The following is a 230686-nucleotide window of genomic DNA, read 5'->3' on the forward strand; positions in this document are numbered from 1 at the left end:
CAATGCAGACCAACAGGGCACTCCACAGCAGGTGCGAAAAGTGATTGATGCAGTGCGTGAAAATGGCATTACGGCTGTCTTTTCCGAAAGCACGGTTTCTCCTGCCCCAGCCAAGCAGGTCGCTCGTGAGACCAGCGCAAAATATGCCGGTGTTCTCTATGTTGATTCACTTTCGGACCCCGACGGTCCCGTGCCGACATATATTGATCTCCTGAAAGTCACCTCCAGCGCGATTGCCCAAGGGCTCAAACAATGAATGCACCCATAGACCTTCATGGAGATACCTTCGCCATGCTGGATAAAAGCGCGGTCGACGGTATCAATGTGAGAAATGCAACTGTCACGTATCGAAACGGCCATACGGCTTTACACAATGCAAGTTTTACGACCCCAACCGGAACGATTACAGCGCTTGTCGGCGTCAACGGATCCGGCAAGTCGACCCTGTTCAAAGCGATTATGGGGTTTGTCAAACTAGCCAAGGGCGAAATATCTATTCTCGGAATGCCGGTTGGGGCCGCGCTCAAGAAGAACCTAGTGGCTTACGTCCCGCAAAGTGAGGACGTCGACTGGAACTTTCCGGTTCTCGTTGAAGATGTCGTCATGATGGGTCGCTACGGCCATATGGGCATGATGCGCATCCCGCGCCGCGCCGACAAAGAAGCCGTAGAAAAAGCGCTTGATCGCGTGAATATGCTCGAATTTCGTCATCGACAGATCGGTGAGCTTTCAGGCGGGCAAAAGAAACGGGTATTTCTTGCGCGAGCGCTCGCACAAGACGGGCGCGTCATTCTTCTGGATGAACCCTTCACTGGCGTAGATGTGAAGACCGAAGAAGCAATCGTCACACTTCTTCGCAGTTTGCGAGATGAGGGGCGCGTCATGCTGGTCTCGACCCACAATCTTGGCAGTGTTCCCGAATTCTGCGACCGAACCGTATTACTGAAACGAACAGTTCTCGGTTACGGGCCGACTGCGGAGGTTTTCACACAAGAGAACCTCGAAAAGACTTTCGGCGGCGTGCTGCGCCATCTTGTACTCGGCGAGACTAGCGGTGCAGGACGAGGCGCCGTCAGCGTCATAACTGACGATGAGCGCCCGTTTGTTGTTTATGAGAACGAAGACTCCGCGACCCGCAAACGGAGTCAGGAACAATGACCGTATTACTTGAGCCGTTCAGTTATAGCTACATGCTGAATGCGATGTGGGTTTCGGCGCTGGTGGGCGGGGTATGTGCCTTTCTTTCGGCTTATCTCATGCTGAAAGGCTGGTCGCTGATTGGCGACGCTCTATCCCATTCCATCGTCCCTGGCGTTGCGGGTGCTTATATGCTTGGCCTCCCCTTCTCCATCGGCGCATTTTTCTCTGGCGGTCTCGCCGCAGCAGCGATGCTCTTTCTCAACCAACGTACAAAGCTGAAGGAAGATGCTATCATCGGTCTGATCTTCTCGTCATTCTTCGGACTTGGCCTCTTCATGATCTCGTTGAAGCCGACGGCCGTCAGCATTCAGACCATCGTTCTCGGCAATATCCTCGCCATCACACCGGAAGATACTCTACAACTGGCAATCATCGGCTTCGTTTCCCTGTCGCTACTTCTTTTAAAGTGGAAAGATCTGATGGTAGTGTTCTTCGATGAAAACCATGCGCGTTCGATCGGTCTCAAGCCCAATCTGTTGAAGATCATGTTCTTCACATTGCTGTCGGCATCGACTGTCGCCGCGATGCAGACGGTTGGTGCCTTTCTCGTCATCTGTATGGTGGTAACGCCCGGTGCAACCGCATATCTACTGACAGACCGGTTTTCGCGACTGCTTTGGATTGCTGTTGCTATCGGCTCCGTCACAAGCTTCTCAGGAGCCTATGTAAGCTATTTTCTGGACGGTGCGACGGGAGGCATCATCGTGGTTCTCCAGACGCTTGTCTTCCTCAGTGTATTTCTGCTTGCTCCAAAGCATGGGCTGCTGGCCGCACGCCGCAAAGCGGCAATCGCTCTAAGGGAATTCCAGCAATGACCATTCTGGATATGCTGGCCTCACCGTTTCAGTTCGAGTTCATGCGCTATGCACTGGCTATTTCCGTGCTCATCGCGATACCAACAGCATTGCTGTCGTGCTTTCTGGTCCTCAAGGGCTGGTCATTGATGGGTGACGCTATCAGCCACGCGGTTCTTCCGGGTGTCGTTGTCGCCTATATTATCGGAATACCCTTCGGTATCGGAGCCTTCGTAGCGGGCATGGCCTGCGCCCTTGCAACCGGCTACCTCACCGAAAACAGCCGCATCAAGCAGGATACGGTGATGGGCATCGTATTCTCCGGCATGTTCGGTCTTGGCCTGGTTCTTTATGTTGCGATCCGCTCGACAGTGCATCTCGATCATATCCTGTTCGGCGACATGCTCGGAATAACATTGTCCGACCTCATCGAAACGGCCATTATCGCCGCACTGACCGCTGGCATTCTTGTCGTCAAATGGCGCGACTTCCTGCTGCACGCTTTCGATCCGGCGCAAGCCAGAGCCGTCGGTTTACCGGTCCGCCTGCTGCATTACGGTTTGCTTTGCCTGATTTCGCTAACGATTGTCGGCGTTTTGAAGGCCGTAGGCATCATTCTGGCTATCGGCATGTTGATTGCGCCCGGTGCAATTGCGTTTCTGCTCACACGCAAATTCAGCACCATGATGCTGCTCGCCGTAACAATTGCGGTCACCGCATCCTTCTTCGGTGTCTATCTGGCTTTTTTCATCGACAGCGCGCCCGCTCCAACAATCGTTCTGCTAATGACCGCAATGTTTCTCGCCGCGTTCATCTACTCTTCCCGGAGAAATGCCAAGTTCGAAGAACGTGCAGAAGAAGTTTGACTGAACGCTTCATAACAAGCTGGGTCCTGTACACTCTCTCCGTCAGACCTGCTTGCGTGCGACGTGGACAGCTTTGCAAAGCTGTCCACGTCTTCGTCTTTACGTCATACAGCTGTTATAAATTCTCGCTAAATAGCGCCTAGACGACGTTCCAAAATGGAACTGAAGATAGTTTTTTCAGCGCAATTTCACTTTTGCGGCTTGTCGAGGTGGCTTAAAGATGCTTCAATCCAATTTGCACGGCTGTGCAGAAAAAATAAAATCAGCCGGCGATCCTGGGGAGGAGACGCTTATGCCAGCGTTTTTGGAGGTGGCGGACGCGCGCGTTCGTTATGGCAACAATGAAGTTCTCAAAGGCGTAAATCTATCCGTCAAGAAGGGTGAGTTCGTCGCGCTTCTCGGCTCGTCTGGGTGCGGCAAGACAACCCTGCTGCGTGCGATTGCAGGCTTCAACATGCCGTCCAACGGCGCGATCCGTGTAGACGGCAGAGACGTCACCAAATTGCCCCCAGATAAACGCGGAATGGCCCTTGTCTTCCAGTCTTACGCGCTCTGGCCGCATATGACTGTCGCGCAGAACATGGGTTATGGTCTGCGTATTCGTGGCACGACGAAGGAGACCATCAAGCAGAAGGTTGATGAAGTTGCTCGCCTGCTGGGGCTGGAAGCTTTGCTGGAGCGCAAACCTGCCGCCCTTTCCGGCGGACAACGCCAGCGCGTCGCCCTCGGGCGCGCCCTCGCCATTCAGCCTGACATCCTGCTTCTCGATGAGCCGCTCTCCAATCTCGATGCACGCATCAGACTATCGGTTCGCCATGAGATCAGCGCTTTGCAGCGCCGTCTCGGCATTACAGCTGTTCACGTAACGCATGACCGGGAAGAAGCCATGGTCATGGCCGACCGTATCGTCATTCTCAATAATGGCGAAATTGCACAGGCAGGCGCTCCAGAAGAAGTTTACAACCACCCCGCCTCGGATTTCGTCGCGGCATTTATGGGCGCTGAGAATCTGATCGAAGTACCAATCCAGATCAAAGCCGACCGTATCGAGATCGCGGCAGGCGCCAACAACAAGGCGAGCACGATTTCGGCAGGACGCCGAAATCTGTCCGATGGCATGGCATCGGCTCGTTTCCGCAGCGAAGCAGCCTGTCTCACCAAGCCGGGAGTTGATCGGAACTCCCCGACGTCCGAATTAGCCCTCAACGGCACGGTGGAGCAGACCAGCTATCCCGGTGGCCTCTGGAGACACATGATCCGCGTCGGGGATCGGCACATCATGGTCGACGCTCAGGAAAGCCATCAGCCCGGCGCCAATGTTGAAATCCACATACCTGAACACGCCCTGTTTCTGTTCGACAAATAGTCAGGCGCCTGCCGTCTTTTCGTCAGTGTGCTGATGATGCGTCATTGAGTTAATGGGAGACTAGAGATCAACGAAATACGCAATTCACGTTGGACTTGATCGTGCACAGCTGTGCACATTGACCTCGCCGTCTTTCCCGCACCAAAACGGGGCACCCCGTTTCAAGATCGTTTTCACGGGCATTTTCGTGCCCGTGAATGACACCATTCCCGATAGACGCCACTGGATGCACTGCATCTGCTTTCAATCAAAAGACCGGAAATCCCGGTTTCATACAGGAGTCCTTTTCATGAGAACTATCCTGAACGCGGCAATGGCAATTGGTCTCACCGTTGCACCCGCCACCGCCGATGAGCTTACCGTCATCACGGCAGGTGACCAGAACATGGTTGACTATATCAATCAGTATCTCGGACCGTTGTTCGAGAAGGAAAATCCCGGAACGACCGTTCGCGTTGTGGGAACAGGTCCCGGCGATGCGGGTTCGCAGAAGGTTCTCGAGCGTTTCGAAGCCCAGTCCAAGGCTGGCGTGGAAAAATGGGACACCGACGTCGCCGTCGTCCACGAGAAATTCGTCGGACCGATGGTAACGGCGAAGTTCCTCGAAAATTATCGCGGCAAAATCGACAGCGGTAAGCTGGTGACGCGCGATAATGCGAAAATGGCGCTCGGTACGGATGTCGACGGCTACGTCATGCCGATGTTCAACAGCCAGACCGCACTTGCCTACAATCCTGCACTCGTTGCCAATCCGCCAAAGAGTTATGACGAGCTCGTCGCATGGGCCAAGGAAAACCCAAAGCAATTCGGCTATAACGGCATCAAGGGTGGCGCATCGGGCGTGAGCTTTGTTATGGGCTGGATCTATGCTTATGGTGGCGACGCAGACAAGCTGATGAAGGGTCCATTCGAAGAGGGCGAAGCGAAGAACTGGGACAAGGCGTTTGCCTCGCTAAAGGACTTTACAAAGAACGCCACCCTCACCCCAGGCAATGCAGGCACGCTCGACATGTTGAGCCGTGGCGAAATCGCGATGGGACCAGTATGGGTGGACATGTTCTATTCGTGGAAGGCGAATGGACAGCTTCCGCCGGAAATGAAACTTGTCCTACCAGCTCCCGGCATGCCCGGTCAGCCGATGCATTATGTGATCCCGGAAAAAAGCGCGCATAAGGAACTGGCCGAAAAATTTGTCGCATTGGCGACGAGCCCGAAAGTGCAGGCCGAAGGTATCGTGAAGCGCTTCAACTGGTATCCGGGCATCGATGCCGACCATGTCAAGGCAGAGCTGGACGGCGACACCTGGAAAAAGCTCTTCACCGACATTTCGCCGGACGAGCTTGCTAAATACGGCAAGCCTTTCCCGATCGCACCTTATAACACTGCGATTCTGGAAGCTTATGAGCGTCAGGTCGGCAATTAAGCTCAACAATCCTGCCTTCTATTGGAGCGCTTTGACGAACTTGGTTACATGCAAAGCGCCCCGATGTTGATGCCGGATATGCAATCAAGGCACCACGAGCGTGTCCGGCACTCCACATTGTCATGAGGTTTCGAATGTCGCATCGACTGACAGGTATTCTTCTTGTCGCGCCCGCACTGGCGATCGTCCTATTACTGTTCATCGTACCGCTTTTCGGAGCGATCACCGGAGCTTTCAATGTTTCCGGGGAATGGGGAACCGGCAATTTCACCAAAGCATTCGAACTTTATTCCAGCGACATCATCTTCACCTTTGTCATCGTTACACTGTCGTCCCTGCTGATTGCGTTATTCTCTATCGCCATCGGCGGTTACCTGACGCTCGGCTCCAACCCGCGCGCTGTCACTGTCCTGCGCTGGCTCTATCGCTGGCCGCTTTTCATCCCCTTCATCGTGGTTGGTCAGATACTTCGCACCTTCCTAGCCAAAAACGGGTTGATGAACAGCCTGCTCATTGAAACTGGGCTCCTAACCCCACTGCAGGCAATGAGCTTTCTCGACTGGCGTGGCATCGTCATTGCATTCGTCTGGAAACAGACGCCATTCGTCACCTTGCTACTGGCAGGTGCCATGGCATCCATCGATCGCAGCACGATTGAATCCGCTCGCAATCTTGGTGCCGGGCGGCTGCGCATTCTCATTGAGATTGTTCTGCCGCAAGTCCGCCAAACGCTGCTCGTGGGGTTGATACTGAGCTTTGTCACCATGATGTCCGTCTTGTCCGTTCCTTTGATGATCAACGCCCAATCACCAACGATGATCACGGCAAACATGGCATTCCGTATCAATGCTTATGGGGATTACGGCGTCGCAAATGCATTGGGTACGATCTCGCTCCTCATGACCAGCCTCGTCGCCTGGGTTTACCTGCGCCAGACCATGAAGGAACACGGCCAATGAGCAACATCATCGACTGGCGCTGGATACCGCGTGGCATATTGCTTGGTCTGCTCGCCTTCGCGATTTTCGGGCCGCTCGCCAACCTGCTTCTGTGGGCTGTAGCTGAGCGTTGGTATTTCCCATACACACTGCCGCTTCAGTATGGTTTCTCTTTCTGGGCGAATGTGTTTTCGCCTCGCGGCAATGCGCTCTCGTCACTTGGCACAAGCGTTCTTATTGCAGGCCTGACAGTGATCGTTTCACTCGGCCTTGCCATTCCCGCCGGTTATGCTCTGGCACGCCTGAAACTGCCGTTTCGCGGGCTGATCCTACTGACGCTGCTGATCCCGCAAGCTTTTCCAAACCTGCCCGTTTACGTAAACATCGCGCAGATGTTCTACTCTTTCGGCCTGAATGGTACGATCACAGGCGTCGTTCTGGTGCATGTCACTCATGGTCTGGTCTATGCCGTCTGGATCGCCACGGCAGCGTTTTCGGCAATTGATCGGGAGCTTGAAGAAGCGGCGCGCTCAATGGGCGCTTCCGCCCTCAAGACATTCTTCGACATCACCCTGCCAATAGCCGCACCGGGTTTGCTTGCAAGCGCGATCTTTGTCTTTCTTGAATCGCTCGATGAGTTTACCGGCACTTATTTCGTTGGCGCCCCTGATATTTCCACCCTGCCCTTGCTGCTTTATACAGCGAGTTCCGGCGGCAATTATCAAATCGCGTCGATCAGCGCATTGATATTGCTGGTGCCATCAATTGCCTTCATGTTCGTGGTCGAGCGCTTCCTCAGGGCCGATGTCCTTTCAAAAGTAGGGCGATAAAATGCCAGATAAAGAAATACAGCGAGAACAGGACAGCGCGGATAACCAGCCACGGTTCATCAGCGCGCACGAAGTCGCGCTCGAGGCAGGCGTGTCACGCTCCGCTGTGTCCCGAACCTTTACGCCTGGCGCCAGTGTTTCGCCCTCAACACGCGAGAAAGTGCTGAAAGCTGCCGAAAAGCTGGGTTATCAGGTCAACGATCTTGCACGCGGTCTTCTTGCCAATCGCAGCCGTATCGTCGGAATGATTGCGGCAGACCCGGATAGTCCTTTTCGCTCCCGCCAGATTGCAGCGCTTTCCCGTCGACTTGCAGCACGTGGCAGTGTGCCGGTGTTGATCCCGACCGGCCAGCATGGAGAAAACCTCTCTGCGGCCCACGAAACGCTGTTGCGCTATCGTGCCGAAGCGACGGTAGTTCTTTCCGGCATGCCCTCGTCGTCATTTGTCGATCTTGCCCAACGAAACGGCCAGACCCTGATCCTCGTCGGACGAACCGAAGAGGGAGCCGATCATATTCACATCAACAATCGACTAGCCGCCGAAACGGCTGTCGAAATTTTCGCGGCACGAGGCATGAAAAAGCTTGGCCTCATAACGTCGAATGTCGGTAGTCTCAATCTGATTGAACGTGAGGAAGCATTCATCGCCAAAGGCAAAAGCCTTGGATTGAGCGTCAGCGTACAGCGCGGTGACCTGACCGACTATGACGGCGGTTACGGCGCGGCCTCCTTACTCCTCGGCGAGCGAGAGCGCGTCGAAGGCGTGTTTTGCGTCAACGACCTTATGGCTTTCGGCCTGATGGACTGCGCACGCGATGTCTTCAATCTCTCTATTCCTGACGATATTTCGGTTATCGGCTTCGATAATGTCACGGAAGCACGCTGGGGGGCCTACCGGCTGACAACATTCGATCAGAATGCTGAACGCCTTTCCGCCGAAATCATCCGTCTGCTTGACGAGAGACAGGCCGCACCAAATGCGCTGCCTCAGACAGTTGTGCTCGAACTACCGCTCATATTGCGGAACAGCGTCAGGCCACTTAAAAACGAACGCGGCGTTCGAGGGATGCCAAATCAATGACTTTCCACTCCATCTGGTTGCGTCCTGCACGCGATGACCTCAAATTTCTGGAATCCATCGTTGCAGAACTGGCTGGCCACTTTGCTTCGCCCGTATTTGAACCACATGCGACACTTGTACCCGATATGAAACGCTCGGCAGACGAACTGCTGCCGCTGGTGCTCAGCCTTGCGGTTGGTCGCAAACCTCTGGATATTCTCATTGAGAACGTGACCGGAACCGAGGCTTATTTCCGCTCTTTCTACGCCACGCTGCAGAAAACACCTGCACTCATGGCACTGAAACAGGATTCACTAGGTATATCTGGAGAGAACGACATCTCGACTTTCCTTCCACATGTTTCGCTTGCCTATGGCGTTGCTGATCGAGCTTCGCGCGAAACAGAGATGGCTCGCCTAGCAAGATCACTTGCTGGTCGTAATCTACGCTTCGACCGAATGGTGATCGTCAGTTCTTCAAGCGAGACACCAATCGATCAATGGATCGTCAAACACGAAATTTATCTTGCCGGATAGAAAAAGCCTGCCAGTCGGCAGGCTCTCTATACGTCCTCTCGGCTCTAAAGCGGACGCGGATACTGCCTGTAAACCTTTTCGATATCAGTCAGGACATCTTCCGACAGTTTGACTTGATGGGCCGCGATATCGGTCTTCAACTGATCTACAGTCGTTGCACCTATGATGGCCGAGGTCATAAACGGGCGTGTCAGTGTAAAGGCAATCGCCATCTGGGCGATGTCGAGACCGTGCTTCTTCGCAACATCGATATAGGCGCGAATTGCGGGCTCTGAGTGAACATTGTTCCGCCAGATGCCGCCTTCGGAAATGACCGCGCGCGAACCGGCGGGCAACCTGCCGCCCAGATATTTCCCGGTCAGAACGCCAGCTGCAAGCGTCGAATAAGCAAGCAGTCCAACGTCTTCGCAGAGCGCCAGCTCTGCCATGTCAAAATCGAACTGGCGCTGCAGAAGACTATATTCGTTCTGGATTGAGGCGATGCGTGGCAGACTGTGCTGCTCCGCCAACCGAAGCCACTGCATCGTTCCCCAGGCTGTCTCATTGGAAAGACCGATATGCCTGATCTTTCCGTCGCGAACCATGTCTCCGAGCCCGAGCAGAACATCATGCATCTGTTGGGTTTCTGCCGTTCCATCCGTGTTGGACGGATCAAAGCTCCAGCTCTGGCCAAAATGGTAGTGAGCGCGCATCGGCCAATGGACCTGATAGAGGTCAATGTAGTCCGTCTGAAGCCGTTTCAGACTGTTCTCCACCGCCTCGCGAACACTGGTTCGGCTTGGCCTGGCGCCGTCTCGAATCCACTTCTGCCTACCGCCACCGGCGATCTTGCTCGCCAGTACGATCTTGTCACGTTTTCCAGATTTCTTGAACCAACTGCCAATGTAGGTCTCTGTCTTGCCATAGCTTTCTGGACTCATCGGAATGGCATATCCCTCGGCAGTATCAATAAAATTGATACCAGCATCGAGAGCAATGTCGAGCTGCTCATGAGCATCGGACTCGGTATTCTGTACACCCCAGGTCATGGTGCCGAGGCAAATTTCAGTGACAGTAAGGCCGGTACGGCCCAAAGGCTTCATTTTCACGAGAATTTTCCGGATCGATTGTTCGCAACTGCGCGATATGAGAATGGGGCCAATTGATAGCCCCACTCTTCCGTAACTGACAAGCCTGTCACGAAAGTTTTAGATAAAACTATAGAAACCTTTCAGCCGAATAAGGTTTCGGATCGACAAACGGTTCTTCTCCGACAAGCATCTCAGCAAGCAAACGCCCTGTCGCAGGTCCAAGCGTCAAACCGTGATGAGCATGGCCGAAATTGAACCATAGTCCCTTATGTTTTGGCGCCGCCCCAATAACGGGACGCATATCCGGCAAGCAAGGGCGCAATCCAAGCCACGGCGTCGTTTCGATGGCGTCTCCCAACTGGGGCACAAGCTTGCGCGCTATTTTCTCGTCCTTCTTGAGCTGTATATAGTTGGCAGGCGCATCCGGTGAAGCGAACTCTATGCCTGTCGACAGCCGCACACCCTGCACCATTGGGGCAAGAACATAGCCCGCTTCTTCATCCACCACTGTATGACCGAGCCGCGAGCCATCCTTCATGGTGAAATGAAGATGATGACCACGCTTGATGCCAAGCGGGACCGGATAGCCGAATTTTCGGAAGATGAGGCCGGATTGCGGACCAAGCGCCACGACAACATCGCGCGCATGGACGACCGCCTCCTCCGTCGTCACCTGCCAGCCACTCTCATTCTGTGCCAGGCTAACAGCATCTCCGTGAGCAACGACGCCGCCATTCCTGTGGAACAGATCAGCGTAGGCTTTAACCAGCCCACCCGGGTTCACAACAGTCTTGGGGTCAAGCCAGTGAATGCCACCAGCCACATCGCCAAGCGACGGTTCACGCTGGCGCAAGGCTGCCGCATCCAGAATATCATAAGACAGTTTGAAGTGCTGCAAACCGGGCAAACGGCGCACTGCTGCGTCGAATGCAGAAGATGACCGGAACACCTCGATCCATCCTTGCGACCGGATCAACCGTTCACTGCCCGACTGGGTTACCAGAGTATCATGCTCGCGAACACTCGCTTCAATCAAGGGCAGCATGGCATTCGTGGCAGTCATCAACCGCTCTGGCGACGATTCCCGCCAATATTGAAACAGCCAGCGAGCCATCTTCGGTATGTAAAACGGGCTGTAGCGAACGTCTGAGCGACGGTTCATCCCGTACCGCACGAGCGTCCAGAAGCCTTGCGGAAAGGAATAGGGAATGACGCTTGATCGCTCGATCAGACCGGCATTGCCGAAACTGGTACCATTTCCGGGCTCGCCTTTGTCAATCAGGCAGACAGAACGACCTCGCGCCTGCAGATGTAGTGCCGTGGACACGCCAACAATACCGGCGCCCAGAACGATGACATCTTGTTGCTGAATCGGCATTTCCGGCATCCACCAAACCAAACAAATAAACGCGCCGATTGCAGCCGGCGCGTTGTTGCTTACAGCAAAGAGCTGTATCTTTTACAAGCAATCAGTAGATGTCGAAGTCGAAATATTTCTTCACGATCGTGGCATAGGTTCCATCGTCGCGAATTTTCTTGATTGCCGCATTGAACTGTTCGCGTAGATCGTCATCGCCCTGACGGAGCGCAATTCCGGTATCGGTCTGCGTGCCGGGAATATCGCCGATAAGCTTGCAACAATCCGCACCATCACCCTTGATCCAGTCAGAAATCGGGAATTTGTCGGAAACAACCGCATCAAGCCGCCCATTCTTCAGGTCAGCATTGGCTTCGTCGGCAGTCGGGTAAAGCTTAACATCAGCGCCAGCCTTGCCGTAGACATCCTCCGCATAATTGCCCTGCGTCGTCGATCCCTGAGCGCCAACCGACTTTCCCTTGAATGCTTCGGCATCCAGCGATGTGATCGGGCTATCCTTCGACACGGCAACGGAAAGTGGTGTGGAATAGTATTTGTCCGTGAACGCAACTTCCTTCTTGCGCTCTTCCGTGATGCTCATCGATGCAATGACCGCATCGAACTTGTTCGACTTCAGGCCGGGAATCATCCCGTCCCAGTCGTTAGCAACAATCGTGCACTTGGCATCCATCGCCTTGCACAGGGCATTGGCTATTTCGACATCAAGTCCCTGAAGCGAACCGTCCGCCGCCACGAAATTGAAAGGTGGATACGCTCCTTCGGTGGCGATGCGGATTTCTTTCCATTCTTTGGCCTGCGCCGGCAAGGCAGCGATTACAGATGCTACGCCCGCAAATAGGATGGCTTTCAACATAACTATTCCCCTTACTGTTTTGTTATCGTTGTAATTGGCAGGGCACCCCCCGCGAATGGTAGCGTCTGATTTCATGCGCTTGCCATGACTGAAGCACCGGACGCCTTCCACTGCAAGCAGGTTTTGAAGACGCCCGGAGTCTAATTTGTCACATCAATAGATGTCGAAATCGAAATACTTCTTGCGGATCGTTTCGTAGGTGCCGTCGTCACGGATTTTCTTGATTGCGGCGTTGAACTGTTCACGCAGATCGTCGTCACCCTTGCGCAGGGCAACGGCGATCTTCGTTTCAGAACCCGGAATATCACCAAGGAACTTGCAGCAGTTTGCGCCCTGCTTTTTCAGCCAATCTGCGGCGAGGAATTTGTCGGCAGCGATCGCGTCCAGACGACCGCTTTCGAGATCAGCATTGGCTTCGTCAGCCGTCGGGTAAAGCTTCACATCCGCGCCTGCCTTGCCGTAGACATCATCAGCATAGTTGCCCTGCGTGGTGCCAGCCTGTGCGCCAACCGTCTTTCCATCGAATGCCGACGGATCGAGCGAAGTCATATCCGTATCCTTCGGCACGACAACCGCAAGCGGCGTCGTGTAATAGCGCTCGGTGAAGGCAACCTGCTTTTCGCGCTCTTCGGTGATGGCCATCGAAGCGATGACTGCATCGAACTTGTTGGCCTGCAGGCCCGGGATCATGCCGTCCCAATCATTGGCGACAATCGTGCACTTGGCTTCCATCGCTTTGCAAAGCGCATTTGCGATATCAAGATCGAAACCTTCAAGCTTGCCATCTGGAGACATGTAGTTGAACGGCGGATATGCACCTTCGCTGGCGATACGGATTTCTTTCCATTCCTTTGCCTGAACAGGCAAAGCGAGGAAGACGGAGGCCAGACCGGCCAGCAAAACTGATTTCAACATGACTTTCCTACTTCTTTAGAAGCGCACCCGAGAACTGTGAAACGGTTCTCAGTCAAGATGCGCCGGTAGACACACATAAGGCGGAGTAGCACATCCATCCGCCAGTCTGGATTGGGCAATGCGCTTAAACCCGATCCGATTCAATTGCGACTTTGATAGGACAGATTGACTGAATACCAAAACGCAAAAAGGGTCTGCTGCGTACCAGCGCAACAGACCCCGCATTCATGCGGCAGAAGCTATCAGGCAACCATACGTGCGCAATGATCTTCTTGTGCATATGCCTTGCCAAAGCGGTTCGAAAGGAATGCTTCGAGCGTAATGTCTTCCTGGCGGATAAAGCCCTGCTGCGGAAGATCACCCTTGGCCAGCATGTCGAGCACAGCGCAGATCGCCGAAGCCGTGGTAATCTGGATGCCCGAGCGAATGATCTTGCCAACCGGAGCGGCATAAACCTTGTTTGCGTAGGTTTCCTGAACCAGACGGCCGTTCTTGGTGCCGGAAACGGTCACAAAAATCACCACGACGTCCTGAAGAGTCGTCGGCAGGGCATTTTCGAAGATGTCCTTGAGCACTTCACGGCGATGACGCAGGCCGAGATCGTTGAGGAGCGCCTTCATCAGCGCAACGTGACCCGGGTAGCGGATGGTGCGGTAGTTGAGCGTGCGAACTTTGCCTTCCAGCGTTTCGCAGAGCGTGCCGAGGCCACCGGAGGTGTTGAAAGCTTCGTAGGTAACGCCGTCGAGCGAGAACTCTTCGCGTTCTTCGAGAGCAGGAACTTCGCTCAGCTCGCCATTCACGATGGCTTCGCACGGCTCGATATATTCGTTGATGACGCCGTCGGTGCTCCAGGTCAGATTGTAGTTCAGAGCATTCGAAGGGTACTGCGGCAGAGCGCCAACGCGCATACGAACGCTGTCGAGCTTGTCGAAACGCTTCGCCAGATCATAGGCAACGATGGAGATGAATCCAGGAGCAAGGCCACATTGCGGAATGAAAGCGGTCTTGGCTTCCTTCGCCAGTTCCTTGACGCGGCGTGTGCTGGCAACATCTTCGGTCAGGTCGAGATAATGAACACCTGCCTTAGCAGCAGCTTCGGCGATACGGGTCGTCAGATGGAATGGAGCGGCGCTGAGTACAGCGAACTTTCCGGTCAGAGCAGTTTCAAGAGCCTTGGCATCTTCAATATCAAGCGCCTGCGTCTTGACTTCTGCGCCCGATTCCAGTGCATCGAGCTGCGCCTGAGAGCGGTCGACAACGGTAACGGCATACTCGCCTGTGGAAGCGAGAAGATCGGCAATGGTGGCACCGATTTTGCCTGCGCCGACAACTACGATCTCTTTCATATAACTTTCCCCTTGGAATGCAATTCGGATATGCAAGAATCGCATAGTTCTATGCAAAAAGAAGCATACAAACTGACGATATGACGTTGTTTGTTTGCACATATTGACGTATTTAATATGCATTATGACGACAGAAGCCGATCTTACCCTCATCGCCCTCCTCCGTGAAAATGCCCGCGCCTCGACAGCTGACCTCGCACGGCGCCTCGGAGTGTCCCGAACTACTGTCCAAAGCCGCATCGAAAAGCTTGAGAAACGCGGAGTTATAGAGGGCTACACGGTACGAATCGCACCGGAATTCGAGCGTGATCTGGTTCGCGCTCATGTACTGGTGACCGCACTACCCAAGCTCGCGCCCAAAGTCGAAACAGTTCTGCGCGGCATGATGGCCGTTCGCTCGCTCCATTCCGTCAGCGGGCATTTCGATATGATCGCCGTTGTGGAAGCTCCTTCTATACAGGAACTCGACGCCGTTCTGGATCGTATAGGCGCGCTGGAAGGCGTTGAGCGCACGATGTCATCCATCATCCTTTCGACGCGGATCGATCGCTGAGGCACAAAGATTAGTACGGCAGCAAACGAGATCCCTCGCACCTATCAGATGGAGATTGCTCCACTGGAGCGCTTTCGGCGAAAGAGCATCGCCGCAAGGCCTAAAAGCACGGTGCCTGCGATGAACAAAAATGCTGCGGCAGCGATAGCCGGACTGATATTTTCTCGAATTGTCGAAAACATCTGGCGTGCCAAAGTACGCTGATTTGGACCAGCGACGAACAGCGTCAGCACAACCTCGTCCAATGAAGTCGCGAACGCCAATACTGCACCAGACGCGATGCCCGGCATGGCGAGCGGAAGTGTGACTTTACGAAAAACTGTCAGAGGCGATGCGCCAAGGCTTTCGGCTGCCAATTCAACACGGCGGTCGATACCTGCCAGAGCACCCGTAACGCTCACCAGAACAAAGGGGATCGAAATCACTGTATGCGCAACAATCACACCGAGATAGGAATTCGCTATTCCGAGCCGGACAAACAATAGCTGCATACCGACGCCCATAACCACGGCGGGAACGACCATGGGCAACAGGAACAAAGTTTTAATGGGGCCTAAAAGAAACAAAATCCTGCTGCGCAGGCCAAGTGCTGCCATCGTTCCCAGCACAGTCGCCAAAATCGTTGTTCCTGATCCGATAATAAGGCTGTTGACGATTGCGCGCCGCCAGACATCCGCCGTGGCGAGTTCTTCAAACCAGCGCACTGACCAGCCGGGCACTGGATAGGTCAGAAACACGCTGGATGTGAATGCAAGTGGAAGAATTGCAAACAGCGGAGCAATCAAAAAGACCACCGCGGCCACACCGAACAGGATTTTCGCGAAACGCCCCATGTTCATGCTCTCCCCCGCTCGTCAGCGGTGAGCCGTCCGTAAACGGCATAGAGTACGAGACAGGCGACGAGCAACACGAGCCCCAATGCACCAGCCATACCCCAGTTGGCCGAACCGGTTGCGTAATAGGCGATGATCGAGCTTATCATCTGGTCGCCCGGTCCACCGATCAGAGCCGGAGTTATATAGTAGCCAATAGCGCTCATGAACACGAGCAGCATGCCAGACAGGATGCCACGCATACTTAAAGGCAGTAGTACCCGCACGAAAGCCCTCCAAGGCGGTGCGCCGAGCGATGCAGCAGCCGGCATGAGATTGCTCGGGATCGATACAAGAACGCTATAAATCGGCAGCACCATGAACGGCAAAAGTACATGGGTCATGGCTATCACTACCCCTGCCCTGTTGAAGATCAACGGTAGCGGTCCATCGGTGACGCCAAGCCAGATCAACGTATCGTTGATAAGTCCCTTATCCTGTAGAAGAATGAACCAGGCAGCAGTACGCACCAGCAATGATGTCCACAACGGCAACAGAACTGCCGCAAAAAGCACACTCCTGATCCAGCCTGAGGATGATGTGAGCAAGACGGCATAGGGATAGCCAATTATTGCACAGGCAAGTGTCACCAGCGCGGCAATCCAGAACGTGCGCAGCATAATCGCCCGGTTGGCCGATGTACCGGGCGCCATTGAAACAATTTTTCCGGATGTATCGCGCTCCATATCGACCGCCGCGAGCAGGTTGCGATCAGTTGTTGGTGAAAGCGCATTCGCAATAGCATGCCAAAACTCCGGTCGGCTCCATCGTTTGTCGATCATTTCCAGGTCAGGAACAGGATCGCCCTTCTCGATGGCTGAAAGTGTTTTGCTCATCAAGGTACGAAAGCCCGATTGGGCGCTGTTCAAGCGGCGGACCATGTCGCCTACGGCCTGCTGGTCGGTCGAAGCCTTCAGGTCTGCCACGAGCGCCTGTTTCATTTCAGGTGATGGAGCCGATTGTCCGTCCCAAAGAGTTACAGCCTCGGCGGTCTGGGGGAGAACACGCAAAACCGCCGTATCGGACACGGCCTGTTTCATCATCACCCCAAGTGGCCACAGAAAAAACAAGACAATGAAAACAAGCAGGGGCGCGATCAGAAATATCGCTCGGACAGTTTTGCCGAATGGAACCGTCATGCTGCAATAGTCCAGCAATCAGCAGCATTGAACCCCGCTACGACATCTGTTCCAGCCGCCCATTCACGCGCTTTCCTGTCAAGACGCACAATAAAGTCATGAGCACTGGCATCCAGCTGGATACGCAGATGGTCCCCTTGATAGACACTGTCGATCACACGTGTTTTAAGAAGATTGTCTGAACCACCTTCCCCGCCCAGTTCGATGCGCTCGGGCCGGATGGACAGAAGAACTTTCTGTCCCGCCCCCAACGTTCCCTTCGATGATGCGGTTAGTGTGCCGCCATCCTTCAGACGAATGAAAGCGCTCGTACCTTCCACCCGCTCGACCGTTCCTTCAGCAAGATTGGTTTCGCCTATAAATTCGGCGACGAAACGGGTCTGCGGCTCATCATAAATTGCACGCGGCGTGCCAATCTGTTCGATTTTTCCTTTGTTGAAGACAGCGATCCGGTCCGACATAGTCAGCGCTTCGCTTTGATCATGGGTGACAAAGACAATCGTCAGTCCTAACCGGCCATGCAACGCACGAATGTCAAGTTGCATCTGTTCACGCAGCTGCTTGTCGAGCGCGCCAAGCGGCTCGTCCATCAGGACCACGCCCGGCTCGAAAACCAGTGCACGGGCGAGCGCCACGCGTTGTTGCTGTCCGCCAGAGAGTTGCGATGGCTTGCGTTCACGCATTGTGGAGAGCTGAACCATATCGAGCACCTTATCCACCAGCTTGCCAATCTCTGCTTTCCCAACACCTCGCATCTGAAGCGGAAAGGCGACATTCTCGCCAACTGTCATATGGGGGAAAAGCGCGTAGTTCTGAAAAACCACTCCCATGTTGCGCTTGTATGAAGGAACCGTATTGATTGCCTTGCCATCGACATGGATTGCTCCACTGCTTGGACTTTCAAACCCGGCAAGCATCATCAAAAGCGTCGTCTTGCCTGAACCGGAAGGACCAAGAAGGCTCACGAATTCACCTCGATCAATATCGAGGTTCAAACCATCTATAACTTTGAAATCACCGTAGGATTTGCTGATATTCTCGAAGCGGATGCGGCAGTCCGTCAATGAATCACTCCATCTTCCGGAAAACAGGGAAACCCCGCCGATATTGCACCGACGGGGCCATGACTGTGAATTATTGCGCCAGCCAGGCGTTGAAGCGCTTCGTCAACTCTTCGGAATTATCGATCCAGAAATCCACGTTAAGAGGAAGGGCGTCTTTCAGATTGGCTTCCGCCGTTGGAAGATCCGATGCGAATTCCGCAGGCACCTTGCTTGCAGCTTCCTTGTTCGGCAGACCGTAAGCGACATATTTCGGCAGCTTCACCTGATTGTCGGGCTGGCTGGCAAAAGCAATGAAATCCAGCCCTGCATCCTTGTTCTCGGCATCTTTCAGGATCACCCAGCTATCGACAGCATAAATGCTGCCCGGCCAGACCACCTTGAAGTTCTTGCCTTCGCTCCTGTTTATGCCCGTGATGCGCCCATTATAAGCTGATGCCATCACAACTTCATCCGAGGCCAGCAATTGCAGTGGTTGTGCCCCTGCTTCCCACCAGACGATATTCGGCTTCAATTCATCAAGTTTTTTGAACGCGCGATCCACGCCCTCCGGGGTTGAGAGCACATCATAGACCTCATCCTTGCTGACCCCGTCGGCGAGGAGAGCGAATTCAAGCGTATACTTGGCACCCTTACGCAAGGAGCGCTTGCCTGGAAACTTCTTCACATCCCAGAAATCAGCCCAGGATTGTGGGCCATCTTTCAGCTTGTCCGCATTATAGGCGATTGCTGTCGACCACACGATTGCCCCTACACCGCAATCATTGACCGCACTGTCGAGGAACTTGTCCTTGCCGCCAACCTTGTCCCAATCAATCTTCTCGTAAAGACCGTCAGCACAGCCGAGAGCAAGTTCTTCGGCTTCTACCTGCACGACATCCCAGTTGGGTTTTCCTGCTTTCACCTTCGCCTGAACGACGCCGTAACCACCGTCCCAGGATTCATCTAGCAAAGGTTTGCCGGTCTTCTCGGAAAAAGGTTTGAAGTAAATTTCACGCTGGGCGTCCTGATAGTTGCCACCCCAAGACACGACCGTCAGGTCGCGAGCAGCAGCGGAGCCAGTATAAAGTGCGGTTGCGAGGAGTCCGCCCATCAGGGCAAGGCGAGCAATTTTCATCGACATGTTCCCCATTTTGGTTCGGCGGGTTGTTCCCGCCGTTGTGTAATGAGGTCATGCTAACTTGATCGGTAGTCGTGGGCAATATTGTAGTCGCCCAACAATGCAAAAGTAGTATCTGCCCAGCTAGATGTGACAAATCCGGGCGGGAAAGCACCCGGATATGTGATCTAGTTATTGTCAGACGCGTTCCAGCGCAATGGCGATCCCCTGCCCGACGCCGATGCACATCGTTGCAAGAGCGTATTTGCCGCCATTGAGCGCGAGTTCGAGCGCCGCCGTACCCGCGATACGCGCCCCGGACATGCCGAGCGGATGCCCGAGCGCAATACCACCACCGTTCGGATTGACGCGTTCATCGTCATCAGCAATTCCAAGATCGCGCAACACTGCCAGTCCCTGCGACGCAAATGCTTCGTTCAGTTCAATCACATCGAATGCATCGGGTGCGATACCAATACGTGCAGATAGTTTCTTTGTCGCCGGAGCGGGACCAATACCCATGATGCGCGGAGGAACACCCGCCGTGGCGCCGCCCATAATATGGGCAATCGGTGTGAGGCCGTATTTCTTGATGGCTGCTTCAGATGCGATGATAAGCGCGGCAGCTCCATCATTGACACCGGAAGCGTTACCCGCCGTCACAGTGCCCCCCTCACGAAAGGGTGTGCCCAACTTCGCCAGTGCTTCCAGGCTCGTGGCGCGAGGGTGTTCATCCTTAACGACAACGACCGGATCGCCCTTGCGTTGCGAGATCGTGACCGCAACGATTTCCTTTGCAAGGCGTCCATTGGCTTGCGCGGCTGCCGCCTTTTCCTGACTGCGAAGTGCAAAAGCGTCCTGATCCTGCCGCGAGACGTTGAAATCTTCGGCAACATTTTCACCCGTTTCAGGCATAGAATCGACACCATACTGTTTCTTCATCAAAGGGTTGATGAACCGCCAGCCGATTGTGGTATCGAAGATTTCCGCCTTGCGTGAAAATGCAATGTCGGCCTTAGGCATGACAAAGGGGGCGCGGCTCATGCTCTCCACACCGCCAGCAACGAGCAGTTCCGCCTCACCAGCCCTGATAGCGCGTGCAGCCGTTATGACTGCATCCATCCCGGAACCGCAGAGACGGTTGATCGTCGTTCCAGACACTCCTACCGGCAGCCCGGCCAGAAGCAGCGACATGCGCGCAACATTGCGGTTGTCTTCCCCCGCCTGATTGGCCGAGCCAAAAATCACATCGTCGACAGCTTCCCAATCGACGGAACCATTACGCTCCATAAGCGCTTTCAGCGGAATGGCGCCGAGATCGTCGGCACGCACGGAAGAAAGCGCGCCGCCATAACGACCAATGGGAGTGCGAATGTAATCGCAGATATAGGCTTCACTCATTACATGGTCTCACAATTCGGGAACAACGAGATCGGCGACCGGGCCGTCGACATGCAGCTTTGCGCCGGTCATGGCTTGAAGGTCTTCCAGCGTCATGGCGGCCAGCTTTTCACGCAACACGAAACGCCCCTTGTCGATATCGATCACAGCATGGCTGGTATAGATGCGGGTGATACATGCGACGCCGGTTAGCGGAAAAGTGCACTTTTCAACCAGCTTCGGTTCACCCTTCTTCGTTACATGCTCGGTGATGACGACAACTTGCTTCGCACCATGTACCAGATCCATCGCACCGCCCACTGCGGGCACGCCTTTGGCGCCAACACGCCAATTGGCGAGATCACCGTTCTGGGCAACCTGATAGGCGCCGAGAATCGCGACATCGAGATGTCCGCCGCGCACCATCGCGAAACTATCGGCATGATGGAAAAATGCCGCGCCGGGCTTTAGCGTAACAGCCTTCTTGCCAGCATTGATCAGGTCCCAGTCTTCCTCACCTGCTGGCGGCGCTTCACCGAAATCCAGAACGCCATTTTCCGTGTGAAAAATCGCTTCGCGTCCTTCCGGTTGATAGCGGGCGACCATTTCGGGAAAGCCAATTCCAAGATTTACATAGGCACCATCCTGAATATCCTGCGCGGCGCGCCATGCGATCTGGGCGTTGGACAGTTTGATGTCATCATGAATATCAATCATCATACGTAGGTCACTCCAGCACGAATGAGCTCTTCTTCTTGCTGCGGATTTGCAACTTCAACGACACTGTCGACGAAGATACCCGGCGTGATGATATTTTCCGGCTCAATGCCGTCGAGCGGAACGATTTCCGATACCTGAACAATCGTCCTTGCAGCAGCCATACACATGAGTGGATTGAAATTACGCGCAGCCATGCGGTAGGTCAGATTGCCGTGCGTATCGCCAAGATGCGCTTTAATGAGCGCAAAATCAGCTTTCAGCCAACGCTCCTGCACATAAGGTCGTCCATCAAATTCAGCTATTACCTTGCCTTCGGCGAGTTCCGTGCCATAGGCTGTCGGCGTGTAGAACGCCGGGATACCAGCGCCACCTGCCCGGATACGCTCAGCAAGCGTTCCTTGCGGTACAAGTTCCAGATCGATTTCACCGGCAATATATTTGTCCGTGAAAGCGCGCGGATCGGAAGACCGCGGGAATGAACAGATCATCTTGCGAACCATCCCGGCATCAATCATTGCCGCGATGCCGATGCGCCCATTGCCCGCATTATTGTTGATCACCGTCAAGTTCTTCGGCCCCTTATCGATCAGGGCATGGATCAATTCTATTGGCGCGCCTGAGCCACCGAACCCCCCGATCATGACCGTAGCGCCATCGCCTATTCCGGCAACAGCCTCGGCCAGACTTCCGATTGTCTTGTCCATTTTACCTCCATACCAGAGCGTTCGAGCTTCGTGCTTGAGCGTCCGGTCGCAATCGCACTGGAGTTAGCCACCTCGTCGGCAAAGGGTCAAACATTTTGTGCGATAATTGACATTTGTTCATATATCGCACAAATTATCTACTCAAATTGAGAGGGATTTCATGCGCGAAACAGATTTCATCGGAGGTTTTGCAAAGGGATTGAAGGTCATCGAAGCGTTCGGTGAAGACCAACCACGTCTTTCAATAGCGGACGTTTCAAAAATAACTGGTCTCGATCGTGCAACCGCACGACGGTGCCTGCTGACACTAACCGAGCTCGAATATGCTGAGTATGACGGCAAGTTCTTCATGCTTCTGCCCAAAATTCTTCGGCTCGGGCATGCCTATCTATCTTCGACGCCATTGCCGACAATTATCCAGCCGCATCTGGACCGGCTCTCTGATGCCGTAGGAGAGAGCGCATCCGCATCCGTTCTGGATGGAACGGAAATTGTTTACATCGCGCGCGCCTCACAAATGCGCGTGATTTCCATCAACTTGATGGCGGGAAGCAGGCTTCCAGCCTACTGTGCTTCGATGGGGCGTGTGCTTCTGGCCTGGCTTCATGAACCCGAGGCTCAGGTGCTTCTCGAGCGCACTGAACGGAAAGCTTTGACACCATTTACAAAGGTGGAAATTGCCCCGCTGATGACAGAACTCTCCATTATTCGTGGTCAAGGTTATGCAATTAACGATCAGGAACTGGAGATCGGACTACGCTCCATCGCTGTTCCTGTTTTCAATCATCGAGGTTTAGTAGTTGCGGCGCTCAACATCGGGGCACCCGTGGCACATGTCGAAACAATTGACCTTGTGGAACGCTTCCTGCCTGCAATGCTTCAAGTCCAGTTGGATCTACGCAATTTGCTGAGATGACCGCAGAGAATGAAAAATCCAATTTATTCTATGATGATGAATCCAGAGCGGCCAGACGCTCGCGCTCCCTCAAACGGAATGTACGGGGTGTTTCGCTCGTTATCTTAAGGAAGAAGCGTGAAAAATATGCGGGATCTGAAAAGCCAAGGCTGTAGGCGATATGTTGCACCGATGATGGCATGGCTATCAAATCGCGCCTGGCCGCCTCAATCAGCCTGCTTGCAATCATGTCTTGTGTCGTCCTTCCTGTCAGCTGTTTGACAGTCCGGTTGAGATGCGTTGGTGAAACACCCAGCAATTTCGCATAAAATGAAACGGGTTTGTGTTCTCGGTAATAGCGGTCGATCAGCTCCAGCAGACGCTCAATGCGAGTGTGCCCATATATCTGACGGTCTTCCTGCTTTGCGGAATTTGAAGAATAAGCGTGTCGCAGAACATAGACGAATGCGGCTTGAACAAGAGATTCCAGCAGACTGTTTTTATATGGTTTTCTCGTGTGAAACTCATCTTGTACTTGCCGCAGAAGAGAGGAAAGTAACGCCAGATTCTCGTCGCCCGCTCCTTTCATCGATATGAGTTGAGGATGCATCAACCACTTCGCCATAACGCCCCCAGAGCCGTCTCCAATAAACGGCATATGAGGGCTCAAAATCGTTACAATGTGCCCCACTATATCTCGAGAGAATGCAAACCCATGATTAAAACCGGGTGGCACCATAATGGCACATGGCGTTTGAAAGGGGTGGATGGCGCCATCGAAGCTCACCTGCCCCGTACCCCCTTCAATATATAAAAGCTGAAAGAAGCTCTCGTGACGATGCAACGAAATTTCGAAATTATGCAAACTTGATCGCGAGAAAAGCGTCTCGCAGTGTAGCCAAAAATCCGGCTTCTGCTCGCTTTCTTCTCCATAAAGCTCGTATGTTGGAACAAAATTATCCGACACTTACCCTCCAATAATGTTCGATTTGTACAATAAATAGTCGAGATTATCCATTGCCAGCAGGAACGTTCCTTCAAGAATAAAGACGGAATTGCATTGGGAGGAACTTATGCGCACTCAGGTGGCAATCATCGGATCGGGCCCGGCCGGCCTGCTCCTCGGTCAACTTCTGACTAAAGCCGGGATAGACAATGTCGTGCTGGATCGCGTCAGCGCGGATTATATTCTGGGCCGTGTACGTGCTGGTGTCTTGGAAGAAGGCACGGTCAATCTGATGGATGAAGCCGAAGCTTCAACACGCCTTCACGCAGAGGGATTGCCACATGACGGTTTCTCACTCGCCTTCGACGGCCGGGATCACCGTCTCGACCTGCACAAGCTGACCGGCAAGCGCGTTACGGTTTATGGCCAGACTGAGATGACGCACGACCTTATGGATGAACGGCGGAAGTCGAGCACCACCAGCATTTATGAAGCCGCCAACGTAACACCGCATGATTTCGATACGACATCGCCATATATTACCTACGAGAAAGGCAGCAAAACCCATCGCATCGACTGCGATTTCATCGCTGGATGTGACGGGTATCACGGCATAAGCCGCAAATCTGTACCAGACAAGGCAATCGATATTTTTGAAAAGGTCTATCCCTTTGGCTGGCTCGGCATACTGGCCGACATTCCGCCGGTCGCTCATGAGTTGATCTATGCCAACCACGAACGAGGTTTTGCGCTTTGCTCCATGCGCTCGCTCACACGCAGCCGTTATTACATCCAATGTTCACTTGATGAAAAGATCGAAGACTGGAGCGACGAGCGCTTTTACGATGAACTGCGCTGTCGCCTTCCGGTACATCATGCCGAAGCAATGATAACCGGACCGTCTTTCGAGAAATCCATTGCGCCTCTACGCTCTTTCGTGGCTGAACCAATGCGCTTTGGACAGCTTTTCCTTGTTGGAGATGCCGCCCATATTGTTCCTCCGACAGGTGCGAAAGGGCTGAACCTCGCCGCCAGCGACGTGCACTATCTTTACGAAGGATTGAGAGAGTTTTATCTGGACAAATCAAAATCTGGCATCGACGCTTATTCTGCTAATGCGCTTGCGCGCATCTGGAAGGCCGAACGCTTTTCATGGTCCATGACCAAAATGCTACACCGATTTCCTGATATGGTTCCGTTTGATCAGAAAGTGCAGGAAGCAGAACTTGACTACTTCTGCACTTCCGAAGCTGCCTCAACCGCACTTGCTGAAAACTACGTCGGATTGCCGTTCTGAACGGTGAATACTATAAATAAGACGTAACTAATATTATTTAATAAAACATATAAAACTGATGCTTTATTTTAGAATTGATGTAGAGTTTTATTGATAATCGAACCCCCAACAAGAAGTTCCGGCCAGAACTTCTTGCAACTAGCGCGGTCAGCTACCTTATTTGGGTAGCTGGCCGCGTTAATCTCTAGAGCTTCACACCAGCAGCTTCGCGCAACGTCTGGATCAGAATTTGCATAGCGGCTGTCTGTGTCGTGTCAGTTCGCATGGTCAACCCTACCGGACCTGTCGTTTCGCTTGTATCGATGGAAAGAGCGACAAGCTTGCCTTCAGATACATCTCTGGCAGCAACACCTTCTGAAATGATCCACACCGCATCACTGTCGCGGACGAAAGCACGTCCGAATGCATCGGAAACGGTCTCAATCTGAACTGGCAGGGCACCTATACCGTTCGTAATCAGCAAACGATCCACAAACGGGCGAATGATTGAATTGCGTGTCGGCATCAGAACCGGGTAGTCGGCCAGATGCTCGAAAACCGCACGTCCGTCCGTCAGGGGATGCCCTGTCCTGACAAGAAATCGAACCTGCTCCGAATAAAGATGCTCGAATGAAAAACCGGTCATCTTTTCCGGCGCGGCAAGCCGCCCTACAACCAGATCGAGATCGCCAACCCGTAGCTGCTCCAGAAGAACAGCATTTTCACCCGTAACGATTTTTACACGGCTAGACGTTCTTTCCGCGAGAAACAGGCTCATCGCTTTCGGCATGATGCGTGTTGAGACTGTCGGCAAGGCGCCAATACGAATAGGCGGCCCCGATCCATCCAATTCTTGCGACACGGAATCCAGCCCTTGCCGCAAAGCGGTCAAAGCCGTCCCAGCATGACGCAGGAATACTTCACCAAACCGCGTTATCCTTATGCCACGACCATCGCGTTCCACTACTGGAACGCCCAGAATCTCCTCCAGCTCACGCATCGTCTTGGTCACTGCTGGTTGGCTGATACTCAGGAGTTCGGAGGCCTTGACCACACTCTTCTGTCGCGCAACCTCAACAAACGTATGCAGATGACGAAATTTGATCCTGTTCCCAATCACTTATCTATAACCCTGTAGTTATGATTTTTGCCAATAATATCATTTTACTTAACCAGTTCAAAGCACGACAGTGCGATGTAAGAGGAGAAAGCTGTGCAGTTCGCATCCGTAAACGACGTCGTCATGCATTATGATTTCCAGCCAATAGCCGCAGAGAAGCCTGTTCTGGTTTTCATCAATTCGCTCGGAACCGATTTCCGGATATGGGATGAAGTTCGCGCACGCCTGCGCAACGACGTATCGACCCTCGTTTATGATAAGCGCGGCCACGGCCTTTCAGATGTCGGAGCCACCCCCTACACAATCGAACTCCTTGCGACCGACCTCATCAACCTGCTCGACAAGCTTTCGATAAAACGGGCGATCATTTGCGGTCTTTCCGTCGGTGGACTGATTGCGCAAGGTGTTTATGCAGCGCGCCCCGATCTGGTGGCCGGACTCGTTTTGTCCAACACCGCTCACAAGATCGGTACAGCAGCGATGTGGGACGCGCGCATAGCTGCTATTCAGCAGGATGGCCTTTCAAGCATCCTCGACGCGACGATGCCCCGCTGGTTCACGTCGGACTATCGACGCTCCGATAATCCTGCCTATCGTGCCTATTGCAATATGTTCGTTCGGCAACCGCTCGACGGCTATGCGGCCACCTGTGCCGCGCTGCGTGAAGCGGATTTAACCGAAGTAGCCAGGACTATTTCGGTGCCAACACTTTGTCTGGTCGGTGATCAGGACGGCTCCACACCGCCTACCCTTGTGCGCGAACTGGCAAGTCTTATCCCTGAAGCAGATTTCGCAGAGATTGCCACCAGCGGTCACATTCCCTGCGTTGAACAGCCCGATGCCTATGTCTCGCTGTTGCGCAACTTTATTTCAAACAGATTCTAACATGGAGAGTAGCCATGGCTGACAAGGCAGTGCGGTCGGAACGCTACAAGATCGGCATGAACGTACGCCGTTCAGTTCTGGGCGATACGCATGTGGATCGCGCGTCAAACGGTGCAACCGACCTTGATGCTCCGTTTCAGGAGCTTATAACAGAAGCCGCATGGGGCACGGTCTGGGCGCGACCCGGCTGGACAAAACGAGAACGGTCGATCGTTACGATTGCACTGCTTGCAGCACTCGGGCAAGACGATGAAGTTGCCATGCATATACGCGCTACGAAAAATACGGGCGCAACGAAGGAGGACATCTGCGAAGCATTGATGCATGTCGCAATCTATGCGGGGGTTCCGGCATCGAACCACGCTTTCAAGATCGCCAAGCAGACCTATGCGCAGATGGAAGCGGAGGAAGATGAAAAATGAAGAACAGTCTGCCGGAGACAACTCCGTTCTTTGCTCGCGATCTGTCCATGCATCCATCGGCTTACACGCCGTGGTATAAGACCTCCGTCCTTCGCTCGCCTACTCGTGCTTTGCTTTCGCTCGAAGGCACCAAAAGTGAAATTACGGGCCCGGTATTCGGGCACAGTATGCTGCACGAGCTGGATAATGACCTCATCCTCAATTATGCGCGCCCCGGCGAAATGCCGATAGGCCCACGCATTCTTGTGCATGGCCGTGTTCTGGACGAGAGTAGCCGTCCTGTTCCAGGCGCACTGCTGGAATTCTGGCAGGCCAACGCTGGCGGGCGTTATCGCCACAAGAAAGAAACCTATCTTGCGGCCATCGACCCCAACTTCGGCGGCGTCGGTCGCACGGTCACGGACGAAAACGGCTACTACTGGTTCAAGACCATCAAGCCCGGCCCGTACCCTTGGCCAAATGGTGTGAATGACTGGCGTCCGGCTCACATCCATTTTTCTGTGTTCGGTCATGGCTTTGCACAGCGCCTCATCACACAGATGTATTTCGAGGGCGATCCGCTGATCTGGATTTGCCCTATCGTGAAAACTATTCCCGACAAATCAGCTGTCGAACGGCTGGTCGCACCTCTGGACATGAGCGCTAATTTGCCGATGGATATGCTTGCCTACAAGTTCGACATTGTGTTGCGCGGGCGCCGCGCAACCTTGTTTGAAAATCGCCCGGAGGGCAACTGATATGGTGCAACCTCTCGGCTATCTGAAAGAAACCGTATCACAGACTGCGGGCCCTTACGTCCATATCGGATTGACACCCAATTTTGTCGGCATCAACGGCATTTTCGAGCAGGATCTCGGCTCCGGCCCTCTCTATGATGAGAAGACGACAGGCGAACGCATTACCATTAACGGCCATGTCATTGATGGCATGGGCGCACCACTCCGCGATGCGTTGGTAGAAATATGGCAGGCTGATGCGAAGGGCCTCTATAACAGCCCCTCCGAAACCGGCGGCAAGGCCGAGCCTGGTTTTCGTGGATGGGGCCGTTGTCCGAGCCATATGGACACGGGCGAGTTCACTTTCGAGACGATCAAACCTGGCCGCGTTTCTTTCAAAGATGGCCGCCTCATGGCACCACACGTTACCTTGTGGATCGTGGCCCGCGGCATTAATCTCGGACTGCAGACGCGGATGTATTTTTCCGATGAAGCCGATGCGAATGCAGAGGATCCGGTCCTTGCTCGTATCGAACATCGCAGCCGGGCGCAAACACTGATTGGTCAGCGTGAGGGTAGCGTCTATCATTTCGATATTCACTTGCAGGGCGAGAAAGAAACTGTCTTTTTCGATATTTGACGCATGAGCATCTCGGTCTTCGAACATCCGTTTCTGGCACAGCTTTTCGGCGACGACGAAGAGATATTGAGCCTGTTTACTGCGGCGGCTGATATTGCCGAGATGTTGCGCTTTGAAGCGGCTCTGGCTGAAGCTCAAGCGGGGCTCGGCTTGATACCGGTCGAGGCAGGACAAGCGATCAAACAAGCCTCAGAAACGTTCGAACCCCACCTATCTAATCTGGCAACAGCGACAGCGCGTGACGGGGTTGTCATTCCCTCACTCGTGAAAGAACTGCGTCTGGCGGTCGGAACGGATTACGGCGAATACGTTCATTTCGGCGCGACGAGCCAGGATGCCATCGATACGAGCCTGATTTTGCGGCTGAAACGCGCAAGTACAATTCTTTATGGGCGAATTCAGCAACTCACGCAGCGTTTCGATTGGCTTGATGCGACGTTCGGAAGGAATGCTCTGACGGGTTATACACGTATGCAATCCGCTATTCCGATCACCGTATCGGACCGCATCTCAAGCTGGAAAAACCCGCTCAACGCTTATGAGACCAAACTGAACACCATCGTCTTTCCCGTACAGTTCGGCGGTGCAGCCGGAACGCTTGAAAAATTCGGTGATCAGGCACCGGCTCTGCGTGCTTTGCTGGCTGATAGGCTCGGATTGCACGATAGCCCGCAATGGCATAGCCAGCGGGCCTTCATTGTCGAATTCGGCAATCTGCTTTCGCTCATCACGGGTACTCTTGGAAAATTCGGGCAAGATATTGCGCTTATGGCTGAACTGGGCACCGAACTCTCCTTGACAGGCGGCGGCGGTTCATCCGCCATGCCGCACAAGCAAAATCCGGTGTCGGCAGAGATACTGGTCAGCCTTGCCCGTTTCAACGCAGCCCAAATGGGTGGGTTGCATCAGGCTATGGTGCACGAGCAGGAGCGCTCAGGCGCGGCTTGGATGATCGAATGGATGATCCTGCCGCAAATTGTTGCGTCGACTGGCAGTGCACTCAAGATTGCATCAATCCTGATCGATAAGGTGGTTCGAATCGGAAACGAACAATTCTCGGACACATAACCATCCGGGTATCGTTTATAAGGAATTTTTCATTTTACATGACCAATTAGATAGGCATGCTGAAATCAGGACATTCCCTGTTGCGACGAGACAGTCACGCGCGGGAATGGTGGGCGATAGGGAGGAGAACATGAAGAAAATTGCATTCACCGCGCTTGCGGTCTTTTCACTCACAGCATCAGCAGCTTATGCCGATGTGGTAAAGGTCGGCGTCATTGGTCCATTTTCAGGCCCGTTTGCTCTTCAGGGCAAGAACTTCAAGGCCGGTATCGACGCCTATATGACAGAGCACGGCAACACGATCGGCGATGACACTGTCGAGATCGTTTATCGCGATGTGCCGCAGGCCGATCCTGCGCAATCGAAGGCGCTTGCGCAGGAACTCGTGGTCAAGGAAGGCGTGCAGTATCTTGCTGGCTTCTATTTCACCCCTGACGCCATGGCGGTTACGCCCATTCTCAAACAGGGCAATGTGCCGATGGTCGTCATGAATGCCGCCACCTCTTCCATTGTCACGAAGAGCCCTTATGTGGTGCGCACCTCGTTCACCACATGGCAAACGTCAACCCCGATCGCAAAGGTTGCACTCGACAAGGGTGTGAAGAAAGTCATCTCGGTTGTCAGCGATTACGGGCCGGGCGTGGATGCGGAAAACGCTTTCAAGGCAGCGTTCACAGAAGCCGGTGGCGAAGTGGTCGAAGCTATTCGCATGCCGCTCGCTACGAACGATTTCAGTCCTATCATGCAGCGTATCAAAGACTCTGGCGCGCAAGGCGTGTTCGCTTTTCTGCCGTCTGGACCAACCACGCTCGGTTTCATGAAATCCTATGTCGACAACGGATTGAAAGGCTCGGGCATTCAGCTTTTTGCTCCAGGTGACCTGACACAGGAATCCGATCTTCCCGCACTCGGAGAAAATGCTCTCGGTGTTCTGACGACTTTCCACTATGCAGTCTCGCATGACTCGCCAGAAAACAAGAAGTTTGTCGAGGAAGCTCGAAAGGCCATCGGCAATCCTGTGGAATTGTCCTTCCCTTCGGTCGGCGCTTATGATGGCATGCATGTCATCTACAAGATGATCGAAGCGACCAGCGGTGAAAAAGATGCTGAAAAAGCGGTAGAGTCCGTGAAAGGCATGGAATGGATCAGTCCTCGCGGCCCTGTATCCATCGATCCCGAAAGCCGCCATATGACGCAGAACATCTATCTGCGCGAAGTAGCCAAGGCTGATGACGGCACTTACTATAACAAGGAAATTCAAACCTTCGAGAAGCAGGGCGACCCCGGCCTAAAAGCTCAATAACTCCGGCATTCAAGAGTTAACGCCTTGATGCCTGAGCAGGCGTAAAGCGCGCACTCATGGCTCACAACTGCTTATTTTAACGCGTACCCGAAAACCTTTTCGCGTTTTTCGGGATACGCCCAACAGGACCACTCAATGCAGACTGTGCTCAGCATTGCTGTCGATGCCCTCGCCTATGGCATGGTGCTTTTCGTCATTTCCATCGGCCTTTCGGTCACCATGGGCTTGATGCGCGTCGTCAATCTCGCTCACGGCGCATTTGCAATGATCGGCGGCTATTTTGCATCCTATGCTGCCCAGCAGCTTGGCCTCAATTACGGCTTTGCGATCATCATCGCGGTCGTCGGCACGATGATAATCGCCGTTCCCGTGGAGAGATTGCTCTATCGGCGCATTTATGGGGCGCCTGAACTGACGCAGGTGCTGATGACCATCGGTATCACTTTCTGCATTATCGGTCTCACCAACTATATATTCGGACCAACGCTGAAGACCATTCCTTTGCCTGAAATGTTGCGTGGATCTGTCGATCTCGGCTTTCGGGCAATTGCCAAGCATCGCATCTTTGCAATCGGGTGCGGCTTCGCGGTGGCCCTTGGTCTTTGGTACATCATCGAACGCACTGCCTTCGGCGTGAAACTGCGCGCTGCCGTCGACAATGCCAACATGGCGGCTGCACTCGGTGTCAGAACCGAAATCGTTTACGCCATCAGCTTTGCGCTTGCCATTGGGCTTGCAGCTTTCGGCGGTGTCGTCGGCGCCGAACTTCTACCTGTCGAACCCTACTATGCACTCCGCTACATGGTGACATTTCTGGTCGTCGTCTCTGTCGGCGGCGCAGGCTCCATACCCGGAGCGCTGATTGCCTGCCTCCTGCTCGGAGCAATCGATACAACCGGGCGTTATCTGGCACCGGAATATGGCGAGTTCTTCTTCTATCTGGCAGTAATCGTCATTGTGACGCTGTTCCCGCGTGGTCTTGCAGGAAGGCTGGCCAAAAAATGACCGATATGACGCAAGCTCTCTCCCAATACCGTCACTCCTATGCGGGTCTTGCTGGCGTAGCAGCAATTATCGCTGCCAGTATTTGCGGCTGGTTTTTGTTCCCCGACAATCTGGCGCTGCTGACACGCATCATTGCCATTGCCTTGCTCGTATTGTCACTCGATCTGGTGACGGGCTATTGCGGTATAGCAACGCTCGGCCATGCTGCTTTGTTTGGCGCTGGTGCCTATGGTGCCGGCATCGCTGCTGCCCATTTCGGTATTACCGACCCGATCCTGATGACACTTATCGGTCTTGTTGCAGGAGCTATCACCGGGCTTGTTTCCGGAGCCGTTATTCTGCGCGCACACGGGCTCGCTCAACTCGTTCTATCGATTGCCGTTGTTCATCTGTTCCACGAAGCTGCAAACAAGGCATCAAGCTGGACCGGCGGCAGTGACGGACTAAGCGGCATTTCACCCGATCCGATCTTTGGCATGTTCGAGTTCGATCTCTACGGACACACGGTCTATGTCTATGCCGTATTCCTGCTGCTCGTTTCGTTCATCTTCCTACGTTATGTTGTTCGTTCACCCTTCGGTATGCTTTGCCGAGGTGTGAAAGAAGACCCGATCCGCATTCATGCCATGGGCGCTTCGGTCCAGTCAGCACAGCTTCGCATGTATGTCATTTCGGGCGCTGTTGCTGGCATCGGTGGCGCGCTGAACGCCATTTCAACGCAGGTTGTCGGACTAGACAGTCTTAGCTTCACCATGTCGGCGGAAGCTTTGGTAATGCTGGTTCTCGGTGGCACGGGATCGCTGTTCGGAGGACTGATCGGCACAGTTGTCTTCATGTGGTTCGAAGACCTCGTCTCTGCTGCGAACCCCTTCCACTGGCTTACAATGGTTGGGGTTCTGCTGATCGCCGTCGTGCTATTCGCGCCGCGCGGCCTCTATGGAACCGTCGCCTATTACTTTGAAAAGAAGGCGCGCCGCAAATGAGTACCGTGTTTGAAGTAACGAAACTGCACAAAAGTTTCGGCGGTCTGGCAGTTACAAACGATGTTTCGCTCAGTATGGCGAAAGGCGACCGCGTCGCCCTCATTGGTCCCAATGGAGCGGGCAAGACCACTTTCGTCAATCTGGTTACAGGCAACCTCGCGGCAACTTCTGGCACCGTGGCATTGGATGGAGAGAGCGTCTCCCGGCTCAACGCCATGCAGCGCGTCAGGCGTGGACTGGTGCGTTCATTTCAGGTGACCCGTCTCTTCTTCGACATGACACCCGAAGAACACGTGGCTCTTGCTGTTTTGCAACGCGAAGGCAAGACGGGACGTATTCTCGGAAACTATCGCAAAATGCCTGAAGTCATGGATGAAGTGCGCGATATTCTCGATACGCTCGGGCTTCGGCATCTCGGACAGTTGCGGGTGAGTGAGATCGCATATGGCCAACAGCGGCTTCTGGAGATTGCACTTGCATTGGCGCTTCGACCCAAAGTTCTGCTGCTTGATGAACCAGCTGCGGGTGTTCCACAGAGCGACACGGGCCGCATTGAGGAAGCGCTCGACCGACTACCGGCCGATCTGGCAGTACTCATGATCGAGCACGATATGGACCTCGTTTTTCGCTTCGCAAAGCGTGTGGTCGTTCTAGCTGCCGGAACTGTGATCTTTGACGGATTGCCGGAAGACGTCGTGCAGGATGCCCGCGTCCGCGAAGCCTATCTCGGGAGCTATGCGCAATGAGTGCCGCCTCGCTTGAAATTCGCAATCTCTCCTCCGGTTACGGCCCCACGCGCGTCATCGAGAATGTATCGTTCAAAGCAGAACCGGGATCGCGACTTGCCATTCTGGGCCGCAATGGTGTCGGCAAGACCAGCCTCTTTGCCACTATCGCAGGGCAAACGCGCCGTTATGGCGGTGAAATTCTGCTGAATGGGAAGAATATCGCCACGCTTCCATCAGCCGCGCGCGCAATTGCTGGCCTCGGCTACGTGCCGCAAACCCGCGATGTTTTCCCGACCCTCACTGTCGAAGAAAATCTCTTCGTTGGCCTCAAAAACCGACCAAAGAATGCGCTCGAAGAAGCCTATGCGATGTTTCCGCGTCTTAAGGAACGACGCAGCAATCTTGGGTCGCAGCTTTCCGGGGGAGAACAACAGATGCTTTCCACCGCGCGCAGCATTCTCGGGCGACCGACAGTGCTGCTGCTCGATGAGCCGCTGGAAGGGCTTGCTCCTGTCATCTGTGAAGAACTGATGGCTGCTTTCTCGACACTTGCGCAGAAGGGAGACATGACGATTCTGCTTGTCGAACAGCGCATCCAGAGTGCACTCGATTTTGCCGATCACGTCATCATACTGGAACGTGGGCGCATCGCATGGTCTGGCACTTCAGCAGAACTCACCGAAAACCAGCAGACCGTCGAAGAACTGCTGGGTGTCGGCGGGTTGCATTGATCAGTTCCCGACAAATGCAAATTTGTCGACGTCCACGAGGCCGCGATCAGTGATCTTGAGATGCGGGATCACAGGCAAGGCGATGAAGGCCAGTTGCAAGAATGGCTCCTCCAGAACGGAACCCAGTTCTTCCGCTGCATGACGCAGCACGCGAAGCTGGTCGCGGACAGTTTCATATGGTTCGGCGCTCATCAATCCGGCAATGGGCAAAGGCATTTCAGCCAACACCTTGCCATCTCGCACGACAACGAAACCACCTTCAATTTCGCCCAACCGATTGGCAGCTGCAGCAATATCTTCGTCTGACGTGCCAACCACACAGATATTATGGCTGTCATGACTGACGGTTGACGCGATTGCACCTGATTTCAAGCCGAAGCCGTGCACAAAGCCGGTCGCAATATTTCCATTTTTGCCGTGACGTTCGACAACGGCAATCTTGACTACATCTTTTTCGAAATCGGGTTCAACGCCGTTCGGGCCAACCTTCAGATCGAATTCGAGGCTTTCCGTTATGATCTTGCCCGGAATTATACCGATTGCACGCGTCTTGCCGCTGTTGGAATGAGAGCGGAAACTGGAAGCGCTGACTTTCGATGCCTTGACGCTATTGCGCCCGACAGGAGCAACAGTCTTGCGAGCGGCAAACAAATCCTCTGAAATCACCCTGCCCGCCGACAACACGATTTCAGCGTGACAACCTTCGAGACTATCCACCACAACAAGGTCGGCGCGCTGGCCCGGCGCAACCAGACCGCGATCAAAAAGACCGAAAGCGCGGGCGGCAGAAACGCTAGCGGCCCGGTAGATGGCAATCGGCTCCACGCCGCCTGCAATCGCCGTGCGGATAAGATAATCGAGGTGGCCCTGATCGGCAATATCGAGCGGATTCCGGTCATCTGTGCACAGTGCCAAAAACTGCGCGTGGCGCTCGGTAATGATCGGCATAAGCGCTTTCAGATCCTTGGAAACTGACCCTTCGCGCACCAATACATGCATGCCCTTACGCATCTTTTCCAGCGCTTCTTCCGCACTTGTCGCCTCGTGTTCGGTGCGAATACCTGCGGAAATATAGCCGTTCAGATCGAGCCCGCGCAGAAGCGGCGCATGACCATCAATATGGCGTCCCTGAAACGCTTTGAGCTTCGCCATGCATTCGGGATCTTTCGCCAGAACACCTGGAAAATTCATGAACTCCGCAAGACCGATCACCTTGGGATGGTCAGCAAAAGGCAACAGATCATCGATCAGAAGCTCGGCGCCAGACGTTTCCATATGGGTCGCGGGCACACAGCTTGAAAGCTGCACGCGGATATCCATGACGGTTTCCAACGCGCTATCGAGGAAAAACTTTATGCCTTCAGCACCCAGCACATTCGCAATCTCGTGCGGGTCGCAAATGACCGTGGTAACGCCCTGTGGCAATACACACCGGTCGAACTCATGCGGCGTTACGTGGGAAGATTCTATGTGAAGATGCGTATCGATAAATCCCGGCACGACGATCCGTCCGGAAATGTCGATTTCATGCTTGCCCTGATAGTTGCCGAATGTTCCAACAATCCGGTCACCGCAGATTGCGATGTCACTTTCAACAAGTTCACCGGTTACGAGATCGAAGAAACGGCCGCCCTTCAGCACGATGTCGGCAGGTTCCCGACCTGCGCCCTGATCGATCATCCGTTCCAGCATCACGTCACCTCACATTCGGAATCAATTGTCGAAAGTTACCACAATGCAAGACGCGGCGGTAAGGTCACCCTTCCGCCGCGTCCATAACCCACGAATGTCCAGATTACCGGACGTATTCGATCATTCTGGCTCGGCTGAGAACGAGCTCGACCCGATTGTCATCAAGCTTATGCAGACAGACGCGCTTGGTCCAAGGGCCGTCATGCAACGTAAACAGCGCGCGCCCCTGACCGAGGTCTTCCAGCGGCATGGCTCGGCGTGCCGGGCCTATACCCATGATGAGGTGACCATCCTTGATATCGAAACTGGCGCCATAGGGCGATGCCTGCCAGTGGCCGTCGAGTTCCCGGCACACAGGTTTCGGTGTCACCGGCTTCAACCGGCGAGATACGTAACCAATCTCACCCTCCAGTTCCGTACCCGTCCAGCGGAGTTCAACCGGCGAAGACGGCGACAGGGATGAGAACCAGCCATCGCCGATATCGTAAAGCGTGTCTTCGGAATCAAGCCAGTTGGCTATACCGTTGCGCATTTCCAGCCAGAACGGTCCACTCTCCGTCACATAAAGCCCGTCGGGGATCGTGCAATTGGTCTCTGGCAACGACAATCCGTTGAGAGCGGCCATGCAATCTCGCGCCATCTTATAGGTGTTGGCGTCTTCACGATTTGAAACAACAATCATGCCGGTTTTCGCGGCTGGATCGAGCAGAAAATAGCTCTTGTAGCCGGGATGCGAGCCACCATGTCCAACAAACCGCTTGCCAGCCACTTCGTTCCACCGCAGCCCAAGACCGTAACCGGTTACTCGTCTGTCAGAGAGACGACGGTCAGCTGACAGTTTATCGAGCAAACCTTTGAACACGCCCTCGCCATTAACAAGTGCTTGTGCCCATTTGGTCAGCGCCATGCCACTGCCAGTCAGGCTGCCAGAAGCCGAAATGTGCAGGCCAGCAGAGCTGAGCTGCCATTTTTCGTCAGACTTCCAGTAACCGGGAACCAGGCCCGCGACCGGATCATTCCAGACGTCCGGCGCTTCCATGAAAATATCGAGAGGCAGCGCAATATCCGATTTAACGAAATCATTGAAGCGAAACCCTTTTCGCTCCAGTGCAGCTTCCACCAGACGATAACCGGTGTTGGAATACGAAATTTCCGAACCCGCTTCGAAATTGAGCCGGTTGAGAGAAGCAAGGTAATCCAGAAGCTGACCCGCTTCCGTTTCTGTATAAACAGACAGCCCCAGAAGTGTGAGGCATTCCCGCGTATCGGGCAGACCACCAGTCATGTCGAGTGCACGCCCCACGGTGACATCGGCTAGTGGACTTTGCAACTCCGGCAGATGGTCGCCGAGCCGATCCTCGAGGCCGATGATATCGCTGTGCTTGAGAACCATCGCACAAAACGCATGTTTCGTGACTGATGCGTAGCGAACGACTGTATTCGCCGTGAACGGCACGCCCGTAGACAGGTTTTCAAGCCCGCTCGCATAGGCAAATTTCACTCCATCTGGGCCGAAACCGATGATGACGCCACCCGGCTCATCCGTGGCCCAGGTTCTCGACAAGACTTTCGCGGCAAGCGAAGCCGCATTCCAGTCAGCATGCGTTGACATGAAAACTCCGTCAGGCAGGTTCTTCCAGATTGACGCTTAGCGCGCGCAATTCTGTGGTATGCGGATGTGTCGTTCGCCCAGCGCGCAAATCATCGGCGCTAAGCTGTTCCACCATCTCGCCATGTTGCATCACCCCCACCTGCGGGCAGAGATGCGCGATCACAGCGAGATTGTGGCTCACCAGCACATAAGTGAGATTCTTTTCAGCGCGCAAGTCCGCGAGAAGATTGAGAATTTCAGCCTGTACCGAGACATCAAGCGCCGATGTCGGTTCGTCCAGTAGCAGAACTTCCGGTTCGGCGATCAGGGCTCGCGCGATTGCCACGCGCTGGCGTTGTCCGCCCGAAAGCTGGTGCGGAAAACGGAACCGCGCAGCTTTGGGCAACGCGACTTCGTCAAGAACCTTTTCAATACGCTTATCGATATCGCCGATACCATGAACCAGCAGAAGCTCGCTCAGGATACGGTCGATGGTCTGGCGTGGATGCAGTGAGCCAAAGGGATCCTGAAACACCATCTGCACCTGACGGAAGAAGGCGGGTGTGCGCTTTGGAGCAACGTCCTTCCCGTCGAAAGCGATGCGGCCACTCCATTGTTCGTTGAGACCCGCCATTGCGCGCAGAATAGTGGATTTACCCGAGCCGCTTTCACCAACAATTCCAAAGCTCCCGCCCTTCTCGACATTGAAGGACACACCCTTGACGACTTCATGCTCGTTGAAGCTGATACGAAGTTGATCAATGACTATCATGAGTTCAGCCAGCTTTCTTCGCGATTAAGAACCGGCAATCGATCACGAGGATGCATGAGCGATGGAATGCAATTGAGAAGCCCCTTCGTATAAGGATGCTCAGCACGCACAAGTTCGGCGGCTTTCAATTCTTCCATGACACGGCCCATATACATGACCATGACACGGTCGCAGAAATGCGACACGAGTGGAAGATCGTGGCTGATGAGGAGAAGTCCCATTCCGCGCTTGGAAACCAAATCGTCGATCAGGCGAAGAATTTCCGCCTGAACGGTAGCGTCGAGCGCGGATGTCGGCTCGTCAGCAATGAGCAGTTCGGGATCGGGCGCCAGCATCATGGCGATCATGACACGTTGGCCCATGCCACCAGAAACTTCGTGTGGATAAAGCTTTGCCACGTCGCGCGGATTGCGGATCATAACCTGATCCAGAAGATCAACCGCAGCATCCATTGCCTGACGTTTGCTACCGCCTTTGTGAGTACGCCACGCTTCAGCTACCTGCACGCCAATGGTCTTGACCGGGTTAAGCGAATATTTGGGGTCCTGAAGAATAAAGCCTGCCCGCTTGCCGCGTATCTGACGCATGCCACGTTCGGTGGCTGACAGAATGTCGATGCCATCGAATGAAAGCTTGTCGGCCTTCACTTCAGCGATTGGCGGCAGCAATTTCATGAGGGCTCGCGCGGTCAAGGACTTGCCCGAGCCACTTTCACCGACAATGCCCAGTTTTTCACGACCAAGCTGAAGCGAGATCCCGCGAACAGCATCGAAACGGCTGGTGCGCGTTTCAAAGCTGATCTGCAGATTTTTAATATCAACCAGCATCTGTTCTCTCAATTCTGCTTCGGATCGAGCACGTCGCGCAGACCGTCGCCGAGGAAATTGAAGGCGAGCGATACGAGGAAGATCGCGATGCCGGGGATGGTGGCAACCCACCATTGTTCAAAGATAAAGCGCTTGGCAGTGGCAATCATCGCACCCCATTCGGGCGACGGCGGCTGTGCACCCATTCCGAGGAAGCCAAGGCTTGCGGCGGTGATGATGATCGAGCTCATGTCGAGCGTAATGCGCACAATGACGCTCGGCACACAAAGCGGCATGATGTGACGCAAAATGATGCGGAATGGCGATGCACCGGTCAGCTTGGCGGCTGCAATGAAATCGCTCTTGCGCAAAGTCATGGTTTCCGCACGCGCCAGACGCGCATAGGGTGGCCACGCAGTCAATGCGATTGCAAGCACGGCACTTTCAACACCTGGCTTCAGCGCAGCCACGAAGGCCAGCGCCAGGATCAACCGAGGAAACGCAAGAAAGACATCAGTGACGCGCATCAACGCGGTGTCAACAATCCCGCCGAAATAGCCGGCGATACAACCGATAAAGAGCCCGATCGGCGCAACGAGAATGACAACAGCGATAACCATTCCAAGGGTTACGCGGCCACCGTAAAGAATGCGCGATAGGATATCGCGGCCTAGCTCATCAGTCCCGAACCAATGCGCGGCAGTGGGAGCAGACAGACGGTTGCCTAGGTCTTGAACACTCGGATCATATGGCGCCAGCAATGGTGCGGCCAACGACAAAACGATGAAAGCGACAATGATAAAGAGACCAATCATCGCGAGCGGATTGGCCCGAAGGTTCACCCAAATGCGGTAGCGCCTGCCCCAGTTAGCCTGAGAACGAGAAGCAGGCGAGTCATCTAGCGCCCAGTTATGAAAATTGGCAAAAATCATCGGACACGCGGATCCAGAACTTTGTAGAGGATATCGGCGAGCAGGTTGAGCCCGACATAAATGATACCGATGAGCAGTGTAGCGCCCACCACCGGATTCATATCGGCATTCATCAGCGACACGGTCAGATACTGTCCCAAGCCCGGCCAGCTGAAGACCGTCTCGGTCACGACAGCACCCTCCAGCAGACCTGCATAGGTGAGAGCCAGAACTGTCACGAGCTGCACGGCAACGGTCGGGAAAGCATGTTTCCAGATGACCGAGGTCAGCGACAAGCCTTTCGCACGTGCCGTAATCACGAACTCACCCTTGAGTGCGTCAAGCATGAAAGCGCGGGTCATACGCGTGATATACGCCATGCTGAAGTAAGCGAGGATCAGAACCGGCTGAATCATGTGATAGACGGCATCCCGGAACGCGTCCCAGTCGCCCTCAATAAGAGTATCGATCGTGAGCAGGCCGGTAACATGCGGGATCATGCCTTCATAGATGATGTCCTGTCGTCCCGGACCGGGCGCTATATCGAGTGTCGCATAGAAGACGAGAAGCGATATCAGTGCCAGCATGAAAACGGGAACAGAGTGCCCTGCAAGACAGATCACGCGGATCGTCTGGTCGACGATGGAACCCTGCCGGACAGCAGCCCACACCCCCAGCGGAATACCGATAAGAGCAGCAACAAGAAGCGCAGCCGTTGCCAGTTCCAATGTCGCGGGAAAATAACGGGCGATATCCTGTGTCACCGGATTACGGGTCAGAATAGAGTTGCCGAAATCGCCGTGCAGGACCTGCCCGACATAATGCACGAACTGGATTACAAGTGGCTGATCGAGCCCCATCTCCGCGCGGACGCGCTGGATAACAGCCTCTGGCGCATTGTCGCCCACCGCAGCAATAACAGGATCGACCGGCATGACGCGGCCGATCATGAAGGTAATGACCATAAGCCCGAACAGCGTGATTAACACGCTGCTCAGGATACCGGTCAGGTTCTTGAGGCTTTTCTTCACGCCTTGGCGATCCCTGCATAGGAATGAGAATCGGACAAGACGCCGAGACGCATTCCGGTAACATCCTTGCGGCAGGCAGCTGTGGTAACGGTCTGAAGCATCACGATAAACGGACTATCGTTCATGAATTCGCGCTGCAGATTCTCATAGAGTTCGATGCGCTTTGCTGAATCGCGTTCATCGCGGGCTGCAATCGACTTCTTCGCGAACTCCTCGTTCTGATAGGACGAGCGCCAGGCGAAAGGCTTGGTAGCCGCATTATCCGAATTATCCGGATTGTTACAGAAAACGTCGGCATTAGTGTTCGGATCGAAGTAGTCAGAACCCCAGGCGGTCAGCGCAATTTCGTGCTCGCGAGCACGCATTTTGGTGAGGACCTGACGGTTCTCTGCGGCCAGAAGTTCGACCTTGATTCCAATTTCGGCGAGGTTCGCCTGAATGGCCTGTGCGATATCCGGCCAAGGCTGAGCAGAATAATGATCCATTTTGATGGTAAAACCATCGGCAAGACCAGCTTCCTGCATCAGGCTTTTCGCCTTTTCCAAATCCTTCTGGAATGGCGTTTCGTTAACCGCACCGGGGAAACCCTCCGGGATGATGGTCTGGTGCACCTTGTGCGTCAGCGGAACGATGTTCTTCTGAATGCCCTGATAGTCGACCGCCCACTTGATCGCCTGCCAGAGCTTTGGATTAGTAAGCTTTTCAATCTTCTGATTGAGAGACATCAGGCCAATGCCCGCGATTGCCTTGGTGACGAGCTCGAAATCACCATTGCCCTGAAGAACCCGCAACTGCTCGGACGTCAGATTGCGGGCAATATCGACATCACCCTTCTGAAGCATCAAGAGCTGCGAAGACGGGTCCGCGACGTGACGCAGAAGGATGCGCTTCACATTGCCCTTGTATGCGCCATGTGGATTAACGTTCAGGATGATGCTTTCGCTCGGCTTCCAGGAAACGAGAACCCATTCGCCCGAACCGGCGCTGTTCTTCTGAAGCCAGCCGTTACCGAGATCGTCACCGGATGCATTTTCCAGAACGGTTTTCTTTTCCACGATGCTGGCAACGCTTGCCGACAGGCAATACAGCAGGAACGGCAGCGATGTCGACTGCTCGACCGTCAGAGACAATGTCGACGGATCGGTCGCTACGATGTTCTTTTCTGCATTCTCTGGCGTGAAACCGAACTGGCCAATGATGAAAGCCGGGCCCTTGTTCATCTTGATCGCACGCTGCAGCGAGAAAGCAGCATCTTCAGCCGTGATCTGCGCGCCGCTTGCAAATTTTGCATTCGGATCGATCTTGAAGATGAAGACCTTCCCATCAGCGTCGGCTTCCCAGGAAACAGCAACGCCGCCTTCCACCTGGTCCGGATTGGAAAGGCTTGGATGTACCAGACGCTGGTACATGTTGTTGCAGACTTCGCTGCCGACAGCTTCGAAGCTCTCATGCGGATCAAGACTGGTCATATTGTCGAGCTGCTGGGCCACAACCAGAATATCCTGACGCCCGGCTCCAATGGCAGGCAAAATGCTCGCATAGGACAGGAAAGGAACGGCAGCCGCACCTGCCAGAAAACCGCGTCTTGAAATCATTGAGAGCTCCTCTTGCAACGCTTTCTGAATGGCTCCCTGACATCGGGCGCTTATCGACAGCGTTCTATCTCTGGATATATTTTTCCAGCTTCCCGCTATCACGTCAGCGGAGGCAGGGGCCAATGCAGAATTTTGCATTCCCTATGCAGAGTTTGCATGAGGGCAAACTAAAGGAGAGCTTTTGCAAGAAAGAATAGCCCTTCATGCAGGGCCGTCATATCAAGTGACCGAAATCGCATTTGCAATTCTTCTCGCTTGGGTCCATCACCCCTCTCAAATACCAGACTTGATTTTGAAAAGGCTTCCCCATGGCGACAGAACAGAAGATACCCGTTTTCGATGGTCACAACGACGTGCTGTTGCGCCTGTGGTCATCGCATGCTTCCTCGCCTGAAAAGCGTTTTCTTGAAGGAGAAAATGTCGGCCATATCGACCTTCCACGCGCGCAGAAGGGTGGGCTCGGCGGCGGCTTGTGCGCCGTATATGTGCCCTCGCCTTCACGAGAACTCGACACTAATGGCAATCTGGCGACTCCGAGCCAGACGGATGCGATGAAGGCAACGCTCGCCATGTCGGCAGTACTTCTGAAAATCGAACGGGCGTCAGAAGGCAAGGTTCGTATTTGCAAAACTGCAGCCGATATTCGTGATGCCTTTGCCAACGGCATTTTTGCTTCTGTCTATCATATCGAAGGTGTGGAGGCTTTTAGCGAAGACCTTGATGCCCTTTATGTATTGCATGAGGCAGGCCTCAGAACGCTTGGGCCTGTCTGGAGCCGTCCGAATATTTTTGCCCATGGCATCCCGTTCCGGTTTCCGGCGTCGCCTGACATCGGCCCGGGCCTCACCGATCATGGCAAAGCGCTCATTCGCGCCTGCAATGAACTCAAAGTCATGGTCGACCTTTCCCACATGAACGAGAAAGGCTTCTGGGACATAGCGGCAATTTCCGATGCGCCGCTCGTGGCTTCGCATTCAAATGCGCACGCGCTTTGCCAGCAAAGCCGCAACCTGACCGACAAGCAGCTGGATGCCATTCGCGATACTGGCGGTCTCGTCGGGCTTAACTTTGGCGTTTCATTCCTGCGCGAAGATGGAAAACGCGATCCGAATACGGATCTGAGTGAACTCGTTCGCCATGCTGATTACATTGTCAACCGCATCGGGATCGACCATCTGGCTCTGGGTTCCGATTTTGACGGCACCACGATTTCTTCCACGCTTCGCGATGTCGGTGATCTCCAGCTCGTCATAGACGCCTTCCGTAAACACGGCTACGACGATGCTTCCATCGTAAAGCTGGCCCATGCAAACTGGATCAATGTGCTTGAGCGTACCTGGGGTGCTTAAGGGAAAAATAGAAACGATCTCACCCTCGTAGGGTGAGATCGAAAACATGATGGTGGATATGACCGTCGAACATTTCCAGAAGCCCCTTCGTTGCCTCCCGGCTTTCATATCGCACAGGTGAAGCAAGCGCTTTGGCCAAAGCTTCCCTACTGTCATACTGGGTCCACAGCACCATCGGATAGGCTGGCGCACCTTCATCGCGTTCGACAGCATAAAGAACTCGGACTTCCCTGATTCCCGGAAATTCAAGCCACATCGGCATAAGAATATTCGCGACATAAGCTTTGAACGCATCCTCGCGCCCAGAATGAATAGCGCCTTCAAAAAAGGCCTGCCTGACAATCATGGGAATAACTCAGTTTACTTTGGTGGGTGGGACATCGCCGGAAAAATATGCGGCAAGATTGGCGAGTACGAGCTCACCCATTCCGACACGTGTTTCAACCGTTGCGCTGCCTTGATGCGGCATCAGCACGGTGTTTGGTGCGGACAGAAAATCCTCCCTGATCGTAGGTTCGTTGACGAAAACATCAAGACCGGCACCGGCTATAGTTTCGTTATTCAAAGCAGCCAGAAGCGCATCTTCGTCAACCACACTGCCCCGGGCCACATTGATTAGATAACCCTTGCTTCCAAGTGCTGCTAGCACATCCGCGTTCACAATATTCGCCGTCGACGGATTAGCCGCGACGCACACTGCGAGTACGTCGCTCTGCTGCGCTAGTTCCGCGGGCGTTGCATGGGCAATCCAGTTTGTGCCCGCGACAGGAGAGCGGTTCCAATAGTGTACTTCCATGCCGAATGCTTCTGCACGTCGTGCAAACGACTTTCCGATCTGGCCAAGGCCCAGGACGCCAACCCGCTTCCCCTTGGGACTAACGCCAAGAGGAAATACTTCACGGCGCTCCCATTTGCCTTCCCGCACGAATTGATCGCCCTGAACAACATGGCGCATAACCGCCAGCATGAGAGCAATGCCTGTGTCGGCAACATCATCGGTCAAAACGCCAGGTGTGGTGCTGACATGTACATTGCGATCCCGCGCAAAAGCAAGATCGACCTTGTCCGTCCCAACGCCGTTGATGGCAATGAGGCCGAGCGATGGCAGACGCTCCATCCAACCATTGGAAAGCCCCGTTCCGCCACCGGTAACAACAGCACAAATGGTGCCAAGTGCCGCGTCAATCGCCGTCGTGTCTTCCGGCTTGTATAGACGAAGAATCTTGTAAGATGCATCCAATCGCTCTTCGATCAACGGCATCATCGGCTCGATAAGCAGAACTTCGTTCGTCACTTCAAACTCCATTACTAAACTACTAGAGACGCTCAGGAAATCTGACCGATAAATGCCTTCGTGCGCTCATGCTTCGGATTGCCGAAAAATTCCTCCGGCTCCGCCATTTCAAGAATTTGTCCTTGATCCATGAAGATGACACGATCTGCCACCTGCCGCGCGAAACCCATTTCATGGGTAACGCAGAGCATGGTCATGCCTTCCTTGGCGAGATCGATCATGGTGTCCAGAACTTCCTTGACCATTTCAGGATCGAGTGCAGAAGTCGGCTCATCAAAAAGCATGATCTTGGGATTCATGCATAGCGCACGGGCAATCGCCACACGCTGTTGCTGGCCACCCGATAGCTGGGCCGGATACTTATCCGCCTGTTCAGGAATGCGGACACGCTCGAGGTATTTGCGCGCTGTCTTCTCAGCTTCAACTTTCGAAACGCCACGCACTTTCATCGGAGCCAAAGTGCAATTCTCAAGCACCGTCATATGCGGAAACAAGTTGAACTGCTGGAAAACCATGCCCGTTTCCTGCCGGACGATATCTACATTCTTTCCACCTGCCGTCAGATCGTGGCCGTCTACAATGATGCGGCCTTTCTGAATGGTCTCCAGCTGATTGATACAACGGATGAGGGTCGACTTCCCCGAGCCAGACGGACCGCAAATAACAATGCGTTCACCGCGAGCGACATTCAGATCAATATCTCTGAGAGCATGATAAGTGCCGTACCACTTGTTTACTCCCTGCATGAGCACTGCAGGATCTGAAGCATCCTGCGGCAACCGGTTCGCTTTTCCCTGAGCCATCTGGTTCATGTCGAGAAACTCACTTTCGTGGACTGGATCGTCATGCCCGTCGGATGGACGGGCATGACGGAATTCGAGAGCTTACTTTGCCTGAGAGACAAAATCCGGCAGTGGCGCACCGAGCCACTTTTCATGAATCTTGTTCAGTTCGCCGTCGCTCTTTGCCTTTTCGATGAACTTGTTGACGAATTCGAGCATTTCCGTCGCCCCCTTGCGAACAGCGATACCCTGTACTTGCTGGCTGAGCTGGATTTTCTGATCATAGCGGCCCGGAGCAGCTTTTTCGATTTCGGCAGCCACGACATTGGAGAGCCCTATCAACTCAACCTGTCCCGAAAGCAGGGCTTGCACTGCGCTCGCATCATCATCGAAACGACGGATGTTGGCGTCCTGCGGCGCTACCTTGGTTACTGCCGTGTCCTGTGTTGAAGCACGAGCGACACCGATCGATTTGCCAGAAAGCTCCTCCGGCTTTGTAACAACGGTGTCCTTCGGTCCGAATACGCCAATCGAAATACCAGCATAAGGCTGCGAGAAATCAACGCTCTTTGCCCGTTCCTCGGTGATGCCCAGCGAGGCAACCAGAACGTCCACCTGTCCGCTCTGCAGATAAGGAATACGGTTTGGACCGGTGACTGGCACGATCTGTGCGTCGACGCCCAGCTCCTTCGCCAGCAACTTCGCGACATCGGCGTCATACCCGTCCGGTTCATTGCTGGTGTTCATGATGCCAAATGGCGGAAAGTCGACCAGCATACCGATCTTGATTTTTCCAGCGGACTTGATGTCGTCAACGGTCTGAGCGAATGCAGCCGGTGCCAACGCCGTTGCAAGGGCACCCGCACCAATCAGGGCCATTGCCAAACGTCTGGTAATAGTCATGTTTATCCCTTCCCTATTAAGTACCAGTCTCCTCACCGGCACCGTTTCGTTATTTTCAATGCATTTCCTGACGCCATGTTGGTTTACATTCGGTCGGAAATACTGATCGTCTTCCCGAAGCCCCCCAATTACCGAGCTGTAGCGCGAGAAAACCTCGTTTCCATTCGGCGTGCCAAAATCGATAGCGGCCAGCATAGGACAAAATAGACAGCCGCTACCGTGCCAAACACCATGAACGGGCTGAACGTCGCATTGTTGATGATCTGTCCCTGTCGCGTCAGTTCTGTAAATCCGATGATCGCGGCAAGCGAAGTGCCTTTGATGAGCTGCACGAGAAAGCCCACTGTCGGCGCAACCGAAATGCGTGCGGCTTGTGGCAGGATCACATAGCGCATGCGATTGTAGTAGCGCAGCCCCAATGCCGTCGCCGCTTCACGTTGGCCGGGCGGCACTGCATCAATACAGCCGCGCCAAATCTCTCCGAGAAAAGCGCTTGCATGCAATGTCAGCGCAATCGTCGCAGCAATCCAGGGGTTGATACCCAGACCGAAAATATTAAGGCCGAAGAACACCAGGAAGAGCTGCATCAGAAGCGGTGTACCCTGAAACAGCCTGATAAAGCCGAGTGCGATGTAACGTGGGGCGCGAGCGTCCGAAACACGCATCAGCGCGACAAGCAGCCCTCCGATGCCACCGCCGACAAAGGCAATAGCCGAAAGAGCAATGGTCCACTGCGCTGCATAGACGATAATGAGAAATTCGTTCCAGCCGAAAGGTCTGATCATGGCCCGCTCCTATCGGCTCAACGGGTATTTAAAAGCCACCTTCTCGATCACTGAGAAAATGGCCGAGAAACCGATGGACATGACGAGATACATGAGCGTGATAACAATATAGACCTCAAAACTCGCGAAGGTCGCCGACTGTAGATCGTTACCCGCCGCGGCAAGTTCGTTTGCGGAAATTACGGAGACCACACTCGAAGTCAGCATCAGATAGATAAATTGGCTGGTGAGTGACGGATAAACCGTCCGCAAAGCTGGTTTCATGATCACATAACGGAACACTTGCAGCTTTGAGAGACCGAGTGCGGTTCCTGCTTCCACCTGACCTTTATGAATGGATTCAATGCCGGCACGAATAATCTCGGTACCGTAAGCGCCGAAGTTCACCACCAGCGCAAGAAGCGCTGCACTGTTGGGCGACAATCGCAAACCAGCAGAAGGCAATCCAAAGAAGATGAAGAAAATCTGCACCAGAAACGGCGTGTTGCGGATAATTTCGATATAGGCATCAATGATTAAGCGTACTGGCTTTGGTCCAGACGTCTTCCCAAGCGCGCAGACTATCGAAACAATCAGGCCGAGCACCATCGCCGCGCAAGACAATTCAATTGTCTGCCACGCGCCGACAAGCAACTTATCCATCGCCGCGAAAACAGGCGCGAAGTTGAAATTATACAATGCTGAACCTCCCGGTACGCAATTGTGCCGATTTCTCCTCCCGGCATCAATAATTTAGATCGATCTAAATGCGTTTTGCCTCATACGTCAATCATTAATTGGGATTAGATAACAGAGGCTCTCACCGGTCCACAGGACTGTCGAACTCGCAAATATGTTTCACTGATGATCCGCTGCGCCTGTTTTTCCGGGTTTGCCAAACGGGAAAGAAGCAATCCAGCGGCATTCTCACCAACTGTAACAGGTCGGGTTGACACGGAACTCAACCGGGGGCGGGTCGCTTCAGCATCGCTTACATCGTCGAAGCCGATCAACGAAAAATCCCCACCAACCATTCTCCCGCAATCATAAAGCCCTGCCGAAAGGCCTAGCGCAATCACGTCATTGAAGCAGATTGCAGCTGTCGGCTCCCGGCCGTCCTGAAAGAGAAGCGGAGCCGCTTTAGCGATATCCGGCATCGTCTGCGGAAAGCGGACAATCATCTCAGGATCGAGCCCTTGTTGTTGCATTGCCTCGCGAAAACCTTCGACACGTTCGCGGTAAGCGGAATGAATCGGCCCGTGCACAGCGAATGCGATTGTCCTGTGCCCAAGTGTAGCCAGATGATTAACCGCCTGCCGCATACCACCCGCGTAATCAACGCCTGCGTAATCGACACGATCGGTCACATGACGCAACACCTGCACAATAGGCAAGCCCCAGTCAGCAAGCTGCTCGACGAACTCCGGTGCTGTTTCCGCTGTTGGCGAAACGATCACGCCATCAACACCATGCTCACGCATACGCTGCATAAGGGTACTCTGATTGGTGAAGTTCTCGTGACTATTGGCGAGAAGAACGACCAGCCCTGCTTCACCCACAACACTGTCTATTCCTGAAAGCAATTCGCCGTAAAACGGGTTGCCAAGGGTGGGTACGATGACGCCAACCGTATTCGATCTCTCTACCCGGAGGCTAGCAGCCCCCATATTGTAGACATAGCCCAACTCTTGAAGGGCTTTCTCTACTTTTTCGCGCGTTACTGTTCCCACCAACGGGCTTTTGCGGATAACAAGGGAAGCCGTCGCGCGCGATACGTTGGCATGGCGTGCCACATCCAGCAGCGTAACGCGACTTTTCCTGCGATCGTCACTCGGCATAACTTCACCTGTCAGCAAGTTGGGCAATGTCCGATCCGGTTGAAGACAAAACTCAATAAAACCGCCGGTCAGATTCGAAAGGCATATATCAGTTCAGTCTTGCACATTGGTCAATCCGTTGAACGGCGAACCAGCAGTCATCATGCGGAAATGGCATTACTTGGCGTTCCCAACCCATTAATTATGCGCATGTTCTCCCCACGAATATCACTTTCCTTTCGGTTTTTTTCGTTTTGAACGCTATCGTTTTCGGATTTATTCTGCCATTGGAAGAATCGAAGGTTGATCCTTTGGCAAAAATTGCATTCATATAGGTGCAATGAAAATATTGCAGATGTCGGGGCTTTGAGACCATCACCAAGGAACTCAAATGTTCACGCAATCTCACACTCGAGGAGGAAACATGCTTATCCGTCTGATCACGACTTCGGCGCTGACAAGCGCCCTCGCCCTCACCATCAGTTCTCAGGCATTTGCCCAGACGGAGCTGGCATGGTGGCACGGCATGACCGGTGCCAACAACGAAATGGTCAATGAACTCTCGAAGGAGTTCAACGAAAGCCAGAGCGAATACAAGATTGTTCCTGTCTACAAGGGAACTTATCCTGAAACGCTGAATGCCGGCATTGCCGCGTTCCGTTCCAAGCAGCCCCCCGCGATCCTTCAGGTCTTCGACGCCGGTAGTGGTGTTATGATGGCAGCCGAAGGCGCAATGGTTCCAGCTGCAGAAGTTCTGGAAAAGGGTGGCTTCAAGTTCGACAAGTCGCAGTATCTGCCTGGCATCGTCGCTTACTATTCGAAGCGAGACGGAACCATGTTGTCCTTTCCGTACAACTCCTCGTCACCAATCCTCTATTACAATAAGGATGCCTTCAAGAAGGCTGGCCTCGACGAAAACAATCCGCCGAAAACCTGGCCTGAAGTTTTCGAAGCTGCCAAGAAGATCAAATCCAGCGGTGCGGCACCGTGCGGTTTCACTTCCACATGGCTGACCTGGATTCAGACCGAAAACTTCGCGGCTTGGAACAACGTTCCTTATGGCACGAATGAAAACGGTCTCGGCGGCACCGATGTGAAGCTCGAAATCAACTCGCCGCTTTACATTCAGCACTTCCAGTCGATTGCCGATCTCGCGAAAGACGGTACGTTCCGCTACGGCGGCCGCACATCGGAAGCCAAGCAGCTTTTCACCTCTGGTGAATGCGCAATGCTGACCGAATCCTCCGGCGGCCTCGGCGATGTTGTTAAGTCGGGTATCAATTACGGCATCGGCCAGCTGCCTTACTACGAAGGTCACGGCCCGCAGAATACGATCCCTGGCGGTGCATCTCTGTGGGTCTTCGCAGGCCTTAGCGACGAACAATACAAGGGCGTCGCAGAATTCTTCAACTTCCTCTCGCAAACCAAAATTCAGGTCAAGCTGCACGAAAAATCCGGCTATCTGCCTGTAACACTGGCGGCGTACGAGGAAACCAAGAAGTCGGATTTCTATGAAAAGAATCCGGGCCGCGAAACGCCTATCCTGCAGATGATGGGCAAGGCGCCGACCGAAAATTCGAAGGGCGTGCGTCTCGTCAACTTGCCGCAGGTGCGCGATATTCTGAACGAAGAGTTCGAAGCAATGCTCGGCGGCAAGCAGGATGCGAAAACTGCACTTGAAAACGCTGTCAAGCGCGCCAACGACGCGATTGCCGCAGCTCAATAATTGATCACATAAACACAACGCCGCCTGCCCTTGTGGTGGGCGGCCTTGTCACCCACGAGGAAGCTCCCCGTGCAGAAAGTTACCTTTCCAAATAAAATCTTGCCCTACTTCCTGCTGGCCCCGCAGATCGTTCTGACTGTGGTGTTTTTCTTCTGGCCAGCCAGTCAGGCAATTTATCAGTCTTTCATGCGTGAAGACGCATTCGGGCTGAAGTCTACTTTTGTAGGCCTTGCGAACTTCACAACCGTTCTGGCCGACCCGAACTATCTACATTCATTCAGAGTAACGATTGTCTTTAATGTTCTGACCGCGCTGCTTGCCATGGGCGCAGCATTGTTGCTTGCAACGGCAGCAGATCGCGTCATCCGTGGAAAGACATTTTATCGTACGCTCCTGATCTGGCCCTATGCCGTAGCTCCTGCTGTAGCCGGCATGTTGTGGCTCTTCATGTTCAACCCAGCGATGGGTACTTTTGCGTATATTCTGCGCCGTAATGGCATTGCATGGGATCCGCTGCTTGACGGCAATCAGGCTATGGGCCTCGTCGTCGTTGCCGCGGCCTGGAAGCAGATTTCCTATAATTTCCTGTTCTTTGTCGCAGGCTTACAAGCAATTCCTAAATCGTTGATCGAAGCAGCAGCCATTGATGGCGCGCGCGGCGCACGGCGATTCTGGTCTATCGTATTTCCACTTCTTGCACCGACCTCCTTCTTCTTGCTGGTCGTGAATACGGTTTACGCCTTCTTCGACACGTTCGGCATCATCCATGCCGTGACCGGCGGCGGGCCTGCCAAAGCCACCGAAACGCTGGTCTACAAGGTTTACAACGATGGCTTCGTCAATCTGAATCTGGGTTCTTCCTCGGCACAGTCAGTTATTTTGATGGCAATCGTGATTGCCTTGACAGCGTTCCAGTTCCGCTTCGTTGAGAAGCGCGTGCATTATTCGTGAGTGAGGCGACAATGATAGAAAAACGCCCAATCTCCAGCCTGATCGGCCATCTGATCCTGATCCTAGGCATCATTATTGTTGCCTTTCCGATCTACTACACCTTCGTCGCTTCAACGATGACGTCAACGCAGATCATTCGCCCGCCAATCTCGCTGTTGCCCGGCGACCATTTCGTCGAAAACTACGGCGAAGCCATCTTTGGCGGTGTGGAGCGTGTTGTTGGTGTAAGTCTTGAACGACTTCTCTGGAACTCGTTCGTGGTTGCAATGGCAATCGCCGTCGGCAAGATCATCATTTCGTTCATGTCGGCTTTCGCGATTGTGTTTTTCCGCTTTCCGATGCGCATGTTCTTCTTCTGGATGATCTTCATAACGTTGATGCTGCCTGTGGAGGTTCGTATTCTGCCGACCTACAAGGTGATCGTGGACCTCGGCATGATCGATACCTATGCTGGGCTTACGCTGCCATTGATGGCATCCGCGACAGCGACATTCCTGTTCCGTCAGTTCTTCCTTACCATTCCGGGTGAACTGGTTGAAGCAGCACGTATCGATAATGCCGGACCATTCCGTTTCATGCGGGATATCCTGCTCCCCCTTTCGAAGACGAATATTGCAGCGCTTTTCGTCATTCTCTTCATTTACGGATGGACCCAGTATCTCTGGCCACTACTCGTTACCAATGATGCCAAGATGAACACGATCATCATCGGCCTGCGCCGCATGGTCGATTGGGCTGACGCATCCACACCGTGGAACTACGTCATGGTAACAGCCATTCTGGCCATCATTCCACCGATCCTCGTTGTGGTGTTGATGCAGCGCTGGTTCGTCAAAGGTCTCGTTGAAACGGAAAAGTAATGAGCAAAATCGTTCTTGATAACGTCCGCAAGAGCTATGGCGGCAATGTAGAAGTCATCAAAGGCGTATCGCTGGAGATTCACGACGGTGAATTTGTGGTGCTGGTAGGCCCTTCAGGCTGCGGTAAATCCACTCTCCTGCGCATGATAGCGGGTCTCGAAGGTATTACATCCGGCACAATCTCCATTGGCGATCGCGTGGTCAACGAAGTAGAACCCGCAGAACGCGATATTGCCATGGTGTTTCAGAACTATGCGCTCTATCCGCATATGACGGTTCGGGAAAACCTTGCCTATGGTCTGAAGAACCGCAAGACACCAAAGGACGAAATCGAGCGCCGCATCGCCAAGGCTGCGAAAGCGCTGGAAATCGAACCTTTTCTTGAGCGCAAACCACGCCAGCTTTCTGGTGGTCAGCGCCAGCGTGTCGCCATGGGGCGCGCCATTGTGCGCGAACCGGCAGCTTTCCTCTTTGATGAACCATTGTCCAATCTGGACGCGAAACTGCGCGTGCAGATGCGTGTCGAGATAAAGCGCCTGCAGCGCTCGCTTGGCACCACCAGCGTTTACGTGACACACGACCAGATGGAGGCCATGACCATGGCTGATCGTCTTGTCGTGCTGAATGCCGGCCATATCGAACAGGTTGGCACGCCGATTGAGCTTTACGAAAAACCTGCCTCCACCTTCGTCGCGACATTTATCGGTTCCCCATCAATGAACCTGCTGCAAAGCACAGAAAGCACCGGTTGGGCGACCGGCAGCGCGGTGCAAAAACCTGACGGGAGTTTCACCATCGGCGTTCGCCCAGAGGATATCCGTATTCTGGAAGATAGCGAGCCGGATGCTGACGGATTTAATGCAACCATTCGTATTGAAGCTGTCGAACTCGTCGGTGCAGAAAGCTACATCCACGCTGCTTTGCCAGATGGCAAGCCGCTTATCTTCCGCGTTGCCGGGCGGTCGGCACATAACATTGATGAGACTGTCAGAGTTGGCGCTTCCTCTGGAAACGTGCATGTTTTCAACAATGATGGCCAACGTGTAACTGATTGACATGAAACGGGTTGCGCCCTTCAACGGAGCGCAACCCGCTATAATAATCGATTTCTGTTTTAGAATTTATCGGTTACAGAGAAGTGGAATATTTTTCCGCCTGTGAGGAAATCCCGATAGATGACGCATCAGCAGATACTCTCCTTCGCAGTAATCATACTCATGATGGGAGCGTTTATCTGGGGCAAGTTCCGTTATGATGTGGTCGCACTTTGTGCACTTCTCCTGGCAATAGCAGTTGGGGTTGTACCCTTCGATCACGCATTTTCGGGTTTCAGCGACGACATCGTTATCATCGTTGGCAGTGCGTTGGTGGTCAGTGCGGGTGTCGCACGTTCCGGCCTTATGCAGGCGGCGGTGCAGCGTTTTCTGCCAGAAATGAACAGTGTGCGACTCCAACTTGCCGTGCTGGTGGCAGTCGTCACTGTTCTCTCAGCTTTTGTTAAAAACGTCGGCGCACTGGCAATCATGATACCGGTTGCTTTCCAATTCGCACGTCGTTCCAATGTTTCTCCATCGACCTTTCTCATGCCTATGGCCTTCGGCGCGTTGCTCGGTGGTTTGATGACCCAGGTGGGCACTTCACCCAACATCGTTGTTTCTCGCATTCGCGGCGAAATGGTTGGTGAGCCCTTCACAATGTTCGATTTTACGCCTGTCGGCGCTGTACTATCAGTCGTAGGACTCGTCTATCTGGTACTCTTCTACTGGCTCGTTCCCCAGCGCACTCGCGAAAACGTATCGCTGGATGAGGCAATCAAGATCAAGAATTATGCTTCCGAAGCGCGTATCACCAAGAACTCGACGATGACCGGCAAGCGCGTGACCGATCTCATCAAGGCAGCTGAAGGTGAAGCGATGGTGACTTCCATCATACGCAACGACCAACGATTGACGCCACTTCCAGATACGATCCTGAACGAAGGCGATGTTGTCCTTCTTGAAGGTGATCCAAAAGCACTCGATGCTGTCATAAGTGCCGGAAAGCTTACCCTGTCCGAGAACCGCAATCCGTCCGAGACAAGCGGTTCCACCGACATAGAGGTTGTGGAAGCTGTTATCGGCAAGAACTCGCGCCTAATCGGCCTAACTGCCCAGAGACTTGCCCTTTTTGCGCGATACGATCTGAACCTCCTGGCGGTCAGCCGGCCAGGCGAACGTATTACTGAGCGGCTCAGTGAGGTCATTCTCCGTTTCGGTGACGTGGTCGTACTGCAAGGCAGACAAGCAAATCTGTCCACCTTCCTGCCGGAGTTCGAATTGCTGCCGCTTGCCCGCCGCAAGCTTATGCTTGGCAGCGTTCGGCGCGGATTGATCCCGCTCGCCATTCTGATCGCTGCCATCGGGGCAACCGCGTTAAGCCTTGTACCAGTGGCGGTGGCGTTCTTTGCCGCCGCTGTCGCCATGCTGCTGTTCAAGGTGATACCTCTCAACGAGGTCTATGACGAAATCGACGGTCCAATTCTGGTGATGCTTGCGGCACTCATCCCGGTTTCGGATGCGCTGCGAACAACCGGCGGCACGGACCTCATCGCAGAAGGGCTCGCCACAATCGGCCATCAGTTACCGCCAGCAGGTGCGTTGGCGCTCATTCTTGTAGCTGCGATGATGGTGACACCATTTCTCAACAATGCTGCGACGGTGCTCGTCATGGCTCCCATCGCCACAAGTTTTGCTTCCGGACTTGGTTTCAAGCCGGAGGCCTTTTTGATGGCGGTTGCGATCGGCGCAGGGTGTGACTTCCTCACGCCAATCGGTCATCAATGCAATACGCTGGTCATGGGGCCAGGTGGTTATAAATTCAGCGATTATCCACGTCTGGGATTACCGCTATCAATCATTATAGCGATTGTAACAGTCCCAACACTGATGTTCTTCTGGCCCCTGAAATAGTCCTAGAACTGAACTGAGCGTATCCATTCGAGACTGTCGGAAACAATTTTTTCCACGGTCTCGGCGATATCTGCACGGAAGACCAGCGGTTCTCCAACAGGGCTTTCTAGTGTAGCGATCTGGCTTTCCAGCATCGTTACCGGCATAAAATGGCCTGTGCGATGCCCCATATGTTCGTGCAACACTTCAAAACTGCCATCCAGAAAGACAAACAGCACCGGTGTACCAGCAGCAGCGCGGAGACGATCACGATAGCTCTTCTTCAGTGCGGAACAGGAAACAACGATTCCGTCGGTCGAAGCAGCGAGACGTTCACCGATTTTGTCGAGCCAGGGCCAACGATCCTCATCCTGCAAGGGGATGCCCGCTGACATCTTATCGACATTGGACTTCGGATGAAGAGAGTCGCCCTCAAGAAACGGGAGCGCCAGTTCATCGGCAATCTTCTCGCCTACGGTTGATTTTCCGGAACCCGAAACACCCATAACGATAATACGCAGCATCAATTCCTCATACACTCGCGGTCATGCCGCCATCGACGTGCAAAACCTGCCCATTGACGAAAGAGGACGCATCGCTGCTCAGGAATACTGCAGCGCCGACCAACTCTTCCACGTCACCCCAACGGCCCGCCGGCGTCCTTTTCTCCAGCCATGCCGTAAATTCGGGGTTATCAACCAATGCCTGATTCAGCGGCGTCTTGAAATAGCCGGGAGCAATTGCATTGATCTGCAAGCCATGTCGGGCCCAATCGGTGGCCATGCCGCGCGTCAGGTTACGGATCGCTCCCTTTGTTGCCGTATAAGGTGCAATTGAAGGTCGTGCCAGTTCACTTTGAACCGAAGCAATGTTGATTATCTTGCCGTGTCCTCGTGGGATCATATGGCGCGCAGCTGCCTGCCCAGCATAAAATGCGCTGGAAATGTTGGTTTCCAGAAGCTGCTGCCACTTCTCGATCGGAAAATCTTCAAGCGGCGCGCGATATTGCATCCCGGCATTATTGACCAGAATATCGAGCGCACCGATTTCCTCTTCAATCGCATCAATAGCTGCACGAACTTCTTCAGCAACCGTCACATCAAAAACGGACGCAAAGACCGTATGGCCCTCGTTTTCCAGTAGCGTAACGGCCTTATCCACTTTGTTCTGATCACGGCCATTGATGATTACCGTTGCTCCATGTTCTGCAAGCCCACGAGCCAATGCAAAGCCGATGCCCTGGCTTGAGCCGGTAATCAGGGCTATGCGCCCTTCCAGACTGAATAGTTCGAAAGAAGGAGCCATCAGAAAGTTTCCAGTTTGAGACCGACGCGGCTTGCCGCCTGCACAATGTGTTGGCGCATCACTTCGCGCGCTCGCAACGGATCACGTGAGCGAATCGCATCCCTGATTGCGGTGTGTTCATTGATTGTAATCTCGACAATCTGCTCTAGTACCGCCCGCGCACGCGCCGCATTGATCGCCTGATTGATGCGTTCGGCAATAAAACCCAGAACCAGCGGAAAATATTCGTTATGTGTTGCGGAAGCGAGCGCACGGTGAAATGTCAGATCAGCGGCAATACCGGTATCCGTCCATTTTTTCGAACCGCTCATCTCTGCGAGCGCTTCATTCAGTTGCATCATATCATGTTCATCATGATGCACCGCAGCTAGCCCCGCCGCTTCTATCTCCAACGCCATTCGCAACTGGAACAGGCTGCGGAAACTGTCACGATTGGCAAGTGTTTCAGGTTCTATGCGGAGAGCATGTCGCCTGTCGGGTTCCGTTACAAACGCACCTACACCCTGTCGGGTTTCAACCAGGCCCTCGTTACGCAACTGGGCAATCGCTTCACGTACAACCGACCGGCTGACACCGAAGCTTTGTGCAAGATTATGTTCTGTCGGCAACTTTTGTCCCGGCAGAAGACTACCTTCACTGATCTGCCGCGTAATTTCCGAAGCAATACGCCCCGGAAGCTGCTCATTACGCCTGATTTCGCCAAACAAATTGATGAAGTCTCCCTGATTGCCCGTGCAAGTGGTGTGTCGTCAGCCTTTTGAAGAGTCAAGAGAAAGCTGGCAGCCCGGATTCATGATATTGTCCGGATCGATGACTTGCTTGATACCTTCAAGCAGTTTTCGTCGTGCAGGGTCAATGCACTTCTCGAAATCTTCCCTTTTGAGGCGACCAATGCCGTGCTCTGCACTGATGCTGCCTGCGTAACGATCCAGAACAGCATTGATCGTTTCCTTGGCAAGTTTGATCTTCTTGTCTTTCGCCGCAACATCGAGATTGCTTTCTGGAATGACATTGAGATGCACATTGCCGTCGCCGACATGCCCATAAGAAACGGCGAGACAATCTGGAAGGACCTTAGCCAGTTCCCTTTCTGCTTCTCCGACGAATGATGCCAGCTTTGAAAGAGGGACCGAGATATCGGTACGCAGGTGCTTGCCACGCAGCGCCTGTCCTTCGTTCATAGCTTCACGAAATGTCCAGAGATTTTGACCTTGCGCACGAGAGGACGCGATTGTCCCGTCAAGAACGAGGCCATCTTCCATCGCGCCCGCGAGAAACTGTTCCATCAAGGATAGTATGTCGACCAGGCCTGAACCCGAGACCTCCATCAAGACATAGGCCGGGTATTGTCCTAGTGGCATGGCAAGTTCTGGCATCGCCTCTAGCGCCAAGGTAAAAGCCACTGGCGGCATGAATTCAAAAGCGGACATCAAATCACAGCACTGCACACGCGCGCGCCGATAAAGGGCAATCGCGTCATCCAGCGAATTGAGCCCCAGCAGGGCAGTTTCCACCTTGTCCGGCAAGGGCATAAGTTTGATTGCCACACCGGTCACCACTCCCAAAATGCCTTCTGCCCCGATAAATAGCTGTTTCAGATCAATCCCACGATTGTCTTTCCTCAGCGTCGAAAGACCATTGAATATCGTACCGTCTGGCAGCACAACCTCCAGCCCCAGAACCAGCTCACGGGTCATGCCATAACGCAACACGTTGATGCCTCCGGCATTGGTGCTGACATTTCCCCCGATGCGACAGCTTCCCTGTGCACCAAGTGCTAATGGAAAAAACATCCCTTCGGCTGCCAGTTTGTCTTTCAGTTCGGAGAGAATGCAACCGGCATCCACAACCGCCGAAAAATCATCCGGATCAATCTTCCGAATGTGATTCATTCGCTCAAGACTTAGAATGACGAGATTGTCGCGCCCATCCGGCACGCCTCCCTGCACCAGACCGGTATTTCCGCCTTGCGGAATGATAGACAATCCCAGTGAGGCGCAGGCTTTAACCGCAGCAGAAACGTCCGCTGTCGAGCGTGGTCGGATCACAGCAACTGCCGTATTCTCCACATCTCCCGGCCAGTCGCGACAATAGCCAAGCATGTCGTTTTTCCCGGTCATAACCAGATCGTCGCCCAAAAGAGCAACGAGATCAGCCTGCTTGTTTCCAGTCATGTCCCCCGAACCGTACATGATATCCTCTTGGCTTTACCGATATGCAATGCGCTGTCGCGGATGTACGACAGTTTTTAAGATGCGGCAGGCTTTTCCGTTTCATTCCTGTGGCAAGACGGAGAAAACTGTTTTCAACGCCTACATATAAGGTTATCAGACAACCCTACAACACAAATCTGGTGGGAGACTGGAGAAGTGTCGTAATGGTAGCCGACGCCACGTTTTCGAGTAGGGTCGGCTGCGAGGCAAGGAGGAGCCTTCCAGATGCATATTGCAATCATCGGCGCTGCCGGCATGGTCGGGCGCAAACTAACGCAGCGCCTTTCAAACGACGGCCATCTCGGGGAAACTCCAGTTGAAAAACTGACACTTATCGATATCGTTGCAGCGGAACCTCCGAAAGGCTTTGCAGGATCGGTCGATACTCTGGCAGCAGATATATCTACCATGGAAACCGCTCTGAAGATCGTGTCAGGACGCCCTGACATCATCTTCCACCTCGCGGCAATCGTGTCCGGTGAAGCAGAACTGGATTTCGACAAGGGGTATCGAATCAATCTGGATGGCACCCGCCATCTGTTCGATGCGATCAGGCTTGCACACATTGCTGACGGCTATAAGCCTCGCGTGGTTTTCACATCGTCTATTGCCGTTTTTGGTGCTCCGCTCCCCTACCCGATCCCTGATGAATTTCACACGACCCCGTTGACGAGCTACGGCACGCAGAAGGCTATCAGTGAACTTCTGTTGTCAGACTACACCCGGCGCGGTTTCTTCGACGGCATCGGCATTCGCCTGCCAACTATCTGCATACGCCCCGGCAAACCGAACAAGGCTGCATCCGGCTTTTTCTCCAATATCCTGCGTGAGCCACTCTCCGGGCAAGAAGCAATCTTGCCTGTTCCTGAAGATGTCCGGCATTGGCATGCTTCGCCGCGCTCAGCCGTCGGCTTTCTAATCCATGGAGCCACCATCGATACGGAAGCAGTTGGAGCACGTCGCAATCTTTCCATGCCGGGTCTCAGTGCGACTGTAGGCGAGCAGATTGAAGCATTACGTCGCGTTGCGGGGGAAAAGGCGGTAGGTCTGATCCGCCACGAGCCAGATGAAATGATCATGCGTATGGTTGCAGGCTGGGCTCCCGGTTTTGAAGCAAAACGCGCCCAGGCTCTTGGCTTCACCGCAGAAACATCCTTTGATGAGATCATTCGCGTTCACATCGAAGATGAAATGGGAGGCCAACGTTGACACGCAAGATCGCTTTTCTTGGAACCGGCCTGATGGGCGCACCAATGGCCAGTCGGCTTCTGGATGCAGGCTTTGATGTAACCGTCTGGAACCGGAACAGCGCCAAGGCTGCCCCTCTTGCTGAAAAAGGTGCCAAACTTGCTCAGTCTGCCGCCGAGGCAGCAGAGACAGCGGATTTAGTCATCACGATGTTGACCGATGGCCCGGCAGTACGCGACGTCCTTTTCGATCAAGGAGCCGCAGCAGCCTTGAAAAAAGGCAGTGCAGTCATTGACATGAGTTCAATTTCACCAGACTTCGCACGCGAACATACCAAGCATCTAAAGGCAATTGACATCAATCACATCGATGCCCCGGTCTCCGGTGGCGTAGTGGGTGCCCAGGAAGGCACGCTTGCCATCATGGCCGGAGGAGATGAAGCGATCATCGCAGGCCTTGCCGATGTGTTCAAACCAATGGGACGCCTCACCCGCGTCGGCCCGTCAGGTGCCGGTCAGCTCGCAAAACTTGCCAATCAGCAGATTGTCGCCGTAACTATCGGAGCAATCGCTGAAGCAATGGTTCTGGTTGAAAAAGGCGGTGGGTCGCGGGCAGCATTCCGCGACGCCATCCGCGGTGGTTTCTGTGAAAGCCGCATTCTCGAACTGCACGGCAAACGGATGATTGACCGAAATTTTGAGCCGGGCGGCACATCGCGCATCCAGCTCAAAGATCTCAATTCGATCCTCAAGACTGCGGGCGACCTATCGTTGAGCTTGCCATTGACGGAGACCGTACGCGAAGCCTTTGCAGCTTTCGTGGACGAAGGCGGTGGTGAGAAAGATCACAGCGCCCTGCTCCTTCATCTTGAAAAGCTCAATGAAGGTCAGAAAAGCTAGTTTGCAGGCAATCGGGCTGCATTGGGAGGTGCAATGAAGATCACCGCAATCGAAACCATCCGTATCGCCGAACGGCCAAACCTGTTGTGGGTGGAAGTTCATACGGACGAAGGAATTACCGGACTCGGTGAGACCTTTTTCATGTCCGAGACCGTCGAGGCCTATCTCCACGAATATGTTGCGCCGCGCGTTGTCGGTCGCGATCCTTTGCAGATCGATCTGCTGGCATCTGACCTTGTGGGCTATCTCGGTTTCCGTTCAACCGGCGCGGAAGTGCGCGGCAACTCCGCTTTCGATATTGCCCTGTGGGATCTATACGGCAAAGCTACCAACCTCCCGATTGCTCAACTTCTCGGCGGCTTCAGCCGTCAGTCCATCCGAACCTATAATACCTGCGCCGGAACTGAATACATCAAGAAGGCTACCGGCCAGCAATCCGCCAATTATGGTCTGGCGGGTGCTGGCGCTAATTATGACGATCTTAATGGCTTCCTGCACCGCGCAGACGAGCTTGCGCTCTCGTTGCTGGACGAGGGCATAACGGCGATGAAAATCTGGCCATTCGACATGGCGGCAGAAAAGACACGCGGGCAGTATATCTCTCAGCCTGATCTAAAGGCGGCATTACAGCCTTTCGAGAAAATCCGTGCAGCCGTCGGTGACCGCATGGATATCATGGTTGAATTTCATTCAATGTGGCAGCTCTTACCCGCCATGCAGATCGCCCATGAACTCGCGCCTTTCAAGACCTTCTGGCACGAAGACCCGATCAAGATGGATAGTCTTGGCAGTCTCAAGCGCTATGCGGAAGCAAGCATAGCGCCGATCTGTGCCTCTGAAACACTGGGGAGTCGTTGGGCGTTCCGTGATCTTCTCGAAACGGGTGTAGCTGGCGTCGTCATGCTCGATTTGAGCTGGTGTGGTGGTCTCTCGGAAGCCCGCAAAATTGCCGCCATGGCGGAGGCCTGGCATCTGCCGGTCGCCCCTCATGATTGTACCGGACCAGTCGTCCTGTGTGCCTCAACGCACCTGTCACTGAATGCACCGAATGCCCTCATTCAGGAAAGCGTCCGCGCATTCTACAAGACCTGGTATCGCGATCTGGTCACGGCCCTGCCCGAAGTGAAGAACGGGATGATCACGGTTCCACCCGGCGCAGGACTTGGCATGGAACTTCATCCAGAAATGGACAAGGCCTATACCGTCAGCCGAAGAAAAACAGATCGATCTAATTTTTGATGTTAGCTCGGCCTAAAGTCTGGACACAGCCCCAGACTGCTAATAACAATAACGCTCTTGTTGTCAGACATCCTGACAACATATGACCTATGGGAAAGGTCATGAAATGGGAGGATATCTGTGCAAGACAAGCGTGAAGTGAAAGCAACGGCGATTTTGCCCGAGGACAGCCATTCTGCGATCTTGATCGGTCGCGTATGGTCGAAGGCCGAAAACGGCCCTTGTCCAGTACTGGTGAAAGACGGTCATGTGCACGATATATCCAGTTTGTCCGCTACAGTTTCGGGTCTTCTGGAGCACAGCTCACTGTTACGCGAGTTAGATGGCACAGAAAACTTCACCAATCTCGGCTCTCTGGACGATTTTCTTTCCGGTGATCGCGGAGAGCTGCTTGCTCCCATAGATCTGCAATCGATCAAAGCAGCCGGTGTCACCTTTGCTGACAGCATGCTTGAACGCGTGATTGAAGAACAGGCAAAAGGCGACCCCTCCCGCGCCCGTGAAATTCGCGAACGTCTGGCCCCTGTCATTGGCGACAATTTGAGAGGCGTCGCTGCTGGTTCCGAAAAGGCGGCGGAGGTTAAAGCGCTCCTTCAAGAAATGGGGCTCTGGTCACAATATCTGGAAGTGGGTATTGGCCCTGATGCAGAGATTTTCACCAAGTCCCAGCCGATGTCCGCCGTTGGATGCGGCGCAACTGTCGGTATTCTACCGATTTCACAATGGAACAATCCTGAACCGGAAGTGGTTCTGGTCGTCGCTTCTGATGGACGCATTGTTGGAGCAACTCTGGGCAACGACGTCAATCTCAGGGACGTCGAAGGGCGTTCGGCTCTTTTGCTCGGCAAAGCCAAGGATAACAATGCTTCCTGCGCTATCGGTCCCTTTATTCGCCTGTTCGATGGCGAATTCACTATGGATGTGTTGCGCAAGCTCAAGCTGTCGCTGACTGTTCACGGAGCTGACGGTTTCGAGATGACCGGCGAAAGCCCGATGGAAGCGATTAGTCGCGATCCTGAAAATCTTGCATCGCAGATGATGAACCGCAATCATCAATACCCAGACGGCGCCGTGTTGTTCCTCGGCACGATGTTCGCACCTGTCAAGGACCGTCGCGGTGCCGGACAAGGTTTCACACATGAAGTCGGCGACCGTGTGGAGATATCAACTCCCAAGCTCGGTTGCCTCGTCAATTGGGTCGACAGGACCGACAAATGTCCCGAATGGACATTCGGCATAAGGGCGCTGATCCGAAACCTGCAAGCGCGCAATCTGCTCGATAAAATTTGAGGACGGATATATGACGAAAGCCATAGATTTCTTCTACAAGATGCTTGGCGCAATTCTCGTCTTCCTCCTCGCCGGCATGGCCATTATGGTCTTTGTCAACGTGATTTTGCGCTACGCCGCAAATTCCGGACTGACCGTATCGGAAGAACTTGCGCGTTATTTCTTCGTCTGGGTATCGTTTCTCGGAGCCGTTCTTACTTTTCGCGAGAACAGCCATTTGGGCATCGAGACGCTCGTTGCCCGTTTCGGGCGGCAGGGTCGCATTACCTGCATGGCGATCAGCTATCTGATCGTCGCACTGTGTTCGGGAATTTTCTTCTGGGGCACATGGAAACAATTCGACATCAACGCCAGCATGGTTGCACCCGTCACCGGGCTCTCGATGATCTGGGTTTACGGCGTCGGACTATTCACCGGCGGCGCAATGTTCATCATCGCGGCCGAGCGTTTCCTGCGCGCTGTCACCGGTCGTCTGACCGATGAGGAAATTGCCACCTTTGCGGGCGAACATTCGCTCGATCATCTGATGGAGTAAACGACATGACGCTTGTAGTATTTGTCGGCTCACTCCTCAGCGCTATGGCCATTGGTGTTCCGATCGCCTTCTCGCTTATGTTCTGCGGTGTCATTCTCATGTTGTACATGGGGATGTTCAACACACAAATCATTGCACAGAATATGATTGCTGGTGTTGACTCCTTCACCCTTCTGGCAATCCCTTTTTTCATTCTGGCTGGGGAACTAATGAATTCGGGCGGCTTGTCCCGTCGCATCATTGATTTCGCCATAGCTTGCGTTGGCCATATTCGAGGTGGTCTCGGTGTCGTTGCCATTCTTGCGGCCATCATCATGGCCAGCGTATCGGGTTCAGCTGCTGCAGATACTGCAGCGCTTGCAACGATCCTCGTCCCCATGATGGCGAAAGCGGGTTATAATATCCCGCGCTCTGCCGGACTTATGGCTGCCGGTGGCATTATTGCACCTGTTATCCCGCCATCTATGGCTATGATCGTATTCGGCGTTGCCGCCAATGTATCCATAACGCAGCTTTTCATGGCTGGCATTGTGCCGGGTCTGATGATGGGTATCGCCCTGCTCTTCACGTGGCAGATCGTCGTCAGAAAAGACAATCTCAAAGTGCTTCCCAAGCAATCCGGCAAAGATCGGCTGCAAGCAACCGGACGCGCACTGTGGGCGCTGGGCATGCCAATCATCATCCTAGGTGGCATACGTATGGGCGTCATGACACCGACTGAAGCAGCCGTGGTAGCCGCAGCCTATGCCCTCTTTGTCGGTATGTTCGTCTACCGCGAGCTGAGATTTGTCGATCTTTACGGCGTCTTCCTGCGAGCAGCCAAGACAACATCCATCATCATGTTTCTCGTCGCTTCGGCGCTGGTTTCGTCATGGCTGATAACGGCCGCAAACATTCCGGCAGAAATCAGCGGTTATATTGCACCGTTAATCGACAGCCCAAAACTGTTGATGTTTGCGATCATGATCCTGGTGCTGATTGTTGGAACGGCATTGGATCTCACGCCGACAATTCTCATCCTGACACCCGTCCTGATGCCGATTGTCAAACAAGCAGGTATTGATCCGGCTTATTTCGGTGTCCTGTTCATCATGAACAATAGTATCGGACTTATCACGCCCCCAGTGGGCGTCGTGCTGAATGTCGTGAGCGGCGTCTCAAAGGTTCCGCTAGGAAAAGTGGTCGCAGGCGTAAATCCGTTCCTGATTTCGCAGGTGATCGTATTGTTGCTGCTGGTTCTGTTTCCAAGCCTCGTATTGGTACCCATGAACTGGCTTCATTAGGTTTAACATCAACTCTGGGAGGAGAGTTCAATGAGAAAACTGATTATGCTGGCAACGACCGCCCTTATGGCGGGAGCGCTAACCGTTCCTGCATTTGCAGAGTTTCAGGATCGCAATATTCGCGTTTCGAACGGCATTAACGAGGATCATCCCGTCGGCAATGGCATCAAGGCAATGAATGAATGTCTTGCTGAAAAGTCCGGCGGCAAGATGAAGATAACCGCGTTCTGGGGCGGTGCACTCGGAGGTGATTTGCAGGCCACACAGGCACTGCGTTCCGGTGTGCAGGAAGGCGTCGTCACGTCGTCATCGCCGCTCGTTGGCATCGTTCCTGCACTTGGTGTCTTCGATCTGCCATTTCTCTTCGCAAATGATAAAGAAGCAGACGCCGTCGTCGATGGACCCTTCGGCAAGATGATGGACGAAAAGCTTGCTGCCGTCGGCCTCGTCAATCTGGCCTATTGGGAAAATGGCTTCCGAAATCTTTCAAACTCAAAACATCCGGTCAACAAGTGGGAAGATTTCAGCGGCATGAAAGTCCGCGTGATGCAGAACAACATCTTCCTCGACACATTCCAGAACTTTGGTGCCAACGCTACTCCGATGGCTTTCGGTGAAATTTTCTCGGCGCTGGAAACAAAGGCTATCGATGCACAGGAAAACCCTTACGTCACAATCGATACGTCCAAGTTCTACGAAGTGCAGAAATACGTAACGGAAACGAAACATGCCTATACACCGTTTCTGTTCCTTTATTCCAAGCCGATCTTCGACACGTACTCACCGGAAGAACAGGCCGCCTTGCGTGAGTGTGCCGTAGTCGGTCGCGACGTTGAACGCAAAGTCATTCGCGAACTGAACCAGAAGTCGCTCGAGAAGATCAAGGAAGCGGGCCTGGAAGTAAACACACTGTCACCGGAAGAGCATGCTCGCATGCTTGAGAAGTCCCAGCCGATCTATGCCAAATATAAGTCCCAGATCGGCGATGACATTATCGACGCAGTGCAAAAGCAGCTTGGTGAAATCCGAAAATAGTAAAAGCCTGAACCAAAAAAACAGGCCGCGCTCTTTGCGCGGCCTGTTTCATTTCATTCAGGCTGCTTTCAGGCGGTTGTTGACGCGTTCAGCCAACTTGCGAGCACGTGCGAGACTGTCGGCTTGTTCGGTACTGAAACGATCTTCTCCGATTTCCATGATCAGGAATGTATCGGGCAAAAAAGTCAGTTCGTCGAAAATTTCTTCCCACGGAATATCACCCCAGCCGATCGGCAGGTGCAGATCGCCGATACCGAGTGCTGTTGCCTCGGCAGGATGATAAAACTTGGTCATCGTATAAGGACGGCCAAAACTGTCGTGAACGTGCAGATGCCCCGTCACCGGAGCCATAGCGCGAACTTGCGAACGCCAGTCAAGCCCCAGACGTGTGCATTCAATATAGGCATGGCTGAAATCGATCAGACCGCAAACGGAAGAATGATTGACCGCAACTACTGTTTCGGCAACCTGAGCCGGTGTCTGGCGATATTCAGCATCGCTCATCGCGAAAATATTCTCCAGCGCGATCCGGACGCCATAAGTTTTCGCAAGCTCCGCCATTTCGGCGAGCGCGTCCCGTTCCATCTTGTCGAGGTCGGGAATACGAGAAAGTGCAGGCATCGGAGCATGGCCGGAGTGATGAACGAGAACTTCCGCTCCGACATGGTCACAGAGTTCCAGCATCGCCCGAACAACCGCCTTTTGATAATCCAGATGCTCTCGATCCATGAAGTTGGAAACAATCTGTCCGTGAACGCTGTAGCGCATGTCGAACTGTCTGGTGATATCAACGAGACGATCCACGCGATGCGGAATGAGACGACCGCCTGAGATTATTTCCTCGCCATATAGCGACAGTTCTACAGCTTCCGAACCGAGTTCGACAATGTTGCGGATTGCGCCCTCAAGCGTGCTGAAATTACCGTCACCCGTAGGGGTGCAGAAGCCAATCGCTGATATTGTATGGTCAGAGGTCATGATGCTCGTCCTGTCAGACATGAAAAATGCGCGAGCCGAATATCCGACATCGCGCATCCCCTTTGGCATGTGCCTATTTCAGGCGTATGACCGCATGAAACGATTTCTCCTCAATTGAGAGGAATAGCGTTTCCATCTTTGCTCGCCTGATAAGTACCGGACAATTCGTCATATTTGGCGAAAATAGCATCGAGCCTTCTGCCGAGACGCTGGCGGTCAGCGTCTGGTAGCGACGCAACCATCTTCGGAATCGAACGACTGTGCCAGAAGGCATTATCGCGGTTATATCCACCCGGCTCCAGCGTGAAGACTTCCTTGAGGATCTTCAAATCGTGAGGGATCGAGAAAGCATCTCGTGAATCCTCATGGCTGAACAGGTAGTAAAAATTGTCGAAACCGCTCCAGGTAATGGCCGAAAGGCACATGGAGCAAGGTTCATGAGTGGAAAGAAAGACCATGTCTTTCGTATCCGGACGTCCATTCTCCGGCATTTCGTAGAAACGCTTCAAAGTGTGCACTTCACCGTGCCAGAGCGGGTTTTCAGTCTCGTTGTTGGTTTCCGCAAGAACAAGGGATAAATCTGATTTGCGCAACAAAGCTGCGCCGAAAACCTTGTTGCCTTCCGCAACGCCTCGTTCGGTCAGAGGAATGACATCCTGCTCGATAACGTCGATCAGTTTTTCAAGCAGTTTCAGTTCATCTGTTTGCACAGTTCTATTCCTCCCGATGTTGCAGAAAAGCGCCGGACCGTTTCGGTCCGACGCATCTATTGTTACTCCGCAAAGAATGCGAAGCGGATGACGAAGAGTGCAGCAACCAACCAGGTAGCAAGATGCACATCACGTGCCTTGCCGGTGAAGGCCTTGAGCACGACATAGCTGATGAAGCCAAAGGCGAGACCGTTCGCGATCGAATAGGTGAACGGGATAGCCAAAGCCGTCAGTGCAGCAGGCGCGGCTTCCGTTACATCGTGCCATTCGATCTCAGTCAGTTCACGCATCATCAAGCAAGCGACGTAGATCAGAGCCGGTGCCGTAGCATAGGCCGGAACCGAACCGGCGAGCGGCGAAATGAACAAGGCTGCAAGGAACAGGAGTGCAACAACCAGAGCCGTCAGACCTGTGCGACCGCCAGCCTGAACGCCAGACGCGCTTTCAACATAAGCTGTCGTAGAAGACGTACCGAGAAGCGAGCCACCAAGGATTGCCGTGCTATCGGCAAAAAGGGCGCGTCCGAGACGGTTTGGTTTACCCGGTTCGATCAGACCACCACGCTTTGCCACGCCAATCAGCGTACCAGTGGCATCAAAAACTTCAACGAGTACGAAAACCAGAATGACGTGCAAAATGCCGGTATGCAGAGCGCCCATCACATCAAGCTGAAGGAATGTTGGCGCCAAGCTCGGAGGAGCCGAGAAAACGCCGCCGAACTGGCTGATACCGAGAGCAATCGATGCAACGGTGACGACAAGAATACCGATGAGGATCGCACCGCGAACTTTCAGGGCATCCAACACTGCAATGATGAAGAAACCGGCAATCGCCAGCAGCGGGCCAGCTTTCGTCAGATCCCCCAGACCGACCAAAGTTGCCTGGTTGCCAACAACAACACCAGCGCTTTTGAGACCGATCAGGGCCAGGAACATACCGATACCCGCGGCAATCGCGCTACGCAGCGAATGCGGAATGCCTTCGACCAACCAGCGGCGTACGCCTGTCACCGTCAAGATCAGGAAGATAATGCCGGAAATGAAAACGGCACCAAGCGCCTGCTGCCAGGAAAAGCCCATCGCCCCGACTACGGTGAAGGCGAAGAAGGCATTGAGCCCCATGCCGGGCGCCATGCCGATAGGCCAGTTCGCAACGAGCGCCATGATGATCGAGCCGAGAGCTGCCGCAAGGCAGGTGGCAACGAAAACAGCGTTTCGATCCATACCCGTAGTGGACAGAATGTCCGGGTTTACGAAGATGATGTAAGACATCGTCAGGAAGGTCGTCACGCCGGCAATGATTTCCGTTCTCGCCGTAGTGCCGTGTTCCTGTAATTTGAACAGCTTTTCGAGCATCGTCCCTCCAAGGCAAGCGCCCGTCAATTGGCGCCTCAGTTCGCGTTAATTCACGACGCGCAACTTGTTGCGCTTCGTCAAGAGCCGAGCTGAGGCAACCTATGCGATTGCCATAATGTTAGTTGCCGCTGCAGATTTGCAGTCGGACAAGTTCCCCATACACCCATCACGGACAAAAGCACAGTTCTGCCGCGTGAATGCCAGTTTGTTGACATGATTTAGTGTGGACTGAGATTTCATCACGCGCCAGTCACTCATTTGCCGGGAAATATTTGAAACAGATTCAAAAAAGACAATTTGCGAGAGGGGCGCGATTATTTCTAACTAACTGATTGAAATGGGCTTTGTAAGAGCAAAGCCGTGCCATACATGCCAAGAGCAAAAAACGTATGTGCAATAAGATTGAGCAAACGTACATTACGCGCATTCGGCAATTTTGAAGCCGCCCAACCGATTCCCAAACCGGGTTGCAACAAAAACCACCCTGCCGATACTGTCAGTATACCGAAAATCCAAACCGGCAAAAAGACCGGGTCGGAAAACCATTCCGCGCCACCATAAATGGCAAAGATGACACCGTAAAGAATACCGACCGCATAATGCCCAATCCAGCCAAGTGCTACTTCATGCTTATAGGGCTTGGCATCAGAAATATTATCGTGGAAAATTTGCCCGTGGCGGAGATGCCAGAACCAGCGACCGACCAGCCCCCAATTTGGGCGCCTCTGCCCTGGTATTGCGGCCAGTATCAGCGCCCACAAGTCCATTACGACGGTTGCGCCAATTCCAATCAAAATCCCGCGCCAGATAATATCCATGCTGTATCTGCCTTTGCGTCATCGGGCGGCCAGATAAGCCTGACACCGCCCGATGCGCAAGAGCTAGATTGCGTGCACTCCTGCATTCCACGCAATACTGACTAGCAATAATTTAGAACAATAAACGCAACACCAACCGGCAATAGACATTGCTATGAAATATGAGGCGATGAAGTTTGGCAAACAAACCGCAGTTAAAAACGGAAACGCCGTATCTTCATCGCCTGCCCCCGCAAATACAAGCTGGCGGAAAATTGCGTTGGCGACAACAGCGATCTGTCCCAAAATGGTACGGATTATGTCTCATTAGCGATAAACAGCTGAATAATGAGCGGGCAAGAAACTAAAGCTGTAACGACTGGGAAAGCGGCATCGCGCAGTCAGAACCACAGACCTTCAGGTCAAGAAACTATTTAAGGGGCAACGCATAAAACAAAAGCGCCGGGACTGGAGACCGACGCTTTGTTACTTTATTCGATTTTCACTTATGGGGCGATCTTTCGAGAGAAACGCCATAAGCTATTACTTACCGAAAACGGCGCTGTGAATCTGCGAACGCGAAACACCGATATCGGCAAGAAGATGGTCGTCCATTGCACCGAGCTCACGGATAGCGCGGCGGCGGGACACGAACTGCTGTACTTTCTGACGAATGTTCATTTGCTTTCTCCTCGTTTGGATGATTATCAAATAGGCGTTTGCCCAAATTTCCACCACGGATATGATTGCAAATGAGGCATGCGTTTTTGCTTGAGCTCAAAACCTTGAAAAGGTCGAATTTACTTCTTTTCCAAGCAATGGCCCAATTATAGTCTTAAATGCGAATTTTCAGAAAAGCCTTTTGCCAATAAGCTTCTAATCGATTAAGGGAGAGGCAGGAACGAACTCCTCCCCCCGTTTCTTTCGGACATCGACATGCTTTACGGTATTTTTCTCGCGTTTGCGTCCTATGCGGCATTCGCTGTAAGCGACGCCTGCGTCAAGTTTCTTGATGGCACGCTGTCACCTTACGAAGTGGCATTCTTCGGCGCTGTACTTGGTCTGCTGGCTATTCCATTTACAAAGAAAGCTGACGATGTCTGGCTCGATATGTTTCGCACCAGCAATATCAAAATGTGGCTATTGCGAACCGTAACGGCGGCTATGGGAACAATAGGAAGCGTTACGGCATTCACACATCTCTCTATGGCGGAAGCCTTCGCGCTCATTTTCCTTCTCCCAGCCTACGTGACTATACTTTCAGTAGTATTCTTGAAGGAACAGGTTGGCTGGCGGCGATGGTCAGCGGTTCTGATCGGCTTTATCGGCGTTCTGATTGTGCTCCGCCCCGGGTTCAGGGAGCTCTCGATCGGCCACCTAGGCGCACTGGCGGCTGGCATGGGCGGTGCGATGAGCATCATCATCTTCCGCGTCATGGGTAAACATGAAAAGCGCATATCGCTTTATACAAGCGGACTTGTCGGCCCGATCATCATCTGCGGGTTTTTGATGGTCCCGTCCTACGAGCCGCCAAATACCGAGCAATGGGTTTATCTCGCAGGCTATGGCCTTCTCGCTGCGCTAGCCAATATCCTGCTGATGCTTGCAGCCCAACGTGCGCCAGCAAGTGCAATTGCGTCCCCACAGTATAGCCAGATGATATGGGCGATCCTTTTCGGATATTTTGTTTTCCACGATCACATAGATATGCCCATGCTGATCGGCATCGTTCTCATTACCATTTCCGGTCTCTTCACCTTTATCCGCGAAAGGCAACGCGGTGTTGAGGGGCCTCCGGCTGTCGTCACATCGGAACCAACTCCCGCGCTTGTTGAAGACAAGGCCGAACAATCTTGAAAGCGAACAGTGACAAGTTCGCGCTTGTCTCCGGCGTTGCCTGCTCCTACGATATAGGCAGCCTGTCCACGGTTGATGAAATAACGCTTCAAACAGAAGTGCTTAGGACGTTAACCTGATTCAACCATATCAAGACGCTTTGAGCATTTTTCCGATAACGATTTGTGTTTGACAGCGCTCTGACGCGGGCAGAAGCACGAGCAATATATTGTCAAAGGACTAGGGAAATGACCGATAAACGCGCGATGTGGACCTATTACAAGGGCGAATGGCGTGAAGGCGATGTTCGCATTCTCGGTGCAGCCTCACAAGCGACCTGGCTTGGTTCGCTGGTATTTGATGGCGCACGCCTCTTTGAAGGCGTAACACCAGACCTTGACCGCCATTCTGCCCGCGCTAATGATTCAGCCCGTGTTTTGGGATTAGAACCGACACTTTCCGCCAATGACATCGAGACGCTTGCGCGTGAGGGCCTGAAAAAGTTCAAGCCTGGAACGGACGTTTATATCCGTCCCATGTACTGGGCAGAAGAAGGTGACGCCAGCGCAGTCGCTCCGCTCGCATCGTCAACGGATTTTGCACTCTGCCTTGAAGCGATCCCCATGGTCGAGCCGAAGGGTTTCACGGTCACCACGACATCGTTCCGTCGGCCATATCTGGAAGTCATGCCGGTCAATGCCAAGGCCGCCTGCCTTTATCCGAACAACGCACGCATGCTGCGCGAGGCAAAGGCAAAAGGCTTTCACAATGCGCTGGTGACCGACGTGCTTGGCAACGTTGCGGAGACAGCAACCTCAAACGTCTTCATGGTACGTGGTGGCGAGGTTTTCACACCAGCGCCCAATGGTACATTCCTCAACGGCATTACTCGCCAGCGCGTAATCGGGCTTTTGCGCACAGCAGGCGTCACCGTCCATGAAACCACTTTGAAGATCGAAGATTTCCGCGAAGCGGATGAAATCTTCTCGACAGGCAATATGAGCAAAGTTGTGCCAATTGTCGGTTTTGATGATCGCAAACTTGAATATGGACCACTGACGAAGCGGGCGCGGGCGCTTTACTGGGAATGGGCCCACGCCTGACATCCAATCACAACATCTCCGGCCCAACGCCGGAGATGTTTTCTCCCCCCACCGCAAAGCTGCCCTATCACATGCTCGAACACACGCCTCTTTTTCTCGCAATCGCAGTCATTGCGGCATTTCTTGTCGGGCTTTCGAAAGGTGGCTTGCCGTCCGTCGGTACGCTCGCGGTTCCTTTGATGGCGCTGGTCATATCGCCGGTCACCGCCGCCGCGCTTTTGCTTCCGATCTATGTCATCAGCGACATGTTTGGCCTATATCTTTATCGCCATCACTTCTCGGCACGCAATCTTGCAATCCTGACCCCAGCAGCAATTCTCGGCGTTGGCGTTGGTTGGATGTTTAGCGCCCATCTTTCTCCTACCTTCATCGGAATGCTGGTCGGCTTGGTCGGCATCCTTTTCTGCTTCAATGCTTGGTTCGGGGCACTTTACCGCAAAAGTGCGCGAAAGGCGGATGTTCCAGGCGGCGTTTTCTGGGGCGTTCTCACGGGCCTGACCAGTTTCGTCTCGCATTCCGGGGCGCCACCGTTCCAGATGTACGTGCTGCCACAGCATCTTCCAAAACTGGTTTTCGCTGGCACATCGACTATTCTTTTTGCCATCGTCAACGCCGTAAAGCTTGTGCCCTACTGGCAGTTGCAGCAGTTTTCCAATCTCGATACATCACTTGGCCTTTGGCTTGTCCCTGCCGCTGTTATTGGCACCTTTGTCGGCGCAAAGCTGACCCGGATCATGCCCGACGGTCCATTTTTCCTGCTCGTGCAGCTGACCTTGTTTGGACTTTCCATCAAGCTGATTGCCGACTGGATCGTGCCTTATTTCTTCGGTTGAATACACCCGACGACCGCTTGCAACACGTCATCCCTTCAGTCACGATGCGCTCATCGAGCGCCTTTTGGGAGAGAGGAAGCGGGGATGGAGAATGCGGATGCAATCATCATCGGTGCCGGATTAGCTGGGCTTGTTGCCGCTCATGAGTTGGCTCTAGCGGGTCGCAAGGTCATTCTTCTCGAACAGGAAGGTGACAATTCCATTGGTGGACAAGCGTTCTGGTCACTCGGCGGATTATTTATGGTCGACAGCCCGGAACAGCGTCGCCTTGGCATCAAGGACAATATCGACCTCGCGCGGCAGGACTGGTTTGGATCGGCACAATTTGATCGGGCGGAAGATCGTTGGCCGAAACGCTGGGCCGAATCCTATCTGGAATTTGCTGCAGGAGAAATGCGCCGATGGCTGCATGGTCTCGGTATGCGCTGGTTTCCTGTTGTTGGCTGGGCGGAGCGTGGCGGAGCAAAAGCCGATGGTCACGGCAACTCAGTGCCACGTTTTCATGTAACCTGGGGAACAGGACCTGCTGTCGTAGCACCATTTGAACGATCGCTCCGTGCAGCAATCAGCAAAGGGCTCATAACCCTAAAATGCCGTCATAGAGTCAATAGCATCGCCACTACCGGCGGGCGCGTCAGTGGTGTCTATGGAGAGGTGCTGGTGCCATCGACTGTCGAGCGCGGGCAATCTTCGTCACGCGACACCATTGGCGAATTTGCCTATTTTGCTGACTGTGTAATCGTCACATCTGGCGGCATAGGCGGTGACCCCGACAAGGTTCGAAGGGCATGGCCGCGCGACAGGCTCGGCATTCCCCCGAAAGAAATGGTATTGGGAGTACCAGCTCATGTAGATGGACGCGGCATAGATATTGCCGTGGCTGCGGGCGGCCATGTCATCAATGCTGATCGCATGTGGCACTATACGGAAGGCGTGCGAAACTGGAACCCGATCTGGCCGAACCATGGCATTCGCATTCTGCCGGGGCCTTCTTCCATTTGGTTCGACGCTAAGGGCAATCGTCTTCCCGCTCCCTATCTTCCTGGCTTCGACACTCTTGGCACGCTCAAACATATTCTTTCGACCGGCTACGACTATTCGTGGTTCATCCTGACCGAAAAAATCATCCGCAAAGAGTTCTCTCTGTCCGGATCGGAACAAAATCCGGACCTCACGGGCAAAAACTGGAAGCTTTTGCTTAAAAGTCGCCTCGGTAAAGCGCCACCGCCGCCGGTCCAAGCCTTTCTCGATAACGGAGCAGATTTCATCACAGCTGGAACACTGGATGAGCTCATTGCAAAAATGAACGGTTTGACGGGAGAGAAGCTTCTGAAGCCTGACCACATCCGTGATCAAATCGAAGCGCGAGATCGCGAGATCGTCAACCGCTACTCCAAGGATGCTCAGGTGATGGCGGTCCATAATGCCCGAGCCTATATCGGTGACCGTCTCACGCGCGCCGTGCCGCTGCATTCTCTGCTGGAACCCTCCAACGGTCCGCTTATTGCCGTCAAACTTCATATTCTGACACGCAAGACACTTGGCGGTTTACATACCGATATGGACGCCCAAGTTCTCAATGCGGCAGGAGAAAAGGTGCCCGGTCTATACGCTGCAGGCGAAGCTGCAGGCTTCGGCGGTGGCGGTTATCATGGGTACAATGCACTTGAAGGCACATTCCTCGGCGGCTGCATCTTTTCCGGACGAACGGCCGGTCGTGCAGCTGCCGCGGCAACATCGCTCTAGTGAAAGACAAGACGGCAACATCGGCCTTTATCGACCGCATTCCATATATGAGTTTTTTATTTTTTGAAGCAGCGCTCGCTCTCGAAACCCTATGCAATGCGGCAACATAATGTCCCTGTAAGAAACAGGGAGCCCCTTAGGGCAATTCAGGCATGACTATGGATTTCGCCGTCCTTGCAATCGGCATCGGCTTCTTCGCGCTGCTGTTCGGCTATCTGCGCATCTGCGAAAGGCTTTGAGGCGTCGCCATGATGATCGAATACGTCGCTGGCGCCTTGGTTGCAGCCTTTCTAGCCGCTTATCTCCTTTACGCGCTCATACGACCGGAGCGGTTCTAGGCCGATCTCCGGCCAAGCCCGCGTAACCGGCAGCCTTTCAGGCCTCGGAAAAGACCATGACAATCAATGGATGGATTCAGATCCTCGTTTTTTGCGGGATCATCATTTTGCTCGTCAAACCGCTCGGCGGCTACATGACGCGCGTTTTCGGCGGTGAACGGACGCTCCTTTCACCTGTACTCGTTCCGGTCGAGCGGGGGCTTTACCGCCTCGCAGGCACAACCGAACGAGAAGAACAGCACTGGACAACCTATGCTGCTTCCCTGCTGTTGTTCAATCTGGCCGGCTTTTTGCTGCTTTACATGCTGCAACGGTTTCAGGGCTCTCTGCCCTTCAACCCGATGGGTATGAGCGACGTTCCGGCGGACCTGGCCTTCAACACCACTGCCAGTTTTGTTACCAACACCAACTGGCAGAACTATGGTGGCGAAAGCACCATGTCCTACCTGACGCAAATGGCAGGACTGACGGTTCAGAACTTCGTCTCGGCTGCTACTGGCGTTGCCATCGCCATTGCACTCATTCGTGCATTCTCGCGCAAATCCATGAAGACGCTCGGAAATTTCTGGGTCGATCTTACACGATGCACACTCTACGTCCTTTTGCCCTTGTGCATTATTCTTACCTTGGCTTTCGTCAGCCTCGGTGTGCCGCAAACAATTGGTGTTTATGCCGAAGCAACGACGCTGGAAGGCGCGAGACAGGTGATCGCGCTTGGGCCGGTTGCCTCGCAGCTCGCCATCAAGATGCTCGGCACCAATGGCGGCGGTTTCTTCAATGCCAATTCCGCGCATCCTTTTGAAAACCCGGATGCCATCTCCAACATGATCCAGATGGTTGCGATCTTCGCAATCGGCGCTTCGCTTACCAACGTCTTCGGGCGAATGGTCGGCAACGAACGTCAGGGTTGGGCAATCTTTGCTGCGATGGGCATATTGTTCGTCGCAGGCGTTGCAATCTGCTACTGGGCAGAAGCTGCCGGTAATCCCCTCATCCATGCACTCAGTGTTGATGGTGGCAACATGGAAGGCAAGGAGACACGTTTCGGCATCGCAATGTCCGCGCTCTTCGCCGTCGTTACCACCGCTGCATCATGCGGTGCAGTGATCGCCATGCATGACAGCATGATGGCACTGGGCGGAATGATCCCCATGATCAACATGATGCTGGGCGAGATCATCATCGGCGGCGTAGGTGCAGGCTTCTACGGTATCGTCCTGTTTGTTGTCGTTGCCGTTTTCGTGGCCGGGCTGATGGTTGGACGCACGCCTGAATATCTGGGCAAGAAGATCGAAGCCAAGGAAGTGAAAATGGCGATGCTCGCCGTTCTCTGCCTTCCGTTATCAATTCTGGGTTTTACCGCCATAGCGTCCGTTATTCCAACAGGGCTGGCATCGATCGCCAATCCCGGACCACATGGTTTCTCGGAAATTCTCTATGCCTATACCTCAGGCACAGCGAATAATGGTTCGGCCTTCGGCGGCCTCTCCGGCAATACGCCCTGGTATAACATCACCATCGGGCTTGCCATGCTGATGGGCCGGTTTCTCGTGATCCTGCCTGCCATGGCGATCGCCGGTTCACTTGTCGCCAAGAAAGCTGCACCGCAATCTGCAGGCACCTTCCCGACGACAGGGCCGCTTTTCGTCGGCTTGCTGATCGGTGTCATTCTTGTGGTTGGAGGACTGATCTTCTTCCCGGCGCTGGCGCTCGGCCCCATTGCCGAACACCTCGCAATGATCAAGGGGCAGATGTTTTGATGCTCAAACCCTCAAGCTGCATTCTCTCGATCCTTCTGGCAACGACCGCCGTCCTTCTCGCGGTTCAGCTTGCCGGATTGATCTGAGCTTTCCGAACGGAAACGTAATTTTACTGGAGTCTCTGTTATGAGCCAGTCCAAATCCGCGAGCATTCTCGATGCCCGCATCCTTTTACCCGCCATCGGCGATGCCTTTCGCAAGCTCAATCCCAGGAGTCTTGCGCGCAATCCGGTGATGTTCGTGGTTGCCGTCGTTTCAGCGCTTACAACTTTGCTGCTGCTGAAAGACGTCGCCACCGGCAATCCCAGTGTCGGCTTTTCATTCCAGATCGTCTTGTGGCTGTGGTTCACAGTTCTGTTTGCGAATTTTGCCGAGGCCGTCGCAGAAGGCCGAGGCAAGGCACAAGCAGACTCGCTGCGCCGGACACGAACGGAAACACAAGCTAAACTTCTGGATAGTCCCGAGGGACCAAACTGGAAAAGTGTGCCGGGAACGAGCTTGAAAGTTGGCGATATCGTTCTTGTGGAAGCCAATGACATCATCCCTTCCGACGGTGAAGTCATTGAAGGTGTCGCATCCGTCAATGAAGCCGCCATTACCGGCGAATCCGCGCCTGTCATCCGTGAATCTGGCGGCGATCGCTCTGCCGTTACAGGTGGAACACAAGTTTTGTCCGACTGGATCAAGGTACGCATCACCGCCGCGCAGGGTTCCACCTTTATCGACAAGATGATTAGGCTGGTGGAAGGTGCAGAACGCCAGAAGACACCCAACGAGATCGCGCTCAACATTCTGCTTGCAGGCATGACGCTGATATTCGTGCTCGCCGTTGTTACGATCCCTAGCTTTGCGACTTATGCAGGCGGTTATATCCCCGTCACGGTGCTGGTTGCGCTCTTCGTGACCCTGATCCCGACGACAATCGGCGCCTTGCTTTCTGCCATTGGTATCGCAGGCATGGACCGCCTCGTACGCTTCAACGTGCTTGCCATGTCCGGTCGTGCGGTCGAGGCAGCGGGTGATGTGGACACGCTTCTGCTTGACAAGACCGGCACGATCACTCTTGGCAATCGTCAGGCGACCGCTTTTGTGCCGGTCAATGGCGTAACCGAGCAAGAGCTTGCCGATGCAGCGCAACTGGCCTCGCTTGCCGACGAAACGCCCGAAGGTCGTTCCATCGTCGTTCTGGCCAAGGAAAAATACGGTTTACGTGGCCGTGACATGCAAGGTCTTCACGCCCATTTTGTACCATTCACCGCGCAAAGCCGCATGAGCGGCGTCGATATTGAGGGTTCCGTCATTCGCAAAGGCGCTGTGGATGCTGTGCTTGCCTATGTGGACCAGAATAGCCACGCCGATGAAAGAACACTGTCGGAACTACAGTCTATCGCTGACACAATCGCCAAGGCTGGCGGCACACCGCTTGCCGTCGCTAAAGATGGCCACCTTCTCGGTGTCGTGCACCTGAAGGACATCGTCAAAGGCGGCATCCGCGAGCGCTTTGCCGAATTGCGCCGGATGGGTATCCGCACTGTCATGATTACCGGCGACAACCCTATGACCGCAGCAGCCATCGCTGCCGAAGCAGGTGTGGATGACTTTCTTGCGCAGGCAACGCCAGAAAACAAGCTGTCGCTTATCCGAGAGGAACAGGCGAAGGGGAAACTTGTTGCAATGTGCGGAGACGGTACAAACGACGCCCCTGCCCTTGCTCAGGCGGATGTCGGCGTGGCCATGAATACCGGCACGGTTGCCGCGCGAGAAGCAGGCAATATGGTCGATCTTGATAGCGATCCCACCAAGCTCATTGAAATCGTTGAAATCGGCAAGCAATTGCTGATGACACGGGGAGCGTTGACGACCTTCTCCATCGCCAATGACATTGCAAAATATTTTGCGATCATTCCGGCTATGTTTCTGGCTTTCTATCCTCAGCTTGGCGCGCTCAATATCATGGGACTCTCCACGCCGCAGAGCGCCATCCTGTCGGCCATCATCTTCAATGCCCTGATTATTGTGGCTCTGATCCCGCTTTCGCTGAAAGGTGTGACCTACAAGCCGGTCGGTGCAGGTACGCTCCTCTCGCGCAATCTTCTGATCTACGGCCTCGGCGGCGTCATCGTGCCATTCATTGGCATCAAGGCCATCGATATGGCCATTACCGCCCTTGGCCTCGCATAAGGATTAACAAAAATGCTGAAACAACTTCGTCCAGCACTTGTCATGATCGTTTCGCTCACTGTCATAACCGGGTTGCTCTACCCGCTCGGCATGACAGGTATCGCCCAGGTGATCTTTCCCGCTAATGCCAATGGCAGCCTGATCGAAAAGGACGGTACAATCATTGGTTCCGAGTTGATCGGACAGGGTTTTACCGGCGACCGCTATTTTCACGGCCGCCCATCTGCGGCAGGACAAAACGGTTATGATGCCGCGAGTTCTGGCGGGTCCAATCTTGGCCCAACCAATCCAAAACTCATTGAGCGAATTAAAGCTGACGCCACCGCTCTGTCACAAGACGAAGGTTCTGCACGACCACCGATTGACCTTGTGACAACATCCGCAAGCGGTCTCGATCCGCATATTTCACCGGAAACAGCTTTCTATCAGGTGCCGCGTGTCGCAAAGGCGCGCGGGATCGATGAAGCCGCACTGCGAGAGATTGTTGAGCAACAAGTTGAAGCTCGTGAGCTCGGATTTCTTGGGGAACCGGTGGTCAATGTTCTGAAGCTGAACCTTGTTCTGGACAGGACCAGCACCAAGTAGAATAACTGGCGGCGGCATGATTTGCCGCCCTTCCTTTCAGGAGCTTTATTTGACATCGGACCCGCTTCGCTTCGGCGAGAACAGACCTTCTCCCGATGCTCTGCTTGAACAGGCGGAACGCGAAACGCGTGGCCGCCTGAAGATATTTCTCGGTGCCGCACCGGGTGTTGGTAAAACCTATGAAATGCTGATGTCCGGTCGCGCGCGCAGAGCTGATGGCATAGATGTCGTCATCGGCGTTGTCGAGACACATGGTCGAGTGGAAACCGAAGCGCTGACGGAAGGGCTTGAGATTATTCCGCGTGCGCAAGTGGCCTATCGCGGGCATCTCTTGGATGAAATGGATATAGATGCGGTGCTGGCCCGCAAACCACAACTGGTTCTTGTGGATGAACTGGCGCACACGAATGCACCGGGCAGCAGACACCCCAAACGTTATCAGGATGTCGAGGAAATTCTGGCGCGCGGGATTGATGTCTATACGACGCTCAACATCCAGCATGTCGAAAGCCTAAATGATGTTGTGGCACAGATCACGCGTATCCGTGTGCGTGAAACAGTACCCGACAGCATCATCGACCGTGCCGACGACATTGAGCTTATCGATCTCACGCCGAATGATCTCATCAAACGTCTTAATGAAGGCAAGATTTACCTACCAAAGACCGCGAAACGAGCGATCCACAATTACTTTTCTTCCGGGAATCTGACCGCATTGCGTGAATTGGCACTGCGCCGCACCGCCCAGCGTGTCGATGAGCAACTGCTCAGTCACATGCGTGCCCATGCCATTGAAGGGCCATGGGCCGCAGGCGACCGCATATTGGTTGCGGTCGACGAACGCCCCCGTAGTATATCGCTGGTTCGCTATGCACGTCGGCTTGCGGATCGTCTTCGCGCACCTTGGGCGGCCATCCATATAGAAACGGCACGGTCTGCGGGGCTTACTGAAGAAGCAAAGGACAGGCTTGCAACGGCACTGAGGCTTGCCGAACAGCTCGGCGGGGAAACCATCATCATTCCCGGTCAATCCGTCGCCGAAGACATTGTTCGCTACGCTTCAACACACAACTTTACCCAGATCGTCGCCGGAAAATCGATAAAATCGCGCTGGCGTGAGATGATTGACGGCTCCATCGCACGAGAACTGGTGCGGCTCTCCGGCGCCATCGATATTCACATAACGGCAGGTGTCGACTATGAAAACGGGGAGACCCCTCGTAAGGTAAAGACCGCCAGTCAGAAGGCAACGCCCGACATCACGCCCTATCTGATCGGTATGGTGATGACAGGAATAGCGCTTGTCACCGGCTTGCTGCTCGACCAGTTTCTGGATGTGCGCAGCATAGCACTGGTGTTCGTTGTCGGCGTTCTTGGTGTTGCGGTCACCCTTGGTCTTTGGCCAGCGCTTTTCGCATCCGTACTTAGCGCTTTCGCCTATAATTTCTTCTTTCTTTCTCCCCTCTACACGCTTTCCATCGCCGATCCTGAAAGTGTTGTGGCGCTGGTTTTCTTCCTGTTCGTGAGTTTCATTGCCAGCAATCTGGCGAGCCGGGTCCAGCGGCAGGCTGCAGCGGCACGGCAACGTGCACGCATGACGGAAGATCTATATCTCTTCAGTAAAAAGCTGGCAGGGACTGGCTCGCTCGATGATGTGTTATGGGCCACCGCATTCCAGATCGCATCAATGCTCAAGGTGCGGGTCGTGATGCTTCTCCCTGAAGGAAACAGTATAACGGTCAGAGGTGGTTATCCGCCTGATGACACTCTGGATGATGCCGATATCGCTGCAGCACACTGGACCTGGGAACACGACCTTCCCGCTGGGCGTGGTGCCAATACTTTACCGGGTGCCAAGCGGCTCTATCTGCCTCTCAAAACCGCCAGAACATCAGTTGGCGTCATCGGCCTCGACAATGATCGCATGGGGCCTATCCTCACGCCTGAACAACAGCGTCTCTTCGAGGCTTTGGCCGATCAGGCCGCAATTGCCATCGAACGCGTTCAGCTTGTCGGTGATGTGGAGCGAGCAAAACTCGCCGCCGAAGCTGACAAATTGCGTTCGGCCCTGCTCACCTCAATCTCACACGATCTGAAGACCCCGCTGGCGGCAATTCTGGGCGCAGCCACGACCTTGCGCGACTATTCCAGCTCATTGCCAGATACAGACCGTTCCGATCTCGTTGCAACCGTGGTGGACCAATCAGAGCGCTTGAACCGCTTCATCGCAAACCTCCTCGATATGACGCGGATTGAAGCAGGTGCAATGAAGCCTAATCTGTCGCTTCATTATGTTGGCGATCTCATTGGGGCGGCGCTCAATCGTGCAGCCAAGATTCTGGTTCATCATCAGGTCAACATTGCCGTTCCAGCTGATTTGCCTATGGTTCAGCTTGATGCCGTTCTGTTCGAGCAGGTCTTGTTCAATCTGTTCGACAATGCGGCGAAATATGCCCCCGAAAACACACCGATTACAATTAAGGCTCATGCTGCTCCGTCTCGTATAACACTGGAAATCAGTGATCGGGGTCCAGGTATTCCACCCGGCGATCTGGAGCGCGTGTTCGATACGTTCTATCGTGTGCGTAAAGGTGATCACGTGCAGGCCGGTACCGGACTGGGGCTTTCAATCGCTCGCGGTTTCATCGAAGCAATGGGGGGCTCTATTCGGGCCGGAAATCGGCATGAAGGCACCGGTGCCGTCTTTACAATCGCTTTGCCCGTCCCAGCTGATGAAGTTGACAAAAACTCATGAACGATCCGAAACTGAAAATTCTTGTTGTCGACGATGAACCAGCCATCCGCAAACTGTTGCGGGTCGGACTGACGACGGAAGGCTACACCGTCGTCGAGGCCGTGAATGGTGGCGAAGCCGACGAGCGTATTACGACGGAAAAGCCCGATATCGTGGTGCTTGATCTGGGTCTTCCTGACACTGATGGACATGCGCTGCTTCAACGCTGGAGAGAAACCGGCGTGACCTTGCCTATTCTCGTCCTCTCAAGCCGAACCGACGAAGCGGGGATTGTTCGTGCACTTGAAGAAGGAGCCGATGACTATGTCCCGAAACCTTTCGGTATGAAGGAACTGGCCGCGCGTTTGCGGGTCGCGTTGCGGCACAGGTTGCAACAGCAGGGAGAAAAGCCACTTTTCCAGAGTGACGGCCTAACCGTCGATCTTGTGCGCCGTATTGTGAAACTCAATGGTGAAGAAATTAAACTGTCGCCGAAGGAATACGATATCCTCCGTCTTCTCGTGCAGCATGCCGGAAAAGTGCTGACGCACCATTTTATTCTCAGCCAGGTCTGGGGGCCGGCGGCTGATGTGCAATATCTTCGCATCTATGTCCGCCAGCTGAGACAGAAGATTGAAAAATCCCCGGATCAGCCGCATTATATTCTAACCGAAACAGGCGTCGGCTACAGGCTGCGCGAAGCTGATCCTGCTCCCTGAGACAGCCGGAACCAAGGCTTTGCGAAAGCGTTGTTTGCCAAACAACCCAGAGAATTTCCAGTTTAAATTGAACTGCTGGAAATTCTCTATCTCTTTGTTTTTACGCATTATCCTACGCAAAACCACTTCGCACTTTTGCTGGAAATGCTCTAGGTAACGGAGGCAAGCGTGGTCGAGCTGGTCAACAATATCGACAATCTGGAGTTTATAATCGCCAAGGCCCGGGAGTATGACGTTCAGGTTCCCGCAACCGATGAAGAATCCGGGTCAAATGCCAGCGATGACAATGAAGTTGATATTCTCGACGCCTCACTGGCAAATCCCACCCGCAAGGAACTCTTTGCGGCTATCCGGTCCCTGAACATAGATGAGCGGCAGGAACTGCTCGCTTTGATGTGGGTTGGACGCGGAGATTTCAGTGCGGAAGAATGGGACGAAGCCCTCTCAACCGCCGCTGATCGTGACAATGGCCGTGAAGCCAAATATCTCATAGGCACACCGCTTCTCGGAGATTATCTGGAAGAAGGACTGGTTGCCCTGGGTTTTGATGTTGAAGCCTACGATAATGAATAAGAAAAATTGATGTTTCCATGCACCCTTCTGTTTTGACGCTGCCATGTCCCGGCATTAGTGTCGAAAGCAAATCGGGTTGGCTTATGCTGAACTCGAACATTCAGCACGACGGAGGACGGCACAATGCTTCAGAAAAACCTCGACCAGAAAACAGACTTCTATATTGATGGAGCGTGGCGCGCTCCGATAGAAGCCAAGACCATTGAGGTCATCAACCCCGCCAACGAAAAGCCTTATGCCGTCATCTCTGCCGGTTCCGCAAAAGACATCGACCTGGCGGTCGCAGCCGCACGCAAGGCTTTTCCGTCCTGGAGCGAAACCCCGGCGGAAGAACGCATCGGTTACATCCGACGGTTAGTGGAGATTTACGAAACCCGTCTGGACGAAATGGCCAAGGCAATTTCACTCGAAATGGGTGCACCGATTACACTTGCGCGGGAATCGCAGGCAGCGGCAGGCCTCTCGCATACCAAGGCTTTCATTGCGGCCTTCGAAAACTTCGAGTTCGAAGAGATCCTTTCTCCGAAACACCCGAACCAGACGGTCGTGCGCGAACCAATCGGTGTTTGCGGCCTCATTACGCCGTGGAACTGGCCGATGAACCAGATCGCGCTGAAAGTTATTCCAGCACTTGCGGTTGGCTGCACCGTCGTCCTGAAGCCGTCCGAGATTGCGCCGATGTCGGCCATGCTCTTTGCCGAATTTGTGGATCAGGCAGGTTTCCCGAAAGGCGTTTTCAATCTCGTCAATGGTGAAGGCACCGTTGTTGGCGAAGCCTTGTCGCAACACCCAGATGTCGACATGATGTCCTTCACCGGCTCGACCCGCGCCGGAACGGCAGTTTCGCGAGCAGCAGCAGCAACGGTAAAGCGCGTTTCGCTGGAGCTTGGTGGCAAATCGCCGAACATCGTTTTCGCCGACGCCGATCTTGAAAAGACTATGGCACGCAGCCTTGCGCATTGCTTCGAGAATACCGGACAGTCCTGTAATGCGCCGACGCGCATGCTCGTGGAGCGCTCAGTTTACGACAAGGCAGTAGACCTCGCGAAAAAGATAACAGAAGGCACGAAGGTCGGCGACCCGGCAAAGGAAGGCGATCACATCGGCCCGCTTTCCTCCTCAATCCAGTTCGAGAAAGTTCAACACCTGATCCAGAAGGGCATTGACGAAGGTGCACGGCTTGTTGCGGGTGGTACGGGACGTCCCGACGGGTTCACCGAAGGTGATTTCGTCAAGCCAACCGTCTTTGCCGACGTATACAATGACATGACGATTGCTCGCGAAGAAATCTTCGGACCGGTGCTTGCAATGATCCCGTTCGATACCGAAGAAGAAGCCGTCGCCATTGCCAACGACACTCCATACGGGCTTGCAGCCTATATCCAGACCGGTAGTCCGGAACGCGCAAAACGCGTGGCTCGCAAATTGCGCGCTGGCATGGTGCAGATCAACGGCACATCGCGTGCACCGGGAAGTCCGTTTGGCGGCTACAAGCAATCAGGCAATGGCCGCGAGGGCGGCAAATGGGGGCTGGAAGACTTCATGGAAGTAAAGCTGATCAGCGGCTGATCTTTATACTACGACAATAAAAAGCGCCGGTTAGCGGCGCTTTTTAGTTTTTTACTTGATACTCAAGCTTTCTCGATAACGCGAATGCGATGGTCCCCGCCTATATCGATGAATTGTGTCCGTGGCGGCACTTCATGAACATCGTGCGTGCCAAAGCTTTCGGGGTAGAATGCATAACCTTCCGGTGCTTGCGGTGGGCTTGTATCGTCGAGCAGCCGACCGCCCGTCAATTCCGTCATCGGATCGGGAATGGCCGAAATCAGTCTCCGTGTATAGGGATGCGTCGGGTTCGAGAATATCCGATCCCACGGTCCGCTCTCAACAATCTGCCCGAAATACATAACCGCCACACGGTCGCTCATATGCTCTACGACACTCAGATCATGGCTGATCATGATATAAGAGAGACCGAGCCGTTCTTTCAGTTCCAGCAGCAGATTGATGATCTGAGCCCGGATCGAAACATCGAGCGCCGAAACAGGCTCATCAAGCACGATAACTTTCGGATTGAGCAGCAGCGCGCGTGCTATGCCGATGCGCTGGCGTTGCCCACCCGAAAACTCGTGCGGAAAACGCTTTGCCTGCTCGGGCTTCAAACCGACAAGACGCAAAATTTCCTCGACGCGCCCATCGACTTCGCTGCGCGAGGTCACACCGTGAAGTCGCAAGGGCGCCGCCAGGGACGTATAGACTGTCTGGCGCGGATTGAGTGAAGCGAACGGATCTTGAAAGACCATCTGCGCCATCTTTGCTCGTTCCAGCCGTGACGGTTCGTCCTTTCCGGTGATCGGTCGTCCTTCAAAATAGATTTGCCCGCTCGTCGGCTTTTGCAAGCCGACGAGGGAGAGTGCAAGCGTAGATTTACCGCAACCGGACTCTCCAACAATCGAAAGACACTCGCCTTTGTTGAGGGTCAGGCTGAGATTGTTGACGGCACGCAGCAATTGCTTTGAGCGACTGAAAATGCCGCCGCTCACCGGGAAGTAAACGCAGACATCGTCGATGCGGACCAATGGTTCTGCCAGTTTGGCGGAATGCATGTCATTCATGATGGAAACACCTCACCACACCGGCATCTTCAAGTGGCGTCCAGCCCGGTTTTTGCGCACGGCAAATATCAGTCGCGCGCGTACAACGCGGCTCGAACCTGCAGCCCTTTGGAAAAGCGGAAATGGAGGGTACCACGCCTTCGATTTCCTGCAGCCGCAACTGACCTGCTTTTTGTCGTGATCCGAGCTGCGGTAGAGAGGCCAGAAGACCATGCGCATAAGGATGAGCCGGGTGGTGAAACAGGCCTGCTGTTATGCGCTGCTCGACCAAATGCCCAGCATACATGACCCCCACGCGACGACACATTTTCGCGATGACACCAAGATCATGACTAATCATCAGGACAGAAGTTCCTCGTGCAGTGCAAAGCTCTTGCATCAGACGAAGAATTTCCGCCTGAACAGTCACATCAAGCGCGGTCGTGGGTTCGTCAGCGATCAGCAAATCTGGATCACACGCGAGTGCGATAGCGATCATTACACGCTGGCGCATACCGCCAGACATCTGATGTGGATAGTTCTTCACACGTTGCTCTGGCGCAGGAACTTGAACACTGGCGAGCGCTTCGATCGCTTTGCGCTCCGCCTCGTGCCAGGTCGCACCCTGATGCAGCACGAACATTTCCGCAATCTGACGCCCTACTGGCGACAACGGATTGAGAGCAGTCATCGGCTCCTGAAAGATCATCGCTATGCGATTGCCGCGCAGCTTGCGCATTTCACGCGACGACATCGACCGCAAATCCTGCCCTTTGAAGCGTATCACGCCATCTGTTATCGACAGTGGTTTGCGCAGCAATCCGATCATCGATAGTGCAGTGATGCTCTTTCCGCAGCCAGACTCTCCAACCAGTCCGAATGTCTCGCCGGCTCCGATAGTGAACGATACGTCTTCGACCACGTTATGTTTGCTCGAACCAGAAACAATATCGATCCGGAGGTTCTCTACCTCAAGAAGTGCTTGTTCGCTCATACCTTGCGTGTCCTCATATGCGGGTCGAGCCAGTCGCGAAGACCGTCCCCGAACAGATTGAGTCCAAGCACCGTGAAGAAGATGGCCAAACCGGGAAACACGGCAGCCCAAGGCGCGTTCACGATCAACTCACGCGCATCGGTGAGCATGTTACCCCAGCTTGGATCTGGTGGACTGATCCCAAGACCAAGATAGGAAAGTGCTGCTTCTGCCAGAATTGCGTCGCCCATTCCGAGCGTACCGATCACAAGAATAGGCCCGATCATGTTTGGCACGATCTGCGTGATCATGATGCGGGCATCGCTATAGCCAAGCATCTTGGCAGCCTGAATATAGCCCTGCTTCTTTAGCGAAAGGGTGGAACTGCGCGCAATGCGGCAAGTCCAGGACCAATTCGTCAGACCAAGCGCGAGCAGAAGGCTTGGCAAACCGGGGCCGAGGACAGCCATGATTGCCAGCGCGAAGATCAGCGACGGAATTGCCAGCATGAGATTAGTCAGACCATTGACGAAATCATCCCACCAACCGCCGAAATAACCGGCAGAAATGCCAAAACACAGTCCAATAACAGTGTTGATGCACTGCGAGACGACACCAACGGTCAAAGATACTTGCGCACCATAGAGGATGCGCGAATAAACATCGCGGCCCTGTGCGTCGGTGCCGAACCAGAATTGTGCATCGGGGGGCAGTTCTGCATTCATCAGATCGGCATCGAGAACCGGATTATAGTGCGCCAGCAATGGTGCAAATACGGCAGCACCTACGATTACGATGCACACGAACCCGCCAAATACGAGATTGAAACGGAGCTTCATGGGCTTACTCGTGGCTTATGCGCGGGTCGATAACCGCGTAGAGAATGTCAACGATCGTATTGATGACCAAAAACCACAACACGATTACGAGAATTGCCCCCTGCACCACGGGAATGTCGCGCAGCGAAACGCTATCGATCAGCAAGGAGCCAAGGCCCGGCCACGAGAATAACTTCTCCACCACCACGGCCTGCCCCATCATCGATCCGAATTGCAAGCCGATTGTCGTGATAATCAACACCAGCGCATTGCGCATGACATGCCATTTCACCAGGCGAAAGCTGCTCATGCCTTTAGAGCGGGCGGTACGAATGAAATCAGCGCCCATCACTTCAAGCACGGCTGCACGCGTTGTTCTTGCCAGCAACGCCAATGGCGCAACACCCAACGTCAGCGCAGGCAGAATGACGTTTCTGATGCCTCCATCGCCATAGCCGAAACTCGGCAACCATCCAAGTGTCAGTGCGAAGAGATACATGGCCAGCAGGCCCAGCCAGAACTGTGGTAGCGAGAGGCCCGAGACTGCGCCTATCATCGTCACACTGTCGAGAAGGCTTCCGGGTTTAAGTGCCGCGAGAAACCCAAGCGGTACGCCTATCAGGATCGCAAACCCCATAGCTGCAAAAGCGAGCTTCAATGTTGGCCACATGCGCTCCTGAATAAGCGAGACAACGGGCTGTCTTGATCGATAGGACGTACCGAGATCAAACTGTGCCAGTTGAACCAGATAATTGCCGAAACGCACATGGACAGGCTTGTCGAGGCCAAATTCCTGAGTGATCTTTTCGACCATCTTCGGGTCGTTCATGCCCTTGCCATTGGCAATTAGGCCAGAAGCGATGCTGCCCGGAACAACACTGAAAATGACGAAGATCAGCAGCGATACAGCGACAACCGTCGGTATCATCTGCAAGATGCGCCGAAAAATAAAATAGAGCACATGGTCCTCCTTTCGGATCAGCGTAAACTACGCTGGAGCAAAGGGGATCAGAGGCCCGCCCGATAACGAGCGGGCCGATCCAGATCAGCCAGAATTAGCGACCGGACGGAACCGTGTCATCAACCCACAGCTTTTCATAGGACTGAACGGCGAGCTCCGCCGAGTTTGGCTGCAGGCCATGCAACCATGGCTGATGTGCCATGACAGCCTTATTGTAGTTGAAGAACCAGACCGGCGCTTCTTCCTGCAACAGGTTGTTGGCCTTCTTCAGAAGCTCGTTCTTCTCTTCTTCGGTTTTCGCCACCTTTGCCTCATCGACAATCTTGTCGAATTCTGCGTTCGAGAACTTCTGGTAGTTACACGCAGATTGTGGGGTCGTGGAATAGAAGCACTGCATCGCCGTCAGTGCATCCGGACCGCTTTCGAGCGACCACATATAGGCCTGGAAATTGCCAGCCGGAACTACATCCGCAAGCACTGACGCTTCGACCGGCTTTGCCTTCACCTTGATACCGACCTTGGCGAGCATCGGAATGATCGCTTGAACGATGGTCAGGCCCCAACTCTCGTTTTGCGTTGCTGTCAATTCGAATTCGAAGCCGTCGGGATACCCAGCTTCAGCAAGCAAAGCTTTTGCTTTTTCAGGGTCATACGGATAAGGCTTCGCATCCTTGTCGAAGGCTGGCGATGAGTTTGGCAGCCAACCAACAGCACGATAGGCCTTGTCTTTGACGAGACGCTTGATGATGAGATCGCTATCGATGGCGTAGTTGATTGCCTGACGAACGCGCTTGTCCTGGAACGGCTTGAAATCCGGATTAAAGCCGACGGCGCGCGTATATACCTCAGCTACCTCGACCATATTCTTTGCCAGTTCAGGATCGGCAAGATAGGCGGTATATTGTGCCGGCCCGAGCACGGCTACGTCGATCTCCTTGTTGCGGAACGCAACGTCGCGCGCGGCCGCATCACCCATGATCATGATATTGATCTTGTCGGCGTAGGGCTTGCCCTTTTCGTAGTACTTGTCCCACTTCTCCACTGTCAGGCGAGAGCCGGGAACATATTCCGCAAACTTATAAGGTCCGAGACCAATCGGGTGGCGCTGAAACTCTTCGCTATCCCCCTCACCTGCCGGGTAAATGGCAGTGTTGTTACGCATGAACTGGAAGCCCGGATCAATTGGCTGTTTCAGCGTGATTTCGAGCGTATGGTCATCGATCTTCTTCAGGCCGGAAATTTCCTTGGCCTTGCCCTGCGTATATTCCTCCGCCCCTTTGATTTCGGCGATGTAACGTGCCGGTGGGAATGCCTTTTTTGGATCCATGATCCGGGTGTAGCTCCAGATAATGTCGTCTGCCGTCAAAGGCTTGCCATTGTGGAAAAATGCATCCTGACGAAGCTTGTAGGTATAGACGAGCCTGTCGTCGGACACCGTCACATCGGTTGCAAGACCGAGTACCGGTTTGTTGAGATCAGCATCCCAATCATAGAGCGTACGGTGAATCGCCTTGGCGTAGAACTCGTCTTGTGTGGCAGGCGATGCTTGAATGTCGAGCGTCGAGAAGCTGTCGCCGTAGGGGGCGACAAAATTGATGACGCCTCCCGAACGTGGTTCGTCCGCCGCGTAAGCCGCCCTTCCGGCCAGCAGGACTGCGGACAGCGCTGCCAGCAATGCAAATTTTCTCATGTTGTTCCCCTTCATAAATGTCATTCTTGCGATTCAGATGAACCGTTCTTCGGGCAGCTCTGTCGAAACCTCGCTGCCCGAAATCGCCCCGAAGCGTTTACGCTTCTATTCTTTTTATTGCCCCCGGAAACCGGGAGCATTTAACTCACGACCGTTCGAATACGACCTCACCGTCGCGCATTGTAAGAACACAATGCGTGTCGTTGAGAATCTCTTCCGGCTTCGCGGTAAGCATATTGCGTGAAAAGACCGCAATATCAGCAACCTGCCCAGTTACAAGCTTGCCCTTCACATTCTCCAGCTTCTGAGAGAAAGCACCGAACTCCGTATAAACTTGCAGGGCCTCTTCGATGGTCACGCATTCGCGGGTATCCATCACCGTTCCCTCACCCGTTTCGCGCGTAAGCATCGAATAGATGTTTGGATAGGGGTTCGGATGGCAGACCGGTGAATCACTGCCAGTCGCAGGCTTAAAGCCCAGATCCTTCCAAGTTTTCAGCGGATAGCTTGAAAGAGCGCGTTCCTCGCCAAGAACAGAAATATAGGCGTCACCGAAATCGTATATGAAGACCTGTTGCGGACAAGGATAAATCCCGGCTTTCTTCATCCGCTCATGCTGTTCCGGCGTGGAGAACCCGCAATGTTCGATACGATGGCGGCGATCTGGATCGGGATGCGCTGCGAGTGCCTTTTCATAGGCTGTAATAAGCTGTCCAATCGCTGCATCGCCGATAGCGTGGCAAGCCAACTGATAACCCTTTTTATGGGCATCGAGCACCAGCGCTTCCAGTTCTGCATCCGGCAATATCTGGACACCGATATTATCGTCGTCGCCGAGATACGGCTTGCTCATCCATGCAGTGCGTCCGCCCGCCGATCCATCAAGGAAAATCTTGACGGCACCGACTGTCAGCATGTCATCGCCGACACCGGAAACAAGTCCTGCTTTGTAGCATTCTTCGACAATGGAAGGTCCCGGATCGCCGAGCAGCACGAGCCAGGTGCGCACCGGCAAGCGCTTGTCGAGTTTGGCGAGGTTGTAGGCACGGATTTCATCGAAGCCTGCGACCTGACCGACAGCGGCGTCCATAACGCTGGTGATGCCATAGGAAAGGAGAAGATTGCCTGCAGCCTCAATGGCCTCGATCATCTCTTCCGTCGTTGCCTTGGGGATCGCTTTGCGGACGGCGCCTTGCGCATTTTCTGCAACCATCCCCGTCAAAGTACCATTCTTCTGCTCGATCAAGCCGCCATCTGGCACCGGGGAATTTTCGTCGATACCCGCCAGTTCAAATGCCTTCGAATTGAAGATCGAGACGTGGCCACATGCGCGTACCACCATGACGGGATTGTGTGGAGCAACAGCATCAAGCTCCGATTTATGCGGGTGCCGACCGACATCGAGCTTCGTCTGGTCATAGCCGCGTGCTCTGATCCATGCGCCGGGAGGTGCGGAAGCAGCCTGTTCTCGAATGGCGTCAAGCAGGCTTTGCAATGTCGGGGCCGCCTGCGGCGTCGCATCAATCCACTTGAGTGTCAACCCAATCGAAATGAGATGCAGGTGAGCGTCATTCAGCCCGGGTGTGGCAAAGCGTCCTTTCAGATCGATCAAACGCGTATTATCGCCCTTCAAAGACCAGATTTGATCCTTGGTGCCCGTAGCGAGCACCTTGCCTTGCCAGATGGCCAGGGCTTCGACTGTGCCCTCTTCATATCCACACCAGATCGTGCCGTTATAAACTATGGTATCGGCACACAATTTGGGCATTACAGGCATTTCAGCGATCCCCTCCCTACTTCACGCTTTTATAAGTGCAGGGAGATTTCCATTGATGCTTTGAACGATCAAGCCGTGGATTTGTTAAATTTCGTGGGAACAAATTGTTCAAAATGACAACTACACGGTCAATCTGCCGAAACTTTTGAAAAAAGACGGGCATCCGCTTGGCAAAATGATAAAAGGTTTCCACCATAATGATAGCTGCCGCGCTCACCTGCCAGCAATCGCAGCTTATAAATGTTTGCGAAAAAGCGAAACATGAGCGGCGGTCACTCGTGAGGGTGTCGCATGATCCGGAACGATCTGGATCAACCACGTACCCCCGAACTCGTTCCTTGACGGCTGTTGAGACCAGCACAATTAGCCGTCAAGGGATGGGGTGAACAGGGCGTTCTCGTCAGCACGACCACGACGCCCTGGAAAATGAAGATCAACCTGTCAATATGTTGATCCGGGCGAGCGATCCGCCAATTGTTCGGGTGTCAGCAAATCTGCATGATGAGCACGCGCAACATCAGGATGGGACCGGAGGCGACTTTTTAGATTGTTCGCACCAACTTCACGGAAGATCGGGTTCAGCGTGTCGACAGTCACACCGCGCTCCTTGGTCTTCAACTCATCTGGCAAATCGATAACCGGAATCGTCGCGTCGTATCGAGCACCGAGAAAGAAGGCGACGGAAAAGCGTTCCACACCGGCTGGCGGCGCGACAACGCCATGCACATCTGCCCGCACGAATCCATTGGTGGCAAGTTCAAGCAGTTCTCCCGTATTGATAACAAAAGTGCCGGGAACCGGAGGTGCATCAATCCATTCGCCATCTTCCCGCTGAACGCGCAGGCCGGGGATGATATCTTGCAGCAACACAGTAACGAAACCGCCGTCCTTATGCGCGCCCACTCCTTGCTCACTTTCCGCTATATCGCGCCCCGGATAACGGATAATCTTCAGGAGTTGGGATGGATGCGGCTCATAAATCTGGGCGAAAAAGCCTTCCGGCTGCCCCAAAGCCGCGGCGATGGCCTTGAGAATATCAATGCCAACGCGTGTCACCTCGGCCTGATAAGCAAGCAGCAACGGCTTAAGTTCGGGCAGTGCTTCCGGCCACTGGTTCGGGCCGATCAAACGCTTCCATGCCGGGCTATTCGGACCGATCTCGGCAGGTTCTGATTCCGTATTGATATCGAGCTGTTCGCGCCAATCCTGCTCGCCACGTGTCCGTTCGAGGCCAGCACGATTGTAACCGCGGAAATGCGATGACTTCACCATTTCTATCTTGAGTTTTTCTTCCGTTGGAAGTGCGAAGAACGTCTTCGCCGTTGCAACCACGTCCTCCACGAGTTTCGGATCGACGCCATGTCCCGTGAGATAGAAAAAGCCATGTTCGTGAAGAGTGCGGCGCAGCTCCTCAATGAAACTGTCGCGCTCCTCAGCACTGCCGTTGAAACGGGACAAGTCAAGCAGAGGCAGATTGATTGGGGTGGTATGTATAGTCATTGGAAGCTCCTGAAAAACTCTCAGCGGGAACGACGGCTGCGCGCCACACGGTGATTGACAAGACGGGCGGCGTAGTCGCCCGTGATCTGGATGGATTGCACGATCGCAACCAGGATGATGACGACGGCAACCATGACTTCCGGCATGAAGCGTTGATATCCGAAGCGAATTCCGAGATCGCCAAGTCCACCGCCGCCGACTGTTCCTGCCATCGCCGAGTACCCGACCAAGCTGACTAGCGTAACCGTTTGCCCCGCAATGATCCCGGGTAGCGCTTCAGGCAAGAGCACCTTGAAGATGATCTGAATTGGTGTTGCGCCCATGCTTTCCGCAGCCTCGATCAGGCTGTGGTCCACCTCACGCATCGCCGTTTCGGCAAGCCGTGCGTAAAGAGGTGTGATGGCCGCGGTCAGTGGCACGATGGCCGCATAGGTGCCAACAGTTGTTCCGGCAATCAGGCGCGTCAAGGGAATGATCGCCACCATCAAAATGATGAATGGCGTGGATCGAACCAGATTGACGACAGTACCAGCAATACGATTGAAGACCGGTCGTTCAAGAAACTGGCCCGGACTGGTAACAACCAGTGCAACACCGAGCGGCAGGCCAATTAATGTCGACAGAGTGGCAGATGCGGCCACCATAATGGCCGTCTGCTTCAGCGATTCAAGCAAGAGCCCGACGAGTGCCGGCGGAAGCAGATCGGACAACATGACCGATGACCTCTCCATGAAGATTGAGTGAAGACAGATAATTGCGGACGTCGGTAAGATCGGTGGAACCACCCTCAGCGACGAGTGTCATGACGCCCAGTGGTCTGCCGCCGATATAGTCTATACGCCCGTGCAATATGTTCGGATTTATCCCAAAGCGCTGCACGAGTGTCGCAACGACCGGCGCATGCGCGGCTTCACCGGAAAAGATAATGCGTAGAACCGGATCCGACCCAACAACTGGTTGTGGAAGCACCCGCTGCGATACTTCCGGCGGGAGGTCGTGGGCGACGATGCTAGCCAGAAATGACCGGGCGATCGGTGTTTGCGGAAAGGCGAAGACGTCGAAGGTCGCTCCGTTTTCAACGACTTTGCCGCCATCAAGAACCGTCACGTGGTCTGCGATCTGGCGCACCACGTCCATTTCATGCGTTATGAGCACAATCGTCAGCCCCAGTCGCCGATTGATATCTTTCAATAACGAAAGAATTTGCTCCGTGGTTTCGGGATCAAGCGCCGACGTCGCCTCATCCGACAGCAAAACGCTCGGCTCCAGAGCCAATGCGCGCGCGATACCCACACGCTGTTTCTGACCACCAGACAGTTCCGATGGATAAGCATCGGCCTTTCCCTTGAGGCCCACCAGATCAAGCAAATCGTTCACGCGGGTTCTTATGGTGCTGCGATCAACGCCTGTGAGCTCCAGTGGCAGGGCTATGTTGCCAAAAGCAGTTCGTGAAGACAGAAGACTAAAATGCTGAAATATCATTGATACTTCACGACGAACCTGTCGCAATTCGCCTTGACGCAACGTTGTGATCTCTCGCCCGGAAACAACGACTTGTCCTCCGGTTGGGTGCACCAGACCATTCAGGCAACGCACGAGCGTGCTTTTTCCAGCGCCTGAACGACCAATGATTCCGTGAATGGTTCCCTTGGCGATTTGAAGCGAGACATTGTCGATGACCGGACCGGCCTTCTTGTCATAGGTCTTTGTCAGCGAACGTATATCGATGATTGACGGTGCCGGGTTTGTATCGTCCGGTACGGCGTTCGACACCGGTCCGCTGCGTACGAGCACGTTCATGTCACCAACCCGCTACGATATTGCCATTGAACTTCTCCTCGATGAAGGCTTTGACATCAGGAGATTTATAAGCCTCGACAAGCGTCCTGACCCACGGGGCATCCTTGTTCTTTCCCGCGACAGCAAGCAGGCAGAAATAATCGGATAACTGGTCTTCGATCAGGATCGCATCACGGGTCGGAACCAGCCCGGCACTCAGCGCAAAATGTGAAGTGATGACGGAAAAATCCACGTCTTCCAGCGACCGCGGAAGCTGGGCCGTTTCCATCGGTATGATTTTGACCTTTTTCGGATTATCGACAATATCGAGTTCTGTTGCGTTGAAAGTTACACCCGGCGTAAGCTCGATAACGCCGCCAGCTTCAAGAAGCTTCAAGGCACGGCCTGCATTGCTCGGATCGTTGGGAATGGAGATTTGTGCGCCCTCTGGCAGCTCACTTAGAGATTTGTACTTGCGTGAGTAACCAGCCATTGGCAGCAAGACAGTACGTCCGCCAACAGCAACGAGATTGAGACCTCGATCCTTGTTCTGTTGATCGAAGTAAGGTGTATGCTGAAAGCCATTGGCGTCGAGATCGCCATCATTTGTCGCCGGGTCGATCAGTGCACCGTCCGAAAACTCCACAATCTCGATATCCAGTCCCTTTGCCTTGGCAACGGGTGCGAATGCTTCGGCGATTTCAGCATGCGGCCCCGACGTCACACCAAACCGGATTTTTTCCGCAAGCGCCGGTGAAGCGACGAGCGCTGAGAAAAGTGCCGCGGAAACTGCGCCGCGCAAAAATGAAACTGAATGCATCTTGTTTTCCCTGTAGTGATTTTCGGGCGCGCCTATGATGCGGTGCGCCAATTGTGCTCATTATTCCACTGGACCAGCCGTGAAGCGGCCTCCCGCAGCGTTTCTTCGCGCTTGGCGAAACAGAAACGGACGTGGCTGCGCACATCGCGTGCACCAAAAAAAGATGAGATAGGAACCGGGGTTACACCCGCTTCAAGCGTCAACCGTCGGCAAAAATCGAGATCGTCACCGCCATGATCGAGCGACTTTATATCGGCCACCGCGAAATAGGTGGCATGGACAGCTACGACATCAAAACCCGCAGATTTCAGCCCTTCAACCAGCAGATTCCGTCGCGATGCCAGCGTCGCTCGAAGGCCGAAAAAGTAGCTATCAGGTAACGAAAGCCCAACCGCAACCGCCGACTGCAATGCTGGCGGCGTGGTGAAAGTGACATACTGGTGGGCGCGAGCGATCGGAGCCAGAAGTTTTTCGGCGGCTGTCACATAGCCGACCTTCCATCCTGTCAATGAAAAGCTCTTTCCGGCGGAACCAATTCGCACGACACGGTCGCGGACTTTCTCAACACCGAACATAGAATGAAACGGGTGACCGTCGAAGACGAGATGTTCGTAGACCTCATCCGAAACGATCACGAGATCATGCTTGATCGCAAGTTCGGCGAGAAGGTCCAGCTCATCTGGATCCAGTATCTTGCCGATTGGGTTCATCGGCGTATTGACAACAATGAGTTTCGTCCGTGGAGAAATGGCTTTTACCAGCTCCTCTCGCGGTAGTTCCCAATGAGGCGGTTTCAGCCGTACCGGCACCACCTTCCCACCTGCGCGGCGGATAAGCGTAGCGTAAGCATCGTAAACCGGCTCGAACAGGATAACCTCGTCGCCCGTATCCAGATGCGCCAGAAAAGTATCGGCGAGCGCTTCCGTAGCGCCGGACGTAACTAGAACTTCCCTTTCCCAGTCTACGTCTAGACCGAGAAATCGCTTTGCGTTTTCTGCGACAGCTTGGCGGAGAACCGGCAGCCCCATCATGGGCGGATATTGTTGTGAAGTTTCACGAAGAGCGCGAACAGCGGCATCAAGGAGTTCAGGCGGTTCAAAGCCTTCTGGAAACCCCTGCCCCAGATTGATGGCTTCACGCTCAACAGCAAGCCGCGACATCGCCTCAAAAATAGACGTCCCCGCCTCGCCGAGTACCTGATTGACCATCGAAGCTCCCCTGTTGCAATCGAATTCACGGGGAGAAAGATAAAACCTACAAAATTAGTGGACAAAGCATGGACTTGCCATCCTCGAACGAGCGAGAGAAAGCTTTTTCAAATTCTGCCGGACGTGAAACAGTTTTACGTTCCACAATCGCAACTACTTCCAAATCACGCCGCCGCCCGGCTGTGGCGATTTCGCCAGAGCTCTTCGGCTTTCTCGAAAAATTGCGCATGGCTTTCGTTGTCTGCGGCGGCGGCCGTCATCATCGCCATGGCAGCCGTCGCAACGATTGTATTTTCTGCGCGTTTGTCCGTTGCCGCGCCAGACCAGATGCCATACCAGTATTCGAATGAACTGAAGCTCGAATGCTTGTCACCACTTTCCTTGGAAAGGGTCGGAAGCAATAAATCTGTTTCACGACCATTAAGAAGCCTATGGATCGTATGCGTTCGATGCGGAACTAACTCGGCAACGTCCCGGCTGGTCGAAACTACCGAAATAGAAGGCATATCAAGAAGTACGCCCGCATCGCGGTGTAACTCACGATATGTGGGCTGTGTAACACCCAAAAACGATGCCTTGAGATTCATCGGATTGAGCAAATGAACGAGGCTATTCATAGATGAACGCGACTCGAACAGTGGGTAAAGCGCCATCAGCGCATGAATCTGAGGAGCGAAACCGGCCAACGGCATAAAACAGATGCCATGCGCTCTTAATGCACCTTCTGCGAGCGAATGTGATGTCGCGATCGGGAGATTGATAGCTTCGGCCGCTATCTCAAGCTTGCCCGAGATTTCACCTGTGCCACAATTACCGTGTAAGACAACAGGATAACCAGCCCGCGCGACCAGCAAGGCTGAAAGCATGAACCACGGTGACTGCACAGAATTCGGCGATAGATAAGCTGGCCAATCCAGCGCTGGCATGTTCAAGCCCGCGTCCATGGAATAAATTCGTCTCGCTGCTCGCGTTATGCCAGCAAGTTCAGGTGCAGTTTCCCCACGATAGTGAATGAGCCGGAGCAACGCACTGATCTGCATTGGATCGGCATTACCCGTAAAAATCGTCGTGAATGCATCGTCAGCCTCAGACATCTCGAGCGGACGGGTGTGCCCGGCTTTTCGCCCTACAACAGCGATATATTTCGCTAGTCGTCTGGCCGGATCGTTTTCGTCCTGGATGTTAGCGAACTGTGCTGCAAGCTGCTCCGGTGTCGGATGGTTTTCGAGCTCAACGACCTTACGGATTCCGAGCGGCGGCGGTGTTACAATGGCGCTTCGCTTCCACCCGTGATGCCCGGTACAGCTCGACTTCGGCAATTCGGTAAAGTCCAAACTCAACAGCGTTTCGGCCTCATTCGCCAACCGCCGTAGACGCCCACGGAGCGCTTCGGCTTTTGGTGTAGCCACCATGTTTCGGCCGGAGCGAACCAGAATGGGGTCGTTGAACTTTCCGCGAATCTGTCCGAGCAGTCGGCTCATAGCCGCAATGCTTAAGCCCATCTGTTTGGCAGCACCGCCAACACTGCCTTCCACAAGAAGTGCATCAAGAGCGATAAGCAAGCGCAATTGTCCCAAACGAAGGCTTTCACTCTCACCTTTCTCCGTTTGTTGCTGCGTTTTCACCTGCTTGTCCGACATCACTTTCTTGCCCGTCCATTTGCGGTTTTTGAAATTTAGAACGCTTATAAAACATCACGATTGACGTCATCCGACAGCCATACATAAGGAGACTTGAAAACTCAACTTTAAACGGTGACGAAAATGACCAGCTTGTTTCGGGGATTGTGGGCCGATGGTACACAAAACAGGCGTTTGGCCAGCAAATCGCTCATTTATCGGGCGATCCTAGCGGGGACGTGTCTTTCCACAACGCTACTTCTGAGCGAAATGAATGCCATCGCGCAAACCGCGATCAACGCTGCGGAAGAGGCAACTTCAGACGAAGCTGGCACCAAGAAGAAAAAGACAACGGAAGCGGGCATCGAAACGACCGCTGATGGAGCTGTCAAACTTAATCAGATTGTTGTCACGGCAACAGGGTTCGAACAGAACATCACCGACGCTCCGGCAAGCATCACTGTCGTTCCTGGCGAAGAGCTGGAAAAAGGCGCCTATCGCGATCTGACCGATGCTCTGAAAGACGTTCAGGGCGTCGCGGTGACAGGTCCAGCGGCCGAGCGCGACATATTCATTCGTGGTCTTCCTGGTTCTTATACTTTGCTGCTCGTTGACGGGAAGCGCCAGAGCACGCGCGATGCCCGCACCAACGGCAACTCCGGTTTCGAGCAGAGCTTCTTACCGCCAGCGAACGCAATCGAACGGATCGAGGTCATTCGTGGCCCCATGTCTTCGCTCTACGGATCGGACGCGATGGGCGGCGTTATCAACGTGATCACCAAGAAAGTATCGGACACCTGGAGCGGTTCTTTCTCTGTAGACGGCACGGTTCAGCAGCATTCCAAATTCGGAAATTCGTTGCAGGGGTCTTACTACATGACCGGGCCGCTGGTCCCGAACCTCGTCGGTGTTCAGGTCTGGGGACGCGGTCTCAAGCGGCAGGAAGACAATATCGTCAGCGGGACGCCAGAACAGAAAGATATCGACATCACCGGTCGCGTTACAATCACGCCGAATGAAGATCATGATATCATGCTCGAGCTGGGCAAGACTCGCCTTCGTCGCGACGCCACCGTCGGCAACACGGCGGCATCGGGCTCGGATTCCTACAACTACAATGATCGCGATCATTGGTCGATCAGCCATACCGGTCGCTGGGGACCCACAACGTCGGAATTCTCATTCCAGCAAGAATGGGCAGAACGCACCAATTTCAATTGGGACAACAAGACCAAGAGATACGTCGAGAACCTGCGTTCGCCGCATATCCGTAATTCGGTACTCGATGGCAAGTTCACAACTCCGTTCGAATTCTACGGTAATCACACGCTGGTAACCGGTGGACAGTTTTCGCAATCGGTGCTGACCGATCAGAACCCAGGACGTCGTACCGGATTGGATGAAGAGTTCAGCGTTCGCCAGTGGGCACTCTTTGCAGAAGATGAATGGTGGATCACGCCAGACTTCGCCCTGACAGGCGGTCTGCGTATGGACGACCATGAGATTTATGGCTCGCATTTCAGCCCACGCGGCTATGCCGTCTGGCACGCAACTGAACAACTGACGTTCAAGGGCGGTATCTCCACCGGCTTCCGTGCACCGGAACTCCGTACTATCGCCCCGGGATATGCTTATACGACGGGCGGCGCGGGATGCTCGTATGGTCCAAACGGCACCTGCGGCGTAATCATCGGCGATCCAGATCTGCAGCCTGAAAAAAGCACAAGCTATGAAGCGAGTGTTCTCTGGGACAACCAGTCTGGCCTTCGCCTCGGCGCAACCTATTTCTACACGGATTTCAAGGACAAGATCAGCAATGCGCTGGTGACGGATGCCAATGGTAATCCAATTCGCTGGAGCGAAGATCCGAACTATCGTCTCTGGTACAGCTTCAATATCGATGAAGCCGTCATGCAAGGTGTGGAGTTAACCTTCAACTGGGAAGCAACCGACACAATTACCGTGCGCGGCAACTATACCTACACCGACTCCGAACAGCAGACCGGTGACTACAAGGGCTTGCCTCTGACACGTACGCCGAAGCACATGGCCAGCTTGCGTGCAGATTGGATAACGCCGGTTGAAGGCTTGAGTGCATGGGCCAGCGGCAACTACCACGGCGAAGAAACCAATGCGGGTGCGCGTATCGGCACAGCCGGTGAACCCGTCTACAGGAACGGCAAGGTAGTCGCTCGCAAATACAAGCCCTATGCAACCTTCGATATCGGCGGTTCGTATGACTTCAGCGAGAATGTCACTCTGAACGCTGCCGTCTACAACGTCTTCGACAAGAAAGTAGATGTCGATGACTTCAATACAGTCGTCGATGGTCGTCGCCTCTGGGTCGGCATGACTTCCCGCTTCTAGTATCACAACAAAAAGACGCCTGCCCGCAATGGCTGGCGTCTTTTCCATGAATGGGATGCTCTTATGAGCGCACTGACGAATATCGTGAAGAAAGCATGCCTGATGATGACGGGGATACTGATGGCTTCCACCGTGAAGGCTGCTGAGCCTTCCACCTCGTCCTTTGATATGGAAGCCAACGGCATCGCCTATCGTATATTCACCGCTGCACCGCAGGAGGTTGCACCCGAAGGTGGCTATCCTGTCATATACATGGTCGACGGCAATCGCATGTTGCCGATTGCAGCAAAGCTCATGGCAGAAAACTCTGCCCTGAAGGCTATATTTGTGGGCATCGGCTACCCGACTGACAATCAGGAAGAAATCGTCCGCCTGCGATATTTCGACCTCACGCCTCCGACACCTGACGATCTGATCCCAGTCCACTTCAATGTACCAAAGACTGGAGGACGAGATGCATTCTTCGACTTCATCGACAATCAGGTAAAGCCGGAAGTCGAAAAGCGTTTCAACGTCGATAAAAGCCGACAGGCCCTGTTCGGCCACTCTCTGGGCGGATTGTTCACCCTTTATGCCTTGTTCAACCGCACAGATTCCTTCCAGAGCTATAGCGCGGCAGACCCGTCAATCTGGTGGAACGATCGTTCAATTCTAACTGATAAAGATCAGTTCATCACGCGCTTCAAGGATGCCCCTCGCCCAATCCGCTTGCTTATAGAAACCTCCGGCAAACGTGGTAGCCGCCCCGGCCAGACGAAACAGGACGATGACCGTCTGAAGAAACTGCGTGGCGGACCTTCCGGTTCAGACATATTCAAAGAGCTTTCTGAACTACCGCAAGTCGACGCAGCCTTTCATCGTTTCGAGGATGAGAGCCACGGCTCGATGATACCGCTCACGGTGGCGGACAGCCTTAATTTCATTGTGCTCGGACAAAACCCCAAGGGCAAAAACAACTGAATTTTCTCTCTCGGTCTTTGACGGAGAAGATACTTGACTGTAAAGCACAGGATTGATGAAAGGATCGAACATCATGCTGAATATCGCTCAACAGGTTACACGCTTGTGCGGTGCCGCCATAATGGCGCTGAGCATTGCCTCAACTGCAAATGCTGCTGATGTGACTATCAAGCATGCTCAGGGTGAAACAGCAGTTCCAGCCTCACCGGCTAAGGTACTGGTTTTCGATCTTGGCACCCTCGACAATCTGGATCGCCTTGGCGTCAAGGTGACTGGTGTTCCAAGCGGCATATCGTTTCCTGAATATCTGAAGAAATATCAGGGCGACGAGTATGCGAAAATCGGCACATTGTTCGAACCTGACTATGAAGCCGTTAATGCGGCAGAACCAGATCTTATTATTGTGGCAGGTCGTTCGGCTGCGAAATATGGTGAGCTTTCGAAGATCGCTCCAACCATCGATCTGACGACCAATGCGAAGAATTTCATCGCCGACACTGAAGCCAATGTCGAGAAACTTGGCCAGATTTTCGGGAAGGAAGCAGAAGCAAAGGCAGAAGCCGAGAAACTTGATGCCGCACTTGCTGCATTGAAGGAAAAGGCCGCCAACAAAGGCACCGGTCTTCTGATCCTCACTTCCGGCGGCAAAATCAGCGCTTATGGTCCCGGTTCGCGTTTCGGCGTCTTGCATGACAGTTTCGGGGTCAAGCCTGCAGCGCCTGACCTTTCCATCGGCAATCATGGCCAGCCCGTGAGCTCGGAATTTATCCTCGAAACCAATCCCGACTGGCTGTTTGTCATCGATCGTGATGCTGCCATCGGTCGTGAAGGCAATTCGGCAAAGCAGGTTCTGGACAATGAGCTCGTGCGCCAGACCAATGCTTGGAAAAGGGAGCAGCTTGTCTATCTGAACGCTCAGAACTGGTATCTGATTGGTGGCGGTCTCGGCGCGCTTCACGGCACGATCGATCAGCTTTCCCAGGCTTTCGACAAAGCAAAGTAACAGCTTTCCAAACCCAATCCGGTCGGGCCACACAGTTAGTAGCAGGTGGCCCGAAACCGTGATCAGGCAACAGAACAGGAAACGAGCGTGAAGGGACTTGCAGCAGCCATTGCCGTTGTCGTCGTACTGGCTGTCATCAGCCTGTTTATCGGCGTCAGCGATGTGTCGCTGAGCACGCTATTCGGCACCGAAGCCACTGACCGTGCCGCCGAAGTCATGCTTGTCAGCCGTATTCCACGTACCCTTGCAATCATTCTGGCGGGCATGTCCATGGCCGTCTCAGGCATGATCATGCAGATGCTGACACGCAACCGTTTCGTTGAACCATCGACGGCGGGCACAGTGGAATCAGCCAGTCTTGGCATCCTTCTGGTCATATTGTTCGCACCGGAAACGCCTGTAATCGGAAAAATGCTGGTCGCTTCTGTTACGGCGCTTGCCGGAACTGCATTGTTCCTTCGCATTCTTCGCGCCATTCCGTTGCGATCCGTTCTTGTCGTGCCCTTGGTCGGCATCATGCTTGGTGGCGTTGTCAGTGCAATCACTACTTTCATTGCTTACCGCTTTGATCTTCTGCAATCGCTCAATTCCTGGACAACCGGCGATTTTTCCGGCGTCCTTCGCGGACGCTATGAACTCTTGTGGCTTGCGTTCTTCCTTACAATCATCGCCTACATTGCCGCTGACCGCTTCACGGTCGCGGGACTGGGCGAGGATTTCACCACCAACCTTGGCCTAAATTATCGCCGTGTAGTCACACTTGGCCTTGTCATCGTTTCGATGGTCAGCGCATCAGTCGTCGTGACCGTTGGCATGATACCTTTCCTTGGTCTTATCGTCCCGAACGTCGTCAGCATGTTCATCGGCGACAATATGCGGCGGGCTGTACCGTGGGTTGCAATACTCGGCGCTGGACTTGTTCTTGCCTGCGATATTGTCGGGCGAGTAGTCCGCTTTCCTTACGAAATTCCAATCGGTACGATGATGGGAGTCGTGGGAAGCGTCATATTCCTCTATCTTCTGTTGCGGCGGGGTTCACGCCTTGCTTAAGCGCCCTACCTTGATCCTCTCGCTCCTCTCTGTACTCACTCTGCTTGCAGTGGCAGCATTCATGACAGTCGGCGCAAAGGGAAGCTGGTCTTTCATCCTGTCCTTCCGCGGCACCAAGCTTGCAGCCATGGTACTGGTCGCATACTCGATTGCGGTTTCAACGGTGTTGTTCCAGACAGTCACGAACAACCGCATCCTAACCCCCTCGATCATGGGGTTCGACGCGCTTTATATTCTGATTCAGACATTGGTAGTCTTCTTCTTCGGCGCCGTTCAAATCGATTGGATCGGACCGAATATTCGCTTTCTGGCAGAAACCGCTATCATGGTGGTTTTCGCTGGTACACTCTATTACTGGCTCTTCTCCGGAGCAACGCGCAGCCTGCACCTCATTATGCTTGTCGGCATTGTCTGCGGTGTCTTTTTCCGCAGCATTTCCAACCTGATGCAGCGGATGCTTGATCCAAATCTTTTCGCTGTCCTGCAAGACCGTTTCTTTGCCAGCTTCAACACCATCAATAGCGACATTCTGATTATGTCAGCCGTCATTGTCGCGGCTGTTTCGCTCTACGGTCTGCGCTTCGTCTATGTCTTTGACGTCCTGTCACTCGGCAGAGATCCGGCAATCAATCTGGGCGTCGATCATCGACGCATCGTGCGCAAAATCCTGTTCATGGTCACAGTGTTGGTTTCCGTTTCCACCGCACTGGTTGGACCTATAACCTTTTTCGGTCTTCTGGTCGCCAATCTGGCTTACATGCTTGCCGGTTCGGCAAAACACCGGTTTATCCTGCCTATAGCCATCTTGCTTGCAATCCTCTGCATCGTTGGCGGACAGACCATCCTGGAACGGGTCTTCTCGTTCAATACCGCACTCAGTGTCATCATCGAGTTTCTGGGCGGCCTTGTCTTCATTATCCTTCTCGTCAGGGGGCACGCGCGTTGATAGAAATCAGCCAAGTCAGCAAATCCTATAACAGCACACTTGTCGTCGATGACGTGACCCTGAAATTACCTGCTTGCGGCATAACCTCGATCATCGGGCCGAATGGGGCAGGAAAATCGACGCTGCTCTCGATGGTGAGCCGTCTCCTGCCAATGGACAAGGGTCGTGTGACCGTAGACGGACTCGATGTTTCAACGACATCCGGTGATGTGTTGGCAAAACGCCTTTCGATCCTACGACAGGAAAATGCGATTAATTCCCGCCTGACCGTGCGCGACCTCGTAACCTTCGGTCGTTATCCCTATTCTAAAGGCCGCCCGAATAGTGAAGACCGCAATCATGTCGAGCAGGCCATCGGCTATCTCGGTCTTGAATATCTAAGCGGACGCTTTCTGGATGAACTTTCGGGCGGACAGCGCCAGCGTGCATTCGTAGCAATGGTGCTATGCCAGGATACAGATTATGCGCTGCTGGACGAACCGCTCAACAACCTCGATATGAAGCATTCAGCTTCAATGATGAAGTTGTTGCGGCGAGCTGCAGACGAACTTGGAAAAACCGTTGTTCTGGTTCTGCACGATATCAATTTCGCATCGTGCTATTCCGACCACATAGTCGCCATGCGCCACGGCAAGGTTGTGCATCAAGGAAGCCCGGATGAACTTATTCATCCAGAAATCCTCGCTGACATTTACGAGATGGAGATTGCCGTCGAAATTATCGGCGGCAAACGCATTGGCGTCTATTATCTTTAGGCAACCGCATCCGAGGAAAACAGTGCCTGCAAGGCATCATAGGATGCCAGCACGGTTTCCATTTGCGCGGTATGTCCCTTGACGAAAGCATCTCCATAAACCGTCTCATCCGGATATTCGGTGATCAGCGTCAATGGCACCGTATGGCGGTCATCCACGCCGACGAGGCACGGAAACCCATTGATGATGCGGAAACCCGTTTCGCCTGCATGCTGCTCGAACAGCCTGATCTGGGCATTGTTATAGGCAACCAAGCCATCAATCGCGGCCAGATGTTTCGTCACGCGGTCGATTAGTTCTTCTGCTGCCTTCTCCCAGGAGGCATGGTGGCGGATGATCAGGAAAAAGCCCTTCGGCAGCGTCCACATGGCAAAGGAACGCGGCACATAACCGGACAGCGGACGCGTCCATTCATGCGATGGATAACCATGCAGGTTGACGTGCAGTTTCGCATCCGTCAGCTTTTCAGCCTCGATACGAATGGCCTTTTCATAGAGCCCCTCGCCGCTTCGATATTCAAGATCGTCACCCAGCGCCGTATAGCGCGCGGCGTGATGCATGTGGTGCGGCTGAAGCGCACAAAGGCGCTTGTGTATCTCGTATCCGTCCGGATTTTCCTGCGGGGAGATCGTGAAATGCGCGCTTTCGCGCGCAGCAAGCCGGTTAGCCGCCCGTAACGCGCCGACAACGCCGGTCGTTTCATTGGCGTGCTGTCCAGCGCTGATCATCATCGCGGCATCGCTGCCCTTGCGATAGGTCGCGCGCACCGTTCTGCCTGAACGGGTCTTTGCCTCGAACGGCTTGCCGCCCAGTCTGGCGATTTCACGGCGGATCTGATCGGCGGAAAGCGGCGCTTGCGCCGTCTCCAGAACCTGTTCTGCCGTCAGCGCGTCATCGGTTGAAAGCGAGCGTGTCTCCACTTTGACCGACGGCTCGGCATCGCGAAAGCGGACTTCCGGCACGATCTGGCCCGGTTGCAAGCCACGATCGCCCACCGGGCGACCTGACTTCTTCTGAAAAACTTCGAGCAGCGAGAAGTAAATATCCTCGTGCATGGCTTCGGTGAGGCTCAGCGTTTCCTCATCGTAAGGCAGGCGGCGGTCGGTGATCGGCAGACTGACCGCGATGTTCAGCTCATCGAAATAAGGTTCGCCACGCTTCCAGTCATGGGCGGCGATGGTCGCGACGGTGTCATGAAACAGCTTTTCATAGGATGTCTCATAGCGCGCGCTTTCTATCTTGCCGTGCTGCGTGACGGCCAGCCAGCCGGTCGGCGACACCAGCGTTTCGCCGATGAAATCCACATGCACGCGGTTCGGTGCGAAAACCCGGCGGCTCTCACTATGGCCATCGGCAAAGACCAGATCGACTTCATAATGAAAATCGTCTTTGCCCGAAGCCGAGAAATCTATCTCCACCTCCGGAAGAAGCGATGATAAAGGATAGGTCTCAAGCAGAAACCGGTTCTGCACACAGGCGTCATGACGCGGATAACGGATCGCTGCCGACTTCAGCGCAGAGCCATCAACTTCTTCCAGAAAGAAATGGAGGAGCGGCTTATAAGCCGAGCACAGCCGCACCTCGACACCAGCCTCGCGCAGCGTCGTTTCCGCGGCAAAGCGGCTCGGCTGGTCATCGAACAGCCATGCGTCCACCTTCGCGCCGCGCATTTCCGGTTTCAGGAAGCGTTCGACAAGCGCATGAATGGTGCGCGGATAGGTTTTCTCAAAAAGCACGCTCATCGGGAAGTCCTGCCGGTTGGATCGAGGCTGTCGCGCAGCCAATCGCCAAGAAGATTGAGACCAAGCACCGTGAACAGAATGGCGAGGCCCGGGAAAATGCTCACCCACCATGCAGTCTGGAGATAAGTGCGACCATCGGCCAGCATGCCGCCCCAGCTTGGAATGGTCGGATCGACACCGAGGCCGAGGAAGGTCAGGCTCGATTCCAGCAGGATATTATTGGCGACATTGAGCGTCATCAGCACGATGACCGGACCAAGCAGGTTCGGCAGCAGGTGCTGGAAGATGATGCGCCAGTCCTTCACGCCGATGGCCCGGGCTGACAGGATGAACTCGCGCTCGCGTAACGACAACACCGAGCCGCGCACCAGTCGCGCATATTGCACGCATTGCGAGACGATCAGCAAAATGATGGTGTTGAAAAGCCCGCCACCCAGAATGGCCATCACAGTGATGGCAAGCAATATGAAGGGCATGGCCAGCTGCACATCGACAAAGCGCATCAGCGCCATATCCCAGAAGCCGCGATAATAGCCAGCGACGAGACCCATGATGGTGCCGATAAGAACGGAGCCGAGCACCGAGACAAAACCGACAAACAGCGAAATCTTGCCGCCGGTGATGACACGCGCCAGCACATCGCGGCCCAGCGGATCGGTGCCGAAAATATGGGCCTGATTGACAAATGGCGGTGTCAGGCGCGCCAGGAGATCGATCTTGTTGGCGCCGCCCGGAAACAGATAGCCGGAGAAAATCACCGCCAGACAAATGCAGCCGGTCAGCACGACACCGACGATGAATTCGAGGCTCGCAAAACGCGAAAACAGAACGGATGAGGTCTTGGTTGCCATGGGTCCTACTCCGTGCGGATACGCGGATCGACAAGGCCATAAGCGATGTCCACGAGAAGATTGACGCCGATGATCAGCATGGAAAGGATCGCGATGGTGGCCTGCAGGACAGGATAATCGCGCCCTGCCACAGCGTCGAAGGCCAACGTACCCATGCCCGGCCAATTGAACACACGCTCCACCACGACGATGCCGCCGAGAAGCCCGCCAAACTGAAGGCCGAGATAAGTGATCAGCGGAATGGCGCAATTGCGCAGCGCATGCTTGTAGAGAACCTTGTTCTCGCTCAACCCCTTGGCGCGCGCCACCATAATATATTGCGATTGCAGCGTCTCCAGCATCGCCGTGCGCACAAGACGAACATTGGTTGCAGTCAGGATGACGCCCATGGTGAGCGCGGGCATGATGAAGCTTGCAATGCCGCTCATGCCGCTTGGCGGTAGCCATTGCAGCGAGATGCCGAACAGCAGCACCAGCATGGTCGCCAGCCAGAAGTTCGGAAAGGACAGGCCCACCAGCGAGCAGATGCGGATCAGCTGATCGGCCCATTTTCCACGCGACACCGCAGCCTTGATGCCGAGTGGAACGGAAATCACAATAGAAACGAACAGCGAGGCGAAAGCCAGCATCAGCGTGGCGGGCAGAGCGCCAGCAACGAGCGTGGAAACCGGCGTGCCGCCAAGGAAACTGCGCCCCAGATCCATTGTGAACAGTCCCTTGAGAAACTGCCAGTATTGAACGAAGAACGGCTGGTTGAGACCGAGACCTTCACGGATGCGTGCGAGATCGGCTTCGGTGATGCTGCCAGCGCCTTGCGTCAGCATCAATGCCGGATCGCCTGTCAGGCGGACCGCGAAAGCGACAAGCAGCGTCATCGCGACGAGCACGAACAACGCCTGCAAAATTCGTTTGATCAGAAATCCGGCCACCAGTGCGCCTCCGAAATGCTGCGGCAAGCCGGTCATATCCGGCTTGCCGTATTGTCATTCTTGCTTACTCGACAGTGACGTCCGTCAAACGCAGACGGCTGTCAGGCACCGGCACGAAGTTCTTCACGCGCTTGTTGACGCCGAAGATTGCCTTGAGATTGTAAAGCGGCATTTCGAGTGCACGGTCGGCAGCGTAAACCGCGATTTCCTGCAAGAGCTTTTCGCGCTCGCCGCGATCAATAACCGAGCGCTGCGCTTCCAGCATCTTGTCGAGCTTTTCGTCCTTGTCGTACGGGTTCCACTTCTCGCCGGAATGGTACATGGAATAGGCGGTGTTATCGTAGTCGAAGGTCCAGCCGCCCCAGGCCTGCTGGAACATGGCGCCGGTCTTGCCCTGCGGGATGATATCGTTCAGCAAAACATTGGTGTCATAAGGCTTGATGGTGGCATTGACGCCGACCATTTGCAGGAAGCTTGCGATAGCCTGCGCCACTTCATTGAAGCTTGCATCTTGACCGCGCACATCGATCTGCACGGTTGCGCCAGGCTTGACGCCCGCTTCTTCGAGCAGTTTCTTCGCGCCTTCCGGATCGTAAGGCAGCGGCTTCATGTTCGGGTCGAAGCCGAAGGACAGCGAACCCTGGAAACTTGCAATCGGCTCGGCCTGACCTGCCAGAATGGACTGGATGATCGCATCGCGGTCAACCGCCATGATCAGCGCCTTGCGAACGCGCTCGTCCTTGGTGATGCCATCAGCCGTGTTGAAGCGCAGGGCATAGACAGTTGGACCCGATGCAGTGACAAGCTCCAGCTTCGGATCGCCCTGAATGGTCGGGATCATACCAATCGGAATGGTCGGCGGGATGACCAGATCGACGCGACCGGCCTGAAGTTCGGCAACGGCGGTCGAAGGCTCGGTGATGAAGCGATATTCCAGTTCGGAAAGTTTCGGCGCACCGCCCCAATGATCAGCGAAAGCCTCAAGCTTGATGCTCACCTTCGGTTCATAGGACGCGAATTTGAATGGCCCGGTACCGACCGGATGCGTGTTGAAATAATCGTCGCCTTTTTCCTGAATGTATTTTGGCGGAACGATCATGCCACCATAACCGGCCAGCTTGGTGATGAGAACAGGGTCCGGTGCCTTCAAATGAAAATCGACGGTCTTGTCGTCTATAACTTCCACTTTCTCGATGGCGATATAGTTCGAACGCTGCGGGCCTTTCGCGCCCTCGTCACCGAGCAGGCGATCAAAGGTGAACTTGACGGCTTCGGCGTTGAACGGCTCGCCATTATGGAACTTGACGTTCTCGCGCAGATGGAAGCGGATGCGCTTGCCTTCGTCTAGCTCGTCCCACGAGGTTGCGAGGGCCGGAACGATCTTGAGGTCCGGTCCGCGATAGACCAGACCGTCGAAAATATTGGTGGCGACAGAAGCCCAGTTGACGAGGAAAGTGTCGATCGGGTCCCAGCTGCCTGGGTCCTGCGGCGACGAAACGGTCAGCTTTCCGGCAGCGAAAGCCGGAGCAGATACAAACACTGCCGCCGAGAGAGCGGAAGCCATGAGAACGGCTTTAAGTGTTTTCCTTATCATTGTTTTTCCCCTTTGGGTTTCTGTTGAACTTTATGCGTCAGGCAGTTTCGGCCACAAAATGCCCGGTTGCGACCTCGCGATGGCGATAGATCGGCGGCTTGTCATCAATCCGGCGCGTCGTGCTTGGAATTTCACCTTCCAGTGCGGAACGGTTGGTGCGCGCAGCGGGATCGGCAATCGGCACCGCCGAGAGAAGCCGCTTCGTGTAGTCATGCGACGGCGTTTCGAAAACCTGCTGCCGCGAGCCGAGTTCCATGATCTGGCCGAGATAGAGAACGGCCACGCGGTGGCTCATCTTTTCGACTACCGCCATGTCATGGCTGATGAAGAGATAAGCGAGATCCTGCTCTTTCTGGAGGTCCATGAACAGGTTGATAACCTGCGCCTGAATGGAAACATCAAGCGCCGACAGAGCTTCATCGGCAATAATGAGCTTCGGCTTGGAGGCAAGCGCACGCGCAATGCAGACGCGCTGGCGCTGACCGCCGGAAAATTCGTGCGGATAGCGCTTGGCATGTTCCGGGCCGAGACCAACCCGCTCCAGCAATTCTGCCACGCGCGCATTGATCGCCTTACTATTGTCGAGAAGGCCATGCGTGCGGATCGGTTCTGCAATGGAAAAGCCAACCGTCTTGCGCGGATCAAGCGATGCAAACGGGTCCTGGAAAATATACTGCACTTCGCGGCGCATGGCATATCGCTCGGCAGCACTCATGGCCGAATAGGCCTTGCCGTTGAAGCGAATATCGCCGGAAAGCGGCGTCTGCAATTGCTGGATGGTGCGCCCTATGGTCGATTTTCCCGAACCGGATTCACCGACCAGCGCCAGCGTTTCGCCCGGATAGATATCGAATGCGACCTTCGACACAGCGTTGCAGACATGCGTGACCTTCCCGAACAGGTTCTTCTTGATCGGAAAGCGTACATAAAGATCGTCTACGGAAAGCAACGGCTTGTCGCCATAACGCGCCGTGTCCTGAATGCGCTCCTCGCCCGTCAAAACCGGCATGCCGTCACGCATGGTCATGACCGGCATCCGCTTGGGAAAGGCTTCGCCCGTCATGCTGCCAAGCTTCGGCACTGCCGACAGCAGCGTCTTGGTATAGGCATGTTGCGGCTTCGAAAAAATCTGCCCAACCGGGCCTTCCTCGACCTTCTTGCCCTTCCACATGACGACCACATCGTCAGCCATTTCCGCCACCACGCCCATATCGTGCGTGATGAAAATCACAGCCATTTCAAGTTCTTGCTGCAAATCCCTGATAATGTGCAGTATCTGGGCCTGAATGGTCACATCGAGTGCGGTCGTCGGCTCATCGGCAATCAACAGTTTCGGGCGGCAGGCAAGCGCCATGGCGATCATGACGCGCTGGCGCATCCCGCCAGAAAGCTGGTGCGGATAGCGCTTCAGCAGCCCTTCCGCATCCGGCAGCCGCACCATTTCCAGAAGCCGCCTACCCTCGGCAAGCGCCGCCTGCTGGGTCATGCCCTCATGCAGCATCAGCACTTCGGATAGCTGGTTGCCGATAGTGAAAACGGGATTGAGCGACGTCATCGGTTCCTGGAAGATCATGGCGATCTCCTTGCCGCGAATGCCGCGCATCGTCTTTTGATCGGCTTTCAGCAGATCGCGTTCGCCAAACAGAATCCGGCCAGACGGGAATTTCGCGCCGCTCATATCGGCAAGCCGCATGATGGAAAGCGACGTGATGGACTTGCCCGAACCGGACTCTCCGACCACAGCCAGCGTGCGACCCGGATGTACCGAGAAACTCAGATCGTCAACGACACGGCTCGCGCCAAATTCGACACTGAGGCCATCAACGGTCAGCAGAGGCTTTGAAACTCGTTCGCTCAACTCGGTTCCGCTCAAACTTCCAACCCTCTTAAAGTGTGATGGCAGACCGCGTGGCCTGATTGAATGCACCGGACATGAAACGCAAAAGGGCAGCCACTTCCGAAAGCGCTTCTTCAGACGGGCGCGCATTGGCGGTGGAATCAACCAGAAGGCGTTCGCGAATCTGCGCATAGCGCGCGCAGGCTTCTGCTCCTTTGGCGGTGATCTTCACCGTCTTTTCCTTCGCTGCCTTGCCGGTGGTCAGCAGACCGGCATTTTCAAGCTTGCGGATGGCATACGTCGCAATATGCGTATCTTCAATATCGAGAACAAGGCAGATATCGGCAAGCTTCTTCTCGCGATCACGATGACGGATCGAATGAAGAATCAGCACTTCGATGGGAGAGAGCCCCGGCAATCCTGCTGCAGCCATGCAGCGAACCATCCAGCGCGAAAACGCGTGCGATGCGAGAATGAGGCCATATTCAACCTCGGACATACCCGGCGAACCGCCTTCAGCAAGATGCGCAGACGATACAATGGGACCTATTGAGGCAACCGGGCGCAGATGCTTGGGCAACGCGACTTCATCGAAGCTTGCTTCCCGGGTCTCGGAAGACACCGCTACAGTTTCTTCGCTGCCCCTGTTTTTCCCCATTCTTGCTGCTCCCTTATTTATGTGTATTTTATGTCACCATCTTATCGACATTTTGTCAATAAAGTGGGACTATGAAATCCTGAAAAGATTTCGAAATGCACCAGTAGTGCTGTGTAAGGGAGCCGACGATGAGCGGAACGGGACGCGGAGTATGGGACTTCTGGATCGACCGCGGTGGCACGTTTACGGACATCATCGGGCGAGATCCGCAGGGCCAGCTTCATGCACGCAAGGTTCTCTCCGAAAATCCGTCTGCCTATAAGGATGCCGCCGTTCACGGCATTCGCCTGCATCTTGGCCTCAGGACCGGCGAAGCGGTTCCCGCCGGAATTATCGGCGAAGTTCGCATGGGAACGACGGTCGCGACCAATGCGCTTCTGGAGCGCAAGGGCGAACGGCTGGCCCTTGTCACCACCAAGGGCTTTCGCGATGCGCTGCGCATTGGCTATCAGGAACGCAAGAAGATTTTTGCGACCGAGATCATCAAGCCGGAAGCGCTTTACGAAAAGGTCGTGGAACTGAACGAACGCGTTCAGGCAGACGGCACGGTTGAAACGGCGCTCGATCCCGCCGAGGCGGAAGCCGTACTGGCTGCACTGAAGGAACAGGGCTACAAATCCGTCGCCATCGCGCTCATGCATGCTTATAAATTCCCTGCACATGAGGCTGAAATTGCTCGCATTGCGCGCAGTCTCGGCTTCGAGCAGGTCTCCGTCAGCCATGAAGTTTCGCCACTGATCAAGCTGGTCGGTCGTGGCGACACCACGGTCGTCGATGCCTATCTGTCGCCGGTTCTTCGCCGCTATGTTGCGCAGGTATCCAATGAGCTGGACGTCGAGCGCACCGGCGCGCGCGTCATGTTCATGATGTCGTCTGGCGGTCTCACCGCAGCCGATCTGTTTCAGGGCAAGGATGCAATCCTCTCCGGCCCGGCAGGCGGCGTCGTCGGCCTCGCCCGAACCGGCGAAACGGCTGGTTTCCCGAATGTCATCGGCTTTGACATGGGCGGCACCTCCACGGATGTCGCGCATTTCGACGGCGAATATGAACGCGCTTTTGAAACGGAAGTTGCCGGTGTGCGTGTGCGCGCGCCGATGATGCTGATCCACACCGTTGCCGCAGGCGGCGGTTCGATCCTGCATTACGACGCCGGGCGTTTCCGTGTCGGACCGGATTCGGCGGGCGCCAATCCCGGTCCAGCCTGCTATCGCAACGGCGGACCGCTCGCCGTCACCGATGCCAATGTCATGCTGGGCAAGCTTCTGCCGGAATTTTTCCCGGCAATCTTTGGCCCCGACCAGAACCAGCCGCTGGATGTGGAGCGGGTGCGTGAACGCTTCGCCGCGCTGGCAACTGAAATCGGCGATGGCCGTTCGCCGGAAGCCGTTGCCGATGGTTTCATCCGCATTGCGGTTGCCAATATGGTGGAGGCCATCAAGAAAATTTCCGTCCAGCGCGGCTATGATGTGACGCGCTACGCGCTCAACTGCTTTGGCGGCGCGGGCGGCCAGCACGCCTGCCTCGTGGCCGACGCGCTCGGCATGAAGAATATTCTCCTTCATCCCATGTCCGGCCTGCTGTCCGCCTATGGCATGGGCCTGGCCGATATTCGCGCCACGCGCCAAAAGGCGCTTGGCGTCGCGCTCGATTCAGCAGCGCCTTCAGTCTTGAAAGAACTGGGTGAAGAACTGGCGCAGGAATGCGTCGTTGAACTTCTGGCCCAAGGCATAGAGGCTAAAGCCGTGCAGCGTCATCTGCGCGCCCACATCCGCTATGCGGGCACTGACACGGTGCTGTCCGTTGAAGCCACGTTCCCAGCAGAGGACAATGCCGACCGTCTTCGCGCCGAGTTCGAGGCCGCCCATAAGCGCCGTTTCGGCTTCATTGCGGAAAACAAGGCTCTCGTTATCGACGCTGTGGAAGTTGAAGCCGTTGGCGGAGGTGCTGGCGAAACCGAAAGCGCTCAGTCGCTCGACAGTGATCTGGAAGCGGCAACCGCCAAGCGGACCAGCTTCTTCTCGCAAGGCACTTTGCACGATGCGGGCGTCGTCTTGCGTGAGCAGATGCAGCGCGGCCAGACCGTCACCGGCCCGGCGATCATCATCGAGAAAAACCAGACCATCGTCATCGAAGATGGCTGGCAGGCTCGCCTGACCGCGCATGACCATGTGGTGCTGACGCGCATCAAGGCGCTGCCCGCCCGCACGGCCATCGGCACCGAAGCCGACCCGGTCATGCTGGAGATTTTCAACAATCTCTTCATGTCCATTGCCGAGCAGATGGGCGTGACGCTTCAAAACACCGCCTATTCGGTGAACATCAAGGAACGTCTCGACTTTTCCTGCGCAGTTTTCGACGCGGCAGGCAATCTCGTCGCCAATGCGCCGCATATGCCGGTGCATCTGGGTTCCATGGATGCATCCGTCGCCACCGCCATCCGCGAAAACAGCGACATCAAGCCGGGCGATGTGTTCCTCATCAACGCGCCTTATAATGGCGGCACCCACCTGCCTGACCTCACCGTCTGCACGCCGGTTTTCGATGACGACAATCGCGAAATCCGCTTCTGGGTTGCAAGCCGTGGTCACCATGCGGATATTGGCGGCATCGCGCCGGGTTCCATGTCGCCGCGTGCGGTCAATATCGAGCAGGAAGGCGTCTATATCGACAATTTCAAGCTGGTGGATCGCGGCACCTTCCGCGAGGAAGCGCTCGCCGCTCTGCTGACGGGTGCGACCTACCCTGTTCGCAACCTGACGCAGAACGTCAACGACCTGAAGGCGCAGATCGCCGCCAACGAAAAGGGCGTCGCCGAGCTGAAAAAGATGATCGGTCTTTTCGGCGAGGATGTTGTGAAAGCCTATATGGGCCATGTTCAGGACAATGCCGCCGAAAGCGTGCGCCGTGTGCTCGACAAGCTGCCGGACGGCCATTTCACCTATGAGATGGATCAGGGCTGCCAAATTGAGGTGCGCGTCACGATCGACAAGGAAAAGCGCGAAGCGACGGTCGATTTCACCGGCACGTCGGAACAACGTTCCGACAATTTCAACGCACCGGAACCCGTGACCCGCGCAGCTGTGCTTTATGTCTTCCGCGTGCTGGTCGAGGGCGACATTCCAATGAATGCGGGCTGCCTGCGACCGATCAAGATCGTTGTGCCGGAAGGCTCAATGCTCTCGCCGCAATATCCGGCGGCGGTCGTGGCGGGCAATGTCGAGGTCAGTCAGGCTGTCACCAACTGCCTGTTCGGCGCGACCAAGGCCATGGCCGCAGCGCAAGGCACGATGAATAATCTGACCTTCGGCAATGACGAATATCAGTATTACGAAACCATCTGCTCCGGCGCGCCCGCCGGTCCCGGTTTCAACGGTGCCGATGCCGTGCACACCCACATGACCAATTCGCGCCTGACCGACCCGGAAATTCTGGAAACCCGTTTCCCGGTGTTGCTGGAAGACTTCCACATCAGAAAAGACTCCGGCGGCAAGGGCAAATGGCATGCGGGCGATGGCACCAAGCGCACGATCCGTGCACTTAAGACACTCGATTTCGCCATTCTCTCAGGGCATCGCCGCGTAGCGCCCTTCGGCCTTGAAGGCGGCGAATCCGGTCAAACCGGTCGCAATGAAGTACGGCGAAAGGACGACTCCATCGAAGTGCTCGGCAACTGCGACCAGACCGTTCTGGAAGCAGGTGAAGCCTTCACCGTCATCACACCAACCGGTGGCGGTTACGGCAAACCCTAGTAGTTGGCCTGCCCACCGACACGCAAAGCGCCGCCAGCTGAAATTCTGGCGGCGCTTTGCGTTCAACCGGCATCGGTTGGTTAAAGTCGTCTCATAGTGACTGAGGGCGAGTGAATGCTTTCTCCACCCTTCCGATCCGGACTAAAAGGCGTTAGAATTATTCACTCAGATTATTCAAACAATTAGTAATCAATCCTAATAATTGCGGCGTAATGGTCGTTTTGGACGCATCTTTAGAATTAAATTTCTGCGATCAATAGAACATCAACCAGTTCACGGATACCGAAAATGAAATTCGCTCAGATCATCGCTACCGCAGGCATCATTCAGGCAGCTCTCTTCACCGGCGCAATGGCTGGAGAAAATCTCGACGCCATCAAGTCGGCGGGCGTTTTAAAGATCGGCACTGAAGGCACCTACGCGCCGTTCACCTACCACGACAAGGACAACAAGCTTGTCGGCTTCGACGTGGAGATTGGTGAAGCCGTTGCCGCCAAGCTCGGCGTAAAGCCGGAATTCGTTGAAGGCAAATGGGACGGGCTCATCGCTGGGCTTGATTCCAAACGCTATGATGCCGTTATCAACCAGGTAGGCATTACCGAAGAGCGTCAGAAGAAGTTCAACTTCTCCAACCCCTATATCGTTTCCAAGGTCGTTCTGATCGTCAACGACAAGGACGATACGATCAAGGATTTTGCTGACCTTAAGGGCAAGAAGTCAGCACAGTCGCTCACCAGCAATTACGGCAAGCTCGCGAAGGAAGCTGGCGCTGAACTCGTAGCCACAGATGGTTTCGACCAGTCGATCCAGCTTGTTCTGACAGGCCGTGCGGATGCGACCCTTAATGACAGCCTGTCTTTCCTCGACTTCAAAAAGCACCAGCCTAAGGCTCCGGTTAAGGTTGTGGCCGAGAAAGAAAATGCCGACGCGTCGGGCATCATCGTCCGCAAGGGCGACGATGATCTCGTTACGGCGATCAACAAGGCTCTCGACGAAATTAAAGCCGACGGCACCTACGACAAAATTTCACAGAAGTATTTCGGTCAGGACGTTTCCAAGTAAGCGTTTTTCCTGGTTTACAAGACGAAGCCGGAAGCCACTTCCGGCTTCGTTTTATTGTGATTGTGAAAAACTATTCCCAAGACATGAATGTCAGACTGTATAAGATAAGGACGCGCAGGTTCATCAGCGCAAGTTCATTTCAGTCTGACTTTATGCATTATTGAGGAGCCGAAAACCGTGCCCGATTGGCTTCAACTGATGGTGGAATCCCTGCCGACTCTTTTGTGGGCTGGCTTGATTTTCACCATTCCCCTCACCCTTCTGTCCTTTGCATTCGGCCTGACATTAGGGCTCCTGACCGCGCTCGTGCGCTTGTTCGCTCCGCTCTGGCTTTCATCTATTGCACGCTTCTATGTCTGGATATTTCGCGGCACCCCCCTGCTTGTGCAGTTGTTCGTAATCTTTTACGGCCTGCCAAGCGCCGGCATCTATCTCGATGCATTTCCAGCAGCCGTAATTGGTTTCTCTCTCAGCGTTGGTGCTTATAGTTCGGAGATTATCCGGGCGGTCATATCCGCCGTTCCGAAAGGTCAATGGGAAGCCGCATATTCCATTGGTATGAGCTGGCGTCAGGCACTTGCGCGCACCATTCTGCCACAGGCAACCCGCACCGCAGTACCACCGCTCTCCAATTCCTTCATTTCTTTGGTAAAGGATACGTCGCTTGCAGCCGCCATCACCGTGCCGGAGCTTTTCCAGTCCGCGCAACGTATCGTCGCGACCACTTACGAACCTCTCATCCTCTATATCGAAGCAGCCTTGATCTATCTCGTGATGAGTTCCGTACTCTCAGCGCTGCAAGTGCGCCTTGAAAAACGCTTCGGGCGTTATGGCGGCACACTGGAGACAAACGCATGATCGAGCTGCAACACATCGTAAAGCGCTTCGACGACGCTGTAATCCTTAACGATATCAACGTTGCGATTGCCGAGGGCACAGTAACAGCACTGGTCGGTCCATCCGGCGGAGGCAAAAGCACGTTGCTGCGTTGCATAAACCTGCTGGAGATTCCGACGTCGGGCACTCTGGTTTTGGGTGGCCAGAGTCTCAGCTTCGAGCCTGACCGTAAGCCGAGCTGGCAGGCAATCCAATCAATCCGCCGCCAGACAGGCATGGTGTTTCAGAACTTCCAGCTCTTTCCTCACCAGACCGCGATCCAGAATGTGATGGAAGGCCTCGTTACGGTTCTGAAATGGCCGAAGGACAAGGCAAAAGAACGTGCGATGGAATTGCTCACAAAGGTAGGGATGGCGCATAAAGCGGATGCTTGGCCTTCAACGCTCTCTGGTGGCCAGCAACAGCGTATCGCGATTGCACGTGCACTGGCACCATCCCCGCGTGTTCTGTTATGCGATGAGCCCACCTCGGCCCTTGACCCCGAACTCGCCTCCGAAGTCGTTGATGTTCTGAGCAAACTTGCAAAGGAAGGCACCACCATGGTGATCGCGACACACGACCTGCGGCTCGCTTCCAAAATTGCAAAGAACGTCGTCTTTCTCGAGTCGGGCAATATCGTTGAAACGGGCTCCGCACACGAGGTTTTCACGCGGCCTACGCGTGAGCGCACAAAACAATTCGTTGCGACAATCAACGCAGCCCATACTTACGACATCTAATCTGCAGACATATCGTCTCCTTAAGGGCTTTCGCCACCAGCGAAAGCCCTCGGGCGCGCCGTTGGCTCAAATTTCATACGTGCATTCAAAATTTTCCGGCGGCTCTCGACAGCCTGCCCCTTGGTAAAACAGAAAACCACTGTTACATTATGCACAACGTAGAAATTGAAGCGCCTTGCTTGCGTCCTGACAGGTTCGCGCGGCGCCATAAGGACAAGAACCTTGAAGAACCCCGACGAGCGCACCGCCGAAATGGTGCATCAAGGGGCGTCCGGCGGACAATCGGGCAATTCGCAGGCCCGGAATCCGTCCGATAACGGCAAGCGCAGACCGCGCAAGAAAGCCGTTACAGATATCGGCAATGCCCGTAGTGCATCCGATTCAGGACGCTCAAAGCCACAGGACGAGACCGAAGGCACGAATTCGCAGAGCCAGCGTAAACGCGCACGTCGGCGTCGGCGCGGTAAGTCTGTGCCGGCTGTTGAAGCTTCTGCGCAAAAGCCCGAGGCTGCAGAAGCAGCGAACAACCAACAGCGATCTTCCGGAAAAATCTCGAATCGCCGCCGCCGCGCTCGTAAAAAGAAGCAGTCACGACAACAGGGTGCGCAAACGCCGCTGGTAGCTGAAGCTGCGTTGAAGTCTACGCATAATGTCGCGCGCCCGGAAAGCCAACATGCATCGACGCCGAACAAGCGTAAGGGCGGCAATGGCCAAATGCCCCGCGCTGCTAATGGCGCGCATCACGAAAAGGGCGACGCTCCACTTTATGCGGCTTTGGATCTTGGCACAAATAATTGCCGCCTGCTGGTTGCGTCGCCGACGCGGCCGGGCCAATTCCGCGTTGTGGATGCATTTTCACGCATCGTACGATTGGGAGAAGGCTTGAGTGCCACTGGCCAGCTTAGCGAAAATGCGATGGATCGTGCCGTTGAAGCACTGAAGGTTTGCCGTGACAAACTTGCAGGCAAGAAAATCAGACGTTCGCGACTGATAGCCACCGAAGCCTGCCGTTCGGCTTCGAATGGCGAAGCATTTTTGGCACGGGTTCTGGCTGAAACCGGACTTGAACTGGAGATCGTAGACCGGCAGACGGAAGCCCGGCTCGCTGTTTCAGGCTGCGGTACACTGGTTACCCGCGAAACGGATGCCGTCGTGTTGTTCGATATTGGTGGCGGCTCTTCTGAAATTGCGCTGATTGATGTTTCCCGTCGCCGTTCTCCTCGTCTGGCAGAGCATATCATGGCCTGGACGTCTCTTCCTGTCGGCGTCGTGACGCTCGCAGAACGTTTCGGCGGACGCAATGTCACGCAGGAAAGTTTCGATTCCATGGTTTCGCATGTGACCGATCTGCTTGCGCAATTTGCCGAGCGGCAGTGTCTCGGAAATCTGACTGCCAGTCCACGTTTCCACCTGCTGGGTACATCTGGAACCGTAACCACGCTCGCTGGAATTCATCTCGGCCTCGACCGCTACGATCGGCGCCGGGTCGATGGCATGTGGATGGGTGCCGACGATGTGACGCAAATGACCAACCGTCTTCTCTCATGGGATTTTGACGCTCGTGTAGCCAACCCGTGTATTGGCGCAGATCGCGCCGATCTGGTATTGGCAGGCTGTGCTATTCTCGATGCGATACGCAAAGTATGGCCCAGCGAAAAACTACTAGTTGCCGATCGTGGTTTGCGTGAAGGCATTTTGACCGAACTGATGTCGCGCGACGGCGCATGGCGGCACAATCGCGCGACAGGCGCTAGAAACAGGCACTGAAAATGAGCAAGGCAGGCGGAAACAAGGGTGGAGTAAAAACTGGTGGTCGCGGTGGCGCGGGCTCCAGCAATCTGCAGGTACGTGTGAAGAAAAAGGCAGGCACGATCAAGGAATCGTCACGCCGCTGGCTGCAGCGCCATTTGAACGACCCCTATGTGCACAAATCCAGGCAGGACGGATATCGTTCGCGCGCAGCCTACAAGCTCATTGAAATCAATGATCGTTATGATCTGCTCAAAAAGGGCCAGAAGATCATCGATCTCGGCGCTGCGCCTGGCGGCTGGTCGCAGATCGCGGCCAAGATTGTCGGTTCAACCGACGAGAATCCGCACGTCGTTGGCATCGACTACCTTCACGTCGACCCCCTGCCCGGCGTTGTCTTGCTGGAAATGGATTTTCTCGATGATGAGGCGCCACAAAAACTGATGGATGCGCTCGGTGACAAGCCCGATTTAGTTATTTCCGACATGGCTGCCCCGACGACTGGCCACCGCAGGACTGATCATCTGCGTACCGTGCATCTGTGTGAAGTCGCCGCTGATTTTGCCATTTCGGTTTTGAAGCCGGGCGGGCATTTTCTCACCAAGACATTCCAGGGTGGCACGGAAAATGAACTACTAGCTCTGCTGAAGCAGAAGTTCCGCTCTGTGCATCATGTCAAACCACCTGCATCACGCGCGGAATCGGTCGAGCTTTATCTACTCGCCCGCGATTTCAAAGGCTGAAGCTTATTTTCCGGCTGAGGTGCTCGCGGCTTCGATGGCTGCGGGCTCCTTACCGTGATGTTTCACGACTGTTGGCGCAGACAGTTCCTTGCCTGCATCAGGTGCGAGCCGCGCAAACCAGAGAAAAGCCAGAGCGGAAACGGCAGCAACCACAAAGAAGCCGATGTGGAAGTCCACCAACTCGAGATGGGCTCCGCGTAACGACGTACTGATTTCCAGAATACCACCTGCCAATGCCACACCGATAGCAATGGAAACCTGCTGCGCCACTGCCGTGATGGGCGTCGCCTGACTGGTCTTTTCATCGGGGATTTCGGCGAAAGCCAGCGCATTGACACCAGTGAAAAACAACGAACGCGCAAAGCCCCCCACCAGCAAAAAGCCGATGATGATCCAGTAAGGTGTTGTCGGTGTGAACAGGCCGTTGACGGCAATGAAGCAGGCCGAAATCAAGGACCCTGCCATCAAGGCGCGCCGGAAACCAACGCGAACAAAGATACGCTTTGCACCGAATTTCATGCTGATCGCACCGATCGCCGAAACGAAAGTCATCATACCCGATTGAAACGGTGTGAGACCAAAGCCAAGCTGAAACATCAATGGCAGCAGGAATGGAATAGCCCCAATCCCGAACCGGAAAATGCTGCCGCCGATGACTGCGGAACGAAATACCTGATTATCGAAAAGTTTCAGGTTCAGCAGCGGATCATCGGTTCTCCTCGCATGTTGAAGATAGAGAACCGTGCAGACAATACCGATTGCAAGGGTTGTAAAACCAACCGCTGGCGGCAAGGCTGGCAGGCTGACGACCGACAGTCCGAAGACAACGCCAGACATTGCGATCCCGGAAAGAAAGAAGCCCGTCCAATCAAGGCGCTTTACGATGCGCTCGTCTGTGTCCGGCAGGAACCGCGTTGCAAACCAGATACCGACGAAACCGATCGGTACATTAATCAGGAATATCCAATGCCAAGTCAGGAAAGTCGTGATGAAACCACCGACTGGTGGACCTACCAGCGGCCCGACCATTGCTGGAATCGTAAGCCACGCCATAGCTGACACAAGTTCACTGCGCGGAGTCGAACGGATAAGTACTAGACGGCCAACCGGTGTCATCATCGCACCGCCCATGCCCTGCAAAAACCGCGCAACGACGAAAGCAGTCAGTGAATTCGATGCAGCGCAGGCTACAGAACCAACCACGAATACCGCAATTGCAGCCCGGAAGACATTCTTGGCCCCGAAGCGATCCGCCATCCAGCCGCTGACGGGAATGAAAACTGCGAGCGCAACAAGGTAAGCGGTCAGTGCCAGCTTGAGCGCAATAGGGCTTGTACCGATGTCAGCAGCGATAGCAGGAAGCGACGTCGAGATGACGTTCGAATCCATCTGCTCCATGAATAGGGCTATGGCCAGTACGAGAGGAATGATGCGATTCACGGTAATATTCCGAAATGACGGATATTTAAGAGCTGACAATCCTATGTAGCGCCGCACTGATTATTGCTAGTCAGAGCAGCGTCACATTGCGGTGAATATGCGATAAAATCAGTAATTTATCGCAGTTTTGGGCCTAACTGGCTCTCTGTCGACAAAAGTCACTGAATTTCTCACGCCAGATTTCAACCGTTCACATTTGCGTAAAACAGGGTTGCGCTTCCCGTAACAGCTTGTTACATTTCGTTACAGTTTCACGAGGCTTCGAACCGGGTGGGGGGCCGCTCCGGTTCAAGGAGGTAGGAAATGAACGATATTACAAGAACCGCCATCATCTACGGGATGATGATCATTTCACTCAATACTGCGCTTGCAGTCGGCCTTCTTGGGCTTGATTTCCTGCATTAAAGCGTGCCCCTAAACAAAGTTTTTTGCCCTCCAGGCAGACATGAAAAAGAGCGTTTCCAATAAAATGGAAGCGCTCTTTTCGTTTCATACAGTCTCCGCAGTGTTGGCAAAGATTGCACTATGTGCCTCACAGTCAGAGAATTCGACCCTGACTGTTCGGGTCAAAGAAGACCGACTTGTCCAGGTTGAAGGCCAACGTGGCCGGTTGCCCCGCAGCGATGCGGGCATCTGCGCGCAGTCGTGCCACAACGTGCTTGCCGCCCAATCGCGTAACAGCAAACGTATCCGAGCCTGCGGGCTCGACAACATCTATCAGGCAATCCCCTTCCACTATCGCATTTGCATTGCGATCAGCTCCATCCGGATCTGTGAGTGCTTCAGGGCGAATACCGAAGACAATATCCTGGCCTTCATAAGCGCCTAGTCCTTGGGGCGCCGCCTTCAATGGCAGCTTCAGTGGCTCGCCTTCGCCTCGTCCGAGATTGATGGCATAGCCCGAACCGTTCTTTTCGACTCGAGCAGTTAGCAGGTTCATTGCTGGCGATCCCATGAAGTCAGCAACGAACATATTGGACGGATTATTGTAGATTTCGGCTGGCGTTCCGAATTGCTGCAAGATTCCATCCTTGAGAACGGCGATCTTAGTTGCCAGCGTCATTGCCTCGATCTGATCGTGCGTCACATAAACGATCGTAGTTTTCATCCGGCTGTGCAGCCGTTTAATCTCGGTGCGCATGTCGACACGCAGCTTGGCATCGAGGTTGGAAAGTGGTTCATCGAACAGGAAGACCTGCGGATTACGCACCAGAGCACGCCCCATGGCCACACGCTGACGTTGGCCGCCTGAAAGCTGGCTTGGTTTGCGATCCAGCAGATGGCCGATCTGCAGGATATCGGCAACTTCCTGAATGGCCTTATCGCGCTCAGCCTTCGGAACCTTACGAATTTCCATGCCGAATGCGATATTCCCGGCAACCGTCATATTCGGATAAAGCGCATAAGACTGGAAGACCATTGCAATATCGCGCTGGGATGGATGCAGGCCGGACACCGACTTGCCATTGATGGCTATGTCACCCGATGTGATCGGCTCAAGCCCGGCGATAGTATTCAACAATGTTGACTTGCCGCAGCCAGACGGGCCCACGAGAACGAGGAAACCGCCTTCATCAATCTCGATATTGATATCCTTCAAAACCGAAACATTGCCGTAGGATTTGTAGAGATCAGATATTTTCAGAAAAGACATTGCAACTTATCCCTTTACGGCACCGGACATCAGGCCACGTACGAAATAGCGACCGGAAACGATATAGACGATCAGCGTCGGCAGAGCTGCCAAGATTGCAGCTGCGAAATGGACATTGTATTCCTTAACGCCGGTGGAGGAGGAAACCAGATTGTTGAGTGCAACCGTCATCGGTGTGGAATTCGCACCCGAGAAGGAGGCACCGAACAGAAAGTCGTTCCAGATGTTCGTGAACTGCCAGATCACCGACACAACGATGATCGGTCCTGAAGACGGTAGCAAAATACGCCAGAATATCTGGAAGAAGCTCGCTCCGTCGATCTGCGCCGCCCGCACCAGTTCTGTCGGGAAGGCTTCATAATAATTGCGGAAATAGAGCGTCGTGAAACCGATACCGTAAACCACATGCACGAGGATCAGTCCCCAAATCGTGCCCGCAATCCCCAGAAAACCAAGAACACGCGCCATCGGAATGAGCACGATCTGGAACGGAATGAAGCACGACAGCAGTAGCAAGCCAAAAAAGATGTTCGACCCGCGGAATTGCCATTTGGTCAGAACGTAACCGTTCAACGCGCCGACGATAGTCGAGATCGCAACGGCTGGAACCACCATCAGGATCGAGTTGATGAAGAACGGCTTCAGCCCGGTAGGCTGAACTCCGATCTGTGCCGTCGACCAGGCAGATAACCATGGTTCGATGGTCCATTGCTGCGGGAGGTTCAACATCCCGCCCTGGCGGATTTCTTCAAGGGGTTTGAAGGAGTTGACCAGCATCACATAGAGCGGCAGCAGATAATAGAATGCGAAGAGCAGTAGCGCAGTGTAGATCAGCGCTCGCGTCAGCTTTCCGCTGTTGATAGCATTGTCTTGCGACTGGGCGCTCATGACCGAGACCCTCCGCGAATTTCAGAATACAGATAAGGAATGATAATCGAGAAGATCATCGCCAGCATGATAATCGCCGACGATGCACCGATACCCATCTGGTTCCGTGTGAACGTATAGGAATACATGAAAGTCGCAGGTAATTCGGTGGCCTGCCCCGGACCGCCACCGGTCAGCGCAATAACAAGATCGTATGCCTTGATTGCCAGATGAGCGAGAACCACGAAAGCCGACAGGAAAACCGGACGCATCAGCGGGATAATGATGCGTCGATAGATCGTACCGGATGATGCTCCGTCAATCTGCGCTGCTTTGATGATTTCATTATCCACGCCGCGCAATCCTGCGAGGAACATTGCCATCACAAATCCGGAGGATTGCCACACAGCAGCAATCACCAGACAGTAGATTGCCATTGTATTGCTCTTGATCCAGTTGAAGGAGAAACTCTCCCAACCCCACAAATGCATTGTGTTTTCCAGACCGATACCTGGATCAAGAAACCACTTCCATGCCGTTCCAGTGACGATGAAAGATAACGCCATTGGATAAAGATAGATCGGACGTAGAACGCCTTCACCCCGGATCTTCTGGTCAAGAAGGATCGCAAGGAACAGCCCGATAACCGAACAGATAATGATGTAGAGCGATGCAAAGATCGCCAGATTGGTGATCGCACGCCACCAATGAGGCAAGGCCCACAACTTGGTGTAATTCGTAAGTCCGACGAAGCCATATGACGGCAGCATTCGGCTATTGGTTAGCGAAAGAACACCTGTATAGATGATAAAACCATAGACAAACACGAGCACTATCAGAAAGCTCGGCCCCAGAACCAGCTTTGGCACCAGTTCTTGTAATCGGTTGTTACGCTGCATATCTGCGTCACCTTGTTTACGCCACCCGGACATATGCCAAACATCAGGCGCACGTTCCGGACATCTGTTTGATCGGCATTCCAGCGCTTCTGCATTATGCGCGACCGAATGCACCCAATAAATTCAGTCTGCTGCAATTTCCGATGGAAACATGCAGGCCTTCATCATGCAATTGTTGTTTTGATTTCTGGCCACTGATGCCAGTACTTTCAGATGCTCTACCAATATCCAAAACACCTGAGATAGAAGGCGTCCGGAAAGGACCGGACGCCTCTTTGCTGTTATTTTGCACCTTCAACAGCCGACACGAGTTCTTTGACGGCATCTTCCGAGGAAAGTTGACCGTTGAACTGGCGTGTTACGACGTCATAGATCGCATTCTTCACCGCAGCAGGGTTAGCGTAACCATGCGCCATGGAGCCCAGCATCGTGCCTTTTTCACTCGCTTCCTTTTCGTCAGCGATAGCCTTCTTGCCGCAAGCATCGAAGTCGGTATCAGGCACATCGGTACGAGCCGGAGCGGAGCCCTTCACTACGTTGAATGCCGACTGGAAAGTCGGACTTTCAATCGCCGATGCCATTTCAAGCTGTGCAGGAACCTTGTCTTCCGAGACTTTGAACATGGCAAACATATCGGAGTTGAATGTGATAGCGCCCTGGGTGCCCGGATAGCGCATGCAGACGAAGTCTTCGCCCGGCTTCTTGCCAGCCTTGACAAACTCACCCTTCGCCCAGTCGCCCATGAACTGAAGGCCGGCTTTGCCTTCAATGACCATAGCTGAAGCCAGGTTCCAGTCGCGACCGGAGAAGTTATCGTCAACATAGGAACGCAGCTTCGTCATACGATCAAAAGCCTGCTTCATCGTATCGCTGCCGAGCGTTTCGGGATCCAGATCGATGAAGGCCTTCTTGTAGAAATCTGTACCGAAAGAAAGCACTACAGCATCAAATATCGTTGCGTCCTGCCATGGCTGGCCGCCATGAGCGATCGGAGTGATGCCCTGTTCCTTGAACTTATCAAGGAGAGCGATCAGTTCATCCCAGTTGGTAGGCTCCTTGCCGCCAGCCTTGTCGAGCGCTGCCTTGTTGATCCACATCCAGTTGGTGGAGTGAACATTGACAGGAGCAGCGATCCAGTGGCCGTCATACTTGGCAAACTCCTGCAGAGGAGCCGGAATGACCTTTTCCCAACCTTCCTTGTTTGCGATCTCATCAAGATTACCAAGAGCACCCTGCTCTGCCCAATCGCGGATGTCGAAGCCGAGCATCTGCACTGCCGTCGGAGCATTTCCAGCTGTGACGCGCGCGCGCAGTACTGTCATGGCTTCCGTACCACCGCCACCGGCAACCGGCATATCGGTCCAGCTAATGCCCTTCTTTTCGAGATCCTTCTTGAGAACGTCGAGCGCGGCGGCTTCACCGCCAGCAGTCCACCAATGCAGAACTTCAACATTCTGCTTATCCTGCGCACTGGCAACAGGGGCCATTCCGGCGAGCAAAGCACAGGCGGCTGTACCCATCGCGGCGAGCTTCAAAAGTTTATGCATGTCTACCTCCCGTAGAAACAAACGAAACTAAAACTATCGGATATCTGGCTAAGCCTTTGCTTCAGCGCAGTAATCCATCTCGTCATTCCCATCCGCGCCTCTTCGGCACAGACCCGAAACCAGCTGCACCACACAACCAGTTTCTCCTACTCACTGCCGCAATACGATGCGAAAGCTTCCGCTTTCACCTGTGCCCGGCCATCCCTCACGACGCTTTTCCTGAAATCCTCCATCCCACTCATACGCCGCTTAAGCCCAATTGACAACGTTGTCTTTTAAGGATGCTAAATATCTGCAAGACAAGATGTGAACATAGGATAGGCCCAAACCCTGCCAGGGTGTCAATATCTTCCGATAGATAAAACGCGTAAAATTCAATCGATTAAAACTTCAGGTAGAGCCAGCACCCTGAAAAACGCTTAGAAATTAAAGCATTACCACCTCAAGGGCAGCGTTTTACATGGTGCCTCCCATCAAACCAGCACTCTACCCCCCCCTCATCGACCTGAAATGTCGGGAGTATAAAATTTCCCTTATTTTACTGGACAAGCCCGCGACGAAACCCTAATTTCACGCCGCTCGCACAATGGTGTGCGGGCTTGTTCTCGGGGCGGGGTGAAACTCCCCACCGGCGGTATGAAGCGAAAGTTTCGAGCCCGCGAGCGCCTGAAAAGATGCCGATTCGGCTTTGTTCAGGGTCAGCAGATCCGGTGAGATGCCGGAGCCGACGGTTAAAGTCCGGATGGAAGAGAGCGAATGAGCGTTAGGATTGCGCCCTTGGGCACAATCAATGCGTTCTTTTGTGCGCCCTGATTCTAGTTTCGTGTGGAACCTATGAACCAGAGCTATCCGAACAAGACTTCCTTCAAGATCGCATTCATTCAGGCGCGTTGGCATGCCGATATTGTCGACGAAGCTCGCAAGAGCTTTATCGCGGAACTGTCCGCAAAGGCTGGCACCAATATAGAAGTCGAAGTCTTCGACGTTCCAGGCGCTTATGAAATTCCTCTCCACGCCAAAACTCTGGCCAAAACCGGCCAGTATGCTGCCATTGTCGGCGCTGCGTTCGTCGTGGATGGCGGCATCTATCGACATGATTTCGTGGCAACTGCCGTCATCAACGGCATGATGCAAGTCGGCCTAGAGGCCGAAGTTCCGGTGCTCAGCGTTGTTCTGACGCCGCATCATTTCCATGAAAGCAAGGAACATCATGAATTTTTCCATGCCCACTTCAAAGTGAAGGGCGTGGAAGCAGCCAATGCGGTGTTGCAGGTCGTTAGCGAACGCAGCCGTATTACCGCCCTTGCATAATGATGCTTCGACCGGCCTTTGCGAAAAGGCCGGTCATTCTCCTGCGATACGCTCTCCGTGGGCATAAACGTCGAATTCATCACCCCTTACTAAGGCAACAAGTGTCAGATTGGCCTCCTGAGCCGTTCGGATGGCAAGAGCTGTCGGCGCAGAGATTGCGGCCAGAACCGGCGCGCCGAACATAACTGCTTTCTGCACCATTTCGACCGAAACACGGCTGGTAATCGCGACTATCCCATTTCCCGGTGCAGTACCGGTAAGCGAGACAGCTCCGACGAGTTTATCCAATGCGTTGTGCCGCCCCACGTCCTCACGTACAGCAATAAGCCCCTCGCCTGGCACATAGAACCCCGCCGCATGAACTGCATGGGTCTCAGCATTCAGTTGCTGCTCTTTGGTAAGAGACGCGACAGCCATTGAAATATCGTTGGAAGAGAATTTCCTATCACCTTGTTCCAAAGCCTCAAGCGACCGCAACGCATGGTCGATTGAATCTATACCACAGAGACCACACCCAACGGGACCAGCCATAAACCTGCGTCGCGCGGCAAGCCTCTGCTCGGGGCGTTCGGACAGTCTGATCTGTAGGTCTATACCCTTTTCAAAGGCTACGACATCAACCGCTTCTATCTCGGAAATATGGTCAACGATATTCTCGGTGAGCGTGAAACCGATCGCGAAGTCCTCAAGATTATCCGGCGTAGCCATCATTACGGCTTGGGTTGAACCGTTATAGCTGACCGCCACAGGCACTTCTTCCGGGACCATTCGGGTGCTTTCATGAAAGCTCGACACACGATGCGCGATACGTACAGCGCTCTGGCTAACCTTGTGGATCGTCACCTTAATCGCTCCCCTGTCATCGCATCCGTTCTCCCAGCAGTTTCATGTGGCATGAAAACAACTTTAATGTAAGTTGCCACCGGACAAGCCGTCGCGATTTGAGCGGCAAGTGAGGAAAATATGGATATTCGCCAGGTAGACGACAATTATTCAGTCTCGGGCCAGATCGAGCCCGACGACGTACGCGATATTGCAGCGGAGGGATTTCGCACAATCATTTGCAATCGGCCTGACGGCGAAGGCGGCCCTGAACAACCCGAGTTCAGCGAAATTGCACGTGTCGCCGAAAAAGCCGGGCTTGCAACTTACTACATCCCGGTTGTAGGCGGACAATTGACGCAAGAAGATGTGGATGCGATGGCAGCAGCGCTGGATGAAGCTGAGGGCCCCATTCTTGGTTACTGCCGATCGGGTGCACGCTCTACGAATATTTACGGGATCGTGCAGCAGCAAAAGCGCGGATAAAGAACGAGCGCAAGCTATGTGGGCGGTGAAGCCGCAAAGGCATTTCAACAGTCTTTGCAAACATGGCGATCACCGTCCAGAAAGCCGGGTGCGACCCGAATGAACACCGCGCGATGTATGAGCGCAATATTGGCGATAATAGCTCATACCGGTACGTGTCACAGTCGCAACAACACCGCCAAGAACGAGAAGCCATCCAATGGCCTGTGGCCAGTTGAAGCTTTCAATACCGCCGCTCAGCGCGACAATAAAGATACCAGCCCAGAGCAGAGCAGCCGTACGGCGCCAGAATAACGGGTTGAGCTCATCGAAGACAGCCTTCCACAGTGAGTGAACAAGGCAGGCGAAGAAAAGGGCAGCGGCCAGCCCGATATTGAGCAACTCGACCGGAAGCCATTGTTGCGAAGTAAGCATCGTTTCCATCATCCACTTAACCAAGATGCGTATCGAGGACCCCGTTACGGGATTTGTCTTTACGATCACTAGTACTGTTACTGTTCGTCCTATTCAGCTTTCGCTTTGTGGCCGTAACGTGTTACAAGCACGGAAAGCTCCTTCGGATAAATTCACTTATTATTGCGATCACGCGAAATATCGTGTTGAAAACACTACGCTATTCGCAGTGTTCGACTGCATTGGATGTGGCGCAACCCCTTCCAGCGATTGAGAAATTTGTGGTTCCGGCCCCTGAATATTTCACTATGGAATTTCATTCACAATCGCATCAAATAACAGCTTTGTAACAATTCGGCACAGCAAAGAGGCTCCGGCAACACCGAAGCCTCAACGTTATTCACAAGGTTGCAGTTTATTAGGTAGTCTTTACTTGCCCACCGCCCTTTTTGCTAGGAAGCCGCGAAGACGGATCCGCTGACGCTGGCGCATTGGCCGGACGCCCGAAAAGAAAGCCTTGAACCTGTTCGCAACCCTCTTCGATCACCATGCGATGCTGGTCAAAAGTTTCTATACCCTCGGCCACCACCGGGAGATCAAGGCTACGACCCAACCCGACGATGGCTCGTACAATGGCTCTCGCACTAACATCCGTTTCCATGCTGGTGATGAAACTGCGGTCGATCTTGATCTTGTCGAATGGGAAACTTTGAAGGTTACTGAGCGACGAATAGCCAGTGCCGAAATCATCCATCACGATACGGACACCCAGCTTCTTCATGCGACGCAACAGTTCGAGTGTCGTCAATCGGTCCTTCATCAATGCGGCTTCTGTTACCTCCAGCTCCAATCTCGTAGGATCCAGGCCCGTTTGTGCGAGAACCGAACTCACCGTGTCCGGCAGATTGATCAAACGGAACTGTACGGGGGAGAGGTTTACGGCGATAGTTAAATGCTTCTCCCATCCGGCGGCAGTGCGGCAGGCTTCACGCAGAACCCACTCACCGAGTGGGACAATTACCCCCGTTTCCTCAGCGATAGGAACAAAAACCTCAGGTGGTATCTGGCCACGTTCCGGATGGTTCCAACGAACCAGTGCTTCATAGCCGGTACAACTACCATCTGCTGTCGCGAACAATGGCTGATAGGCAATACTGATCTGACCGCGAACCATGGCGTGGCGCAAATCGGCCTCCATCTGGCGACGCTCTCTTATTTCGCGGTCCATTTCCGGCGAGTAGAATGCAACCATACCCCGTCCTTCTGTCTTCGCCCGATAAAGCGCAATGTCTGCCGCATGTCGGATGGCTTCTGCATCCTTGCCGTCATTCGGATACACGGCAACGCCAATGCTGACACCAACAGCAGTCGGATCGAGCACTGTATTCAGTTCTGACCGGAAGGTATCCAGAATCTTTTCGGACAGTTTCCGTGCACCCTTGGGCTGTGGAACCCCGACCTGCAGAATGATAAACTCGTCGCCGCCAATACGTGCTGCCGTGTCTATACCGTTTATGGATCGCTTCAGGATGCTGGAAACCGTCTTCAATACGCGATCACCTTCGGCATGGCCGAAAATATCGTTCACTGCTTTGAACCGGTCCAGATCAAGCGCGAGTACAGCAAAAGGCTCTCGGCTGCGGCGTGCCACTGCGTTTGCGAGACGCTCTTCAAAGAACATTCGGTTAGGTAAATCCGTGAGTGTATCATGCCGCGCCATATGCTCGATCTGACGCTGGGCCGTACGCTTTTCAGTAAGATCACGGACAGCCAGAACTTCGCAAGGGCGTCCCTGATACTCAATCGTATGAACTGCGAGTTCAAAGATACGCTCATCATTTGGAAATCTGGGTGCGGCTTCGATTGCTTCCGGGCGAGAAGCACAGACGGGGAGCCCATCAGCCGCCAGCAACAGAGTATCCGGCGCAACACCGACAAGCGCCTTTTCACTGCGCCGCATGAGATCGGAAAACCGAGCGTTCATCTCGACTATTCCACCATCACGAACGACGGCCAGTCCGTCCAGGGTAGCGTTCGCAAATCCCTTCAAGTCTGTCATGTAACGATCTACAAATACTGCAATAATCGTTGTCAGCGCTACTATACTGACAACAGCGGCAATTGCACCGATCAACCAGAGACGCCCTATGCCCAGCGGATCAGCAGCAGGAAGGGTCGGGTTTGGAACCAGCTCGGTCGACGCAACTGCAGTAAAGTGGAGCGTGCAAACAGCAAGAATCCCCCCAACGGTCGGTAGCAAAACGCGCATCCAGCCGGCAGTATTCATCACAAACCAGAAAGCAGCCAGCAAAAGCAGGATCGATATTATACTGCCAATCAGGATCGGTGGAAGGTCATAGTGAACATCTGCAGCTGCTCTGATTGCGCTCATACCAGTGAAATGCATTGCGGCAATCGATAGGGTTGCTGAAATGGCTGCGATCAAAACGTATTTGAACGCCTTACCATTCAGGAAGCGCACACTCAGCCAAAAGCCAAGTACAGCAATTGCCGCTGAAAGAACCGTGATCGTAAAATCGAACTCGATTGCCACGGTGCCACGATATGCAAGCATCGCCACGAAATGGGTTGCCCACACGCCCAATCCACCCGCAAGCGCGCTTATCGCCAGCCAATTGTCACGGCGGCTTTCCGTGCATTCCCGCGCGCGGACGAGCAACAGAAAGAAAGCAAACATGCTTGCAAATGAGATGGATGCAGCCAAAACCACGAAAGGTTGATCGTGCTGTACTGTTACGCATTCCAGGACTTTAAACATACCGCCCCCTGCGCCCGCCTGAAGTGCCACCATATAAAAATACAACCAGAGCATCATTCAGACTGTGCTTTGTTCCCTGAACAAAAGTACCAATAACTATTTAAGCATTTCTGAACTATGATATATATCGGCCCACATAAGCTGACGTTGCAAGAGTGGATCAAGTACGCTTGCCAAAACGCCGTCCGACACGAGCAAGCAATATCACGGGCAAAATTCCGACTACCACGATGGCAAGCGCCGCAATGGACGCTTCCTCATAAGTCCCGCGCGCAGCCTCACCATAAAGATGCGTTGCAAAAGTTTCGACATTAAGTGGGCGCAGCAAAAGTGTTGCTGGTAATTCTTTCACACAGTCTACGAATACGAGCAGACCTGCCGCCACAATGGCTGTTCTGGATAGTGGCAGATGAACTGCACAGAATGTTTGTGTCACACCGCGCCCTAATGTGCGCGATGCATGATCCAACGACAAGGGTATGCGTTCTAATCCGGAATCAATACCACCTGCAGAAATGGCGAGAAATCGGACCACATAGGCATAGATGACCGCTGCGCCTGTCCCAATCAGTAGCAGCCCGGCAGAATATCCGAAGAAATGCGATGTGAACTGATTGACGAGATGATCAAAGCCGCCGGCGACCACCAGAATACCGATGGCGATTACAGTGCCCGGCGCCGCATATCCCATCGTCGAAAAGCGATAAGACCAGCGCGAAATTGAACCCGGAAAAAGTCGGACGGCATATGCGACAAACATTCCGCATATCAGCACCAGCGCAGTCGCGATCGAAGCCAGAGCAACGGTATTAAAAGCTTCGCCGAGCAATCGCGGGGACACACCTGCAAAACGAATACGTTTTATGGCCTCCACGACCAGATAGATTGCCGGCAGTACGAATCCGATAACTACCGGCAGTGAGCAGAGACAGAACAACCAGATCGCTTGCCCTCGTCTGGCTTTCAACGGCTCGAAGCCACGCGAATGGCGGATATTGGAAGCAAAGCGCTGCTTGCGCCGTGCCCAGCGCTCGATTGAAACGAGAGCAACAACCAGAAACAGAAGGGCGAGTGCAAGTTGGGCTGCGCCAGGCAGATCGGAACGCGTTATCCAGGTCGTATAAATCGAAACGGTCAATGTGCGAACGCCCAGGAACTCGGCAGCCCCTACATCGTTCAATGTTTCCATCAAGGCCAGACTGACACCGACCGCCACTGCAGGCCGGGCAAGTGGCAATGCAACCCGCCAGAAGATGCCCTTGCGGCTTACCCCCAGAGTTCTCGCCGCTTCGATGAGGCTGGCGGATTGGGTGAGAAACATGGCTCGTGTAGGAATATAGACATAGGGATAGAGAACGAAGCCCAGCAGAATGATACACCCGGTCATCGAGCGGACGTCGGGCAATCGAAACTGACGCGGGCTTTCATATCCTAGTACGAAGCGCACAGCACCTTGCACCGGACCAATGGGATGCAGGATATCGAGATAGGCATAAGCGATAATATATGTCGGTACAGCCAATGGCAGCAGAAGCGCCCATTCCAGCACGCCTCGACCGCGAAAATCATAAGCCGTGACCAGCCATGCCATCGACGTCCCGAGGACGGCAGCGATAATGCCAACGCCGGTAAGCAAAATGACTGTTTCAAGAAAAGCCGTTGGCAGGTTGGTGGCAAACAGATGCGCCCATAGTCCGGCTGAGCCTTGTATGGCTTCCAATGCAAGGGCGAAAACCGGCAGCAAAACCAGAATTGCGACGAAAACCGAGAACCATAACCAGTTGCGCCCTGCTCTTGCGGGTCGCAAAACTCGTTTCCGCATGGCTGCAAGGACTTCCATTCGTCTCTCTATAGTGCAACGCCGGCGCATGAACTGCACCGGCGTTATTTCGCTTAACTCATCAGGCTTTTAGTTGTCGAAACCGACTTTGTCGACCAGTTCACTTGCCTGCTTACGATGGCTGACGATTTCAGACAGCGGAACGCTGTCGATCTTCAGCTCACCGAACGATTCCACGATCGGATCAAGCGGCGCACCCGGCTTTACCGGATATTCGAAATTGGCCTTGGCATAGATCTGCTGAGCCTCATCGGAAACCAGATATTCAAGCAGCTTGACTGCCGCGTCCTTGTTCGGCGCGTTCTTTGCAACAGCCGCACCACTGATGTTAACCTGAGTACCGCCAGCCTTGAAGGTTGGCAGCAGAACCTTGATGCCTTCGCCCCAAGCCTTCTGCTCGTCGCCGCCCTTGCCCGAACGCATCAGACCGACATAATAGGAATTGGCAACTGCTATGTCGCAGATACCTCCGACGATATCCTTAGCTCCGTCACGGTCCCCGCCAGCAGCTTTGCGCGCGAGGTTATCCTTGAGACCCTTGAGCCATTCTTCAGTCTTTTCTGCACCATAGTGCGCAATATAATCCGCGAAGAGAGCGGTGTTGTAAGGATGCTGGCCCGCACGGATGCAGACTTTGCCTTTCCACTTCGGATCAGAGAGGTCTTCATAATTGATCTTGTCGAGTTCCAGATCTTTGGCTGCATAGACAACGCGAGCGCGCATGGAGAGCGCGAACCAGTTATCCTTCGCGTCGCGAAGCTGCTCCGGAACGGCCTCTTTCAGCACCTTGGAATCGACAGGCTGGGTAAGGCCCTTGTCAACGAGATCGACCAGATTACCGGCGTCGACCGTCATAAGGATGTCGGCGGGCGAATTCGCACCTTCAGAGGCCACACGCTCTGCCAGACCATCCTTCAGGAACACCGTATTGACCGTAATTCCCGTGGACGACTTGAAAGAGTCGAGCAAGGGCTGAATGAGACCCGGTTCGCGTGTCGTGTAAATGTTCACTTCATCTGCGTGGGCGGCTCCTGCGAACAGCGTTACTGCGACGAGGGCGAGACCGGAACGCGCAAATTTGGACATTTTACCTCCAGATGGACATGGTTCATTTTGAATTATGAGCGGACTAATCAAGTTATACGGTGAGGCTCGCTGACGGTCAATTACCCATGCAACTCTAACGGCGTATATTTTCCATCACTTGGGGAAAATGAGCGCCTTATCCCAATGTGGGCATAAAAAAATATCGGTCGCAGAGGCCGGAAGCCTCAATTCTGTACGCACCCGCAACAACGGCGCAGCATCAGTCACCCGTACAACCAATTCTTCGATTTCACCGAGAAACGTTCGTGATTCAATATGTCCATGCAGCACAGCTTCGTTGGATTCAGCATCGGACAGAATCGAGAAGTCTCGCGGACGCAGATAAACAAACGCTTCGGCATTTGGTTCAAGCTGTTCAGCCAGAGCAAGCTCTCCAAAGGGAGTAGCCAGTTTACCGTCTTCAGCTTTGCCCGATATCATATTGAAGTCGCAGAAAAAATCTGCGGCATAACGGTTCGTTGGTCGGTCATGGAGTTCGCGTGCCGGACCGCTTTGAACTATCTTGCCGGAGCGCATCAACACCACACTATCCCCAGTCGACAATGCTTCTTCTGCTTCGTGCGTTACGATAATCGCTGTCGTTCCAAGTTCCCTTAACAAAGCCACCGTCTCACGGCGAACCCGGGCACGCAGACCTCTGTCGAGGTTTGAAAACGGCTCGTCCATCAGTAGAAGATGTGGGTTCGGAGCAAGGGCACGGATAAGAGCAACACGCTGCTGCTCACCGCCCGACAGCATATGCGGATAGCGATCCGCCATATGGGAGAGCGACACCAGTTCGAGAAGCTCGGCTGCTCGTGCGTTCGCTTCGTCGCGGGGTATTCTTCGCAAGCCGAACAGGATATTTTCTTTGACCGTCAGATGCGGAAACAAGGCGTAGTCCTGAAAGACCACACCAACGTTCCGCTTTTCCGGCTCAATAAAAACAGATGGTCCGACTAGCGTCTTGCCTCCCATCGTGAGTGTTCCGCTATCTGGAGCATCGATACCAGCGATGATGCGCAACAGGGAGGTCTTGCCGCAGCCCGAATGACCAACCAGACAAATGATCTCACCCGCATGAACATCAAGAGACACGTCATCAAGCGCACGCACTGCGCCAAACTGGCGACCGACACCGGATAGCGTCAGCGCCGGACCGGAATGACCGGAGACCTGTCGTTCATCATGCGGGTTGCGTGCGTCCATAAGCAAGATCGCGTGTCCAGATTGCAGTTCAGGCGGATATAGAGACACATTCTCCAGAAAGCTACCAAAACAGGATAGAATATCTCAGGAATATCGTAATTGAGTATTTTTCGAATGGGTTATCTGGTTGATCGCGAACAAAAAGCGGGCCATGCTCACCATGCTTCCACATACCCAAATCACCCAATCGCATTGCAGGAGAATACCGAAATGGGGCCGGTCACGGATAAGGTGGCGACAGCCGAAAGCTTGCCGCAGGAAACCAAAATCGCCATCATTGGCGGCGGCATTATTGGTGTTTCTACAGCCCTCTTCCTGGCCGAACGCGGTATTCCCGTCGCTCTTCTTGAAAAGGGAGAGATTGCTGGCGAACAGTCCAGCCGTAACTGGGGCTGGTGCCGCCGCACAGGCCGTGACAGCCGCGAAATGCCGCTCATCGTCGAGAGCATGCGGCTATGGGATGGCATGAACGAACGCACAGGTCGTGAAACGGGCTTTCGCGTTACCGGGATTGCCTATACAGCTGAAAAAGAAGAGCAAATGGCTCTTTATGGTGAATGGATAAAAATCGCCAGCGAACACGGTATCGAAACACAACTTCTCAATACTGAGCAAGCTGCAGCACTTGCACCGGGCGTCAATCGACATCTCGCAGGCGGCATGATTACGCCACTCGACGGTCGCGCGGAACCGCAAAAGGCCGTTCCGGCATTTGCAGCAAAAGCACAAGAGAATGGTGCTGTCATCCTGCAAAATTGTGCGGTGCGCGGTATCGAGACGACCAATGGTCGGGTGACGGCTGTCCTCACCGAAAACGGCCGCCTGCGCTGTGAAGCAGTGGTCATCGCGGGCGGGGCCTGGTCCAGACTTATCGTTTCCGCTTTTGATGCCCATCTGCCGCAATTGAAAGTTCGTTCATCCGTATTCCGTACAGCGCCTATTGATGCCGGTGTGGAGCCTGCGATTGCATTTTCAGATTTTGCACTGCGCAGAAGGCTGGACGGAGGTTATACGGTCGCAAGCCTTGGAGGCTCCATCGCCGATATCGTGCCCGACAGCTTTCGGTTCTTCCGCGATTTTATACCGTCGCTTTCGACCGAGTGGCGGTCGTTGCGATTCCGGTTTGGCGAACGTTTCTTCGAGGAAGCATTCCAGTGGAAGCTTCGTCCCGCCGATCAGGTCTCCATCTTCGAGAAAATCCGCACGCTCGACCCCGCTCCACACAAGGCAGCGAATACTCAGGTCCTTGCAAAACTGAAGCAGGCAATTCCTTCTTTCGCATCGGCCACAATAGCACAGGAATGGGCAGGCCTCATTGACACAATGCCGGACGTCATTCCGGTCATTTCACCACTTCCAGGCGTGGAAGGGGCGATCGTAGCAACAGGCTTTTCAGGGCATGGCTTCGGTATCGGCCCAGGCGCAGGTAAGCTTGTGGCCGATATGGTCACGGGAGAAACGCCGGTTGTCGATCCTTCAGCGTTTCATATATCGCGCTTTTCAGATGGTTCCAAAATCCGCATCGAGAACTGGGGATAGATCTGTGCTCCAGACTATTCGATCACACCGCAGGCAAACCGTGCTCCGCCGCCGCCAAGTGGCTTGGGCTCGTCGGAATAATTGTCGCCACCAACATGAACCATCAAAGCTCTGCCTTTGATTTCATCCAGTGACTTGAGACGCGGTGCTATAACGCTTTGCGTTATGTTGCCCTCGGCATCTGTTTTGAGCAAAGGCAAATCACCAAGATGTCCTTCGCCTTCCGGCCCCATGTGATGCTTGGAATGTGAGGGGTCGTAATGCCCACCGGCGGCTTGCGCCGGAACAGTTTTTCCATCTTGTTCGCCGGGTGCGCAGCTTCCTTTCTCATGGACATGAAAACCGTGTTCACCCGCGGGAAGGCCACGCAAATCGGGTTTGAATTGTAATCCGTCCGCAGTCTGCGAGATCGTGACGGTGCCGATTTCCTTCCCCTGTCCCGTCGGCAGAGCTTCGTAGAGTTTGACACTCACATCCGCCGCAGCGGCTGGAACTGTCAGAAGCATCATTGCTGAAGCAATCAATAACGGCTGCATCATTTCCTCCTGATCGCGATAATTCGTGATGAGAGGACAACGCACACCGTCAGAAATTGTTCGAAAATAAATCTTCCGTGTGAGGACCGCGTGACAAACGCCTGACACGCGGTCCAGCCGGATTATACCGTTACGAACTGAGCCATCATGCCCACATCTTCATGTTCCAGCACATGGCAATGGAACATGAACGGGTGGCTCTTTGCTCCCTCACGGTCAAAATGGACAAGTATTTCGGCCTTGCCATTGATCAAAGCAGTATCCTTCCATCCCGACTGGTGCGCTGGCGGAGCCTTGCCATTCAGGGAAAGAATGCGGAATGAGGCTCCATGGATATGGAATGGGTGCGGCATCTCCTTGGTTGTGAGATCCCAAATCTCCCAGGAGCCAAGTTTAGCCTCGACATCAATACGATCCATGTCGAACGGTTTACCCGCGATTGCCATTTCCACACCCGAAGTCAGAGCTTCAAGCGCAGGCCCCGCATCGGCAGAAGTTCTGGCACCGTGCATATCATGATCCATGGCGCCGGACATCGAGCTCATATCCATATTGCCCATATTATGCCCGGCATGAGGATCAACTGGCGGCTTTGCCATCATCAGTTTCATATTTTCCGCCATGCGCTCATCGAAGAAAAATGAACGACGTTTTACGGATAGTTTTTCATCGGCTGCATCAGGACCATCAAGACGATCTGGAACTGCCGTGATTTTCCCTCGCAAGGTGCTGTCCACGACAAACCGCATCAAGTGCAGATCGTCACCGCCGCTGTCATCCCCATAGGTCAACAAATCAGCGGCTTCACCCTTGGAGAAATCAACCAGAACCTCGTAGCGCTCGCCGGGGCTGATGGTCAGCCTTTCGACCGCTTCTGGCTTTCCAATGAAGCCGCCATCAGATGCTATGACAAGCAAAGGCCGATTGTCGCTCAGACGAACATGAAAATTTCGCGCATTGGCGCCGTTCAGGATACGCAGGCGGACAATGGAGACGGGAACACGTGCTTCCGGTGAAACGACACCATTCACGATAAGCTTGTCACCTCGGAAACCATGCATCAAGTCCATGATATCCGGTTGATAGACCTTATCACCTTCAATCACCCGGCGATCCTGAAGCACCAGCGGAATATCGTCCACTCCGTAATCTTCTGGTAGTCCGCGCTCAGCATCCTTGCCGTCAGTAACCACCATCAAACCGGCAATACCCATATGCGCCTGGCGGGCGGTGTTGCCGTGCAAATGCGGATGGAACCAGTTGAACGAGGCTGGCTGGTTAACCGTAACTTTCGGCTTCCATTCTGCACCCGCCTCAATCAGATTATGTGGCCCGCCGTCGAGTACGGACGGAACGAAAAGCCCATGCCAATGAAGTGTAGTCTCTTCATCCATGCCATTTTCAACGGAAAGAGTGACCGTTTCGCCGTTCTTCAGACGGACGAGGGGGCCGAGATAGGCACCATTGATGCCAGCAGATGCCGCTTCGCTTCCTTCTTCAAAGCTGTGCCGACCTGTCTGCACTTTCAGTTTAACAACGCCCGATGCGTCCGGTTCGATCAACGGCGGTAAAGGCAAAGGCCGTCCAGCCGTGGCGGTCGCTGAGGAAGCAGCGCCGTGGCCCATGTGCGCGTCCTGGGCAATACTGTCAAAAGGGCGAATAGCGGTTAGAAAAGCGGCCCCTGCCCCAAGAGACAGCAGGCGACGACGTGTAATTCCAGTCATGGTTATTCTCCAGACAATAATCTCATGGCCGCCAAAGGTTTGGCGGCGATTTTCAGATCAAGCCGGAAGCAGTATGGGAGGCCGCAAATCTCTATTCGGCATTTTGCCGCTAAGTGCCGCGACAAGCGGCGGCAAACCAAAATCCAGAACAGGAGTAAAGGCACGCAAATTCGTGCCAAGCTGAACGACGCAGCCACAAATCATCATGACACAAGCATTGGGTGCTTTGGCGCCGTGATCCACTGGGGCAGATTTATCCATGCTCGACGGCATCGACGAATCGTCCATGTGATGCGGCAGGCTCAAACTGCAATCAGAAACTGTCTGCACAGATGGCATGTCATGCGCCATTGCGTAACAGAGTTGCACTGAGAGAAGAAACACGAACGAAAGCATTGTCACGAGCACGCGGGAGGGCGAACACAAGACCGCATGGCCTCGTGCTGTATTCCTGAAACCGATATCGTACTGTGCTCGATACATCTTTGCTTCCAAACGGACGACATTGGAAATCTAGTCGTCCGTTACGGCAATTAAAAGACCTGACGGAGCACTGACGGGAATTTTACCCACTTTCGCTTTTCTTTCCAAAATCGCCTATTCGAAATCATAAAGTTGCTCAAAAGCCGTTTTTTGCTTGCGATTCCATACCCCGCGGTTTTAAAGAAGCCGTATCTCGGGCTCCTCCCCCAAATTTAGACGGCCCGTAAATATTGGATCTGAAACAATGACTGTCGCTGTAGCGGTTGCCCCGCAGAAAAATTCCGCGCGCCGAGTTCTGGCCGCGAGCATGATCGGCACCACGATCGAATTCTTTGACTTCTATATTTATGCCACCGCTGCGGTGATCGTATTCCCGCATCTGTTCTTCCCTGCGAGCGACGGCAATTCCGCGCTTCTCCAGTCTCTGGCAACCTTTGCGATTGCCTTCTTCGCCCGCCCTATCGGTGGTGCTCTGTTTGGTCACTTTGGCGATAAGGTTGGACGCAAAGCGACGCTCGTTGCAGCGCTCATGACCATGGGCATTTCCACCGTCGCCATCGGCTTCCTGCCAACCTATGATTCGATTGGCGTCTGGGCCGCCCTTTTGCTCGCTCTCTGCCGTCTGGGCCAGGGGCTTGGTCTTGGCGGTGAATGGGGTGGTGCAGTGCTGCTCGCAACTGAAAACGCACCCGAAGGCAAGCGTACCTGGTACGGCATGTTCCCGCAGCTTGGCGCGCCAGTTGGCTTCATTCTGGCAACGGGCATCTTCCTCGTTCTGGCAGAAGCTCTCACTGAAGAACAGTTTTTCGCTTTCGGCTGGCGCATTCCGTTCATCGCCAGTGCACTTCTGGTTGGTGTAGGCTTGTTCATCCGACTGAAAATCGCTGAAACGCCAGAATTCCAGAAAGCAATCGACAAAGCTGAACGCGTCGAAGTACCGGTCGCAACTCTATTCAAAAAGCACAAGATGAGCCTGTTCCTCGGCACGATCGGTGCGGTTGCAACCTTCGTCCTGTTCTATCTGATGACAGTCTTCTCATTGGGTTGGGGCACGCGCGCCCTTGGTTACAGCCGCGAAGAATTTCTTATTCTTCAGATGATTGGCGTAATCTTCTTCGGCCTCATGATCCCGGTAGCGGCCCTGCTGTCAGACCGCTTCGGCATGCGTCCGGTCATGATCATCGTCACCGTTCTGATCGGCCTCTACGGCTTCATCATGGCGCCTTTGTTCGTGGCTGGTACGGCCGGCGTACTCGCATTCCTCGTCATCGGCTTCGGCCTGATGGGTCTGACCTACGGTCCGATTGGCGCTGCTCTGGCCGAGCCATTCCCAACCTCGGTTCGTTACACCGGTGCTTCGCTGACTTTTAATCTGGCAGGCATTCTGGGTGCTTCAGTAGCGCCTTACATCGCAACCTGGCTCGCAACACATTATAGCTTCGACTATGTCGGCTATTACATGTCTGCCGCAGCTGTGATCTCGCTGATCGGTTTTGCCTTTATCTCGTTCAAGCGTGGCGAAGAACGAACTTCCGAAACGAAAAAGCCCACATGGAGCGATCCACGTGGGCTTTTCTTTTTAGGGAGCTTGCAGCTTTTATTCTGTGTCAGCAGCTTCCAGCGCAATAGCCACTGACTGGATAATCGACGCAAAACGCACGGCGGTCTGGATCGTTTCCGACGTCACATTGGCTTTGCGCAAAACATCCTCATGCGCATCGATGCACATGCCGCAGCCATTGATAGCAGATACGGCCAGCGACCAGAGTTCGAAGTCAATCTTATCGACACCCGGATTACCGATCACATTCATGCGCAGCTTCGCTGGCATGGTGCGGTAGTCCTTGTTGGTCGCAAGATGCACAAAGCGGTAATAGACATTGTTCATGCCCATGATCGACGCAGCAGATTTTGCCGCCTGAATGACGGAGGCATCGACCTTGGCAGCGGCTTCGGCAACAAGCGCCTTGCGCACGTCGGCATTACGAGAAGCAATGCCGCAGGCGACGAACAGGCCGTATTTCTGTTGCGGTGTCAGAGTTTCGTCGCTTGCCATCGACGAAAGATTAAGACGAACGTCCTTGGCGAAATCCGGGATCTTTGACTTCAGATCATCAATGGACATGGAACCCTCTTTATCTGTCATTTGGATACTAGAGCATGTCTCCCGAAAGTGGGAACCGGTTTTGGGGTAAAGACATGCCGAAAACAAAGAGATAGAGCGGTTCCAACGATTCCGTTTTAACCGGAACCGCTCTAGATAAAAGAAAGGCGGGCCTTGACCCGCCTTTCTGCAAACCAATCAGGGCCTATCAGGCAGCCTTGAGCGTCTCGCCACCGACTTCACGGTTGCATGGGCAGAGCTCATCGGTCTGCAGCGCATCGAGAACGCGCAACGTATCCTTGGGAGCGCGACCAACGTTGAGATTGGTTGCGTAAACGTGCTGGATCGTGTTGTCCGGATCGACAACGAAGGTGTAGCGGTACGCAACACCATCTGGCGAACGAACGCCGAGGCCATCGACCAGCGAACCATTGGTGTCGGCAAACGACCAGATCGGCAGCTTGTCGAGATCCTTGTGATCGCGACGCCATGCGAGCTTCACGAACTCATTGTCGGTCGAACCGCCCAGGACGACTGCGTCACGGTCTTCGAAATCCGATGCAAGACGCGCAAATTCGGCAATCTCGGTCGGGCAAACAAAGGTGAAATCCTTCGGGTAGAAGAAGATAACCTTCCACTTGTCCGCAAAGCTTGCTTCGGTGATTTCTTCAAATGCCGAAACGCCGTTTTCTTCGTGATGGTTGAAACCGGGCTTTACGCCGGTGACCTTGAAGGAGGGAAGCTTATCGCCGATACCGAGCATTTTATACCTGCCTGTAAATTCAATTGTTATGCGGAAATTTCTGAACTTACAGAATTTTCCGACTACGAGTCATATATAGGGATTCTTGTTAAATCGGTCAAAGCGATTATAACGATCAAATCCATCGATTTTAACGATGGAGCAAAGTCGAAAGAAGCAATGCTCAATATCAGCGTCCGCCAGCTCCATTACTTTATGGCCCTTGTCAAAGCGGGGTCCTTTTCGCGTGCAGCTGAGGTCGTGGGCATTACCCAATCGACATTAAGTGCAGCTATTCAGGCGCTTGAAACAGAACTTGGCGTAACGTTGATTGATCGTTCTGGCAGACGAATGCAGCTTTTGCCTGCCGGTGAAGATTTTCTGGCACGCGCTCGTACGATTATAGCCCTCATTGAAGAATTGCCCGAACACGCGCGACAAGCTGAACGACCGCTGACGACCAGACTGCGAATGGGCGTCATTCCGTCGATAGCGCCTTTTCTGCTGCCTAAAGTCCTGCCTGCGACCGCTAAAGCCTTTCCCGAATTGCAATTGACCATTCGTGAAGGTCTCACTCGGTCGCTGCTCGACAGCTTGCGTTCAGGTTCGCTCGATGTAGCACTGGTCGCCCATCCCTACGACCTCGATGAATTTGAGATAGCAGAGCTTGGTCGGGACATCTTCTATCTGGCAGTACGGCGCGATCATGCGCTGGCCAATCGCGATCAGATCGATGCAGACGACCTGCAAGGCCAGCCGTTTCTGCTGCTGGAAACCGGGCATTGCCTTCGGGAACACGTCATGGCCGCCATAGGGTCCACACCGGCCCAAGCAAGCGGTGACGTTCATGCCACATCCATCATGACGTTGGTGCAACTTGTCGATTTCGGGATGGGTGTTACGCTGCTGCCTGAAGTGGCGGTCAAAGCCGGAGCCACGCGCGGAACGGAGCTGAGCATCGTTCCTTATGAGGGCAAGAACAATTATCGGTCACTGGTTCTCGTCTGGCGCTCCAACGCCGCCCGCCGCAACGAGTTTCAGCTCTTTGCTGACCATCTTCGCGGCAAGTGCATGAAGCCGGCCTAGAGAATTCCCCAGGCGCGAAACCGTCCGCGCCCGGTAACTTCTCTCAGATTGAGTTCCGAGATCAGCTTCAAAGCCCCTTGCTGCGTAACCTGCAGTTCCTTCTCCACCATCTGGCTGGAAATAACGGGACTGCGCAGAACCATATCCATCAGTTGCGGCAATCGCGAATTGGACCTGCGCCCCTTGAGCTTACGCTGCATCTGTTCGCGCGCCAGCAGCAGCCGGTCATGCTCCTTCATGGTCGTATCGGCTGCATCTTCGATACTTTCAAAAAACGCCCTGAGACGGACAAGACGGTTAGGTGAGCGTCGTTCATCCGGTCGTTTCGCGCGGAGACCAAGACTGATTGCTGGCAAATGACCGATTGCAAGGCCACTCTGACGCAAGAAGGCGGCAGTCAGCAACCGACCAATCCATGACGATCGCTGCACAACTTCCAGAGAAAACCACGCGTCGTGGATCAATGCGGCGCGCATAAGGGGCGGCAAATGCCTTGTCGCTGCAAGACAGCCTCGCCATTCCTGCAAACGCGCATCCTCATCCCAGTCGTCGTCGTAGAGTAACGTATCGCGCGCGACGACTTCCGGCTTCGACCTGTTTGAGACAGTTCCCTTCAAAAGAGCATCAGTTCGCGCAAGCAAATTGTCGATGTCATCAAGCAGCGGATCAACATCATCGTCGTCCATTGCCCCGGATGGCTCAATTCCAGAGGGCACGGTATCAACCGTGCGGCCAAGCAATTGCTGAACACCAGCAGGGTCAAGAGCCCAATCTGCAGGTCTTCCAGCAATCTGCCGACGCATGCGCAAAACCGCATGTGCGATGGTCAGGGCGTGACTAGGCATCCGGCTGTCCATCAAGGCATCATGCAAGACCAAGTCTTCCATATGTACCAGTTCGCCTTCAAGCCACATCGAAGCGACGGCATCGTGCATATGCATTCGCTCGAGCATCCCTTCGCGAATGGGCGAGCGCAAAAGTCGTTCGTCGAGCCGCACCAGAGCTGCCGTAGCTTTGCTCACGGGTACGAAAAATTCTCCGAACGGCAAATCATCGATCTTGTAGGCCATGCCCCGCATATCGCAGCCGATTGCGAGAAAAGGCAAACAAAATTACCGCCTTATCCGAGAACTTCCGCAACTTTGACAGTGCGGTCTTCCCTGACCGAACGAAGTGCCGCCTCAGCCAGAGCCAAAGCTTGCAATCCATCTTCGGCTGAAGGATGCGGCGCCTTACCGGTGTCCAGCGCATCAATAAACGAGGCGATTTCCGCTGCATAAGCAGCCGTGTAGCGGGTCATGAAGAAATCATGCAATGGTGGACGGTTATAACCGTCTTTAGAAGCGATTTCTATCGAGATCGGACGCTGGTTTTCCGCCGAAACAGCACCGAGCGATCCATGGACTTCAATGCGCTGATCGTAGCCATAGGAAGCGCGGCGCGAATTGGAAATAACGCACTGGCGGCCGGAAGCAGTCGTCAAAATGACGCTTGCACTATCATAATCGCCAAGTTCTCCAATTTTCGGATCGACCAGCACCGAAGCCGAGGCCGATACGTTCTCGATTTCCTCACCGAGGAGAAAACGCGCCATGTCGAAATCATGGATCGTCATGTCGCGGAAAATACCGCCGGATACCTTGATATATTCTGCCGGCGGTGCACCCGGATCACGGCTGGTGATCGTCACCATTTCAACATTGCCGATGCGCCCATCTTTGATGGCTTTGTGCACTGCTGCAAAATGGGGATCGAAACGGCGATTGAAACCCAGCATCACTTTCGCGCCAGTTTCTCGAATGACATTGAGGCAGGCTCTAACGCGCGCTATGTCAAGATCAATCGGCTTCTCACAAAAAACAGCCTTGCCGACGCGAGAAAACCGTTCAATAAGATCGGCGTGGGTATTGGTCGGCGTGCATATCAGCACTGCGTCCACATCGTCTGATTGCTCAATAGCGTCGATACTGCGGACTTCCGCACTGGCAGAATCAGCAATTGCTCGCGCCGCCGCCTCATTTGCGTCTGCGACCGCGACCAATCGGGCCCGCTTGTCCGCAGCGATTGCGCCTGCGTGAACCTTGCCGATACGGCCCGCGCCGAGCAGTGCCAGACGTGTCACCATTGCCTCATCCTCCCAGGAAACGGCCATCTTCAGTCAAACGAAGATATACTATAGAATATTTATTCTATTTTGCTAGAATGTGACATAAAGATTGTCAAGAGACCATATCGAAAGGCCACTGATGGATTCCCCCGCCCCGTCATCAATCAACGTTCCGACGAATATCAAGGAATTCGAGGCGAAGCTGCTGGAGGTTTCCGACCGTTTGCCGAAGAGGCTGAAACAGTGCGCCGATTTCGTTGCCGCCAACCAGGACCGTATCGCTGTGTCGACCGTCGCCGAGATGGCCGAAGGTGCGGGTGTGCAGAGCTCAGCCTTCATGCGTTTCTGCCAGATCATGGGTTTCTCCGGCTTTTCGGAGATGCAGAAGCTGTTCCGGGATTCCTATGCGGGCGGCTGGCCTGACTATTCAACCAGATTGCAACATTTGCGAGAAACGGCGACCGGCAGCGCCCCTGCCCTTCTTGCCGAGTTTGCCGAAGCAGGGCGCACGTCTCTTGAAGGGCTACTCAAAACCATTGATCCAGATGCACTCGAAAAGGCCGTTCAGCTTTTAGCCAGCGCGCAGACAATCCACATTGTCGGCATCCGCCGTGCTTTTCCCGTCGCGAGCTACCTGGCTTACGCGCTGGAGAAGATGCAAGTGCCTGCCATGCTGCACAGCGCTGTCGGCAAACTGGAGAACCTGCATGCTATTCGCGAAGGTGATGTGCTTCTGGCGATTACCTTCTCCCCCTATTCACCGGAAACGGTCGCAATGGCCGAAACTGTCGCTGCGCGTGGTATCGACGTCGTCGGCATCACTGACACGTTTGTCAGCCCGATGAGTAAATCCGCCAAACAGACATTGCTCGTTTCAGAGGTGGATTTCGGCGCCTTCCGCTCACTCTCCGCAACGCTTTGTCTTGCTATAGCGCTCGCTGTAGCCGTAGGCACCGCACGTCAAAGCGACTGATCCTTCCCGTGCATATTCCATTTTTTAGTTGAAATGGAATAATAAATCCATTTTAATCAAAAATGGAATAACTGCTATGTGTGCATGAATTCTGCACAGCCTTGCAGCAATAAGAAAATAGCGAGGGAGGATTGTAGTGAAGCGGCTCGACTTGATAACGATTGGCCGATCTTCGGTTGACCTGTATGGCGCACAGGTTGGCGGCCTTCTGGAAGACATGGCCTCCTTCAACAAATATGTAGGTGGCTCTCCTACCAATATCGCAACCGGGACTGCACGGCTGGGCCTTAAATCCGCACTTATCACCCGTGTTGGTGACGAGCATATGGGCCGTTTTCTGTTACGCGAGCTGGAACGCGAAGGCGTGGACACACGCGGTATCGTCACCGATCCCGAACGCCTGACCGCGCTCGTTATTCTCGGCATTCGCGATCAGCAGCATTTTCCACTGATATTCTATCGCGAGAATTGTGCCGACATGGCATTGTGCGAGGACGACATCGATCCGGTCTTCATCGCCGAAGCTGGCTGTATTCTGGTTACAGGCACACATCTATCACATCCGAAGACAGAAGCGGCTGTTCTGAAAGCACTCCGTCTTGCTCGCGACAATGGCAGCCGGACGGCACTCGACATAGACTATCGCCCCAATCTCTGGGGGCTTTCCGGTCATGGCGACGGCGAGAACCGTTTTATCGAATCCGCAGCTGTTACGACCAAACTGCAATCGACCCTGCATCTGTTCGACCTGATCGTCGGCACGGAAGAAGAGTTTCATATTGCTGGCGGCTCGACAGACACGCTTCAAGCGCTGAAAGCCGTGCGCGCAGTAACGGACGCTGCACTGGTTTGCAAACGCGGCCCCATGGGAGCCGTGGTTTTCGAAGGCCCAATCCCTAACAGCCTCGACGAGGGACAGAGCGGCGAAGGGTTTCCAATTGACGTATTCAACGTGCTTGGTGCGGGCGACGGGTTCATGTCCGGGCTTTTGCGCGGTTGGTTGAAGGGCGAAGACTGGCCTACCAGCCTCAAATTAGCCAATGCCTGTGGGGCCTTTGCAGTCTCGCGACATGGATGCACGCCAGCTTATCCGAGCTGGGAAGAGCTTCAGTATTTTTTCCGTACCGGCATTCGCAACAAGGCTTTGCGCAAGGATGCCGCGCTGGAGCAGATTCATTGGTCCACCAATCGCAACGGCCACTGGCCAAATATGCGCGTTTTTGCCTTTGATCACCGTATTCAACTGGAAGAAATGGCCGCCGAGGCGAGCGTTTCAACGGAAAAGATTGGCGAGTTCAAACAGCTTTGCCTGAATGCGGCCTTGCAGGTGGCAAACGGGGATGAGGGTTACGGCATATTGTGTGATGGTCGACTGGGCCGCGATGCTCTTTACCGGGCCGCCGGTTCGGGCTTGTGGATCGGACGTCCGACCGAATGGCCCGGTTCGCGTCCGCTCAAGCTGGAACCGGAACTCGGACCAGACTGCGGTGGACTGGTCGAGTGGCCTGTCGAGAATGTAGTGAAGTTGCTATGCTTCTACCATCCGGATGACACAACTGAATTCAAGGCAGAACAGGAAGAAACTGTTTCACGTCTTTTCGCAGCCGCACGGCGCAACCGACTGGAATTCCTGCTGGAAGTCATCCCATCCAAAGCAGGTCCCGTCGATGACGACACAACTGCGCGTGTGATCGAGCGGTTTTATGAAATCGGCATCTATCCCGACTGGTGGAAGCTAGAACCCATGAAGACCAGAGCGGCCTGGGCCAATGCCTGTGACGCGATCATACGCAATGATGCACACACACGTGGCATCGTTGTTCTGGGGCTGGACGCGCCTGCCGAAGAACTGGAAGCCAGTCTTGCAATTGCTGCCGAATTCGATCTCGTCAAGGGCTTTGCTGTGGGACGTACGATTTTTGGTGACGCGGCACGCAAATGGCTGAACGGTTCGATCAGCGACGAAGAAGCAATCGCCGACATGGTGATGCGCTATCGTGGCCTTTGCAACGTCTGGGACAGCGTGCGTACATATTGAATTCGTTCTGCCGGGAGGAAACTGGAGGAGCTATGAAGACCGTTCGATTAACCGCCGCACAGGCATTGGTGCGCTACCTCGCCAATCAGATGACGCCGGATGGTGAGACCTTTATCGCAGGTGTTTGGGCTATTTTCGGCCACGGAAACGTGGCCGGACTTGGCGAGGCCCTCCATGGCATTCGCGACGAACTGCCAACATGGCGCGGCCATAATGAACAGACCATGGCCCATGCAGCCATTGCCTATACCAAGCAGCTTGGCCGCAAGCGTGCTTGCGCCGTCACCTCCTCCATCGGCCCCGGCGCAACAAATATGGTCACTGCAGCAGCTCTTGCCCATGTGAACCGCCTACCAGTTCTCCTCATTCCCGGCGACGTCTTTGCCAATCGTGGACCTGATCCCGTGCTGCAGCAGATCGAAGACTTCAATGACGGCACTATGACCGTGAATGACTGTTTTCGTCCGGTTAGCCGCTATTTCGACAGGATCACCCGGCCTGAACAGCTTCTCACTGCCCTGCCCCGCGCCTTCCGCACCATGACCGATCCTGCTGATTGTGGGCCGGTTACGCTTGCTTTCTGTCAGGATGTGCAAACGGAAGCATATGACTGGCCGGAAGAGTTCTTTGAACAGAAAGTCTGGCACTGGCGCCGTCCACCGCCCGATGAGAATGAACTGAATGCCGCAGCGGCAGCAATCAAGGCAGCGCTTAGCCCCGTTATCGTTGCAGGCGGCGGAGTGCACTACTCCGGCGCTCACGAAGCGTTACACAATTTTGCCGAAGCACATGGCATTCCAGTCATCGAGACACAGGCTGGCAAATCGGCGCTACCGTGGGATCACCCGCTCAATTTTGGTCCGGTTGGCGTGACTGGGGCAGACAGCGCCAATGCTATCGCGGCGGAAGCCGATCTTGTGATCGGCGTCGGCACACGCTTTCAGGACTTCACGACCGGATCATGGGCGCTGTTCAAACATCCCGGGCGCAAGCTTCTCTCGCTAAACGTCCAACCCTATGACAGCTCCAAGCACGGTTCGCTTCCATTGGTTGCCGATGCAAAGATTGGCCTTGAAGCGCTCTCGAAAGCGGTTGGCAGCTATAAGCGCCAACCTGCGGACACAGCGTTGAAAGAAAAATGGTTTGCGGCGGCAGACGGGTTTACCGCTGCCCCCAGTGACGGCAACGCTTTGCCAACCGATATGCAGGTGATCGGCGCGGTACAGCGTCAGGCACAAGAGAACACGGTCGTCATGTGCGCGGCAGGCACCATGCCGGGCGAACTGCACCAACTCTGGAAAGCCGGTCGCCCCATGTCCTACCATATGGAGTATGGCTTCTCCTGTATGGGTTATGAGATAGCTGGCGGCCTTGGTATCAAGATGGCCGAACCGGATCGAGACGTCATCGTGATGGTCGGCGACGGCTCTTACATGATGGCCAATTCCGAACTCGCCACTGCCGTCATGATGGGGCAGAAGATTACGGTCGTTATTACCGACAATCGCGGTTTCGGTTGCATCAACCGGCTGCAGATGGCGACTGGTGGCGCTGAGTTCAACAACCTGCTCGACCATTCGAGCCACGTGAACCCGTCGCACATCGATTTCGCCGCCCATGCCGGAGCTATGGGTGCCGATACGAAGAAAGCAGGGTCGATCCGCGAGCTGGAAGAGGCTTTGGCGGAAACCCGCAACAGCCCGCGAACCACTGTCGTCATTATCGATACCGATCCTTACCCGACCCCTGAAACTGGCGGTTGGTGGTGGGATGTCGCGGTGCCGGAAGTCTCGGAGCGCGAACAGGTACGTGCTGCGCGTAAAGATTATGAAGCCAAGCTCAAAGAAAGAAACTGACCGATGATCCTCTATGGCACCAATCCTATCGCCTGGTCGAACGACGATGATCGCAACCTCGGTGCGCATATCACTCTGGATCAATGTCTCGATGAAACCGCCGAGATCGGCTTCGACGGAATCGAGAAAGGTCACAAATTTCCGCAGGAACCGGCTGCACTCAAAGCCGTACTTGAACCTCGCAAGCTTCGCTATGTATCGGGCTGGCATTCGCTCAATCTGCTGGTGAATTCGGTCGAAGAAGAAAAGAAGGCAATGCAGCCCGCGCTCGACCTCCTGAAGGCGATGGGCTCGAAGGTCATCATTGTTTGCGAAACGTCGAATGCCATTCACGGCGATAACGACAAGCCGCTGTCTGAGCGTCCAGTGCTGGAAGAAGCGCGCTGGGAAGAATTCGGCGCGGGCGTCGAAGCACTGGCAGAACATGCCGCCGCCCAAGGTATCGCGCTTGTCTACCATCATCACATGGGAACGGTAGTGCAGAGCGAGGACGAGATAGATCTTCTGATGCAGCATACAGGACCGTACGCGAAACTTCTTCTCGATACAGGTCACTGCCTGTTCGGTGGTGGCGACCCGGAGCGGGTTGCGAAAAAGCATATGGACCGCGTCGGACATATCCACGCCAAGAACGTTCGCCCGGCGATGGCCACTGAAGTACGCGACCAGAGCCTGTCGTTTCTGGAGGGGGTCCGTCGCGGCGTCTTCACTGTTCCGGGCGATGCGGATGGCGGCGTCGACTTCATACCTGTACTGAAAGTTGCTGCTGATAAAACCTATCAAGGCTGGCTGGTGATCGAAGCAGAACAGGACCCCGATATTCGTAATCCGTATCAGTATCAGTCACTTGGGCTAAAATCGCTGAAATCATTCGCACGCGAAGCAGGACTCGACAAAGGAGACTGAGACATGGCCAATTTGTTGCGCAAGCCCAACGGCACGCATGGCAAGGTCCACGACATCACTCCGGAAAGCGCCAAATGGGGTTATGTCGGGTTCGGGCTCTATCGTCTCAAATCCGGCGAGAGTGTCTCCGAAAAGACTGGGTCGACGGAGGTGATCCTTGTTCTTGTGGAAGGCAAGGCAAAGATTTCCGCTTCTGGCGAGGATTTCGGCGAGATGGGCGAGCGCATAAACGTGTTCGAGAAACTGCCGCCACACTGCCTCTATGTGCCTGCTGAAAGCGACTGGCATGCAACCGCCACGACAGATTGTGTTCTGGCTGTTTGCACCGCACCGGGCAAGCCAGGCCGCAAGGCACAGAAGCTTGGGCCGGAAAGCGTGACACTTGAACAACGCGGAAAAGGTGCCAATACCCGCTTCATCCATAATATCGCAATGGAAAGCCGCGATGTTGCCGATAGCCTTCTTGTTACCGAGGTATTCACACCGCAGGGAAACTGGTCGTCCTATCCACCCCACAGACACGACGAAGACAATTTTCCGGATATGACCTATCTGGAAGAGACCTATTATCACCGTCTCAACCCGGCGCAGGGCTTCGGCTTCCAGCGTGTTTTCACCGAAGACGGAAGCCTTGATGAAACCATGGCGGTCTCTGACGGAGACGTCGTGCTTGTACCAAAAGGCCACCATCCATGTGGCGCGCCCTATGGCTACGAGATGTATTATCTCAATGTGATGGCCGGTCCCTTGCGCAAATGGCGCTTCAAGAACCATCCCGACCATGACTGGATTTTCAAACGCGACAATCCGTAAACAGAAAAGCCCCGGATCCGGGGCTTTTCAATAAGCTGTCGTTCGTCCCTATCGGCTGGCTGGCAGCGTATTGTTCGCCCGCGATGCATCGATGCTCAGGGGGCCAGGTCCGGCAATAAACAGATAAAGAAAAATGAAGCAGAACAGGATTGCAGCAACACCGCCATTCTGGCCTGGGAAAAAGCTTTGGGATGCATGACCAATGAAATAGGCGCATGCCATCAAGCCCGAGAGAATGAAGGCAGAAAACCGGCTGAAAAGACCGATTAGCAGCGTGAAGCCCAAAACAAGCTCAAGGACACCCGCGGTCCACGACAATGAGAACATTGCTGGCGAACGGCCTGAAGGAAAGCCAAGTATCTTCTCCGTACCATAACTGAAGAGTACAAGAGCTGCCACGATACGTAAAATACTGAGCATGATCGGTTGATATGCAGCTGTCCATCCGTTTGCCGACATAGGCTTCCTTCCTTCAAATGAAACACTATGCCAGCATATTATTGCGGCCTGCATTAGTTAAATAAAACACATTCACGAGTACGTTATCAGGGCCTCTCGGCTAAACCGAAACAAACAGTTTAGGAAATTGGGCGTTCTTTGTTTCTGTCCTCTCCTTGCTTATCTCGGGCTTAAACGCGCGATTTTTCTCAGATCTTCCACCGCACCGGGTGCAGCCACGAAAACCTTGTTGCCTTTGGTGAGCTGTTCTCCGTCTACCGGAAAAGGATGCACATAACCTCCCGCCTCACGCACGAGACAGAAGCCCGCCATGCAATCCCAAGCATGCATATAAGGCTCATAATATCCGACCAGCCTGCCAGCCGCGACATAAGCGATCATCAGTGCGCCTGAACCATTACGGATAAAGGTTCCGCCCGCCTCAAGCAGGTCTTCTACGATTTTTGCAACAACCTGTGGTGTTACGTAGTTGTTGGCGCCGATACCCGTCACCGAATTACGGATCGTGCGGCTCGGATCGAGGACCAGCTTCTTTCCATCAAGTGTTGCACCCAAGCCTTTTGCCGAAGCATAGAGTTCGTCGAAGCACGGCGCCTGGATTACGCCAATGACGGGCTCGCCGTCTTTCAGAACGGCAATGGAAACACACCAGTTCGGCATACCGTTGACGAAAGGACTGGTGCCATCAATAGGATCCACAACCCATGTGTAACCCGAAGTGCCTTCATTCAACCCGTATTCCTCTCCCAGAAAACCATCCTGAGAAAACGCTTCCGACACACGGGCACGGATAAGCTGTTCAACGTCCCTGTCGGCAATCGACACCACATCCTGCGGATCGCGCTTGGTTTCGATAACCAGTGTTTCACGCTGCTTGAAATAGTCGAGGGCCTTGGCGCCCGCCTCGCGCGCGATCTTTTCGGCAAGCGCCAGCCGCGCTTCTAGTTCCTGTCGGGGATGGGAAGTCATGATGATTTTCCGATGAGAGATAAAGAAAGGCGCGACGTTTTTGCGCCTATTGATTGATAATGGCAAGTCCGCGCATTTTGAACTCGATCGATACATCGGTTTGCGGCGGCAGAGCCTCCTCGACCGCCGGATCGACAATGAAAAGCTTGCCGTGCTCGGTTTCGATTTCATACTCGATATGATCGCCAAGATAGGCCGAATGGGTGACACGTCCGGGAAATCCGCCGCCAGTCTTTGGCTGCAAGGTCACTGCGTTGGGCCGGATCGCAAGCTGCGCCGGACCTGGTCGAGCGTTGCGCGCGGTAACCCGGTGGGTCAGGCTGCCCACACGAATGACAGCTTCGCCCCCATCTGCCGTCATCACCTCACACGGCACAACATTCGCCTCTCCCATGAAATCTGCGATAAAGGCTGAGGCCGGTGTTTCATAGAGATCACGAGGGCTTCCCTTCTGTGCGATATTGCCCTCCTTCATGACGATGATCGTATCGGAAACGGCAAGCGCCTCGTCCTGATCATGCGTGACATAGACGGCAGTGAACCCGAGCCTTTGTTGCAACTCACGAATTTCGGTCCTTACCCGACGGCGCAGGCGAGCGTCGAGGTTCGAAAGCGGCTCGTCCAGAAGCAGAACCTGCGGTTCAAGCACAAGCGCGCGCGCTACGGCCACGCGCTGTTGCTGGCCACCCGACAGTTCTGCCGGAAGGCGATGCCCCATTCCTGCAAGACCGACGAGCTTCAGCCCGTCTTCCGCACGTTCGCGCGCTTCCGCTTTTTTCAAACCTGAAGATTCCAAGCCGTAGGCCACGTTGTCGAGCGAGTTCATATGCGGAAAGAGCGCATAGGACTGGAAGACCATGGACACATCCCGCTCATTGGCTGGCAGATTGGTCACGTCCTTGCCACCGATCAGAATGCGACCCGAAGTCGGATGTTCAAGCCCAGCCAGCAGCCGCAATGTCGTCGTCTTGCCGCAACCGGATGGTCCAAGGAGCGTCACCAGAGTTCCCGGCTCGACGGTCAGGGACAGATCGGGCAAGGCGGTAAAATTACCGAATTTCTTGGTGACATTTTCAAATGTAACGGAGCCGGGACGGATCGCAGTCATGCGGTTTTCTCCTGACGAACGGTTTTGACGGGGGGGACAGCCGCAACGCGGTTCTCGCGCCTGAGTTTGCGTTCACCCACGAGGAGCTGGAAGCCTGTAATGACCACGATCATCACGACAATCAGCATCGATGAATAAGCAATAGCCACGCCGAATTCACCGTTTTCGACCAGACCGACAATGTAGGATGTCGCCATGTTGTATTGCGCCGAAACGAGGAAAATAACCGCGCTGATGGACGTGATGGCACGCACGAAGGAATAGACCAATGCAGCTGTGATTGCGGGACGCAGCAGTGGCAGAATGACTTTGCGGATCGTGCGGAAGCTGTTTGCCCGCAACGTCAGCGAGGCTTCGTCGAGGCTCTTGTCGAGCTGGCTCATTGCTGCGATGCCGCCACGTACACCCACTGGCATGTTGCGGAAGACGAAACATGCAATCAGGATCAGCGCCGTGCCAGTCATTTCAAGCGGTGGCAGATTGAAAGCCATGATGTAGCTGACACCGATAACGGTGCCGGGAATTGCGAAGCTCAGCATCAAGGCGAATTCGAAGACGTTTCGTCCAACAAAACGCTGGCGAACGATCAGATAGGCCGTTAGCAACCCGACAGCAGCAGTCAGCGGAGCCGAAATCAGCGAGATTTCCATCGTCGTCCAGAACGAATTCCATGCCACACCGGTCCACGCAATTCCACTCTCTGCCCAATTGACGGAAAACGCCCGCGCGTAGTGCTCGACTGTCAATGTATTGTCGAGCCCCCACTGACGCACGAAGCCGCCAATAAGGATCATCGCGTAAACAACGACAGTGAAAATCATCCAAGGAATGACAAGGGCATAAACGCCGATCTTTAGGCCGCGTGGCAGCCCGGCATGCATACCGGAATCGCCTTTGCCGGTCACAGTTGCGAAGTTCTTGCCTGAGAGCCAGACGCGCTGGATAAGAAACGCAGTCAATGTAAAGCAGAGCAGCACGATTGCGAGAACTGCCGCGCGCGATGGATCGTTCTGCGCACCAACCACGGCAAAGAATATTTCGGTCGAAAGCACCCCATTGCTGCCTCCGAGCACCATCGGATTGCCGAAATCCGCCATACTTTCGATGAAAGCAATGAGAAACGCATTGGCAAGCCCCGGTGCCATCAGTGGCAGAGAAACCCTGCGAAACGTACGCCAGCGATCAGCGCGCAGAGTTTGAGATGCTTCTTCCATCGACGGTGACACACCCTCGACAACACCGATAAGTACGAGGAAGGAAATCGGGGTGAAAGACAGGACCTGTGCGATCCATATGCCAGTGAGACCATAAAGCCACCGGCCTGGTTCCACGCCGAATATATTGGAAATCTGTTCCGTCACTACGCCTGCGCGGCCAAAAAGCAGCGTCAATGCAAGACCGACAACGAAGGGCGGCGTGATGATCGGTAATATGGTGAGAAGCCGTAAGCCTTTCTTGAAAGGGAAGCCTGTGCGGGTCGCAACCAGTGCAAAAGCAAGCCCCAGCACTGTAGAACCAGTCGCAGTCATCAGAGCCAACCATAACGTGCGCCATGCAACGCCGCACCGCCCCTCACCGATAACGCAGGCCAGACTCCAGATCGAGGAATCCTGAATATTGCCGATAAACCCCTCAGGTTTGAAAGAACCGTCGAAATCCTGCACCGACCCGGCAAACATGCTGATAACAGGATAGAAGACGAATACAGCCACCAATGCAACCAGCAGTGTAATGGAAGAGACGACAAAAGCGTCCCCCTTCATGACGCCGCGTTCTGCGAGACCAAACGAGAAAATCAGCAGAAAGCAGAGACCTGTTAGGATTGCTCCAGCGCCGAATGCCGGCTGGCCGTCAGAAAGTGCGCCGAACAGATTTTCACTGATGGTCCAGTTCCAGCCGGAAAAACCGATGGCCAAGCCTTGCAGCGCCAGGAAAAGTACACCAAGAAGGCTCGCCCATATCAGAACACCGCTCCGACGTTCAACAGGCAATAGCAAGCGGGCACCGGCACAAAGCAGCATGAATACAGCAACAGCGCCAAGCCAAGGCCGTCCGAATAAGGCTACCTGCCAAAGGCCGGGTGCCGTTGCACCATCACCGAACATTCCAGCGAGCCAGCCGAAGCTCAGAAAGCCGTCTTCTATGCGATACCACGGCAACAAGACAAATGCCGCGAGTGCAAGTGCCAGAACGATATCCAGTCTGCGATTATGCTGTTTCATGGATGTCCGCGTCCCTCCAGATCGGGGATTTCCAAGGAATGGCTAGAGCATTTCCAGCAAAAGTGCGAAGCGGTTTTGCGCAGGATAATGCGTAGAAACAAAGAGATGGAGCATTTCCAATGATTCAATTTAAACTGGAAATGCTCCAGGTGCGCCGGCTCCTGCATATTTCAGGAAAACCGCTGCCTTGTTCCGTCATCCGGGTGCGTCGCACAACAAGAGCGGCGCACCCGGATTTCAAGCCAATGAAAGATCAGTTGGCGTGTGCACCGATTTCCTTATCCCAGCGCTCGAGCAGTTCCTTGCGCTTGGCGGGTTCGCCATAGGTCTTGAAGTCATAATCAATGAGCTTGATGTCCTCGAAGCGCGGGGATTCCTTTGGAACCTCGGCTGATTTGTTCGAAGGCAACTGGAAGGATTTCGCATCTTTCATGTGCGACTGCACTTCGGCGGTCAGCGCCCAGTCGTACCACTTCTTCGCATTCTCGAGATTCTTGGCGCCCTTGATGATCGACATGGAACCGATTTCGTAGCCTGTGCCTTCACACGGTGCGACTGACTTGACCGGGAAACCTTCTGCCGTCATCGATACTGCATCATGCATGAAGACGATGCCGATGCCAGTTTCACCACGCGCAGCCGACTTGACGGGAGCCGAGCCCGACTTGGTGTACTGCGATACATTTTCGTTGAGCTTCTTCAGATAATCATAGGCTTTGTCTTCACCCATGATCTGAACAAGCGTTGCCAGTGCCGTGTAGGCGGTACCGGAAGAATTCGGATTGGCCATCTGGATTTCGCCCTTATAGGACGCATCAAGCAGATCGGCCCAGCATTTCGGCTCTTTCAGGTTCTTCTTGGCAAGAATATCGGTGTTGTAACCCCAACCAAGCGCACCGGCATAAACGCCAACCGTGCGGAAGCCGGAGCTTTCGGCCTGTTTCTTGGCCCAATCATTCAACTGGTCTAGCATCGGCGATTTGTATTCGAGCGTCAGCCCCTCGGCTGCAGCCTGCAAATGGGGGTCACCGGTACCAGCTCACCAGATATCCGTCTTCGGATTGCGCGCTTCGGCCCGCACCTTGGCATAGGTTTCACCGGAGGAAAGCCGCACCATGTTGACCTTGATGCCCGTATCCTTCTCGAACATGTTCTTCATCTGCTCACAGATGACCACGTCCGCGGAACAGATAAGATTGAGATTGCCTGCGGCCTGCGCAGAAAAAGCAAATGAAGATACACCTGCGGCCAGCGCCGCAACCAGAAATGCCGAACGCATTGTTTTCCTCCCTTTATACGGCGCCTCCACGCCGACGCTTTTGCAAGCGTGTGCACAGTGTTTGCCTTTTATGAAAGCCTGTCAATGCCTTTGTAAATTTTATTCTGAAATTACAAAAAATAATTCAATCATTCTGTTTTTGACTATCATTTGCACAGCCATGCAAACTTGTATCGATAAAAGAAAAAGGCGGCCGAAAGCCGCCTTTTAGTTATTGCCTGTCAGGAGATCAGCCGATTGCCATCAAGCTGGCATTGCCACCAGCCGCTGTGGTGTTGATCGAAGTCGAAACTTCTTCCAGCAACCAGTTGAGACAATAGGCATCCGGGTTGTTTGCCAGTTCTTCCGTGGAAGCGGCTTGCGTCAGAACCAACGGTCCGGGAAGCGTTGCAAGCTTCTTGTTGATCTCGACAATGCGTTCAGCGTTCCCTTCAACCAACGCTCCAGCGAACGGTGCGTCGGATTCCCAGTTATTCGTCCAGATCGTGCGCGCTGCGACTGAAGCTGGAACATCTTTCAGGACATTCCGCAAATCTGAAGCCTCGTCGACATACACAGTATTGCCCGTAGCGAGGGCAGCCGTCATCTGGCGATAAAGGCCTGCTTCCGTTTGCGGAACCAGCAGGATATTTCCACGCGGATGCAGCGCATAAAGATTGCGCTCGCCAACAGGACCCGGCAATTCAAGGTCAAGACCGAGAGCCGAAGCGCTACCGGTGTCGCGCGCAGCCTGAGCCAGATCGTTCATGCCGCGTTGGCCAAGCCATTTCGCAAAATCCTTGAGCGCTGGATCAGTGTGAACCGAGCTATGACGCGGCGGGATTGGAGCTGTTTCCACCAGACGTCCGAGATAGAGCGGACCACCTGCCTTTGGACCAGTGCCGGACATGCCGCGTCCGCCGAATGGCTGCACGCCGACAATCGCGCCAATAACATTGCGGTTGATATAGACGTTTCCGACACGGATACGATCCGCAACATTGGCGATGGTCTCATCGAGACGCGTATGCAGGCCGAAAGTAAGCCCGTAGCCGGTCGCATTGATATCATCGATCAGGCGCTCCATATCATCGCGCTTGTAGCGCACGACATGCAGAACCGGGCCAAAGACTTCCCGCTTCAGATCGCGAAGCGAATTGATCTCGACAATGGTCGGTGCAACGAAAGTTCCATTCTGGGTTTCAGGACCGAGCGGAAGCTGCTCAACCTTGCGACCGAGATCGCGCATACCCTGAACGTGCTTTTCGATGATGTTCTTGGCTTCATCGGTGATAACCGGCCCAATGTCCACCTTCAGCTTGTCGGTGCGACCGATGGAAAGTTCCCTGAGCGCGCCCTTCAGCATTGTCAGGATACGATCTGCGACATCTTCCTGCAGGCAGAGAACGCGGAGCGCCGAACAACGCTGACCCGCACTGTCGAATGCCGATGCAATCACGTCGAACACGACCTGCTCGGCCAAAGCGGACGAATCCACGATCATTGCATTCTGACCACCGGTCTCGGCAATCAGCGGAATTGGCTTGCCGTTCGGCAACAGGCGCGAGGCAAGCTGAGCCTGAATGAGGCGCGCCACTTCGGTCGAACCGGTGAACATCACGCCGCAAGTCTCTTCCGCAGCAACCAGCGCGGCCCCAATGCGGCCATCCCCCGGCAGAAGTTGCAGCGCATCCGCTGGAATGCCAGCCTCGTGCAGGATGCGAACACCCTGTGCTGCAATCAGCGGCGTTTCTTCGGCAGGCTTTGCCAGCACGGGATTGCCTGCAACGAGTGCGGCTGCGATCTGACCGGTAAAGATCGCCAGCGGGAAGTTCCACGGGCTGATGCAGACGATAGGTCCAAGCGCTTTGTGGCCGACGCCCAGCGTACGACGGGTCTGCTCTGCATAATAACGCAGGAAATCGATGGCTTCGCGCACTTCAGCAATCGCGTTCGGCATGGATTTGCCGGCTTCGCGCATGATGAGGCCGAGCAGAACCGGCATATCACGCTGCATGATATCCGCTGCGCGCTCAAGACAAGCCGCACGTTCGGCTGGCGCAACCGCAGACCAACTTGCCGTTGCCTTCTGTGCCGCCTTCATGGCTTTCGCCACATCTTCTTCGGCGATCTCCGTCACCGTACCGACAACATCGTTCCGGTCACCGGGATTGAGAACCGAGCGGCTGGTGCCCTTTACCTTGGTTCCGGCAAGCTGAGGTTCCGATGTCCACACGCGGTCAGCGCTGTCTTTCAGAATCTTGCTGAGTTCAGCGAGCGTGACTTCGTTCGACAGGTCGAAACCGTCAGAGTTCTTGCGAGCGCCATAGAGATTTTCCGGCAGGGCAATCTGGTCATGGCGTGCTCCGACGACAGCCATTGAGCGAACGACATCAACCGGATCGGCGATCAGCTCATCGACGGAGACACTTTCATCGCCGATGCGATTGACGAAAGACGAGTTCGCACCGTTTTCGAGAAGTCGGCGAACAAGGTAGGCCAGAAGCGTTTCATGTGTGCCGACCGGCGCATAGATGCGGGCCGGACGGCCGAGCTTTTCGGCACCGACAACTTCGTCATAAAGCGGTTCACCCATACCATGCAGGCACTGGAACTCGAACTTTCCGGTTTTGAAATCCGGACCAGCCAAATGATAGATGGTGGCCAGCGTCTGCGCATTATGCGTTGCAAATTGCGGGAAAACGGCATCTGTCGCCGCAAGGAGCTTGCGTGCGCATGCAATGTAGGAAACGTCGGTATGTACCTTGCGGGTAAAAACCGGGAAGTCTTCCAGACCGTCAACCTGTGCGCGCTTGATTTCGGCGTCCCAATAGGCGCCCTTTACCAGACGAACCATGACGCGGCGCTTGTTCTGACGGGCCATGTCGATGATGAAATCGAGCACGAACGGGCAACGCTTGCCGTAGGCCTGCACCACGAAGCCGATGCCTTCCCAATCTGCCAGATCCGGATCTTCGATCAGGCTCTGCAACAGATCAAGCGACAGTTCCAGACGGTCTGCCTCCTCGGCATCGATGTTGAGACCGATATTGTAGGACTTGGCGATAGCGGCCAGCGCCTTCACCTTCGGCAGCAACTCCCCCATGACGCGTTCGCTTTGCGCACGGACATAGCGTGGATGCAAAGCGGACAACTTGATGGAAATGCCAGGGCCGTCATAAATGCCACGACCGGCGGAAGCACGACCAATGGCATGAATGGCGGTTTCGTAATCCTTGTAGTAACGCTCGGCGTCGGCAGCGGTGGTCGCGGCCTCACCCAGCATATCGTAGGAATAGCGGAAGCCGCGTTCTTCCAGCGGCTTGGCGCGCTTCAAAGCTTCATCGATGGTTTCGCCGGTGACAAACTGTTCGCCCATCATCCGCATGGCCATGTCTACACCGCGACGAATGACAGGCTCGCCGCAACGAGCGATCAAACGTGTCAGGGCAGCTGACAGGCCGCGATCATTGACCGTGTTGGTCAGCTTGCCGGTAACGACAAGTCCCCAGGTTGCAGCATTGACGAAGAGCGAACGACCACCACCGATATGAGATTTCCAGTCGCCATTCGAAATCTTGTCACGGATCAAAGCATCACGCGTCGCCATGTCCGGAATACGCAGAAGGGCTTCGGCAAGGCACATGAGCGCCACGCCTTCCTGGCTCGACAGCGAATATTCATGCACCAAGCCTTCGACGCCTGTACCCTTGTGCTTGGCGCGCAGCGCTTCAATCAGCTTGCGAGCCGTGGAACGGACTTGCTTGGCTGTTTCTTCCGGCAAGGCGGCCTGTGCAGCCAGCGCGGAAACGCATTCAGCTTCCGGCCGGCGATAAGCGGCGGTAATCGCCTGCCTCAGTGCGCTTTGCTCGCGGATCGACGGCGCAAAATTCTGGAAAACCGGATTGATAGGAGCGGGTATGGTGTCGGTCATGGTGCAATGCTCACAAATGAAAACAGCCCCGAGCGTCTTTGCCCAGTTTAGCTCTGCTTTAAGTGGGCGCACACTATCATTTGTGCAAATTGCATTCTGCCTTCATTTGCTCCATATAAAGGATTATCGATCTTATTATAGGCTCTAAAGTAGGCTAGAAGAATGCGAAAGATAGATTCTGTAGACGATCTGGACCAATTCGATCGGCGTATTCTGGAAGTATTGAGCGAAGACGGACGCATTCCTGTCACGGAACTCTCGAAAAAGGTCGGTCTTTCCAAGACACCATGCCAGGCAAGGCTGAAACGACTGGTCGATGAAGGCTATATTGTCGGCTTTCGTGCGGCCATCGACCCTGAGAAACTCGGTCTCGATCATATCGCCTTCACGACGGTCAAGCTTTCCGACACACGCGAAGCCGCGCTTGAGGCGTTCAACACGGCCGTGCGCAAGATACGTGAAGTCGAAGAATGCCATATGATCGCAAGCTCTTTCGACTATCTTCTGAAGGTGCGAACGCCCAACATCCGGCGTTACCGCGAGGTGCTAGGCGAAAAGATATCGAGCCTGCCCAATGTCGCAAGCACATCGACATTTGTGGTGATGGAGTCGGTCAAGGACAACCGCCCGGTAAGGGTCTATCCGGGCGCATTGTAATTTTCAGTTATAGCGGCTCACCTGCCAGATAACGTTCGAGCGCTTTGACAGTCCCATCCTGCCAGATGCGCAGAAGTGCGGATGAAAAAGCCGCCACATAAGCTGGATTTGAAGCGAGCGAGCCGAAGATATCATCCATCGCAAGCCATGCCGCCGGATTGCTTTTTGCAAGAGCCGCCTGCTTTGTCAGGCGGTCCCATGACGGATCGTTCGGCTCAATAACCGTGCCGCTATCGGTCGTGCCATAGCAGTAACGGCACCAGAATGCGGAAACAAGCGCCAGTCCTGTCACAGACTTGCCTTCTGCCACACGATCAGAAGCAGTGGGCAGAATGAACTTCGGCTGACGGTTGGAGCCATCAAGGCAAAGGCGGCGGATCGTATCGCCGATGCTTGGATTGGCGAAGCGTTCGTCGATGAGGATGCGATAGTCTTCGAGATTGGTATCCGGTACGGGCGGCACCTCTGGAATGATCTCATCCTTGGTGAGCTTTTCCAGATAGCGCCGGATCAGCGGATGCTCCATCGCCTCATGCACGAAGTGAATGTCGAGCAGTCCACCCGGATAGGCAATGGCTGCATGACCGCCGTTCAGAATGCGGATTTTCATCAGTTCATAAGCGGCAACCTGATCGGTAAATGTGACACCTACTTTTTCCAATGCAGGACGCCCGGTGGGGAAATTGTCCTCCATCACCCACTGCTTGAAAACTTCGCAGAAAACCGGCCAGCCGTCTTCAACCCCGAAATCCTTCGCAGCGATTTCACGCTCGCGTGCACCGGTGGCCGGCGTGATGCGATCCACCATGGAATTTGGAAAAGCTACATTGGCAGAAATCCAGTCGGCAAAAGTCGCATCACTCAATTTGGCCAGTCCCGTCACGGCATCTTCCGTCACATGCCCGTTGCCCGGAATGTTATCGCACGACATGACGGTGAAAGGTTGAACACCCGCCGTCTTGCGCAGTTTCAGTGCCTGCACGATTAAGCCGAACACGGTCTTTGGCTGGTCCGGATGAGTGGCATCTGCCACAATATCAGGATGAGCAGGATCAAAGGTCTGGCTGGCCGGATCGATATAATAACCACCTTCGGTGATCGTCATGGAAACAATGCGAATAGAGGGCGATGTGAGATAGGCCATCAAAGCCTTTCGCCCTTCTTCGGTCGATATGGTTACATAATCGATCATGGAAGCGGTAACCCTTGCCTCCGCATAATCGGCTTCCTGTTCGACAACTGTGGTAAGCCAGTCTTGCGCCTTGAGCGTGTCCCGCATGGCATCATCACTGCCACGCACACCAGCGCCAACCAGCGCCCAGTCATGCCCCTCACCCATTCCGAACAGATCGTCCAGATAGACAGCCTGATGGGCACGATGAAAATTGCCAACACCGAAATGCACGATGCCCGGTTTCAACCCGGTTGGGTCGTAGCCGGGTTTGTGTACCTTGTCGAAGCTCTGGAGCGTTGCACGCGACAATTTGGTCATGACGATTTCCTTCAATTCAATCGGGTACGAACTGGACCTTCATCGTAGCAGGATCGCCACCGTGCTTGGTGAAGAACGGCAGCATTTCGCTGAGCGGTAACCGGTGCGAAACGAGGCGTGCCATTTCGCCCTTGTCCTGTTTGAGTATTTCCAGGGCCTGCGGAATGTTGCGGTTCAGCGAATGTGACCCTGCAATTCGAATCTGACGACGGAAAATTTCGAAAGGCGTGACTGAAATCCGTGCATCCGGTGCGCAAACGCCAAACACCAGAACCGTACCGCCGTCGGCCGTGAAGCTGACCATGCTTTCAACGACCTTGGCAATGCCGGTTGCATCGGCAACGAAATCGAAACTGCGCTTACGCTTATCCAGCATTTCCGAGCCCGACACGACTGGCTCAAGGCCGAGACTTTCGACAAAAGTCAGACGGTGTTCGTTGATGTCAGCCACGGCAACCTGTTGCACGCCTTGCGCCTTCAACGATAAGGCTAGCAACAAGCCAATCGGGCCTGCACCGAAGACGAGTGCATTTTCGGCACCTTGTGAGCCAATTTTCAGTTCCGCTGCGCCAAGACCGTTGAGGACACAGGCAAGTGGTTCCGCGAGTGCTGCTACGTCAAAAGGCAGATCGCCAATGGAATGGAGATGGCTGGCATCGACAAGGCTCATGCCTGCAAAGCCACCATTATGGGTTACCCCATAGGCCTTTAAGTCCGAGCACAGATTGGTCAGTCCCTTGAGGCAGGCACGGCAATGACCGCAGGGAATATTCGGATCGACCGCAATGCGGTCGCCCACCTTCACATTGGTCACGTCTTCCGCCACCGCGACCACAATGCCAGCATATTCATGCCCTGGTACCAGCGGAAATGCGCTGGACCCATAGCGGCCATGCAAAACATCTATGTCGGTGTGACACAGACCCGACGCCCTGACGTCGATCAAGGCGTGTCCCGACTGTAATACCGGCTCCGGCAGATCAGTCAGTCCGGCTTCGCCGTGGCCTGTAAAATAGATCGCTTTCATTGTATGTCCCGGCCCTGTTTCAAGCCATCCAGTTGCCCCCATCAACGCCGAAGGTCTGGGCGAGGATGTAGTCGCTATCAGATGATGCAAGGAAAACGGCCATGCCGGTAATATCTTCCGGCGTCGCGAACCGACCGATTGGAACGGACTTCGCTACCGCCGCTTTTTTCTCACCGGGCTTCAAGCCTTCCCATTTGGCAAAATTCGCATCCACCACGTCCCAATGTTCGCCGTCGACCACGCCCGGTGCAATCGCATTGACATTGATGCCATGCTTGACGAGCGCCAAAGCAGCCGACTGCGTGGCGGAAATGATAGCGGCCTTAGACGCGCAATAGAGGGTCACCAGCGCCTCGCCGCGGCGACCGGCCTGGCTCGCCATATTGATGATCTTGCCGCCGCGTCCGCGCTTGATCATTACGTTTGAAACCGCCTTCATCATGAAAAGCGGTCCCTTCAGGTTGATGTCGAGCACACGCTCATAACTGTCTTCGGTCAGTTCGTTGATAGGGGCCATATCGAAGATCGCGGCATTGTTGACCAGAATATCGATGCCGCCATATTCCGCGTCGATCTCTGCAACAACCTTGTCAATCTGACTGAGGTCGGTCACGTCAAGCTTTACCGCCTTGACCGATGAACCGATGCCGCGTGCGGCCTCCTCTGCCCGCTCAATATTAATATCGGCAATAATAACCCTCGCGCCCTCGCGCGCATAGGCTTCAGCGAAGCCAAGTCCGATACCGCGTGCAGCACCAGTGATGAGGGCCACCTTGTCTTTAAGTCGCATGGGGATACTCCGGGATATTGCAGCCTGCACTCACAGGTGCGTTTTCTTTTCCGTCAGCAATAATGGATGCCGTTCAAAGCGCTCCAAAGCCTTGCCATCGGGTGTAAACAAATGCGCGTCGGTCGGGTCAAAACCCAGTTTCGCCGTTTCGTGTGCACGTGCTGCGCTGCCACCGCCTGCTTCCGCAACAATCAGTCCGGTTGCGCTTTCATTTTGCACATAGAGATAGGTCTCACCACCAAGGCGCTCGACAACCATGATCTCACCTTCAAGGATACCATCGGCTGCCGGATGAAGATGCTCCGGACGAATGCCGAGAACCAGCGGCGCCCCAGCGCTTACGCCTTCGCTTTTGACAGGCGCTTTGACCGAACGTCCATTTGCAAGCTGAACTGTCACCCCGTCGGCATCGACGGCACTGGCTTTGACTTCGATGAAGTTCATGGTCGGTGAACCGATAAAACCAGCCACAAAACGATTCACCGGATGATGATAAAGCTCCAGTGGCGATCCTACCTGCTCCACCTTCCCGTCGCGGAGAACCACGATCTTGTGTGCGAGCGTCATCGCTTCCACCTGATCATGCGTGACATAGATCATCGTCGCATTGAGCCGGTCGTGCAGGCGCGCCAATTCAATACGCATCTGCACGCGGAGCGCGGCATCGAGATTGGACAGCGGTTCGTCGAACAGGAAAATCTTCGGTTCGCGCACCATTGCGCGTCCAATGGCAACACGCTGACGCTGGCCGCCAGAGAGTTGCTTCGGCTTGCGGTCAAGCAACTGGTCAAGCTGCAGCGTTTTTGCAACCTCTTCCACCTTGCGATCGCGTTCGGCTTTGGCAATGCCTGCTAGTTTCAGCGCAAAACCCATATTGTCGCGCACATTCATATGCGGATAGAGCGCATAGGTCTGGAAAACCATGGCAAGACCACGCTCATCCGGCGGCGTATCGTTGATACGCTCACCATCAATCGTGAGGTCACCGCCGGTAATTTCCTCAAGCCCAGCAATCATGCGCAGAAGCGTTGACTTTCCCGAACCGGATGGCCCGACGAAAACTACAAATTCGCGGTCTGCAATGTCGAGATCGACGCCCTTGATGACATCAATATTGCCGAAGGACTTGGTGGCGTTTTTCAGTGATAGTGTAGCCATTTCATTCCCTTTATTTCACTGCGCCGAAAGTGAGACCGCGCACCAGCTGGCGCTGCGTAACCCATCCGAAGACAAGTATTGGCGCTATGGCGAGCGTGGAAGCTGCCGAGAGTTTTGCCCAGAACAACCCTTCCGGTGACGAGAAGGACGCTATGAATGCGGTGAGCGGACCTGCTTGCGAAGCTGTCAGGTTCAGGCTCCAGAACGCTTCGTTCCAACACAGGATGATCGAAAGAAGTGCGGTGGACGCGATACCAGGAAGGCTTAGCGGCAGAAGCAGATAGCGTATCTGCTGGCCGACTTTCGCACCGTCCATACGGCTTGCTTCGAGGATTTCTCCGGGCACTTCCTTGAAAAAGGAATAGAGCATCCAGACCACAATCGGCAGATTGGACAGGGTGAAGATGATGATGAGACCGGTGCGTGTATCAAGAAGTCCGGTGTCACGTGCTAGAAGATAGATCGGCACCAGCACGCCGACTGCAGGCAGCATCTTGGTGGACAGCATCCATAGAAGAAGGTCTTTAGTGCGCTTGCCGGGGAAGAACGCTGCCGCATAAGCCGCGGGCACCGCGATAATGAGCGAGAGAATAGTCGCGCCCAGACTTTCAACGACACTGTTCATGGCATAGCGGAAATAATCAGCACGCTGGTTGACCGCGACAAAATTCTCCAGCGTTGGCTCGAAGAACAGCTTTGGTGGTGCCACCGCGTCAATTTCCGTCTTGAATGCAGCAAGCAGCATCCAGAGGATCGGGAAGAACATCAGCAACGCCACGATCCAGCCAATGATCCCGGCAGAGACGGCAGCCTTGTTGATCTTGCGTTTTGCAGCCATCGGTCAGCCCTCCTAATTATCCAGATTTCGTGCGACAGTCCGGATCAGGAACGCGGCAACGATGTTGGCAAGGATGATGGCGATGACGCCGGCTGCGGAAGCGCCGCCGATATCCCATTGCAGGAGCGCTTTCAGATAAATGAAATAGGTCAGCGTCGTCGTGGCGATACCCGGTCCACCCGAAGTGGTAACAAGAATTTCCGCAAACACCGACAGCAGAAAGATCGTCTCGATCATGATGACGACCGAGATCGGGCGCAGCAAATGCGGCAGCACGATATAATAGAACATTACCGGGCCTTTGGCCCCGTCTAGGCGCGCAGCCTCCATCTGTTCCCTATCAAGAGACTGCATCGCCGTCATCAGGATCAGCGTCGCAAACGGCACCCATTGCCAGGACACAATTATGATGACGGAAGCCATTGGAAACTGCGAGAACCAGTCGATGACCGGCAATCCGAAACTGCGTGAAATGAAGGCGAACAGCCCGTTCACCGGATGCATCAGCAGGTTTTTCCAGATCAGCGCCGAAACGGTTGGCATGACGAAGAACGGCGCAATGACCAGAAGCCGCGCTATATTCTTGCCCCAGAAATCCTGATCGAAGATGACCGCAAACAGCACACCTAGGACGACCGATATCACGAGAACCGACACGACAAGGATCAGTGTCTTGGCGATTGCGGACCATAAGGTCGGATCAGATAACAGGAAGGAATAGTTCGAGAAACCGGCAAAACCAGTAATAAATGGATTGATGAGATTGTAATACTGAAACGAGAACCACAAGGTCATCGCCAGTGGAACGATCATCCACAGCAAAAGCAGAATGACTGCTGGAGCGAGCAGAGGTCCAGTGCGGACACTGCGACGAGACTTTGCTGCAAAGCGTGATTTTGTGCCTGCGGCCAACGCATGGTTTGCTGGCATTCGGACTTATCCTCCCCTTCCCGTTTCGGATTCACCGTGGCGAACCTCTACGAAAATTAGGTCTGCCGCCTTCCTCCTACCGAAGGCGGCAGACCTTTATCTCACGGCTACTTGATGTAACCGGACTGCGTCATGATCTGTTCGACCTGACGCTGCGCGCCGTCGAGTGCTGCATCGACGCTCTGTTGACCCGCAACAGCCGACGAAACCGCCTGCCCGACAAGCGTACCGATTGCCTGGAACTCAGGAATGGCCACGAACTGGATGCCGGTATAAGGAACGGGGTCCTTGGTCGGTTTAGTCGGATCGGCAGATTCGATGGCTTTCAGCACCGTATCCGCAAAAGGAGCCGCCTTCTTGTACTCCTCGTTGGCATAGGTGGACTGGCGTGTGCCCGGAGGAACAGCAACCCAGCCTTCGGACTTGCCGACGAGCTCGACATATTCCTTCGAGGTCGCCCATTTCAGGAACGACTTCGCGGCTTCCACCTTCTTGCTCGATGCCGGAATTGCGAGGTTCCAGGACCACGCCCATGAAGAACCGTTTGGCGTCACCTCGACCGGTGCCTTGGTAAAGGCAACCTTGTCGGCAACCTGGCTCTGCTTCGGATCATAGATGCGTCCGGCAGCCGAAGTGGCGTCGATCCACATGGCGCAATGGCCGGTCGAGAACAGGGCCTGATTTTCGTTGAAGCCGTTTGACGTAATTCCGGGAGGGCCCGCTTCCTTCATCAGATCGACGTAGAAGTTAATCGCCTTCTTCCATTCGTCCGAATTGATCTGCGGCTTCCAGTTTTCATCGAACCACCTGCCACCGAACGTATTGATCAGCGTGCCGAGGTAAGCCATGTTTTCGCCCCAGCCCGGCTTTCCACGCAGGCAGAGACCATATTGTTCTTTCGACTTGTCGGTCAGCTTGGTCGCGAAATCCTTGATTTCCGCATAGGTTGGCGCATCGGGCATCTTGAGGCCCGCCGCGTCAAACAAGTCCTTGCGATAGAGCGTAAACGAGCTTTCGGCATAGAACGGCACGGCGTAAAGCTTGCCATCGACCGTCAGACCGGCGCGAACCGGCTTGATGAGATCGTCATAGCCGTAATCATCACCAAGATCATCCACCGACAGAAGCCAGCCAGCCTTGCCCCAGATCGGCGTCTCGTAACCACCAATGGTCAGGATATCGAACTGGCCGCTCTTGGTAGCGATATCGGTCGTGACGCGCTGACGCAGCACGTTTTCTTCAAGCACAACCCAGTTGATTTTATTGCCGGTCGCTTTTTCCCACTCCGGCGACAGTTTCTGCATGATGATCATGTCACCATTATTGACCGTCGCGATGGTGAGCTCTTCCGCCCACGCAGCCCCGGCCATAACTGCAACACTTGCAGCAGACGCAATAAGCCCTGCAACATAAGACTTGGTCCGCATTTCGTCTCCTCCTTTACGAATGCATAGCAAAATTCTTACATATGTAAAATTTATGGCGTGAGCTTCCGTAGCTTGTCAAGCACGGTTTTCAATTTTGCGTTGCGAGAAGAAACGACCGCTTTTGTGAACAGTTCCAAGGGCCGAAGTCGCGGACATTTCCACCTGCCAAATTCACGAACCGATGTTTTAGCATATATGGATATTCACCGCATCATTCTCTGCGAACACATTTGACTGCTTGACGTTTTGCCCCGCCTTTGACAGTTTGACGGGACTTCGCCTGGAGGAATACAACGGCGAGCGGAGCTGGAGGAACATCCTGAAATCGTTACAGAAGCGGCAACCGGGACCAGATTTTGTCCCGAGAAATCAGCACACTCCAGTTTATGCGGCGGCTTCGCAGAAAACAGCATCGTCGTGTGTACCTAGGCCGCGACAACTGACGAACAGGACGTAAAGACGTGCGCAAAACAATACGCACCATGGAGGATTTTTCGGAGTTTGTTGGGCTTTCCCGCCCGACAGTGTCGAAATATTTCAGCGATCCGTCGTCCGTCCGTCCCAAGACCCGTGAACTGATTGAAGCGGCGATCAAGCAATCCGGCTTTCGTCCCAATCTTTTCGCGGTGAACCTCAATCGACGTCGCACGACAATTCTGGGTATAATTATCCCCAACCAGCTCGATCATTTCTACATGGCGATGACGAAACGATTGCAATCGCTCGCAGAGCAACGCGGCTATCTTGCGATTGTCCTGTCATCCGATGGCAAGCCTGAGCTGGAAAAGCAGGCAATTGAAACCCTGCGTTCTCTCAATGTCGCAGGTGCCATCATCGCACCGCTTGGCGAAGAGTCGCAACATTCGACACTGGCACGTCTCGCGGAAGACGTTCCAATTGTCTATGTCGACTCTCCGCTCGACAACACTTCACCCTTTGTCGGCACCGACAATCTCAAATCCTTCCATCTGATTGTTGATTATCTGTGCCGCTCGGGCAGCGAGCCTTGTTATTTTTCCATGCCGATGGTCAACAACAATGCAATCAAGCGGCAAGATGCGTATCGACAAGCCATGGAAAAGCTTGGTTATGAGCCGCGTATCATTGACCTTGAACAGAGCCGAAGCTGGGATTTCGAACGTTATGCCTTCGAGCAAACAGCGCGCATTTTGCGTGAAAAGGGACGCCTGCCGACAAGCACTGTTCTGTGCTCCAATGATCGCATCGCCTTTGGCGTAACGAGTGCACTCTGGCAGGCCGGTCTGAAGATTGGCAGGCTCAAGGATTGCGACGTTCGTGTCGCCGGCCACGACAATAATCCACTGTCAGAATACACGTGTCCGCCACTCACTACAGTGGCGCAGGATTACAATGAAATCGGACGGCTGGCGATTGAGCTCTTGTTTCGAACACTGGGCGAAACAACGGATGACCGACTGGAGCTTCCAGAAACGCAGCGCATTCTACTCAATGCCGAAATCAAATTGCGCATGAGCGCATGAAAATGGCGGGTTACCCCGCCATTTCAGTGTTCGCTTTTTAATTCAGGCCGAGCGTCCCGCGCAGGGTAGAGAGATCTTCGGCAAGCGTGGTCACAGGACCAGCAAGCGCCTTGCGATCATCATCCGACAGCTTGTCGTAGGATTCGTAGCCGTCACCCTTCTTGTACTTTGCAAGAATGTCGTCGACAGTCTTGAAGTTGGCTTCCACCTTCTTCACGAGGTCCGGATTTTCCTTTTCCAGCAAAGGCTTGAAGAGCTCGACGATCTTCTGAGCCCCATCGACATTAGCCTTGAAATCCCAAAGATCGGTGTGGCTGTAACGATCTTCCTCACCGGAAATCTTGGTTGCAGCCACTTCTTCAAGCAGGGCAGCAGCTCCGCCAACAACCTTTTCCGGCGGAACGGTGAGGTCTTTTACACGCTTCTGGAGTTCCAGAACATCTGCGTAGAGCTTGTCGGCAACCGGAGCGAGTCCTTCGGTTGAATTCTGCGCAAACAGGCCATACTCGATGCGATGGAACCCGATAAAGTCTTCCGACTTCTCGCCGTTTTCATGGTCATCGGCGCGGCTGTCGATCGAAGCGTCAAGATCGGCGAAAAGCTCGGCAATCGGCTCGATCTTTTCGTAGGAGACGCGCGATGAAGGATAAAGCTCCTTGGCCTTTTCCAAATCGCCTGCTTTGACCGCGTCAGTGAAAGCCTTGGTGTCCTTTACCAGCACGTCGAGGTTTTCCTGCACATAGACTTTGTAGTCAGCAATCGGCTGAACAAGGTCCAGCGGCGAAACTTCAGCCTTGGCTGCGCCGAAGCTGAGCGTGAGGGCAACGGCACATGCCGATGCGAGCAATGGCAGACGATACTTCATGTTTAGCCTCTCCAGATAAAGCGCATTGCGGGAAATGCGCGTCAAATCAAAAACTTGAGATGCGATCCTCACCCGCCAGCATTTTGCGGACCGCTTGCCTCCATAAGTGCGCGCGCGTAGTAGTCCTTATGATCCTGAACACCAGGCAGCGCGAAGAAATACCCGCCCCCAATCGGTTTCAGGTATTCTTCCAGCGGCTCGCCGTTGAGACGGTTCTGCACCGTGATGAAGCCCTTCTCCAGATCGGCCTGATAGGCGATGAAGAGCAGCCCCATATCAAGCTGGCCGGATTTGCTGACCCCGTTTGAATAGTTGAATGGTCGACGCAGAATGAGGTGCTGCTCGGCATTGGCATCCCGCGGATTTGCCAAACGGATATGCGAGTCGAGTGGCGTCACCTTGCCATCCGCATCCTTCGCATAATCGGGAACATCAGCTTCGATTTTACCGTCGAATGGCGCGCCACTATTCTTGCGGCGTCCGAAAATGGCTTCCTGCTCCTGCAGCGGCGTGCGGTCCCAGCGTTCGACAAAATTGCGAATGATGCGCACAGCCATATAGCTGCCATTAGCGGCCCAGCCCGGCTCTTCATTTTGCTTCTGCACCCAAACGATGCGGTTCATCAATGCATCATCGGCGGAATCCGGATTGGCGGATCCATCGCGGAAACCGAGGAAGTTTCGTGCGCTTTCCTTCGCCCGGGGCGAATGCGGCGGTTGCACCGGAACCGTCCCTTCCTGCTTCCAGCGAACCATCAGAAGATCAGGCATGTTCTTCATGATGTCGCGCAGCGCATGAATGTTCGTGTCCGGCGTATTCGAACAGAACTGAATGACGAGGTCCCCGTGGCAGATGTCCTTCTGCAGGGCGTCGTTGGGGAAACCGGTCATGCGCTGCAGAAGTTTCGGCTTCAACGGCTTCAAACCGAAACGATCATCGAACAATGATGAACCGAGCGCCACCGTAACCGTGAGGTTATCCGGCGTGACGACAGGTCCAAGAATACCGGAATCCGATGGCGGAAACTTCGCATCAAGCTCCGGTGGTTCTCCACCCTTCATCAAAAATTCTGCCCGCTCGGTGAGCAGTTTGAACATGCGTTCCAGTTCGGCGCGGTCACGTGCCAACACATCAAAGGAAGCGACGAGACCCGCAGCAGGGCGCGGCGTGACGATACCGGGCTGGTGCTTCCCATAAAAAGGCTGACTTTCGTGAATCTTGTCGCTTTCCGGTGCATTGGTCACGCTTTCCGAAGAAAGAGCATGGGCTGTCTGCGGGGCAAGCACGCCTGCAACGGCTCCGGCAACCCCGGTTGCGCCAGCCCCGAGGAGCAGTGCACGGCGACCGGCGGAAACTGGCTCTTCTGTGGTAATCTTATCGGTTTTGAAAAATTTTCTGGTCATCAATCTACCCCAAGCTGATCGCGGAGTTTCGTAAACTGTGCAGCGAGTTGAGCTGCACCTTCCTTAATTTTCGTCTTTTCATCAGACGACAGAGCATCATACGCCTTGTAGCCATTGCCTTCAGCACTCGTACCAAGCAGCTTCCTGATCGAAGCTGCGTCCTTGTCGATGCCTTCAAAGGCTTTCGGGTCAGCCTTCATAACAATGGGGCGCAGGACATCGGCAGTCTTGCCAGAGCCTTCAAGAAGGCCAGACAAAGCCTGCAGATCGGTGTGAGCGTACCGGTCTTCACCAGCATCCGACGCCGTCGATGCAAAACGGTTCAATGCAGAAGCAGTGCCCGCCATCATGCGATCCGGCGAAATCCGAAGCCCGCGAATGCGCTCTTTCAATGCAGTGGCATCCTGCTCAAGCTTGCCAGCAACAGGAGCCAGACCATCGACGGATTTCTGTTCGAACAAACCGTATTCGATACGGTGCAAACCACCGAACGCAGGGTCCTGCTCGCGCTTTTCAAAATAATCCGCACGAGCATTGATAGCCGTATCGAGATCGGAGAACGCTTCCGACACGGGAGCAATGCGCGCATAGGCTTCTCGCGCCGGACCGTAGGCGGTTTGCGCAGCCTCAAGATTACCGCTGGCTATTGCCGTGGAAAGTGCCGAAACCGATTTCTGGAATTCGGCAACCTCTGTGGTCAGATAAATCTGATACTCAGCCAGTGCACCAATGAAAGCTGTAAGCGGAAGCTTGCCCTTTTCCGCTTCACTGGCAGCGGTCGCAGTCACAATCAGCTTGCCGCGCGGATTGGAAAGGAGCCCGCAGGTAATCTGGTATTCACCAGGCGTCAACTTGGCGGTGATGGTCTGCTTGAAGCCAGGAGCGATATTTTCGCGCTCCTCAAGAACCATTACTCCGTCGAGGATTTCCCACTCAACCGTACGGTCGGACTTATTGACAATTTCGAATACCGAGCGCCCGGCCGGAACGGTCAGTTCATTCGGCTCGCAGCTTTTTGCGTTGATCGCGACCTGTATTGTGTCACCGGCTTCTGCATGGCGGGCTTTGTCCGACACACGAGATGCATAATAAAACGCAGCGCCAGCGGCGAGCAGCAACAGCACGGCGAAAGCCAGTCCGATGCGGACCAGATTGCGCGACATGGGTTCAGCAGGTTTCGGATTCGTCATTGAAATCTCTTTTACTGTGCGCTTGTTTTGGCCTGGCTTGCCGTTGCTGGTGCATTTGCAGGCATCAGAAACAGAATGAGCGTCGGAACGATGAAGGCTACATAGGCAACAACTTCACTGACGGTCGGTGTCGCGATGTAACCGAAAATGCCGGCAAGAACTGAACCAAGCGTGCTGTCGAGCGGGAGAATATCGCTCATATCGAAAACGACCGTCTGGAAATGGTTCCAGATGCCAGCTTCGTGCAGCGCCATGACCGAATTGGCGAGAATGCCTGCCGCGATGATCAAAATAAAAACGCCGGTCCAGCGGAAGAAACGGCGAAGGTTCAGCTTCAAGCCGCCTTTAAAGATGCCGTAGCCAACTGCCGCAGCTAGCAACACGCCAAGAAGCGCGCCAAGCGGTGCTGCCGCCCCTTCGCTCTGCTGGAAAGCCGCCAGCAGAAAGAACACCGATTCAAGCCCCTCGCGTGCGACAGCAAAGAACACCATCAGAATGAGGCCTAAACCTTTATGTGTCGGTGTCTGAAAAGCTGCATCGATGGAATGATGCAGTTCCGACTTGATAGAACGGGCCGCCTTGCGCATCCAGAACACCATCGAGGTCAACACAAAAACGGCAATCAGACCAATAATGGCTTCAAACAGTTCCTGCGCCTTCTGTGGGAATTCTGCACTCAGAAGCTGCAGAATAGCGCCGACGGCCAACGACATGGCCAATGCCAGCAATATGCCGATCCAGACCACTGGCATCCAGGCACTGCGGCCAGTCTGATGGAGATAACTGGCAATAATGCCAACGATCAGCGCTGCTTCCACGCCTTCGCGGAACATGATTAGAAAAGGTACGAGCATTCCAACTATCCAAAAGACAGAGAAATCGGCCTGTCCCTCGGTCGCTTCTCTTCAAACCCGGCATGAAGCCTTCGCCATTTGGTCATCTTTTTATATCCGCATGGCCAGCGCTGCAAGCTAAATGAAGTTGACCAACGTAGGAATGTTTTAGAATTATTCTAATTATTTCAGGAGCTTATGAGTCCGTTTGTTAGCGAGGAATGATAGTCTGCCAAGTTCAGAGATGATTGCATAAGTCATTGAAAATGCACTGAAGCCATGGCCCAAGCACTTTTAGACAGCAGTTGATTGCGAACTGAAATCAAACCGATCTAGGTTTCAAATCCCTCGGGCAAACCTGCTTTCCCGGCTTGCGACGGATTAAGCCTGACATAGTCAGCTTTCAAATCTTCGGATGTCTTGCGGCTGCCATCATGGCTCCAGCCGGGAGGCGCGATTATATACATCAGGCGCTGTCGCAAGGTGAGACCTGACGAGAATACGTCTTTAAACATACCAACCCATTCGTGAAACGCCACACGCACCGGATTAAATGTGCCGACATTTTTCACGATGCCATAGCGCGGCATATCTTCCGGTAATTCCTCCACGAAAGTGCCGAACATGCGATCCCAGATAATCAGCGTGCCAGCGTAATTTGCATCAAGATAACGCGGATTGGTCGCGTGATGCACGCGGTGATGCGACGGGGTGTTGAAGATGAACTCGATAGGCCTCGGTAGTTTATCTATGGCTTCCGTGTGAATCCAGAATTGATAGATCAGATTGAACCCATAGACGAAGGCGATCACCGCAGGGTGAAATCCGAAGAGTACCATCGGCACTTGCAACACGAACATGCCCGTCATCTGTCCTGTCCACGACTGACGCAGCGCCGTCGTGAGATTATAATGCTGGCTGGAGTGGTGGTTGACGTGTTCCGCCCAGACCCAGCGCACACGATGCGCAATCCGATGATAGCAGTAGTAGCGCAAATCATCGAAGATGAAGGCGACCACAAATACCCACCAGTGCAGGCCGAGATCAAGAAAGCGGAACTGCCAAACCCAAAGCAGCGCTGTCACGGAAACGAAGCCGAGCAGCAAACCCGCTGCAACATTGCCCGCCCCCATCAACAGGCTTGTAAAAGCGTCTCTTGTCTCAAATTCGCCCTTGCGTTGCCAATAGCGGATTGCCACGAGCTCAATCAGAATTCCCAGCACATAAAGCGGGATCGCAACACGCGTCACATCGAAAAATACCGGATTGCTATCCATGTCGGCTCCCCTCCCCAGACAGACCTGAAAGCCAGGATATCACTCTTTCCCGATCCTCAGCATTACTGAAAAGAAACCGCGCTTTGGGCCAGGTAAAATCCTTCATATGCAATATCAATTCAGTATCGCCCTTGTGCTCAAGTGTCAGGACGTCTGCAGCGGTCACGCATCGCGTCAAAAAGCGGTTCCCGACGCTATGGACGAGCCCTGTGGATGCGCCACGCAACAGGAAAAATGCTGTACGATGATCGTCGGTATAACAAATCTCACCGATTTCGATTTCGGGATAATCAAGATGAAAGCGCGCTTTGACACTTTCGTCGTCGGGAAGAATGCTGCGCTTAAGCCCTCCACCCAGAAAATGAATTAACAGAACGCCGAAGCCTATCCCGGCGACAACCATAAGCAGAAGCAGCCGCAAATCCATAAAATCTCCCATTCGCAGCGATGCCAACATGTTCCTGATGACATCCTAGCCACCAGCCAGTGCGAATACATCCCAAAACTTTGCGGGCCGATTTGCTAGTCGCAACCGACTTGGCATTTGCAACGGGAGATTGTTTCGATTTGGAGTACGGCGAAGCCGCCATGGGATACAAATACTGACCAATAAGCCAAAGAACACGGCCGAAATTCGAAAAGTTTCAGAATTTTCCGAAATGGTCAAAAATTTCGTGTTTCAGGGGTTGAAGATTGGAGCAAGGTGATACATATCACAGTCACTTACCGCTGTGCCTCCTCCCATTGCGCGCGGTAAGTGTTCCCCTCTGGAGGTTTGCCCAATGTGGCACCTTCATAACTTAGCCGGACTTCCCAGTCCGGCTCTTTTTTTGCCCAAAATCTGGATAGCGGCTCGTTTCACTAAAAATGTGCAACTTGTGCAACTTGCTGTTTTAAAAACACTAATTCGTAAAAATCAGCTTCACTATATTCGCCCCTCTGCAAATTAACTTATTCTCAGTTAATCAGCCAAATACACTTGGGTGCAACATAGAAAAAAGCGCCGCGTTTCCGCGGCGCTTTCCATCAATAGACCTACATTTTATCTCAGCCGTAGGCTGCTACTGGCGGACACGAGCAGATGAGATTTCTGTCGCCGCCGACATTGTCGACACGGCTGACCGGCGGCCAGTATTTTGCCGTCGCATCGAAATCGCCATTGATCGCGCTTGCCGGGAATACGGCTTCCTCACGCGTGTAAGGATGCGCCCATTCCGTTGCCAGTGTATCGCCTGCCGTGTGCGGTGCATTGGCAAGCGGATTGTCATCTGCTGGCCAAACGCCGTCGGCAACCTTCTTCGCTTCGCCCGCAATGGCGATCATCGCATCGCAGAGACGGTCGATTTCCGACTTCGGCTCAGACTCGGTCGGTTCGATCATCAGCGTTCCGGCGACCGGCCAGGACATGGTCGGTGCATGGAAACCATAGTCGATGAGGCGCTTGGCCACGTCTTCCACGGACACACCTGCGCTGTCCTTCAGAACACGCGTATCGACGATGCACTCATGCGCCACACGATCATGCGCGCCGGTGTAAAGGATCGGATAGGCGTCCTTCAAGCGATGCGCGATGTAGTTGGCATTGAGGATCGCAGCTTCGGTTGCCTTCTTGAGACCTGCGCCGCCCATCATGCGGATATACATCCACGTAATGACCAGAATGGATGCGCTACCAAACGGTGCAGCCGAAACCGCATGCTTGGAACCGATATCCACATGGCCCGGCAGGTAAGGCACCAGATGCTTGGCAACACCAATCGGACCGACGCCCGGACCACCACCGCCGTGCGGGATGCAGAAGGTCTTGTGCAGGTTCATGTGGCAGACATCGGCGCCGATATCGCAAGGGCGCGCAAGGCCGACGAGTGCATTGAGGTTTGCGCCATCGAAATAGACCTGACCGCCATTATCGTGGACGATTTCGCAGAAAGCCTTGATGCCTTCCTCGAACACGCCATAGGTCGACGGATAGGTAATCATGAACGCCGCGAGATTATCGCGATGCTTCTCGGCCTTGGCCTTGAGATCGTCGATATCGATATCGCCATCCGGACGGCAATTGACCACAACAACGCTCATGCCTGCCATCGAAGCACTGGCCGGATTAGTGCCATGTGCAGACGATGGGATAAGGCAGATGTTGCGATGACCTTCGCCGCGTGACTGGTGATAGTGGCGGATGGCCAGGAGACCAGCATATTCGCCCTGACTGCCTGCATTCGGCTGCAACGAAACACCCGCAAAGCCGGTGATTTCGCAAAGCCATGCTTCGACGTCAGCCGTCATCTTCGCATAGCCTTCAGTCTGGGCCGCAGGCGCGAATGGATGCAGGTTTGCAACCGTATTCCAGCTCACCGGCATCATTTCTGCCGCTGCATTGAGCTTCATGGTGCAAGAGCCAAGCGGGATCATCGCACGATCAAGCGCCAGATCCTTGTCGGCCAGACGACGCAGGAAGCGCATCATCTCGGTTTCCGAACGGTGCGAATGGAACACGTCCTGCGTGAGGAAACCTTCGCCGCGCCCCTTGCCGGGAACGAAAGCTTTGTCGCCATCGACCGGCTTGGCACCGAACAGAACGGCGAGTGCTGCAAGATCTTCCTCGGTCGAGGTTTCGTCAAAGGTGACACCAACTGTATCCGCATCAACGATGCGGAGCAGACGACCGCCCTTGTCGGCTTCGTCGGCAATCTTCGCAGCCTTACCGGCAACTTTAATCGTTACCGTATCAAACAGGCTATCACCTGCGATCTCGACACCAGCAGCCTTGAGGCCAGCCGCAAAGCGTGCAGCAAGGCCGGCCACGCGTGTAGCAATAGCCTGCAGTCCTGCCGGGCCATGCCAGATAGCGAAAGATGCCGCCATATTGGCAAGCAGCGCCTGCGCGGTGCAGATGTTCGACGTGGCCTTGTCGCGACGGATATGCTGTTCACGGGTCTGGAGCGCCAGACGATAGGCCGCACGACCATGCGCATCGACCGACTGACCGACGATGCGGCCCGGAATGATGCGGGTCAGAGGCTCAGACACCGCCAGATACGCGGCGTGCGGGCCGCCGAAGCCCATCGGAACGCCATAACGCTGCATGGAGCCTACAGCCATGTCGGCACCCCAGCTGGCAGGCGCTTCCATAATGGTCAACGCCAGCGGATCGGCAACGGCGATGACGAGGGCGCCCTTGGCTTTCGCATCGGCGATGACCTTGCTGAAATCGCCATAGACACCACGCGTATTCGGCCACGGCACGACGATGGCAGCGGTATTGTCATCGACAGTGCTGCCAGTTTCGATCTCCCAGCCGAGCGGTTCGGCGCGGGTGTTGATCACATCGACGGTCTGTGGGTGCAGTTCACCTGCAAGCAGAATACGGCTGCGCTTGTCGCGGTGGTGACGACAAGCAACGCCGATGGCTTCAGCAACTGCAGTCGCTTCATCCAGGAGCGATGCGCAGGCAACCGGCAGACCGGTCAGTTCCGCAACCAGCGTCTGAAAGTGGAAAAGAAGCTCAAGACGACCCTGGCTGATTTCCGACTGGTAAGGCGTATAAGCCGTGTACCAGGCCGGATTCTCAAACAGGTTGCGCTGAATGACGGGTGGCGTTTCCACACCATGATAGCCCGCGCCGATGAAGCTCTTCTTCACCACATTGCGGCCCATGATTTCATTGAGCTCCGCAAGTGCTGCATGTTCGCTCAAAGCGGCTGGCAAATCGAGCGCGCGATTCAAACGAATGGATGCTGGAACCGCCTGGGTGATAAGGGTTTCCATGGAAGGAAGGCCGAGCGCTGCAAGCATTGCGCGCTCGTCTTCCAGTCTTGGCCCGATATGACGGGCAACAAAGGGAAGAACCTGTTGCGTCATCTGTTTATCCTACCAGTTTGTCGTAACCGGCCTTGTCGAGCAGACCGGAGAGCTGGCCTTCGTCGGAAAGCTTCAGCTTGAACAGCCAGCCTTCGCCTTCTGCGGCCTGATTGATAAGGGCTGGATCGCTTGCAACGGCTTCGTTGACTTCGACCACTTCACCATCGACTGGCGCGTAAACGTCGGAAGCAGCCTTGACCGATTCCACAACCACGATGCCTTCGCCCTTGGTGGCCGTGCGGCCGACGTCCGGCAGTTCGACGAAAACGAGGTCACCCAGTTGTTCCTGTGCGTGGATCGTAATGCCGACAGTGGCAACGCCGTTTTCGACGCTGATCCACTCGTGATCTTCGGTGAACAGGATATTGGCCATGGAAATCATCCTTTGCGATAGCGATGCGGAGTGAAGGGAAGCGCCGAAACGTCAACGGGAACCTTGTTGCCGCGAACGTCAGCGAAAACACGTGTGCCGGGGGTAGCGAGGCTTGCCTCGACATAACCCATGGCGACTGGGAAGCCTGCCGATGGACCGAACCCACCGGAAGTAACAGTTCCGATCTGGCGACCGGATTCATCAAAAAGATCGGCTCCGCCGCGAACCGGCTGGCGGCCTTCCGGCTTCAGACCGACGCGCTTGGCAGATGCGCCCTTGGCGATCGCGTCCAGCACGGCTTTTGCGCCGTTGAATGCAGCCTTTTCGCGCACGGCTTTGGTGATTGCCCATGTGAGGCCCGCCGAAACAGGATCCGTTTCCGGCGTGATGTCCTGACCGTGCAGGCAGAGACCGGCTTCAAGGCGCAGACTGTCGCGAGCAGCCAGGCCGATCCATTCGACGCGCTCGTCGGCAAGCAGTTTCATTGCAAGCGCACGGGCTTCATCGGCTGGAACGCCGATCTCGAAACCATCCTCGCCGGTATAGCCCGAACGGGTCATGAACCAGCCAGCCTTGGGTTCAAACCCGCTCATGAAAGCAAGCTCAGCACCCGCCAGCCCGGCATCATTGATGACGGCTTCCGCTTCCGGCCCCTGAAGAGCAAGAAACACACGGTCAAGAGGATTGACCTTAACGTCCTTGCCCGATGCAGCTTCCGTCAAATGCTCGATATCGGCATCGGCATTGCCCGCATTGGCGACAACCATGAAACGGTCTTCGCCAAGACGCGTGACGATCAGATCGTCCAGAACGCCGCCATTATCATTGAGGAAGAAAGTGTACTTCGACTGGCCTTCCTTCAGCACAATCGGGTCAAGCGGACAGGTTTCGGCAAGAAGCGCAGCGGCATCCGCGCCCGAAATCTCGATCAGCTTCATATGAGAAATGTCGAAAAGGCCCGCATGTTCACGCGTATGAAGATGTTCCTTCATGACGCCCAGCGGATAGGTGATCGGCATGTTCCAACCAGCAAAGCCGCCGAAGCGCGCGCCAGCCTGTTCATGCAAATCCTGCAAAGGCAGGGTATTCAAATGTGCGGTATCGCCCATAACAACTCCAGAGTCGCACGTGTGCCTCCGCAAAATGCGGTTGCTTCGTGCCCCTCTGTCTCAGGCCTGAGAGACTCGCATGGCAAGGATGCCATACTTACACCTTCGGCGCAGGGTTTCCCCTGACTTTCCAGAGTTGTCTTACCCGTCTGCGGTTCCTTGTACCTGAGAGATTTCGGGCGATTTCCCCTTCGGCGGCCAATTGGCGCTCTCCCGCAGACAGACAGTGCAAGAACGTCACATGATATGGCGTCCCGACACCCGACGAAACTCCCTTACCCCAATCCGGCGCGCAAGTCATGTAGAATTGTTGTCTCTAACCGACGATTTCCCGGACTTTTGCGACAAAATTTAAAGCGGACAGGAGGTCCGGATTTATACTCTATTATACATGCATATTGCGGCACAGACGAGACCGCGCATTTACCGGCAACTAAATCAGTTGGACGCGCCGCTCTCCACCACATTTTGTGGAGCAGTTTTTCGGCCAGCAAATTTTTAAAGAAGTTTTAACCAGTTAGCTGCCGGAGCAGCCTGAATCCAGCCGATTTGCCTAACAGGGCATCAGATTGTGATCGCATGATGACCAAGCTGCGCAAAAGGCGTGCAACTGACAAGCTTTAACGCATTGCAGCTATGCAAATCTGTCTCTCCAATTCGAAATGCTTCAAGCCTATATGCTGTTTGCAACAAAGAGATAAGATTTTACTAGGTGAGAGAAATGAACCTGATCCGCTCGTACAACAACTGGCGCCGTTACCGTAACACCGTAAACGAACTGAGCCGCCTGAGCCCACGTGAACTGAACGACCTTGGCATCCTGCCTTCGGAAATCCCGTTCGTTGCACGCAAGGCCGCTGCTCGCTAATAGCGCCCCCCCCGGAAGGCATTGGCCTTCTTCAAGGATCGCGAGTCCCCATAACCGCGCGGTCCTACAGTTTCCAGAATATCACCGGGGTGCTTTCTCCTCCTCCCATTTCCTCGGTGATTCAAGACCGGATGTCCTCCTCCCAAGTCCGGTCTTCCCCATAAAACACCCGTCGCCTCCTCCCGCGACGGGTGTTTTCGTTTATGGGCTGTATTTATGCCTCTTGCGAGGCAGGTGTTGCCGCACCGCGTCTGTCGAATGCAATCGAGATTGCAAAGACCGCCAGACCAGATAAGGCAAGCAATGCGCCGACTGTTCCCGTCGACGTCCAGCCATAGCCCCATGCAACCGCAAGACCGCCGAGCCAAGCACCGAGCGCATTGGCGAGATTGAGCGCGGAATGGTTGAGGGCAGCCGCCAGCGTTTGCGCATCCGCCGCTACATCCATCAGACGCGTTTGCAATGCGGGGACGAGTGCAAACCCGCCGCCGACCAGAAGCACGTTCAAGAATGCAGTCACAGGATGCTGCATGAGGACGGGGAATGCCAACATGACGGCCATATCATAGAGCAGCACCAGACCAACAGTTCCCATAACCGAACGATCTGTCAGTCGCGACCCAACTATATTTCCAAGCACCATGCCGAGGCCGAACATCGCGAAGACGAAAGGCATCCATTTCACATCGACATGCGAAACCTCGGTAACTGTTGCCGCGACATAGGTAAAAACGGAAAACAGGCCGCCCGTGCCAATTGCACCAATCCCAAGCGTCAGCCAGACTTGCTTGCGGCGGAATGCTCCCAGTTCGCGCAGGGGTGACGCCCCCTCCTCTGCAGGCTGTTTGGGTACATAGATCGCGACCAGCACCATAGTTAGCATTGCGATCAGGCCAACGGATGCAAACATTGCGCGCCACCCGGCAATCTGGCCGAGAGAGGTCGCAAGCGGCGTCCCGCACAATGTCGCAATGGTCAGTCCCATCATGACCCGTCCTACAGCCTGAGCACGCTTGCCCGGTTCCGCCAAAGATGCGGCGACAAGTGAAGCAACGCCGAAATAAGCTCCGTGAGGAAAACCAGCGACGAACCGCATCATGTAAAGACCGGCATAGTCCTGCATGAATGCGCTTGCGAGATTACCGAAAGCGAATAGCCCCATCAGCAGGAAGAGGAGCTTGCGGCGGTCAAGCTTTGCGCCGATCACTGCAAGCACCGGTGCGCCAATCAGAACACCGAGCGCGTAAGAACTGATGAGATGGCCGCCTTGCGGTATGGTCACCTCAAGATCACGCGCGATATCGGGCAGCAGCGCCATAATGGCGAACTCACCGGTACCTATACCGAAGCCACCGATGGCAAGCGCTAGTTCCGCCAATCGTGCAGACGAACGTAGCGAAGTTTCCGGCGATGAAGCCGAAGGCTGAATTTTGGACATGAATGGGCCTGAAGGGAATGGAGGATGTCGGACAACCCTACCACTCCTTTCAGGCAAAGGCGATACGCATTGCTGCGGCGCTTTGACGGCTCAAAACAAACGATTATCTGGCCGCGACCGCCTCGATTTCGACCTTGAATTCCTCACGTGTGAAACCGGAAACGATCATCAGCGTGGAGGCTGGCGCTGGTTGCGGGAACAGCCTGTCACGAACATCCATATAAGGACGCATATAGGCCCGGTCTGTCACATAGGCGTTGATACGCACGACATCGGAAAGGTCCATACCGCCATCGCGCAAAATACGGCGAATATTCTCGAAGCAGAGTTCAGCCTGAGCGCCTGCGTCTTCCGGCACATTTCCATCCTGCGCGATGCCTAACTGACCGGAACAGAAAATCATTTCAGCACCGGCTTTAACCTTCACGCCATGGCTGTAGGCGGCAAAGGGTGCTGCCATGTCAGCGGGCAGCAGATGTTTCAAACTGTTCATCGTGAATCCTCAAGATTTCGGCGCAGCGGCCAGCATTTCTTTCAGCCGCGCCGCCCCGGCGACAATATCGGCCTCGGTCGGATTAATACCCGCAGCCAGCAGACGGCGCGCGATCATATGGTCTGCCGGACGATTGATGGAATCGACAGCCACAAGCCTGTCACCGGCAAAATGGAAGATGGAAAATGCATTTTCTTCCGGGTTCCCCGAAAGGATATGCCGATCAGCATCGAAGGAAAGTCCTGCCGTCTGCAGCTTCATATCGCCCTGATCGGACCAGAACCAGGCGACTTCCCGAAACGGCGCTTCGCGTCCGACAATGGTGCGCGCCACATGCTTTGCCTGATCGGTCGCGTTTTGTACCGATTCCAGCCGTACCCGGCGACCAGCATGAAAGTGATCGTAGCTCACGCAATCGCCAATGGCGTAGACATGGCTAGCAGAAGTACGCAGGTTCTCGTCGACAATAATCCCATTGTCGATTGCAAGTCCCGCCGTTACTGCAAGCTCCACATTTGGTACCGCACCAGTGCCGATCACGACCATATCCGCCGGGAAAATCGTGCCGTCTGCAGCTTTAACGCCGATAACATGGTTATTTTCCCCCTCGACTGCCGCCACGCCGAGACCGGTTAAAAGTGTGATGTTAGCGACGCGGCTGCGCGCTTCCACATGGGCAGAGATATGCGTTGCAACCGAACGACCCAGCACACGAGGCGCCGCTTCGATCAGAACCGTCTTTTTGCCAAGCGCGATTGCGCTATGGGCCATTTCGAGGCCAATGAAACCGCCACCGATAATGACGACATTCTCGACATTCGGCATTGCCGCTGCGATACGGCGTGCATCGTCCATCCGGCGCAGCGTAAAGACACCTTCGAGCCCGACACCCGGTACATTGGGAATGCGCGCACGTGCGCCGGTCGCGAAGATCAGTTCAGACCAGTTCAACGCGCGCCCATCATCAAGCACGACCGTCTTGTCGGCAATCGATACAGTATCGACGTGATGGCCGAACAGCATCTCGATATTATTGTCACGATAGGTTGCTTCCGGGCGCAACACCAGGCCACCGCCTTCCGGGGCTTTCAGATAGGATTTGGAGAGGGGCGGCTTATGATATGGAATATCGGTTTCGTCGTTGATGAGAACGATTTTGCCTGCATAGCCTTCCTGCCGAAGGCTGATAGCGGCCTGCGAACCGGCATGGCCGGCACCAATGATAATGCATCTGTCGTCCATAGGACCTCCGGAAATTTCCGCGCATCATAAACACGTCACGGCCCGTCGCGTGACCGAATAGCCACGGATTCACACCTTAATTGCACGCAATTCGAATATTTAAAACATTTAGTTTGACCGATCGGTCAGATTGTTTAGTAGGATATGTTTAACGCCCTTGGCCCGAGCGTGTAGGAGTTGCAATCTTGAAACGATATTGGTCCGATTATACGAGCGAGGCATTCTCCCGCCTCGATCGCGAGAAGCTCGTGGCGGTTCTGCCGGTTGGTGCAATTGAGCAGCACGGACCACACCTTCCGCTAGCCGTCGACGCTGCCATCGTTGACGGCATGGTCAAGGAAACCATCGCCCGCCTGCCTGAAACAAGCCATGCGCTTTTCCTGCCGACGCAAGCCATCGGAAAGAGCAATGAGCACAGCCGTTACCCTGGCACTTTGACGTTTTCAGCCGAGACCATCATTCGCATGTGGTGCGAGATCGGCGCTTGCGTGGCAGCAAGCGGTGTCCGCAAAATGGCGCTGCTCAATAGCCATGGCGGCCAGATCAGTGTCATGGATATCGTAGCGCGGGAGCTTCGCATCCGTCACAACATGCTTGTTGTAAGCATCAACTGGTTCGGCCTTGGAATGCCGGAAGGCGTATACAGCGATCACGACCTGAAGCATGGCATTCATGCCGGTGACATGGAAACCTCGGTGATGCTGGAGATGCATCCCGATCTCGTCGATATGTCGAAAGTACAGGATTTCCGGACGCTTACGGAAACTTTTGCAAGTGATTTCCAACATCTTTCGCTGAGCGGCGGCGCCAAGCCGGCCTGGCAGATTCAGGATATCAATCCTTATGGCGCTGCTGGTGATGCGACGCTCGCGACCGCGGAGAAAGGTCGAGCGACCATCGATTTTGCCGCTGAGCGCCTGGTAGAGGTTCTGGCGGAAATTGAACGAGCGCCGCTTTCCTGGCTCGACAACAAACCAGCCTGGTAAGGACAATGAGCGTGGCCCCCAACTCGCAAGCTCCATCCTCCCTGATTGAGATAGACGGCGTCTACAAGCAATATGGTACCGGCGTGATGGCCGTGAGCGACATGTCGCTCAGGATCGAACAAGGCCAGTTCGTCAGCTTTCTCGGCCCCTCTGGCTGCGGCAAGAGCACGGCGTTGCGCATGATCGCCGGCCTGGAATCGATTTCAGCCGGAAACATCCGTATCAACGGCCACGCTCCCGGCAAGGGGCCTATCGGCGCGCAGGATATCGGTTTCGTATTTCAGGAGCCGACGCTGATGCCGTGGGCCAGCGTCTTCGACAATGTTTATTTGCCGTTGCGCCTGTCCGGCATTGCCCGCAAGGAAGCAACTCCGCGCGTCGAAGAAGCATTGGCACAGGTGGGCCTGTCCCGCTTTGCCACGGCATTTCCGAGGGAACTGTCCGGCGGAATGAAAATGCGCGTTTCCATCGCTCGTGCTCTGGTTACGCGTCCGCGTCTTCTGTTGATGGACGAGCCATTTGCGGCGCTGGATGAGATGACGCGCTTCAAGCTTAACAATGACGTTCTGCGACTTTGGCAGGAACACGGTCTAACCGTGATTTTCGTAACCCACAGCGTTTATGAGTCGGTTTATCTGTCCAACCGGGTAGTGGTGATGGCTGCCCGACCGGGCCGCGTTGTGGCCGACATACCGATCATCGGGCCCTACCCGCGTGCCGAAAACTACCGCACGACAGACGCATATGCGAAATATTGCGCCAAGGTTTCCGACGCGCTGACCGCGACGCTTTCTTCTCAAGATATAGACCATTGAGGGCGGGAAGATGAACCAGATGCAAAACGAACTGCCCGTTCTCAATTCCGAACAGGATCGCCTCGCCCGGCGCGAGCGCACTTTGCGCATCATGATGCCGACATTGGCAATCATCATCGCGCTCGGCATATGGGAAGGCCTCGTCCGCTACTATCAGGTACCGCATTACCTGATCCCAGCTCCTTCGCTGGTCGCCGAGACCCTGATCAAGGACGGTCCATCCTTGACGGCATCCATGTGGTTCACCGTCAAGCTAACCCTGATTTCACTTGCCTGTGCCATTATTGGCGGCGTTCTGCTCGGCATGATCTTCGCCCTGTCGCGCCCGATAGAAATGGCGTTTTTTCCCTTTGCCGTTATCCTTCAGGTCACGCCGGTCATCGCTATCGCGCCGCTGATCCTCATCTATGTGCGTGATACTTTTTCAGCCCTGCTGATCTGTGCATGGATCGTGGCGTTCTTCCCGATCCTGTCCAACACCGTGATTGGATTGCGCAGCGCCGACCACAACCTGCGCGATCTTTTCCGGCTCTACCGTGCTTCGCCATGGCAGCGCCTGCGCTATCTGCTGGCGCCAAGCGCATTGCCTTATTTCATGGCGGCGCTGAAAATCGCCGGCGGCCTGTCACTGATCGGCGCAGTTGTCGCTGAGTTTGTTGCCGGTACGGCAGGCCAGAGCACAGGGCTCGCCTCACGCATTCTGGAATCGAGCTTCCGCAACGAAATTCCGCGCATGTTTGCGGCACTTTTCCTCGTGTCGCTGCTCGGCATCGTGATTTTCCTCGTGACAAGCTGGCTGTCGCGCCTTGTCCTCGGACGCTGGCATGAAAGCGAGATCCGTCGTGAGCGCTAGAATGTTGCAAGGGGTGGCCATAGCCGGTCGCACCGGACACTACGACATCCAGATCGAAGGCAATCGTATCGCCTCGCTTGTGCCGTCGCAGGCAAGGGAGGGTGGTTTGGTCACGCCGCTTTTCGCAGATGTCCATGTCCATCTGGACAAGACATTTACGATCCGGCGCATTGCGGAAAATTGCGGCGCCAAGGTGGATTGCCTGTTCGATGCAATCGACCTGATGAACTCTGACCGGAAGAACTGGAGTGAGGCGGATATTCGCGCCCGCGCGACCCAGGGCCTTGAAGCCGCATTTGAACAAGGCGTCGGCGCAATGCGCAGCCATGTTGACTGGACGACACCGGAAGTGCCCACTGCCTGGCCCGTTCTCAACGAACTGCGTCAGGAATGGAAAGACCGTCTCGACCTTCAACTTGCAGCGCTCGTCCATGGCGATCTTGTGCTTGATGCGGGTTCGCAAATCGCGGCCCGCGTTGCAAAAGACGGCGGCGTGTTCGGCGCGTTCTTCTATCGCAATGCGGATCTTGAAGCCAAAATCGAAGAGATGTTCCGTGTTGCCGTGCAGCACGACCTCAACCTCGACTTTCATGTCGATGAAGGGCTGGAGGTAGAAGCGGACGGCTTCTCGCTGATCGTATCGGCAACCAAACGCCATGGCATGGCTGGTCGGGTGCTGTGCGGTCATGCCTGCTCGTTGTCGCTGCGCAGGCCGGACGAACTGCAGCGCATTCTTCATGCTGCCGCAGAAGCAGGCACGGCACTCGTTTCGCTACCCACGACAAACCTCTATCTGCAAGACCGGATCGGCGGAAAGTCTCCGCGCCTGCGCGGTGTTGCACCGTTGAAGGAAGCGCGCGCAGCAGGCATGGATGTCATGTTCGGTTCCGACAATGTCCGCGATGCATTCTATCCCTATGGCGATTACGACCCGCTCGCCATACTTCGTCTCGCAGCGCCGGTTTGCCATGTCGAGCCGCAGGACTGGCTCGACAGCATCACCACCCTGCCCGCCCGCCTTATTGGCAGCGAATACGTGCAGCAACCGCAGGCAGGTGGCGTGGCCAGTTTTGTCTGGCACGACGCAGCAGACCTGAACGATCTCATCAGCCGCCCGCAGGCTCGCCGCGTCGTCTGGCGTAATGGCGTTGCCGTGCCTCAAATCAACGGGAGAGCCACATGAATTCTGCCGCTCCACAGCGCATCTACGACTGGGCCGCATTTCGCGCCGAAATCGACGGAATCCGCATCTACGATGACCCGAAGCAGGTCGAACTGCGCTCTCGGGATTATTTCTGGTACAGCCCCATCCTGACCGAGGATATCGGCCATTATGTCGGCGATCTCGTCGTCATTCCGAAGGATCAGGACGAGGTACGTCGCGTTGCTGCTGCTGCCGCAAAGTTGCGCATTCCGATCACCGTTCGTGGCGGAGGTACCGGCAATTACGGTCAATGCGTTCCGCTCGAAGGCGGCATCATTCTGGACATGACCAAGATCGACCGCATCGTCTCCATCGAACCCGGCAAGGTTCGCGTGGAAGGCGGCGCGCGCATTTCGCGTCTGGACGATGCCGTACGCGAAACCGGTCAGGAACTGTTGATGTATCCGTCGACCCGCCGCATCGCCACGATTGGCGGCTTCTTCTCAGGTGGTTCAGGCGGCATCGGCTCATTGCGTCACGGCATGTTGCGCGACGATGGCAATGTCTATTCGGTCAAGGTTCTGACTGTCGAACCGGAGCCGAAGATTATCGAATTGACCGGACGCGACATTCATAAAGTTCAACATGCCTATGGCACCAACGGCATCATTCTGGAGCTGGAAATCGGTCTTACCAAGGCAACGGACTGGATACATACTGCAGCCTTGTTCGATAGTTACGAGGCAACGCTCAACTTCTGCCTCAAGGCGCTAGAAGGCAATCTCGACTGCTATCTTCTGACCACTGTAGATCGCCGTTTTGCGCGCTTTTACACCAAGTTCGGCGATCTGTTCCCATCCGACAAGGATGCGGTTTTTGCCATGATTGCCCCGGAAGAAATGGCTCGTTTCGAAGCGCTCGCCACTGAATTTGGCGGCAAGATTTCCTTCGCCATGACGCTGGATGAATTGCACAAGAATGGTTTGCAGCCTGCTTATGAGTGCGGCTGGAACCACACAACCTTGCAGGCGCTGAAAGCCGAGGAAGGCTGGACCTATCTGCAGGTCGCCTATCCGCGTCCGTTTGACGTGGATGTAGTGACACGCCAGATCGAGCGCTACGGCGAAACGCAATATATGCATCATGAAATGGCGCGCCTTGAAGGAGAAGTGCAGATTTTCGCGCTTCCGCTTGTTCGCTTTGAAGGCCGTGACGAGATGTACCGCCTGATCAAGGAACTGGAGCAGGTTGACGGTTGCGATATTTACGATCCGCATGCCTACACCATCGAGGATGGCGGCATGAAAGAAATCGACAGTGTCCAGATCGAATTCAAGAAACTGGCAGACCCATATGGCCTGCTCAATCCGGGCAAAACGCGCGGCTGGACCGCTGACATGGCTTTGACTGATTAAAACAAGGGGAACCAAATGAAAAAGACACTGGTTGCGGCGTTGGCCGCACTTTCCATGGGCCTTTCTGCACAGATGGCCTATGCGCTCGACAAGGTGACGCTCGGTACCAACTGGCTCGCACAAGCCGGTCACGGCGGTTTCTATCAGGCTGTCGCAGATGGCACCTATGAAAAATACGGCCTCGATGTGCAAATCGAAATGGGCGGACCGCAGGTCAACAATCGCCCGATGCTTGCTGCAGGTCGTCTCGACTTCCTGCTGACCGGAAACTTGCTACTGTCGTTCAACAATGTCGCCAACGGCGTGCCGACGACGGTTGTTGCCGCGTTCTACCAGAAGGATCCGCAGGCATTGATGGCGCATGAAGGTGCGTACAAGGACTTCAAGGACCTGGCCAATGCCGAAACGATCCTGATTTCGAAGGACGGCCAGTTCTCGTTCTGGCCATGGCTCGTCAAGGATTTCGGCTTCAAGGACGAACAGCTGCGCCCTTATGGCTATAGCCTCGCCCAGTTCCTTAACGACAAGAAAGTCGTGCAGCAGGCCTATGCGACCGCCGAGCCGATCTATGCAGAAAAGGAAGGCGCTAAGGTTACGACCTATCTCCTCGCCGACTACGGTTACAGCACTTACGGCAATACAATCGAAACCCGTCAGGATCTGATCGAAAAGAACCCTGATCTGGTACAGCGCTTCGTCAGCGCTTCCGTGGAAGGCTGGACCAATTTCCTCTACGGCGACCGCAGCAAAGCCTACGAACGGATCCTGAAAGACAATCCGGATATGAGCAAAGAAACGCTCGATGCGGAACTGGAGCGGATCAAGAACCTTCAGCTTATCGACAGTGGCGATACGCTCGAAAAGGGAATTGGGGCAATCTCGATGGATCGCGTCAAGGCGTTCTACGAACTCGCCCGCAAGGCAGGGATTGTCAGCGGCGACGAACTCGACATGAGCAAGGTCGCGACCGATGCCTTCGTAAACAAGGGCGTGGGGCTCGACATCAAGAAAAAGCTGGGGCAATAACCCCTCCTCAATCGCGGCAGGCATGAATGAACAACGGCGACGGGAATGACGACACCGAACTGACCGGACGGGACAAGGTTCTCGGACGCAGGCGGCGCATTCTCGGTGCAATACGGGCTGCCGCAATCGATGAATTTGCCGAAAAAGGCCTTGCGGGGGCATCCACGCAAGGCATTGCGCACCGCGCCGGTCTCACCAAGCCGCAACTGCACTACTATATTTCGAGCAAGGAAGAGCTTTACGAGGATATCATCGTCTACATCCTCGAAGAATGGGAAGACATATTCCTCGGGGCCAGTACCGAAGACGACCCTGCCAAGGTGATCCGCCAATATATCCGCGCCAAGCTCGAATATAGCCAGAAAAGCCCCAAAGCCTCGCGCCTTTTCACCACAGAAATTGCCAATGGCGCACCTTATCTGAGCCGCCATTGGAAAAAGCACGTCGCAGCGACCCATAATGCAGTGAAACTCATCCAGTCGTGGGTGGATGATGGTCGGATCAAACCTGTCGATCCCCTACTATTTCAGATGCATATCTGGGCCGTCACCCAGCATTATGCCGACTTTGAAACGCAGGTTCGCAGCATGATGGAACTCGACAAGGACGAACCGCTCGATCTCGAAAGGATCGAGAAAGAGGTTTCGGCGCTGTTTCTACGGGCCTGTGGGTTGGAATAAAACGCGTACCGACAACCCTTTCAGCGTAATCCTTCAAGTTCCGCGATGCGGGCGGCACTGTCTTTTTCAAGCATTCTGGTCATTTCGCGAATGACCGTTTCCGCCAGCACAAAGAGCGCTGCCGAAGAATCCCAGGCTGACGGTACGGCCGTGCGTCCCGCCAGAACATGGCGCGCCACGCGTGCAATCGGTGAAAGCCACTGGTCGGTCACGAGGATGACTTCCACGCCTCGTGACCTTGCCGTCTCAGCCAGTTTCAAAAGACTGTCCTGATAACGACGAATATCGAAAACCACCAGAACATCGCGCTTTCCCATATCGAGAAGACGGTCACGCCACACGCTCTCCTGTCCGCCCAAGTGAAAGACATGCGGGCGAATGACCGTCATATGCGCCGCCATATATTGCGCAATGGGGTCAGTGAAGCGCCCGCCAATCAGATAGACATTGCCCTTGGCGTCACTCAAAGCCGACACGGCCTGCCGCAACTGCTTTGCACCCAAATGCCGGAAACTTTCACGAATATTCTCAAGCGTATGTTCCACCGCCGGATAGGCTGTGTCTCGCCCGGTTCCCGGCTGTTCGTTGCGGTGGTGCGGTGATTGCAGTTGAGCCGCGAGTTCATCCTGCAAGCGCGCTTGAAAATCAGGATAGCTCTGAAACCCGAGCCTGTTCACAAAGCGCAATATCGTTGGGGAGCTGACACCGGCCAAGCCGGAAAACTCCGCGACAGTTTTTAGTCCCAGCATCGGGTAATTGGCGATCAGCGTCTGGGCGGCACTACGCTCGCCCGCTGGCATCGTATCGATCCGTTCATTGATCAGTTCCGCAACGCTTGCATGCACCGGCACAGCACTTCCCGTTCCTGAACGCCCTTTTTGAATTTGGGCGAAATTGTGTTTGACAAATAATCATAGGACGTATCAAATAATCCGCAATAGCGCATAATTGGAAAAAACGTAACATAAGTTACAGCGCGGGGAACAAACAGAATGACGGACGAGCGAGAACATCGCACGGCTTCGTGCGAGCCTGTTTCTGTCTTCAACAAGGATGGGGAAAGTCCCTATCTTCTTGTCTGCGAGCACGCATCCAACTTCATTCCCGAGACTTTCGAGGGGCTCGGTCTGGGGGGAGATGCCTTGCAGGCACATATCGCGTGGGATCCAGGCGCAGTGGAAGTTGCAAGGCATCTCGCCTCGTCCCTTCACGCGCCGCTCGTCGAAAGCCAGCTTTCGCGACTGCTGATCGATTGCAATCGTCCACTCGACGCTCACGACCTCATTCCGGAAATCAGCGAGACGACCGTGGTTCCCGGAAATCACGTGCTCAATTCCATGGAACGTCTGGCACGTATCGATCTTTCACATCGGCCATTCCACACTGCTGTCGAACACGTGATTGCAGAGCGTGCGCGACGAGGACAGGCATCGTGGATCGTGACGATCCACTCCTTCACGCCCATCTATCGCGACGTCCCCCGTCCCTGGCCGATCGGCATCATCCACGACGAAGATGACCGGATCGGCAAGCCGTTGATCGCCGCACTGAGGAAAGATCCAGCGCTCAATGTCGGCGTCAACGAACCCTATTCACCAGCCGATCGCGTCTATTACACGCTGGAGCGGCACGCGCGTCCGCGCAACGCGCCCTGCGTGATGATCGAACTTCGCAACAATGAGATTGCCGATGGTCCGGCACAGATTGCCTGGGCCGAAAAACTCGCAACGATATTGAGGGACATTGCGAAAGCAATTGACCCTCGCAACACAGAACAGAAAGCCTGAAGGAGCGGGAAATGCCGAAGCCGATCAGACTGTTCGTCAAATATGTTGATGCAGTGAATTACTATGTCGGGCGCTTCGCGATGTATCTCTTCTTCGTGCTCGGCGCCTGCCTTCTATATTCGACTTTTTCGCGTGTTGTTCTCGGCGTACCGGTCAACTGGGTATTGGAAATGTCCCAGTTTCTGCTCTCGGCCTACTATCTGCTCGGTGGAGCATACGCCATGCAACAGGGCGCACATGTGCGCATGGACCTGTTCTTTGACCGTCTTTCACCGCGCAGGAAAATGATCACCGACATGATCACCATCCTGTTCATCATCTTCTATCTCGGTGTGATGGTCGCCGGTGGCATTTCATCGACCAACTACGCCATCGTTTACAGCCAGAAGAACTATACCGCCTGGGCGCCGCTTCTCTGGCCGATCAAGCTCATCATGACTGTCGGTATTCTCCTGCTGCTGCTGCAGTGCGTCTCCAATTTCTTCAAGGACTGGGCCTCCCTGCGTGGACAGCCGATCAGCACCATCGCGGGTCCTGCCATTGAGGAAGGGCATCACATATGAGTTCGGAATTCATAACGCTCTTCATGTTTGCAACCATGATGGTGCTGCTCATGACCGGGCAGCGCGTATTCGGCGTGATCGGTTTTGTCGGCTCGCTCGCCGCTCTCCTGCTTTGGGGCAAAGGCTCGTTCGAGATGCCGTATAATGCCACCTTTGCGGTGCTGAACTGGTATCCGCTTATCACTGTGCCCTTCTTCGTCTTCATGGGCTACATGCTCTCGGAATCGGGCATTGCCAGCAATCTCTACCGCATGTTCCACGTGTGGTTCGGCGGCATTCGCGGCGGTCTGGCACTGGGTACGATCGGCCTGATGGTCATTATTTCCTGCATGAACGGCCTGAGCGTTGCAGGCATGGCAATCGGCGCTACCGTCGCACTGCCAGAGCTTCTCAAGCGTGGCTATAACAAGGTTATGGTAACGGGCGTCATTCAGGCTGGCAGTTCACTTGGTATCCTTATTCCGCCAAGCGTCGTGCTGGTACTTTATGCGATGATTGCCCGGCAGCCGGTATTGCAGCTCTGGCTCGCAGGGATTGGTCCCGGCCTTCTCATGGCCGCGCTCTTTGCGATCTATATCTACATACGCTGCCGCCTCCAGCCCGAGCTCGGACCGACTTTGCCACAAGAAGAACTGGACAGGATCACATGGCACGACCGCTTCGTCGCGCTGCGCGCAGGCATTCTGCCACTCGTGGTCTTCGGCGCGATGATGGGCCTGTTCCTCACCGGCGTTACCAGCCTTGTTGAAAGCTCGGCCGTCGGCGCATTGCTTGCAACGCTTGCCGCGCTTTTCACTGGACGCCTCAACAAGATTGTCTGGGAAACCACGTCACGGAACAGTCTCACCGTCACCTGCATGTTCCTCTGGATCATTCTGGCTGCACTCTGCTTTTCATCGGTCTATGATGGCCTCGGAGCGGTGAAAGCCATTGAAAGCGTGTTGCTGAACACCTTCGATCTGTCGCCCTGGACAATCCTGATACTGATGCTGTTTTCGTTCATCATATTGGGCATGTTCCTCGATGACACGGCAATGCTGGTCATCGTGGCACCGCTTTACATACCGCTGGTCAAGAGCCTCGGCTTCAACGCCATCTGGTTCGGTGTGCTCTACACGATCACCTGCCAGATCGCATATATCACGCCGCCTTTCGGGTACAATCTCTTCATGATGCGGGCCTTGGCCCCGAAGGAAGTCACGCTGATAGACATCTATCGTTCAATCGTACCGTTCTTCTTCCTCATGGTGCTGACCATCATTCTTCTGATGATCTTTCCGCAGATCGCGATGTGGTTGCCCAACTGGTACACCGGACGATGACGATAATTACGGGAGAATGCGCATAAGCCGGTGACAAGAGCCAGAACGGCTAGACCGGAACACATAAAGGGTGAACTCAAACAAGAGTGGGAGAATGGGCATGAGTGAGAATAGCAAGCTTAACAAACGCGATTTTCTCAAGAAAGCCGGGCTGACGACCGTTGGCGCGCTGGGTGCAAGCACGCTTGCAACGCCATATGTGAGGGCGCAGAGCCCGATCAAATGGCGGCTCCAGACCTATGCAGGTCCGGCACTTGCAGAGCACGTCATCAAGCCGTCTATCGACGCCTTCAACAAGGCTGCCAATGGCGAGATGGTGATCGAACTTTATACTGCCGACCAGCTTGTGCCGCAGGGTGAGCTGTTCCGCGCGGTTCAGTCCGGCACAATCGACGCCGCGCAAAGTGATGACGACTCGATGGCGTCACCAGTCGATGTCGCGGTGTTTGGGGCTTATTTCCCCTTTGCATCGCGCTACAGCCTCGATGTGCCTGCCCTGTTCAACTGGTACGGACTCAATGAAATCTGGGAGGAAGCCTATAAGGAAATTCCGGGCGTCACATGGCTCAGCGCCGGTTCCTGGGACCCGTGCAATTTCGTAACCACCAAGCCGATCCGCAGCGTTGCTGACCTAAAGGGACTTCGGGTCTTCACATTCCCGACCGGTGGCCGCTTCCTGACCAAATTCGGCGTCGTGCCTGTCACGCTGCCGTGGGAAGATATTGAAGTCGCTATCCAGACTGGCGAACTCGACGGCGTTGCATGGTGTGGCGCGACCGAGGCCTATACGGTTGGCTGGGCCGACATCAACAAGTACTATCTGACCAACAATATCAACGGCGCATGGGCCGGTTCCTATTTCGCGAATACCGAGAAATGGGACGCCGTGCCGGATCACCTGAAGACGCTCTTCAAGCTGGCAATGGACTCATCGCATTATTATCGCCAGCATTGGTACTGGTGGGGCGAAGCTCACTATCGCACCACCGGTGGGAAGCTGGAACTGACAACTATTCCGGAATCGGAATGGAAGCAGATCGAGGACGCTGCTGAACAGTTCTGGGATGAAATCGCAACCAAGAGCGAGAGAAATGCGAAGGTTGTCGCAATTCTGAAAAAATATCAGGAAACCATGCGAGGTGCGGGCGCACCTTACCGTTATGCCTAAGGATTTTGGACGCGGCACACTGTGCCGCGTCCATCACTTTTTTCCGTTCTGGAGCGAGCATAAATGGCCGGACAATTGACTTTCGATGCATTGAAAAAAGCCGTTGCGAATGATGAAATCGATACGGTTCTTGCATGTTTTGTGGACATGCAGGGACGCTTGATCGGCAAACGCTTCTACGGGCAGTTTTTCGTGGAATCTGGTTACGACGAGACCCACGGCTGCAATTATCTTCTTGCCGACGATATCGATATGGAGCCGGTGCCGGGCTATGAGGCCGCCGGATGGGACAAGGGCTATGGTGATTTTGTCATCAAGCCGGATCTTTCGACCTTGCGCGTCGCCACATGGCTGGAAAAGACCGCCATCGTGCTTTGCGACGTGCTCGATCATCACGACCATCAGGATCTGGCGCATTCCCCGCGTGCTATCCTCAAGAAACAGCTCGCGCGCCTGCACGAGCGCGGCTATCGCGCCTATTTCGCGTCTGAGCTTGAGTTCTATCTTTTTGACGAGACCTATAAGACAGCCCGCGCAAAGCACTGGCAGGATATGGAAACGGCATCTCCTTACGTGCAGGATTATGTCATCCACCTGACCACCAAGGAGGAACCGGTTCTACGCGCAATGCGCAACCAGCTCGCGGCAGCGGGAATTCCGGTCGAAAACTCCAAGGGCGAATGGGGTCCGGGACAGGAAGAACTGAATGTGCGCTATGCCGAAGCGCTCGAAATGGCAGACCGCCATGTCATCATGAAGAATGCGATGAAGGAAATCGCCGAAGCACACGGCAAATGCATCACCTTCATGGCCAAGTATGATTACGGCAAGGCTGGAAGCTCCAGCCACGTGCATAATTCCATCTGGAGCGCCGATGGCAAGGAACCGCTCTTCTTTGATCCGAAAGCCCCATACACTATGACGCCGCTCATGCGTTCCTGGGTGGCCGGACAGCTCAAATACGCCACCGACTACACCTATTTCCTGGCGCCTTACATCAATTCCTACAAGCGCTTTCAGGCAGGCACTTTTGCGCCGACGAAAATCATGTGGAGCCAGGATAACCGCACTGCAGGTTTCCGCCTTTGCGGCGAAGGTACGAAAGGCATCCGCATCGAATGCCGCATCGGTGGTGCTGATCTCAATCCATATCTGGCCTTTGCAGCGCTTATCGCATCGGGCTTGCAAGGCATAGATGAACAACTGGAACTTGATGAGCCCTTTGTCGGCGATGCCTATAGTGCGGTCAAACTCAAGGAAATTCCTTACACGCTCCGGGAGGCCGCACAGGCGCTCAAGAACTCGTCGTTTCTCAAGGAAGCTTTTGGGGACGCTGTGGTCAACCACTATGTCCACACCGCCCATTGGGAGCAGATCGAATACGACCGGCGCGTGACCGACTGGGAACTACATCGCGGTTTCGAGCGCTATTGACCCGCGTGACCGGTCCCGAAATGAATAACGCAATGCCAGACTTCAGAGGAAACTGCAGATGAGCGGCACGGCCAAGATCATCTCTCCGATAGACAGCTCGGTATATGCCGAGCGTCCTTTTTTAAATGAGGCTGCAATCGCCTCGACGGTGGCGGCAGCGCGCGCTGCGCAAACAGGCTGGGCTCAGTTGAGTACTGCTGAGCGCGCGCGCTATTGCCGGGCCGCACTGGATGCGCTTGCCGGGATGCAGGAAGAGATTATCCCTGAAATCGCATGGCAGATGGGGCGCCCGACCCGTTACGGCGGGGAGAATGGCGGCGTGCAGGAACGCGGCCAATATATGATCGATATCGCCGAAGAGGCGCTGAAACCTTATGTGCCCACACAGAAGGATGGTTTCCGTCGGTATGTGAAGCACGTGCCGCTTGGCGTGGTTCTGGTGATTGCACCGTGGAACTATCCCTATCTCACCGCCGTCAACACAATCATTCCCGCACTTATGGCCGGGAACACTGTGATCCTCAAACATGCCACGCAGACGCTTCTGGCTGGTGAACGCTTTGCAAAAGCGTTTGAGAAGGCCGGGCTGCCCAAGGGTGTATTCCAGAATATCGTTCTCGATCACGCATCGACGGAAAAGTTGCTTGCATCCGGCACAATTGACCACGTGAATTTCACCGGCTCGGTTGGCGGGGGGCGCGCCATCGAAAAGGCTGCTGCAGGCACATTCATGACACTCGGGCTGGAGCTTGGCGGCAAGGACCCGGCCTATGTGCTTCCTGATGTCAATCTGGACCATGCCGTCGCCAATCTGGTCGATGGTGCTTTTTTCAATTCCGGCCAGTGCTGCTGCGGGATCGAGCGCATCTATGTTCATGAAGCAGTCTATGACCGCTTCGTCGATGGTTTCATCGACCTGACGAAGCAATATGTCGTCGGCAATCCGCTGGATAACTCAACGACGCTTGGACCAATGGCGCAGGCGCGCTTTGCCGATCTCATCCGCGAGCAGAAGGCGGAAGCGTTGCGCAAGGGTGCGAAGACCCACGTCAATATGAGCGTCGAGAATGATCGCGCGGGCTCTCCCTATGTCGCGCCGGAAGTGCTCACCAATGTCGACCACCAGATGAGCGTCATGCGTGAAGAAAGCTTCGGCCCCATCGTCGGCATCATGAAAGTACGCAATGACGAGGAAGCTCTCGCGCTCATGAATGACAGCATCTACGGCCTTACAGCTTCGCTCTGGACAGCAGATACGGACCACGCTGCCGCTCTCGGTGACCGCATCGAAACGGGCACGGTTTTCATGAACCGCTGCGATTATCTCGACCCCGCACTTGTCTGGACCGGGGTCAAAGACACTGGCAAGGGTGCTGCCCTGTCACCCATCGGCTACGGCAATCTCACGCGACCGAAATCCTTCCACCTGCGTGAGAAAATCTGATCTGAATTGAATTTCTGGAAAGCAATCGACATGACCACTTTGACTGCCAAATGGAATTTCCCCACCACCGTGCTTTTTGGCCCAGGCCGCATCAAGGAATTGCCTGTCGTCCTCAAGGCCGCTGGCATTCAGAATCCGCTCTTTGTGACTGACCCCGGTCTGGCAAAACTTCCAGTGGTGGCGTCCACGCTCGCTATTCTGGATGAAGCTGGTGTGAAATACGGGGTTTTCTCCGACGTCAAACCTAATCCGGTCGAAAGCAATCTCTATGCGGGCGTTGAGGTCTTCAAAAGCGGCAAGCATGATGGCGTCATCGCTTTTGGTGGTGGTTCAGCGCTCGACCTCGGCAAGCTGATTGCCTTTCAGGCAGGGCAGACACGACCGGTCTGGGATTTCGAAGACATTGGTGACTGGTGGACGCGCGCTGACAGCAAAGCAATTGCCCCGATCATTGCCGTGCCCACGACCGCTGGCACCGGATCGGAAGTTGGCCGTGCAGGTGTCTTGACCAACGAAGCGACCCATACCAAGAAGGTCATCTTCCATCCCAAGATGCTGCCGATCACAGTCATTGCCGATCCTGAGCTTTCCACCGGAATGCCACCTTTCATCACTGCGGGCACTGGCATGGACGCACTGGCACACTGCCTTGAAGCCTATTGCGCTCCGGGATTTCATCCGATGGCCGATGGCATCGCGGTGGAGGGTATCCGTCTGGTTCTTGAAAACCTTCCCACCGCCTATGCCGATGGCAAGAATATTGAAGCGCGTGCGAACATGATGGCAGCGGCCGCAATGGGTGCAACAGCCTTCCAGAAAGGGCTTGGTGCAATCCATTCCCTGTCGCATCCCATCGGTGCCCTTTATGATACCCATCATGGCATGACGAATGCGGTTTTCATGCCCTATGTCCTGCTTCAGAACCGATCTGCCATCGAAAAGCGTATAGAACGGCTTGCCGATTATCTCGGCATCAAGGGCGGGTTCGACGGATTTCTGGCAGCAGTCATGAAATTGCGGAGCGATTTGAGCGTCCCCAATACGCTGCCCGAATTCATCAAAGGCCTCACAATGGATGACGCCCGGAAAGACCTGATTGCCGAGATGGCTATCGTCGATCCGACCGCTGGCGGCAACCCGATTGAATTGACAAAAGAACGCGCGTTGAAGTTGCTAAATGCTGCACTCGAAGGTAAGGTCTGACACGCTGAATTCAGGCTCGGCGAGGGCCATAGAAGTAAGCATCGCACCACCTATGGCGGGGGGCGATGCATTGGGGAGCAGGTTCTTGGGGAGGAGCCTGCTCCCTTTCATTTTGCGCAACATTCAGGCCTGCCCAAAATAGCGAAAACCCGGCTTTCCGCCTATAGAGAAGCGGGAACAAATCGATATTTCAAGCGTTTACCTTAATCACCTAAGACGGAGGGTTGCACGTGAATATCTTCAAACAGACCTGTGTCGGTGCGTTCGCCGTGATCTTCGGAGCGACGTCCATCGCGCCGACAATGGCAGCGCCTTTGAATCTGGAACGTCCGGTCATCAATCATAATGTGGAACAGGTGCGCGATCATCGCCGCCCGCCACGTCACTATAATGGCCATAGGCCCCACCGGCCGGGATACTGGAACGGTCATCGCGGCTATCGGCATTATCGTCATGGCTATCGTCGCTATAATGACGGGTGGTGGTATCCGCTGGCAGCTTTCGGCGCAGGTGCCATCATTGGCGGTGCCGTAAGTCAGCCTCGCCCCGTTTATCGTGCACCGAGGATGTCCAACGCGCATGTTCAGTGGTGCTATAACCGCTATAAATCCTATCGCTCCTCGGACAATACATTCCAGCCCTATAATGGGCCGCGCAGACAGTGCTATTCGCCCTATTCTCGTTGATAATTGGAAAAGCGCCTTTTGAGGGCGCTTTTTCATATAGTTTACGATGTGTCGAACAGAAACGTGATGAAATTTCCGGTTTCTGCGATAACCCAATGCTGGACGCCTCTCTCAAAGAGGAATAAGCAAGCCCGCGTCATAGCAATGTCGCGGGCAAAATTCTCTTCGTTCCCATTCTTTTGCGACATGACGGACAATATTCAGAACGTGGATGGTGAAAGAAATGTGCTCGACTTTCTCCACGACCAGTTCAGTCCAAAGCCGGCAGTCACTCTTTAGCTGCGTGCATTGCGCGGGCAGCAGAACGATTTCGGCGCAACCTTGAGTTTGAGAATGTCGCATACCACCGCCGCAAACCCCGCTCCTACCAATGCGCAACGTCTGGCGATGACCGCTCTGATCGTTGGCGGAATCGCTATTGGCAGCTCGCCGATCTTTGTCCGACTTTCCGAGGTGGGTCCGCTCGCAACAGGCTTCTGGCGTCTTGCACTCGCAGTTTTACCGCTTCTGCTCATGGATGGTCGCGAACGGCGCGACGAAAAGGATACTACCCCGCTCACGCTGTCCGACTGTTTGCGCCTCGCCCTGCCAGGCCTGTTTATCGCTTTCGACCTCGGCGCGTGGCACTTGTCGCTGCACATGACATCCGTTGCAAATGCCACGCTGCTTGCCAATATGGCGCCGATTTTCGTGACATTGGGCGCTTGGTTGCTTTTCAACTCGCGCGTGAGCACGTCTTTCATGATCGGCCTTGCCGTCGCGGTCATTGGCGTCGTCGTGCTAAAGGGTGGACCGGGCGAGCTTCTCCAGTCCCAATCGTCCGGCGATGCGATGGCGCTTCTGGCCGCAGTCTTCTATGCCGGTTACATTCTCTCGGTTGGCCGCTTGCGCAGCCGCTTTTCCACCATGCGCATCATGCTGTGGAGCAGCGCGATTGCAGCCGTCTTTTCGCTGCCGGTTGCGTATTTCATGGAAGGTCAGATACTGCCTGCCACGCTCTATGGATGGCTTATTCTTGCAGGCCTCGCATGGGTAACTCATGCCGCAGGCCAGAGCATGATTGCTTATGCCCTCGCCTATCTTCCGGCATCGTTCTCGTCACTCACCCTGCTTCTGCAGCCGGTTGTCGCAGCGTTTCTTGCCTGGACTATCCTGTCGGAACCTATCGGCATGTTGCAGGCTCTGGGCGGCATCATCGTGATATCGGGCATTTTGATCGCTCGAAGAGGATAGGATATGAAAAAGCCCCGGTTTCCCGGGGCTTTCTTACGGAGCTGATTACTCAGCCAGCCATTCCTTGATGCGGTCCGGATGGTCCGCGATATATTTATCGACGGCCTTCTCATAGGATGTTTCCTGCGCATCGAACATCGCAGCTTCGAGCTCGCTGATCGGAATGCTCATCTTGGTCAGCAATGAAGCAACTTTCGGATTGTCTTCCTTGAAGCCCTTACGTGCAATGGCGTCGATATGTTCGGCACCACCCAGTGCGCCTTCAGGATCGGCAATGTAACGCAGCTTGTACTTGCCGAACATCCAGTGCGGGCTCCATGAGGTTGCCACGAACCAGCCGTCGGAACGTGTGGCGCGGTCAACTGTCGTCAGCATGGCCGCTTCACTCGAAATATTGAGCTTGTAGTCCAGCCCGTATTTCTTGATCGCTTCCTGCGATAGACGAGTGAGGCCTGCGCCCGGATCGATGCCCTGAATTTCGCCCTTCAGCTTCTCGCGAACTTCCGGCTTCTTCAGGTCTTCAATGGAGCTGATCTCACTTTCCGGGATGTAAGCCGGAACAATCCAACCGAGCTTTGCACCTTCATAGAGCGGGCCTAGGTCTTCGACCTTGTCCTTCACGCGTGCATAGTAATCGGCGTGCGTTTCCGGCAGCCAGGCCATCATCATGGCATCGATATCGCCACGGCTCACGCCCTGATAAAGTGGGGCCACGTCCGTCTGAACCAGCTCAACCTTCTGGCCGAGATTGTCTTCGATCAGTTTCTTGGCAAGTTTGGTGACGAACTCAGCATCCGACCAAGGTGCCCAGCCGATCTTCACCGGCTTGCCGTCCTGCGCAAATGCTGCGCCCATGGTCATCGTTCCCGCCACAACTGCCGCCAGACCGAATTTGGTTAGTTTGCCTAACATAGCTTCTCCTTTTCGATTGGTATCAGTTCCCATTGTTATTATTGGGTTATTCTTGGTTATTTTGGCTTTCTTCATGCTTCCTGCTTGCGAAAGGACGAGGCGGACTGAGTGTCCGCCGCCTTTCTTAAAGATGCGAGCCTTTTGAAAAATCCGGCTCCGCCCTTGCCGAAGCTCTGGGTAATGCGGTCGAGAATGACCGCCAGAATGACCACTGCAAGGCCACCTTCAAAGCCGAGGCCCACATTGAGGCGCTGGATGCCGGTCAACACTGTATTGCCGAGGCCGCCCGCACCGATCATCGACGCGATGACCACCATTGAAAGCGACAGCATGATCGTCTGGTTGATGCCGGCCATGATCGAGGGCATGGCGTTTGGAAGCTGCACCTTGAACAGAAGCTGCCGTGATGTGCAGCCGAAGGCCAGCCCGGCTTCAACGAATTCGGCATGTACCTGCCGGATACCAAGATTGGTCAGACGCACAACCGGCGGCATGGCGAAAATCACCGTCGCAATTGTTCCGGGCACGGCACCGAGGCCAAAAAACATTGCTGCCGGAATGAGATAGACGAAAGCGGGCATCGTCTGCATGAGGTCGAGCACCGGGCGCACAATCGAGGCGACTGTATCGCTGCGCGCCATGGCGATGCCAAGCGGAATGCCGATCACGACAGCAATAACCGTCGATGCCAGCACCAGAGAGAGGCTTTCCATAGTGCCCGTCCACAATTCCATGTGGATGATAAGGCCCAATGCGAGAGCCGTGAATATCGCGAACTTCCACCCCACACGCCACAGCGCGAGCAGTGTAAGAATTGCGACCCCACCTATCGGCGGAACTGCGAGAAGAGCGTTTTGAATACCGTCAGTCACAAAACCGATGGCGGCTGCGATCATATCGAGCGCGGGCGTAAAGTGGTCGAGAATGTAGTTGACCACAACATCCGCCCATCCGCCGACACTGAAATTCAAATCCATGTTTTACCGTCCATTTCCGTATTTCTTCTGGATTGGACCAATTCTGCCTTCATCAGGCAAAAGGCCGTTGGCGCGCAGGTCTCAGCCCGCGCGACCAAGCGTTTCAAGCAAGGCCGATTTGCTGATAGCACCGACATAACGGTTCTGGCGGTCAGTGACCGGGACCGGCCAAGGGCTTTCCGCCACCTGTGTCAGCAATCCGGCAAGCGGCGCTTCGGCTTCGATAGCAGAGACGCTATCCAGTCTCTCGCCATCCTGCGCGACAGCACCCTTTGCCAGCGCATCACGACTGACCATGCCGCGATATGTGCGGTCGGCATCGATCAACACGCCGAACGTCTTGCCGCTCGCGTCGAAACGCTCGAGCGCCGTCGCCAGCTGTTCGGGTTCAAACACGATCAGCTCGTCGTCGCGAGCCACATCGGCGGCTTTGAATACGCGGGACACATCGACATTGCGGAAGAAGGAACGAACATAATCGTTGGCCGGTGCGGACACGATTTCGTTCGGCGTTCCCACCTGGACGACCTTGCCGTGCTGCATGATGCAGATACGGTCACCGATACGCATGGCTTCGTCCAGATCATGGCTCACGAAAATGATCGTCCGGCTATGTTCAGCCTGCAGCCGCTTGAGTTCGTCCTGCATTTCGGTGCGGATCAGCGGATCAAGGGCAGAAAATGCCTCGTCCATCAGAAGAATGGTCGGCTCGCTTGCCAGCGCGCGCGCCAGTCCGACACGTTGCTTCATACCGCCGGAAAGCTGATCCGGCATACTGTGAGCATATGGTTCAAGACCAACCGCAGCGAGTGCTTTCAGTGCCTTCTGGTGACGTTCCGCCTCACCCATTCCGGCCACTTCGAGACCGAACGACGCATTGTTCAGAACCGAACGATTGGGCAGGAGCGCAAAAGACTGGAACACCATGCTCATGTCGCGACGACGAAGATCGATCAGCTCGCGCTTCGTCATTTTGACGATATCGCGGCCGTCCACTTCGATGGAACCGACAGTCGGTTCGATCAAGCGATTGAGCAGACGCAGAAGCGTGGATTTGCCCGAGCCGGAGAGGCCCATAATAACGAATACTTCGCCTTCATAGATGTCGAAGGTCGCATCATCGACGCCGATTGTTGCGCCAAGTTCGCTGTGAATCTGGGTTTTTGATTTACCTGCGCGCAATTCTTGCATTGCACGCTCCGGGTCATCGCCGAAGACTTTAAAAACGCTCTTCAAGCTTATTTTCGTCTCAGCCGGCGACTTCATACTTTCTTCCTTGTATAAAATACCATGCATTAAGTTTAACCCCGCTGTGCTGGCGGACTTAATCTCCTTTTTAACATTGATAGAACTTCATTCCAGCGCAAAGTGCCCACACGCGATCTGCGTTCCGCAAACTGTCCGCATGGAATGATTATCGATAGATTGCTTGATTCTATATAGGTCATTTCCCGACATGTCCACCCACAGCCGTGAATTCATCTGAATGATCCGTCCAGCAACCGTCCCCTTGAATGATTTTTTTGAAGGGTTGCACGACGCATTTCGAGGGCTGTTCGACACTGCCTAAAGCAGGAGGCAATCGACCAGCTTGAAGACAATAGTAGTCCCGATCCAGTCAATTACCGGAACACCCTGCGACAAATATGCTATCAGCTGCGACATCGTCCGAATTAGTATAATTCGGGATAAAAATGACTATAATTACAGAAAAATAGTGTGATTATACTGTCGCTCGGAATTATCTAGTCTATACATAAAGACGACGCGGATTGAACAATCCGCGCCGTGATAGACCTGTTTCAAAGGCCTGTTTCTTCAACGATAAGCCATATATCCGACAAAGCCGGTGATCTTCCAGCGCGCCCCGTCGCGACGACAAAAATAAAGCGTCTGCCAGTTGAGACGATCGATTGTTCCGTCCTTTCTGGCGATCGTTCCATCGAATTTTTTCCGTGCGAGAGCGACGTCGCCGGTAATATCGATCACACTCAGGTTGGTCGCACGAAAGATACCGTCCGCCAGAGATTCGGCATATTCCACCGCTGCACTCTCCGCTGCCTGTCGCAGCCATTCATCGCGATAACTTGCGAGCGTCGGAAAACCGGCGTCCCAATTGTCAGGATCGCGATCATTGTGCGCATGAATGCCAAGGAAGCGCACCTCATCGAAATCATCGGCCACCAATGACCAGTCCTGCGATACGAAGGCCTCGATATCGCGCCGTACAAGCATCTCCCAAATCTGCTCGCGATCCTTGTCGCCAGCAAACGGATTGGCCGCACCCTTCATGCTATCCTCCTGATTATCTTAATTTCCCACGTGCGGCGACCGGCAGGATATCGACGACATCCTCGCCCGAAACAAGATGAACTTCATCAAAGAGATTGGAAACAACGCAGACGTGGTCGGGAATAATTCGGAGCCGCTCACCAACCTTCAGACCCGCGACATCACCAACCAGCTTGCCGTGCTCCTCACTCAGGCCGATCACACGGGCATCGGGACGGCCCATCACTTCACCAAAGTCGCTCAGTCCCAGCGTATCGCTGGATAGTGCCTTGGACCCGGCATCAATGATCGCTCGTTCTGATGTTGGATGGCTGACGACCGTTGAAAGCACCGTCAAGGCGCAGTCATCCACTGTCGCCGCGGCCTTTTCGACCTGATAACGGTCGAAATAGATATAGGTACCGGGGCGATATTCGGTGACGACGCTGTCGCTGGGTTTGCGCCACATATCGGGCGTGCCGCCGCTTGAAATCGTCTCGCAGGGAAGGCTATTCGCCTCCAGCAACTCACGTGCCGAATAAAGCCATTGTTCAGCCTCGTCCGGCTTGCCCGCTGCGGGATAGGTCATCAGACCACCGAAACGCAGTCCTGCGCTCTGGTCTATAATGCGTGCCAGCTCCAGGGCTTCGGCTGGCGTCTGCACGCCACAGCGCCCCATACCCGTGTCGCATTCGACAAGCACTTTCAACGGATGCTTTTCATCGGTGAAACGCGCCGCCAGTCCTGCAAGGGAGGTTCGATTATCGACCGTTACAGACAGGGTGATGCGTTGATGCAGCGTATGAAGGCGATCAAGCTTTTCCTGTCCCAGAATATTGTAGGGCAGGAAAATATTCGTCAGCCCGGCATCGGCCATGACTTCTGCCTCGCCTAGCTTCTGGCAGGTGATCCCGGTCGCGCCCGCTTCCACCTGCATTTTGGCAAAGAGCGGCAGCTTATGCGTCTTGATATGCGGACGCAGTTTAACCCCCACCGCATCCGCATGGGCCTGCGCCTTGGCGATATTCGCCTTCACGCGATCAATATCGATGAGGATCGCAGGTGTATCCACCTCGTGAACGGTTTTCGGTCTGGTCATGGATCAGTCTCCAAGCGGCAAGCGCGGATCGTCTATGGTGAGCGTATTGAGGCTATGCTTGATGCGGCGCAGGCTTTCCAGCACCTTCGGGCCACGCGCTTCTGCTGTCGCCGTGGCGATCATGTCGAGAATGGCCAGCAGCGCGAAGCGTGACGATGTCGGCTTGTAGATATTGCCGTCTTCATTCGCCTGATATGGAATGAGCACATCCGCCGCCTTGGCGAGATCGGAACCGGCAGGCGTGATCGCGACTGTCTGCGCTCCATATTGCCGCGCAACCAGCACGGCCTCCACCACCGAACGCGCAAAGCCGGAGACGGAGAAAGCGATTACCGTTGTTTCATGCGTGGTGACGGCGGCATACATGCGCTGTAATTGCCCATCAACCTGCGCGCTGACAGGAATACCCAGCCGGAACAAGCGGTTCTGCATTTCTGTTGCCAGCATGGACGAGATGCCGCCAGACCCGAGACATAGCACAGGGCCACCGGCGGCAAGCCGTTCGGCCACTTTCATCAAGACGCCCATGTCGAGCCCGTCGCTGGCACGCTGAATAGCGGCAACTGCCGCATCAGTCACAGCCGTCGCTATGCGGCTTTCACGCACATCCCGCGCGGGAATTTCAGCCGTCAGATACTGCCCGCCGATGGCCAAGGCCTGCGCCAGAAAGAACTTGAAGTCGCGAACCCCGTCACAGCCAAGTGCCCGGCAAAAACGTGTCACCGTGGGTTCGCTGACACCTGCTCTGGCCGCAATTTCCGAGATTGCCGCCTTGGAAGCATAATCGGGATCGGCCAGCACGAGCGCAGCCAGCCTCCGGTCGGATTTCGATCCGTCCTGCGCCACGACATGCAGCCGCGTGATGATGTCGGCAACCTTGCTCATCGGAAATTCAAAGCGGGAGACCGCTATCCTTGTCGAAAAGATGTATGTGTTCGCTCTTCGCAGTTACAGGCACTTGCTCGCCGGGCGCAAGATGTATGCGCTCGCGAAACACAGCTCGTATAGGCTGTCCTGCGATCCGGCCATAAATATGCGTTTCGGGACCAGTCGGCTCGATCACCTCGACGGTGAGTTTCAGCCCTTTGCCATCCGGCGCGACCGTAAAATTTTCCGGTCGAATGCCTGCTTCCACCTGCCGGGTTTCGGATGATCCCGCGCCAACAGCGATTTCCTCGCCCTCTTCGGTACGGAATACTCCGTCTGACACAGTTCCCGGAATGAAACTCATCGACGGCGAACCGATAAAGCTCGCAACAAACTTGTTGGCGGGACGATCGTAAAGATCCAGCGGCGCACCGATCTGTTGAATCCTGCCCTGATTCATAACCACGATCCGGTCGGCCATGGTCATGGCCTCAATCTGGTCATGGGTGACATAGATCACCGTCGACTTCAGCCGCTGATGTAGCGCCTTGATTTCCGTACGCATCTGTACGCGCAATTGCGCATCCAGATTGGAAAGCGGCTCATCAAACAGAAATACCGATGGTTCGCGAACAATGGCGCGCCCCATGGCGACGCGCTGGCGCTGCCCGCCTGAAAGCTGGCGTGGGTAGCGATCAAGATAGGAATGGAGATTGAGGATGGACGCCGCCCTGTCCACCTTCGCGGCCGTTTCTTCTGACTTTTCGCCGCGAATGCGCGGACCAAAGCCGATGTTTTCACGCGCCGTCATATGCGGAAACAGCGCATAGGATTGAAACACCATCGCAATATTGCGCTTTTGCGGTGGCAACTCGTTAGCCCGTTCCCCACCAATCAGAAGGTCACCGCCGGAAATGGGTTCAAGCCCGGCCACCATCCGCAAAAGCGTGGATTTTCCGCAGCCGGAAGGGCCAACCAGTACGAGAAACTCTCCACTTTGAATATCGAGGTCGACATGGTCGAGGACCGTTAATTGTCCGAAAGTCTTGGTGATGCCGCGCAGAGAAACCTCTTTCATCGGTCAGTTCCCTCCGAGAATATCTTCGATGAAAGGACGGCAGCCCGCAGTCAGCCCGGCATCGACCGGAAGGATCGCGCCGGTAATCCCCGATGCGCGGTCAGAGGCCAGAAATGCCACCGTTTCTGCCACCTCGCGGGTATCAACGATGCGCCCCAGCGGATAAAACCGCTGTAGGCGCTCCAGCACGCTCGCATCCTGCGCGATACGATGATCCCATGCGGGTGTTCTTATCGACCCCGGACAGACGACGTTGGCACGCACGCCCTTCCTTCCGAACTCAACCGCAATACCACGCGCAAAGGCATTGATTCCGGCTTTGGCAGCCGCATAAGCCGGGTTTCCGAAATGCAGGAGACCGTTGACCGAGGAAATGAAGACGAAAACGCCGTGTCCGCGTGCCGCCATGGCCTGCGCCATGACATTTGAAAATCCGGCAACCGCAGTCAGGTTGAGGTCTATCTCAGCGTCGATGTTGCCCTGATCCAGCCCATCGAAGGTCTCGGCACGGGTCCAGCCCGCATTGTTGATGACAATATCGGGCAAGCCCGATTCCGCTATTATCCGCTTTGCAGCCAGCTCCAGCCCGTCGCGGTCAAGCAGATCAAAGGCATGACGCGCATGAAAATCATCGCCGGTCATTGCCTCCAGTGTCGTATCGCAACCGATCACGCGGGCGCCGCGTTCAGAGAACAGCTTGACCAGCGCGCTTCCAACACCGCCACCGGCTCCGGTAACCAGTACCGACTTTCCGGTAAATTCGCCTGCTTGCTCCACGCTATTCCCCTTTTATGCGGCAGCTTTCTGCACCTGTTTATTCCCACCAGCGTAAAAGTCAAAATGTAAGTTTGCAACAAAACTTTTCGCTTGAAAGTGCAGATTAAGCCGATAATGTAAGAAAATAACAAAAATATATCGTCATCGCACCAATGCGGGGCAAAACAAGGGAACGGGAAGATGTCTATCAATAAATGGAAGGCCGGCCTGCTGGCCGGATTGAGCGTTCTGGCGCTGTCATCGGTTGCGAATGCAGGCGAAGTGCGCATGACCGTCGCGGAGTACAGCTCCAAGACCGGCCCCTACTTCGAAGAGGTCAAGAAGGCATTTGAAGCTGCCAATCCCGGCATCACGCTCAACTTTGAAGTGGTTCCATGGGATGTACTTCTGCAGAAACTGACTACCGATATTTCAGCAGGCACCAATGCGGACCTTTCGATCATCGGCACACGCTGGTTGATCGATTTCGTGCAACAGGGCATCGCCGAACCGCTCGACGGTTACATGAACGACGAGTTCAAGGGCCGGTTCATCGAGACTTTCCTGTCTCCATCCATCCTTGAGGGCAAGACCTACGGTCTGCCGATCGCAGCCTCTGCCCGCGCCATGTATTACAACAAGGATCTGCTGGCCAAGGCAGGCGTCGAAAACCCGCCCGCAACCTGGGACGAGCTGAGAGCCGCCGCCACGAAAATCAAAGCGCTCGGCGGAGAGAATTACGGTTTCGGCCTACAGGGCAAGGAAATCGAGACCGACGTTTATTACTATTACGGCATGTGGTCCTATGGGACAGAAATTCTCAACAAGGACGGCACGTCGGGCCTCAGCACACCGGGCGCACTTGAAGCCGCGAAGCTTTACAAGTCGCTGATCGACGATGGCCTGACCCAGCCCGGCGTCACTTCCTATGCCCGTGAAGACGTTCAGAACCTCTTCAAGCAGGGCAAGGTCGGCATGATGATTACCGCGCCTTTCCTTTCCAACCAGATCAAGGAAGAAGCCCCGAACCTCAAATATGGCGTTGCAGCCATTCCTGCCGGACCGACAGGCGCGCGTGGCACCTATGGCGTGACCGATTCCGTCATCATGTTCCAGAACTCCAAGAACAAGGAGGAAGCCTGGAAGGTGCTCGACTTCCTGTTCCAGACTGAATGGCGCGCCAAGTTCACGCAGGGTGAAGGTTTCCTTCCGGTCAACAAGGAAGAAGCGAAGATGGATTATTACGTCAATAATGCCGATCTTGCCGCCTTCACCGCGCTTCTGCCGGATGCCCGCTTTGCGCCGATCATTCCGGGCTGGGAAGAAATTGCCGACATCACGTCCAACGCCATGCAGAGCATCTATCTCGGCAAGGGCGAACCTGATGTCGTGCTGAAGGACGCCGCCGCCAAGGCGGACGCAATCCTGAAGAAGTAACACTCCCCGCCTGCCCGGCAGTGCCCTCGCTCTGCCGGGCTTTTTTCTTTTCAGGGATTTTGATTGCCAATGCAAAGCCGCACCCTGCCCTATCTCCTGATTCTGCCGAGCCTGCTTCTGGCTGCGGTGGTGATCTTCTGGCCCGTGGTGCATCTCGTTGAAATTGCCAGTCATGACGTAAACCGCTTCGGGCAGCTACGCGATTTCAACGACGGCGCAAATTTCACTGCGCTATTCGCAACGCCCGATTTTCTGAATGCACTCTGGCGCACCGCACTCTGGACCGTCGCCGTGGTTGGCGGGGCACTTATCGTCTCCATTCCGGTCGCCATCATCCTCAACATGGATTTCTATGGCCGTTCGGTAGCGCGGGTCATCGTCATGCTGCCGTGGGCAGTTTCGCTCACCATGACAGCCATTGTCTGGCGCTGGGCGCTCAATGGCGAAAGCGGAATGCTCAATTCCGCACTGCGCAATCTCGGTATCATCGACAGCAATATTCAATGGCTAGCGAGCGCGGCCACCGCCTTTCCCATGCAGATACTGGTCGGCATTCTGGTCACCGTGCCGTTCACGACCACGATCTTCCTCGGCGGACTGTCATCCATTCCGGAGGATCTTTATGAAGCGTCGTCTCTCGAAGGCGCCAGCCTGTGGCAGCAGTTTCGCGAAATCACGTTTCCGCTGCTCAAGCCCTTCGTCAACATCGCCATCGTGCTCAATACGATCTATGTCTTCAATTCATTCCCGATCATCTGGGTCATGACGCAGGGTGGACCGGCAAACTCCACCGATATTCTGGTAACGCATCTCTACAAGCTCGCTTTCCGCCTCGGAAAGCTGGGAGAAGCCTCCGCCGTATCGCTTATCATGCTGGCAATACTCCTCGTCTTCACGGCGATCTATATCCGCCTCGCAATGCGGGGAGAACGCGCATGACGGGCTCGAAGCTGAAACGCACAATCATTGCCTGGGCCGTTCTGTCGCCGCTTATCGTGCTGACACTGTTTCCCTTTGCAGTGATGTTTTTCACCGCCGTCAAGCCTCCACAGGAGGTCCTGTCTCCAACATGGTGGCCAAGCAGCTTCCGCTGGCAGAATTTTTCGGAAATGTGGGTTCAGACCAAATTCGGGCAAGCGCTTCTGAACTCGCTTTACGTTTCGGTCATTGCTTCCGTCGGCGCCATCATTGTTTCCATTCCTGCCGCCTATGCCATGTCGCGCTTCCGCTTTGCAGGCCACGGTGCATTCCGGCAATTCCTGCTGATTTCGCAGATGATCTCGCCCATCGTTCTGGTGCTGGGCCTTTTCCGGCTGCTCGCCGCCTATGGATTGATTGAAAGTGTCTCCGCGGTCGGCGCGGTCTATATGGCCTTCAACATCGCCTTCACCGTGTGGATGCTGCAAAGCTATTTCGACACCATACCGCGCGATCTGGAAGAAGCTTCGTGGATGGAAGGCGCCGGGCGCGGCAAGACACTGATAAAAGTGTTTCTGCCGCTCTGCCTGCCCGCCATTGCCGTCACGGCAATCTTCACCTTCATCAATGCATGGAACGAATTCGTCGTCGCATTGACCATGCTGCGCAGACAGGAAAGCTACACCCTGCCCATTCAGGTCTTCTCGCTCGTCGCGGGGCGCTACACGGTCGAATGGCACTACGTCATGGCAGCCACCTTTCTTGCAACACTGCCGGTCGCCATCCTTTTCATCTGGCTCCAGCGCTATCTCATCAAGGGACTGGCCCTTGGAGCAGTCAAATAACCGGAGAAAATCATGTCCAGAAAACAGGTCTTCGGCGCATCACATGTGCCACTTTCCCCCGCCGTTCGCGCAGGTGACACAGTCTATATTTCGGGTCAGGTACCGGTCGGACCAAACGGCCAAATTGTTGAAGGCGGCATCGAAGCCCAGACAAAACAGGTCCTCGAAAACGTCAAGGCCGCACTTGCGCTTGCAGGCGCCACAATGGAAGACGTGGTCAAAACCACCATATGGCTGGAAGATGCTCGGGATTTCGGGCGGATGAATGCCGTTTACGGCACCTATTTTCCAAAAGAGCCTCCCGCGCGCACCACGGTTGAATCCCGCCTGATGATCGACATCAAGATCGAAGTCGAAGCCATCGCCTACGCACCACAAAAATAAGCACGTCACCTCCCCGCACAGAGTATTTCCATGCGCATTTTCACCGCATCGCTTGCGACAGAAACCAACACGTTCTCGCCGGTTCCAACCGACAGGGCCTCGTTCGAGATGGCTTTTTATGCCGCGCCGGGCATGCATCCGGAAACGCCGACGCTTTGCTCTTCGCCCATTGTCGCATTGCGCAAGCGTGCGGCAGCGGAAGGGCTGACCGTCATCGAAGGCACTGCCACCTGGGCGGAACCGGGCGGATTGTTGCAGCGGCAGGCGTTCGAGGAATTGCGCGATGAAATCCTTGACCAACTGAAAGCCGCAATGCCCGTTGATGCAGTCGTGCTCGGCCTGCATGGCGCCATGGTCGCTCAAGGTTACGACGATTGCGAGGGTGATCTTCTGGAACGCGTGCGCGCCATTGTCGGGCCGGATATTCTGGTTGCCAGCGAATTCGATCCGCATAGCCATCTGACGCCGAAGCGTGTCGAAAACCTCAATATTTTCGCGTCGTTCCTCGAATTTCCTCACACGGATTTTTATGAGCGCGGCGAGCATGTGGTCGATCTCGCGCTGGACGCCCTGAAGGGTCACATCAAGCCGGTCATATCCACTTTCGACTGCCATATGATCAGTGTGTTTCCCACAAGCAAGGAGCCGATGCGCTCCTTCGTCGACCGCATCAAGGCGATGCACGGCAAGGACGGGATTCTGTCGATCTCCGTCATTCATGGCTTCATGGCTGCCGATGTGCCGGAAATGGGGACCCGTATTCTCGTCGTCACAGACAACAATCCGGCCAAGGGGGCAGCACTTGCCGAAAAACTCGGGCGTGAATTGATTGCGATGCGCGAGCAGACATTGATGACCATGTTCGACACCGATCAGGGCATCGACCGGGCGCTGGCTGCCCATGCAGCCAATCCCGCCAAACCTGCGGTGATCGCCGATGTATGGGACAATCCCGGCGGCGGGGTTGCAGGCGACGGAACCTATGTCCTTCGCCGCCTGATCGAACGCGGCATCGACAATATAGGCATTGCTACGATCTGGGACCCCATTGCAGTGACCTTCTGTCATGCGGCAGGCGAAGGCGCAGTGATCGACCTGCGTTTCGGCGGCAAGTCCGGTCCGCTTGGTGGCGAACCCATCGATGCCCGCGTGACGGTCATGAAAACCCTTGCCGAAGGCTGGCAGAGTTTTGGCCCAAGCCGCGTGACGCTGGGGGCCTCGGCAGTCGTGCGACTTGAAGGCACCGAGATCGATATCATTCTCAACACCAACCGGACGCAGACATTCGAGCCGGATATCTTCTCGAATATCGGCATCGATCCGATGAAGAAGGATATGCTGGTGGTGAAATCGACCAATCATTTTCATGCGGGCTTCGTGCCGATTGCTGCCGAGATCATCTATGTCGCGGCGCCCAGCTCTTATCCGAGCAATCCTCGCACGACCAATTACCGCAAGCTCAGCCGTGCCATCTGGCCGCGTGTCGAAAACCCGTGGTGAACTAACGAAAAAAGCGCGGGAATTTCCCGCGCTTTTTTGAGCATTCCCCGCTTAAATTGAAACAGTGGAAATGCTCTATCTCTTTGTTTTTACGCATTATCCTACGCAAAACCGCTTCGCACTTTTGCTGGAAATGCTCTAATGAGCCAGATAGGTTGAGATAATCGGCACGTAAGTGACCAGCGCCAGCAGGATGAACAGCGCCATATACATGCTGAATGCCTGGCGAGTGAAATCTCCCACCCTCACCTTCGCAATATTGCAGACCATCAGCATGACCGTTCCAACAGGCGGTGTCAGCGTGCCAATCGACAGGTTGATAATCACGATGATACCGAAATGCACAGGATCAATGCCCAGAGCCTTTACCGTCGGCATCAGAAGCGGCACCAGAACGATCATCAGAGCTGTGCCCTCGATCAGCGCGCCGAGGATCAGCAAGATCACGTTGACTGCCAGCAGGAACGCATAAGGATTGCTGGTGAAGGACGAGATCAGCTGCATCAGCGACTGGCCGGCCTGTTCAAGCGAAAACACCCATGCGAGCGCCGATGATGCCATGATGACCAGCATGACGGACGCGGTCGATTTCGCTGTTTCGATCAGCGAATCCACCACATGCGAGATGCGCATTTCGCGATAGATCACGAAGCCGATAATCAGAACCAGCGTAACGGCAACTGCACCGGCTTCTGTCGGGGTGAAGATGTTCAAGCGGATGCCGCCAATGATCGCGAACAGCAGCAGCACCGCAGGCCATGCCGAAGCAAGCGTCGAGGCAACTTCGGCGCCGCTCATCCGCTTTTCACGGCTTGGCTTGTAGCCGCGCTTTACCGATGTCGCATAGGCCGCGATCATCAGGATAACGGCGCCCAGAATGCCCGGCAGCACACCTGCCATGAACATCTTGCCAATGGAAACATCCGCAATCAGACCATAGATGATGAGCGCAATGCCGGGAGGAATGATCGGCGTAATCAGCGAGCCAGCAGCCGTCACCGCGCAGGAGAACGCTTTGTCATAGCCACGCTTGACCATTTCCGGCACCATCATGCGGGTGAGCATGGCGCTGTCAGCCAGATTGGAAGCGCTGACGCCACCCATCAGGGTGGAAACCATGATGTTGGTGAGTGCCATGCCGCCGCGCATACGACCGACCAGAATTTCCGCGACCTTGATCAGACGTTCTGCAATGCCGGTATGCGACATCACCGTACCAAGCATGATGAAGAACGGAATGGCAAGCAGCGACGTGTTCTGTGCCGGGCTGATGAAGCGCTGCACGGCAATCGCTATCGGCATCTGGTTGAAAAAGGTGAAATAGGTGAAGACCGCAATCAAAATGGCCACATAGAGGCGCATATTGAGCGCGATCAGCGCCAGCATGATGAGAACGATGGTTGTCAGGTTCATGCCTCGCCTCCCGCAAAAGCGGCGCGCAAGGATTTGAATGCGCCTGCAAACATATAAAGAGCGATAATGACGAAGCCGACCGGCACAGCGATATCTATCCAGTAATAAGAGACCCGCAGCACGTCAGTCACTTTGAACTGAGCCGCAACCGAAAGCTTGTAACCGGCATAGGACACGTAAAGCAGGAACAGTCCCGACAGGATGGAGACGATGGCGTTGACGACATCGCGCACCTTCTCCGACAGCAGATCCACGAGCATCGGAATGGCAAGATGCTGGTTGCTGCGTTCTGCGGCGACACTGCCAAGCATCACGATCCAGATCATCAACAGACCGGCCATTTCCTCGGTCCATTGCAATGGCTGATGCATCCAATAGCGCATGACGACGGCGATGTTGAACATCGCAAGCAGGATGAACAGCGGCACGGCAGCCAGCCATTCGATCAGTTTTTCAAAGTATTTCATCGGATTGAGTTCCACGATCGAGCCATGCCGCGGCAAACCGCGACACGGCATTATCCGAGTAAGGATGGATCAGTTCAGTTCGGCTTTGATCTTGTCATAAAGGCCGGGCGACCATTCCGGGAACTGGGTGTAGACCTTTTCAGCAAGTGCCTTGAAAGGAGCGCGGTCGACATCGATAATCTCGACACCGGCTTCCTTCATCTTCTCGATCATTTCATTGTCTTTTTCGATCGTCAGCTTCTGGCTGTAGAGACCCGCATCGTAGGCGGACTCATGGATCATCTTGAGCTGATCTTCCGGCAGCGTGGAGAAGAAGGCTTCGCCGCCGACAATCAGAGCAACGTTGGTCAGATAGCCGACCTTGCTCAGATATTTGGCTTCTTCCTGGAACTTCTGGCCGTAAAGAACCGAGATCGGGTTCTCAACGCCATCAATCACGCCCTGCGCCAGCGCCGGGAAGGTTTCGCCCAGCGGCATCGGGGTTGGCGTTGCGCCCATGGCTTCGAAAGTCTTGATCTGCATGACGTTGTTCGGCACGCGAATCTTCATACCCTTCAGGTCTTCAGGCGTACGGATCGGCTTCTTGGAAATGATCTGACGAATGCCGTAGAGATAGTTCGGCATTACGATGTGAATGCCCTTCTTCTTCAGCTCTTCACTCTTTTCCTTGAACCAGGGACCATCATAAACTTTGAAAAGCTGTGCCGGATCATCGGTCAGGAACGGACCGTAGAGTACGCCGAGGTCCGGGTCATATTCGGCCAGAAAGCCAACGTCGGAAATGGTCACGACATTGAGCCCCATCATGGCCTGCTCGGTCACGTCCTTCTTGGAGCCAAGCTGCGAGCTTGGATAGAGTTCGAGCGTGATTTCGCCATTGCTGCGCTTGGCAAGATCATCTTTCCAGTAATGCATTACCTCATCGAAAGGCTCGCCGGGGTTGTTTTCATAGGCAACCTTGATCGAAACATTGGCAGCATAGGCAGCCATGCTTCCTGCCAGCAGCATGCTGGCGGCGATCATGCCGGTAACGAGTTTCTTCATCTTTGTCCTCCCATATGGGGTCATTAAACAATTGGCCTTAGGGCCGGTTTCCTCCACTAGAGCGCCATGCGTCCAATTTGGACGCTTAAAGGACGCTCTAATTTCTTCAGTTTACGCATCGATTTTCCATCGATGCGTGGCAGCCCACGTCTTCCTTCCCGACGTGGCGCATTTGCTTCGATTTCAGTCGCGTTCGATGATGATCTTCAAAACGTTACGGTCGCCGTCCCAGTAAGGGAGTGCCGCTTCAGCTTCATCAAACGGAAATACCTTCGAGATCAGCTTGTCGGCATCCGTCCCAAGCTTTTCCAGATGCGCAATGACGGCCTCGAAATCGGTGAGCGTGGCATTGCGTGATCCCATGATGTCGAGTTCCTTCAGGTTGAAGAACTGCGTCTGATAGGTGACCGGCGCCTTGGAATAGCCGACATAAACCACCCGGCCCGCAAAGCCCGCCAGGTCGACAGCCTGCGTGAAGGTGATCGGCAGACCGACCGCTTCGAAAGCAACGTCCACGCCGTCGTCGTTGGTCAGTTCCTGAACCTTGGCGACGACATCCTCACCGCCCGGCAATGCGTGTGTTGCGCCGAATTGCAGTGCCAGTTCGCGCTTTTCAGCGCTTGGATCGATGGCGATGACCTTGGCACCGCGCGCCAGCGCGCCGATGAGAACACCCATACCGATCATGCCGCAACCGAGAACAGCAACCGTATCACCTGCCTGAACACGTCCGCGCTCGACGGCATGGAAGCCAACCGAAAGCGGCTCGACCAGCGCCAGATGACGGGGCGACAGCGTCTCATTGAGGATCAATTTTTCGGCAGGCAGCACGATCTGGTCGGCCAGGCCGCCATTTTGCTGCACGCCGAGCGTCTTGTTATAACGGCACGCATTGAGCCGACCTTTACGGCAGGACGAACATTCACCGCAATTCGTATAAGGCAGCACGATAACCCGCTTGCCTTTGACATAGGCAGCGCTGACACCCTCTCCGGTTTCCATGATCTCGCCGCCGATTTCATGCCCAGGAATGCGCGGCAGCTGCACCAGCGGATTAAGCCCCTTGAAGGTGTTCAGATCACTGCCGCAGAGACCCACGTGCCGAACCCGCACACGGACCTGACCGGCCAGCAACGGCGCTTCGTCGATTTCTGCAAAACGTGTGACGTTTTCGCTCTCGATACGCAGAGCTTTGACCATCGAATTATTCCTGTCAGTCGTCATTAAAGAAAGGGATCAGGTTACGGCGCCGACCTGCCAAGGCACGAATTCGTTGTCGCCATAGTCGTAGACTTCGCTCAACGTCTTCTCGCCGGATGCGACCGCGATGATATGTTCGAAGATGCGGATGCCGGACTGTTCGATGGTCTCGTCGCCGGTGACGATACCGCCGCAATTGATGTCCATGTCTTCCTTCATGTGCTCGTACATTTCGGAATTCGTGGCGATCTTGATGCAAGGCGAAGGTTTGAAGCCGGAAACCGAACCACGGCCAGTGGTGAAGCAGATCACGTTGCAGCCACCGGCCACCTGTCCAGTCACCGCGACGGGATCGTAACCCGGCGTATCCATGAAAGTGAAACCCTGTTCCGTGACGGTTTCGGCAAACTCATAGACGGCCTTGAGCGGCATGGAACCACCCTTGGCAACTGCACCGAGCGACTTTTCCAGAATGGTGGTCAGCCCGCCGAGCTTGTTGCCATGCGATGGGTTGTTGTTGAGCTCGTCGCCATTGCGCGCCGTGTAATCACGCCACCAGTCGATGCGCTGCAACAGCTTCTCCGCCACCGCAGGCGTTACTGCGCGACGGGTCAAAAGATGTTCGGCACCATAGATTTCCGGCGTTTCCGAAAGAACGGTCGTGCCGCCATTGCGCACAATAAGGTCCGAGGCATAGCCCAATGCCGGATTGGCCGAAATGCCGGAATAGCCATCCGAGCCGCCGCATTCCAGCGCTACTTTCAACTTCGACAGAGGCTGTTTGGTGCGCACCGCCGAATTGACCAGCGGCAGCATTTCCTTGATCTCGGCAATCGCATGATCGATGGTCTTGCGCGTGCCGCCATGCTGCTGGATCGTCATGGTGCGCAGGCGCGAGCCTTCTTCCATGCGGTAATGTTCGAGGATCGGCGCGATCTGGTTGGTTTCGCAGCCAAGGCCGATCAGCAGGATGCCGCCGAAATTCGGGTGCTTGGCATAACCCTGAATAGTGCGCGTCAACAGGCGATAGCCTTCCGACTTGGTGTTGAGCGCACAGCCGCTGCCATGTGTCAGCGCCACGACGCCATCGACATTGTCGAAACCATCGAGACCGTCCATGCGGTTGAAATAATCGGCGATGTAACGCGACACCGTGGCCGAGCAATTGACCGACGAAATCACGCCGATGAAATTGCGCGTGCCGACACCGCCCGCGCCCCGGTCATAGCCCATGAAATGGCGGCGTTCTGCGTCCGGCAGCATGCCGCGTTCTTCAATATCGATGGAGAACTGATGCTCGTGTTCAGAGGGCAGCATGGCGAGGTTCTGCAAATGCACATGCTCGCCCTGAGCGATATCCTTCGTCGCAACGCCGATCACCTGACCATATTTCAGGACTTCCTTGCCTTCCGGAATATCACGAATGGCAACCTTATGCCCGCGACCGATCAGTTCGCTGGCCCTGATCCCGTCAAGGCCAATCGGATCACCGGCGCGAACCGAAATGCGCGCAACGGCAACATCATCCGACGGATGCAGCAGAATAACCGGCGCAACCGCTGTATCAACGGATTCATTCATTTGTCTGACCTCACTCCCAAATCGTCCCGGCTAATTACTCGCTGGGTTCATTATCCATCCAACGCTGCTTGGACCGGTCCAGATGCGTTCGCATGGCTGCCTGCGCCTGAAGCGGATCCCTCGCTTCCAGCGCCGCATAGATGGCTTCGTGCTCGGCCAAAGCCAGAGCCCATGTATCGTTATCCTCGAAGCGCGTCCTGATATGCGACGTCAGCGGACTATGCCGCTCGTCAAAAAGGTCGCGCACGATGCGCACCAGCACGGAATTGCCCGATTGCTCGGCAATGAGCAGATGAAACTGCCTGTCGAGCTCAATCGCCTTGCGCCCGGCATCGACATTCACCTTCATTGCGTCAATCGTTGCGCGCAACTCGGCAAGCCTTTCAGGCGTCATGCGCGCACAAGCCGTGACGACCACGCTGCCTTCGACCATTTCGCGCGCCTGCATGATTTCAAGCGGACTCTCGCCGATGGAAGCGCCATGTAAAAGCGAACGCTTTTCCGACTCTGCCGTGACATAGATGCCGGACCCCATGCGGATTTCGACATTACCGGCGATTTCGAGTGCAATAAGCGCCTCGCGCAGCGAAGGCCGCGACACGCCAAGTTGCTGCGCCAGCTCGCGTTCAGCCGGTAGCCTGCTGCCAGCAGGAAACTGGCCGTCCTGGATAAGGCTTCTCACCCGATCTGCGATCTGCTGATAAAGCCTGCGCGGTTCCGCAGTTGCCGTAAAATCGCTCATAGCGCTCCCAAATCCGCCTCTCCTCGAATTGGCCTTACCATATTTCCAACCGAACAGAAGCGCAATATGCTTAAAAACCCGGTTAATTGCGGCAAATCGCGCATTTCATCATGTGGAACCGAACCAATCGTTCGATAAAGAATCCTACTGGCTTGACCAATTTACCCTGCATCGCTTAGTTAAAACCACTGATTTATGGGAGAAGGTCATGCACGAGAAGCCAGCGATCCTGCAGTTCGGCACCAGCCGTTTTCTGTTGGCTCATGTCGATTTCTTTGTTTCAGAGGCGCTTT

At 54.6% G+C, this 230686-nt stretch carries 206 protein-coding genes, 2 pseudogenes and 2 riboswitches (2 of these 210 cut by a window edge); of the genes and pseudogenes, 95 read left to right on the forward strand and 113 right to left on the reverse strand.

The genetic code is table 11. The features are described 5' to 3' along the window. The 10 genes from OANT_RS19125 to OANT_RS19170 all read left to right on the forward strand — a co-directional run. Positions 1-256, forward strand: partial view of a metal ABC transporter substrate-binding protein gene (locus OANT_RS19125; protein ID WP_086000500.1) — the final stretch only. Its footprint begins 683 nt before the window's first position; only the last 256 of its 939 coding nucleotides appear in the window; its start codon lies beyond the left edge, outside the window; the stop codon is at positions 254-256. 35 nt (positions 257-291) lie between these two features. Then, the gene (locus OANT_RS19130; protein ID WP_012093077.1) at positions 292-1158 is read left to right on the forward strand and encodes a manganese/iron ABC transporter ATP-binding protein; all 867 of its coding nucleotides are present in this window, start codon (positions 292-294) and stop codon (positions 1156-1158) included. Continuing rightward, positions 1155-2015, forward strand: a complete 861-nt coding sequence (locus tag OANT_RS19135; RefSeq protein WP_012093078.1) for a metal ABC transporter permease — start codon at positions 1155-1157, stop codon at positions 2013-2015. The genes OANT_RS19130 and OANT_RS19135 overlap by 4 nt, the downstream gene beginning before the upstream one ends. Next, positions 2012-2860 carry a metal ABC transporter permease gene (locus OANT_RS19140; protein ID WP_012093079.1) on the forward strand — a complete coding sequence of 283 codons (849 nt, stop codon included), beginning with the start codon at positions 2012-2014 and terminating at the stop codon, positions 2858-2860. The genes OANT_RS19135 and OANT_RS19140 overlap by 4 nt, the downstream gene beginning before the upstream one ends. A 292-nt stretch (positions 2861-3152) precedes the next feature. Next, positions 3153-4226 (forward strand): ABC transporter ATP-binding protein, encoded by a 1074-nt coding sequence (locus tag OANT_RS19145; RefSeq protein ID WP_012093080.1) that lies wholly within the window; start codon positions 3153-3155, stop codon positions 4224-4226. A 289-nt stretch (positions 4227-4515) separates the two neighbouring features. Further along, positions 4516-5649 (forward strand): ABC transporter substrate-binding protein, encoded by a 1134-nt coding sequence (locus tag OANT_RS19150; RefSeq protein WP_012093081.1) that lies wholly within the window; start codon positions 4516-4518, stop codon positions 5647-5649. A gap of 134 nt (positions 5650-5783) precedes the next feature. Then, positions 5784-6608, forward strand: a complete 825-nt coding sequence (locus OANT_RS19155; RefSeq protein WP_012093082.1) for an ABC transporter permease — start codon at positions 5784-5786, stop codon at positions 6606-6608. Continuing rightward, positions 6605-7417, forward strand: coding sequence for an ABC transporter permease (locus tag OANT_RS19160; protein ID WP_012093083.1), 813 nt, complete (start codon positions 6605-6607; stop codon positions 7415-7417). Before OANT_RS19155 ends, OANT_RS19160 begins: the two co-directional genes overlap by 4 nt. 1 nt (position 7418) lies before the next feature. After that, on the forward strand, positions 7419-8498 hold the full coding sequence (locus OANT_RS19165) for a LacI family DNA-binding transcriptional regulator (protein ID WP_012093084.1): 1080 nt from the start codon (positions 7419-7421) through the stop codon (positions 8496-8498). Further along, positions 8495-9013: a haloacid dehalogenase gene (locus tag OANT_RS19170; RefSeq protein WP_012093085.1), complete on the forward strand. Its 519-nt coding sequence runs from the start codon at positions 8495-8497 to the stop codon at positions 9011-9013. Before OANT_RS19165 ends, OANT_RS19170 begins: the two co-directional genes overlap by 4 nt. A 44-nt stretch (positions 9014-9057) precedes the next feature. On the opposite strand, the gene OANT_RS19175 is transcribed toward OANT_RS19170, so the two are convergent. The 5 genes from OANT_RS19175 to OANT_RS19195 all read right to left on the reverse strand — a co-directional run bounded on the left by OANT_RS19175 (position 9058) and on the right by OANT_RS19195 (position 14575). Continuing rightward, a complete protein-coding gene (locus OANT_RS19175; protein ID WP_012093086.1) occupies positions 9058-10095 on the reverse strand; it encodes an aldo/keto reductase in 1038 nt (345 codons plus the stop codon). A gap of 115 nt (positions 10096-10210) precedes the next feature. Then, entirely contained in the window at positions 10211-11461 is a 1251-nt protein-coding gene (locus tag OANT_RS19180) for an NAD(P)/FAD-dependent oxidoreductase (RefSeq protein WP_012093087.1), read from the reverse strand. Between the two features lie 91 nt (positions 11462-11552). Further along, positions 11553-12314 carry an ABC transporter substrate-binding protein gene (locus tag OANT_RS19185; RefSeq protein ID WP_010658897.1) on the reverse strand — a complete coding sequence of 254 codons (762 nt, stop codon included), beginning with the start codon at positions 12312-12314 and terminating at the stop codon, positions 11553-11555. Between the two features lie 153 nt (positions 12315-12467). Beyond that, positions 12468-13229, reverse strand: a complete 762-nt coding sequence (locus tag OANT_RS19190; RefSeq protein WP_010658898.1) for an ABC transporter substrate-binding protein — start codon at positions 13227-13229, stop codon at positions 12468-12470. Between the two features lie 242 nt (positions 13230-13471). Continuing rightward, positions 13472-14575: a saccharopine dehydrogenase family protein gene (locus OANT_RS19195; protein WP_010658899.1), complete on the reverse strand. Its 1104-nt coding sequence runs from the start codon at positions 14573-14575 to the stop codon at positions 13472-13474. 124 nt (positions 14576-14699) lie between these two features. On the opposite strand from OANT_RS19195, the gene OANT_RS19200 reads away from it, so the two are divergent. After that, a complete protein-coding gene (locus OANT_RS19200; RefSeq protein WP_012093088.1) occupies positions 14700-15128 on the forward strand; it encodes an Lrp/AsnC family transcriptional regulator in 429 nt (142 codons plus the stop codon). A 44-nt stretch (positions 15129-15172) separates the two neighbouring features. On the opposite strand, the gene OANT_RS19205 is transcribed toward OANT_RS19200, so the two are convergent. From OANT_RS19205 to OANT_RS19235, 7 genes are all read right to left on the reverse strand, one after another. Further along, on the reverse strand, positions 15173-15961 hold the full coding sequence (locus tag OANT_RS19205) for an ABC transporter permease (protein WP_041545674.1): 789 nt from the start codon (positions 15959-15961) through the stop codon (positions 15173-15175). Between the two features lie 2 nt (positions 15962-15963). Next, complete coding sequence (locus OANT_RS19210) at positions 15964-17139, reverse strand: ABC transporter permease (protein WP_012093090.1); 1176 nt, start codon at positions 17137-17139, stop codon at positions 15964-15966. Further along, a complete protein-coding gene (locus tag OANT_RS19215) occupies positions 17136-18203 on the reverse strand; it encodes an ABC transporter ATP-binding protein (RefSeq protein WP_012093091.1) in 1068 nt (355 codons plus the stop codon). The genes OANT_RS19210 and OANT_RS19215 overlap by 4 nt, the downstream gene beginning before the upstream one ends. Positions 18204-18273: 70 nt before the next feature. Further along, the gene (locus OANT_RS19220) at positions 18274-19317 is read right to left on the reverse strand and encodes an ABC transporter substrate-binding protein (protein ID WP_012093092.1); all 1044 of its coding nucleotides are present in this window, start codon (positions 19315-19317) and stop codon (positions 18274-18276) included. A gap of 180 nt (positions 19318-19497) precedes the next feature. Then, a complete protein-coding gene (gene pcaF, locus OANT_RS19225) occupies positions 19498-20700 on the reverse strand; it encodes a 3-oxoadipyl-CoA thiolase (RefSeq protein ID WP_012093093.1) in 1203 nt (400 codons plus the stop codon). 9 nt (positions 20701-20709) lie between these two features. Next, complete coding sequence (locus tag OANT_RS19230) at positions 20710-21399, reverse strand: CoA transferase subunit B (protein WP_012093094.1); 690 nt, start codon at positions 21397-21399, stop codon at positions 20710-20712. After that, positions 21396-22103, reverse strand: a complete 708-nt coding sequence (locus tag OANT_RS19235) for a 3-oxoacid CoA-transferase subunit A (RefSeq protein ID WP_012093095.1) — start codon at positions 22101-22103, stop codon at positions 21396-21398. The genes OANT_RS19230 and OANT_RS19235 overlap by 4 nt, the downstream gene beginning before the upstream one ends. Positions 22104-22263: 160 nt before the next feature. Between OANT_RS19235 and OANT_RS19240 the strand changes: the two genes are divergently transcribed. After that, a complete protein-coding gene (locus OANT_RS19240; RefSeq protein ID WP_010658908.1) occupies positions 22264-23019 on the forward strand; it encodes an IclR family transcriptional regulator in 756 nt (251 codons plus the stop codon). A 28-nt stretch (positions 23020-23047) separates the two neighbouring features. On the opposite strand, the gene OANT_RS19245 is transcribed toward OANT_RS19240, so the two are convergent. Continuing rightward, a complete protein-coding gene (locus OANT_RS19245; RefSeq protein ID WP_012093096.1) occupies positions 23048-23965 on the reverse strand; it encodes a helix-turn-helix domain-containing protein in 918 nt (305 codons plus the stop codon). A 106-nt stretch (positions 23966-24071) separates the two neighbouring features. Between OANT_RS19245 and pobA the strand changes: the two genes are divergently transcribed. After that, entirely contained in the window at positions 24072-25241 is a 1170-nt protein-coding gene (pobA, locus tag OANT_RS19250; RefSeq protein WP_012093097.1) for a 4-hydroxybenzoate 3-monooxygenase, read from the forward strand. A 184-nt stretch (positions 25242-25425) separates the two neighbouring features. Here the strand turns inward: pobA and pcaQ are convergent, their stop codons facing one another. Further along, positions 25426-26340 carry a pca operon transcription factor PcaQ gene (gene pcaQ / locus OANT_RS19255; RefSeq protein WP_010658911.1) on the reverse strand — a complete coding sequence of 305 codons (915 nt, stop codon included), beginning with the start codon at positions 26338-26340 and terminating at the stop codon, positions 25426-25428. Positions 26341-26433: 93 nt separating this feature from the next. On the opposite strand from pcaQ, the gene pcaD reads away from it, so the two are divergent. The 10 genes from pcaD (at position 26434) to OANT_RS19305 (ending at position 34821) form a co-directional block, all read left to right on the forward strand. After that, positions 26434-27225 (forward strand): 3-oxoadipate enol-lactonase, encoded by a 792-nt coding sequence (gene pcaD, locus OANT_RS19260; protein WP_012093098.1) that lies wholly within the window; start codon positions 26434-26436, stop codon positions 27223-27225. Positions 27226-27239: 14 nt separating this feature from the next. Continuing rightward, on the forward strand, positions 27240-27647 hold the full coding sequence (pcaC, locus tag OANT_RS19265) for a 4-carboxymuconolactone decarboxylase (protein ID WP_012093099.1): 408 nt from the start codon (positions 27240-27242) through the stop codon (positions 27645-27647). After that, entirely contained in the window at positions 27644-28384 is a 741-nt protein-coding gene (pcaH, locus tag OANT_RS19270; protein ID WP_012093100.1) for a protocatechuate 3,4-dioxygenase subunit beta, read from the forward strand. The genes pcaC and pcaH overlap by 4 nt, the downstream gene beginning before the upstream one ends. 1 nt (position 28385) lies before the next feature. Further along, on the forward strand, positions 28386-29003 hold the full coding sequence (pcaG, locus tag OANT_RS19275) for a protocatechuate 3,4-dioxygenase subunit alpha (protein ID WP_012093101.1): 618 nt from the start codon (positions 28386-28388) through the stop codon (positions 29001-29003). A 3-nt stretch (positions 29004-29006) separates the two neighbouring features. Continuing rightward, complete coding sequence (locus OANT_RS19280; protein WP_012093102.1) at positions 29007-30071, forward strand: 3-carboxy-cis,cis-muconate cycloisomerase; 1065 nt, start codon at positions 29007-29009, stop codon at positions 30069-30071. A 130-nt stretch (positions 30072-30201) separates the two neighbouring features. Continuing rightward, positions 30202-31374 (forward strand): ABC transporter substrate-binding protein, encoded by a 1173-nt coding sequence (locus OANT_RS19285; protein ID WP_012093103.1) that lies wholly within the window; start codon positions 30202-30204, stop codon positions 31372-31374. Positions 31375-31509: 135 nt separating this feature from the next. Continuing rightward, positions 31510-32379, forward strand: coding sequence for a branched-chain amino acid ABC transporter permease (locus tag OANT_RS19290; protein WP_012093104.1), 870 nt, complete (start codon positions 31510-31512; stop codon positions 32377-32379). Further along, a complete protein-coding gene (locus OANT_RS19295; RefSeq protein ID WP_012093105.1) occupies positions 32376-33362 on the forward strand; it encodes a branched-chain amino acid ABC transporter permease in 987 nt (328 codons plus the stop codon). The genes OANT_RS19290 and OANT_RS19295 overlap by 4 nt, the downstream gene beginning before the upstream one ends. Beyond that, entirely contained in the window at positions 33359-34108 is a 750-nt protein-coding gene (locus OANT_RS19300; RefSeq protein WP_012093106.1) for an ABC transporter ATP-binding protein, read from the forward strand. Before OANT_RS19295 ends, OANT_RS19300 begins: the two co-directional genes overlap by 4 nt. After that, on the forward strand, positions 34105-34821 hold the full coding sequence (locus OANT_RS19305; protein ID WP_012093107.1) for an ABC transporter ATP-binding protein: 717 nt from the start codon (positions 34105-34107) through the stop codon (positions 34819-34821). Before OANT_RS19300 ends, OANT_RS19305 begins: the two co-directional genes overlap by 4 nt. Here OANT_RS19305 and ade read toward each other — a convergent pair. The 7 genes and pseudogenes from ade to OANT_RS19340 all read right to left on the reverse strand — a co-directional run bounded on the left by ade (position 34822) and on the right by OANT_RS19340 (position 43219). Further along, positions 34822-36562, reverse strand: a pseudogene (gene ade / locus OANT_RS19310) (adenine deaminase). It abuts the gene before it with no gap. Positions 36563-36616: 54 nt separating this feature from the next. Next, a complete protein-coding gene (locus tag OANT_RS19315) occupies positions 36617-38125 on the reverse strand; it encodes a serine hydrolase domain-containing protein (RefSeq protein ID WP_012093110.1) in 1509 nt (502 codons plus the stop codon). A 10-nt stretch (positions 38126-38135) separates the two neighbouring features. After that, a complete protein-coding gene (locus OANT_RS19320; RefSeq protein WP_012093111.1) occupies positions 38136-38876 on the reverse strand; it encodes an ABC transporter ATP-binding protein in 741 nt (246 codons plus the stop codon). Further along, a complete protein-coding gene (locus tag OANT_RS19325; RefSeq protein ID WP_012093112.1) occupies positions 38873-39703 on the reverse strand; it encodes an ABC transporter ATP-binding protein in 831 nt (276 codons plus the stop codon). Before OANT_RS19325 ends, OANT_RS19320 begins: the two co-directional genes overlap by 4 nt. Before the next feature lie 8 nt (positions 39704-39711). Further along, complete coding sequence (gene nikC / locus OANT_RS19330) at positions 39712-40614, reverse strand: nickel transporter permease (RefSeq protein WP_012093113.1); 903 nt, start codon at positions 40612-40614, stop codon at positions 39712-39714. Beyond that, complete coding sequence (locus tag OANT_RS19335) at positions 40611-41558, reverse strand: ABC transporter permease (protein ID WP_235994163.1); 948 nt, start codon at positions 41556-41558, stop codon at positions 40611-40613. Before OANT_RS19335 ends, nikC begins: the two co-directional genes overlap by 4 nt. Before the next feature lie 62 nt (positions 41559-41620). Then, positions 41621-43219, reverse strand: a complete 1599-nt coding sequence (locus tag OANT_RS19340) for an ABC transporter substrate-binding protein (RefSeq protein WP_012093115.1) — start codon at positions 43217-43219, stop codon at positions 41621-41623. Positions 43220-43527: 308 nt separating this feature from the next. On the opposite strand from OANT_RS19340, the gene OANT_RS19345 reads away from it, so the two are divergent. Further along, positions 43528-44568 (forward strand): dipeptidase, encoded by a 1041-nt coding sequence (locus tag OANT_RS19345; RefSeq protein ID WP_012093116.1) that lies wholly within the window; start codon positions 43528-43530, stop codon positions 44566-44568. Positions 44569-44587: 19 nt separating this feature from the next. Here the strand turns inward: OANT_RS19345 and OANT_RS19350 are convergent, their stop codons facing one another. From OANT_RS19350 to OANT_RS19380, 7 genes are all read right to left on the reverse strand, one after another. After that, a complete protein-coding gene (locus tag OANT_RS19350) occupies positions 44588-44914 on the reverse strand; it encodes a hypothetical protein (RefSeq protein WP_012093118.1) in 327 nt (108 codons plus the stop codon). A 9-nt stretch (positions 44915-44923) separates the two neighbouring features. After that, entirely contained in the window at positions 44924-45874 is a 951-nt protein-coding gene (locus OANT_RS19355) for a 2-hydroxyacid dehydrogenase (protein ID WP_012093119.1), read from the reverse strand. Positions 45875-45894: 20 nt separating this feature from the next. Next, positions 45895-46674 (reverse strand): amino acid ABC transporter ATP-binding protein, encoded by a 780-nt coding sequence (locus OANT_RS19360; protein ID WP_012093120.1) that lies wholly within the window; start codon positions 46672-46674, stop codon positions 45895-45897. Between the two features lie 72 nt (positions 46675-46746). Beyond that, positions 46747-47547, reverse strand: coding sequence for a transporter substrate-binding domain-containing protein (locus OANT_RS19365; RefSeq protein ID WP_012093121.1), 801 nt, complete (start codon positions 47545-47547; stop codon positions 46747-46749). Positions 47548-47675: 128 nt separating this feature from the next. Then, complete coding sequence (locus OANT_RS19370) at positions 47676-48332, reverse strand: amino acid ABC transporter permease (protein WP_010658934.1); 657 nt, start codon at positions 48330-48332, stop codon at positions 47676-47678. A 9-nt stretch (positions 48333-48341) separates the two neighbouring features. Beyond that, on the reverse strand, positions 48342-49010 hold the full coding sequence (locus tag OANT_RS19375; RefSeq protein WP_010658935.1) for an amino acid ABC transporter permease: 669 nt from the start codon (positions 49008-49010) through the stop codon (positions 48342-48344). Between the two features lie 104 nt (positions 49011-49114). Continuing rightward, positions 49115-50149 (reverse strand): LacI family DNA-binding transcriptional regulator, encoded by a 1035-nt coding sequence (locus OANT_RS19380; RefSeq protein ID WP_012093122.1) that lies wholly within the window; start codon positions 50147-50149, stop codon positions 49115-49117. Positions 50150-50552: 403 nt separating this feature from the next. Here OANT_RS19380 and ugpB point away from each other — a divergent pair, with 403 nt between their 5' ends. From ugpB to OANT_RS19405, 5 genes are all read left to right on the forward strand, one after another. After that, positions 50553-51854, forward strand: coding sequence for a sn-glycerol-3-phosphate ABC transporter substrate-binding protein UgpB (gene ugpB / locus OANT_RS19385; protein WP_012093123.1), 1302 nt, complete (start codon positions 50553-50555; stop codon positions 51852-51854). A gap of 69 nt (positions 51855-51923) precedes the next feature. After that, positions 51924-52805: a sn-glycerol-3-phosphate ABC transporter permease UgpA gene (ugpA, locus tag OANT_RS19390; RefSeq protein WP_010658938.1), complete on the forward strand. Its 882-nt coding sequence runs from the start codon at positions 51924-51926 to the stop codon at positions 52803-52805. Positions 52806-52816: 11 nt separating this feature from the next. Continuing rightward, positions 52817-53665, forward strand: coding sequence for a sn-glycerol-3-phosphate ABC transporter permease UgpE (gene ugpE, locus OANT_RS19395; protein ID WP_010658939.1), 849 nt, complete (start codon positions 52817-52819; stop codon positions 53663-53665). Then, positions 53665-54720, forward strand: a complete 1056-nt coding sequence (locus OANT_RS19400) for a sn-glycerol-3-phosphate import ATP-binding protein UgpC (RefSeq protein WP_012093124.1) — start codon at positions 53665-53667, stop codon at positions 54718-54720. The genes ugpE and OANT_RS19400 overlap by 1 nt, the downstream gene beginning before the upstream one ends. A gap of 120 nt (positions 54721-54840) precedes the next feature. Next, positions 54841-56613, forward strand: coding sequence for an SLC13 family permease (locus OANT_RS19405; protein WP_012093125.1), 1773 nt, complete (start codon positions 54841-54843; stop codon positions 56611-56613). Positions 56614-56615: 2 nt separating this feature from the next. On the opposite strand, the gene OANT_RS19410 is transcribed toward OANT_RS19405, so the two are convergent. The 4 genes from OANT_RS19410 to OANT_RS19425 are packed head-to-tail and all read right to left on the reverse strand — an operon-like array spanning position 56616 to position 60089. Then, on the reverse strand, positions 56616-57116 hold the full coding sequence (locus OANT_RS19410; RefSeq protein WP_012093126.1) for a gluconokinase: 501 nt from the start codon (positions 57114-57116) through the stop codon (positions 56616-56618). Between the two features lie 7 nt (positions 57117-57123). Beyond that, on the reverse strand, positions 57124-57897 hold the full coding sequence (locus tag OANT_RS19415) for an SDR family oxidoreductase (RefSeq protein WP_012093127.1): 774 nt from the start codon (positions 57895-57897) through the stop codon (positions 57124-57126). Then, a complete protein-coding gene (locus OANT_RS19420) occupies positions 57897-58604 on the reverse strand; it encodes a FadR/GntR family transcriptional regulator (RefSeq protein ID WP_012093128.1) in 708 nt (235 codons plus the stop codon). The genes OANT_RS19415 and OANT_RS19420 overlap by 1 nt, the downstream gene beginning before the upstream one ends. Before the next feature lie 42 nt (positions 58605-58646). Then, a complete protein-coding gene (locus OANT_RS19425; RefSeq protein WP_012093129.1) occupies positions 58647-60089 on the reverse strand; it encodes an FAD-binding oxidoreductase in 1443 nt (480 codons plus the stop codon). A gap of 246 nt (positions 60090-60335) precedes the next feature. Between OANT_RS19425 and denD the strand changes: the two genes are divergently transcribed. From denD to OANT_RS19460, 7 genes are all read left to right on the forward strand, one after another. After that, positions 60336-61319: a D-erythronate dehydrogenase gene (gene denD, locus OANT_RS19430; protein WP_012093130.1), complete on the forward strand. Its 984-nt coding sequence runs from the start codon at positions 60336-60338 to the stop codon at positions 61317-61319. Positions 61320-61351: 32 nt separating this feature from the next. Continuing rightward, entirely contained in the window at positions 61352-62197 is an 846-nt protein-coding gene (locus OANT_RS19435) for an NAD(P)-dependent oxidoreductase (RefSeq protein ID WP_049768456.1), read from the forward strand. A 33-nt stretch (positions 62198-62230) separates the two neighbouring features. After that, positions 62231-63436 (forward strand): mandelate racemase/muconate lactonizing enzyme family protein, encoded by a 1206-nt coding sequence (locus OANT_RS19440; RefSeq protein ID WP_012093132.1) that lies wholly within the window; start codon positions 62231-62233, stop codon positions 63434-63436. 120 nt (positions 63437-63556) lie between these two features. Further along, positions 63557-64726 (forward strand): fumarylacetoacetate hydrolase family protein, encoded by a 1170-nt coding sequence (locus OANT_RS19445; protein WP_012093133.1) that lies wholly within the window; start codon positions 63557-63559, stop codon positions 64724-64726. 10 nt (positions 64727-64736) lie between these two features. Beyond that, complete coding sequence (locus OANT_RS19450; protein ID WP_010658950.1) at positions 64737-65261, forward strand: TRAP transporter small permease; 525 nt, start codon at positions 64737-64739, stop codon at positions 65259-65261. 5 nt (positions 65262-65266) lie between these two features. Then, positions 65267-66544 carry a TRAP transporter large permease gene (locus OANT_RS19455; protein ID WP_012093134.1) on the forward strand — a complete coding sequence of 426 codons (1278 nt, stop codon included), beginning with the start codon at positions 65267-65269 and terminating at the stop codon, positions 66542-66544. A 30-nt stretch (positions 66545-66574) separates the two neighbouring features. Further along, a complete protein-coding gene (locus OANT_RS19460) occupies positions 66575-67579 on the forward strand; it encodes a TRAP transporter substrate-binding protein (RefSeq protein ID WP_012093135.1) in 1005 nt (334 codons plus the stop codon). Between the two features lie 57 nt (positions 67580-67636). Here the strand turns inward: OANT_RS19460 and OANT_RS19465 are convergent, their stop codons facing one another. The 5 genes from OANT_RS19465 to OANT_RS25845 form a co-directional block, all read right to left on the reverse strand. After that, on the reverse strand, positions 67637-68557 hold the full coding sequence (locus tag OANT_RS19465; protein ID WP_012093136.1) for a sugar phosphate isomerase/epimerase family protein: 921 nt from the start codon (positions 68555-68557) through the stop codon (positions 67637-67639). 110 nt (positions 68558-68667) lie between these two features. Further along, positions 68668-69267 carry a nucleoside deaminase gene (locus tag OANT_RS19470; RefSeq protein ID WP_012093137.1) on the reverse strand — a complete coding sequence of 200 codons (600 nt, stop codon included), beginning with the start codon at positions 69265-69267 and terminating at the stop codon, positions 68668-68670. Between the two features lie 62 nt (positions 69268-69329). Continuing rightward, positions 69330-70622 carry an NCS2 family permease gene (locus tag OANT_RS19475; protein ID WP_010658955.1) on the reverse strand — a complete coding sequence of 431 codons (1293 nt, stop codon included), beginning with the start codon at positions 70620-70622 and terminating at the stop codon, positions 69330-69332. A 320-nt stretch (positions 70623-70942) separates the two neighbouring features. Next, on the reverse strand, positions 70943-71440 hold the full coding sequence (locus tag OANT_RS19480) for a DUF2938 domain-containing protein (protein ID WP_012093138.1): 498 nt from the start codon (positions 71438-71440) through the stop codon (positions 70943-70945). Positions 71441-71962: 522 nt separating this feature from the next. Next, positions 71963-72100: a DUF1127 domain-containing protein gene (locus OANT_RS25845; RefSeq protein WP_010658957.1), complete on the reverse strand. Its 138-nt coding sequence runs from the start codon at positions 72098-72100 to the stop codon at positions 71963-71965. Positions 72101-72355: 255 nt separating this feature from the next. Here OANT_RS25845 and OANT_RS19485 point away from each other — a divergent pair, with 255 nt between their 5' ends. The 12 genes from OANT_RS19485 to OANT_RS19535 all read left to right on the forward strand — a co-directional run bounded on the left by OANT_RS19485 (position 72356) and on the right by OANT_RS19535 (position 87396). Continuing rightward, a complete protein-coding gene (locus OANT_RS19485; protein WP_012093140.1) occupies positions 72356-73276 on the forward strand; it encodes a DMT family transporter in 921 nt (306 codons plus the stop codon). A gap of 227 nt (positions 73277-73503) precedes the next feature. Further along, complete coding sequence (locus OANT_RS19490) at positions 73504-74358, forward strand: branched-chain amino acid aminotransferase (protein WP_012093141.1); 855 nt, start codon at positions 73504-73506, stop codon at positions 74356-74358. A 71-nt stretch (positions 74359-74429) separates the two neighbouring features. Continuing rightward, on the forward strand, positions 74430-75191 hold the full coding sequence (locus OANT_RS19495) for a sulfite exporter TauE/SafE family protein (RefSeq protein WP_040128285.1): 762 nt from the start codon (positions 74430-74432) through the stop codon (positions 75189-75191). A gap of 84 nt (positions 75192-75275) precedes the next feature. After that, entirely contained in the window at positions 75276-76937 is a 1662-nt protein-coding gene (locus OANT_RS19500) for an FAD-binding dehydrogenase (protein WP_012093143.1), read from the forward strand. A gap of 251 nt (positions 76938-77188) precedes the next feature. After that, positions 77189-77275 carry a K(+)-transporting ATPase subunit F gene (gene kdpF / locus OANT_RS25850; protein WP_235824429.1) on the forward strand — a complete coding sequence of 29 codons (87 nt, stop codon included), beginning with the start codon at positions 77189-77191 and terminating at the stop codon, positions 77273-77275. Between the two features lie 56 nt (positions 77276-77331). Continuing rightward, positions 77332-79035, forward strand: a complete 1704-nt coding sequence (gene kdpA / locus OANT_RS19505; protein ID WP_012093144.1) for a potassium-transporting ATPase subunit KdpA — start codon at positions 77332-77334, stop codon at positions 79033-79035. A gap of 126 nt (positions 79036-79161) precedes the next feature. After that, positions 79162-81216, forward strand: a complete 2055-nt coding sequence (gene kdpB / locus OANT_RS19510; protein WP_012093145.1) for a potassium-transporting ATPase subunit KdpB — start codon at positions 79162-79164, stop codon at positions 81214-81216. A 12-nt stretch (positions 81217-81228) separates the two neighbouring features. After that, complete coding sequence (kdpC, locus tag OANT_RS19515) at positions 81229-81801, forward strand: potassium-transporting ATPase subunit KdpC (RefSeq protein WP_012093146.1); 573 nt, start codon at positions 81229-81231, stop codon at positions 81799-81801. Between the two features lie 16 nt (positions 81802-81817). Beyond that, entirely contained in the window at positions 81818-84556 is a 2739-nt protein-coding gene (locus OANT_RS19520; RefSeq protein WP_012093147.1) for a DUF4118 domain-containing protein, read from the forward strand. Continuing rightward, entirely contained in the window at positions 84553-85254 is a 702-nt protein-coding gene (locus OANT_RS19525; RefSeq protein WP_010658966.1) for a response regulator transcription factor, read from the forward strand. The genes OANT_RS19520 and OANT_RS19525 overlap by 4 nt, the downstream gene beginning before the upstream one ends. Positions 85255-85422: 168 nt before the next feature. Beyond that, positions 85423-85827 carry a DUF3775 domain-containing protein gene (locus tag OANT_RS19530; protein WP_012093148.1) on the forward strand — a complete coding sequence of 135 codons (405 nt, stop codon included), beginning with the start codon at positions 85423-85425 and terminating at the stop codon, positions 85825-85827. Between the two features lie 123 nt (positions 85828-85950). Next, positions 85951-87396, forward strand: a complete 1446-nt coding sequence (locus OANT_RS19535; protein ID WP_012093149.1) for an aldehyde dehydrogenase family protein — start codon at positions 85951-85953, stop codon at positions 87394-87396. Positions 87397-87458: 62 nt separating this feature from the next. Here the strand turns inward: OANT_RS19535 and OANT_RS19540 are convergent, their stop codons facing one another. The 12 genes from OANT_RS19540 to OANT_RS19595 form a co-directional block, all read right to left on the reverse strand. Then, a complete protein-coding gene (locus tag OANT_RS19540; protein WP_010658969.1) occupies positions 87459-88445 on the reverse strand; it encodes an ABC transporter ATP-binding protein in 987 nt (328 codons plus the stop codon). Beyond that, positions 88438-89418: an ABC transporter ATP-binding protein gene (locus tag OANT_RS19545; protein ID WP_010658970.1), complete on the reverse strand. Its 981-nt coding sequence runs from the start codon at positions 89416-89418 to the stop codon at positions 88438-88440. The genes OANT_RS19540 and OANT_RS19545 overlap by 8 nt, the downstream gene beginning before the upstream one ends. Then, positions 89415-90236 carry an ABC transporter permease gene (locus OANT_RS19550; RefSeq protein ID WP_012093150.1) on the reverse strand — a complete coding sequence of 274 codons (822 nt, stop codon included), beginning with the start codon at positions 90234-90236 and terminating at the stop codon, positions 89415-89417. The genes OANT_RS19545 and OANT_RS19550 overlap by 4 nt, the downstream gene beginning before the upstream one ends. 4 nt (positions 90237-90240) lie before the next feature. Then, positions 90241-91176, reverse strand: a complete 936-nt coding sequence (locus tag OANT_RS19555; protein ID WP_012093151.1) for an ABC transporter permease — start codon at positions 91174-91176, stop codon at positions 90241-90243. A 94-nt stretch (positions 91177-91270) separates the two neighbouring features. Continuing rightward, positions 91271-92866, reverse strand: coding sequence for an ABC transporter substrate-binding protein (locus OANT_RS19560; protein ID WP_012093152.1), 1596 nt, complete (start codon positions 92864-92866; stop codon positions 91271-91273). Between the two features lie 145 nt (positions 92867-93011). Next, positions 93012-94634: an amidohydrolase gene (locus OANT_RS19565; RefSeq protein ID WP_369522913.1), complete on the reverse strand. Its 1623-nt coding sequence runs from the start codon at positions 94632-94634 to the stop codon at positions 93012-93014. A gap of 450 nt (positions 94635-95084) precedes the next feature. Further along, positions 95085-96143: an isopenicillin N synthase family dioxygenase gene (locus tag OANT_RS19570; RefSeq protein WP_012093154.1), complete on the reverse strand. Its 1059-nt coding sequence runs from the start codon at positions 96141-96143 to the stop codon at positions 95085-95087. A gap of 20 nt (positions 96144-96163) precedes the next feature. Continuing rightward, a complete protein-coding gene (locus OANT_RS19575) occupies positions 96164-96856 on the reverse strand; it encodes a methionine ABC transporter permease (RefSeq protein ID WP_012093155.1) in 693 nt (230 codons plus the stop codon). Then, positions 96810-97943 (reverse strand): methionine ABC transporter ATP-binding protein, encoded by a 1134-nt coding sequence (locus OANT_RS19580; RefSeq protein ID WP_012093156.1) that lies wholly within the window; start codon positions 97941-97943, stop codon positions 96810-96812. The genes OANT_RS19575 and OANT_RS19580 overlap by 47 nt, the downstream gene beginning before the upstream one ends. Before the next feature lies 1 nt (position 97944). Next, a complete protein-coding gene (locus OANT_RS19585) occupies positions 97945-98742 on the reverse strand; it encodes a MetQ/NlpA family ABC transporter substrate-binding protein (RefSeq protein WP_012093157.1) in 798 nt (265 codons plus the stop codon). A gap of 32 nt (positions 98743-98774) precedes the next feature. Next, positions 98775-99950, reverse strand: coding sequence for an aminotransferase (locus tag OANT_RS19590; RefSeq protein ID WP_012093158.1), 1176 nt, complete (start codon positions 99948-99950; stop codon positions 98775-98777). Positions 99951-100114: 164 nt separating this feature from the next. Then, positions 100115-101590 (reverse strand): glycosyl transferase family protein, encoded by a 1476-nt coding sequence (locus OANT_RS19595; protein WP_012093159.1) that lies wholly within the window; start codon positions 101588-101590, stop codon positions 100115-100117. A 123-nt stretch (positions 101591-101713) separates the two neighbouring features. Here OANT_RS19595 and OANT_RS19600 point away from each other — a divergent pair, with 123 nt between their 5' ends. The 6 genes from OANT_RS19600 to OANT_RS19625 all read left to right on the forward strand — a co-directional run bounded on the left by OANT_RS19600 (position 101714) and on the right by OANT_RS19625 (position 108650). After that, on the forward strand, positions 101714-103936 hold the full coding sequence (locus OANT_RS19600; protein ID WP_012093160.1) for a TonB-dependent receptor domain-containing protein: 2223 nt from the start codon (positions 101714-101716) through the stop codon (positions 103934-103936). Positions 103937-103999: 63 nt separating this feature from the next. After that, the gene (locus tag OANT_RS19605; RefSeq protein ID WP_012093161.1) at positions 104000-104896 is read left to right on the forward strand and encodes an alpha/beta hydrolase; all 897 of its coding nucleotides are present in this window, start codon (positions 104000-104002) and stop codon (positions 104894-104896) included. 55 nt (positions 104897-104951) lie between these two features. Further along, positions 104952-105899 (forward strand): siderophore ABC transporter substrate-binding protein, encoded by a 948-nt coding sequence (locus tag OANT_RS19610; RefSeq protein WP_010658983.1) that lies wholly within the window; start codon positions 104952-104954, stop codon positions 105897-105899. A gap of 87 nt (positions 105900-105986) precedes the next feature. Beyond that, positions 105987-106949, forward strand: coding sequence for an ABC transporter permease (locus tag OANT_RS19615; RefSeq protein WP_012093163.1), 963 nt, complete (start codon positions 105987-105989; stop codon positions 106947-106949). Next, on the forward strand, positions 106942-107895 hold the full coding sequence (locus OANT_RS19620) for an iron chelate uptake ABC transporter family permease subunit (protein WP_012093164.1): 954 nt from the start codon (positions 106942-106944) through the stop codon (positions 107893-107895). The genes OANT_RS19615 and OANT_RS19620 overlap by 8 nt, the downstream gene beginning before the upstream one ends. After that, positions 107892-108650 (forward strand): iron ABC transporter ATP-binding protein, encoded by a 759-nt coding sequence (locus OANT_RS19625; RefSeq protein ID WP_012093165.1) that lies wholly within the window; start codon positions 107892-107894, stop codon positions 108648-108650. The genes OANT_RS19620 and OANT_RS19625 overlap by 4 nt, the downstream gene beginning before the upstream one ends. On the opposite strand, the gene OANT_RS19630 is transcribed toward OANT_RS19625, so the two are convergent. The 6 genes from OANT_RS19630 to OANT_RS19655 all read right to left on the reverse strand — a co-directional run bounded on the left by OANT_RS19630 (position 108647) and on the right by OANT_RS19655 (position 116261). Beyond that, positions 108647-110392 carry a M14 family metallopeptidase gene (locus OANT_RS19630; protein WP_012093166.1) on the reverse strand — a complete coding sequence of 582 codons (1746 nt, stop codon included), beginning with the start codon at positions 110390-110392 and terminating at the stop codon, positions 108647-108649. The genes OANT_RS19625 and OANT_RS19630 overlap by 4 nt on opposite strands. Continuing rightward, the gene (locus OANT_RS19635; protein ID WP_012093167.1) at positions 110389-111243 is read right to left on the reverse strand and encodes an ABC transporter permease; all 855 of its coding nucleotides are present in this window, start codon (positions 111241-111243) and stop codon (positions 110389-110391) included. The genes OANT_RS19630 and OANT_RS19635 overlap by 4 nt, the downstream gene beginning before the upstream one ends. Positions 111244-111248: 5 nt before the next feature. After that, positions 111249-112172, reverse strand: coding sequence for an ABC transporter permease (locus OANT_RS19640; RefSeq protein ID WP_036587650.1), 924 nt, complete (start codon positions 112170-112172; stop codon positions 111249-111251). A 64-nt stretch (positions 112173-112236) separates the two neighbouring features. Further along, on the reverse strand, positions 112237-113766 hold the full coding sequence (locus tag OANT_RS19645) for an ABC transporter substrate-binding protein (protein ID WP_012093169.1): 1530 nt from the start codon (positions 113764-113766) through the stop codon (positions 112237-112239). Between the two features lie 37 nt (positions 113767-113803). After that, the gene (locus OANT_RS19650; protein WP_012093170.1) at positions 113804-115639 is read right to left on the reverse strand and encodes an ABC transporter ATP-binding protein; all 1836 of its coding nucleotides are present in this window, start codon (positions 115637-115639) and stop codon (positions 113804-113806) included. Between the two features lie 13 nt (positions 115640-115652). Further along, a complete protein-coding gene (locus OANT_RS19655; RefSeq protein WP_012093171.1) occupies positions 115653-116261 on the reverse strand; it encodes a winged helix DNA-binding protein in 609 nt (202 codons plus the stop codon). 128 nt (positions 116262-116389) lie between these two features. Between OANT_RS19655 and OANT_RS19660 the strand changes: the two genes are divergently transcribed. The 6 genes from OANT_RS19660 (at position 116390) to OANT_RS19685 (ending at position 125180) form a co-directional block, all read left to right on the forward strand. Beyond that, complete coding sequence (locus tag OANT_RS19660) at positions 116390-120010, forward strand: hydantoinase B/oxoprolinase family protein (protein WP_012093172.1); 3621 nt, start codon at positions 116390-116392, stop codon at positions 120008-120010. Positions 120011-120298: 288 nt separating this feature from the next. After that, on the forward strand, positions 120299-121072 hold the full coding sequence (locus tag OANT_RS19665) for an amino acid ABC transporter substrate-binding protein (RefSeq protein WP_010658994.1): 774 nt from the start codon (positions 120299-120301) through the stop codon (positions 121070-121072). Positions 121073-121249: 177 nt separating this feature from the next. Further along, complete coding sequence (locus OANT_RS19670) at positions 121250-121930, forward strand: ABC transporter permease subunit (RefSeq protein WP_010658995.1); 681 nt, start codon at positions 121250-121252, stop codon at positions 121928-121930. Continuing rightward, positions 121927-122688, forward strand: coding sequence for an amino acid ABC transporter ATP-binding protein (locus OANT_RS19675; RefSeq protein WP_012093173.1), 762 nt, complete (start codon positions 121927-121929; stop codon positions 122686-122688). Before OANT_RS19670 ends, OANT_RS19675 begins: the two co-directional genes overlap by 4 nt. Before the next feature lie 222 nt (positions 122689-122910). Next, a complete protein-coding gene (locus tag OANT_RS19680; protein WP_036587390.1) occupies positions 122911-124455 on the forward strand; it encodes a Ppx/GppA phosphatase family protein in 1545 nt (514 codons plus the stop codon). Between the two features lie 2 nt (positions 124456-124457). After that, positions 124458-125180, forward strand: a complete 723-nt coding sequence (locus OANT_RS19685) for an RlmE family RNA methyltransferase (protein ID WP_012093175.1) — start codon at positions 124458-124460, stop codon at positions 125178-125180. 3 nt (positions 125181-125183) lie between these two features. Here OANT_RS19685 and OANT_RS19690 read toward each other — a convergent pair whose 3' ends face one another. The 5 genes from OANT_RS19690 to OANT_RS19710 all read right to left on the reverse strand — a co-directional run bounded on the left by OANT_RS19690 (position 125184) and on the right by OANT_RS19710 (position 131587). Further along, positions 125184-126620: a DHA2 family efflux MFS transporter permease subunit gene (locus OANT_RS19690; protein WP_040128274.1), complete on the reverse strand. Its 1437-nt coding sequence runs from the start codon at positions 126618-126620 to the stop codon at positions 125184-125186. A gap of 538 nt (positions 126621-127158) precedes the next feature. Beyond that, on the reverse strand, positions 127159-128274 hold the full coding sequence (locus OANT_RS19695; RefSeq protein WP_010659001.1) for an ABC transporter ATP-binding protein: 1116 nt from the start codon (positions 128272-128274) through the stop codon (positions 127159-127161). A 6-nt stretch (positions 128275-128280) separates the two neighbouring features. Beyond that, complete coding sequence (locus OANT_RS19700; protein WP_010659002.1) at positions 128281-129162, reverse strand: carbohydrate ABC transporter permease; 882 nt, start codon at positions 129160-129162, stop codon at positions 128281-128283. After that, positions 129159-130040 (reverse strand): carbohydrate ABC transporter permease, encoded by an 882-nt coding sequence (locus OANT_RS19705; protein WP_010659003.1) that lies wholly within the window; start codon positions 130038-130040, stop codon positions 129159-129161. The genes OANT_RS19700 and OANT_RS19705 overlap by 4 nt, the downstream gene beginning before the upstream one ends. Before the next feature lie 281 nt (positions 130041-130321). Beyond that, positions 130322-131587 carry an ABC transporter substrate-binding protein gene (locus OANT_RS19710; protein WP_010659004.1) on the reverse strand — a complete coding sequence of 422 codons (1266 nt, stop codon included), beginning with the start codon at positions 131585-131587 and terminating at the stop codon, positions 130322-130324. A 597-nt stretch (positions 131588-132184) separates the two neighbouring features. Continuing rightward, positions 132185-132345, forward strand: a riboswitch (FMN riboswitch). Positions 132346-132421: 76 nt separating this feature from the next. On the opposite strand from OANT_RS19710, the gene OANT_RS19715 reads away from it, so the two are divergent. After that, positions 132422-132898 carry a 6,7-dimethyl-8-ribityllumazine synthase gene (locus OANT_RS19715; protein ID WP_012093178.1) on the forward strand — a complete coding sequence of 159 codons (477 nt, stop codon included), beginning with the start codon at positions 132422-132424 and terminating at the stop codon, positions 132896-132898. A 33-nt stretch (positions 132899-132931) separates the two neighbouring features. Here the strand turns inward: OANT_RS19715 and fdhD are convergent, their stop codons facing one another. Then, on the reverse strand, positions 132932-133741 hold the full coding sequence (gene fdhD, locus OANT_RS19720) for a formate dehydrogenase accessory sulfurtransferase FdhD (protein WP_012093180.1): 810 nt from the start codon (positions 133739-133741) through the stop codon (positions 132932-132934). 120 nt (positions 133742-133861) lie between these two features. On the opposite strand from fdhD, the gene OANT_RS19725 reads away from it, so the two are divergent. Next, positions 133862-134206 carry a protein tyrosine phosphatase family protein gene (locus OANT_RS19725; RefSeq protein WP_010659007.1) on the forward strand — a complete coding sequence of 115 codons (345 nt, stop codon included), beginning with the start codon at positions 133862-133864 and terminating at the stop codon, positions 134204-134206. Between the two features lie 69 nt (positions 134207-134275). On the opposite strand, the gene OANT_RS19730 is transcribed toward OANT_RS19725, so the two are convergent. From OANT_RS19730 to OANT_RS19750, 5 genes are all read right to left on the reverse strand, one after another. Continuing rightward, a complete protein-coding gene (locus OANT_RS19730; protein WP_049768437.1) occupies positions 134276-134620 on the reverse strand; it encodes a hypothetical protein in 345 nt (114 codons plus the stop codon). A 397-nt stretch (positions 134621-135017) separates the two neighbouring features. Continuing rightward, positions 135018-137378: a bifunctional diguanylate cyclase/phosphodiesterase gene (locus OANT_RS19735; RefSeq protein WP_012093182.1), complete on the reverse strand. Its 2361-nt coding sequence runs from the start codon at positions 137376-137378 to the stop codon at positions 135018-135020. Between the two features lie 160 nt (positions 137379-137538). Next, a complete protein-coding gene (locus OANT_RS19740) occupies positions 137539-139248 on the reverse strand; it encodes an ABC transporter permease (protein ID WP_012093183.1) in 1710 nt (569 codons plus the stop codon). Positions 139249-139287: 39 nt separating this feature from the next. Further along, a complete protein-coding gene (locus OANT_RS19745) occupies positions 139288-140304 on the reverse strand; it encodes a Fe(3+) ABC transporter substrate-binding protein (protein ID WP_012093184.1) in 1017 nt (338 codons plus the stop codon). A gap of 114 nt (positions 140305-140418) precedes the next feature. Then, on the reverse strand, positions 140419-141513 hold the full coding sequence (locus OANT_RS19750) for an ABC transporter ATP-binding protein (protein ID WP_012093185.1): 1095 nt from the start codon (positions 141511-141513) through the stop codon (positions 140419-140421). Positions 141514-141723: 210 nt separating this feature from the next. Between OANT_RS19750 and OANT_RS19755 the strand changes: the two genes are divergently transcribed. After that, on the forward strand, positions 141724-143052 hold the full coding sequence (locus tag OANT_RS19755; protein WP_012093186.1) for an NAD(P)/FAD-dependent oxidoreductase: 1329 nt from the start codon (positions 141724-141726) through the stop codon (positions 143050-143052). 14 nt (positions 143053-143066) lie between these two features. On the opposite strand, the gene sodC is transcribed toward OANT_RS19755, so the two are convergent. From sodC to OANT_RS25855, 3 genes are all read right to left on the reverse strand, one after another. After that, positions 143067-143588: a superoxide dismutase family protein gene (gene sodC, locus OANT_RS19760; protein ID WP_012093187.1), complete on the reverse strand. Its 522-nt coding sequence runs from the start codon at positions 143586-143588 to the stop codon at positions 143067-143069. A gap of 122 nt (positions 143589-143710) precedes the next feature. Next, complete coding sequence (gene cueO, locus OANT_RS19765) at positions 143711-145312, reverse strand: multicopper oxidase CueO (RefSeq protein ID WP_012093188.1); 1602 nt, start codon at positions 145310-145312, stop codon at positions 143711-143713. A gap of 57 nt (positions 145313-145369) precedes the next feature. After that, on the reverse strand, positions 145370-145795 hold the full coding sequence (locus OANT_RS25855) for a hypothetical protein (RefSeq protein WP_080514359.1): 426 nt from the start codon (positions 145793-145795) through the stop codon (positions 145370-145372). Between the two features lie 244 nt (positions 145796-146039). Between OANT_RS25855 and OANT_RS19770 the strand changes: the two genes are divergently transcribed. Further along, positions 146040-147431 (forward strand): MFS transporter, encoded by a 1392-nt coding sequence (locus OANT_RS19770; RefSeq protein WP_012093190.1) that lies wholly within the window; start codon positions 146040-146042, stop codon positions 147429-147431. Here OANT_RS19770 and ahpD read toward each other — a convergent pair. Both ahpD and OANT_RS19780 read right to left on the reverse strand, forming a co-directional pair. Next, positions 147393-147920, reverse strand: a complete 528-nt coding sequence (gene ahpD / locus OANT_RS19775; RefSeq protein WP_010659017.1) for an alkylhydroperoxidase, AhpD family — start codon at positions 147918-147920, stop codon at positions 147393-147395. The genes OANT_RS19770 and ahpD overlap by 39 nt on opposite strands. A gap of 187 nt (positions 147921-148107) precedes the next feature. Next, positions 148108-148662: a peroxiredoxin gene (locus OANT_RS19780; RefSeq protein ID WP_012093191.1), complete on the reverse strand. Its 555-nt coding sequence runs from the start codon at positions 148660-148662 to the stop codon at positions 148108-148110. 159 nt (positions 148663-148821) lie between these two features. Here OANT_RS19780 and OANT_RS19785 point away from each other — a divergent pair, with 159 nt between their 5' ends. Continuing rightward, positions 148822-149727, forward strand: coding sequence for a hydrogen peroxide-inducible genes activator (locus OANT_RS19785; protein WP_012093192.1), 906 nt, complete (start codon positions 148822-148824; stop codon positions 149725-149727). Here OANT_RS19785 and OANT_RS19790 read toward each other — a convergent pair. Continuing rightward, the gene (locus OANT_RS19790) at positions 149724-150797 is read right to left on the reverse strand and encodes an RHE_PE00001 family protein (protein ID WP_040128665.1); all 1074 of its coding nucleotides are present in this window, start codon (positions 150795-150797) and stop codon (positions 149724-149726) included. The two genes, OANT_RS19785 and OANT_RS19790, sit on opposite strands and share 4 nt — an antisense overlap. A 50-nt stretch (positions 150798-150847) precedes the next feature. Next, positions 150848-151852 (reverse strand): inositol 2-dehydrogenase, encoded by a 1005-nt coding sequence (gene iolG, locus OANT_RS19795; RefSeq protein ID WP_012093194.1) that lies wholly within the window; start codon positions 151850-151852, stop codon positions 150848-150850. Between the two features lie 121 nt (positions 151853-151973). Here iolG and OANT_RS19800 point away from each other — a divergent pair, with 121 nt between their 5' ends. The 5 genes from OANT_RS19800 to iolB all read left to right on the forward strand — a co-directional run bounded on the left by OANT_RS19800 (position 151974) and on the right by iolB (position 158420). After that, positions 151974-152807, forward strand: coding sequence for a MurR/RpiR family transcriptional regulator (locus OANT_RS19800; RefSeq protein ID WP_010659022.1), 834 nt, complete (start codon positions 151974-151976; stop codon positions 152805-152807). A gap of 136 nt (positions 152808-152943) precedes the next feature. After that, positions 152944-154845 (forward strand): bifunctional 5-dehydro-2-deoxygluconokinase/5-dehydro-2-deoxyphosphogluconate aldolase, encoded by a 1902-nt coding sequence (locus OANT_RS19805; RefSeq protein WP_012093195.1) that lies wholly within the window; start codon positions 152944-152946, stop codon positions 154843-154845. Positions 154846-154877: 32 nt separating this feature from the next. Further along, complete coding sequence (gene iolD / locus OANT_RS19810; protein ID WP_012093196.1) at positions 154878-156701, forward strand: 3D-(3,5/4)-trihydroxycyclohexane-1,2-dione acylhydrolase (decyclizing); 1824 nt, start codon at positions 154878-154880, stop codon at positions 156699-156701. Positions 156702-156704: 3 nt separating this feature from the next. Beyond that, positions 156705-157607: a myo-inosose-2 dehydratase gene (iolE, locus tag OANT_RS19815; RefSeq protein ID WP_012093197.1), complete on the forward strand. Its 903-nt coding sequence runs from the start codon at positions 156705-156707 to the stop codon at positions 157605-157607. Positions 157608-157610: 3 nt separating this feature from the next. Next, entirely contained in the window at positions 157611-158420 is an 810-nt protein-coding gene (iolB, locus tag OANT_RS19820) for a 5-deoxy-glucuronate isomerase (RefSeq protein ID WP_012093198.1), read from the forward strand. A 48-nt stretch (positions 158421-158468) separates the two neighbouring features. Here iolB and OANT_RS19825 read toward each other — a convergent pair whose 3' ends face one another. The 6 genes and pseudogenes from OANT_RS19825 to putA all read right to left on the reverse strand — a co-directional run bounded on the left by OANT_RS19825 (position 158469) and on the right by putA (position 168370). Continuing rightward, positions 158469-158879: a DoxX family protein gene (locus OANT_RS19825; protein ID WP_012093199.1), complete on the reverse strand. Its 411-nt coding sequence runs from the start codon at positions 158877-158879 to the stop codon at positions 158469-158471. Positions 158880-159038: 159 nt separating this feature from the next. Further along, positions 159039-159848 (reverse strand): inositol monophosphatase family protein, encoded by an 810-nt coding sequence (locus tag OANT_RS19830; protein WP_012093200.1) that lies wholly within the window; start codon positions 159846-159848, stop codon positions 159039-159041. A gap of 46 nt (positions 159849-159894) precedes the next feature. Next, complete coding sequence (locus OANT_RS19835) at positions 159895-160956, reverse strand: ABC transporter ATP-binding protein (protein WP_012093201.1); 1062 nt, start codon at positions 160954-160956, stop codon at positions 159895-159897. Then, positions 160953-163178, reverse strand: a complete 2226-nt coding sequence (locus OANT_RS19840; RefSeq protein ID WP_012093202.1) for an ABC transporter permease — start codon at positions 163176-163178, stop codon at positions 160953-160955. The genes OANT_RS19835 and OANT_RS19840 overlap by 4 nt, the downstream gene beginning before the upstream one ends. 253 nt (positions 163179-163431) lie before the next feature. After that, positions 163432-164457: pseudogene (locus OANT_RS19845) on the reverse strand (ABC transporter substrate-binding protein). Between the two features lie 229 nt (positions 164458-164686). After that, entirely contained in the window at positions 164687-168370 is a 3684-nt protein-coding gene (gene putA / locus OANT_RS19850) for a trifunctional transcriptional regulator/proline dehydrogenase/L-glutamate gamma-semialdehyde dehydrogenase (RefSeq protein ID WP_012093203.1), read from the reverse strand. Between the two features lie 162 nt (positions 168371-168532). Between putA and OANT_RS19855 the strand changes: the two genes are divergently transcribed. Then, positions 168533-169027 (forward strand): Lrp/AsnC family transcriptional regulator, encoded by a 495-nt coding sequence (locus tag OANT_RS19855; protein WP_010659033.1) that lies wholly within the window; start codon positions 168533-168535, stop codon positions 169025-169027. 7 nt (positions 169028-169034) lie between these two features. Here OANT_RS19855 and OANT_RS19860 read toward each other — a convergent pair whose 3' ends face one another. The 7 genes from OANT_RS19860 to OANT_RS19890 form a co-directional block, all read right to left on the reverse strand. Beyond that, on the reverse strand, positions 169035-170519 hold the full coding sequence (locus tag OANT_RS19860) for a mannitol dehydrogenase family protein (RefSeq protein WP_012093204.1): 1485 nt from the start codon (positions 170517-170519) through the stop codon (positions 169035-169037). 16 nt (positions 170520-170535) lie between these two features. Continuing rightward, positions 170536-171546 (reverse strand): zinc-dependent alcohol dehydrogenase family protein, encoded by a 1011-nt coding sequence (locus OANT_RS19865; RefSeq protein ID WP_012093205.1) that lies wholly within the window; start codon positions 171544-171546, stop codon positions 170536-170538. Between the two features lie 19 nt (positions 171547-171565). Next, positions 171566-172336, reverse strand: a complete 771-nt coding sequence (locus tag OANT_RS19870) for an L-iditol 2-dehydrogenase (protein ID WP_012093206.1) — start codon at positions 172334-172336, stop codon at positions 171566-171568. A 30-nt stretch (positions 172337-172366) separates the two neighbouring features. Further along, positions 172367-173494: an ABC transporter ATP-binding protein gene (locus OANT_RS19875; protein ID WP_012093207.1), complete on the reverse strand. Its 1128-nt coding sequence runs from the start codon at positions 173492-173494 to the stop codon at positions 172367-172369. A 10-nt stretch (positions 173495-173504) separates the two neighbouring features. After that, on the reverse strand, positions 173505-174332 hold the full coding sequence (locus tag OANT_RS19880) for a carbohydrate ABC transporter permease (RefSeq protein WP_010659038.1): 828 nt from the start codon (positions 174330-174332) through the stop codon (positions 173505-173507). Positions 174333-174344: 12 nt separating this feature from the next. Continuing rightward, positions 174345-175262, reverse strand: coding sequence for a carbohydrate ABC transporter permease (locus OANT_RS19885; protein WP_012093208.1), 918 nt, complete (start codon positions 175260-175262; stop codon positions 174345-174347). Positions 175263-175369: 107 nt separating this feature from the next. Further along, complete coding sequence (locus OANT_RS19890; protein ID WP_012093209.1) at positions 175370-176689, reverse strand: ABC transporter substrate-binding protein; 1320 nt, start codon at positions 176687-176689, stop codon at positions 175370-175372. A 482-nt stretch (positions 176690-177171) separates the two neighbouring features. Between OANT_RS19890 and OANT_RS19895 the strand changes: the two genes are divergently transcribed. Further along, positions 177172-178191 (forward strand): LacI family DNA-binding transcriptional regulator, encoded by a 1020-nt coding sequence (locus OANT_RS19895; protein WP_029927075.1) that lies wholly within the window; start codon positions 177172-177174, stop codon positions 178189-178191. A gap of 37 nt (positions 178192-178228) precedes the next feature. On the opposite strand, the gene efeO (OANT_RS19900) is transcribed toward OANT_RS19895, so the two are convergent. The 9 genes from efeO (OANT_RS19900) to gcvT form a co-directional block, all read right to left on the reverse strand. Then, the gene (gene efeO, locus OANT_RS19900) at positions 178229-179056 is read right to left on the reverse strand and encodes an iron uptake system protein EfeO (RefSeq protein ID WP_010659042.1); all 828 of its coding nucleotides are present in this window, start codon (positions 179054-179056) and stop codon (positions 178229-178231) included. 68 nt (positions 179057-179124) lie between these two features. Then, entirely contained in the window at positions 179125-180459 is a 1335-nt protein-coding gene (efeB, locus tag OANT_RS19905) for an iron uptake transporter deferrochelatase/peroxidase subunit (protein WP_012093211.1), read from the reverse strand. After that, positions 180459-181649, reverse strand: a complete 1191-nt coding sequence (efeO, locus tag OANT_RS19910) for an iron uptake system protein EfeO (protein WP_012093212.1) — start codon at positions 181647-181649, stop codon at positions 180459-180461. Before efeO (OANT_RS19910) ends, efeB begins: the two co-directional genes overlap by 1 nt. Before the next feature lie 11 nt (positions 181650-181660). After that, complete coding sequence (efeU, locus tag OANT_RS19915) at positions 181661-182503, reverse strand: iron uptake transporter permease EfeU (protein ID WP_012093213.1); 843 nt, start codon at positions 182501-182503, stop codon at positions 181661-181663. 311 nt (positions 182504-182814) lie between these two features. Beyond that, the gene (locus OANT_RS19920) at positions 182815-183759 is read right to left on the reverse strand and encodes a sterol desaturase family protein (protein WP_012093214.1); all 945 of its coding nucleotides are present in this window, start codon (positions 183757-183759) and stop codon (positions 182815-182817) included. After that, positions 183752-184216 carry a hypothetical protein gene (locus OANT_RS19925; protein ID WP_012093215.1) on the reverse strand — a complete coding sequence of 155 codons (465 nt, stop codon included), beginning with the start codon at positions 184214-184216 and terminating at the stop codon, positions 183752-183754. The genes OANT_RS19920 and OANT_RS19925 overlap by 8 nt, the downstream gene beginning before the upstream one ends. A gap of 590 nt (positions 184217-184806) precedes the next feature. Further along, on the reverse strand, positions 184807-187620 hold the full coding sequence (gcvP, locus tag OANT_RS19930) for an aminomethyl-transferring glycine dehydrogenase (RefSeq protein WP_012093216.1): 2814 nt from the start codon (positions 187618-187620) through the stop codon (positions 184807-184809). Between the two features lie 4 nt (positions 187621-187624). Next, positions 187625-187993, reverse strand: a complete 369-nt coding sequence (gene gcvH / locus OANT_RS19935) for a glycine cleavage system protein GcvH (RefSeq protein WP_010659049.1) — start codon at positions 187991-187993, stop codon at positions 187625-187627. Positions 187994-187998: 5 nt separating this feature from the next. Further along, entirely contained in the window at positions 187999-189102 is a 1104-nt protein-coding gene (gcvT, locus tag OANT_RS19940) for a glycine cleavage system aminomethyltransferase GcvT (protein WP_012093217.1), read from the reverse strand. Positions 189103-189244: 142 nt separating this feature from the next. Continuing rightward, a riboswitch (glycine riboswitch) is annotated at positions 189245-189328 on the reverse strand. A gap of 495 nt (positions 189329-189823) precedes the next feature. On the opposite strand from gcvT, the gene OANT_RS25860 reads away from it, so the two are divergent. Then, positions 189824-189970, forward strand: a complete 147-nt coding sequence (locus OANT_RS25860; protein ID WP_002965914.1) for a DUF1127 domain-containing protein — start codon at positions 189824-189826, stop codon at positions 189968-189970. A 214-nt stretch (positions 189971-190184) separates the two neighbouring features. Here the strand turns inward: OANT_RS25860 and OANT_RS19945 are convergent, their stop codons facing one another. The 3 genes from OANT_RS19945 to OANT_RS19955 all read right to left on the reverse strand — a co-directional run bounded on the left by OANT_RS19945 (position 190185) and on the right by OANT_RS19955 (position 193143). Beyond that, a complete protein-coding gene (locus OANT_RS19945) occupies positions 190185-191408 on the reverse strand; it encodes an MFS transporter (protein WP_012093218.1) in 1224 nt (407 codons plus the stop codon). 103 nt (positions 191409-191511) lie between these two features. After that, positions 191512-191901: a RidA family protein gene (locus OANT_RS19950; RefSeq protein ID WP_012093219.1), complete on the reverse strand. Its 390-nt coding sequence runs from the start codon at positions 191899-191901 to the stop codon at positions 191512-191514. A 9-nt stretch (positions 191902-191910) separates the two neighbouring features. Beyond that, positions 191911-193143 carry an NAD(P)/FAD-dependent oxidoreductase gene (locus OANT_RS19955; RefSeq protein WP_012093220.1) on the reverse strand — a complete coding sequence of 411 codons (1233 nt, stop codon included), beginning with the start codon at positions 193141-193143 and terminating at the stop codon, positions 191911-191913. Positions 193144-193328: 185 nt separating this feature from the next. On the opposite strand from OANT_RS19955, the gene OANT_RS19960 reads away from it, so the two are divergent. From OANT_RS19960 to OANT_RS19990, 7 genes are read left to right on the forward strand one after another with little or no spacing between them, the layout of a single operon-like run. Beyond that, entirely contained in the window at positions 193329-194129 is an 801-nt protein-coding gene (locus OANT_RS19960; protein WP_012093221.1) for a creatininase family protein, read from the forward strand. Positions 194130-194134: 5 nt separating this feature from the next. Beyond that, positions 194135-194944 (forward strand): ABC transporter ATP-binding protein, encoded by an 810-nt coding sequence (locus tag OANT_RS19965; protein ID WP_040128660.1) that lies wholly within the window; start codon positions 194135-194137, stop codon positions 194942-194944. A gap of 10 nt (positions 194945-194954) precedes the next feature. After that, a complete protein-coding gene (locus OANT_RS19970) occupies positions 194955-195797 on the forward strand; it encodes an ABC transporter permease (RefSeq protein WP_012093224.1) in 843 nt (280 codons plus the stop codon). Continuing rightward, the gene (locus tag OANT_RS19975) at positions 195769-196980 is read left to right on the forward strand and encodes an amidohydrolase family protein (protein ID WP_231771551.1); all 1212 of its coding nucleotides are present in this window, start codon (positions 195769-195771) and stop codon (positions 196978-196980) included. The genes OANT_RS19970 and OANT_RS19975 overlap by 29 nt, the downstream gene beginning before the upstream one ends. Then, positions 196977-198356: an FAD-binding oxidoreductase gene (locus OANT_RS19980; RefSeq protein ID WP_012093226.1), complete on the forward strand. Its 1380-nt coding sequence runs from the start codon at positions 196977-196979 to the stop codon at positions 198354-198356. Before OANT_RS19975 ends, OANT_RS19980 begins: the two co-directional genes overlap by 4 nt. A 15-nt stretch (positions 198357-198371) precedes the next feature. Next, positions 198372-199382: an ABC transporter substrate-binding protein gene (locus OANT_RS19985; protein WP_012093227.1), complete on the forward strand. Its 1011-nt coding sequence runs from the start codon at positions 198372-198374 to the stop codon at positions 199380-199382. 26 nt (positions 199383-199408) lie between these two features. Then, positions 199409-200062: a TetR family transcriptional regulator C-terminal domain-containing protein gene (locus OANT_RS19990; RefSeq protein WP_012093229.1), complete on the forward strand. Its 654-nt coding sequence runs from the start codon at positions 199409-199411 to the stop codon at positions 200060-200062. A gap of 20 nt (positions 200063-200082) precedes the next feature. Here the strand turns inward: OANT_RS19990 and OANT_RS19995 are convergent, their stop codons facing one another. Further along, positions 200083-200862: a MurR/RpiR family transcriptional regulator gene (locus tag OANT_RS19995; protein WP_231771610.1), complete on the reverse strand. Its 780-nt coding sequence runs from the start codon at positions 200860-200862 to the stop codon at positions 200083-200085. Positions 200863-201054: 192 nt separating this feature from the next. Here OANT_RS19995 and OANT_RS20000 point away from each other — a divergent pair, with 192 nt between their 5' ends. The 9 genes from OANT_RS20000 (at position 201055) to OANT_RS20045 (ending at position 210902) form a co-directional block, all read left to right on the forward strand. Beyond that, positions 201055-201849 (forward strand): N-formylglutamate amidohydrolase, encoded by a 795-nt coding sequence (locus tag OANT_RS20000; RefSeq protein ID WP_012093232.1) that lies wholly within the window; start codon positions 201055-201057, stop codon positions 201847-201849. Between the two features lie 11 nt (positions 201850-201860). Next, complete coding sequence (locus OANT_RS20005) at positions 201861-202412, forward strand: TRAP transporter small permease subunit (RefSeq protein ID WP_010659063.1); 552 nt, start codon at positions 201861-201863, stop codon at positions 202410-202412. Continuing rightward, positions 202409-203734 carry a TRAP transporter large permease gene (locus OANT_RS20010; protein ID WP_012093234.1) on the forward strand — a complete coding sequence of 442 codons (1326 nt, stop codon included), beginning with the start codon at positions 202409-202411 and terminating at the stop codon, positions 203732-203734. Before OANT_RS20005 ends, OANT_RS20010 begins: the two co-directional genes overlap by 4 nt. 100 nt (positions 203735-203834) lie before the next feature. Continuing rightward, positions 203835-204902, forward strand: a complete 1068-nt coding sequence (locus OANT_RS20015) for a TRAP transporter substrate-binding protein (RefSeq protein ID WP_012093235.1) — start codon at positions 203835-203837, stop codon at positions 204900-204902. A gap of 63 nt (positions 204903-204965) precedes the next feature. Beyond that, on the forward strand, positions 204966-206336 hold the full coding sequence (locus tag OANT_RS20020) for a glutamine synthetase family protein (protein ID WP_012093237.1): 1371 nt from the start codon (positions 204966-204968) through the stop codon (positions 206334-206336). 58 nt (positions 206337-206394) lie between these two features. Further along, positions 206395-207780, forward strand: a complete 1386-nt coding sequence (locus OANT_RS20025; protein ID WP_012093238.1) for an aldehyde dehydrogenase family protein — start codon at positions 206395-206397, stop codon at positions 207778-207780. Positions 207781-207810: 30 nt separating this feature from the next. Next, positions 207811-208983, forward strand: a complete 1173-nt coding sequence (locus tag OANT_RS20030; RefSeq protein ID WP_012093239.1) for an iron-containing alcohol dehydrogenase — start codon at positions 207811-207813, stop codon at positions 208981-208983. Positions 208984-209213: 230 nt separating this feature from the next. Next, positions 209214-209669, forward strand: coding sequence for a BA14K family protein (locus OANT_RS20035; protein WP_012093240.1), 456 nt, complete (start codon positions 209214-209216; stop codon positions 209667-209669). A gap of 333 nt (positions 209670-210002) precedes the next feature. After that, the gene (locus OANT_RS20045; RefSeq protein WP_012093242.1) at positions 210003-210902 is read left to right on the forward strand and encodes a DMT family transporter; all 900 of its coding nucleotides are present in this window, start codon (positions 210003-210005) and stop codon (positions 210900-210902) included. Positions 210903-210947: 45 nt separating this feature from the next. On the opposite strand, the gene OANT_RS20050 is transcribed toward OANT_RS20045, so the two are convergent. The 8 genes from OANT_RS20050 to OANT_RS20085 form a co-directional block, all read right to left on the reverse strand. Next, on the reverse strand, positions 210948-211814 hold the full coding sequence (locus tag OANT_RS20050; RefSeq protein ID WP_010659072.1) for a glycine betaine ABC transporter substrate-binding protein: 867 nt from the start codon (positions 211812-211814) through the stop codon (positions 210948-210950). 71 nt (positions 211815-211885) lie between these two features. Continuing rightward, positions 211886-212791: an ABC transporter permease gene (locus tag OANT_RS20055; protein ID WP_010659073.1), complete on the reverse strand. Its 906-nt coding sequence runs from the start codon at positions 212789-212791 to the stop codon at positions 211886-211888. Positions 212792-212872: 81 nt separating this feature from the next. Then, positions 212873-214057 (reverse strand): glycine betaine/L-proline ABC transporter ATP-binding protein ProV, encoded by a 1185-nt coding sequence (gene proV / locus OANT_RS20060; RefSeq protein ID WP_040128650.1) that lies wholly within the window; start codon positions 214055-214057, stop codon positions 212873-212875. A gap of 552 nt (positions 214058-214609) precedes the next feature. Next, positions 214610-215083, reverse strand: a complete 474-nt coding sequence (locus OANT_RS20065; protein ID WP_010659075.1) for a hypothetical protein — start codon at positions 215081-215083, stop codon at positions 214610-214612. Positions 215084-215096: 13 nt separating this feature from the next. After that, the gene (locus OANT_RS20070) at positions 215097-216161 is read right to left on the reverse strand and encodes a D-TA family PLP-dependent enzyme (RefSeq protein WP_012093244.1); all 1065 of its coding nucleotides are present in this window, start codon (positions 216159-216161) and stop codon (positions 215097-215099) included. Positions 216162-216164: 3 nt separating this feature from the next. Next, complete coding sequence (locus OANT_RS20075; protein ID WP_010659077.1) at positions 216165-217046, reverse strand: MurR/RpiR family transcriptional regulator; 882 nt, start codon at positions 217044-217046, stop codon at positions 216165-216167. Positions 217047-217053: 7 nt separating this feature from the next. Beyond that, positions 217054-218106, reverse strand: coding sequence for an ABC transporter ATP-binding protein (locus tag OANT_RS20080; protein WP_012093245.1), 1053 nt, complete (start codon positions 218104-218106; stop codon positions 217054-217056). A gap of 3 nt (positions 218107-218109) precedes the next feature. Then, positions 218110-218883 carry an SDR family oxidoreductase gene (locus OANT_RS20085; RefSeq protein ID WP_012093246.1) on the reverse strand — a complete coding sequence of 258 codons (774 nt, stop codon included), beginning with the start codon at positions 218881-218883 and terminating at the stop codon, positions 218110-218112. Positions 218884-219063: 180 nt separating this feature from the next. Here OANT_RS20085 and OANT_RS20090 point away from each other — a divergent pair, with 180 nt between their 5' ends. From OANT_RS20090 to OANT_RS20110, 5 genes are all read left to right on the forward strand, one after another. After that, positions 219064-220299 carry an ABC transporter substrate-binding protein gene (locus OANT_RS20090; protein WP_012093247.1) on the forward strand — a complete coding sequence of 412 codons (1236 nt, stop codon included), beginning with the start codon at positions 219064-219066 and terminating at the stop codon, positions 220297-220299. Between the two features lie 69 nt (positions 220300-220368). Beyond that, complete coding sequence (locus OANT_RS20095; protein ID WP_012093248.1) at positions 220369-221238, forward strand: carbohydrate ABC transporter permease; 870 nt, start codon at positions 220369-220371, stop codon at positions 221236-221238. After that, complete coding sequence (locus OANT_RS20100) at positions 221235-222062, forward strand: carbohydrate ABC transporter permease (RefSeq protein ID WP_010659082.1); 828 nt, start codon at positions 221235-221237, stop codon at positions 222060-222062. Before OANT_RS20095 ends, OANT_RS20100 begins: the two co-directional genes overlap by 4 nt. Positions 222063-222074: 12 nt before the next feature. Next, a complete protein-coding gene (locus OANT_RS20105; protein WP_012093249.1) occupies positions 222075-222446 on the forward strand; it encodes a RidA family protein in 372 nt (123 codons plus the stop codon). 30 nt (positions 222447-222476) lie between these two features. Further along, positions 222477-223946 carry a M81 family metallopeptidase gene (locus OANT_RS20110; protein ID WP_012093250.1) on the forward strand — a complete coding sequence of 490 codons (1470 nt, stop codon included), beginning with the start codon at positions 222477-222479 and terminating at the stop codon, positions 223944-223946. A 138-nt stretch (positions 223947-224084) separates the two neighbouring features. Here OANT_RS20110 and OANT_RS20115 read toward each other — a convergent pair whose 3' ends face one another. From OANT_RS20115 to OANT_RS20140, 6 genes are all read right to left on the reverse strand, one after another. Continuing rightward, positions 224085-225359 carry a TRAP transporter large permease gene (locus tag OANT_RS20115; RefSeq protein ID WP_012093251.1) on the reverse strand — a complete coding sequence of 425 codons (1275 nt, stop codon included), beginning with the start codon at positions 225357-225359 and terminating at the stop codon, positions 224085-224087. Beyond that, entirely contained in the window at positions 225356-225826 is a 471-nt protein-coding gene (locus OANT_RS20120) for a TRAP transporter small permease (RefSeq protein WP_172488809.1), read from the reverse strand. Before OANT_RS20120 ends, OANT_RS20115 begins: the two co-directional genes overlap by 4 nt. Positions 225827-225895: 69 nt before the next feature. Beyond that, entirely contained in the window at positions 225896-226870 is a 975-nt protein-coding gene (locus OANT_RS20125) for a C4-dicarboxylate TRAP transporter substrate-binding protein (RefSeq protein ID WP_012093254.1), read from the reverse strand. Positions 226871-227053: 183 nt separating this feature from the next. Next, positions 227054-228070 (reverse strand): zinc-binding alcohol dehydrogenase family protein, encoded by a 1017-nt coding sequence (locus tag OANT_RS20130; RefSeq protein WP_012093256.1) that lies wholly within the window; start codon positions 228068-228070, stop codon positions 227054-227056. Between the two features lie 36 nt (positions 228071-228106). Beyond that, positions 228107-229651: a UxaA family hydrolase gene (locus tag OANT_RS20135; RefSeq protein ID WP_012093257.1), complete on the reverse strand. Its 1545-nt coding sequence runs from the start codon at positions 229649-229651 to the stop codon at positions 228107-228109. A gap of 34 nt (positions 229652-229685) precedes the next feature. Then, positions 229686-230393: a FadR/GntR family transcriptional regulator gene (locus OANT_RS20140; protein ID WP_010659090.1), complete on the reverse strand. Its 708-nt coding sequence runs from the start codon at positions 230391-230393 to the stop codon at positions 229686-229688. Between the two features lie 208 nt (positions 230394-230601). Here OANT_RS20140 and OANT_RS20145 point away from each other — a divergent pair, with 208 nt between their 5' ends. Beyond that, positions 230602-230686 carry the beginning of a mannitol dehydrogenase family protein gene (locus OANT_RS20145; protein ID WP_012093259.1) on the forward strand. 1037 nt of this gene lie beyond the right edge of the window, so the window shows 85 of its 1122 coding nt (coding positions 1-85); the start codon lies at positions 230602-230604; its stop codon lies off the right edge, out of view.

The sequence above is a fragment of the Brucella anthropi ATCC 49188 genome, from assembly GCF_000017405.1.
GTDB classification, from domain to species: Bacteria; Pseudomonadota; Alphaproteobacteria; order Rhizobiales; family Rhizobiaceae; genus Brucella; species Brucella anthropi.

Excerpts from the sequence above, each read along its gene's own strand:
- OANT_RS19130 (WP_012093077.1), top strand. The coding sequence starts at position 292 with ATGCTGGATAAAAGCGCGGTCGACGGTATCAATGTGAGAAATGCAACT.
- OANT_RS19135 (WP_012093078.1), top strand. The coding sequence starts at position 1,155 with ATGACCGTATTACTTGAGCCGTTCAGTTATAGCTACATGCTGAATGCG.
- OANT_RS19140 (WP_012093079.1), top strand. The coding sequence starts at position 2,012 with ATGACCATTCTGGATATGCTGGCCTCACCGTTTCAGTTCGAGTTCATG.
- OANT_RS19145 (WP_012093080.1), top strand. The coding sequence starts at position 3,153 with ATGCCAGCGTTTTTGGAGGTGGCGGACGCGCGCGTTCGTTATGGCAAC.
- OANT_RS19150 (WP_012093081.1), top strand. The coding sequence starts at position 4,516 with ATGAGAACTATCCTGAACGCGGCAATGGCAATTGGTCTCACCGTTGCA.
- OANT_RS19155 (WP_012093082.1), top strand. The coding sequence starts at position 5,784 with ATGTCGCATCGACTGACAGGTATTCTTCTTGTCGCGCCCGCACTGGCG.
- OANT_RS19160 (WP_012093083.1), top strand. The coding sequence starts at position 6,605 with ATGAGCAACATCATCGACTGGCGCTGGATACCGCGTGGCATATTGCTT.
- OANT_RS19165 (WP_012093084.1), top strand. The coding sequence starts at position 7,419 with ATGCCAGATAAAGAAATACAGCGAGAACAGGACAGCGCGGATAACCAG.
- OANT_RS19170 (WP_012093085.1), top strand. The coding sequence starts at position 8,495 with ATGACTTTCCACTCCATCTGGTTGCGTCCTGCACGCGATGACCTCAAA.
- OANT_RS19175 (WP_012093086.1), bottom strand. The coding sequence starts at position 10,095 with ATGAAGCCTTTGGGCCGTACCGGCCTTACTGTCACTGAAATTTGCCTC.
- OANT_RS19180 (WP_012093087.1), bottom strand. The coding sequence starts at position 11,461 with ATGCCGATTCAGCAACAAGATGTCATCGTTCTGGGCGCCGGTATTGTT.
- OANT_RS19185 (WP_010658897.1), bottom strand. The coding sequence starts at position 12,314 with ATGTTGAAAGCCATCCTATTTGCGGGCGTAGCATCTGTAATCGCTGCC.
- OANT_RS19190 (WP_010658898.1), bottom strand. The coding sequence starts at position 13,229 with ATGTTGAAATCAGTTTTGCTGGCCGGTCTGGCCTCCGTCTTCCTCGCT.
- OANT_RS19195 (WP_010658899.1), bottom strand. The coding sequence starts at position 14,575 with ATGAAAGAGATCGTAGTTGTCGGCGCAGGCAAAATCGGTGCCACCATT.
- OANT_RS19200 (WP_012093088.1), top strand. The coding sequence starts at position 14,700 with ATGACGACAGAAGCCGATCTTACCCTCATCGCCCTCCTCCGTGAAAAT.
- OANT_RS19205 (WP_041545674.1), bottom strand. The coding sequence starts at position 15,961 with ATGGGGCGTTTCGCGAAAATCCTGTTCGGTGTGGCCGCGGTGGTCTTT.
- OANT_RS19210 (WP_012093090.1), bottom strand. The coding sequence starts at position 17,139 with ATGACGGTTCCATTCGGCAAAACTGTCCGAGCGATATTTCTGATCGCG.
- OANT_RS19220 (WP_012093092.1), bottom strand. The coding sequence starts at position 19,317 with ATGAAAATTGCTCGCCTTGCCCTGATGGGCGGACTCCTCGCAACCGCA.
- pcaF (WP_012093093.1), bottom strand. The coding sequence starts at position 20,700 with ATGAGTGAAGCCTATATCTGCGATTACATTCGCACTCCCATTGGTCGT.
- OANT_RS19230 (WP_012093094.1), bottom strand. The coding sequence starts at position 21,399 with ATGATGATTGATATTCATGATGACATCAAACTGTCCAACGCCCAGATC.
- OANT_RS19235 (WP_012093095.1), bottom strand. The coding sequence starts at position 22,103 with ATGGACAAGACAATCGGAAGTCTGGCCGAGGCTGTTGCCGGAATAGGC.
- OANT_RS19240 (WP_010658908.1), top strand. The coding sequence starts at position 22,264 with ATGCGCGAAACAGATTTCATCGGAGGTTTTGCAAAGGGATTGAAGGTC.
- pobA (WP_012093097.1), top strand. The coding sequence starts at position 24,072 with ATGCGCACTCAGGTGGCAATCATCGGATCGGGCCCGGCCGGCCTGCTC.
- pcaC (WP_012093099.1), top strand. The coding sequence starts at position 27,240 with ATGGCTGACAAGGCAGTGCGGTCGGAACGCTACAAGATCGGCATGAAC.
- pcaH (WP_012093100.1), top strand. The coding sequence starts at position 27,644 with ATGAAGAACAGTCTGCCGGAGACAACTCCGTTCTTTGCTCGCGATCTG.
- pcaG (WP_012093101.1), top strand. The coding sequence starts at position 28,386 with ATGGTGCAACCTCTCGGCTATCTGAAAGAAACCGTATCACAGACTGCG.
- OANT_RS19280 (WP_012093102.1), top strand. The coding sequence starts at position 29,007 with ATGAGCATCTCGGTCTTCGAACATCCGTTTCTGGCACAGCTTTTCGGC.
- OANT_RS19285 (WP_012093103.1), top strand. The coding sequence starts at position 30,202 with ATGAAGAAAATTGCATTCACCGCGCTTGCGGTCTTTTCACTCACAGCA.
- OANT_RS19290 (WP_012093104.1), top strand. The coding sequence starts at position 31,510 with ATGCAGACTGTGCTCAGCATTGCTGTCGATGCCCTCGCCTATGGCATG.
- OANT_RS19295 (WP_012093105.1), top strand. The coding sequence starts at position 32,376 with ATGACCGATATGACGCAAGCTCTCTCCCAATACCGTCACTCCTATGCG.
- OANT_RS19300 (WP_012093106.1), top strand. The coding sequence starts at position 33,359 with ATGAGTACCGTGTTTGAAGTAACGAAACTGCACAAAAGTTTCGGCGGT.
- OANT_RS19305 (WP_012093107.1), top strand. The coding sequence starts at position 34,105 with ATGAGTGCCGCCTCGCTTGAAATTCGCAATCTCTCCTCCGGTTACGGC.
- OANT_RS19315 (WP_012093110.1), bottom strand. The coding sequence starts at position 38,125 with ATGTCAACGCATGCTGACTGGAATGCGGCTTCGCTTGCCGCGAAAGTC.
- OANT_RS19320 (WP_012093111.1), bottom strand. The coding sequence starts at position 38,876 with ATGATAGTCATTGATCAACTTCGTATCAGCTTCAACGAGCATGAAGTC.
- OANT_RS19325 (WP_012093112.1), bottom strand. The coding sequence starts at position 39,703 with ATGCTGGTTGATATTAAAAATCTGCAGATCAGCTTTGAAACGCGCACC.
- nikC (WP_012093113.1), bottom strand. The coding sequence starts at position 40,614 with ATGATTTTTGCCAATTTTCATAACTGGGCGCTAGATGACTCGCCTGCT.
- OANT_RS19335 (WP_235994163.1), bottom strand. The coding sequence starts at position 41,558 with ATGGTCATTACCTTCATGATCGGCCGCGTCATGCCGGTCGATCCTGTT.
- OANT_RS19340 (WP_012093115.1), bottom strand. The coding sequence starts at position 43,219 with ATGATTTCAAGACGCGGTTTTCTGGCAGGTGCGGCTGCCGTTCCTTTC.
- OANT_RS19345 (WP_012093116.1), top strand. The coding sequence starts at position 43,528 with ATGGCGACAGAACAGAAGATACCCGTTTTCGATGGTCACAACGACGTG.
- OANT_RS19350 (WP_012093118.1), bottom strand. The coding sequence starts at position 44,914 with ATGATTGTCAGGCAGGCCTTTTTTGAAGGCGCTATTCATTCTGGGCGC.
- OANT_RS19355 (WP_012093119.1), bottom strand. The coding sequence starts at position 45,874 with ATGGAGTTTGAAGTGACGAACGAAGTTCTGCTTATCGAGCCGATGATG.
- OANT_RS19360 (WP_012093120.1), bottom strand. The coding sequence starts at position 46,674 with ATGAACCAGATGGCTCAGGGAAAAGCGAACCGGTTGCCGCAGGATGCT.
- OANT_RS19365 (WP_012093121.1), bottom strand. The coding sequence starts at position 47,547 with ATGACTATTACCAGACGTTTGGCAATGGCCCTGATTGGTGCGGGTGCC.
- OANT_RS19370 (WP_010658934.1), bottom strand. The coding sequence starts at position 48,332 with ATGATCAGACCTTTCGGCTGGAACGAATTTCTCATTATCGTCTATGCA.
- OANT_RS19380 (WP_012093122.1), bottom strand. The coding sequence starts at position 50,149 with ATGCCGAGTGACGATCGCAGGAAAAGTCGCGTTACGCTGCTGGATGTG.
- ugpB (WP_012093123.1), top strand. The coding sequence starts at position 50,553 with ATGCTTATCCGTCTGATCACGACTTCGGCGCTGACAAGCGCCCTCGCC.
- ugpE (WP_010658939.1), top strand. The coding sequence starts at position 52,817 with ATGATAGAAAAACGCCCAATCTCCAGCCTGATCGGCCATCTGATCCTG.
- OANT_RS19400 (WP_012093124.1), top strand. The coding sequence starts at position 53,665 with ATGAGCAAAATCGTTCTTGATAACGTCCGCAAGAGCTATGGCGGCAAT.
- OANT_RS19405 (WP_012093125.1), top strand. The coding sequence starts at position 54,841 with ATGACGCATCAGCAGATACTCTCCTTCGCAGTAATCATACTCATGATG.
- OANT_RS19410 (WP_012093126.1), bottom strand. The coding sequence starts at position 57,116 with ATGCTGCGTATTATCGTTATGGGTGTTTCGGGTTCCGGAAAATCAACC.
- OANT_RS19415 (WP_012093127.1), bottom strand. The coding sequence starts at position 57,897 with ATGGCTCCTTCTTTCGAACTATTCAGTCTGGAAGGGCGCATAGCCCTG.
- OANT_RS19425 (WP_012093129.1), bottom strand. The coding sequence starts at position 60,089 with ATGTACGGTTCGGGGGACATGACTGGAAACAAGCAGGCTGATCTCGTT.
- denD (WP_012093130.1), top strand. The coding sequence starts at position 60,336 with ATGCATATTGCAATCATCGGCGCTGCCGGCATGGTCGGGCGCAAACTA.
- OANT_RS19435 (WP_049768456.1), top strand. The coding sequence starts at position 61,352 with ATGGGCGCACCAATGGCCAGTCGGCTTCTGGATGCAGGCTTTGATGTA.
- OANT_RS19440 (WP_012093132.1), top strand. The coding sequence starts at position 62,231 with ATGAAGATCACCGCAATCGAAACCATCCGTATCGCCGAACGGCCAAAC.
- OANT_RS19450 (WP_010658950.1), top strand. The coding sequence starts at position 64,737 with ATGACGAAAGCCATAGATTTCTTCTACAAGATGCTTGGCGCAATTCTC.
- OANT_RS19455 (WP_012093134.1), top strand. The coding sequence starts at position 65,267 with ATGACGCTTGTAGTATTTGTCGGCTCACTCCTCAGCGCTATGGCCATT.
- OANT_RS19460 (WP_012093135.1), top strand. The coding sequence starts at position 66,575 with ATGAGAAAACTGATTATGCTGGCAACGACCGCCCTTATGGCGGGAGCG.
- OANT_RS19465 (WP_012093136.1), bottom strand. The coding sequence starts at position 68,557 with ATGACCTCTGACCATACAATATCAGCGATTGGCTTCTGCACCCCTACG.
- OANT_RS19475 (WP_010658955.1), bottom strand. The coding sequence starts at position 70,622 with ATGCTCGAAAAGCTGTTCAAATTACAGGAACACGGCACTACGGCGAGA.
- OANT_RS19480 (WP_012093138.1), bottom strand. The coding sequence starts at position 71,440 with ATGGATATTATCTGGCGCGGGATTTTGATTGGAATTGGCGCAACCGTC.
- OANT_RS25845 (WP_010658957.1), bottom strand. The coding sequence starts at position 72,100 with ATGAACATTCGTCAGAAAGTACAGCAGTTCGTGTCCCGCCGCCGCGCT.
- OANT_RS19485 (WP_012093140.1), top strand. The coding sequence starts at position 72,356 with ATGCTTTACGGTATTTTTCTCGCGTTTGCGTCCTATGCGGCATTCGCT.
- OANT_RS19490 (WP_012093141.1), top strand. The coding sequence starts at position 73,504 with ATGACCGATAAACGCGCGATGTGGACCTATTACAAGGGCGAATGGCGT.
- OANT_RS19495 (WP_040128285.1), top strand. The coding sequence starts at position 74,430 with ATGCTCGAACACACGCCTCTTTTTCTCGCAATCGCAGTCATTGCGGCA.
- OANT_RS19500 (WP_012093143.1), top strand. The coding sequence starts at position 75,276 with ATGGAGAATGCGGATGCAATCATCATCGGTGCCGGATTAGCTGGGCTT.
- kdpF (WP_235824429.1), top strand. The coding sequence starts at position 77,189 with ATGATCGAATACGTCGCTGGCGCCTTGGTTGCAGCCTTTCTAGCCGCT.
- kdpA (WP_012093144.1), top strand. The coding sequence starts at position 77,332 with ATGACAATCAATGGATGGATTCAGATCCTCGTTTTTTGCGGGATCATC.
- kdpB (WP_012093145.1), top strand. The coding sequence starts at position 79,162 with ATGAGCCAGTCCAAATCCGCGAGCATTCTCGATGCCCGCATCCTTTTA.
- kdpC (WP_012093146.1), top strand. The coding sequence starts at position 81,229 with ATGCTGAAACAACTTCGTCCAGCACTTGTCATGATCGTTTCGCTCACT.
- OANT_RS19520 (WP_012093147.1), top strand. The coding sequence starts at position 81,818 with ATGATTTGCCGCCCTTCCTTTCAGGAGCTTTATTTGACATCGGACCCG.
- OANT_RS19525 (WP_010658966.1), top strand. The coding sequence starts at position 84,553 with ATGAACGATCCGAAACTGAAAATTCTTGTTGTCGACGATGAACCAGCC.
- OANT_RS19535 (WP_012093149.1), top strand. The coding sequence starts at position 85,951 with ATGCTTCAGAAAAACCTCGACCAGAAAACAGACTTCTATATTGATGGA.
- OANT_RS19540 (WP_010658969.1), bottom strand. The coding sequence starts at position 88,445 with ATGAATGACATGCATTCCGCCAAACTGGCAGAACCATTGGTCCGCATC.
- OANT_RS19545 (WP_010658970.1), bottom strand. The coding sequence starts at position 89,418 with ATGAGCGAACAAGCACTTCTTGAGGTAGAGAACCTCCGGATCGATATT.
- OANT_RS19550 (WP_012093150.1), bottom strand. The coding sequence starts at position 90,236 with ATGAAGCTCCGTTTCAATCTCGTATTTGGCGGGTTCGTGTGCATCGTA.
- OANT_RS19560 (WP_012093152.1), bottom strand. The coding sequence starts at position 92,866 with ATGAGAAAATTTGCATTGCTGGCAGCGCTGTCCGCAGTCCTGCTGGCC.
- OANT_RS19565 (WP_369522913.1), bottom strand. The coding sequence starts at position 94,634 with ATGCCCAAATTGTGTGCCGATACCATAGTTTATAACGGCACGATCTGG.
- OANT_RS19570 (WP_012093154.1), bottom strand. The coding sequence starts at position 96,143 with ATGACTATACATACCACCCCAATCAATCTGCCTCTGCTTGACTTGTCC.
- OANT_RS19575 (WP_012093155.1), bottom strand. The coding sequence starts at position 96,856 with ATGTTGTCCGATCTGCTTCCGCCGGCACTCGTCGGGCTCTTGCTTGAA.
- OANT_RS19580 (WP_012093156.1), bottom strand. The coding sequence starts at position 97,943 with ATGAACGTGCTCGTACGCAGCGGACCGGTGTCGAACGCCGTACCGGAC.
- OANT_RS19585 (WP_012093157.1), bottom strand. The coding sequence starts at position 98,742 with ATGCATTCAGTTTCATTTTTGCGCGGCGCAGTTTCCGCGGCACTTTTC.
- OANT_RS19590 (WP_012093158.1), bottom strand. The coding sequence starts at position 99,950 with ATGGTCAATCAGGTACTCGGCGAGGCGGGGACGTCTATTTTTGAGGCG.
- OANT_RS19595 (WP_012093159.1), bottom strand. The coding sequence starts at position 101,590 with ATGTCGGACAAGCAGGTGAAAACGCAGCAACAAACGGAGAAAGGTGAG.
- OANT_RS19600 (WP_012093160.1), top strand. The coding sequence starts at position 101,714 with ATGACCAGCTTGTTTCGGGGATTGTGGGCCGATGGTACACAAAACAGG.
- OANT_RS19605 (WP_012093161.1), top strand. The coding sequence starts at position 104,000 with ATGAGCGCACTGACGAATATCGTGAAGAAAGCATGCCTGATGATGACG.
- OANT_RS19610 (WP_010658983.1), top strand. The coding sequence starts at position 104,952 with ATGAAAGGATCGAACATCATGCTGAATATCGCTCAACAGGTTACACGC.
- OANT_RS19630 (WP_012093166.1), bottom strand. The coding sequence starts at position 110,392 with ATGAGCGTGCTTTTTGAGAAAACCTATCCGCGCACCATTCATGCGCTT.
- OANT_RS19635 (WP_012093167.1), bottom strand. The coding sequence starts at position 111,243 with ATGGCAACCAAGACCTCATCCGTTCTGTTTTCGCGTTTTGCGAGCCTC.
- OANT_RS19645 (WP_012093169.1), bottom strand. The coding sequence starts at position 113,766 with ATGATAAGGAAAACACTTAAAGCCGTTCTCATGGCTTCCGCTCTCTCG.
- OANT_RS19655 (WP_012093171.1), bottom strand. The coding sequence starts at position 116,261 with ATGGGGAAAAACAGGGGCAGCGAAGAAACTGTAGCGGTGTCTTCCGAG.
- OANT_RS19660 (WP_012093172.1), top strand. The coding sequence starts at position 116,390 with ATGAGCGGAACGGGACGCGGAGTATGGGACTTCTGGATCGACCGCGGT.
- OANT_RS19665 (WP_010658994.1), top strand. The coding sequence starts at position 120,299 with ATGAAATTCGCTCAGATCATCGCTACCGCAGGCATCATTCAGGCAGCT.
- OANT_RS19675 (WP_012093173.1), top strand. The coding sequence starts at position 121,927 with ATGATCGAGCTGCAACACATCGTAAAGCGCTTCGACGACGCTGTAATC.
- OANT_RS19685 (WP_012093175.1), top strand. The coding sequence starts at position 124,458 with ATGAGCAAGGCAGGCGGAAACAAGGGTGGAGTAAAAACTGGTGGTCGC.
- OANT_RS19695 (WP_010659001.1), bottom strand. The coding sequence starts at position 128,274 with ATGTCTTTTCTGAAAATATCTGATCTCTACAAATCCTACGGCAATGTT.
- OANT_RS19700 (WP_010659002.1), bottom strand. The coding sequence starts at position 129,162 with ATGAGCGCCCAGTCGCAAGACAATGCTATCAACAGCGGAAAGCTGACG.
- OANT_RS19705 (WP_010659003.1), bottom strand. The coding sequence starts at position 130,040 with ATGCAGCGTAACAACCGATTACAAGAACTGGTGCCAAAGCTGGTTCTG.
- OANT_RS19710 (WP_010659004.1), bottom strand. The coding sequence starts at position 131,587 with ATGCATAAACTTTTGAAGCTCGCCGCGATGGGTACAGCCGCCTGTGCT.
- OANT_RS19715 (WP_012093178.1), top strand. The coding sequence starts at position 132,422 with ATGAACCAGAGCTATCCGAACAAGACTTCCTTCAAGATCGCATTCATT.
- OANT_RS19725 (WP_010659007.1), top strand. The coding sequence starts at position 133,862 with ATGGATATTCGCCAGGTAGACGACAATTATTCAGTCTCGGGCCAGATC.
- OANT_RS19730 (WP_049768437.1), bottom strand. The coding sequence starts at position 134,620 with ATGCTTACTTCGCAACAATGGCTTCCGGTCGAGTTGCTCAATATCGGG.
- OANT_RS19735 (WP_012093182.1), bottom strand. The coding sequence starts at position 137,378 with ATGTTTAAAGTCCTGGAATGCGTAACAGTACAGCACGATCAACCTTTC.
- OANT_RS19740 (WP_012093183.1), bottom strand. The coding sequence starts at position 139,248 with ATGCGCCGGCGTTGCACTATAGAGAGACGAATGGAAGTCCTTGCAGCC.
- OANT_RS19745 (WP_012093184.1), bottom strand. The coding sequence starts at position 140,304 with ATGTCCAAATTTGCGCGTTCCGGTCTCGCCCTCGTCGCAGTAACGCTG.
- OANT_RS19750 (WP_012093185.1), bottom strand. The coding sequence starts at position 141,513 with ATGGACGCACGCAACCCGCATGATGAACGACAGGTCTCCGGTCATTCC.
- OANT_RS19755 (WP_012093186.1), top strand. The coding sequence starts at position 141,724 with ATGGGGCCGGTCACGGATAAGGTGGCGACAGCCGAAAGCTTGCCGCAG.
- sodC (WP_012093187.1), bottom strand. The coding sequence starts at position 143,588 with ATGCAGCCGTTATTGATTGCTTCAGCAATGATGCTTCTGACAGTTCCA.
- cueO (WP_012093188.1), bottom strand. The coding sequence starts at position 145,312 with ATGACTGGAATTACACGTCGTCGCCTGCTGTCTCTTGGGGCAGGGGCC.
- OANT_RS25855 (WP_080514359.1), bottom strand. The coding sequence starts at position 145,795 with ATGTATCGAGCACAGTACGATATCGGTTTCAGGAATACAGCACGAGGC.
- OANT_RS19770 (WP_012093190.1), top strand. The coding sequence starts at position 146,040 with ATGACTGTCGCTGTAGCGGTTGCCCCGCAGAAAAATTCCGCGCGCCGA.
- ahpD (WP_010659017.1), bottom strand. The coding sequence starts at position 147,920 with ATGTCCATTGATGATCTGAAGTCAAAGATCCCGGATTTCGCCAAGGAC.
- OANT_RS19780 (WP_012093191.1), bottom strand. The coding sequence starts at position 148,662 with ATGCTCGGTATCGGCGATAAGCTTCCCTCCTTCAAGGTCACCGGCGTA.
- OANT_RS19785 (WP_012093192.1), top strand. The coding sequence starts at position 148,822 with ATGCTCAATATCAGCGTCCGCCAGCTCCATTACTTTATGGCCCTTGTC.
- OANT_RS19790 (WP_040128665.1), bottom strand. The coding sequence starts at position 150,797 with ATGGCCTACAAGATCGATGATTTGCCGTTCGGAGAATTTTTCGTACCC.
- iolG (WP_012093194.1), bottom strand. The coding sequence starts at position 151,852 with ATGGTGACACGTCTGGCACTGCTCGGCGCGGGCCGTATCGGCAAGGTT.
- OANT_RS19800 (WP_010659022.1), top strand. The coding sequence starts at position 151,974 with ATGGATTCCCCCGCCCCGTCATCAATCAACGTTCCGACGAATATCAAG.
- iolD (WP_012093196.1), top strand. The coding sequence starts at position 154,878 with ATGAAGACCGTTCGATTAACCGCCGCACAGGCATTGGTGCGCTACCTC.
- iolE (WP_012093197.1), top strand. The coding sequence starts at position 156,705 with ATGATCCTCTATGGCACCAATCCTATCGCCTGGTCGAACGACGATGAT.
- iolB (WP_012093198.1), top strand. The coding sequence starts at position 157,611 with ATGGCCAATTTGTTGCGCAAGCCCAACGGCACGCATGGCAAGGTCCAC.
- OANT_RS19825 (WP_012093199.1), bottom strand. The coding sequence starts at position 158,879 with ATGTCGGCAAACGGATGGACAGCTGCATATCAACCGATCATGCTCAGT.
- OANT_RS19830 (WP_012093200.1), bottom strand. The coding sequence starts at position 159,848 with ATGACTTCCCATCCCCGACAGGAACTAGAAGCGCGGCTGGCGCTTGCC.
- OANT_RS19835 (WP_012093201.1), bottom strand. The coding sequence starts at position 160,956 with ATGACTGCGATCCGTCCCGGCTCCGTTACATTTGAAAATGTCACCAAG.
- OANT_RS19840 (WP_012093202.1), bottom strand. The coding sequence starts at position 163,178 with ATGAAACAGCATAATCGCAGACTGGATATCGTTCTGGCACTTGCACTC.
- putA (WP_012093203.1), bottom strand. The coding sequence starts at position 168,370 with ATGACCGACACCATACCCGCTCCTATCAATCCGGTTTTCCAGAATTTT.
- OANT_RS19855 (WP_010659033.1), top strand. The coding sequence starts at position 168,533 with ATGCGAAAGATAGATTCTGTAGACGATCTGGACCAATTCGATCGGCGT.
- OANT_RS19860 (WP_012093204.1), bottom strand. The coding sequence starts at position 170,519 with ATGACCAAATTGTCGCGTGCAACGCTCCAGAGCTTCGACAAGGTACAC.
- OANT_RS19865 (WP_012093205.1), bottom strand. The coding sequence starts at position 171,546 with ATGAAAGCGATCTATTTTACAGGCCACGGCGAAGCCGGACTGACTGAT.
- OANT_RS19870 (WP_012093206.1), bottom strand. The coding sequence starts at position 172,336 with ATGCGACTTAAAGACAAGGTGGCCCTCATCACTGGTGCTGCACGCGGT.
- OANT_RS19875 (WP_012093207.1), bottom strand. The coding sequence starts at position 173,494 with ATGGCTACACTATCACTGAAAAACGCCACCAAGTCCTTCGGCAATATT.
- OANT_RS19880 (WP_010659038.1), bottom strand. The coding sequence starts at position 174,332 with ATGGCTGCAAAACGCAAGATCAACAAGGCTGCCGTCTCTGCCGGGATC.
- OANT_RS19885 (WP_012093208.1), bottom strand. The coding sequence starts at position 175,262 with ATGCCAGCAAACCATGCGTTGGCCGCAGGCACAAAATCACGCTTTGCA.
- OANT_RS19890 (WP_012093209.1), bottom strand. The coding sequence starts at position 176,689 with ATGCGGACCAAGTCTTATGTTGCAGGGCTTATTGCGTCTGCTGCAAGT.
- OANT_RS19895 (WP_029927075.1), top strand. The coding sequence starts at position 177,172 with ATGGAGGATTTTTCGGAGTTTGTTGGGCTTTCCCGCCCGACAGTGTCG.
- efeO (WP_010659042.1), bottom strand. The coding sequence starts at position 179,056 with ATGAAGTATCGTCTGCCATTGCTCGCATCGGCATGTGCCGTTGCCCTC.
- efeB (WP_012093211.1), bottom strand. The coding sequence starts at position 180,459 with ATGACCAGAAAATTTTTCAAAACCGATAAGATTACCACAGAAGAGCCA.
- efeO (WP_012093212.1), bottom strand. The coding sequence starts at position 181,649 with ATGACGAATCCGAAACCTGCTGAACCCATGTCGCGCAATCTGGTCCGC.
- efeU (WP_012093213.1), bottom strand. The coding sequence starts at position 182,503 with ATGCTCGTACCTTTTCTAATCATGTTCCGCGAAGGCGTGGAAGCAGCG.
- OANT_RS19920 (WP_012093214.1), bottom strand. The coding sequence starts at position 183,759 with ATGGATAGCAATCCGGTATTTTTCGATGTGACGCGTGTTGCGATCCCG.
- OANT_RS19925 (WP_012093215.1), bottom strand. The coding sequence starts at position 184,216 with ATGTTGGCATCGCTGCGAATGGGAGATTTTATGGATTTGCGGCTGCTT.
- gcvP (WP_012093216.1), bottom strand. The coding sequence starts at position 187,620 with ATGACGCAACAGGTTCTTCCCTTTGTTGCCCGTCATATCGGGCCAAGA.
- gcvH (WP_010659049.1), bottom strand. The coding sequence starts at position 187,993 with ATGGCCAATATCCTGTTCACCGAAGATCACGAGTGGATCAGCGTCGAA.
- gcvT (WP_012093217.1), bottom strand. The coding sequence starts at position 189,102 with ATGGGCGATACCGCACATTTGAATACCCTGCCTTTGCAGGATTTGCAT.
- OANT_RS25860 (WP_002965914.1), top strand. The coding sequence starts at position 189,824 with ATGAACCTGATCCGCTCGTACAACAACTGGCGCCGTTACCGTAACACC.
- OANT_RS19945 (WP_012093218.1), bottom strand. The coding sequence starts at position 191,408 with ATGTCCAAAATTCAGCCTTCGGCTTCATCGCCGGAAACTTCGCTACGT.
- OANT_RS19950 (WP_012093219.1), bottom strand. The coding sequence starts at position 191,901 with ATGAACAGTTTGAAACATCTGCTGCCCGCTGACATGGCAGCACCCTTT.
- OANT_RS19955 (WP_012093220.1), bottom strand. The coding sequence starts at position 193,143 with ATGGACGACAGATGCATTATCATTGGTGCCGGCCATGCCGGTTCGCAG.
- OANT_RS19965 (WP_040128660.1), top strand. The coding sequence starts at position 194,135 with ATGAGCGTGGCCCCCAACTCGCAAGCTCCATCCTCCCTGATTGAGATA.
- OANT_RS19970 (WP_012093224.1), top strand. The coding sequence starts at position 194,955 with ATGAACCAGATGCAAAACGAACTGCCCGTTCTCAATTCCGAACAGGAT.
- OANT_RS19975 (WP_231771551.1), top strand. The coding sequence starts at position 195,769 with ATGAAAGCGAGATCCGTCGTGAGCGCTAGAATGTTGCAAGGGGTGGCC.
- OANT_RS19980 (WP_012093226.1), top strand. The coding sequence starts at position 196,977 with ATGAATTCTGCCGCTCCACAGCGCATCTACGACTGGGCCGCATTTCGC.
- OANT_RS19985 (WP_012093227.1), top strand. The coding sequence starts at position 198,372 with ATGAAAAAGACACTGGTTGCGGCGTTGGCCGCACTTTCCATGGGCCTT.
- OANT_RS19990 (WP_012093229.1), top strand. The coding sequence starts at position 199,409 with ATGAACAACGGCGACGGGAATGACGACACCGAACTGACCGGACGGGAC.
- OANT_RS19995 (WP_231771610.1), bottom strand. The coding sequence starts at position 200,862 with ATGCCAGCGGGCGAGCGTAGTGCCGCCCAGACGCTGATCGCCAATTAC.
- OANT_RS20000 (WP_012093232.1), top strand. The coding sequence starts at position 201,055 with ATGACGGACGAGCGAGAACATCGCACGGCTTCGTGCGAGCCTGTTTCT.
- OANT_RS20005 (WP_010659063.1), top strand. The coding sequence starts at position 201,861 with ATGCCGAAGCCGATCAGACTGTTCGTCAAATATGTTGATGCAGTGAAT.
- OANT_RS20010 (WP_012093234.1), top strand. The coding sequence starts at position 202,409 with ATGAGTTCGGAATTCATAACGCTCTTCATGTTTGCAACCATGATGGTG.
- OANT_RS20015 (WP_012093235.1), top strand. The coding sequence starts at position 203,835 with ATGAGTGAGAATAGCAAGCTTAACAAACGCGATTTTCTCAAGAAAGCC.
- OANT_RS20020 (WP_012093237.1), top strand. The coding sequence starts at position 204,966 with ATGGCCGGACAATTGACTTTCGATGCATTGAAAAAAGCCGTTGCGAAT.
- OANT_RS20025 (WP_012093238.1), top strand. The coding sequence starts at position 206,395 with ATGAGCGGCACGGCCAAGATCATCTCTCCGATAGACAGCTCGGTATAT.
- OANT_RS20030 (WP_012093239.1), top strand. The coding sequence starts at position 207,811 with ATGACCACTTTGACTGCCAAATGGAATTTCCCCACCACCGTGCTTTTT.
- OANT_RS20045 (WP_012093242.1), top strand. The coding sequence starts at position 210,003 with ATGTCGCATACCACCGCCGCAAACCCCGCTCCTACCAATGCGCAACGT.
- OANT_RS20050 (WP_010659072.1), bottom strand. The coding sequence starts at position 211,814 with ATGTTAGGCAAACTAACCAAATTCGGTCTGGCGGCAGTTGTGGCGGGA.
- OANT_RS20055 (WP_010659073.1), bottom strand. The coding sequence starts at position 212,791 with ATGGATTTGAATTTCAGTGTCGGCGGATGGGCGGATGTTGTGGTCAAC.
- proV (WP_040128650.1), bottom strand. The coding sequence starts at position 214,057 with ATGAAGTCGCCGGCTGAGACGAAAATAAGCTTGAAGAGCGTTTTTAAA.
- OANT_RS20065 (WP_010659075.1), bottom strand. The coding sequence starts at position 215,083 with ATGAAGGGTGCGGCCAATCCGTTTGCTGGCGACAAGGATCGCGAGCAG.
- OANT_RS20070 (WP_012093244.1), bottom strand. The coding sequence starts at position 216,161 with ATGACCAGACCGAAAACCGTTCACGAGGTGGATACACCTGCGATCCTC.
- OANT_RS20075 (WP_010659077.1), bottom strand. The coding sequence starts at position 217,046 with ATGAGCAAGGTTGCCGACATCATCACGCGGCTGCATGTCGTGGCGCAG.
- OANT_RS20080 (WP_012093245.1), bottom strand. The coding sequence starts at position 218,106 with ATGAAAGAGGTTTCTCTGCGCGGCATCACCAAGACTTTCGGACAATTA.
- OANT_RS20090 (WP_012093247.1), top strand. The coding sequence starts at position 219,064 with ATGTCTATCAATAAATGGAAGGCCGGCCTGCTGGCCGGATTGAGCGTT.
- OANT_RS20095 (WP_012093248.1), top strand. The coding sequence starts at position 220,369 with ATGCAAAGCCGCACCCTGCCCTATCTCCTGATTCTGCCGAGCCTGCTT.
- OANT_RS20100 (WP_010659082.1), top strand. The coding sequence starts at position 221,235 with ATGACGGGCTCGAAGCTGAAACGCACAATCATTGCCTGGGCCGTTCTG.
- OANT_RS20105 (WP_012093249.1), top strand. The coding sequence starts at position 222,075 with ATGTCCAGAAAACAGGTCTTCGGCGCATCACATGTGCCACTTTCCCCC.
- OANT_RS20110 (WP_012093250.1), top strand. The coding sequence starts at position 222,477 with ATGCGCATTTTCACCGCATCGCTTGCGACAGAAACCAACACGTTCTCG.
- OANT_RS20115 (WP_012093251.1), bottom strand. The coding sequence starts at position 225,359 with ATGAACCTGACAACCATCGTTCTCATCATGCTGGCGCTGATCGCGCTC.
- OANT_RS20120 (WP_172488809.1), bottom strand. The coding sequence starts at position 225,826 with ATGAAATACTTTGAAAAACTGATCGAATGGCTGGCTGCCGTGCCGCTG.
- OANT_RS20125 (WP_012093254.1), bottom strand. The coding sequence starts at position 226,870 with ATGAAGAAACTCGTTACCGGCATGATCGCCGCCAGCATGCTGCTGGCA.
- OANT_RS20130 (WP_012093256.1), bottom strand. The coding sequence starts at position 228,070 with ATGGTCAAAGCTCTGCGTATCGAGAGCGAAAACGTCACACGTTTTGCA.
- OANT_RS20135 (WP_012093257.1), bottom strand. The coding sequence starts at position 229,651 with ATGAATGAATCCGTTGATACAGCGGTTGCGCCGGTTATTCTGCTGCAT.
- OANT_RS20140 (WP_010659090.1), bottom strand. The coding sequence starts at position 230,393 with ATGAGCGATTTTACGGCAACTGCGGAACCGCGCAGGCTTTATCAGCAG.